This is a genomic window from Halomicrobium urmianum, assembly GCF_020217425.1.
Taxonomy (GTDB): domain Archaea; phylum Halobacteriota; class Halobacteria; order Halobacteriales; family Haloarculaceae; genus Halomicrobium; species Halomicrobium urmianum.
In genome coordinates, this window is sequence record NZ_CP084090.1 from 223540 (window position 1) to 447964 (window position 224425).

The window sequence follows — 224425 nt, forward strand, 5'->3', positions numbered from 1 at the left end:
CCGCTCGGTCTCGGTCAGCGGCGCGTGACCGACGCCGTAGCTGGTGTCGTTGGCCATCGGGACGGCGCCGTCCTCGCCGAAGACGCCCTTGAGGTCGCCGCTGCCCTCGCCCAGGCGGACGTCGACGACGACGTCCGATCCCACCTCGAGGAACGGGAAGTTCTCTTCGAGGTACTCGCGGGCCGCGTCGAGGGCGATAGTCTCCGCGGGGAAGCGCTCGCCCTCGTACTCCTTGGTCGCGCGGCCGACGATCAGCAGGTAGATGGGCTCCAGCACCTCGCCGCCGCCGAAGGCCGGCGCGGCCGTGCCCGCGACCAGCTGGGTCTCGTCCGTGTTGTAGTGGAGGACGGTCCCGAACCGGTCGAGGTACGCCTGCGCGAGCGCGCGAGAGACGCTCTCCGCCACGCCGTCACAGATCGAGTCCGGGTGGCCGATGCCCTTCCGCTCGACGATCTCTACCGCCTGGTCCTCCACGGCGTGCCCGCTGGCGGGCTCGACGTGGATGTTCCGGTCGGTCATTGGCTCGTAGTTGGGGGTGAGACCCTCTATAACTTGCGGAATTGAGAACGGTCGCCGTAATTACTCGTCTGCATCAGCGAGCAGCAGGCCGAGGTAGGAAGTCCTGACCTGCTCGTCCGGATCGAGGTTCAAGTCGCGCATGACCGCCTCCGCGCCCTCGCGGGCCGCGTCGACGTCCTCGGCCTCCGTCTCGACCTCGACGAAGTCGCCGACGCCCGCGACGCTGTCCAGCGTCACCGCGTATCCCTCGTAGGCGAAGTGCTCGCGCTCCTTCTCGACGGTCGCGACCGGCTCGAACCCCAGCGCCCGGAAGATGTCGTCGGCGTCCCCGCCGGCGCCGACGCTGGTCTCGACCTCCTCGCGGGTCTTGGAGTCGGGATCGACCTTCGGTCCCTTGTAGGTGATCCGGTCGACGTCGCCCCCCTCCGACCGCTCGCGCCGGACGCGCAGCGCCTCGTCGGTCTCCGCGAAGTCCCGCTCCGGATGATCGTAGTAGGTGTCGGCCTGCTCGACCGTCTCCAGGGCGTCGGCGCCGACCGCCTCGAGCCGCTGGCGGACCTCGCCGTGGTCGGCCGCGACCTTCATCTCGACCTCGTACATGCGCGAGAGGAGGGCCAGCCCCGACAAAAGCGGCCCGCATCGGGACGATCACCGCCCCGAGAGCCGCGGGATTGCGCGTCGGTAGCGCTCGCTGACTGTCCGCATAGCGAAACGTTGTCCTTAAGAGTGCAACGACTGTCCCGTACGGTATGAGCAACGACTCCGAGGCCGAGGAGGCCGACGCCGAAGCACAGCAAGAGGAGACACAGGCCGATGAGGAGGTCGCCGAGGAGGAGACCGAGGACGGACTCCAGCAGGGCGACTTCGTCGAGATCGACTACACCGCACGCACGGTCGACGAGAGCGACCTCGTCGACACGACCGACGCCGACGTCGCCGAGGAGGAGGGCGTCGGCGAAGACCAGGAGTTCGGTCCCCGCACCATCGTCCTCGGCCAGGGCCACCTCTTCGAGGCCGTCGAGGAGGACATCTACGGCGGCGAGCCCGGCGACACCGGTGAAGTCGTCGTCCCCGCCGCCGAGGCCTTCGGCGAGTACGACGAGAGCGAGGTCCGCACGGTCTCCAAGGACAAGATCCCCGAGGACGACCGCTATCCCGGCGCGCACGTCGACGTCGACGGCGAGCACGGTCACCTCGAGACGATCATCGGCGGCCGCGCGCGCGTCGACTTCAACCACCCGCTGGCCGGCGAGGACATCGAGTACGAGTACGAGATCCTCGACGAGGTCGACGACCGCGAGGAGCAGGCCCAGGGCATCCTCTCGATGATGCTCGACATGGAACTCGACGTCTGGTTCGAGACCGAGACCGTCGAGGAAGAGCAGATGGTCGAGCCCGACGAGGACGACGCCGACGAGGACGAGGAGCCCGAGCCCGAGTTCGAGACCGTCGAGACCGAGAAGGAGACCCTCTACATCGAGGCCACGCCCCAGCTCACCATGAACCAGCAGTGGATGATGGGCAAGCAGCAGATCGCCCAGCAGCTCACCCAGCTGCTCGACGTCGACCGCATCATCGTCCAGGAGGAGCTGGGCGGCGGCATGGGCATGCCCGGCATGATGGGCGGCATGGGCGGCGGCGCCGGCGGCGCCGACATCGAGGAGGCCCTCGAGGACGCCGACGTCGACGCCGAGGAGATCGTCGAAGAGATCGAAGGCGCCGAGGAGTAGAAGAGCATACCGCACCGTAGGCGCGGTTTCTCCGGACGCGAGCGAACCCGACGAAGTAAAAAGGTACGAGCGACGCCGAGGAGACCGTCGAGGAGATCGAAGGCACCGAGGAGTAGGTGGACGCGACCGTCGGGAGCGGCCACCTTGAATCCGAGGGGGGTTCTGGCGAGCGCAGCGAGCCAGGGCTCGGAAGTCGAGCGAAGCGAGTCTTTCGGGGAACGCAGTGACCCGCGCAGAGTAACGTCGCTGCGGACTTTTCCCCGTTTTTCACCGCCGATCAGCGACCGCTCTCAGCTGCCGACGCTGAAAGCGGTCGGCGTGTAGCGGCCGGTTGCGGACCCGCTACCGCTGTTGCGAGCCGCGCTGGTCCCCCCGCTGGCCGCCGACCCGCGGGAAGGCGTCCTCGTCGTACTCCTGATCGACGGGCGCGGCCTGGGGCGTCGGCTCCCAGAAGCCCTGATCGGCAGATCCTGGCTCGCCGAAGGTCTGCTCGGTCCCGACGTAGTCCGGCGACTGGTCGTGGCGACCCTGACCACCGAACTGGAGCCCCATGTCGGGCTCGCCCGTCTGGCTACCGGGCTGCTGACCGCCGTGCTGCTGGGCGCTCTGTTGCTGGCCGCCGTGCTGCTGAACACCGGCGCGCTGCGGTCCCGGCTGCTGCCCGCCGAACTGCTGACCGCTCGACTGTCGGCCGCCCTGCTGTGTCCGCTGCCGGCCGCCCTGTCGCTCCATCTGATACCGCCGCTGCCGTCCGCTGGCCGGCTGTCGCTGGGTCCCCTGCCGCTGGTGGGACTGCTGGGTCCCCTGCTGCTGCCCGCCTTGCATCGACTGGCGTCCCCGCGTCGACCGACCGCCTTGCGAGGAGGCCCGTCCCTGTTCGCGCTGGGTCGGCCCCTGTTCGGTCGGCGGCCGCGCGCCGGGTTGCTGACCCGACGGCTGCTGGCGCGTCGGCGCGTGCCGCCCCATCGACTCGCGGGACGGCTGCTGGTTCGACTGCGGCTGGCGTCGACCGCTCCGTCCGCCCTGCTGGCCCCGACTGGACTGCTGACCCTGCCGGGATTGCTGACCGCTCCGGTGCTGCTGGGAGCCCCGGCCCGTCTGCCCGTGCTGTCCGGCCTGGCGCTGCTGCGTCCGCTGTCCGCCCCGTCCCCCGCCACCTCGCTGCTGCGACTGCGGGCCCTGGCCTGCCTGCCGTCGCTGGCCGGTCTGTCCCCGCTGCGACGGCTGACCGTGCTGGGACTGGCCGCCGTGGCCCTGGGGCTGTTGCTGGCCCCGGTGTGTGTCCCGGGCTCGCTGGTCAGTCTGTCGACCCGTCTGTCCCCGGTGGCCGGCGTGGCCCTGCGCTCCTCGCTGATTGCCCGGCGCCTGATCGGACTGCTGGTCGATGTCCTGATTCCGCTGGCCGCGCCGACTGTCGTCGTGGTTGTGGTGAGTCATGGATTCAATTGAGCGGTCGATCGATCGCCCGGTGGGGCGTCCCGAACCAGGGCGCGAACACCATAGAAGGTTGGCCCGGCAGGCGCGCTACCGTCCGTTCGTGGCAGTTAGGTCGCCTGTATCGGGGAGCCACGTGACCCCACCTGGTACGTGGCGACGCCGGGGACGGCGGTGGCCGCTACAGCAGCACGGCCCGCGCCAGGCCCAGGAAGACGAAGAAGCCCAGGACGTCCGTCGCGGTGGTGATGAAGATGGTCGCCGACGTCGCGGGGTCGTAGTCCATCCGATCCAGGACCAGTGGGATGAGCGCGCCGAAGAAGCCCGCGATGACGAGGTTCAGCACCATGGAGACGCCGACGACCAGGCCCAGCACCGCGCCCTGATTGAAGACGGTGGCGATGACCGCGACGAGGACGCCGGTGATCGCCCCGTTCGCGGCACCGGCGATGGCCTCGTTGCCGATGACGCGCGCGCCCGTCGAGAGCGACACCTGCTCCAGCGAGATTCCCCGGACGGTGACCGCCATCGACTGCGTCCCGGCGTTGCCGCCCATGCCGGCGACGACGGGCATGTACGCCGCCAGCAGCGGGAGCGCCTGGATCGTGCTCTCGAAAGCCCCGACGACGCCGGCCGCGAGGAAGGCGGTCCCGAGGTTGATGATCAGCCACTTGTAGCGGCTCCGGATCTTCACCCCCGGGCCGTCGAGGACGCTCTCCTCCTCGCTGACGGCGGTGAACTCGTAGAGGGTCTCCCCGGCCTCCGACTCGATCAGGCGCAGGATGTCGTCGGCGTAGATGACCCCCAGAATCGACCCGTCGTCGTCGAGGACCGCCACCTCGCTCTCGGGATTGTCCCGGAACACGTCGACGACCTCGGTGTCCGGCCGGTCGTACCGAACCGACGGGACCTCGTAGAGGTGGTCGCGCTCGACCCGGTCGCCGCGCTCCCGCACAGCGAGCGCCTCCGCCGGGAGCTCGCCGAGGAGGTCCCCCGCCTCGGTCACGAACACCGTCGGGAACCGGCCGGTGCGCTCCTCGTGGCGGCGGACGCGGTCCGCCACCGCCCCGAAATCGACTCCGAGGTCGACGGTGACGTAGTCCAGGTCCATCAGGCCCGCCGCGCTCTCCGGGCTGAAGCCCAGCAGGAACTCGATCCGCTCGCGGCGCTGCTCGTTCAGCCTGTCGAGGACGCGCTCCTTTCGCTCCTCGTCGGCGTACCCCAAGACGTCCGTCGCCTCGTCCGGGTCGAGGCGGCGCACGAAGCCCGTGAGGTCGTCCTCGCTCAGCCCCTCGACGACGTTCCGACGGACCGTCTCGGGGAGCTGGAAGAACACGACCCGCCGGCGGTCCGGCGGGAGGTCCCTGAAGGCCGCTCCCGGCGACGGCGCCGCCGCTATCGACTGCTGCACGTCCGGCGTGGCCGATGCCATATCCCACGTGAGTAGCGCCGCGACGTAAAATTCACCGGGCGGTCAGGCGATGTCCCGGGACGTGTCGATGCTGACCTCCTCGACGAGGTCGAGCTTGATCACGTCCGCCGGTGCGCGCCCGCTGCGGAACTTCGGGATGGCCAGCTTGTTCTCGATTTCGTCGCCGGAGACGCGCGTCTCGAGGCGGAAGACCACGTCCGCGAAGTGCTCGGTGGTGTCCCGCAGCGGCGGCACCTCGTGGCCGTCCAGGCAGTGCAGGATGGCCAGGCTCCCCGTGTTGACGATGTGGTTCTGCATGTCGTTCATGAACGCCCGGAAGCGGGAGTGGGGCTCCTGTGCTTCCAGCACGTCCAGCGGATCGACGATGAGGTTGGAAGTCTCCGGTAGCGCGGAGACGAGCTTGCCGGCGTTGTCCAGCGGCGCCTCGCCGGAGATGTGCCGGACGGTCGGATCGCCTGTGGTCGCGGGGGTCTGCTCGATGCTGGCCAGGACGGCCTCCGCCGTCCGGTCCAGCGACAGCCAGAGGGTCCCGCGGGTAGCCGTCAGCTCGTAGAGGAACAGCTCCGCCTGGCTGGCCGGCTCCGCGGTCAGCGCGACGATGCTCCCCTCCGGAATCCCCCCGTCGAGTTTGCGGTCGAGGACGTCGATCCCCGTCCGCAGGCGATTCACCATTCCAATGCGTTAACACTGTCTCCAGCGGATTAAATATTCCGCCTGAAACTGGTAGCAACTCGGTCGTAGGCCCGCGCGACCCTCGCGGACGAGAGGGGATCCGAGACGGCCGGCACGTGCCCCAGCGTCGGACAGTCGAGCAGCGGCGCCGGGTCGACGTCCCCGTCGCTCCGGACGACGACGGACCCCACCGCCGGCGCGTCCAGCGTCTCGGCCATCGCCGCGCTCTTCGCGGCGTCCTCCAGGCTCTCCCGCGACGGCGTCGTCACCACGAGCGATCGGTCTGCCACCCGCAGGGGGACCGCCGCGTCAGGCGACGCGCCAGCCGGCGCGTCCAGCAGGACCGGCCCCGTCCGTGACCGGAGCCGCGACGCCGCCTCGAGCAGGTCCGCGTCCGTGCCGTCCCCGGCGGGAACCACGTGGACGCCCGGCAACTCCGCTGCCCGATGCGTCGCCTCCCCCAGTCCCCCGTCCGCCAGCCGTCCCAGCCCCGGCTCGGCCGGCGTCCCGGCGACCAGGTGGAGATCCGGCATGTCCCGGTCCGCGTCGACGGCGACCGGCGCGTCCCCCTCGGCCGCCAGCGCCCGGGCCAGACAGGCCGTCGTCGTGGTCTTGCCACAGCCGCCCTTTCCGCCCACTACGGCGAGCATGGCGGGGCTGGCTCGTCGTGATATTTGAAGGGTTGCCTCGTCTGGAGCCCCGCCCTTCGGGCGCGTTACCTCACGGCTCACTTCGTTCGCCGTTCGGTCTGTCCGAGGCCTCATTTCGGTCGGCCTCGTGGCTCGCGTGTCGCTCCTGTCAGTCGCTCCCGCTCGCATTGACGAGGCGCCCGGTGGCGCCTCGCATGTCGAGACATTCAAGAGCGTTCGAAGCGCGGTACTACCCGATGCGCCAGGACCACATCATCAGCGCGAAACAGCTCTCCCGCGGGGACATCGAGGAGGTGCTGGACCGCGCTGCCGACATCGCCGAGGACCCGGGCGCGTACGCGGACCGGTACGAGGGGACGCTCCTGGGCCTGCTCTTCTTCGAGCCGAGCACGCGGACGAAGATGAGCTTCTCGGCGGCGATGAAGCGGCTGGGCGGCGACGTCGTCGACATGGGCACGGTCGAGTCCTCCAGCGTCAAGAAGGGCGAGTCGCTGGCCGACACCGTCCGCGTCGTCGAGGGCTACGCCGACGCGCTCGTGCTGCGCCACCCCAGCGAGGGGTCGGCCAAGATGGCCGGCGAGTTCGTCGACGTCCCGCTGATCAACGCCGGGGACGGGGCCGGGCAGCACCCCACGCAGACGCTGCTCGACCTCTACACCATCCGCGAGAACGCGGGCTTCGAGGACCTCTCGATCGGGATCATGGGCGACCTGAAGTACGGCCGGACCGTCCACTCGCTGGCCCACGCGCTGACCAACTTCGACGCGCGCCAGCACTTCGTCAGCCCCGAGAGCCTCCGGCTCCCCCGCAGCGTCCGCTACGACCTCCACGAGGCCGGCGCGGAGGTCCGCGAGCACACCGACCTCGACGAGGTGCTCCCGGAGCTGGACGTCCTCTACGTCACCCGGATCCAGCAGGAGCGGTTCCCCGACGAGGACGAGTACCGCGAGGTGGCCGGGGAGTACCAGATCGGCGAGGACACGCTCGCGGCCGCGCGCGACGACCTCACCATCATGCACCCGCTGCCTCGCGTCGACGAGATCGCCCACGGCGTCGACGACACCGACCACGCGACCTACTTCCAGCAGGCCCACAACGGCGTGCCGGTCAGGATGGCCATTCTCGACCTGCTGCTCGGAGGTGACCGATGAGCGACCACGAACTCCGCGTCAGCAAGATCCGCAACGGCACCGTCATCGACCACATCGCCGGCGGGCAGGCGCTGAACGTCCTCGCCATCGTCGGCATCGACGGCAGCGGCGGCGACGCCGTCTCCGTCGGCATGAACGTCCCCTCGGACCGCCTCGGCCAGAAGGACATCGTGAAAGTCGAGGGGCGGGAGCTGTCCCAGGACGAGGTCGACGTCCTCTCGCTGATCGCGCCGGCAGCGACGATCAACATCGTCCGCGACTTCGACGTCGTCGAGAAGCACCGCGTCGAGCGGCCCGATCAGGTGGTAGGTGTCCTCGAGTGTCCCAACCGCCACTGCATCACCACCGAGGACGAACCGGTTCAGTCGCGCTTCGAGGTCCTGGAAGACGGCGTCCGCTGCGAGTTCTGCGACACCATCGTCCGTGAGGACCTGGCCGAGCTCATCGTGGACTGAACAACTGGCGACTCCGTTTCCCCCGTCCGCACTCCTTTCTCTCCAATATACTTTCATCCTAGCAAACACTTTGGGGCGCGAGGCCGTCGGTATCACCGTGACCGAGGACACCGAGGAGGTTTCGGTGGACGACGGCGCTCCCGGTTCGAGCGGCGACCGGCACCGAGACGGGCGAGTACGCGACGACGCGCGCGAGGAGCGGGCGGTCCCGGACGGGGCGAGCGAGGACGACGGACCTGCGAGCCGCGAGGGCACGAACGAAGCGAGCGGCCTCGATCCGAGCGAGCGGGAGCCGAGTGAAACGAGACGACACGCGAGCCGCGAGGCCGACCAGCGGGAGCCCTCGGAACGAGCGAGCGGGGACGAAGGACCCGCGAGCCGCGAGGGCGCGGCGGAGTCCTTCCTGGCGGTCGAGCGCGAGCTCTCGTTCGGCGTCGACGGCGGACGGACGTGGGGGCGGGCCGTCGACGTCGACCGCGTCGCGACGGAGGACGTACCCGAGGACCACCCCCAGCCAGTCGCCACGGACACAGCGCTCGCGCTGACGGTCGCCGTCGAGGGCGACGAGTCCCGGACCGCGGTCCTCTACTTCGAGTGGCCGGGCGACGGCGGCGCCGAGCGGCTCCGGCGGCTGCTCGCGCTGCTGGGGATCGGGCCGGACCAGTTCGCCGACCTGCACGGGCGGCGAGTGCCGCTCCGCCGGGAGTCGGGCCACGTCGTCGCGAACGTCCCCGACGAGGATCCGCGCGGCACGCGGCTGGGCGTGGTCGGCGTCGTGGCCGGCGTCGCCGGCACGATCGCCCTGTTCGCGGGACAGACAGTCACGCCCGGATGGGCCCAGCTACTGCTGCTCGCGCTCGTCTTCCTCGTCCTCCCGGTGTCGACGTACCTCGACGCGTGGTACCTCCGGACCCACACCGACTGGGACCAGGGGATCATGTTCTGGGTCCCGCTGGCGATTGCGCCCGGTATCAACCTCGTCTCCTCGCTGGCCTACCTCGCGATGCGGTGGCGGGCGACACCGCTCGTGCCGGAGGACTGACCGCAGGGGTTATCGCCGCGTCGGGCGTGGCGTCGGTGATGACCGTCGTGTTCGCAGGCGTGGGGGCCGACGACAGCAACGTCAACGCACACGCGCCGCTGTACGCGGACGGCCGCTTCGAGTACGTCCCCATCCCGGAGAAGACCGTCGAGACGGACGAGTCCCGCACCTTCGGCGACTGGGACCTCCGCTACGACGACCGGACGGCCGCGGACCTGACGAACCGGCTGGACACATACCCGGAGGACGGCGAGGCCCGCGTCGTCAGGGACGAGGCCGTCGCGGAGTGGCCGTTCCACCGCGACCCGAACTTCGAGGCGCTGACCTACGGCGAACACCGCGCCGGCTTCGGGCAGTACGTCCCGCGGCTCCGCCGGCTGGATCCCGGGGACGTCGTCGCGTTCTACACATCACTCCGGCGCGAGGCCGACCCGCGCAAGCACCGCTACCTGATCGGGTACTTCGCCGTCGACGAGGTGACCGTGATCGAGCCGGACGACTCGCCCGCGGCGAAGCGCGAGAAGCTGGCGCGCCACCCCGAGAACGCCCACGCGAAGCGCGCCAGGGAGGCGCCCTTCTACGACGACAAGCCGCTGGTGGTCGTCGACGGCCGCGAGCCCGGCGGCCTGTTCGAGCGCGATCCGATCCGGCTCAGCGAGTACCGCGAGCGGCCGGACGGCCGCGGTGGGTACTACCTCCGGCCCGAGGCGCGCGAGCGATTCGGCGTGGTCGAAGGCTCGGAGTACATGACGCGGAAGCCGGCGCTCGTGAGCGACCTCGACGCAGACGCATTCGTCGCCGACGTCGGGCGACCCGGCGAGCGATGACCGCCGAGCGCGACGCTCGGCAAAGTTTATAACCGAGTTGTATCACTAGGTTATCGCCAATGGCAACCCAGCTCCAACGCGCACGCGACGGCGAGGTGACGCCAGCGATGGAACGCGTCGCCGAGCGAGAGAACGTCGACCCGGAGTTCGTCCGCGAACAGGTCGCCGAGGGGCAGGCCGTGATTCCAAACAACCACGGCCACGACGCCCTCGATCCGATGATCATCGGTCGGGAGTTCGCGACGAAGGTCAACGCCAACATCGGCAACAGCGAGGAGACCAGCGACCCCGACGGGGAACTGGAGAAGCTCCACACCGCGGTCCACTACGGCGCGGACACGGTGATGGACCTCTCGACGGGGAGTGATCTGGACGAGATTCGCGCGGCGAACGTCCGCCATTCGCCGGTCCCGATCGGTACCGTGCCCATCTACGAGGCAGTCAAGCGCGCCGGGAGTCCAGCGGAGATGACCCACGAACTACTGCTGGACGTGATCGAGAAGCAGGCGGAGCAGGGCGTCGACTACATGACCGTCCACGCGGGCGTCCTGATGGAACACCTGCCGCTGACCGACGGCCGCAAGACCGGCATCGTCTCCCGCGGCGGCTCGATCCTCGCGAAGTGGATCGAAGAGAACGGCATGCAGAACCTCCTCTACGCCAAGTTCGAGGAGATCTGCGAGGTCTTCGCCGAGCACGACGTCACCTTCTCGCTGGGCGACGGCCTCCGCCCCGGCTCGATCGCCGACGCCGGGGACGAAGCCCAGTACGCCGAGCTGGGGACGCTGGGCGAACTGACGCAGACCGCCCGGGACCGCGGCGTCCAGGTGATGGTCGAGGGGCCGGGCCACGTCCCGATGGACGAGGTGGCGGAGAACGTCGAGAAGCAACAGGAGGTCTGCGACGGCGCGCCCTTCTACGTGCTCGGGCCGCTCGTGACCGACGTGGCGCCAGGCTACGACCACATCACCAGCGCCATCGGCGCGACTGAGGCCGCGCGGGCGGGCGCCGCGATGCTGTGTTACGTCACCCCGAAGGAGCACCTCGGCCTCCCCGAAGAGGAGGACGTCCGCGACGGCCTGGTCGCCTACCGCATCGCCGCCCACGCCGCCGACGTGGCCAACGGCCGCGAAGGTGCCCGCGACTGGGACGACGCGCTCTCGGAGGCCCGCTACGAGTTCGACTGGCGTCGGCAGTTCGAACTGGCCCTCGACCCCGAGCGAGCCCGCGAGTACCACGATCAGACGCTGCCCGGAGACAACTACAAAGAGGCGCGGTTCTGTTCGATGTGCGGCGTCGACTTCTGCTCGATGCGGATCGACCAGGACGCACGCGAGGCCGACGGCGAGATGGAATCCATCGACGACGCGACCGACATCGCGGAGAGCGCTGCCGCTCAGGTCAATCGCCCACCGGTCGGGGTCCACGAGGCCGAACGAAGTGAGGCCTCGAAACGGGCGAGCGGGAGTGAGTGCAGCGAACGACACGCGAGCCACGAGGCCGACCGAAGGGAGGCCTCGGACAGAGCGAGCGGGAGCGACTGACAGGAGCGACACGCGAGGCCGCCGAGCCGGACCCGGATCGGGGCGTGGGTCCCGCCGTGATTACCAGAAAGGTATCGAAAGATAGTTTCCGTAATAGTATTAATACAGAAAGAATATAACCGATAGGGACGTACTTGGTAGTGATGTCCAAGAAGGCCGTTCTCCTGGTCGCCCTGGTCGCGCTCGCACTGGCGTACGTCGTCCGCGAGTGAGCGCGCCCGCTTGCATCGCTCGTCAACCACCTTTTCCGAACCCTTACTCCGCTGGAGGCGTACGTCGGGATATGTACGGCGTCGTCACGCGCAACGAGGAGGAGCTGTCGTGGTCGGAGTTCGACAGGGGCTTCTACGAGGTCAAAGACGTCACCGGCCGGGCCGCCGAGCCCGTCGCTGACGCCGTCAACATGGTGTCCTGCTTCGCCGACAACGCGGTCGAGGGCGAGGACGACATGGTCCCGGTCGACGACGAGGGACTGCAGGCGACCCGCGACCGCGAGTACTTCGACTGGACGTACGTCTGCCCGACCCACGACCGCTACCGCGAGGGGTTGCTCGAGGCGATCGAGGACGCCGCCGGAGCCAGCGGCGACGTGCGCCTCGACGACGTCGGCTTCCCCCGCGACGAGTACTGCCACTGTGACCGCTGCGAGCGCCGCTTCGCCGAGAGCGACTACGAGGACCGGAGCGAGTGGCGCGACGCCGTCATGACCGAGTTCGTCGCGGACGCCCGCGAGCGCGTCCCGGGCGACCTCTACCTGACCCTCTACCCGGACCCGTACCCCGGCCACCTCTCCCGGCGCTCCGGACTGGACGTCGCAGCCATCGAGGAGTACGTCGACGAGTTCGTCGTCCCGCTGTACGACATGGCCTACACCACCACCTACTGGCTGGAGGTGCTGGCCAGCGGCTTCGCGGACCTGCTGTCGACGCCGTTCAGCGTCGAACTGTACGCGGTGGACGTCGACGTCGACGACCTGATCGACGCCGCCGAGGTCGCCGACGAGTACGGCGAGTCCGTCCTCTTCGGCTACGACGCCAGCAACGCCCGCGCCGCGCTGCGCCGGATGACCGCCGACGCGCGTGACGGGAAGCAGTTCGGGCCGGAGTGACGTCGAACTGATTGCAGACCGGACTAGTCCAGCCGCCGCCGTCGCCACTCCAGCAGTTGCTCGCGGTCCCGCGTCTCGTCGGGCAGTTCTTCGAACCACTCGGCGTCCGTGATCTCGCCGTCCGGGTCGGCCACGTCGAGGGCCGTCGACCGGGCCCGCGCCTCGTAGATGGGGAGGACGCCCCACGTCTCGCGGCTATCGCAGTGGAAGACGGCCCGGCCGAGGATGCCCAGGCCCTCGTAGTCGGCGCCGATGCCGGCCTCCTCGCGGAGTTCGCGCCGGGCCGCCGACCGAAAGGAGTCGTCGCCGTCGACCTCGCCGCCGGGGAGCACCCACATGCCGACGTCCTCGTGGTAGACGAGCAGCAGCTCCCCGGAGGGGCGGTAGACGACGGTGTGAGCGCCGTAGGGGAGGCCGTTGTCGCGGATGCGCTCGCCGACCGTCCGAAAGCGGGTCCGTGGGACCGTACGGTGGCGCGTGAACTCCACGTAGTCCTCGTGGCCGTCGGCCAGTTCGTGGTAGGTCCGCTCGGCCTCCTGCGTGGCCACGTCCCCGAGGTACCAGAGGTCGTCGACGGCCGTCATGGTCCCGGTATGGAGGGCCGCGTCGGTTCGATCCGCTGTCCGCCGGTCATGCGCTCGGATACGGACGGTACCGCAATAAGTGTTCGAGACGGCGTCTCCGCGAACGCAGTGAGCGGGGGCTCGAACGGCGAGTGGAGCGAGCCGTTCGGCGGCCAGAATCAGTCCCTTTTTGCGGTCCCCACCTGTACCGCCGGGTATGGCATTCGAAGAGGACGACAGCGTCATCCTGCACGACGAACACAGCGAGCACGACGGCGAGGAAGGCACGATCACCCAGATCGTCGAGACGATGTTCGGCGACGAGAACTACACCGTCTCCTTCGAGGACGGCCAGGTCGCGGGCGTCCCCGAGGACAACCTCGAGTCCGCGGAGGAGTAACCCGCCGATGCCGTCGGTCCCGTTCCACTACGTCGAACTCCGCGCGTTCGCGTACGCCACCGAGGACGAGAAGCGCGTCGTGGAGGCGCTGGAGACGTTCCTCCCGGAAGAGACGGAGCTGGAGCGGGCCGAATCGGAGGGCCACTACGGGGACCGCATCGTCGTCCTGTCGACCCGCGTCGAGAACGCGGACGAGGTTCGCCACGTCCTCTCGCAGGTCGCGCAGATGGACGAGATAGACGACCTCTACGACGAACTCGACGACCGGGTCGACGACAACTGTTCGTTCTTCCTGACGTTCGACAAGCAGGCGGCCTTCGAGGGCGAGGTGCAGCGCGGCGACGGAATCACGCTGCGGGCCAAGGTCGAGGCGTATCCGGCCAAGCGCGAGAACGCCGTGGCGAACGCCCGCGAAGCGCTGGACGCACTGTGATGTACGAGGCCGTCCACGTCGCGCCGGAGGGCTCGGCGACGGCGGCCCGCGCCGCCCTGACTGCTGCCGAGTACGGCTACGACGGCATCGTGGTCCGCAACCACGGTGACAGCCCGCCCGACTACGACCCAGAGGCCGTCGCCGACGAGTACGGGATCGACGTCGTCCCCGGCGTCGAGGTGCGGGCCGACGACCCCTCCCGCGCCAGCGGGTTCGTCGGCTCCCACCGGGCCGAGGCGGTCGTCGTCGCGGTCCACGGCGGCTCGACCGCGATGAACCGCTTCGCCGTCGAGCAGCCCGCGGTGGACGTCCTCGCCCACCCGATGGCCGGCGACGGCGACTTCGACGCGGGGATGGCGAAGGCCGCCGTCGACAACGGCGTCCGCGTGGAGCTGTCCCTGCGAGCGGCGCTGCGCTGCTCCGGCGGCCGGCGCGTCCGCCGCCTGCAGGACCTCCGGAAGCTCCGGGAGCTGGTCGACCACTACGACGTGCCCTGCGTCGTCAGCGCCGATCCGCGGAGCCACCTCGAGCTCCGGGGTCCGCGAGAACTCCGGGCAGTCGGCGACGTCGTCGGCCTCGACGGGGACCGGGTCGAACGTGGTCTCGAAGAGTGGGAAACCCTCGCCGAGCGCAACCGCCGCCGCCAGTCGGACGACTTCGTGGAGCCCGGCGTCTGGATCGACGACGAGGCGTAGCAGCCGACGCCGCCGCGCCGGTGGACGCCGCGAAGTCGGTCGAGTGTAGCAGGCGTTCGGTCGGACGTGTCGGACCTGCCGGTCGCTCTATCGTTACCAGACTTCCCGACGTCGCCCGGATTCGCCGCCCGTGCCCCGCCCGCCCTTTTTTACCGCGTTTAACGACGGTAAACTCATGGTGAGGAAACACGTTGTCCCGCTCATGGGGTTGGACGATTCTGGTTTCGACGCGGTGGTGATGTCCGCCCTGGCTGGGGTCCTGGGCGGCGTCTACCTCGTCGGCTCGAGCGTGGCGATAATGGCGAACAGCGCGGAAGGTGCCCTCCTGCTGGGGGGTTCAGTCGGGGTCACGACGGTCGTCGGCGTCCTGTTGCTGACGACCGCCGGCGCGCTCCTGGCCGGGCAGCGCTGGGCACGGTACCTGGGCGTCCTCGCCTTCGTCTCGGTCGTGGCGTTCGGCCACCCGACGCCGGAAGCGATCGAGGCCGTCCCCGTCTTCCAGACGGTGGTCGCGGTCCTGTCGGTGCTGTACCTGACGTTCCGGGACCCGGTCGGCAAGGGCGACCGGTCGAACGTCGACGACTCGACCAGCGCCGCGAAGGTCGGGTCGACGATCCGGTGACACCGGGACGTACTTGACGGGCCCGTCCCAACCGGGCCACATGAAGAAGTCCCTCGAGGAGCACGCCGAGCGCTTCTCCGACCACGCCGCCGACTACGACGAGAGCCAGGACGCGCCGGAGTACCGAGCCGCCGCCGACCTCGTGGCCACCTACGCCGACGCCGGCCCCGACGAGACGGCTCTGGACCTCGGGACGGGCACCGGCGCCATCGCCTTCCCTCTCGCCGAGTCGGCCGGGCGGGTGATCGGCCGGGACATCAGCGAGGGGATGCTCGATCGCGCCCGCGAGAAGGCCGCCGAGCGCGGCGTCGAGAACGTCTCCGTCGGCGAGGGCCGGTTCCGCGACCCGAACGTCCCCGAAGGCGCCGACGTCGACGTGGTCACCTCGAACTTCGCGATGCACCACCTCGGTGACGACGAGAAGCGCGAGGCCATCGACGAGATCGCCGCGCTGGAACCGCGCCGGTTCGTCCTCGGCGACGTGATGTTCTTCGGCGAACCGAACCCCGACGACCCCTTCTACGGCCCCGAGGTCGACGACCCGGCGACCGTCGGCGTGCTGGCGGACGCCTTCACCGACGCCGGGTTCGCCGTGACGGCGGTGGAGATGGTCTCCGATCAGGTCGGCGTCCTCGTCGGCGACCGGACAGAGGCCCGATCCGAAATCGAGGTCTCGGAGACCGAACCGTGACGTCACTCCCCAAGCACCTCCGGCCGCGCTGGCGGTACCTGGGCGTCGCCATCGAGTCCGGTCCGCAGGCCGGCCTGACGCGCCGGGACTTCCAGCGGTCGGTGTGGTACGCCGGCCAGAACCTGCTCGGCGACGCGGCCGCCGCCGACGTGGACCTGACCGTGCTCGGCTTCGCGTTCGCGGACGGCGCCGGCCACGCGGTGGTCCGGACCCGACGGGACGAGGTCGACCGCGCCAGGGCGGCGCTGGCCTGCGTCTCCGAGGTCGACGGCAGCGACGTCGGCCTGTTCGTGCGCGGGACGAGCGGCACCGTGCGGGCGTGTGAAGAAAAGTATATACCCGACGCACCGGAACGGACGGACCAGAGACAGGTCGCGCTCGCGGGCGCCGAACACCGCGTCGCCGTGCGAGGCGAGCGCGTCGATCCACTCGACGACGGCCCGGGCGCGACGGAACTCGATCTCAACTAACGATGCAGGGACAGAACCAGCAACAGGCGTACGACCGCGGTATCACCATCTTCTCGCCTGACGGCCGGCTCTACCAGGTCGAGTACGCGCGGGAAGCAGTCAAGCGCGGGACGGCGAGCATCGGCGTCCGCACGGCCGGCGGCGTCGTCCTCGTGGTCGACAAGCGGATCCGCTCTCCCCTGATGGAGCGCTCGTCGGTCGAGAAGATCCACAAGGCCGACGACCACGTCGGCATCGCCAGCGCCGGGCACGTCGCCGACGCCCGTCAGCTGATCGACTTCGCACGCCGCCAGGCGCAGGTCAACCAGCTCCGGTACGGCGAGCCCATCGGCGTCGAGACGCTCACCAAGGCCGTCACCGACCACATCCAGCAGTACACCCAGGTCGGCGGCGCGCGCCCGTTCGGCGTCGCGCTGATCATCGCCGGCATCGCCGACGGGGAGCCGCGCCTCTACGAGACCGACCCCTCCGGAACGCCCTACGAGTGGAAGGCGCTGGCAGTCGGCGCCGACCGCGGCGACATCCGGCAGTACCTCGAGGACAACTACGAGGAAGAGATGGACCTCGCGGCCGGCGTCGGGCTGGCGCTGTCTGCGCTGGCCTCGGTCAACGAGGACGGCCTCGCTCCCGAGGGCGTCGGCGTCGCGACGGTCGACGTCGAGACCGAGCAGTTCCAGGAACTCACCGACGAGGAGAAACGGGAGCACCTGGAGGAGAACGGCCTGCTGGACGAGAGCGGCGGGAACCCCGGCGAGGACGCGGAACCGGACGACGAGACCGGTAGCGAGGACGCCGGGGACGAGGAGTAGGCGCACCGCGCGGCCATCGTGGAAACACCTTTTATCCGCGGCCAAGTAGCCACCTCCATGATATCACTCGACGAGGCCGTGACGGCGCGCCTCGAATCCCACGGGGAGCGATTCGAGGTGCTGGTCGATCCGGACGCGGCGCTGGCGATGAAGCGCGGGGAGTTCGACGGGGAACTCGAGGACGTCATCGCGGCGGAGGACGTCTTCGAGAACGCCGACCGCGGCGACCGACCGCCCGAGAACGCACTGGAGGAGGTCTTCGGGACGACCGAGCCACTGGAGATCATCCCCGAGGTGGTCGAGCGCGGTGAGATCCAGATCACGGCCGACCAGCGCCGCGAGATGCAGGAGCAGAAGCACCGCCAGCTCGTCCAGCGCATCACGCGCAACGCGGTCAACCCGCAGATGGACGACGCGCCCCATCCCCCAGAGCGGATCGAGTCCGCCCTGGAGGAGACGGACTTCCGGGTCGATCCGATGGAGCCCGTTGAGAACCAGGTCGACGAGGCGCTGGACGCGCTGCGACCGGTCATCCCCATCCGCTTCGACGAGGTGACCGTCGCCGTACAGGTGCCCGCCGACTACGCCGGCAGCGCCCAGGCGCAGATCCGCCAGTTCGGCGACCTGGACCGGGAGGAGTGGCAGTCGGACGGCTCGTGGATCGGCGTTCTCACGTTCCCCGCGGGGATGCAGAACGACTTCTACGACCTAGTCAACGAGCACACCAGCGGCGAGGCCGAGACGGAGATCATCAAGGACGAGGACGACATCGGCACCCGCTAGACCGTCCGTCGCCGAGGCGCTACCCCTTCCGGAAGCCGACGAGGAAGCCGCCGGTGAACCCGGCGCTGACCGGCAGCGCCGACAGAACGCTCGTGATCCAGGAGGGAGGGGTGTTCGCGGCGCCGCCGGCCGTCTGGGTCGCGTTGCCCGCGGCCCCGGTCAGCGCGTCCCAGTTCACCTGCAGGATACCGCGCGTCTCGAGGAACTTGAACAGCGCCAGCTGGAGGCCGACGATGACGGCGATCAGCTTGGCGATCTTCTTCGCGGCGAAACCGATGATTCCGCCGATGGCTGCACCACCACCCACTTCCAGGCCCAGTTGCTGCATACCGAGCCCGTCTAGCTGTAAGGCGAACTCTACCATGTCAGGAGGCTCTGCGTCCGGGGTTAAGGCTTTTGTGTCCACGCGCGCCCGAACGCCGCCGACAGACGCCCGCCTCGAAACCGACGCCTACCGACGCGAGTCCGGGACGCGAGACGGTACCAATCCACCGTACGGAGTCGTTAACTTTGGCTATAGCCAACCAAATTCTTATTCCGAACGTGGACCTGGACACTACTGGATGAGTCACATCGCCCCCGAACGCGAGATTGGTGCCCCCCGAAGAGCCGACGAGACCTCGGAGGTGGCCTGACGATGCGAGGAGAGAACCATGAGTGGTGGCCGAACAAGCTGAACCTGGACGTCCTCGATCAGAACGCCGAGGACGTGGGCCCGTACGGTGAGGACTTCGACTACGCCGAGGAGTTCCAGAAGCTCGACCTCGAGGAGGTGAAGGCGGACCTGAAGGACCTGATGACGTCGTCGCAGGACTGGTGGCCGGCCGACTACGGCCACTACGGTCCGCTGTTCATCCGGATGGCGTGGCACGCCGCGGGTACGTATCGCACCGTCGACGGCCGCGGTGGCGCGTCCGGCGGCACGCAGCGGTTAGCCCCGCTCAACAGCTGGCCCGACAACGGGAACCTCGACAAGGCGCGGCGGCTGCTGGAGCCGATCAAGCAGAAGTACGGCCGCAAGCTCTCGTGGGCCGACCTGATCGTCCTGGCCGGGAACACCGCCCTCGAGTCGATGGGCATGCAGACGCTCGGCTGGGCCGGCGGACGGGAGGACGCCTACGAGCCCGACGAGGCCGTCTTCTGGGGCCCCGAAGAGGAGTGGGAAGCGCCCCAGGACCAGCGCGTCGACGAGGACGGTGAGCTCATGGAACCGCTCGGCGCGACCGTGATGGGCCTCATCTACGTGGACCCCCAGGGCCCGAACGGGAATCCGGACCCGCTCGAGTCCGCCGATCGGATCCGCGAGGCGTTCGGCCGCATGGCGATGGACGAGGAGGAGACGGCCGCGCTGATCGCCGGCGGACACACGTTCGGCAAGTCCCACGGTGCCGCCAACGACGACATGGGCCCCGAACCCGAGGCGGCCCCCATCGAGGAGCAGGGCCTCGGTTGGCCCGGGTCCGGGAAGGGCTCGGAGACGACCACCAGCGGCATCGAGGGCGCGTGGAACGCCTGGCCGACGATGTGGGACACTTCCTACCTCGACAACCTGCTCGACTACGAGTGGGAGCTGACGGAGAGCCCCGCCGGCGCGAAGCAGTGGCAGCCGGTCGAGGAGGAGGCCTACGACACCGTTCCGGACGCCCACGATCCCTCCGAGAAGCACGCGCCGATGATGATGACGACGGACGTCGCCCTCAAGCGCGACCCCGAGTTCCGGGAGATCATCGAGAACTTCCGCGACAACCCGCCGGAGTTCCTCGACGCCTTCGCCCGGGCGTGGTTCAAGCTGATCCACCGCGACATGGGCCCGCCAGAGCGGTTCCTCGGCCCGGACGTGCCCGAGGAGACGTTCCTCTGGCAGGACCCGCTCCCCGACGCCGACTACGACCTGATCGGCGACGATGAGGCGGCAGACCTCAAGGCCGAGATTCTCGACTCAGAACTGTCGGTGTCCCAGCTGGTCAAGACCGCCTGGGCGGCGGCCTCGACCTACCGCGACAGCGACAAGCGCGGCGGTGCCAACGGCGCTCGCATCCGCCTCGAGCCCCAGCGTAGCTGGGAGGTCAACGAGCCCGCGGAACTGGAGTCGGTGCTGTCGACCTACGAGGCGATTCAGGAGGAGTTCAACGGCTCCCGGTCCGACGACGTGCGGGTCTCGCTCGCCGACCTCATCGTGCTGGGCGGCAACGCGGCCGTCGAGCAGGCCGCTGCCGACGCGGGCCACGACGTCGAAGTCCCGTTCGAGCCCGGCCGCACCGACGCGACCCAGGAGCAGACCGACCCCGAGTCGGTCGAGGTGCTCAAGCCGGAGGTCGACGGGTTCCGCAACTACTTCGGCGGCGACTACGACGTGCCGGCCGAGAAGATGCTGGTCGACCACGCCGACCTGCTGGACCTGACGGCATCCGAGATGACCGTCCTGATCGGCGGCATGCGCGCGCTGGGCGCGAACTACCAGGACTCGGACCTCGGCGTGTTCACCGACGAGCCGGGGACGCTCAGCAACGACTTCTTCGTGAACCTGCTCTCCATGGACTACGAGTGGGAACGGGTCGACGACGCCGGGGAGCACTTCGAGCTGGTCGACCGCGAGACCGGCGAGGTCGAGTGGGAGGCCAGCCGCGTCGACCTGATCTTCGGCTCGAACTCCCGGCTCCGGACTCTCGCCGACGTCTACGCGGCCGAGGAGGAGAAGTTCGTGCAGGACTTCGCCGACGCCTGGCACAAGGTCATGACCCACGACCGCTTCGACCTCCAGTGAGGTCCACGTCGAACCCGTAACGCCGGCCGTCCCGCCCTTTTTCTCCGAGGCGACAGGACGGATAGCTCTCGACGAGTCCCGCCTCCGGAGGTCGGTTCGCTCCCCGGACTGGATTTAAATAGCTACCGACCGTAGTACGAGATTAGTGACGGCGAGACAACAGACCGAGCGCGCCGTGATCGCCAAGCGGGTGGACTCGGGGACCGCTGACACCGAAGAGATCACGCAGCTCGCACGCAGCGCCGGCTACGAACCGGTGGCGGAGATCACCCAGACGCGGACCGAGGACCCCGCTTACCACATGGGGGAGGGAAAGGTCGAGCGCCTCGCGAACGCGGTCGCCCGCGAGGACGCGCACGTGGTGATCTTCGACAACCAGCTCGGACCCTACCAGACCTACAACATCGGGAACAAACTCCCAGAGGGCGTCCAGGTCATCGACCGGTTCCGGCTGATCCTGGAGATATTCGGCCAGCGGGCCCAGACCCGGAAGGCCCAGCTCCAGGTCGAACTGGCCGAGCTGCGATACGAACTGCCGCGGGCCGAGGCGAAGGCCAGTCTCGCCAAGCGCGACGAACGCCCCGGCTTCATGGGTCTGGGCGAGTACGACGAGAGCCGCGAGCGGGACATCAAGAGCCGGATCTCGCGGATCCGGGACGAGCTGGCGTCCATCGAGGAGACCGAGGAGCAGCGCCGCGCCCAGCGCCGCGAGTCCGGGTTCGACCTCGTCGCGCTGGCCGGCTACACGAACGCCGGGAAGTCGACGCTGCTGCGTCGGCTGGCCGAGGACGTCGACGTCGACGAGAACGAGCAGCTCCACCCGGACCTCGACGCCACGGCCGAGAGCGAGGACCGGCTGTTCACGACGCTCGGGACGACCACGCGCCGGGCCGACTTCGACCGACGTGACGTCCTCGTGACCGACACCGTCGGGTTCATCTCGGACCTGCCCCACTGGCTCGTCGAGTCGTTCAAGTCGACGCTGGACGCCGTCTACCGGGCCGACCTCGTCCTGCTCGTCGTGGACGTCAGCGAGCCCGTCGAGGAGATCCGCGAGAAGCTCGTCACCAGCCACGACACCCTCTACGAGCGCAACGAGGCGCCCATCGTCACCGTCCTCAACAAGACGGACAAGGTCGACGAGGAGGAGGTCGAGCGCAAGCGGGAGGCGCTGTCCGCGCTCGCGCCGACCCCGGTCGCCGTCAGCGCGAAGGACGGCGAGAACGTCGATGCGCTGATCGAGCGCATCGACGCGGAGCTCCCGGACTACGAGCGCGAGCGCCTCGTCCTGCCGATGACCGACGACACCATGAGCCTCGTCTCCTGGATCCACGACAACGCCCACGTCGAGGACGTCGACTACGGCGATCAGGTGGTCATCGAGTTCGAGGCCCGCCCGACCGTAGTCGAGCAGTCCCGCGCGAAGGCCGGCGAACTCGCCGGGGCATCTGCCTGACGGCCGGTTTCGCGACTCAGGTTCTGGTTTTCACTCCCTCGCGTCCGCGAGTACCTGCGGAATCGCCTCGACGACGTCGGAGGCGAGGTAGCCGCGGTCCCGGTCGTCGTACAGAGCGTCGCCGGCGCGGCCGGTGACGTGGGCGGCGACGCAGGCCGCGTCGAACGGGTCGAGGTCGTCAAGCAGCGTCGCGACGATACCCGAGAGCACGTCGCCGGTGCCACCGACCGCAAGCCCGGGGTTGCCGGCCCGGTTGATCCGCGTCCGGTCGCCGTCGGAGATCACGTCCACCGTCCCCTTCGCGAGGACGACGTGGCCGAGTTCGTCGGCGACGGCTGCGACCGCCTCCGTCTCGTCGGCGAGGTCGTCCACCTCGGGGCCGCCCAGCTCCGCAAGTTCGGCGCTGTTGGGCGTGCACACCACGTCCGCGTCGGTGTCGACCTCGGGGACCACGGACAGCGCGTCGGCGTCGGCGACGACGGGCCCCTCGAAGTCGGTCAGGAACCGCCGGGCCGCTTCGAGAGTCTCCTCGTGGGTTCCCAGTCCCGGTCCGATGACGACGACGTCGTCGTGGTCGGTGGCGGTCTCGACGAGGTCGTCGACCTGATCGGGCGTCAGGTGGTCGCCGCCGTAGGGCTGGACGATCAGGTCGGGCGCGTAGCCCTGGATCTCGTCGGCGACGGTCTCGGGTGCGGCGACGAAGGACAGCTCCGCACCGGCCGCCAGCGCCGCCTGAGCGCTCAGCGCCGGCGCACCGGTGTAGGGGCCGCCACCGACGACGAACGCGCGTGCGTCCCGCTGACGGGCTCGCAGGCGCAGCAGGTCGCCTCGCTCGACGACTCGCTCGGCCGCCGCCGGGATGCCGATGTCCGCGACGGTCACCTCGGCGTCCAGGTCGGCCAGCCCCGGCTTCGCGTCGTGGAACGTGACCACGCGGTCGGCCTCCACGGCGTTCCCCGCGAGCTCACCGCTCTCGGCGTCGAGGCCGGAGGGGACGTCGACCGAGACGACGGTCGCGTCGGAGTCGTTCGTCGCCTCCGCCGCGGTGGCGGCCGGCTCCCGCAGCGCGCCGCTGATGCCCGTCCCGAGCATCGCGTCGACGACGACGTCGGGGTCTCCGAGGTCGAACGCCGAGGCGTCGCGGACCGCCTCCGTCTCGTAGTCGGCGCGCTGGAGGGCGTCCCAGTTCTCCCGGCTGATCGCCGTGGTGATCGTCTCCGCGCGGCCGAGCAGGCACACCCGGAGGTCGTACTCGTCGAGGAAGCGCGCCGCGACGAGGGCGTCGCCGCCGTTGTTCCCGCGACCGGCGACGACCGTCACGCTCGCGCCGGGGTCGGCGACCCCCTTGACGGCGCGGGCGACGGCGTTGCCGGACGACTCCATCAGCTGCTTGCGCGGCACGCCAAGCGCCGCCGCGTTCTCGTCGACGACGGCCATCTCCGAACCCGTGATCATGGGCGACGGTTCGCCCGCGACCCTCTAATCGTATGGGGACGCGGCGAACCGTCCGGGCTGCCGACGCGGGCGTGCGGAACCCTCACCAGCGGACCTCGAACCCGTCCAGTCCCTCGGGGTCGCCGTACTCGACCTCGACGTCGTCGACGCGGGCCTGCGGGCTGCCCTCGTGGCAGAACTCGACCATCTCCTCGACGTCGGCCTCGGGGCCCTCGAACACCGCCTCGACGCGGCCGTCGTCGAGGTTGCGGACCCAGCCGTCGACGCCGGTCTCGTCGGCCCGTTCCCGCGTGGTCGCCCTGAAGAAGACGCCCTGGACCTCGCCGGAGACGAACACGTGCGCTCGCGTCTCGCTCATGGGCGGTCGTTCCGGCGGCGGCCACTAAACTGCTGGTGGCTCTCCGTGCCGACCGCGTTCGACGACTCCGCGATTACTCGGCCCCGCCGTTCCGGAGGTAGTGAAAGAGGTACGTCTGGGCGTAGCCGGCGTACTCGCCGCCGAGCGCCTCGCGGATGGCTCGCGACGTCTCCGCGTAGCTCCCGCAGTCGCAGTCGGGGTAGTACTCGGCGATGGTCCTGCGGATCCAGGTGTCCAGCGGGACGGCCTCCAGATAGTCCAGCGAGAACAGCAGTACGCAGTCGGCCACCTTGTCGCCGACGCCGACGAATCGGGTGAGCGACTCGCGGGCCGCCTCGTAGGACAGTCCCCGTGCGTCGTCGGGGTCGGCCTCGCCGCCGGCGACCATCTCGGCGGTCCGCTGGACGTACGGCGCCCGGTAGCCCAGTCCCAGATCGCGCAGTTCGTCCTCGGTCGCCGCGGCGAGGGCCGCCGGAGTCGGATAGGCGCGGTAGGTCTCGCCGTCGAACTCGACTGGCTCGCCGTATGACCGTCTGAGCGCCCGCTGCATGTCGTGGATCCGACCGACGCGCATCTGGGCCGAGCAGATGAACGAGACCAGCGACCCGAACGGCGGGTCCCGTACGATGCGCATCCCCCAGTAGGCGTCGTAGGCGTCGCCGACCACGTCGTCGTCGGGCGACGCGGCCCTGATGGCCGGCAGGTCGTCGTCCAGCCTGAGCCGCCGCCGGAGGTGCGGTCCGGCGTCTGTCGTCGACTCCCACTCCAGGCGCCCGTCGACCTGACGCGCACGGACGACGTGCGAGCGGTCGTCCTCTCGGACCGTCGTCCAGTACCAGGCGTCGCCGCCCGACGGTCCCTCCGTCTCGTACATCCGGCCGTCCTCGCGGTCCCAGAGGTACGACTGACCGCTCTCGATCGTCGCCTGCAGGTCCAGTCCCCCCGCGAGCGACGAGACGTCCACGTGGCCCCGCTGCATCGCTCTCATCGAGGGACCGCGGCCGTTTCTGGCTTTCGAGACGGCCGGGCCAACCTTCTTAATAGTGGCTGTCATACCGCTAGACATGAACTGTCGAGTTGTCGTCGAAGCGGCAGTGCCCGTCTACGACGTCGAGACCCCGGACGAGGCGGTCCGGATCGCCATCTCGAAGACCGGCGAGATGCTCAACCCGGACCTGAACTACGTGGAGATCAACATGGGCGAGCGGTCCTGCCCGCACTGCGGCGACGAACTCGAGCCCGCGTTCATCGCGGCCGACGAGAGCCTCGTCGCCCTCGAGCTCGAGATGACGGTGTTCAACGTCGAGCGCGAGGAGCACGCAGCCAGGATCGCCCGGAAGGAGATCGGCCAGCGACTGGAGAACATCCCGCTGGACGTCCTGGAGATCGAGGAGATCGACGACGACGAGGACGAGGAGGACGACGAGTCCACCGAGGAAGTCGAGGTGACCGTCGAGGAGGTCACCGAGGCCGACTCGAACCGGGACGACGATGACGACGTCCTCCCCGAGTTCGAGGAGCTCATCGACGAGTAGCGCGCCGACCACTGGCACACCGCACGCGACATCTCGCCCCCGCTTCTACCCACTGGCGACTCGATCAGACCAGCGGCGTCTGCGACGCTGCCGGACCCGCCGTCAACGAGGTGCCCGCGTCCGTAGCGCGGGCGCGGTCGGATCGAGCCGAACCGATAGACGGTCCCGCTCCGCGACGCGGTTTCGTCTCACGCGCGGTTATACGGTGCCTTCCACGGCACGAACGGTCTAAACGATCGCATGGACCGCCGTTAGAAACTGGATACCGACGGGAACGTCTCTCGCTGATTCGGGCCGTCGAAACCGTACGGAGAGCGACTGCTGCGGCGAGAGCATTCGAAAAAGCAGGAGACCTGCGTCTGACGGGTAGAGATGTCGAACGGAGAAGACGCTGGAATCAGTCGGCAGCGGCGGAGACAGGCTCTTTCTCTTCGTCGTTCATCTCTGACGTGATCCCCTTGGCGAGAGCGAAGACTGCGGCCTTGTGATCGGTCTTGGACTTGTGAATCGATGTCGGCTGGACGCCGAGCTCCGCGTATTCGTCGTGTTCCACCGTATCGCCCGTTTCCTGCTCGTAGTGGCTCTGTACCTGTGCAAGCAGGCCGTGAAGATGGATTAGTTCCTGCTTTTTCATGGTCACCCCCACCTAATAACTCGAGGGTTATAGTAGTACTCTGAGTGACGTTACCATACGTCCGTCCGGAGTATAACGGTCTATAACCGTCGATTCCGAGGACCGTGAAAGATTTTTGTCTCCGGCGGGGCACCCTTCTTATATGGACTACGACGACATGCTGGATAAGGCGCTCGAAGACACGCCGGACATCGAGGGGTCCAGCGACCGGTTCGAGGTCCCCGAACCCGACGTGCGTCAGGAAGGTAACACGACGGTCTACGAGAACTTCCAGGACCTGGTCGACCGGCTCGACCGGGACGAGGACCACGTCATGAAGTTCCTGCAGAACGAGCTGGGCACCAGCGGCCACATCGACGAGAGCGGCCGCGCCCGGCTGACGGGCGACTTCCGCGAGGACCGGATCGCCGAGGCCGTCGACGCCTACACCGAGGAATTCGTCCTCTGTCCCGAGTGCGGGCTACCGGACACGCGCCTGGAGCGGGAACAGGGCGCGATACTGCTCCGCTGTGAGGCCTGCGGCGCCCGCTCGCCGACCGGTTCCTGACGGCCGATTCTCGCGGGCGGATTCGCGGTGACTACGGCGTCGCGATCGGTCGTCGAGCGCCGCCCGCCGCGACGGACTCGATCAGCTACTGGAGCCCCTTGAGCGTCTGGAGGTCGCGGTCGGTGCGCGTGAACTCCGCGAGCCGGCGGCTGGCGTGACAGCCGGGACAGTGAAAAGTCGTGTCGGGGGACGGAAGGTCGCCGGGCGTCGACTCCCAGTCTTTGGCACATTCCGGGCAGAGCAGTCTGACAAACGCCTCGTCCATGCCAGAGAATGGCACGCTAAGCGGGCAAAAAGCTGGTGGTACCGGTCAGGCTGACCCGACTGTACCGGTCCCGCTACGCCGGCACGCCTTCGGCGTCGAGCAGTTCCTTGTAGCGGTTGCGGATGGTGACCTCGGAGATGTCGGCGACGTCGCTGACCTGGCTCTGGGTGACCTTCTCGTTGGTCAGCAGCGAGGCCGCGTAGACGGCCGCCGCGGCCAGTCCGACGGGCGACTTGCCGCTGAGGACGCCGCCCTGTCGGGCCGACTCGATCAGTTCCCGGGCGCGGCGCTCGACCTCGTCGGAGAGCCCGAGGTCGCTGACGAACCGTGGGACGTAGCTCTCGGGGTCGGCCGGGGCGACCTCCAGGCTCAGTTCTCGGACGACGTAGCGATAGGTGCGAGTGAGCTCCATCTTGTCGACCCGGGAGACGCGCTCGACCTCGTCGAGCGACCGGGGCGTGTTCGCCTGACGGGCCGCGGCGTACAGCGACGCGCTGGCGACGCCCTCGATGGACCGGCCCGGCAGCAGGTCCTCCTCGAGTGCGCGGCGGTAGATGACCGACGCCGTCTCGCGGACGTTCTGCGGCAGGCCGAGCGCGGAGGCCATCCGATCGATCTCGCCCAGCGCCTGCTTGAGGTTGCGCTCCTTGGAGTTGCGCGTGCGGAACCGCTCGTTCCACGTTCGGAGGCGCTTCATCTTCGAGCGCTGCTCGCTGGACAGCGAGTTGCCGTAGGCGTCCTTGTCCTGCCAGCCGATGTTGGTCGACAGCCCCTTGTCGTGCATCATGTTGGTCGTCGGCGCGCCGACGCGGGACTTCTGGTCGCGCTCCTTCGAGTCGAACGCGCGCCACTCGGGACCGCGGTCGATCTCGTTCTCCTCGACGACCAGCCCGCAGTCCCCGCAGATCGTCTCGCCCCGCTCCTCGTCCGAGACCAGATCGCCGCCACACTCCGGACAGGTACGCTCGGTCTCGGTGCTCTCGGTCTCCTCCTGCTGCTCCCGCTCGGTGCGGGTCCGCTCGTCGGCGCGTACGTTTGATTCACTCATTGTGGGGGTGGCCTCTCTGCCGAGGTCGAAAGCGTAAAGAATCTGCTTCCGATCTCCTTGACTATTAGTTAGTTATGCAACCATATAAGGGTGTCGCGGCCTGTGACACGTAACCGCACGACTGCGCCGGAGTAGCGGTTTCCATCTCGTCGGCACTTTTTTATCGTATTGTACAGACCACGGCGAGGGCCGTGCCAGGCCACCGCGAGAGCCGTGCCACGACCCGCTCGCACGGTCCGGATCCCTCTGACGACGGTAGTAACGTCGTCATACTGTCGGAACGGCCACCGTCACAGCCGTCAGTCGCGCCGGTAACCGCTTCCTACACGGTGAAAAGGTGCCCCTCCGCAGGGACGTCGAACAGGCCGATGCGGGCGCCGGCGTCCAGCCAGGCGTGGCCGTAGGAGAACGAGGCCAGAGCGTTGACGGGGTCGTCCTCCTCGCGGAAGTGGCGGCCGTCCTCGAGGTACGACCGGGCCATCTCCTCGCACTCCGCAGCGGCGTCGTGCATGGGCGTCCCCTCCGGTGGCGCCACCTCGGCGGCGTCGAGCGCCTCGGCGAGCAGTCCCTCGTAGCGGTCGGTCTTCTCGGCGAGGTCGGCTGGCATCGACGGGAGTCCTCGCCGCGGACGGATAGGCTTTCCCACGCGTGCGCTCGACCCACGAGACAGCGCAACCTACAAACCCCGGCGTACAGTACAGCCGGGCATGACAGGAGACGTCGTCGAGCACCGGCAGCTCGTCATCGCGGGCACCGGCATCGCGGGTCTGACAGCCGCCATCTACGCGGCGCGGGCGAACAACGATCCGCTCGTCCTCGAAGGGGACGAGCCGGGCGGACAGCTCACGCTGACTACCGAAGTCGAGAACTACCCCGGCTTCCCGGAGGGCATCTCCGGTCCCGACCTGGTCAACAACATGAAAGAGCAGGCCCAGCAGTTCGGGGCCGACCTCGAACACGGCGTCGTCGAGACGGTCGAGGACGACGACCGGCCCTTCCGGGTCGAACTCACCAACGGCGACGTCTACACCTGCGACGCGTTCATCACCGCGTCCGGCGCCAGCGCCCGCACGCTGGACGTCCCCGGTGAGGACGACCTGATGGGCTACGGCGTCTCGACGTGCGCCACCTGCGACGGCGCGTTCTTCCGCGGCGAGGATATGCTCGTCGTCGGCGGCGGCGACGCGGCCATGGAGGAGGCGAACTTCCTCACCAAGTTCGCCGACACCGTCTACCTGGTCCACCGCCGCGAGGAGTTCCGCGCGGAGGCCCAGTGGGTCGAGCGCATTCAGAAGAAAGTCGAGAGCGGCGACGTCGAGATCATGCGCAACACGGAACTGCTGGAGATCCACGGCTCTGCGGAGGAGGGCGTCGACCACGTGACGCTGGCACAGAACGAGTCGGGCTACCCGAAGGACAACCTCGACGACCCCGGCACGGAGACGTTCGACTTCGACGTCGGCGCCGTCTTCCTCGCGATCGGTCACACGCCGAACACGGAGTACCTGGAGGACACCGGCGTCGACCTCGACGAGGCCGGCTACGTCCGCACCGAGGGCGGCGTCGGCGAGGGCGAGACCCACACCGACGTCGAGGGGATCTTCGGCGCCGGCGACGTCGTCGACCACCACTACCAGCAGGCCGTCACCGCCGCCGGCATGGGCTGCAAGGCCGCGATGGACGCCGACGAGTACCTCGGCGACCTGCCCGAAGCGGAGGCCGGCGAGGCTGAGGCCGCCGCCGAGGCCGACGACTGACACGAGACCTCGAACAGAGTGAGAGGTCTCGTTTCGGGCGAGCGGGAGCGACTGCAGGGAGCGACACGCGAGCAGCGAGGCCGACCGGAAGGGAGGCCTCGGACTGAGCGAGCGGGAGTGAGCGAAGCGAAGGACACGCGAGCAGCGAGGCCGCGAGGACCCGAGACCGGGCGAGCGAAGGGAAGCGGCCGCGACAGCGCGGAGCGGGTATTTCCCAACCCACAGCCACTTTATGTCGCCCAGTCGAACGGCGGGCTATGGCAGACGACACTGTCACGCTGACGATCGAACAGGGAGACGAACGGGACGAACTCACCGTGCCGACGGCGCTGATCGACATGCTTCGCGAGGAGGGCGACGAATCGGCCGCCCAGGTCGTCGGCGACGTCGCCATGATCGGGCTCGCCCAGCGCATCCACGGCGCCGTCCACCACGGCAAGGGCGAGACGCCCGAGGAGATCGAACAGCTCGACGACCTGACGATGGAGCTGTTCGAGGAGCGGTTCGGTGCCTCCTTCGGCGAGATGACCGGTCACGACCACTGACGGCGCCTGCGAGGCGGGGCGCTCGTTTTCTCAGCAGTCCCACCGGAGCAGGACGCCGTCGTCGACGCGCTCGACGTCCGACAGCGTCAGCGACGGGAACTCCTCGACGAAGCCGTCGCCGTCCGCGAGGGTGGGGGCGTCGCGCCCGCCGATGATCTTCGGCCCGACGAACGCGGACAGCTCGTCGATCAGGTCCGCCTCGAACAGCGAGAAGATGAGCTCGCCGCCGCCCTCGACCATCAGCCGGTCGATCCCGTCGCCCTCCAGCTTCGCGAGCCCGGTCACGAGGTCGACGCGGTCCTCGCCGGCCGTGATGACGTGCGCGCCCGCGCCCTCAAGCTCCTCGACGAAGTCCGTCGGCGCGGCCCGGGTCGTCAGGATGTAGGTCGGCGCGCGGCCGTCGAGGACCGTCGCGTCCGGCGGCGTCCGGACCCGCGAGTCGGCGACCACGCGGGCCGGGTTGGTCGGCTCGCCCCGCGCCTCGCGGGCTGCCCGGCGGTCGGGGTCGTCCACCGTCAGCGACGGATCGTCGGCGAGCACGGTCCCCACGCCCACCATGACCGCGTCGCTGTCCGCCCGGAGCTGGTCCACCCTGTCGAAGTCCTCCTCGCCGGAGATGGCGATCTGCTCGCGCCGCCGCGAGGAGAGCTTTCCGTCCGCGCTCATCGCGGCGTTGACCACGACGTCCATGGCGGAGAGAGTGCGAGCCCGGGAAAGTCGCTTACGCCTCGGAGCCGCGGCCCGACTCGAGGAGCGTGCGCGTGTCAAGCGCGATCGCGCCGCGCCCGACGATCCGGAGCTTCAACACCGGCCCGTCGCACCACAGCTCGCGGACGTCGAGGACGGACTCGTGATCCCAGCCCCTGACTCCGACCGCGCCCGCCCCGTCGACCTCGGCGACGGTGCGGGGCGTCTCTCGCTCGCTCATCGTCCAGTTCCGGTCGCCCAGTTCGAACGTCGCCGCGTCGCTCTCCGCCCACGCGAAGACGACGGCGTCCTGCTCGCGGGGCTCGTCGGCGCGCTCGCGCACGGCCCCCTCAGAACCCTTTTCATCGCCGACTCCGAAGTGGTCCGTGATGAGTTTAGAGGACCATGCCGAGGAGCTCGCCTCCGACCTCGGCGTCGACAAAGAGGAGGTCAGATCGGACCTGGAGAACCTGGTGAACTACTCCGTCCCGGTGGACGAGGCCAAGCAGAGCCTCCGCCGGAAGTACGGCGACGGCAGCGGCGGGGGCGGCACGCCCTCGAGCAAGGACGTCGCCGAGATCTCGCCCGACGACTCGAACGTGACCGTCACCGCTCGCGTCCTGACGGTGGGCACGCGCTCCATCCAGTACCAGGGCGACGAGCAGGTGATCCGCGAGGGCGAACTGGCCGACGAGACCGGGACCATCTCCTACACGGCGTGGGACGAGTTTGGCCTCTCGGCCGGCGACACGGTCACCGCCGGTAACGCCGGCGTCCGCGAGTGGGACGGCGAGCCCGAGCTGAACCTCGGGGAGAGCACCAGCCTGGAGTTCGAGGAGGAGCCCCTCGACGTCCCCTACGAGGTCGGCGGCGACCGCGACCTGGCCGACCTCGTGCCGGGCGATCGGGGCCGCAACGTCGAGGTCCGCGTCCTCGAGGTCGAGGAGAAGACCATCGACGGCCGGAACGGCGAGACCGACATTCTCAGCGGCGTCTTCGGCGACGAGAGCGGCAGGCTTCCCTTCACGGACTGGGACCCCCACGCCGAGATCGAGGACGGGGCGTCGGTGCGCATCGAGGACGCGTTCGTCCGGGAGTTCCGCGGCGCGCCCTCGGTCAACGTCTCGGAGTTCTCGACGGTCGAGCGGCTGGACCGCGAGGTCGCGGCCACCGAGAGCGCCCAGCGGATGAGCGTCAGTGCGGCCGTCGACACCGGCGGCCTGTTCGACGTCGAACTGACCGGGAACGTCATCCAGGTGCGCGACGGCTCGGGCCTCATCGAGCGCTGTCCCGAGTGCGGTCGGGTCGTCCAGAACGGCCAGTGCCGGAGCCACGGGGCCGTCGACGCCGAGGACGACCTGCGGACGAAGGCCATCCTCGACGACGGAACGGGGACGGTGACCGCCGTCCTCGACGACGAACTGACCGCCGAGATCTACGGCGGCGGCCTCGAGGCGGCCCGTCAGCACGCCAGCGAGGAGATGGACCGCGAGGTGGTGGCCGACCGCATCGCCGACCGCATCGTCGGCCGCGAGTTCCGCGTCCGCGGCTCGCTGTCAGTCGACGAGTACGGCGCGAACCTCGATGCCACCGAGTTCGCCGAGACGGACGACGACCCGGCCGATCGGGCCCGCGAGTTCGTCGCCGAGGTGGACGCATGAGCGAGTCCGGACAGGGCGGCGCCGGCCGCCGCGAGGTGGCCTACCGGCTGTTCGCCTCCGAGTTCGACGACGCCGACTTCTCCTACTCCGAGAGCGACGAGGAGCGGGCGCCTAACTACGTGGTCGCGCCCACGGGTGCGCGCGTGAATCGACTCTTCCTCGTGGGCGTCCTGACCGAGGTCGAGACGGTCAGCGAGGACTACCTCCGCGCCCGCGTGGTCGACCCGACCGGCCCGTTCGTCGTCTACGCCGGTCAGTACCAGCCCGACGCACTGGCCTTCCTGGAGCGTGCCGAGCCGCCGCTGTTTGTCGCCGTGACGGGCAAGGCCCGCACCTACCAGCCCGACGACGCGGACACGGTGTACACCTCCGTCCGGCCGGAGTCGATCAGCGAGGTCGACGCCGACACCCGTGACCGCTGGGTCGTGGGGACGGCCGAGCGGACGGTCGACCGCGTCGCCCGCGCCGCCGAAGCGAAGCTCTCGGACCTCGAGGGCGACGACCTCCGGGCCGCACTGGAGGAGACCGGCGTCGACGAGGGGCTGGCCGCCGGCCTCCCCATCGCGCTGGAGCACTACGGGACGACCGGCGACTACCTCGCGGCGATGCGCGACCTGGCGGTCGACGCCGCCCGCGTCGTCGCCGGCGAGCGCGACGAGGTCGAGCCGACGACATTCGCCCCCGACCAGGGCGGCGACGACCCGCTCTCGGACCTGGCCGAGCGGACCCTCGACACCAGCGTCGTCGCCGGCGACGAGGAGACGGAGGACGTCGAGACGGCCGTCGCCGAGGGCACGCCCGAGGCGGGCGTCGAGGTCGACGAGCGGGCCGGCACGGCCGAGCCCCAGCGGACCGACGACCCCGACGGCCCCAGCATCAGTAGCGAGGGCGAGCGGAGCGAGTCCTCGGAGACGGCGAGCGGGAGTGAACGGAGTGAGCGACACGCGAGCGCGACGGACGCGGAGCCGGAAGCCGACGAGGAGTCGGCGGGCGACGATGAAGCCGACACGGAGAGCGGCGGCGCCCCGCCCGAGGAGACGGCCGCACCCGGCGGCGAGTCCGCGCCAGCGGAGACGGGCGCCATCGGGACCGACGACTCCGGCGAGGACGTCATCGCCGAGGCCGAGGAGCCGGCCGGCGAGATGCCGTCGACGGCCAGCGGTCCCGGGCCGACGACGGAGGACGCCTCCGCCGCCGAAGACGCGGGCGAGTCCGAGTTCGGCGAAGGCGACGACGCGTCCACGGACGACGACGGCGACATCGGCGACTTCGAGCCCGAGTTCGACCTCGACGAGGAGGAGCGCGAGGAACTGGAGTCGGAGTTCGGCACCGAGTTCCAGAGCGGCACCGAGGTCGAGGAACCCGGCGAGGCCGACATCGACGCGCCGGACCCGGAGGAACTCGACGAGGAGACCGGCGTGCCGGCGGCCGCCGGCGAGTCGGAGGCGGGCCACGAGGCCACGCCCGAGGCCGAGCCAGAGACCAGCGGCGCTGACGAGACCGCCGTCGAGGAGACGGCCGACGCGGCTGCCGATGAGTCGGACGCTGGCGAACCCGCTGAGACCGACTCCACCGAGCCCGACGAGGACGTCGACCTGGAGGACGCCGTCATGGGCGCGATGGACGACCTCGACGAGGGGGACGGGGCCGACCGCGAGGAGGTCGTCGCCGCCGTCGTCGACCGGACCGGCGCGGACCCCGGCGAGGTCGAGGACGCCGTCCAGGACGCGCTGATGGGCGGGCGCTGCTACGAGCCCGAGGACGGGCTGCTGAAGCCCATCTGATGGGCGTCGAACCGGTCCCGGACGAACCGGCCGCCGTCGCCGACTGCGACGGCGAGCGAGCGCTGGTGGTCGCTGACTACCACGCCGGCATCGAGCGGGGCCTGCGCCGGCAGGGCGTCGAGCTGGAAAGCGACGCCGACGCCCGCCGCGAGCGCCTGCTGGCCCTGCTGGACCGGACCGAACCGGACCGGCTGGTCGTCCTCGGCGACCTCGCCCACGCCATCGGCGACCCGGAGGGCGCCGAGCACGAGGAGTTGACGACCCTGCTCGACGCCGTCTCGGTCCCGGTAACGCTCGTGAAGGGCAACCACGACGGCGACCTGGAGCCGTTCCTGGGAGAGTTCGAGGACGTGACCGTGACGCCGAGCCACGGGACCCGGATCGGCCCCGTCGGGTTCGTCCACGGCCACACGTGGCCGAGCCCGGACGTCCTCCGAGCGGACGTGCTCTGCGTCGGCCACGAGCACCCCGTGGTCCGCCTGGAGGACGAGGTGGGCGGGACCCGCGTCGAGCGCGCGTGGCTGCGGGGCGGCCTCGACCCCGACCCCTTCGAGGCGTTCCACGACCTCGAGCTGGACGTCCGCGGCGACCTCGTGGTCTTCCCGGCGTTCAACGACCGCTCGGGCGGGACGTGGGTCAACGTCGAGGGCCAGGAGTTCCTCTCGCCGTTCCTCCCCGCCGGGCTCGCCGGCGGCGAGGCGTACCTGCTGGACGGGACGCGGCTGGGCGACTACAGACGGGTGTGAGCGGGTCTGGCGGGCGGCCGGCATCGCGACCGCCCGTCGGCGTCTCAGAACCAGCCCGGAACGGTGGAGGCGACGTACAGCGCCGCGGCGGCGACGACCACGTACACCATCCGGTCCCCCACGGCGGGCTCGGCCGGGCCGTCGTCGCCCCCGAGTTGCTGGTTCGCGATGAAGAGCACGATCAGGCCGGCCGCGCCGGTCAGCCAGTCGAGGACGGACGCGCCGCCCGGAATCGCCACCAGCGTGTCCGCGACGGAGACGATTCCGAAGACCACCAGCGCGCCCCAGTAGAGGCGTCTCTCGTCCATGACCGTCATGGGCCGAGCGGCCACTAAACGCTGGCGTCACCGAGCGACGCGCTTACGCTGCCGACTGTAAGTCCGTGGAAGACTTCGCCGCCCCTGGAGTGGCGAATATCTCCATCCAGTTACAGTCGGCAGTGTTAATCGGGTTCGGCCGCTAACCCCTTCGATGACTGACGCCGCGACCGGCGACGCCGCCTTCACCGCGCTGGGCGAGCAGGTCCGGGGGGCTCTCTCCGAGCGCGGCTTCACCACCCCCACGGAGCCCCAGCGCCGGGCCATCCCGCCGCTGGCACGGGGGGAGGACGCCCTCGTCGTCGCGCCGACGGGCACCGGTAAGACCGAGACGGCGATGCTGCCGGTGTTCGACGCGCTCGCGGGGGGCGAGAGCGAAAACGCGGAGCGCTTCGGCATCGGTGCCCTCTACGTGACGCCGCTGCGGGCGCTCAACCGCGACATGCGCGAGCGCCTGGAGTGGTGGGGCCAGACGCTCGATCTGGAGGTCGACGTCCGCCACGGCGACACCACGGACTACCAGCGCCAGAAGCAGGCCAACGACCCGCCGGACGTCCTCGTCACCACGCCGGAGACGGTCCAGGCGATGCTGACGGGATCGAAGCTCCGGACGGCCCTGGAGGACCTCGAACACGTCGTGATCGACGAGGTCCACGAACTGGCCGCCTCCAAGCGCGGGGCCCAGCTGACCATCGCGATGGAGCGGCTGCGCGAGATCTCCGGCCCCTTCCAGCGGATCGGGCTCTCCGCGACGGTCGGGGACCCCGAGGAAGTGGGACGTTTCCTCACCGGCGGCCGGGGCTGCGAAATCGTCGAGGTCGACGTGGGCAGCCGGCTCGAGGTGAACGTGACCCGCCCGCAGGTGACCGACCGCGACGAGTCGCTGGCGGGGAAGCTCGCGACCGACCCCGAAGTGGCCAGCCACGTCCGGGCCATCGACGAACTGATCGGCGAGCACGAGTCGGTCCTGCTGTTCGTCAACACGCGACAGACGGCGGAGGCGCTGGGCTCGCGGTTCAAGGAACTGGGCACGAACATCGACGTCCACCACGGCTCGCTGTCGAAGGAGGCCCGCATCCGCGTCGAGGACGAGTTCAAGGCGGGCGAACTGGACGCCCTCCTCTGTACGTCCTCGATGGAGCTGGGCATCGACGTGGGCCACGTCGATCACGTGATCCAGTACGGGAGCCCCCGGCAGGTCTCGCGCCTCCTCCAGCGCGTGGGGCGCGCGGGCCACCGGCGCGATCTCGTGTCGTCGGGCACCATCGTCACGACCCACCCCGACGACACGTTCGAGGCGCTGGCCATCGCCCGCCAGGCCCAGGCCGGCGAGGTCGAACCGGCGGGCATCCACGACGGCAGCCTCGACGTCGTCGCCAACCAGGTCGCCGGCGTCGTGATGGACTTCGGCGACGTCCGCGCGATGGAAGCCTACGAGATAATCACGCGGGCCTACCCGTTCCGCGACCTCACCGTCGACCAGTTCCGCGACGTGGTCCGCGAACTCGGCGAGAACAGGGTGATCTGGATCGACGAGGCGGCCGACACCCTGGAGAAGCGCCGCGGCACCTGGCAGTACTTCTACCAGAACCTCTCGATGATCCCCGACGAGGCAACCTACGACGTGGAGGACGTGGCCTCCGGCGACCAGGTCGGGACGCTGGACGAGCAGTTCGTCGTCAACTTCGCCCAGCCCGGCGAGGTGTTCATCCAGCGCGGCGAGATGTGGCGGATCACCGACGTCGACGAGGACGAGGAGGTCGTCACCGTCTCGCCCATCGAGGACCCCGCCGGTGAGGTGCCCTCGTGGGTCGGTCAGGAGATCCCCGTCCCCCGCGCGGTCGCCGAGGAGGTCGGCGAGATCCGCCGCGTCGCGGGCCAGCAACTACAGGGCGGCGCACCCGCCGAGTCCGTCGCCCGCGACCTCGCGCGGCGCTACGACGCCGACGCCGCGACCATCGAGAGCGCCATCGAGCAGCTGGCGGGCCACGACGCGCCCTTCCCCGACGCCGACACGGTTCTCGTCGAGTACTACGGCCACGAGGTGGTCGTCAACGCCACCTTCGGCCACAAGGTCAACGAGACGCTCGGGCGGATCCTCTCGGCCATGCTCGGCCAGCGCGCCGGGTCAACGGTCGCGATGGAGGTCGACCCCTACCGGATCGAGCTCGAACTGCCAAGCGGGATCAGCGGCGCCGACGCCGTCGACGTGCTGGAGTCGACCGACCCCGACCACGTCGAGGCGATCATCGAACTCAGCCTGAAGAACGCCGACGCGCTGAAGTTCAAGCTCGCCCAGGTGGCCACGAAGTTCGGCACGCTCAAGCGCTGGCGCGGCCGCGGCTCGACGGACTTCGGCCGCGACCGCCTGCTGGCCGCGCTGGAGGGGACGCCCATCTACGACGAGGCCGTCCGCGAGGTGTTCCACGAGGACCTCGCCATCGACGAGACGCGGCAGGTGCTCGCGGCGATTTCGGAGGGCGGCATCGAGGTGGAAACCACGGGCGAGCGGACGCCGATCGGTAATGGGGGACGTTCGTCAGGGCGCGAACTGCTCTCGCCGGAGCACGCCGACGCCAGCGTCATCGAGACCGTCAAGGAGCGCATCCAGAACGACCGGATCCTCCTGTTCTGTTTACACTGTCAGGAGTGGCAAACACGGCGGAAGGTCTCCCGCGTCCGCGACCAGCCGGAGTGTCCCGAGTGCGGGTCGACCCGCATCGCCGCGCTGAACCCCTGGGCCGACGAGGTGATCGCGGCGATCAAGTCGGGGGACAAGGACGACGAGCAGGAGAAGATGACCGAGCGGGCCTACCGCTCGGCGTCGCTGGTTCAGAGCCACGGCCGGCGGGCCGTCATCGCGCTCGCAGCGAGGGGCGTCGGCCCCCACAACGCCGCCCGGATCATCAACCGCCTCCGCGAGGACGAGGACGAGTTCTACCGCGACATCCTCAGCCAGGAGCGGGAGTACGCCCGCACGCAGTCGTTCTGGGGCTAGGAAACCACCGACCGACCGAGTTAACTGACGGGACCGCTGCCGTGAACGGCCAGAAAGCCCCGGTGAGCTACGCTCCCGCGGCTCGCTGCGGTCCTCACTCCGTTGCGGTCCTTGCTTCGCCGGGGTTCGCGTAGCTCGCCGCCCCTTTCAGTCCCACCCAGCGTTAGTTGGCCAACCGACATCGGGAGGGACTGAAAGGGGCGGCCCGTTCGACGACGGCGGACGACGTCGCCCGAAAGAGCGTAGCTCTTTCGGGATGATGAAAATCGCCGGAGGCGATTTTCAGATCACAAGCACTGGAACGACCGAAGGGAGTGAAGGGCGCAGCGAGTCCCCCGAGTCGAACGGGCCGGGGCTTTCTAGCCGTCAACACTCTTCTTTCGTCGAATTCAAACTACTGTCCCTCGCCGTCTGGAGAAACGCCTATACCCGGGCCGACGCTGGCCCACCACATGCGACTGGAGGAGTACTGGGGCATCGGCCCGAAGACGAGCGAGTTGCTGGCGGAGGAACTGGGCGTCGAGCGGGCCGTCGAGGCGATCGAGTCCGCAGACACGCGGGCGCTGACCGCGGCGGGGCTCTCCCGCGGGCGGGCGACGCGGATCCTCCGGCGGGCCACCGGGGCAGAGGCGATGGACCTCCTTGCCACGCGGGACGCCCGCGACGTGTACAAGGAGCTGCTGGACCTGGCGGAGGAACACGCCGTCACCGACGCGGCGGCCGACCGGGTCCGGGTCCTGACGCCGCTGCCGTCCCGCGAGGCGATGGAGGAGCGCCTGGACGAGGTGCTGGCGGCGCGGGACGCCTGGGCGTCGCTGGACGAGCCGACGCGCGCGGACGCGCTGTCGGCGTTCGAGCGGCGGACGAACCCCGAGGACGACGAGCTCGGGGCGGTCCGGGCCGCGCTGGCGCTGCAGGAGGCGGGCGTCGACGCGGGCGTCTTCGCGCCCGTGGCCGACCTCGACGGGGCGGCGCTGGGGGACGCCGAGCGGGCGCTGGCGGGCCTGCAGGGCGGCGACCGCGTCGGCGGGGGCGCCGACGAGGAGCTCGACCGCCTGCGCGAGAGGCTTGGGCAGGTTGAGGACCTAGCCGCCGCGCCGGCTGACGTCGTCGAGGAACTGGAGTCCGCCGCGCGGCGACCGTCGGAGTTCCAGGACGCCCTCTCGCGGCACCTGGTCGACGAAGCCAGCGTCGACGCGGCCCGGGTCCGCGACGCGATGCCGGGCGAGGCCGCCGACGCCCACGAGTTCGTCGACGCGAGCCTGCGGGCGCTGTCCGGCGACCTCCGCGAGGCCGTCGACGAGCGCGGGCGCGAGGTGGCGGCGACGCTGGAGGCGGACCTCGACGCGGCGCGGGAGACGGTCGATCGGGCCGTCGAGGCGGTCGACGACGCGGCGCTGTACGTCTCGCTGGCCCGGTTCGCCATGGCCTACGACCTCACTCGTCCGGTGCTGGTCGAGGACCGGGAGACGGTCGCGGTGCGGGGGGCGCGCAACCTCTCGCTCGCGGCGGCCGGCGTGGACGTCCAGGCGGTCACCTACGCTGTCGGGGACCACGACATGGACGGAGGCCGCGAGCCGCCACGGGGCGACCGCGTGGCCGTCCTGACCGGGGCCAACTCCGGCGGGAAGACGACGCTGCTGGAGACGCTGTGCCAGGTCCAGCTACTGGCCCAGATGGGCCTGCCCGTCCCGGCCCACGAGGCGGAGGTGGGCCTGGTCGACGCCGTCGTGTTCCACCGCCGGCACGCCTCGTTCAACGCCGGGGTGCTGGAGTCCACGCTGCGGTCGGTCGTTCCGCCGCTGACCGACGCCGGCCGGACGCTGATGCTGGTCGACGAGTTCGAGGCCATCACGGAGCCGGGCAGCGCCGCGGAGCTGCTGCACGGGCTGGTGACGCTGACTGTCGACCGGGCGGCGCTGGGCGTGTTCGTCACCCACCTGGCCGACGACCTGGAGCCGCTGCCCGACGCGGCGCGCACCGACGGCATCTTCGCCGAGGGGCTGACTCCGGACCTGGAACTGTCCGTGGACTACCAGCCACGCTTCGGCACCGTCGGGAAGTCCACGCCTGAGTTCATCGTCTCGCGGCTGGTGGCGAACGCCGACGACCCCGTCGAGCGGTCGGGCTTCGAGACGCTCGCAGAGGCCGTCGGGGAGGAGGCCGTCCAGCGGACGCTCTCCGACGCGCGCTGGTCGGCGAACTGACGAGCAGAGCGGCGGCTGTTCGAGGGTGAACGTCGAAAAAACGCCGGGAGGACGATTCGAACGTCCGTGGCACGAGGCCACCGCCACGAAGGGCGGTCCCTTAACCAGGCTGGGGTCATCCCGGCACTGATACCGCGTAAGCGAGGGTGGGATCGGGCACCCCCGCGGGTGGGCTCTGGGTGAGAGACTGGCGGACGGAGTGTGTCGTCCGTCAGTGGGTGCGCCGGCGGGGTTCGGCCGCCGCGGGCACGCGACTGCGACGGCGGCTCGCGGGCGCCCCGCCGGCGCGGCGGGCTGGCGTCCCGCGCTGGCGCGCGGGCAGTCGGATCGGAGCGGTTCGGGGCACGGTCCGATCGCGTCGAACGGCCGGTGTCCAGCCGAGCGCAGCGAAGCTCCCGGCGGCGACCAGCCGAAGAGCGGGACGGGGCGGCGCGTCGGTACGGCGTCGCGCCGGCACGTCGCCGCTCACTTCAGTCGAGGGGCGGATGGTGGTTTGTTATTCACCGTTTACGGGCGGAGTAGGCGGCGTTGAACCGCGTTCTCGCTACCGAAAACGGCGTTCGATTCCGCGATCAGTCGTCGACGTCGACGGCGGCTACCTCGGTGACGCCGAAGCCGTCCGCGAGGCGGTCGGCGACGGCGTCGCCGCGATCCTCGGCGTCGGCGGGGACCGCAGCGGTCACGCTGACGTCGGCGTCGACGCGGATGTCCGTCCACGTCGGTGTGACGCCGGTGACGCGTTCGACGGTCGCTGCCTCGACGGCGTCGACGCTCGCCAGCACGTCGGCGACGCCGGCTTCGAGGTCGCCGGCCTCGCCGCGCGGGACGCGCAGCGAGACGTCGGCCGTCACGTCGACCGGGACGGTCGCATGGAGCGACATAGGGCCGGAGCCCGGAGTCGAACCGGGCCCGCGCGGGGCCAGCCTCCGGCCGGGGCCGCGCGACAGCGCCGCCGCTGGCGAGTCGCGCGGCTATTCGTCGGCACACCGGGCGCGGACGCGACGGAACGCGACCGCGAGTCGGACCCCGCCGACCGGCGGCCGTCAGCGACCGGCGGAACGGACGAGCGGGCGACTACGGGCGCGTGCGACGGGAACGCGGACCAGCAGCGTACTCCCTGGGCGGTGATCGACAGGTGAGAACCGTGGCCCGCGTCCGCGCCGCGTCACGCGGCGATCGGTGCGGGCCGATAGAGTGCGGTACCCACCTGACCGTTCCAGAGTGCACTCGAAACAGAGTGCATCCCCGAAGCGGCGTACTCGGCGCGTACGCCGGCACACGCGGACCGCCCGCTGTGACGGGCGGTCGCTCCGGGAGTGGTGGAAACGGTCATTTCGGTGAGCACCTCGCCGTGCCAGCACGTTCAGCAGGTTATATATTAAGCTTTGTTCACGGATGTGAATACACCACACGGGCAGTCGCCGACGTGCAGAGTGTCGCCGCCACGCAGGACGGGATTCCCGGCGGCTGAGAATCGCGAACGTCCTTTTGCGGTACCGACGCCCACCTCGGAGCATGAGCGAGAACGAGAGCGGCGACCTGCAGCGTGCGTCGACCGACGACCGCTCCGGCAGCGGTGACGGATCGACCGTCACGCGCCGGACGGCCATGCGGACGATGGCGGGCGCAGCGGTCGCGGCAGGCGCGGCGGGGGCGGTCCCCGCCGCGGCGGCCCAGAGCGGCCCGGACTACGGCGGCTGGTTCGACGGCGTCGGCAACTTCGACGGCACCGTCGACATGACGGGCGAGGACAGCGTCACGGTCACTGTGGGCGCGCAGGGCAACGGCGGCGCGTTCGCGTTCGATCCGGCCGCCGTCCGCGTCGACCCGGGAACGACCGTCACCTGGGAATGGAGCGGGGACGGCGGCAGCCACAACGTCGTCGCCGAGGACGGGTCCTTCGAGAGCGAACTGGTCGGCGACGCGGGCCACACCTTCGAGCAGGACTTCGAGGAGGAGGGGGTCTACCGCTACGTCTGCTCGCCTCACCGGACGATGGGCATGAAGGGCGCCGTCGTCGTCGGCGGCTCGGGCGGTTCCGGCGGCGAGAGCGTCGGAAGCGCGGCCAGCGGCGAAGGGGGCGCGGGGGCCGGCGGTTCCGGTATCGACGCGACTACCGGTCTCGTCGGCGGGTCCTTCCTGCTGGCCCTTTTCTCGCCGCTGGCGTTCGCGGCGTTCCTCCGCCGCCGGCTCTCCGGGAGACGCGGTCCCCGGCCGGAGTAGAGTAGAAACTGAACGCGATGTCACGCTCGAGGGGAACCCGAGGTGTACCTCGATGTGTGAATCGTTTCAGGTTCTACGATAGCTCCGGACAGGCTTTTGGTCGCGCTGGCCCGATGGTCCGACGAGAGACCGTGCCCTTCCAGTTGCGCGAACACACGGCGGACGTGGCCGTCGAGGCCACCGGCGAGACGCTGGGCGAGGCGTTCGCGGCCGTGGCGGACGGCCTGACGGCGGCCATGTGCGACGACGTCCCGAACGGCGGCGAGCGGTTCGACCTCGAAGTGGCGGCCGAGGGCCGCGAGGCCGCCCTCTTCGACTACCTGGACGAACTGATCTACCGACGGGACGTCGATAGCGTCCTGCCGGCGGACAGCGAGGCCTCCGTCGAGCGGGTCGACGGCGAGTGGCGGGTCGCGGCCACCGCCCGCGGCGTCCCGCTGTCCGACGTCGTCGCCCGGGACGTCAAGGCAGTCACCTACTCCGAGATGGACCTCTCCGAGACGGAGGGGGGCTGGCACGCCTACGTCGTCTTCGACGTCTGAGGCGGGCCGTCGCCGGCGAGTTTAACAATTTCCTACGCCAGGATTAATAATCATTGGTCGAATCACCGTCACTCATAGCAGCTATATTAATAAACTCCGAGGGTCTAGATCGGCCTAATGACAGAGGGTACCGCAGGTACGGACCCGCCCGACGACGGCGGCGACGAGCTGCGCCTGTCCGTGCCGGACATGGACTGCGCGTCCTGCGCCGCGAAGGTAGAGTCGGCCGCCGACGGGGTCGACGGCGTCGAAGACGTAGACACGCGCCCGGCTACGGGGACGGTCGTCGTCAGCGTCCGCGAGGCGGTCGCGGAGAGCGCCGTCGCCGACGCCATCGAGGGGGCCGGGTACAGCGTGCCCGGCGCGGACGCGGACGGCGAGGAGGGAGGGCCCGCGAGCGTCTGGACGAGCCCCCGCGCGATCGCGACGGGGATCGGCGCGGTGGCGCTGTTCGCCGGCCTGCTGATCGAGTTCGGCCTCGTCGGGATCGAGGTGACCGTGGCGACGGTTCTGGGCGCCCCGATCGGCGTGGCCGACGTCCTCTTCCTCGCGGCCGTCGCGCTGGCCGGCCGCGAGATCGTCCGGGGCGGGCTCTACTCTGCTCGCAACGTCTCGCTGGACATCGACTTCCTGATGACGACGGCCATCGTCGCTGCCATCTCGGCGACGCTGCTCTCGCCCGAGGCCTCGCTGTTCTCCGAGGCGGCCACGCTGGCTGTCCTGTTCAGCACCGCAGAACTGCTGGAGGAGCACTCGATGGATCGGGCCCGCTCCTCGCTGCGCGAACTGATGGACCTCTCGCCCGACGAGGCGACAGTCCGGCGCGACGGCGAGGAGGTCACCGTCCCGGTCGACGACCTGTCGATCGGCGACCGCGTCGTGATCCCGCCCGGCGAGAAGATCCCGGCCGACGGCACCGTCGTCGAGGGGGCCAGCGCCGTCGACGAGTCCCCGATCACCGGCGAGAGCGTCCCCGCGGACAAGGCCGTCGGCGACGAGGTGTTCGCCGGTACGATCAACGAGGAGGGCTACCTCGAGGTCGAGGTCGAGGCCGAACCGGGCGACGACACCCTCTCGCAGATCGTCCGCCTCGTCGAGGACGCCGAGGCCGACAAGACCGAGCGCGAGCAGTTCGTCGACCGCTTCTCCGGCTACTACACGCCCCTGATGGTCGCCGTCGCCGTGGGCGTCGCGACGATTCCGCCCCTCGCCTTCGGCGCCGACTGGATCACGTGGTTCGTCTACGGGATCACGATGCTCGTGCTCGCCTGCCCCTGCGCGTTCGTCATCTCGACGCCGGTCACCGTAGTCTCGGGGATCACCAGCGCCGCGAAGAACGGCGTCCTGATCAAGGGCGGCGACCGCCTGGAGGCGATGGGGCAGGTCGACGCCGTCGCGCTGGACAAGACGGGTACCATCACCCGGGGCGAGCTGTCGGTGACGGACGTGATCCCCGTGGGCGACCGCGACGAGGACGACGTGCTCCGCTGCGCCCGCGGACTGGAACAGCGCTCCGAGCACCCCATCGGCGAGGCCATCGTCGCCCACGCCGACGAGCGCGCCGTCGAGGGGACCGAGGTCGGCGAGTTCGAGAGCCTCACCGGCGAGGGCGTCCGGGCGACGCTATCAGGCGACCCCCACTACGCCGGCAACCCGGACCTGTTCGAGGACCTCGGGTTCGACCTCGGCCGCGTCCACGTCCTCGACGGCGGCGACGACCTCGCGGCGGAGGTCCACCACGCCTGCGAGCGCCAGGGCTGTCTCGGCCTCGTCGAGGACGCCATCCCGCGGCTCCGCGAGGAGGGCAAGACCGTGGTGCTGGTCGGCCGCGAGGACGAACTGGAGGGCGTCATCGCCGTCGCCGACGAGGTCCGCCCCGGCGCGGCCTGGACGGTCCGGCGGCTCCGCGAGCTGGGCGTCGAGACGGTGATGCTCACGGGCGACGAGGAACGGACCGCCCGCGCCATCGCCGACGAGGTCGGCATCGACCAGGTCCGCGCGGGCCTGCTCCCCGACGAGAAGGTCGACGCCGTCGAGGGACTGCTGGAGGAGTACCCCGACGGCGTGGCCATGGTCGGCGACGGCGTCAACGACGCCCCCGCGCTCGCCACGGCGACCGTCGGCGTCGCCATGGGCGCGGCCGGCACCGACGCCGCCATCGAGACGGCCGACGTCGCGCTGATGGCCGACGACGTGACGAAGCTCCCCTACCTCTCGGAGCTCGCCGCCGACGCCAACGGCATCATCCGGCAGAACATCTGGGCGAGCCTCGGGATGAAGGCCCTGCTGGCCGTCGGCGTGCCGCTCGGATACGTCACCGTCGCGATGGCCGTCCTGCTCGGCGACGCCGGGATGACCGTCGGCGTCACCGGCAACGCGATACGCCTCTCGCAGGTCGAACCGGAGGAGGCCGACGCCGAGCCCGCCCCGGCCTGATCTCCGCATCGGCGAGCGGCACGTTCCGGCCGTCCCGGCACGGCAGCCCTACCGCGGGTCTGACTCCGCGTCCGACCCCGCCGCGGCGTCCACCGCCGGCAGCGTGAGGGCGAACGTCGACCCCTCGCCGGGTTCGGACTCGACCCAGAGGTCGCCGCCGTGGCGCTCGACGATACGCTTGCACAGCGCCAGGCCGATGCCCGTCCCGTCGTGTTCGTCGGCGGTGTGGAGCCGCTCGAACACCTCGAAGATGCGATCGGTCTCGGCCGGATCGATCCCGATACCGTCGTCGCTGACGGCGATTCGCCACCGATCGACGTCCCGTTCGGCCGATATCTCGACGCTCGGGGGCGCGTCACCGCTGTACTCGATCGCGTTGTCGATCAGGTTCTGGAACAGCTGGCGGAGCTGATCGGCGTCGCCCTCCACGGCGGGCAACGATCCGGCGTCTATCTCGGCGCCGCTCTCCTCGATCTTGAACTGGAGGTCCGCCCGGACGTCCGCGACGACGTCGTCGAGGTCGACTCGTTCGAGCGGGTCCCCACGCGTGTCGACGCGGGAGTACTTCAGCAGCCCCTCGATCATCTCTCGCATCCGGTCGGCCCCGTCGACGGCGAACGTCAGGAACTCCCGGCCGTCCTCGTCGAACGCGTCCGCGTAGCGTCGCTCGATCAGCTGGAGGTAGCTGGAGACCATCCGAAGGGGCTCCTGCAGGTCGTGGGAGGCAGCGTAGGCGAACTGCTCTAACCGCTCGTTGGACTCCTCTAACTGGTCGACGAGCGTCTGGAGCCGCCGCTCGCGCTCGACCTGTTCGGTGATGTCCTGAGCGAGGCCCATCCCGGCGAATATCTCCCCGTCCGCGTCTCGGAGCGGCGTCGCCCACACGCGCCAGTTCCGGCCGCCGAACTCCGTCGTCGTCCGCCCGGTCTCCCCGTCCTCGACGGCGGCCCTGAACACCGGCTCGAGGTCGGCGACGGTGTCGTCGGGGACCACGTCCGGCATCCTGGCGCCCTCGAGGCGCTCCGCGGTCGGCAGCGTCCCGCCGAGCACGCTCCCCTTCGCGAGCGTGAATCTGAGGTCTTGATCGTACACGACGACCGCGCCGTTCGGGAAGTTCTCCGCCAGCGTCCGGTACCGGCGCTCTGACTCCTCCAGCCTTCGCTCGCGCTCTTTCCGTTCGGAGATGTCCCGGACCACGCCGACCTGCTTCCGGTCGCCCTCGTCCGTCGTGTACGTCGACAGGGTCCCCTCCGCCGGCACCGTCGAGCCGTCCGCCCGCAGGATGCTCGCCTCCATCGAGGGGTTCAACTCGTCCTCGCCGTCGGCCGCCGCCCGTATCGCCCTCGACTGGTCGATCGCGTCCTCGTCGACGACGAGCGAGGCGTGTTCTCCCAGCAGCTCCTCCCGGTCGTAGCCGGTCAGCTCCGCGTACGCGTCGTTGACCATGGTGAACCGGCCGTCGTCGTCTTTCACGTAGATGCCGTCGTTGATCGTCTCGACGATGGTCTCGTACCGGATCAGCTCCCGCTCGCGCTCGATCCGCTCGGTGACGTCGCGGAAGTACACTGACAGTCCCGTCTCCGATGGGTACGCGTTCACCTCCAGCCACGCGTCGGGCTCCTCGGTGGACACCTCGAAGCTGACGGGCTCCTGCGTGTCCATCGCCTCGTGGAACCGCTCGCGGAACGCGTCGCCCGCGTCGTCGGCGAGCACGTCCCAGAGTACGCGGCCGCGTAGCTCCTCCCTCGACCGCCGCATGACGTCCGCGGCGCGCTCGTTGAGGTGCGTGAACCGCCACTCCGCGTCGAGCGCGCAGAACGCGTCCGATATCCGACCCAGGATTTCGCTCAGTTCGGTCTCGAGTTCCGTCTTCTGCCGTTCGAGCTGCCGTTCCCGGCGCTTCAGCTCGGTAATCTCCTCGCCGGCCGTGACGACGCGTTCGACCTCGCCGTCCTCTCCAAGCAGCGGCGCGGCGTTGACCCGGAACTGCATGGGGTCCCCGTCCGACGGTTCCATGATGATCCCCTGGTTGAACACGGGCTCGCCGGTCGCCAGGACCTTCGCAGACGGCGTCTCGTCGGGCGGCAGGGGGTCGCCGTCGGCGTCGCAGACGGCCCAGTCGCCCTCGTCGACGGGGTTCTGCTTGAGTTCCTGTTCCGAGAGCCCGAACGCCTCCTGCGCGCGCTCGTTCGCCAGTATCGTCTCGCGGTCGGCGTTCTGGACCGCTATCGCGACGGGCGCCGTCCGGAGCAGCTTCTCGGTCTGATTGTACTCGCGCCTGAGGTGTCGCTGACGGTACTTCTGCTCGGTGACGTCGTCGACTGAGACCACGATCCGCTCGTTGCCCCGCGGCGTGTCCTCCAGCGGCGCGGCGTCGATCGACAGCCAGCGGCGGCCCACGTTCGGAACGTCGGCCCGGCACTCGAACCCGCGCACGCTCGCTCCGCGCTCCGCGACCCGGACCCACGGTAGTTCGTCCTCGGGAATCGGCTGCTCGTCAGCGTCGTACACCGCCCAGTTGTCGAGGCAGTAATCGGCGACGTCCGACTCCGAGATACCCAGCCAGTCGACCATCCGCTGGTTGGCGTGGACGAACTGACCGTCGCTCGAGACCAGGCAGATGCTGACCGGGACGGTCTCCACGATCTGCTCGACGAGGTCCCGTTCCCGCCGGAGTTGCCGTTCGTACTCGCGGCGGTCGGTCACATCGCGCGTCACCTCCGTGAACCCCTGTAGCTCGCCGTCGTCGTCCCGGACGGCCGTGACGGTGACGCTGGCCCAGAACCGCGAGCCGTCCGCGCGGACGCGCCACCCCTCGTTCTCGACGCAGCCCTCCGCCGCCGCGGTTTCGAGGGTCCGCTCGGGAACGCCGTCCTCGACGTCCGCCTCGGTGTAGAACGTCGAGACGTGCTCCCCGACGACGTCGTCCGACGCGTACCCCTCCAGCCGCCCAGCGCCGCCGTTCCAGTCGACGACGACGCCGTCCGGGTCGAGCACCGAGACGGCGTAGTCCTCGACCGCGTCGATGAGCGCGGTCAGTTCCTCGCGGTTCCGATCCCGGTCGAGGACTTCCCCGCCGTCGTCCGGTCGCCACCAGACCCGCGGTCCGCCCTCGACGACGGTCGACGCCAGTTCACCGCGGTCCTCGAGATCCGCCAGGCGCTGCTCCGCGGTCCGACGAGAACACTCTAGCTTCCCGGCCACGCCGGCTGCGGATATCGGCGTCGATGGCCTGTCCAGTCGGCCGTAAAGATCCCGGACGTCGTCCCGCGTGACGTCCGGGGCCGAACCCGGAGTTCCCATAGGTGTCCTCTTGTGTCATCTATGCGTAAACAGTTGGCGTTCAGGAAAGCTCTCTCACCGACAACGGAGGAAATCGAATCCGCAACCAGAGGTTACAGAGATGCCATATCGTCCGGGTAGACGAGAGGCCGTTATCCTCACCGGGACTCGAATCGCTCCGTTCCACGTCGGGATGCGGACGCCGTCGCTCGCGGGTCTGATGTCGGAGCAGTGCACCGTCAGGGGTTCGGACCACGCCGAGACGGTCCCGCTCGCATCGCTACGCTCGGCCGCGCGGGCTGCGACTCGTCTACTTCATCTCTGATCAGCACAGTAGTCGCTCGCGAATGTGCTCGCGACAGAAGTGCTCCGTCAGGGATTCGAACCCTGGTCATTGCCTCGAGAGGGCAATATGATTGGCCGGACTACACTAACGGAGCGTGTAGTGTTGCGATCAGGTCGAGCGATCGGTCGCTCGAATGCTCCGTCAGGGATTCGAACCCTGGTCATTGCCTCGAGAGGGCAATATGATTGGCCGGACTACACTAACGGAGCGTGCAACCGTTCGTAACGCGGGTTTCCGTTTAACGGTTGCGTTTCAGCGTCGCCCTGTGTGGATTTCTCACTCGTCGTTCTCGAAGGGGGAGCCCGCGGCCTCGGGCTCCTCGCCGGCGATGCTGATGATGTTCTCCCGGCCGACGCGGAGCTTGCTGATCTCGCCGTCCTCCTCCATGTCAGAGAGGAGCATGCTCACCTTGGACTTGGACCACTCGGTCTCCTCGACGATGTTGACCTGCTTCATGCGGCCGCCGTTGTCCTCCAGGAGCTGCAGCACGCGGTCGCTGTCGGAGAGGAGTTCCTCCTCCGGGACCGCGGGGGACTCGGGCTCCTGGTCCGGTTCGGGAGCGCTGGCCTCGGCCGCCGCACCGCCGTCGCCGTCGTTCCAGGGGACGGCGGGGCGGCCGAAGTGGAGGACGGCGCCGCCGACCAGTGCGACGAGCAGGGCGACTGCGCCGGCCATCCACATCAGCCCGCCGCTGTCGCCCTCGGCGGGCAGCGCCGTCGTCGAGTCGTCGTCGGCGGTGCCGTCGGTCCGCGCGTCGCCGTCGCCGCCGCTCTCGACCAGTTCCCGCGGACCGAACTCGATGTAGGGACGGCTGGGGCCGAACTCGCGCTCGCCCTCCCAGGTGACCATCTCGCTGTCGGTCAGCGAGCCCGGCGAGGACTGCGTCGTCGGGTCGGGCTCGACGCGCGCGAACGCGAGGTTCGGGCCGCGCTCGACCACCAGCGACTGGTCCTCTCCGATGTAGAACGCGCCGGCGAAGACGTCGCTGACGACGACCCGGTCGCCGTCGGTCCGCGCTACTCCGTGCCAGTGGAAGGACAGGGAGACGGTCCCGCGGTCGGTGAAGCTCGTGGTCACGTTGACCGAGGCGTCCCGGTCGAAGCCGGTCGCGCGCATCTCGCGTCCGGTCTGGTTCTCCCCGACGGCGACCAGTCGCTCTGCGCGGGTGACGAAGTTGCGGTAGACCTCCGTCTCCTCGGACTGGAACCGCTCGGCGTAGTCCTCGAACTGCTGGCGCTCGCTCTCGTTCGCCAGGCGTCTGGAGTGTTTCACCGTCCACTCGGCGGACCCGTTCTCGGTGACGGTCACCACGAAGGTGGTCCGGTCGAACCCGTCGGGCTGTGCCAGCAGCGGTCCGGCCTCGTCGGCGCTACCGGCCGCGGGCACGAGGGCTGCGACCACCACGAGGACGGCGACAGCCCACAGAACCTGGCGACGCATCTACCGTATACCACCCAAGGGTAGAATAAAAGCGCTGTGTCTCCCCCCATCGTCAGGGAAAATCGCCACAGACGAGCCCGCTCGAAGCCGTTACGGGTGCTGACGGTCCGGCAGGGCCGCGGCGAGGCGCTCGACGGGATGCGGCGGCTCCTCGCCGCCCGGTCGGTCACCCAGTTGCGTCCGGCAGGAGGCCCCGGGCGCGACGACCCGGTCGCCGTCGCTGTCGGCGACCTGGTCGAACAGGATCGAGCCGACGGCGCGGCTCATCGAGTAGTGCTCGGCCTCGTAGCCGAAGGAGCCGGCCATGCCGCAACACCCGGAGTCCAGCGGGTCGACCGCGTAGCCCGCGCGCCGGAGGACGCCGACGGCGTGGTGGTCCTTGGTGGTCGCCTTCTGGTGGCAGTGGCCGTGGTAGGTCAGCGACTCGTCGGGCGCCGCCCAGTCGACGTTCCGGTCGAGTTCGAAGTGGTCGACGTACTCGCAGACGCCGTAGGCGTTCCGGGCGACCGGGTCGGCCTCGTCGCCGAGCAGGTCGTAGTAGTCCGACTGGAACATGACGGCGTCGGAGGGTTCGACGGCGACCACGTCCCAGCCCTCGCGGACGGCGGGTTCCAGAGCGTCGACGTTGGTCCGCGCGCGTCGGCGGGAAACGTCGAGGAAGCCCTTGGAGTGGGCCGCGCGCCCGCTGGCGGTCACGCCCTCGGGCACCCGCACGTGGACGCCGGCCGCCTCCAGCACCCGGACGGCGTCTTTGAGCACCTCGGGGTGGCTGTAGTTGTAGTAGGTGTCGGGAAAGAGCAGGACGCGCCGCTCCGCGTCGGCTTCGGGCACAGCCGGTCCGCGGTCGTCGAACCAGTCGGTGAACGACTCGCTCCGGAAGGAGGGGAGGTCGCGCTCCCGGGCGATACCCAGCAGCTTCTCCGCGAGGAGGTCGGACCCGGGCGCCTTCGCCAGCCAGTTGGAGACGGGCGCCAGCGCGCTCCCGACGGCGCTGAGCCGGTCGACGTTAGCGAACAGGCGGTCCCGCAGGCCCGCGCCGCCCTCCTCGTGACGGGCGTGCTGGACCTCCGCCTTGAGCTTCGCCATGTCGACCTCGCTGGGGCAGTCCTTCGCGCAGCCCTTGCAGCCGATGCAGAGGTCCAGCACCTCGCTGGCGAACTCATCGTCGGTGGGGTCGGCCGGCAGGTCGCCGCTCATCGCCCGACGGAGGGCGTTGGCCCGACCGCGGGTCGCCGTCACCTCCTCGTCGGCGGCGCGGTAGGTCGGACACATCACGCCGCCGGTGGTCTCCTGCGGGCCGCGACAGCCGCCGCAGCCGTGACAGAGCTCGACCATCCCCTGCATCCCGTTGTCGTTGTCCCACTCCAGGCTCGGCTCGAACCCGGCGTCGAACTCGTAGTCGGGGTCGAACCGCAGGTCGTCGGTCACGGCGACGGCGCGGGCCCGCGGCGGGACGCCCTCCGGGATCGTCTCGTCCTCGGCGTAGCCCACGACCTGCCCGGGGTTGAGCAGCCAGTCGGGATCGAAGGTCGTCTTCAGGTCGCGGAACAGCTCCCAGACGTCCTGCCCGTACAGCTTCCGGTTCCACCGCGTGCGCGCCCGGCCGTCGCCGTGCTCGCCGGAGACGCTGCCGCCGTACTCGACGACGAGGTCGGTCGCGCCGTCGGCGATCGCTTCCATCTGCTCGACGCCCGCCTCGGTCTTGGTGTTTATCAGCGGCCGGATGTGCAGGCAGCCTGGGCCGGCGTGCGCGTAGAAGCTCGCGAACGTGTCGTTGTCGGCCAGCAGGTCCTGGAAGTCGGCGACGAACTCCGGCAGGTTCTCCGGCGGGACCGCGGTGTCCTCGATGAAGCTGACGTGCTTGGCGTCGGTCGTCCGCCCCAGCAGGATGGGGAGACCGCTCTTGCGGAGCTTCCAGAAGCGCTCGCGCTCGGCGTCGCCGTGGGCCTCCTGACCGTGGAAGGCCCGCCGGGGCGCTGCCGTCAGCGACTCCGCGCCGTCCCCGGGTTCGCCCTCAGGGTCGGTCTCGCCGTCGACGCGGTCGGCCAGCAGGTCGGCCACCAGCTGCTGGCCCTCGTCGTCGTCCTCGGCGTAGAACTCGACCAGCAGGACTGCGCCGGTCCCCTCCGGCAGCAGGGTGTCGACCAGCGCGCCGAACTCCTCGGTGTCGCTCGCCAGGTCCAGCAGGACGTCGTCGAGCACCTCCACCGCGGCCGGGTCGTGGTCGAGGATGGGGTCGACGTCCGCCATGGCGGTGACCAGCTCGGGGTAGCTCAGCAGGGCCAGCGCCTTCGTCTCGGGGACGGGCTCCAGCGATACGGACGCCTCGGTGACGACGGCCAGCGTCCCCTCGCTACCCGCCAGCAGGCGCGCGACGTTGATCCGACCTTCCTCGCCGAACTCGCCGTCGGCCTCCGCCAGCAGGCGATCGAGGTTGTATCCGGAGACGTTGCGCTTCAGGTCGGGGAACGCGGCCTCGACCCCCTCGGCCTCCTCGTCGACGACCCGGACCACGGCGTCGTAGATGCGCGCCGCCAGATCGCCGTCGCCGGCCCGCTCGCGGGCCTCGTCGAGGGTCACCTCGCCGAACGTCGTCACCGTGCCGTCGGCGAGAACGACCTCGCACTCCTCGACGTAGTGGTCCGTCTTGCCGTACTTCAGGGAGTGTGCGCCCGTGGAGTTGTTCCCGATGGCACCGCCCAGCGCGCTCTTGTCGCCCCAGGCCGGGTCCGGCGCGAACTTCAGGCCGTGGTCGGCCAGGCGGTCGTTCAGTTCCCCGAGAGTAACGCCCACCTCGGCGCGGGCCGTCCGCGCGTCGGGGTCGACGTCGACGACGCCGTCCATGTGCCGCGTGAAGTCGAGGACGACGGCCTCGTTGACCGCCTGCCCGGCGAGGCTGGTCCCGCCCCCGCGGGGCAGCACCGGTACGGACCGCTCGGCGCAGTAGGCGACCGTCGCGGCGACGTCCCCGGTCGACTGCGGGAAGACGACGCCGACCGGCGTCACCGAGTACGCGCTGGCGTCCGTGGCGTACAGCCCGCGAGTGTACTCGTCGAACCGCACTTCGCCGTCGACCCGGTCGCGCAGGTCGGCGACGAACCCCGGTCGGGCCACCTCGCCGCCCGCGTGGTCGTAGTCGGCCCGCTCGTCGCTGGCCGGCTCCTCGCTTGCCCCCGTTCGTGCGCCCATACGCGCCCCTACGTCCGCGGACCGATTAATCCACCGTCGCTCGCCGCGCGTCGCCCGCCGTGGGTCTAAATAACACGCCTCACAGACGACAGGAACCTGCCGGTGACCGGGAGTTTATTTATTCTCGCGGCAGGTCCCTCTCGACAAGTATGGGCATCACGGAGACGGTTCACGACGGGCGCGGCGCCGTCGCCGAGCGACCCGCCGCGGCGCTCGTCGGCGTGGTCGCCGGCTACCTCCTTCTGGACCTCCTCGTCAAGCTGGCGGGGACGTCCGTGTTCTTCATGGGGGTCAAGGTGATCGGCGGCGCGCTGACGATCAGTTCGCTCGCGTCGATGGCCCTCGACGGGCTGCTGGTGGGGCTGGCCGTCGGGCTGGCGGGCATCGGGCTGTCGATGACGTACAGCATCCTCGACTTCGCCAACTTCGCGCACGGCGACACGGTCACGGCCGGGGCGTTCGTCGGCTGGGTGGCCGCCTACGTCGCCGCCGGCATCGGGACCGGCGCGTCGCTGGCCGATCTGGTGATGTTCGACACGGGGCAGCAACTGAGCGTCACGCTGACGCCGGTAGCGGTCCTGGTCGGCCTGGTCGTGGCCGCGGCCGGCACGGTCGCCGTCGCGCTGCTGATCGACCGGCTGGCCTACCGGCCGATGCGGGACGCGGGCTCTATCTCGCTGCTGATCGCCTCCATCGGGGTCGCGCTCGCGCTGCGGTACGTCGTCGCCTTCCTCTTCGGCACGCAGTCGTCCGGGGTCGCGAGCCAGGGCTTCCGGCTGATCCTGCTGAACCCCGCGGGCCAGCAGCCGGTCGCCATCACCGACAACGAGCTCGCCCTGCTGGCGATCTCGCTGGCCCTCATGCTGGGGATTCACCTCCTGCTCCAGCGGACCAAGCTCGGCAAGGCGATGCGGGCGATGGCCGACAACGAGGACCTCGCGCGGGTGACCGGCATCCCGACCGAGCGGGTGATCCGGCTGACCTGGATCCTCGGGGGCGCGCTGGCCGGCGTCGCCGGCTACCTGCTCGTGCTGGAGAGCGGTACCATCTCCTTCAACTTCGGCTGGATCCTCCTGCTGCTGATCTTCGCCGCGGTGATCCTAGGCGGCATCGGCTCCATCTACGGCGCGATGGCCGGCGGCGTCGTCATCGGGCTCGTCGACAGCATGGCGCTGATCTGGCTCCCCTCCGGGCTGACCCGGGCGGCGGCCTTCCTCGCGCTGATCGTCGTCCTCCTGGTCCGTCCCGAGGGCATCTTCGGGGGGGTGACGACCGCATGAGCCTCGCCTGGTCGGAGTGGACCGACGATCGCTCGGACGTCCAGCTGGTCGCCGGCTTCGTGGCGGCCATCTGGCTCGGGATGGCGCTGTTCGCCGCGCTCGTGGGCGGCCCCGACTGGCCCAACCTCGCCGCGAACTTCGTCGGGCGAGTGACCATCTTGATCGGCGCGTACGCGCTGCTCACGCTGGCGCTGAACATCCAGTGGGGCTACACGGGGCTGTTCAACATCGGCGTCGCCGGGTTCATGGCCGTCGGCGCGTACACGACGGCCATCATGACGGCGCCGGTCGACCCCGGGACCGGCGGCGTCCCGGGCTTCGGCCTCCCGCTGTGGCTCGGCCTGATCGGCGGCATGGTCGCCGCCGCGCTCGTCGGCGCGCTCGCCGCGCTGCCGGCGCTGCGACTGGAGGCGGACTACCTCGCCATCGTGACGGTCGCCCTCTCCGAGATCATCCGGCTGTTCGTCAACTGGCAGGGCGTCCAGCACGTCTCGGTGGCCGGCGTCGAGTTCGGCACCGGCGGCGGGACCGGCATCCGATTCGCCGCACCCAACGACGTCGTCCGCGGCCTCGTCCAGGGGCCGCTGGGCTTCCTCGTCGACGCGCTCGGCGCGCTCGGCGTCTCCGGCCCGAACGTCGTCAATATCGCGTACGGGCTCTCCCTGCTGGCCGTCGTAGCGGCGGTCTACTGGGTGCTCGACCGCCTCGCCTCGTCGCCGTTCGGCCGCGTCCTCAAGGCCATCCGCGAGGACGAGACGGTCACGCAGGCGCTCGGGAAGGACACCCGCCTGTTCAAGGTCAAGGCGTTCATGATCGGCTGCGCGCTGATGGGGCTGGCGGGCGTCCTCTTCCGGGGTCAGGGCGGCTACATCGCGCCCGGACAGTTCCGGCCGATCATCACCTTCTACGTGTTCGCCGCGCTGATCATCGGCGGCTCCGGTTCGAACACGGGGAGCATCCTCGGGGCCGCGACGTTCACCGCCGTCCTCTTCTACTTCCCCGCACGCCTCGGCGAGAACCTCCCGTACGCCGGCCGGGGCGCGCCGGGGAACGTCGTCGACGCCCTGGGGCCGCTGTCCGCGCTGGATCCCGGGCCGCTGGTGGCTTACACGCTCTCGAACGTCAGCCTGCTCCGGTTCGTCCTCATCGGCGTCGTGATCGTGTGGGTCATGCAGAACCGACCCGAGGGGCTGCTCGGCCACCGGGTCGAACCGGCCGCGAGCGTGGACCTCGACCGCAGCGCGGTGACGGGAGGTGACGACGATGAGTGACGCCGCATCCGACGAGCGAGAGGCGGACGCGACCACTGCGGGTACCGAGAGCGTCGAAGCGGAACGCGACGCCGTCGACGCCGAGCCCGCCGGCGACGCGCTGCTGTCCGTCGAGGACCTCCGCAAGGAGTTCGGCGGCGTCACCGCCGTCGACGGGGCCACCTTCGACGTCGAGCGCGGCTCGTTGACGGGGCTGATCGGGCCCAACGGCGCCGGCAAGTCGACCACGTTCAACTGCATCACCGGCGTCCACGAGCCCACGAGCGGAACCGTCCGCTTCGCCGGCGAGGACGTGACGGGCCTGTCGCCCGACGCCGTCGCGAACCGCGGGCTCGTCCGGACGTTCCAGATCGCCCGCGAGCTCTCGGAGATGACCGTCCTCGAGAACGTCATGCTCGCCCCGCCGGATCAGGTCGGCGAGTCGGCGACGCGGGCGGTCCTGCCGGGCCTGCGCGACGAGGTCGAGCGCACCGAGGCCGAGGTCCGCGACCGGGCCTGGGAGACCCTGGATTTCTTCGAGATCGATCACCTGGCCCACGAGTACGCCGGCACCCTCTCCGGCGGCCAGCGGAAGCTGCTGGAGATGGCCCGCGTGCTGATGACCGATCCCGACATGGTGCTGCTGGACGAACCGCTGGCCGGCGTCAATCCGACGCTGGAGGAGAAGCTGCTGGAGCGGATCCACGAACTGCGCGAGGACGGGCTGACGTTCCTGCTCGTCGAGCACGACATGGACGTGATCATGAACAACTGCGAGCACATCGTCGTGATGCACCAGGGCGAGGTCCTGGCGGAGGGCGACGCCGAGGCGATCAGGTCGAACGAGCGCGTCCTCGAGGCCTACCTGGGAGGTGACGTATGAGCGAGCGCGCCGACGCCGACGAGCGCGGCGCGGACGACGCGGCCGCCGCAGAGTCCACCGACGTGCGGGCGACCCTGTCGGAGAACGTCGACCTGCCGGACCCCGCCGAGAGCCTGCTTTCGGTCCGGGACCTCGACGCCGGCTACGGCGACCTTCAGGTGCTGGACGGCGTCGACCTTGACGTCGCCGACGGCGAGTACGTCACCGTCGTCGGCCCCAACGGCGCCGGCAAGTCGACCGTGATGAAGTCCGTCTTCGGCCTCACGGCCCACATGGGCGGCTCGATCGTCTTCGACGGCGAGGACATCGGTGGACGCCGACCCGACGAGATCATCCACCAGGGCGTCGGCTACGTGCCCCAGACGGACAACGTGTTCTCGTCGCTGTCCGTCCGGGAGAACCTGGAGATGGGGGCCTACATCCTCGACGAGATGCCGGAGGACCGGATCTGGGAGGTGTACGACCGGTTCCCCATCCTCGAGGAGCGGTCCGAGCAGAAGGCCGGGACGCTCTCGGGCGGGCAACAGCAGATGCTCGCCATGGGCCACGCGCTGATGCTCGACCCCGACCTCCTCCTGCTGGACGAGCCCTCCGCCGGGCTGGCGCCGGACCTCGTCGACGAGATGTTCGACCGCATCGACGCCATCAACGACGCCGGCACGGCCGTTCTGATGGTCGAGCAGAACGCGAAGGAGGCGCTGCGCCGCTGCGACCGCGGGTACGTCCTCGTCCAGGGACAGAACCGCTACCAGGACGAGGGATCGACGCTCCTGGGCGACGAGGAGGTCAGGCAGGAGTTCCTCGGCGGCTGATTCGGGATCGAATCCTCGATCCGATTCTCGGAAGACGTTCGCGATCGACGCCAGCAGCCCCGTTCTCGACGGCCGGGACCGCTCACCGGCTCATCGCCTGGTTGATCTCGGACGTGTACGAGGACTGCTGGGACTCGAAGGCGACCTGGGCGACGACCTCGCCGCCGGCCTCCTCGAAGGCGTCGACGAACGCCTGCTGGAGCGCCTGGCCGTAGCTGTTGTTGAGATACAGCGTGGAGGCCGTCGACGCGCCGATGTCCTCGTTCGCCAGCTGGGCCAGGACACGACCCTGGAGCGCGTCGCTCGGCGGCGTCCGGAACACGTAGTCGTCGTCCTCCAGATTGGTGATGGCCGGCGACGTCGAGGCGGGCGAGACGCCGACGACGCCGTTCGGCACGAACACGTTCTGCGCGACCTGGATGGTCGACTCCGAGGAGGCGGCGCCGGTGATCGACGGGTAGCCGTCGCTCACCAGCGAGTTGGCGGCGTCGATGGCCGGCTGGGCCTGGGACTGCGTGTCGGCCCGCTGGTAGTCGAACTCGAAGTCGACCTCGCCCTCGAGCTGGAGCGCCGGCAGGGTCGCAGCGTCGGCGATGGGCACGCCCAGGTTACCCAGGTCGCCCGATTCGGGCTGGAGGACGCCGAAGCGGATCGTCCGGCCCGACTCGCTGCCGTCGCCCTGGGGCTCTGGCTGGGGAACGTCCTCGCCGCCGCCGAAGTCGACGGTGTCGGTGGTCTCGTAGCCGTCCTCGTCGAAGCCGAACACCTCGTAGCTGACCGCGCCGATGTCGCCGTTCTCGTCGAAGACGACGTTGCTGGAGGCGCCCTGGTACTCGACGTTCTCGCCCGCCGCGGCCGCCTCGACGGCCGCCGGGAGCTCGGAGGGCCCGAACGTCTCGCCGCCCGGATTGGCGACCACTCGCATGTTGTCGCGGACGGCCTGCCCGTCGTTCTCGCCGGCCATGGCGTTGGCCAGGATCTGGACGGCCGTCGCGTCGTAGGCCTGCGCGGTGAACACGCCCGGCTCGTCGTAGTCGAACTCGCTGGTGAACATCTCGGTGAACGCGTCGGCGCCCGGCCCCGACGCGGACGGCGCCGTCCCGCGGACGTTCGACATGTCGTTGCCCACGTCCTGCGGGAGTTCGCCGTCCTGCAGGCCGTCGGTCACCAGGATCTCGGCGTCGTCGTCGCCGTAGTCGGAGTAGTAGTCGCTGAACAGCTGAATGCCGCTCTGCGGGTAGCCGACCACGACCATCACGTCCGGGGTCGAGCCGCCGCCGTCGGTGGCCGTCCCGGTGGTCTCGTCGTCGCCATCGGTGTCGGTGCCGTCGCCGCCGTCCCCGCCGTCGCCGGTCTGTTCGGTCGTACAACCGGCAAGGCCGGCGATGCCGGCCACACCCAGTGCCCCGCTACGCTTCAGAAACCGCCGTCGACTGTCCGTGCGCATGGCTGGTCGAGCCATTGAATCTCCTAATAGATATACGTTTTCGGATAGAGGTCAGGTAAGCCGTGGGTAGCGACCGGAAAACGCGCGATTTCCAGATCTCAGGTAGTGCCAGAAGAGATACGTGTCACGGGGCGAGCCGGTTCTTCCGGTTCTTCATGTGCTCGTTGTAGTACTCGAAGGTGATCGGACACCACTCCTCGGCGAGGTCGAGGACCTCTTCCGTCATCTGTCGAATCTCCCACTGGCTATCCGCGGCCGCCCGCATGTCGCCGACGTGCATCAGCATCCGGGCGTTCATCGACATGACCATGTTGACCTTCGTGCCGATGGGGAGGACGAACCGGGCGTCCTCGGGCGGCATGCCGAGGTCGAGCAGCTTCTGGTAGGACTCGACGGCGTCGGCCACCGCGTCCTGGAAGACCTCCTCGCGCTTCTCGGCGGTCTCCTCGCCGACGCGGCCGGTCTGCTGGTTGCGGCCGACCCAGTCGGGGTCCGTCGCCGAGGGCGGGGTCACGACCAGCTCGCCCTCGCGGACGTCCTCGGGGTCGACGTCATCGAAGGAGACGTAGCGCATGCTCTGGACGTCGAAGGAGACGTGCCGGTGACGGGTGATCTGGGCCATACAGGAGCGGCTGATCCCCTTCACCGCGACGGTGGCCTGCGGGTGCTCGAAGGGGCCGAAGTGGCCGTGGTCGAGGAGGTGGCCGATGAGCGTCTCCTTCTTCTCCTCGACGTCGTCGCCCTCGATCTCGGCCATCGTCTCCGAGAAGGACTGGTCGCCGACGAACGCCTCGCTGTAGTCGTTGCGTGCGGCCGTGCAGATGACTTGCTCGGGATCCTCGGTGGCCTCCAGCAACTGGACTTCCATACCGGGTGCCTGATGCCGACGGCAATAACGTTTCTGCGTCGAGACGGTCGCGTCGGAGCGACTGTCAGAGGTCCTGCCAGTCGCTGGGTTCGGCCGACAGGCCCATGACCCGGGCCTCGCGCGCGCCCTCGTTCTCGCGGATCTCCACGAGGCCGTCGAAGGCCTGCTTGATGACCTGCAGCGTCTGGTCGTCGTGCGCGCCGGAGTCGATGGTGAACACGCCGACGTAGCCCGCCGAGTCCAGCCGCGAGGAGAGGATGTGACAGAGCTTGAAGACCGTCTTCTTGTCCGTGTAGGTCAGCATCGTCGACAGCGAGACGAGCGCCAGTCGCCCGCGGTCGCGGCCGCCCTTGTGGAGCCCCTCGAGGGCCTTGGTGATGCCGATGCCGATGCCGGTCAGGTCGCCCGGCGAGGAGACGTGGTGGACGAACGCGCCCGACTCGTCGGCGTCGACGCCGTCCCCGCGGCAGTCGACGACGCCGAGCTGGGACTCGCCCAGTTCCGGGACGTCCGTCCGGAACTCGTCGACGACGGACGCCGCCCGGTCGTTGGTCGTGACGACCACGGCCCCTTCGCCGCCCCTCGCCCCCTCCTTCAGGACGTCGAACGCGATGGCCTCCTTGCCGCTCATCGCGGGCCCCGCGATGAGCAGGCTGGTGCCGGGACGCACGCTCTCCAGCGCGTCGAAGTCGAGTACGGTTGATAGGTCGTACATGGTCTCTGAGAGGTCAGTTCCCGTCTCCATTGCCCAGTCCCCGTAGCGTCGCGATGAAGTCCTCGTCGTCCTCGATGCCACCCAGCGAGCCCGACAGCTCGTCCTTCAGTTCGCCGATCTTCCCTTTAAGAGCGTCGTATTCGTCGCTCTCGGCGAGTTCCGCGTTGCTCTTGGTCGCCTCCAGGGTCGCGCGCTTCTCGACCAGCGAGTAGTACTCCTGAAGGAGGGCGTCGTACTCGGATCGATCGAGCAGGTTCTCGACGGTGTCGTGGAGCTGCTGGCTCCGGATGGGCTTCGAGAGGTAGGCGTCGAACCCCATCTCGAGGATGTCGAAGTCCGGTTCGACCGCCGTCACCATAGCCACCCGACACTCCAGATCCCGCTCCCGGATGCGCTCGAGGACCTCGTCCCCGGAGAGTCCGGGCATCATCCTGTCCAGGAGGACCACGTCGACGCTCTCGTCGAGCAGTTCCAGCCCTTCGTCGCCGTCGTGCGCCATCCGGACCTCGTAGTCGTCGCGCAACCACAGCCGATACGTCTCGGCTACGTCCGGTTCGTCCTCGACGATGAGCACGACAGGTCGATCCGATTCGGACATCTATTCTCTACCCCGGTTTTCTTGATCATGATACATAGCCCTGTGGGTAAGTCCCGCGCGGGCGACACGCACAAGCGGCCGGGCCCCGCACGGCCGCACGTGATCGAGAACCTCGCGATCGACCGAGAAGTGTTCACCAGCAATGTCTTCCTCGTCGAGGGCGAGCGCACGGCGCTGGTCGACGTCGGCAACGACTTCGACGTCGTCGCGGCCGTCGAGGCGGCCGGCGTCGACCTCGACGTCGTCGTCCTGACCCACACCCATCCAGACCACGTCGGCAATCTCGAGGCGGTCAGGGCGGCGACGGACGCGCCCGTCCTCGGGTTCGACGGGGAGTTCGAGGGCGTCGACGAGCGCCTCGGCGACGGCGAGACGGTCCGACTGGGCGACCACGAGTACCGTGCGCTCCACACCCCGGGCCACAAGGACGACCACCTCTGCCTGTACGCGGCGGAACCGGGGATCCTGTTCGCCGGGGACCTCGTGTTCGCGGGCGGGAGTTTCGGCCGGACCGACCTCGCGGAGGGGGACCGCGGCGTCCTGATCGACAGCATCGACCGCGTGTGCGACGCAGTCGACGAGGACCTGGCCGAACTCCACGTCGGCCACGGACCGAGCGTCACCGAAGACCCGTACCGCCATCTGGAGATGGCCGGGCAGGCCGCGCGGACGTGACGCGAGGTGAGAAGCGACGGCGACAGTCAGAACGCCGCCGCCAGCAGCGCGTCGTAGGCGTGCTCGTACCGGTCGGCGACCGCGGCGGGGTCGGACCGCTCGTCGCTCCCCAGGGCCGGTAGCTCGACGGTCGCCTCGACCTCGATGAGGTCGGCGACGGCGCCGACGCGCTCCTCCCGGCGGCCGTCGACCGGGCTCGACGAGGCGACCTGACAGGCCTTCCAGTAGCGGTCGCCGCGGTAGATCCGCGCCCGCCCGGGCTCGACGACGGCCACGGCGTCCGGTTCGAGGTCCCGGAGCGGCCGGGCGACGTCGGCGTAGGACTCCACCACGGCGCGGTCCCGGTCAGCGACCCGGTCAGCCAGCCGCTCCAGGGCCGGCGCGTGGAGCCGCTCCATCAGGTCGTCGAACTCGGCGAGGTCGGTCACGGTCGTCGCCTCGGCGACCGGCAGGCGCTCCCGCAGGCTCTCCGGCAGGTCGACGGTCCCGTTGACGACGAGGGCGTCGCCGACACGGTCGGCCAGGAACTCCCGGTCCGCCTGGCCGAGGATGCCCGTCGCGGGCCCCGCCGAGGGGCGCCAGAGCCGGTGGACGGGATTGATCGCCTCGGGTTCCAGGTCGACGCCGGTCGCCCCGGCCAGTCGGGCGGCGTCCTTCCCGTACAGTCGGCCGTCGCGCGTCGCGCGCTCGTAGTCGTCGTGGTCGTGCCAGTAGTCGTTGCCCGCGCGGGGCTTGTAACCGACCGCGCCCGTGTGCTCGACCAGCCCCGTCGCGAAGGTGGTCTTGCCCGCGTCGACGCGGTCGGCGCCGGCGACGAGCAGTCGCATCACGCGAGCCCGTAGTAGCCCGGCTCCGAGTCGTCCTCGGGCTCGGCGAAGACGAACTGCTCGGAATTCTTCAGCATCCACGGGATGGCCCAGTCCATCAGGACGTTCTCCGTCTCGACGTCGAGGTCGGCGTCGGGGTCGAGCCCCTGCAGCAGGCGGCCGACCTCGTAGATGGTGTACATCTGCTCGTCCTCCAGCACCTCGTCCGGCTCGCGGAACTCAAGCGGACGCAGGTCGTCGAACTCCGATTTCTGTCGTGGCATGTCCGCCGGTAGCCCCGCTCGACCGGTAAAGCCCTCGGAAGCGTCCCGCCGCTCGCGGAGCGGACCGACGGCCAGCGACGCGGCCGCCGCTGGCGAGCCGGCGCGCGAAAGAATGGCGGAGATTGCTACGACGCGGTCCGCGCTCGCACCGTCGGTGTCTGACGGTACCCTACTCGAAGTGATCGAGGCACTTCTGGTACTCTTCGGCGGCCTTGTCCCAGTCGACGACCTCGAAGAACGCGTCGATGAAGCTGCCGCGGTCGGGCCCGTAGTCGTAGTAGTAGGAGTGCTCCCAGACGTCCAGCGCCAGGATCGGGTGGGCACCCCAGAGCGCGCCCTGGTCGTGCTTGTCGACCGCGACGTTGCGGAGCTGCTTGGCGACGGGGTCGTACACCAGCAGCGCCCAGCCGCCGGCGGCGGACGCGGCGGCCTGGAACTCGCCCTTCCAGCCCTCGTAGGAGCCGAAGTCCTCCTCGATGCGGTCGGCGAGTTCGCCCTCGGGCTCGCCGCCGCCGTCGGAAGACATGTTCTCCCAGAACAGCGTGTGGAGATAGTGGCCACAGCCGTTGTGGGTCACGTTGCCGAGGGCGCCGGCGGTCGAGCCGAAGTCGCCGGACTCGCGGTTCTCGGCCAGCGTCTCCTCGGCCGCGGCGAGGCCGTTGACGTACCCCTGATGGTGGGTGTCGTGGTGCCAGGTGAGCACCTGCTCGGAGATGTGCGGCTCCAGGGCGTCGTAGTCGTAGGGCAGTGGCGGCAGTTCGGGGTCTGATTGCTCGGGCATGAGAGATCCCTCCACTTCGAGGGGTCGACCGGCCGCCTGTTAAACGTTTAGGCGATCCGACGTGATCGCGCGGCTCAAACGTCGATCCGCCCCCGCGATCGCCGCCGTCAGTCCCCGCCGCGAGCGGCCTCGAACGCCTCGATGGCGCGCTCCCGGGCGGTCGAGTGGTCGACGATCGGGTCCGGATAGTCCGGCGCGGCCCGTCGGCGCTGGGTCGGTTCCAGGTCGGGCCACTCGTGGATCACGTCGGGGTCGGCGTCCCGCAACTCAGGGACGTACCGCCTGACGTACTCCGCGTCCGGGTCGTAGCGCTCGCCCTGCGTCGTCGGGTTGAAGACGCGGAAGTACGGCTGGGCGTCGGTTCCGGTCGAGGCCGCCCACTGCCACCCGCCGACGTCGTTCGCGGTGTCGTGGTCGACGAGTCTCTCGCGGAACCACTCGTAGCCGCGCCGCCAGTCGATCAGCAGGTCCTTCGTCAGGAAGGCGGCGACGATCATCCGCACCCGGTTGTGCACGTACGCCTCCTCGCGTAGCTGTCGCATCCCCGCGTCGACGATGGGATAGCCGGTCTCGCCGTCCTGCCAGGCCCGCAGTCCATCGGGGTCCTCGCGCCACCGGATCGGTCGCTCGTAGCTCTTGAAGTTCTCCGTCACGGTGTCCCGGTTGTCCCACAGCACCTGCGCGTAGAACTCGCGCCAGGCCAGTTGCGACTGGAACTCCTCGACGGACGCCGCCGCGTCCCCGTCCGGGGCGGCCGCCATCGCTGCCTCCGTCCGCTCGTACACCTCGCGGACGCCGATGGTCCCGAACTTCAGGTGCGGGGAGAGCCGCGACGTGCACTCGTCGGCGGGGTAGTCGCGCCGGTCCTCGTAGCGGTAGACGGGCCCGTCCAGGAAGTCCGCCAGTCGGCCGCGGGCCGCCTCGGTGCTCGCGGGCGGGATCGTCGCCTCGGGTTCGTCGAACCCCAACTCGGCGGGCGTCGGCAGCGGGTCCCCCTCGACCGGAGCGAGGGCGGACGCGTCGGGGACCGCCTGGGGAGCCGGTTTCTCCCGGTCGCGCCACTTCTTCCAGTAGTAACTGAACACGGAGTAGGGCTCGCCCGCGTTCGTCGTGATCGAGCCCGGTTCGTGGAGGACGCCGTCGGTGACGGCCCGGCGCTCGACGCCGGCGTCCGCGAGCGCGCGGCGAACGCGGGCGTCCCGCTCCGCCGCCAGCCCCGAGTAGTCCTCGCCCCACGTCACAGCCTCGGCCCCGTGCTCGTCGGCCAGCCGCGGGAGGACCTCGGCGGGGTCACCGCGCTCGACGAGGAGGTCGCTCCCCCGCTCGCGGTACCACGCTCGCAGCGACGCGAGGGCGTCGAGCAGGAAGGCGACGCGCGGCGGGGCCGCGTGCGCGAGGACGTCGTCGTCGAGGACGAAGACGGGTACCGCCGTCGCGTCCCCGGTCGCCGCCGCGAGCCCCGCGTTGTCGCTCCCACGCAGGTCGCGCCGGTGCCAGTGCAGGCGCATACGCGCCCGTCGCGCCCGTCCGCCGTTAAAGGGGGGCCTATCCAGTTCGGGCCGCAAACGTCTACGAACGTGTCGTGTCAGTGTTACTGGACAGGTAGCCGTCGCACCCGACACCACCGCCGCCGACCTCCTTCCACGCAGCTTCGAGTCGAAAGAACAAGGACCCCCCACTGACAACGGACCGATATGACAGAGCGATCGCCCGACTGGGAGTTCAAGGAGCGCGACGTCATCATCCTCCGGGAACTCTCGGAAGATCCCCAGCTGTCCTCCCGCGAACTCGCCGACATCCTCGAGCGCGAGCATGACATCTCGGTCTCGCACGTCACGGTCAGCGAGTCGATCAGGAAGATGCGACAGGAGGGCGTCTTCCGCGAGGCCATCGTCCCCAACGAGGCGTACTTCAACTTCGCCCTCTTCGAGTTCAAGTTCAATCCCGAGCAGTTCGAGGAGGGGTGGCGCGACGCGATGGAGACCATCCGGGACGACCGCCACACCCTCTTCTACTTCCTGTCGGACGGGGAGTACCAGTGGAAGTCCGTGATGATGTTCCCCACCCGGGAGGCCGAGTCGCGCTGGATCCACGACTTCTACAAGAACCACGGGGACGTGATCCAGAACGTCCGCAACTCCGTGGTCCACAACGTCCTCAAGTTCCACACCGATCCGGAGATATTCACCGAGCTACAGGAGTGTACGCATCAGTCCCAGTGAGTGGCGTCGCCCGTCGACGTGAACAGCGGGCCGGTAGCTCCGGCGCTGTCGACGTGAACTCCAGCGGTACGCCCACCCCGCGTCGACCGCGCACGAACTCCACGACGCTGGCCGTCGCTCGGCGCGCCGGCGCCTGCCGTCCGTTCGGGCGCTATAGCTTGCTCTCGGCGTCCTCGGCCAGCTCCTTCATCCGCTTGCCCACGCGGCCGGCGTCGGAGAACTCGTCCTCGCTCATGGCCGTCGCGAGCGCGTTGCCGAGCACGAAGACGGCGTGCTTGTGTTCGCTCTTGGACTTGTGGACGTCAGAGGGTTCGACGTCGAGTTCCTCGTAGGGGTCGAACAGCTCGGGGTCCACCCCGTCCATCTCGTCGCGGAAGAACTCCATGATCAGCACCATCTGTTCGTGGAGCTCGAGGAGTTCGTCTTTGTGCATCTTACCCTATCTACACGTGGCATCGAGCATAAGAATTGCCTGAGAACGGATACCAGAGACCGGACTGGCGAAAAAATCAGAACACGTACTCGTCGTCGTGTCCCATCATGCCGTCGTCTTCCAGGCCCGGCTCCGCCTCTTCTTCGTCGATCGGGCCACTCGTCTTGTACGCCTTCAGTCCCGTGGAGAGCAGGTCCTCGATCGCTTCCTCGCGGTTGAGGAACTCGCCCTCTTCGACGAGCTGGGCGATCTGCATCTCGAGGTGCTCCGGGATCGTGATCTCTACCTTGGGCATCGCAACGTACGTCGCTTCGACAAGGGTGTACGTAAATCTGACGGGGATCGTTACAGAATCTCCAAAATCGATATGGACAACTCCGCCAGCAGGTTTCTATAGCAAGAAGTTCGGTTCCGGATATGCAAAGACACTCACTATTCCTGACGTGAGTGGTACACGAACGATTACCGGATTGAGGTGCGCCCGGGATAGTTACCCTGAAGCGTCGAGCGCGCGAACGGACGCGCCCATGGAGAGCGCGCGCTGTCGAGGACGAGACCGAACGGTTGCTCGCGTCGACCGTCGCAGGGGGGAGCGCCGCCGATGACCGCACCGAACCGGAACACGCTGTGGGGCCGGACCATCGCGGACGAACTGGCGGCCGCGGGCGTGGACGCCGTCGCGGTCGCGCCGGGGAGCCGGTCGACGCCGCTGACCGTCGCCGTCGCCGAGCACCCCGACCTCCGGGCGTTCTCCCACCTCGACGAGCGGTCTGCCGCCTTCTTCGCGCTGGGGCGGGCGCGCCGGACCGGTCGGCCGACGCCGCTCGTCTGCACCTCCGGGACGGCGGCGGCGAACTTCCACCCCGCAGTGATCGAGGCCGACCGGGCCCGCGTGCCGATGCTCCTGCTGACCGCCGACAGGCCGCCGGAGCTGCGCGACAGCGGGGCCAACCAGACCGTCGACCAGGAGCAGCTCTACGGCGACGCGGTCAGGAGCTACCGATCGCTCCCGGAGCCCGCGCCCGAGCCCCGACGCCTGCGCTCGCTCCGGACGACCGTCTGCCGCTCGGTGGCCGCGGCCGAGGGGACGCCGGCCGGTCCCGTCCACCTGAACGTCCCGATGGCCAAGCCGCTGGAACCGACGCCCGTCGAGGGCGACGTCCCCGACGACCTCGCGGAGCGCGCGCCGCTGGCCGTCGAGGGCCGCGACGGTCCCTTCGTGACGACGACTGCGGGGCGGGCGCAACTGGACGAGACCGACGCGGAACGGCTCGCCCGCACCCTGACGGACGCCGACCGCGGCCTGATCGTTGCCGGCCCCGCCAGCAGGCCGACGCCCGACCGGGCGGCGATGGCCCGCCTGGCCGAGGCGACGGGCTTCCCCGTGCTGGCCGACCCGCTCTCGGGCCACCGCTTCGGGCACGACGGCCCCTGGCTCTGCGGGGGCTACGACTCCTACCTCGACGCCGACGGGTGGCCCGACCCCGACGTCGTCGTCCGCTTCGGTGCCTCTCCCACATCCAAGGTCCTGCGGCACTACCTCCGCGACGCCGACGCCCGGCAGTTCGTCGTCGACCCGGCCGGCGACTGGTCCGAGGCGAGCTTCACCGCGACCGACCACGTCGTCGCCGACCCGAGCTCGGTCGCCGCGGCGCTGGCCGACGCCGTCGATCGGGCGCCGGCGGCGTGGCGCGACCGCTTCCGCGCGGCCGAACGGGTCCACTGGAACCTGACCGCCGAGGCCCACGGCGAGCGCCCGTTCGAGGGGTCGGTCGCGGCCGCCGTCGCCGCCGCGGCACCGGACCCGTCGACCCTGTTCGTCTCCAACAGCATGCCGGTCCGCGACCTCGACCGCTTCGCAGAGCCCCGGGCCGCCGACGTCACCGCGCTGGGCAACCGCGGCGCGAGCGGCATCGACGGGATCGCCTCGACCGCGCTCGGGGCCGGCAGCGCGACGGACGACCCCCTGCTCCTGCTGCTCGGCGACCTCGCCTACTACCACGACATGAACGGCCTGCTCGCCGTCGCCCGCTGCGGCGTCGACGCCACGATCGTCCTCGTGAACAACGACGGCGGCGGCATCTTCCACAAGCTACCGATCGAGTCGTTCGACCCGCCCTTCACCGGACAGTTCCGCACGCCGCACGGCCTGGACTTCGAGCCGACGGGCGACCTCTACGACCTCGAGTTCGAGCGCGTCGCGGACCCGAGGGCGCTGGAGAGCCGGATCGCGGAGTCGGCGGCTACCGACGGGACGCAGGTGCTCGAAGTGCAGACGGACGCCGAGAAGAGCCACCGCTACCGCGAGGAACTCCACGAGAGAACGTGCGAAGCCGTCGCCGACGCGCTGACGCAGTGACGACTCACGGCCGGAGGAGCCACAGCGTCAGCGCCGACAGCCCGAACGGGACCCAGGTGCCCGCCAGCACCGCGACGCCGACGACGCTGGCGACCTCGACGCCGAACGCGACGATGGCCCCCGTCGCGATCAGGCTCCAGGCGCCGAACACGAGCGTTCCGACGCCGGGAATCGACTGGAGGTAGCCGATCAGCAGGACGGTACAGATACCGACGACGGCGTTCACGAACAGGGGAAAGGGCGGGAAGAGCGCGCTGACTAGCATCACCGGGTACAGCAGGAAGACCAGTCCGAGCAGCGTCAGCGACTGCCCCGTGGGGACGAGTCGCTCCCGCAGCGTCCGGTCGGTCGCGTACTCGTAGCCGCGGGTCCGCCCGCTTCCGCCGGTCTGGTCCCAGAAGCTGTCCGCGTAGGCAGTCCCCGCGTCGGCGGAGCGGCCCCGGCCCGACGTACTCGACCCGGTCGCCGCGCCCGAACCCGCGCCGGTAGCGGACCGCCGTCTGCCACCCCCGCGCCCGCCGTCTCTGCTCCCGCCCGCGTCGCCGAAGTCGGCGCGCTCCCGCGCTTTCCGCTCGCGCCGCCGGCGCTCGTAGGGTCCCGCGCGGTCGTTCGTCGGCCCCGATGCGTCGCGGTCGCTCGCCGCACGGGCGGCCGCCGCGGCGTCGCTGACGTCCGATCGGCCGTCCGCGGGTCCGTCACCCGACCGGTCGACGGGCGACGAGTCGTCGGCGACGTAGGCCTCGTGGCCGAGCCGGTCGTACCGGTCCCGTTCCGCCTCGTCGGTGAGGACGTCCCGCGCCTCGATGACCCGCTTCGTCGCCTCCTCGGCGTCCGCCGCGTCGCTGTGATCCGGGTGGGTCTCCTTGAGTCGCTCGCGGTAGGCGGCCTCGATCTCGCTCGTCGAAGCGTCAGGGGGGACCCCGAGGACCTCGTAGAGCGTCTCTGTCATGCGGGGCGGGCTCTTGCCAGTGTACTCTCGCGGACGCCCCCTTAAAGCCCGCGGCGACGAGAACCTATTTGTGCGGCCTGCCCCGAGGTCCGACATGGTTTCGGAGCTGTTCGACCCCGACCGCTGGGAGCCCGTCGAGCGGTTCGACTTCTCGGACATCACGTACCACCGCGCCGCGGACACGGGCGCCGTCCGCATCGCCTTCGACCGCCCGGAGGTGCGCAACGCCTTCCGCCCGGAGACGGTCGACGAGCTCTCGACCGCGCTGGACCACGCCAAGCGCCTCACTGACGTCGGCTGCGTCCTCCTGACCGGCAACGGTCCCTCGCCGAAGGACGACGGCTGGGCGTTCTGTTCCGGCGGCGATCAGTCGAGCCGCGGCGATTCCGGGTACGAGTATAATGCGGACGAAGACATCGGGGATCCGGACGCGCCGGAGAACGTCGGCCGCCTCCACATCCTGGAGGTCCAGCGCCAGATCCGCCACGTCCCGAAGCCCGTCGTCGCCGTCGTCCCGGGGTGGGCCGTCGGCGGCGGCCACTCGCTGCACGTCGTCTGCGACCTCACCCTCGCCAGCGAGGAGCACGCCAAGTTCCTCCAGACCGACCCCGACGTCGCCTCCTTCGACGGCGGCTTCGGCTCCGCCTACCTCGCCCGCCAGATCGGCCAGAAGAAGGCCCGCGAGGTGTTCTTCCTCGGGAAGACCTACGACGCCGCGGAAGCCGCCGACATGGGCATGGTCAACGAGGCCGTCCCCCACGAGGAACTGGAGGAGACCGCGCTGGAGTGGGCCGAGCGGATCAACGACAAGTCGCCGACGGCCATCCGGATGCTCAAGTACGCCTTCAACCTCGACTCCGACGGCATGGTCGGCCAGCAGGTGTTCGCCGGCGAGGCCACGCGTCTGGCGTACATGACTGACGAGGCGAAGGAGGGCCGCGACGCCTTCAACGAGGGCCGCGACCCCGACTTCGACGATGTCCCCTGGCACTACTGAGGGCGTTGTAGCGTTCTTCGGTCCGTACTAGCTTTTCCGGGCGTTGCGGGAAAGATACTGGACTGTGTGCGCAGATGTACTACTTCGCTAGACCGGAGAGCCTTAAATAATGGAAAGTAACTGAATAATATGCCAGCCGCACCAGAGAGCCATCAACCATACAGAAAATCGGACTTCCCACCCCAGTTTATTGATGTTCTCGCCAATGGCGTTATGGCCATGTCTATGATAACTGTCATCACATTCTATCAGCCCGATATCGTTGATTTTCTTGCTGCGAGTTTATTCGGAGCGGGTGCCAACCTGTACTTCCACGAGTCAATTCACTACATTGCGCTGTCTCGCTTAGGGTATGATCCTATATTCGATTGGCCAAATTCTGTGTGGGCCCCTAATGTTGCGTTATCTGTTAAAGAGGGAATTATTCATCTTATCTCACCTCAAATACTGACTGTTATCTATATCGGAATATTATTCTTGACTAACACAGATGAGATTGCTTTTATGGTAATAGTCGCGATAGTTCTCAACCTAGCTGGCGGTTTTAGAGATGTAGCTTGGGCAATTAGAAGACTACTCTGGCCAAAAGGACATCTCGTTCTCGTGGATTCAAAGGGTAATGAATCCGTATCGTTCCAAAAGTAGAATCTGTTCTACCACTTGTGCTATCATTTCTCTAACTGCATGAGAGCCATATTATCAATGGTTTGTAAACACCGCATACTAACCGAAAAGCGGTAGATCTAGCATCCGCGCCGAGCGAAGCGAGGCGCGGTTCACTGAACGCGAGCGAAGCGAGCGTTCAGCCTTTTTCGCCCACATTTTTCCAAGCGGGGGTGCCCGCAGCGCCGCGGAGCGGCACGAGGACACCCCCCGCAGTAAAAAGGTGGTAGGTCAGTCGTCGGTCGCCGTCTCCGTCGCGTCGGCCATCGCGTCGACGTTGGTGAACTCGATCTCGCCGCCGATCGTGCGGTTCGGGTAGGGGATGTCGACGTCCTGGTCGTCGAACCGCTCCTTGACGGCCTGCACGTAGTCGCTCTTGACCTTGACGAAGTCGGAGCGGCTGGGGTTGGCGATCCAGACGCGGGACTGGAGGCCGACCGAGGAGTCACCGAGTTCGACGAGGCGGACGCTCGGGGCGGGATCGTCGAGGATCTCGGGGTGGGCCTCGGCCTCCTCGACGACGATCTCGGTGGCCGCCTGGATGTCGTCGTCGTAGCCGATGCCGAAGTCGATCTTCAGGCGGAGTTTGTCCTTCGCGACGGGGTTCTTGATGACGTCCTCGGTCAGAAGCGAGTTCGGGACGGTTAGAAGCTCGTTGTCGAAGGTACGGACCCGCGAGACCCGGAGGGAGATGTCCTCGACGACGCCGGCGTTGTCGCCCCACTCGATCCAGTCGCCGATGCGGAACGGCTCGTCGGTGTAGATGAAGATGCCGGCGACGAAGTTCTTGAGGACGTCCTGCATGGCGAAGCCGATGGCCAGCGTGGCGGCCGCGCCGACGGTCGCCAGCGCGGTGAGGATGTCACCGTAGCCGGCGAAGCGGAACGCGATACCGGCCGCGGCGAAGAGGACGACGATGCTGGCGACGCGCCGGAGTGGTCTCCGGGCGTGGGCATCGAGGCTCCGCGATCGGAGCACCCGGTCGATCGCCGGGAGGATGGCGATCTTCCCCGCGAGGTAGACGACGGCGAAGACCACGACGAACGACAGCGCCGACCCGATGGCGTCGGCGTAGGGAACGCCGGCGTCGGCCAGGGCCCGGGCGATGGCCCCGGGCTGGGCCTGCAGCAGCGGAACCTCCGTCATCGCTCGAAGACGGCCGTGTGGCCGCGGGTCTCGACCACCTCGGCGCTGGCGAGGTCGGCGAGGTCGGCCGCGGCCTCCTCGACGGTCGTCCCGCCCAGCGCGGAGCGGAGGAACTTGACCTTCACCAGGTCGCGGTCCTGTAGCTGGGAGTTCAGTTCGTCCGCCACCGAGTCGACGCCGTTCTTGCCGACGCGCAGCGTCGCGTCGAGTTCGTGGATCCGCCGTCTGCGGTCCTCGTCGGTCATATCACCCGCATTTCCCGCTCGCGGGTTTAAACCCTTGCCCAACAGCGTTGGCGGGGCCGGAGAGAGGTTCACGCGCGAGGCGCGTCGACGGCGGCGTCCTGGCGGGCTACTCGTAGGGATACCGCGACTGGGCGCCGCAGTCGCAGGTGATCACGACGTGGCCGCCCTGCGTCCGGACCCGAGCGTTCCGGCCGGGCCGGAGGTAGGCGTCGCAGGCGTCGCAGGTGAACCGCTCGAACGAGCGGGGCAGCCGGAGGCGGTTGCGCTCGGCGACCCGACGGGCCCGGCGGACGTACTCGCGGGCGCGGTCGTCCTCGCTGTCGGCGGCGGCCGCGCGGGCGAGGTCCTGGAGTCGCTCGACGCGCTCGCGGGCGATTTCGGTCTCCCGGCCGGTCATCGTCGGGAAGTCGTGACGGCGGCGGGATAGGGGTTCCGTTAGCCTTTTGTCGTCGCTTGCGGGACAGATGTGTCGTGCGCGTCTGCAACTACCTGGAGATCGAGGGGTGGCTCGACCGCAGCGGGATCGGGACGTCCGTGGACCACCAGCGGGCCGCGCTGGCCGACGCCGGCGTCGACGTCGTGACCGAGCCCTGGGCGGACGGCGACCCCGCGAGCGCGGCCGCCTCGAAGCTCTCCGGCGGGCGCTTCTTCCGGGACGTGGACCTGCTGCACTGCAACATGATCGGCCCCGGGACGGTCGCGGCGGTGCGGGGCGCGAAGCGGTCGGACACGCCGGTCGTGCTCCACTCCCACGTCACCCGCGAGGACTTCCGGGACAGCTTCCGGGGCGCTAACCTCGTCGCACCGGCGCTGGGCCGCTATCTGCGGTGGTTCTACTCGCAGGCGGACCTCGTGCTCTGTCCCAGCGACTACACGAAGGAGGTGCTGGAGTCCTACCCCGTCGACGCACCGATCCGGTCGATCACCAACGGCATCGACCTGGATCGACTGGAGGGGTTCGAGGGGTACCGCGAGGAGTACCGCGAGCGCTACGACCTCGACGGTCTCTGCGCCTTCGCGGTCGGCAACGTCTTCGAGCGGAAGGGCCTGTCGACGTTCTGCCGCGTCGCACAGCGGACCGACTACGACTTCGCCTGGTTCGGCACCTACGAGACGGGCCCGTCGGCGTCGCCGACGGTCAAGCGCTGGACCTCGAACCCGCCGGAGAACGTCACCTTCTCCGGGTGGGTCGACGACGTCCGGGGTGCCTACGCCGCCGGCGACGTGTTCTTCTTCCCGGCGAAGGTCGAGAACCAGGGGATCGTCGTGCTGGAGGCGATGGCCTGCGGGAAGGCCTGCGTGATTTCGGACATCCCCGCGTTCCGCGAGTACTACGAGGACGGTCACGACTGCCTGATGTGCTCGACCGAGGACGAGTTCGTCGAGGCACTGGATCGACTCGCCGCGGACCCCGACCTGCGCGAGCGCCTGGGCGAGAACGCCAGGGAGACGGCCCGCGAGCACGGCCTCGACCGTGTGGGGGAGCGCCTCGTCGAGCACTACGAGCAACTGCGTTGAACGCGGAGCCAGATGGCAACCGTTTAGCCGATGGTCGCGTAACCGCCGGCGATGACACTGCCGCGCGTGGCCGCGTTCACGGACACCTACCTCCCCACCGTGAACGGCGTCACCTACACGGTCAAGACCTGGCGCGATCGCTGGACCGACCGCGGCAGTCACATGGACGTCGTCTACCCCCGCAGCGACCACGAGGCCCGCAGCGGCGAGTACCCCGTCGGGAGCGTCCCCTTCCCCTTCTACGACGGGTTCCGCGTCGGCGCGCCGCGGATTCCCCGGGCCGTGGCCGACGCCGACGTCGTCCACGCTCACACGCCCTTCAGCCTCGGCCTCGCGGCCGACCGGCTGGCCCGGAAGCGCGATCGGCCCCTCGTGGCCTCTTACCACACGCCGACGAGCGAGTACGCCGAGTACCTGGCCGTCAACGGCACCGTCGAGCGGGCGATCAGGTCGGGCGCGAACCGCTACGAGCGGTGGTTCTTCGACCGCGCGGACGTCGTCGTCGCGCCGAGCGAGCGGGCCGCGACCCACCTCCGGGAGAACGTCGGCGTGGCCACCCCCGTCGAGGTGGTCGCCAACGGCGTCGACACGGACTTCTTCCGGCCCGTCGACACCGAATCGTTCCGCGAGCGATACGACCTCCCCGGCGGCCCGCTCGTCGGCTACACCGGCCGCCACGGCTACGAGAAGTGCCTCGACGACGTCGTCGCGGCCGCCGAGGAACTCGACGTGACGCTCGTGTTCGGCGGCGACGGCCCCGCTCGCGAGGACCTCGAACGCCAGGCCCGCGAGGCCGGCGTGGACGCGCGCTTCCTGGGCTTCCTCGACCGGTCCGAGCTCCCCGCCCTGTACGCGACGCTGGACGTCTTCGCCTTCCCCAGCCCGGTCGAGACCCAGGGGCTGGTCGCGCTGGAGGCCAACGCGTGCGGTACGCCCGTCGTCGGCGTCGATAGCGGCGCGCTGGCCGACACCATCGTCGACGGGGAGACGGGCTATCGCTACCCCGAGGGTGACATTCCGGCGTTCCGCGAGCGCATCGAGCAGGCGCTCGACGAGTACGACGACCTCCGGGACCGCTGCATCGAGCGCCGCGCCGCGACGAGCGTGGACCGCTCGGTCGACCGGATGGCCGAGATCTACGAACGAGTGCAGTAGGTTCCGGCACGGACCCCCGCGCCCCGAACGCTTACTTCCCGGCGCGAGCGTGAAGCCGTATGGACGAGCCACTCTCCCTGCTGGTGATCGGCGCGCACCCGGACGACTGCTTGATCAAGGCCGGGGGCATCGCCGCGAAGTACGCGCAGGCCGGCCACGACGTCACCTTCCTCTCGATGACGGACGGCAGCGCCGGCCACCACGAGATGGGCCGCACGAAGCTCGCGGCGCGCCGGAAGCGCGAGACCGAGGCCGTCGCGGAGACGCTGGGCATCGACTACGACGTCTGGGACGTCGCGGACGGCGAATTGATGCCGACCCTCGAGAACCGCAAGCGGCTCATCCGCTACGTCCGCGAGGTCGACCCCGACCTCGTGCTGGGGCCGCGACCGAACGACTACCACCCCGACCACCGCTACTGCGCGCGGCTGGTCCGGGACGCCGCGTACATGCTCATCGTCCCCAACGTCTGCCCGCGGGTCGATCCGATGGACGGGAATCCCGTCGTCGGCTACGTGGCCGACGGGTTCGAGAAGCCGAACCCCTTCGAGCCCGACGTCGTGCTCGACGTCGACGACGTCGTCGACGACAAACTCGACGCCCTCCACTGCCACGAGTCCCAGCTGTACGAGTGGCTGCCCTACACCTTCGGGGAACTCGATCAGGTCCCCGAGGGCGACGAGACTCGCCGGGCGTGGCTGGGCGACGAGATGCTCGGCCACCTCGAAGCCAACACGCCGATGAACGTCGCCGACCGCTTCCGCGACGAACTGATCGTGCGCTACGGCGAAGACCGGGGCGGTGACGTCGGTCACGCCGAAGCCGTCGAAATCTCCGAGTACGGGGCCGAACTGACTGACGAGAAGCGGGACCGCCTGTTCTTCTTCTGAGCGGCGGCCGCTCGACGTGGGGGTGACGGCAGCCGGAAACAACCTCGCGAGTTCCGCGCAGGTAGCTCGGAACCAGTGTTAGGGGACTCCCGCCCCTGGCTACGCGTATGAGTGACCAGTCGGAGACGGACCCGCAGTCGACGATTTTCCACCGCTCGGTCGAACCTCGGGAGTCGACGGAAAACGAGCGCGTGCTCGGCGTCATCGCTGACGTCGAGGACTGCGACGTGACGGACCTGCCGCCGATCTACAGCCGGATCGACGACGTCCTCGAGGACCTGTTCAGCGACCCCCCCGTCCGGGAGGCGCAGGTCGAGATCTCCTTCTCCTACTACGGCTACCGGATCACGGTCGATCAGGAGGGCGACATGACGCTGCGACGGCTGGGCGAGAAGTCGCCGAGCGATCGGACGCCCGAGTAGCCCCGGGCTGCCTCCCGGCCGGTCAGCCGGGCGACGTCACGAACGTCGGTCGCGCTCCCCCGCTCGCAACCGCTCGACGCGACGTTCGACGGGCGGGTGCGAGGACGGCAGGACGCGGCCGATCAGGTCCTGGCACCGTCGTCTCGCCCGAGCGACGACGTCGTCGCGCTCCGCGTCACCGCCGTCCCCGACGGCGTGGGGCAGGATACAGAGCTCGCGTACCCCCGTCCGGGCCGTCCGGAGGTCGGTCGACGGACTCGGCTGCGGCCCCGACAGCGTCTCCAGCGCGCCGGCCAGCGCGGCCGGCGAGCCCGATATCGCGACGGCTGCTTCGTCGGCGCGGAACTCCCGGATCCGCGACAGCAGCCGGTAGCACGCGCCGCCGGCGACGTACAGCGCCGTCGACGCCACGAGCGTCGCTGGTCCGACGATGAGCATCGTCATCGCGAAGTGGTGGCTGTATCCGACGTCGCTCCAGTCCCTGTCGGACTCGACGCGCGGGAGCAGCGCCCTGAAGTATTCGACGAGTCGCTCGTTGACGCGGCGTGTCACGCTCGGGAGGAAACTCGCCGCGGTCATCACGAACGCGTCGCCGTTCTTCAGGTGGGCGAGTTCGTGTGCGAGGACGGCGTCGAGCTGGTCGTCGTCCAGGCGTTCGAGCAGCGCCGTGGTCGCGACCAGCAGCTGCTCGCCCGGACGACCGATCACGAAGCTGTTCGGCGTCTCCGAGCCGATCACCCGCACCTCCGGCGGGGCCATGTCCGCGACGTGCGCCAGGGCCGTGGCGCGCACTTCCAGTCGTCGTTCCATCTCGTCCCGGGTCGCGATGGCCTGTTCGATGGAGTCCCGGTCGGGCGCGTCGTCCGGAGACGAGTCTGTCTCCGCGTCCGCGCCGGCGTCGGCTGGAGACGGATCGCCGGACGCGTCGACGTCGCCGACTTCGGGGAGCGCGCTGGCGCTCTGACGGTAGCCGAACCGCGACTGGACGACGAGTGTCAGGACGGTACCGACGGCGAGCGCCTCGACCGACGGGAGCGTCTCGAACCGGAGCGCGTCGACGAGCAACCCCGTGATCTCGTAGTCGAACGCCGTGACGACCGCGCCCACAGTCAGGTGGCCCAGCCAGTAGGCCACGGCGACGAAGACGACGTCGAACGCCACCAGCGCCCCGCCCAGCGCCGCCAGGCGGACCGGAGACCGCACCGAACCGCGGATCGATCGCATGGAGGGCATACGCGAGTGTACTGACAGCAGAACTGAAAGAACTGACGGAGCGGCGGGGCGGCCGTCAGGCCAGCGCGCTGCCGGCGCGGATGATCTCGCGCTCGTCGAAGGCGGGGCCGACGAACTGGAGGCCGACCGGGAGATCGTCGCCCGTCTCGCCGGCGGGGACGGTGATGGCCGGGAGGTTCGCGAGGTTCACCGGCGTCGTATTGGCGTCGGCGAGGTACATCTGCAGGGGGTCGTCGAGGCTCTCGCCCAGTTCCATCGGCGGGACGGGCATGGTCGGCGACGCGAGCACGTCGGCCTCGGAGAGCGCCTCGTCGAAGTCCTGCTTGACCCAGGCGCGGGCGTCCTGGGCCTTCCGGTAGTACTTGTCCTGGTAGCCCGCGGAGAGGGCGTAAGTGCCCAGCAGGACCCGGCGTTTGACCTCCTGGCCGAAGCCCTCCTCGCGGGAGCGAGCGAAGCTCTCGTTCCAGTCGCCCTCGAAGCCGCCGCTCTGACCGTACCGGACGCCGTCGAAGCGGGCCAGGTTCGAGGAGGCCTCCGACATCGCGATGACGTAGTAGGCCTCAACGGCGTGCTCGACGGAGGGGAGGTCGACCTCGTGGTAGGACGCGCCCTGCGATTCCAGTTCGTCCAGGGCGTCCCAGAAGACCTCGACGACCTCCTCGTCGGCGCCCTCGACGAGCTCCGTGGGCACGCCGATGGACATGCCGTCGACGTCGCCGTCGGCGGCGTCGGCGAACTCGTAGTCCGCGCCGTTCTCTTGCTCGCGGGCGTCGCCCGCTCGCTCGTCCGAGGCGCGTAGCGCCTCGCGGGCGTCCCTGGTCGTCGCGTCGCGCTCGTCGGGGCCGGCGATGACCTCCAGCAGCTCGGCGGCCTCCTCGACGGTGGGCGCGATGGGCCCGATCTGCTCCAGGGAGTTGGCGTAGGCGACCAGCCCGTACCGGGAGACCAGCCCGTAGGTGGGCTTGAGGCCGACGACGCCGCAGAAGGCGGCGGGACAGCGGACGGAGCCGCCGGTGTCGGTGCCGAGCGCTGCGTCGGCGTCGCCCGCGGCCACGACGGCGGCCGAACCGCCGGAAGAGCCGCCCGGGACGTGGCCCGGCGCTGCGGGGTTGTCAGTGGCGCCGAACGCCGACGTCTCGGTCGTCGTCCCCATCCCGAACTCGTCCATGTTGGTCTTCCCGGGGATGGTCGCGCCGGCCTCGGTCAGGCGCTCGACGACCGTGGCGTCGTAGGGCGGGACGTAGTCGGCCAGCATGTCCGACCCGCAGGTCGTCCGGACGCCCTCGGTCGAGATGTTGTCCTTGACGGCGACGGTCCAGTCGGACAGCGGGCCGTCGTCGGCGCCCTCGATGCGCTCCGCCGTGACGTAGCCGTTGTACTCGCTCGACATCACGACACCTTCGGACCTTTGAAGTACCCCTCCTCGGTCTCGGGGGCGTTGCGCAGCGCCTCCTCCCGGTCGAGGCTGTCGCGGACCTCGTCGGGCCGCATCACGTTCGTGAGGTCCGCCTCGCGGTCGACCTCGGGGACCTCGTCGAGCGTCTCGAAGTACGAGAGGATGTCGCCGAACTGCGCCGTGAATCGCTCGACCTCCTCGTCGTCGAGGTCGACGCGGGCCAGGTCCGCCACGTGGCGGACGTCGTCCGGATCGACGGCGTCGTCGCTCATGTTCGCCCCGAACGCCGGACCGGCGGTAAGGGTTTCGGTGTAGCGGAAATCGAGGCTATCTCCACGTCGAGACCGACTCAGCGGCCTCGACCGTACAGCCGCGTTCGATATCCGCCACCTCGACGAACGCCAGTCGGCCGGGAACGTTGCTTACCACTATACCCAACGTCGGTTTCCGAATCGAAAAGATGACCTAGCTGAATAGGCAAAACTTTTAAGTCGGCGTGGCAAGTATACGCAACCGGAAAGCGAGTTCTTCGGGCACGTGGCCCGGTAGCCCCCCTAACCAATGACCGACACCACTATCAGACGGTACACGAGCGAGAGCGAGCGCACCGACGAGACGGAAGACGAGCAGGAGGAGGAACTGGTCTGTCCGGAGTGTGGTGGCGACCTGGTCTCCGACGAGGAGCGCGGCGAGACGGTCTGCGAGGAGTGCGGTCTCGTCGTCGAGGAGGACGAGATCGATCCCGGGCCCGAGTGGCGTGCGTTCGACTCGAAGGAGAAAGACGAGAAGTCCCGCGTCGGCGCGCCGACGACCAACATGATGCACGACAAGGGGCTGTCGACCAACATCGGCTGGCAGGACAAGGACGCCTACGGCAACTCGCTGTCCTCGCGCCAGCGCGAGAAGATGCAGCGCCTCCGAACGTGGAACGAGCGGTTCCGGACCCGCGACTCCAAGGAGCGTAACCTCAAGCAGGCGCTGGGCGAGATCGACCGCATGGCCTCCGCGCTCGGCCTGCCCGAGAACGTCCGCGAGACGGCGTCGGTCATCTACCGCCGCGCGCTGGACGAGGACCTGCTGCCGGGCCGGTCCATCGAGGGCGTCGCGACGGCCTCGCTGTACGCCGCGGCCCGACAGGCCGGCACGCCCCGATCGCTGGACGAGCTCACCGCCGTCTCCCGGGTCGACAAGGACGAGATCGCCCGCACCTACCGCTACGTCGTTCGCGAACTCGGCCTGGAGATCCAGCCCGCCGACCCCGAGAGCTACGTCCCGCGGTTCTCCTCCGACCTGGAGCTGTCCGACGAGGTCGAGCGCCGCGCCCGACAGCTCCTGCAGAACGCCAAGGATCAGGGCGTCCACTCCGGCAAGTCGCCCGTCGGCCTCGCCGCCGCAGCGGTGTACGCCGCCTCGCTGCTGACCAACGAGAAGGTCACCCAGAGCCAGGTCAGCGAGGTCGCCAACATCTCCGAGGTCACTATCCGCAACCGCTACCACGAGCTGCTCGAAGCCGAAGAGGACATCCAGAGCGTCTGATCGCAAGGCAGTAGGCGACGCCGACGCAGCGGGGGCACATGGAGACCACCCGTCACTTTACTGCGACCACGTACGTCGTCCACGAGGGAGCCGTCGCTCTCCACGAGCACGACGGCATCGGCACGTGGCTGCCGCCCGGCGGCCACGTCGACCGGGACGAACTCCCCCACGAGACGGCGGTCCGCGAGGTCCGCGAGGAGCTCGGCATCGACGTCGAACTCGTCGCGGAGACGGACGCCATCGAGAGCGACACCGTCGAGCCGCTGCCGCAACCGCGGCACTTCCAGCTCGCCGACGTCAACGTGACCGAGCAGGGCGTGGGTCACCAGCACGTCGACATGGTCTACTACGCCCGCGCTCCCCACCGCGAGGTCGACCCCGCCGAGGGCGAACAGCCCGTCGAGACCTGGACGTGGTTCGACCGCGAGGACCTGACGACCGACGACCGCCTCGACGCGGACGTCGTCGCCATCGGGCTCCGGGCCATCGACGCCGTGTCCGACCGCAGGTGACCCCTCGCGACGGCGCGTTTGCCCGCCTCCGGGTCCAGACGGCTGCCCTCGGCGGCCCCACGGTTGTATAGCGCCGGGGCACGTATTGCCGACCATGGACCGACGCTGTCCCGACTGCGACGTCCACATGGAGGACGTGAAGCTCCGGACCTACGACGCGAACCCGCTCGCCGTGACGACCGACGAGCACCGCGAGGGAATTCTCGGAAAGCTGGGGGTACACGAGCGCCTCGACGTGAAGGCGCTGATGTGTCCCCGGTGCGGACTGGTGCGGACCTACGCCGACCTCGGCGACCTCGACTGACAGCGGTTCCAGAACTCCGGGCGAACCGCCCGGCCCTCGCTCACTCGCCGACCAGCGACGCGACGTACTTCGTGACGTGGTCGTCCATCCGTCGCTTGTAGCCGGCCTGCCGGGCCAGCCGGTCGAGTTCGCGGGCCGCGAGGCTCCCGTACTGGGCGGCCTTCTTGTCGCGGTCGACGACTGCGTCCGGGAGCCACTCGGCTGCCGCCCGCCGCAGGGCCCACTTGCGCTCGTCGCCGCGGACGAGCTGCGAGCCGGACAGCCCCAGCGCCGCCGCGACGACGCGGTCGGAAAGCAGCGGTGTCACCGGCTCGACCCCGGCGGCGCGCAGCGCGAGGACGTCCCGTTCGAGCTGGTCGGGCAGCCCAGTCAGCACTTCCCGGCGCGCCCCCCGGACCGTGTCCGCGTCGACCCGGGGGTCGTCGGGCGCCTTCGCTACCTTGGCGTAGCCGCCGAACAGCTCGTCGGCCCCCTGTCCGAGGACGAGCCGGTCGTGCCCGTCCGCCGCGGCGCGCTCCGCGGTCAGATAGAGGGGGAGCGCTATCTGGACGGCCATGGCGTTCGTCCGCCCGGTCGCGGCGACGATGTCGGGCACGGCCCGCTCCAGGTCGTCGTGGGTCAACTCGACGACTGTCAGGTCTCGGCCCAGCAGGTCTGCGGCCGACCGGGCCGCCTCGACGTCGTGGCTGTCCGGGAAGCCGGCGACGTACAGCGGCGCGTCCAGGCGGGCGGCCAGCAGCGCCGAGTCGACGCCGCCGGAGAAGGCGACGGCCGTCGACGCGTCGCCGTCGTCTGCGATGGCACCCCCGTCCGCCGCGTCCCCGACGGCCGCATCGAGCGCCGCCCGGACGGCTGCGACGGCGCGCTCGTCGTCGTCGACCGGCTCCGGGTCTGGTAGCGACCAGAGCCGCTCGGTGCCGTCCGCCGTGACGCGGTAGCCGGCGGGGACCGGCTCGGGGTCCGAGAGGTCTCTCCGGTCGTGGCTCCACGCGCCGTCGGCGGTGGGAGCGGTCGCGTCCGGCGTGTATTCGCCGGCCGCACCCGTGGTCGCGTCCGGCGTAGACTCGCCGGCCGCCCCGTGGGACGCACTTTGATCGTAGAACAGCGGCTCCCGTCCGAGGACGTCCCGGACGAGCGCGCCGTCGAGCGGGCCGGCGAAGCCGCGCGTCCCCGGGAGCGGGTCGCCGTCGTCGACGGCCGTCCCAACGAGGTCCGGCGATGCCCCCCGCATCAGTCGAGGAGGCCGTCGATGCGGTTCTTCACGCGGCGCTTGGCCCCGCCGGCGGCCTGCCGGAAGCTGATCCGCCAGGGCGTTCGCTTGCCCTCGACGGTGGTCCGACCGTCGACGATGGCACCGAGGATTCCCTCGAGGGTCCGGTCGGCGGCGTCGACGCGCGTGACCGCCTGGCCCACCATCTCGCTGACGTGCGCGTCGCTGCCGGCGGTCATGGACATGCCGCTGCGGCGGGCCAGGCGCTCGGCCTGGCGGTTCGCCCGACCGGTCAGCAGCCGGGAGTTGTACACCTCGACGGCGTCCGCTGCGGTCAGGTCGTCCGTGGTGACGTTGGCGAGGACGCCGCTGCGCGACTCCTGGAACGGGTGGGGAACGACGGCGATGCCCCCGAGGTCGTCGATCCGGTCGAGCGTCTCCCCGAACGGCAGGCCGGAGGGGACGGCTTCCTCGACGCCGAGCGCGAGGACGTGCCCGGCGCGGCTGGTCACCTCCATCCCGGGGATGCCGACGAGCCCGTAGTCGGGGGCCAGTTCGGCGGCCCGCAGGCTGGCGTCGATCTCGTCGTGGTCGGTGACCGCCAGCGCGTCGAGCCCGACGGCCGCCGCCTGCTCGAGCAGGAGTTCGACGGAGTCCCGGCCGTCGTAGGACAGTTCCGAGTGGGCGTGGAGCTCGACCGACAGCACGGACCCCCGTTCGCAGTCAGATGGCAAAAGGGACTCGGTACGCGCCGAACCGGCCGAATCGGCACCGAGACGGCGAGCGGGCGTCGTCGGCGGCGTGCGAGCAGTCCCGTCTCGACGGGGTTCGTGCCGACGAAGCGAAACGAAAAAGGCAGAGAAGCGGAATCCATCCGATATAGTAGAAATTGAACGCAATGACACACTCGAGGGGCGCCTTGGGTGCGCCTCGATGTGTAAATAGTTTCAATTTCTACTATAGCTCTCGCCGCGTGGCTGTCCGCATCGCTCGCAGACCAACCAGCGACGCCCTCGCTTCGTATGAACGTGGAAGACAGACGCGACATCTCACGGGAGTACTTCACGAAGGAACGACTGGCCGAGCACCACTTCCGCTCGTTCAACGCATTTCTAGAGCGGGGGATGCAGGAGGTCGTCGACGAGAAGGAGACGATCGAGACGGACATCGGCGACAAAGAGGGACAGGAGCCCGTCTTCGTCGAACTGGGCGACGTGCGCGTGCTGACGCCGCGGGTCCGCGAGGCCGACGGCAGCGAGGAGCTGCTCTATCCCCAGGAGGCCCGCCTGCGGAACCTCACCTACGCCGCGCCCGTGTTCATGGAGATGGCCATCGTCCGCGGCGGCGAGGAGGAGCCCGAGCAGGTAGTCGACCGCTACGAGGCCAAGGTCGGCCGGCTCCCGATCATGGTCGGGTCGGCCAACTGCAACCTCACGGGCGAGCGAGGCGCGTGGCGCGACGACGAGGAGCTGATCGACCTCGGCGAGGACCCCGCCGACCCCGGCGGCTACTTCATCGTCAACGGCTCCGAGCGGATGCTCATGACCAGCGAGGACCTCGCACCGAACAAGGTCCTCACCGAGCACGACACCAGGTACGGCGACGAGATCCAGCGGGCCAAGACCTTCTCGCAACGGCACGGCTACCGCGCGCTCGTCATGGTCGAGCGCGGCCGCGACCGCCTGCTGGAGGTCTCCTTCCCGGGCGTCTCCGGCGACGTCGACTTCGTGACGCTCGTCCGCGCCCTCGGACTCGAGTCGGACGAGGAGATCGTCCACCGGGTCAGCGACGACCCGGAGATCGTGAAGTTCATGCTGGAGAACCTGGAGGCCGCCGACGTCCAGACCACCGAGGAGGCCATGGAGAAGCTGGGCAAGCGCGTGGCCTCCGGCCAGGGCAAGAACTACCAGCTCCGCCGCGCGAACTACGTCATCGATCGGCACCTCCTGCCGCACCTCCACGAGGACGGCGTCGACGAGGAGGACGTCCGGATCAACAAGGCCTACTACCTCTGCCGGATGGCCGAGGCCTGCTTCGAGCTCGCGCTCGGTCGCCGCGAGTCCGACGACAAGGACCACTACGCCAACAAGCGCCTGAAGATCAGCGGGGAGCTGATGAAGGACCTCTTCCGGACGGCGCTGAACAAGCTCGGCCGGGACGTCAAGTACCAGCTCGAACGCGCCAACATGCGCGACCGCGACCTCTCGGTGTCGACCGTCGTGCGGTCGGACGTGCTGACCGAGCGCCTGGAGCACCCGCTGGCGACCGGTAACTGGGTCGGCGGCCGCTCGGGCGTCTCCCAGCTCGTCGACCGGACCGACTACATGGCCGTCCTGTCGCACCTGCGCCGGCTGCGCTCGCCGCTGTCGCGCAGCCAGCCCCACTTCGAGGCCCGCGACCTCCACGCCACCCAGTGGGGGCGCATCTGTCCCTCCGAGACGCCCGAAGGCCCCAACTGCGGCCTCGTCAAGAACTTCGCACAGGCCATCGAGATCAGCCAGGACGTCGAGGACGAGCGCGAGGTCAAGCGCACCCTCGCCGACATGGGCGTCGAAGGCATCCCGGGGATCGATGCGGCGGGGCAGGGGGCTCCCGCCGACGACTGACCAACGAGCCGGTTTATCGGCGAGTCTCAGTCGGCGGCGGGACGAGCCGACGACTAGTCAGCGAGGCGTTTCATCGCCGAACCGTAGTCAGCCGCAGAACGCGTTCGTCCCGTTTTCAGGGTCGCGTCTCGGGGACGGTCGGCGCCTGGTCGCTGGGCGGCATCGGCTTCCGGCCGGCCGTAGTGTCCTTGCCGATCAGGCCGTTGACCATGCAGTAGCCGGTGACGGTGTTGAACGCGAAGCTGGCCGCACCCATACTCGCCAGTTGGGCGATCCTCCGGTGGTTCGATCGGTTCGCACGACGGGCCAGCGCCAAGAGGCCCAGTGCCATTCCGGCGCGCATCAGACGCTGCTTCCCGCCGACGTTCTTCGCCTTCATGTGGTCGCGTTCGACCGCCGTCGGGAAGTGTCCTCACCCGGGCACCTGCAGGGGGTATAAACCGGCGGAGGAAAACGGCGGACCGCGTCGCCCTCAGTCGTCGCTGAGGACGCCCTCGGCGACGGCCATGTCCTCGGGGCTGGGGTCGTCGGCCGTCCGGCGGAGGACGAACCGCTTGCGGACCAGATCGGCCGCGAACAGCACCGTACCGAGGATCAGCAGGGTGTCGCCGGGCATGCGCGCCCAGAACAGGTCCTGGATGATCGGCTGGCTGTAGAACTCCAGGCTGCGCGCGAAGGCGTAGTTCTGCGTGAACGCGGCCTCCAGCTGGAGGAAGCCGACCGGGAGCAGGGAGACGAACACCATCAGCGCGAGGCCGACGTTCCACAGCCAGAACGCCCCGCGGAGCCAGGAGCCGTCCCAGCGCTCCGGATCGATCGACAGCTGGAGCATGTAGGTGACCATGCCCAGCGCCAGGAAGCCGAACGCGCCGAACATCGCGGCGTGGGCGTGGCCGACGGTGAGGTACGTGCCGTGCTCGTAGTAGTTGATCAGCGGCAGGTTGATGAAGAACCCGAGCACGCCGGCCCCGACGAAGTTCCAGACGCCGGAGGCGACGATGAACATGAACGGGAGCTTGTAGGGGAAGTCCCCGGACTCCGTCATCGCGCTGTACTGACCCAGCGCCTCGTAGAGGATGAAGACGAGGGGGATCAGCTCCAGCGTCGAGAAGACGCTCCCGATGGGGATCCACATGTCGGGCATGCCGATCCACCAGTAGTGGTGGGAGACGCCGATGACGCCGGTGCCCATCACCAGCAGGGCCTGCAGCATGACGGCCTTCTCGGCGCTGCGGCGCTTCAGCAGGTTCATCGACACCAGCGTCAGGCCGACGATGGCGACGATGAAGAACTCGAAGGCTCCCTCGACCCACATGTGGACGACCCACCAGCGCCAGAACTCCGTGACGGCGAGGTTGGTCTCGGGGGTGAACAGGAAGCCGGCGGTAAAGAGCAGCGCGATCGAGCCGCCGGCGTAGAGGATCATGTGCGCGAGGCCGTAGGGCGGCTCGCGGTCCAGCAGCGGCTTCAGGCCGCGGATCGACAGCACGGCCCAGATCAGGAAGCCGGCGAGGATGCCGAACTGCCAGACCTTGCCGACCTCGAGGTACTCCAGGCCCTCGTTGCCGACGAGCCACCACAGCGCGCCGTCGAGGTAGCCCTGCGCGCCCAGCCAGATGCCGACCATGCCGCCGACGGTGACGAAGACGAGCGCGCCCAGCAGGCCGTTGACGTAGGTCGACTGGCGCTTCGGTTCATGGCCGGTCAGCAGCGGCGGGAGGAAGAGTCCGGCGCCGAGCCACGTCGCGGCGATCCACAGGACCCCGAGGTCGATGTGCCAGGTCTTGGCGAGCGCGAAGGGAGCCCACTGGAGGATGTTGACGCCGATCAGTTCCTCCAGCCCGAAGAAGCTCGCCCGCTCGACGTAGTAGTGGGCCAGCAGGCCGCCGAGGAGCACCTGTGCGAGGAACAGTCCGGCGGCGACGGGGATGAACCGCAACGCCGCCCGCTGGCTGGGGAAGATCTCGACGTCCTCGGGATCGGGGATGGACACGCCCTCGCCGGACGGCTCGGGCAGGCTGACGGACTTGTACAGCCAGACGCCGGCGCCGGCCCCGGCGACCAGCAGCACCATCGCGATGACGCTCCAGGTCATCGCGGCCGCGGTGGCGTCGTTACCCGCGCCGGGCTGGTAGGGCCAGTCGTTCGTGTAAGAGTGCTCGCCGCCGGGGCGGTCGACGTGGGAGAACCACGCCGTCCACAGCGCGAAGTCGGCGAACTGCTGGGCCTCCTCCTCGGAGTCGATCATGTCGACGGGGACGCCCCGCTCGGCCTCGCCCTCGTGGTAGCGCTCGACGTACGTCTGGCGCACCTGCTCGTGGGCGTACGCCTCGGCGGCGGTGTACTGGACGGGCCCGCCGTCGTACTCGCGGTCGAGGTCGGACTGGACGGCGGTGTCGATCGCGGCCTGCTGCTCGGCTGACAGCGCCCCGTAGTCGCTCCCGTGGCGCTGGTCGGCGTAGTACTCCCGCATGTGCTCGACCTTCAGATCGAGCGAATCTGCGGTGTAGTCCTGGCCGAAGTAGGCTCCGTTGCCCAGGATCGACCCGTGGTTCATCAGCGCGTCGCGCTGGAACGTCTCCTTCCCGGTCTGGACGTCGGCGCCGGTGGCGACCGTCTCGCCGTCCGGTCCGACGATCCGATCGGGGATCGGCGGTGCCTCCTCGTAGGCCATCCACGCGCCAGCGCCCATGACGACCAGATTCAGGACGAACACGGCCGCGAGCGCCTTGGCGATAGTCGCGCGTCGCAGTTCCATGACAGTCGATCCTTTACCCCCCTCTCATAACGTACTCTCGCCGATTCCCGTACGACGGCAACCCGGCCGAACAGATTCGGCCACTCCGGTATCGGCGAGTGCGTGTCGGTGCCGTTATGTTCGTCGGGTAGTGAGCATCTTCCCACGGATGGTGCGGGACCCGTTCGCCGACGACGACTCACCGGCGCTAGAGGACGTCCTCGACGCACTCGACGACGAAGACTGTCGAGCCATCGTCAGCGCCCTCGACGAGCCGATGACGGCCAGCGAGATCTCCGACGAGAGCGGCGTCCCGCTGTCGACGACGTATCGAAAGCTCGAACAACTGACGGAGGCGTCGCTCCTGTACGAGGGCGTCGAGCTACGGCCCGACGGGCAGCACGCCAGCCGCTACGCCATCGGCTTCGAGGACGTCGTCATCTCGCTGGACGAGGAGCGCGCGTTCGAGGTCGACATCTCCCGGCGTCCGCGGACCCCGGACGAGCGCCTCGAGAACCTCTGGTCGGAGGTGCGCAAAGAAACATGAGCCCACACATCCCCAGTTCGCAGGTCGGCATCGTCGTCACCAAGACGCTCACGCTCATCCTCGGGAGCCTGATCACCTACTACTCCTACCGGGCCTACGCCCGGACGAAGGCCCCCGAGTTACGGGCGCTGACCTGGGGGTTCGGCATCATGACGTTCGGCGCCATACTGGCTGGGTTGATCGACATCGGAGTCTCGGCCTACCTCGGGCACAACCTCCTGCCAGTCAGCGTCTTCGCCCAGAGTGTCCTCACCACGATCGCCTTCGCGATCATCCTCTACTCGCTGTACGTGGAGTAGATCGCTCAAACCTCGGCTGACCGTACACAAGGGCTTTTCTCCCGGCTCTCGCATCGGCGGGCATGCGAACGCTTCCGCTGGTGGCCCTCCTCTCGCTCGCAGCGCTCGCGGGGTGTAGCGGTCTCGTCGACGGGGCCGGACAGCCGGGCGACCCGACGGCCGAGACGCCCGCCGCGACGGCGACTCCCCCGCCCGGATCACCGGACGCCGACGGGAGCGCTGTCGCCTACGAGAGTCTGACCGACGAGCAGCAGGCGGCGGTCCGCGAGGCCGTGAACGGCTCGGTCCGGTTCGTCCCCGACTCCCCGTACGTGAACGACAGTGCGGGCTACTCGAACGCGATCATCGATCCCTTCCGCGGGCACGACTACGTCCGCTACGACGGGACCGACTACGAGATACGGATCTCCAGCGGCCGGCTGTACGCCTCGTACGGGATCCACGCCGAGCGCGGATCGCCGGGGGAGAACGACACGGTCGTGCCGGTCGAGGACCTGCCGGAGAGCGTCCGTGAGGAGGTCCGCGAGGCCGTCGAGACCGGCGACTACCACGCTCCGATGGGCAGGTGGGACTCCCTTCCGGAACCGCTCGGGGAGACCCGGTACGTCCGCTACGACGACGAGACCTACCGACTGATCTACGCCGTCGGCGACTACTGGGCGCCCGTGATGGAGTTGCGGGAGGTCCACGACCGCTGATCCGTCAGGGACGAATTCGTTCGAGACGGCCGATATCGGGCCCGATCACGTAGCCACTCCCGTGACCGACAGGACACAGAGCTGTCCGACCTCGCCGGGCGAAGCGCCGAGCGCGGGGGCGTACGGGACGCGTGGACGGCCAAGAGCTTCACCGATCGCATCGTCGTGGCGGAGGGACCGCCAGCCGCGGACCTCCCGGCGGACGCGGAGCGGGCGCTCCACGAGCACGACTACCGGGGGGCCGACGTGGCGTACGACGTCGACGGGGGCGAGTCGGCGGCCTTCGCCGGCGAACTCGACGACGGCCGGCGCTACCGGTTCGTCGACACGCGCTCGCGGGGCGAGTTGCAGTCCTGCGTGGTAGACTGAAGCCTCGGGGACTCGATCCGGAGCTGCAGAGAAACGGACCAGGCAGACGGTCTGGTTCAGTCGGACGCAGTCACGACGGTCGGCGTGCGGTGGCTCGTTCGAGCGCGAAATCAGCCTTCGTAGCCGGCGTAGTCCATCAGCTGGGCGAAGACGTCGGTGTCCATCGCCTCCTCGTAGACGATGCCGCCGACCATACCGCCGGGGTAGGTGGTGCCGTTCATGGCGTGGTTGACCTTGTGGCAGTGCATGAGGTAGATGCCGGGGTCGGCGTCGGCCTCGAACTCGATGGTCTTGCGCTCGGCCGGGGCGACGTTGCAGATGTCCTCGTCGTGGCGCGCGGCCTCGGGGATGGTCCCGCCGTCCTTCTCGACCACCCGGAAGCGGTGGTTGTGCGTGTGCATGGGGTGGCTCATGTAGCCGGCGTTGACCATGTGGACGCGGACGGTGTCGCCCTGCGAGACGATGATCGGCGAGCCGTCCTCGGGGTGGAGCGTCCGGGGCGCGCTCTTGCCGTTGATGGTGAACACGTCGGGGTTGCGGTTACGCGGGCTGTAGGAGGCGTCGCCGCCGGCCATCATCCGGTTGAGCCGGGAGTCCCAGTCCTTGAGCGTCATGAACACCTCCTGGTCGGCCGGCTCGTACCCCTCGGGGTCGACCCGGAAGATGCCGTACATGCCCATGTCGACGTGGCGCTGCGTCTGGAAGTGGCAGTGGTAGAAGTGCGTCCCCGGGACGTTCGCGGGGATCTCGTAGGTGTGCTTCTCGCCCGGCTTGACGGTGATGCCCGTCGTCGTCGGGACGCCGTCGTTCTCCCAGGTCTTGCGGGCCCCGTGGAAGTGCAGCGTGTGGGGCATGTCGGCGTCCGTGTTGTCCAGCGTCACCTGCATGTCCTCACCCTCGGTCGTCCGGAGGATGGGACCGGGCACGCTGGGCTCGCGGTCGTCAGCCTGGAACGCCCACACCTTGGGGAGCTCGACGGGGCCGCCCATCTTCTCGCCGGGGTGAGCCTGGTGGCGGGCGTTGACGGTCGAGATGGTCACCTGGCCGCCCTGCTCGTCGACGTTGACGACCTCCGGCGGCGACGTGGTCGGGAGGTTGCTGTCGACCTGTTTGGGCGTCGAGTCGACGGCCGACTGCCCCTCCTGCTCGACGGTCGCGGCCGGCGCCTGGCACCCCGCGACGGCGGCGGTACCGGCGAGGCCAGTGGCTTTCACGAAATCGCGGCGACTCATGTCCGTTCCGGGGGCACCGATGTTATCGGTCATGTGCTCACTTCGGAGTTTGTAGTCGACCCTTATAGCCCGGCCAGGGGATTCCCAGCAACTGAAAAACCGCTAAACTGGGGGTAGCGGACGTGAACGGTGTGGCGAACATGTTCGACAAAGAGATATCGTCGCCGCGGCGACCGCGGCCGCGCCGGCGACGTCGGCCAGCGGGCGGTCCGGCGGCGCGCCCGTGCGCGTGTAGTTAGATTGGAAAGCGATTTAGCCGCCCGGTGGCGACGGAGAGGTAATGAGCCTGTCCGATCGGGACCACGACCTCGTGGTCGAGGAACTCGGCCGGGAGCCCACCCCGGCCGAGGCGGCCCTCTTCGAGAACCTCTGGAGCGAGCACTGCGCCTATCGATCCTCGCGACCGCTGCTGGGCGCGTTCGACTCCGAAGGCGACCAGGTCGTCGTCGGGCCCGGCGACGACGCCGCCGTCGTCGCGCTGCCGACCCACGGCGACGGCGACGAGACCTACGTCACGATGGGCATCGAGAGCCACAACCACCCCTCGTACGTCGACCCGTTCGACGGCGCCGCGACCGGAGTCGGCGGCATCGTCCGGGACACGATGTCGATGGGCGCCTACCCCATCGCGCTGGCGGACTGCCTGTACTTCGGCGACTTCGACCGCGAGCACTCCCGGTACCTGCTGGATGGCGTAGTCGAGGGGATCAGCCACTACGGCAACTGCATCGGCGTCCCCACCGTCGCCGGCAGCACCGCCTTCCACGACGACTACGAGGGCAACCCGCTCGTGAACGTCTCCTGCGTCGGCCTCATCGACGACCCCGACCGGATGATCACCGCCGAGGCCCAGGAGCCCGGTAACAAACTCGTGCTGGTCGGCAACGCCACCGGCCGCGACGGCCTGGGCGGGGCCTCTTTCGCCAGCGAGGACCTCGCCGAGGACGCCGAGACCGAGGACCGCCCCGCGGTTCAGGTCGGGGACCCCTACGCCGAGAAGCTCCTGATCGAGTGCAACGAGGCGCTGCTGGACGAGGACCTGATCGAGTCGGCCCGCGACCTCGGCGCGGCCGGCCTGGGCGGAGCCTCCTCCGAACTGGTCGCCAAGGGCGGACTGGGCGCCGAGATCGAGCTGACGAACGTCCACGAGCGCGAGCCCAACATGAACGCCGTGGAGTACCTGCTCGCCGAGAGCCAGGAGCGGATGTGCTACGAGGTCGCGCCGGAGAACGTGGATCGGGTCCGCGAGCTCGCCGAGCGCTTCGAGCTGGGCTGCTCGGTCATCGGCGAGGTCACCGACACGGGCCGGTACGTCTGCACGTTCGACGGCGAGACGGTCGTCGACGCCGACGCCGAGTTCCTCGGTGAGGGCGCGCCGATGAACGACCTGCCCGCCGAGGAACCGGTCGAGCCCGAGCGGGACCTGCCCGATCCCGCACCCGATCTGGCGGAGGCCTTCGAGGCCGTCGTCGGGAGCCCGAACACCGCCTCGAAACGGTGGGTCTACCGCCAATACGACCACGAGGTCGGCGTCCGGACCTCGATGCGGCCGGGCGACGACGCCGCGATCGTGGCGGTCCGGGAGGCCGGCACGGGCCTAGCGTTCACGGCCGGTGCGGACCCCAACTGGACCGACGCGGCCCCCTACGAGGGCGCCCGCGCCGTCGCGCTGGAGAACGCCACCAACGTCGCCGCCAAGGGCGCCGAGCCCCTGGCCGCCGTCGACTGCCTGAACGGCGGCAACCCCGAGAAGCCCGACGTCTACGGCGGGTTCAAGGGCGTCGTCGACGGCCTCGCGGACATGTGCTCGACGCTCGACGTGCCCGTCGTCGGCGGCAACGTCTCGCTGTACAACGACTCTCAGCACGGGCCTATCCCGCCGACGCCGACGCTCGCGCTCGTCGGCGCCAAGGAGGGCTACGACGCGCCGCCGATGTCGCTGTCCGGCGAGGGCGACCTCCTGCTGATCGGCGCGAAGGCCATCGAGGGCGACGCCGAGGCGCGGCTGGGCGGCTCCGAGTACCTCGCGCAGTTCGGCGGCACCGACCGCCTCCCCGAACTCCCGAAGGACCCGGACGGACTCGTCAGCACGGTCGCCGACGTCGCCGACGACGAGTCGACGCTGGCGACCCACGACCTGAGCCACGGCGGCCTCGCCGTCGCGCTCGCCGAGATGATTCACGACGAGGCCGGCGCGACCGTCGAGGTGGATGCGCCGAGCAAGGGCAGCGCCGCCGAGCTCCTCTTCGGCGAGCAGCCCGGCCGCGTCGTCGTCGAGACGACCGACCCCGCCGCCGTGCGACAGGCCTTCGACGGCGTCGCCCCGGTGTACGACCTGGGCAGCGCCGACGACAGCGGCCGCCTGAACCTGACGGTCAACGGCGAGTCGCTTTCCTACGACGCCGCGGACGTGGCCGACCTCCGCGACGTCATCGAGCGAGAACTGGACTGACAGTCGTCGGTACCACGAGTCCTCTCTCGAATTCGAGAACTGCAGTGGATTCGCCCGAGATCGACGCGTCGCGTGTGCGACTGTCGTTGGCTTCTGGGTAGTTTTACGAACGAGAGAGAGGGACTAGTGTGTCCGCAACGGGGGACACGTGAGCGCGAAGGGGTGCGAACGCTCTTCCCCGAGTAGTGTTATCGTACGGCGCATGCCACTGTTCATGGACGTCCACAGGAACGTCGACGCGAGTCCCGAAGAAGTCGCCGCTGCCCACCAGAAGGATCTCGAAGCCCAGGACGAGTACGACGTAGATTTCAAGCAGTACTGGTTCGACGAGGACGAAGGCGCCGTGTTCTGCCTCTTCGAAGCTCCGGACAAAGAGGCGGGCGAGAAGGTCCACAGCGAGGCGACCGGACTGATCGCCGAGGAGATACACGAAGTGCAGCGAGGAACGTAAGGCAGTCGGGCGAGCCGGTTGCCCTCTCGGAAGCGGGCGAGCGACAGACGCTACAGTCGACCGTCACGGCGACCGGCGAAGAAAGCAACCGGGTTCCGCCCCGCTGAAAACCGACGTTTCAGACCAGAGCGACCGACAGACCGAACACCACAGCCAGGCCGACCGCGAGCACGACGAAGCCGGTCGCGACCTGACCCATCGTGAAGTCGCTCTGGGGCGCCGTCTCCCGCAGCGGGGGTTCACGGTCCGGGACCTCTGGGTGCTCCGGATCGTAGTCGGGGCGGTCCGCCTCGTGTTCGCCTTCGTGGCCCTCGTCGTTCTCGTCCATGTGCGGACGATTCCCCGCCTGCTACGAGTAGTTGTCGGAATTCGGCACGTCGCCTGGCGGGGCGCTCGACTCCGCCGTGCACACGGCCCGCAGCGCCCGTAGCAGGCGCGAGTAATCGGGGCGTAGGCCGTCACGGAAGAGTGGTAACGCGACCCAAAGGACCCCGTCGTCGCGCAAGGCCGTCCGTACTGCGAAAACGATCACGCCGGTGTTTTCGGCGGCGCACCAACCGCTTCGTGATGTCCTCGTCAGTACGATCGATAGCTATCGCGCTGGTCGCCGTCGTCGCGCTGAGCGGCGCGGCCGCGCCGGCGCTCGGGAGCACAGCCGCACAGGCGAACGCCCAGCAGCAGGCATCACCGGGAAGCTGCGACTACGTGTCGCTGTACGACGAGACGATCGGCTCCGTCGTCTCGATCCAGACCGACGCCGGCATCGGCTCCGGCTACGTCTACGAGACCGGGGGGAACGGCTCGGCGATCGTCGTCACCAACGCCCACGTCGTCGGCGAGTCCGACGAGGTGACGGTCCAGTTCACCCGCGGCGAGTCGGTGACGGGGACCGTCGTCGGGAGCGACACCGGCACCGACCTGGCCGCCGTCCGCATCAACGAGAGCCCGGAGTACGCCCAGGCGCTGCCCACGGCGGCGTCCCAGCCCAGCCACGGAACGCCCGTGGCCGCGCTCGGCAATCCCTTCGGCCTCGAGGGGACGATCACGCAGGGCATCGTCAGCGGCCTCAACCGCTCGCTGCCGACCCGGCAGGGCCCGCCGATCCCGGACACCGTCCAGACGGACGCCGCGATCAGTTCCGGCAACAGCGGCGGCCCGCTGGTCAACTGCCAGGGTGAGGTCGTCGGCGTCAACACGGCCGGCATCGCCGCGCCCGGCGCCGAGAACATCGGCTTCGCCATCTCCTCGGAGATCGTCCAGCGGGTGGTCCCGAACCTCGTCGAGTCCGGCGAGTTCGACCAGCCGTACCTCGGCATCGGCGTCGCCCAGGTGACGCCGGCGGTCGCCGAGGCCAACGACCTGAACCGGACTACCGGCGTCTACGTCGCGTCGGTCGACGAGGGCGGTCCCTCCGCCGGTGCGCTCCAGGGGGCCGCGGAGCTCGCCGTCGTGGACGGCCAGCGCGTGCCCGTCGGAGGCGACGTCATCGTCGGCGTTGCGGGCCAGGAGGTCCGCGGCATAGAGGACCTCTCCTCGATCCTGCTGACCGAGACCGAACCGGGCGAGAACGTCTCGATCACCGTCGTTCGGGACGGCCAGCGGACCAACGTCACGGTGACGGCCGGCGAGCGTCCCGACCCGGACGCACGGAGGACGGGCGGCCTGCCCGCGGCGCCGTCCCAGAGCTGAAGCGGAGGAGCGTCCGGCTCTCGTGACCGGGTGACGGCCGCGTCCGTCAGCCGGCCCCCGGAATCCCTATTCGCTACGCTCAGCCGGACGCCGCTGGAGCACGACTCCAGCGAGCCCTGACTCGCTTCGCTCGTCAGGACGCCGAAAGGCTCACTTCGTTCGCCTTTCGAGCCCGACTTCACTGGGTTCAGTCGGACCCCTTTTGACCCCGCGCGCCCGACAGTCGCCTATCAGATGACGCTCACCAAGCGAATCATCCCCTGTATCGATGTCGACGTCGACGAGGAGGGGAACGCCGCCGTCTACACGGGTGTCAACTTCGAGAACCTGCAGTACACGGGCGATCCGGTGGAGATGGCACGGAAGTACAACGAGTCCGGGGCCGACGAGTTCGTCTTCCTCGACATCACCGCCAGCGCCGACGGCCGGGAGACGATGCTGGGCGTCGTCGAGGCCGTCGCCGACGAGGTGTTCATCCCGCTGACCGTCGGCGGCGGCATCCGCACCCGCGAAGACGTCAAGGAGACCCTGCGGGCCGGCGCCGACAAGGTGTCGATCAACTCCGGCGCCATCGCCAACCCCGACCTGATCACCGAGGGCGCCCGCGCGTTCGGTAGCCAGTGCATGGTCGTCTCCGTCGACGCCAAGCGCCGCTTCGACGAGCGCGGCGAGTACTACGCCGAGGTCGACGGCGAGTCCTGCTGGTTCGAGTGCACCGTCAAGGGCGGCCGCGAGGGCACCGGCCTCGACGTGATCGAGTGGGTGACCGAGGCCGAGGAGCGGGGCGCCGGCGAGCTGTTCGTCAACTCCATCGACGCCGACGGCACCGAGGACGGCTACGACATCCCGCTGACCTCGGCCGTCTGCGACGCTGTCTCCACGCCCGTCATCGCCTCCTCCGGCTGCGGGGGCCCCGAGGACGCCCGTGAGGTCCTCCAGGACGCCGGTGCCGACGCCGCGCTCGCCGCCTCCATCTTCCACTTCGACGAGTACTCGATCCGCGAGGTCAAGGAGTACCTGGACGACCACGGCGTGCCGGTTCGTCTATAGTTACCGCGAGCGACCGGCGGGAGCGAGCGGCTTTTTCGCCACCGGGAGAGCAAAGCTCTCCCGAGCCCTGTCTCGCTACGCTCGACAGGACCACGTTTTTCGAGGAGTGGTTGCGAACGGAGTAAGCAACCCGACGAGAAAAAGGCGATAGCGGAGTACCTGGACGACCACGGCGTGCCGGTTCGGTTGTAGTCACCGCGAGTGACGCGAGGGCCGCTCGCTGAGCGGGCCTCGGGACGTGCGAACGGCACCTCCTTGCAGATTCCTGCCCGTCCCTTTTGTCGCCCAGCCCCGGAGGTACGGGCATGGCGACCAACCGCCCCAGCGAGGAGGACGTCCGGCGCGGGATGACGGTCAAAGTCGTCCAGAACCAGGAGAACAACGACGGCGAGCCCCTGATCGGCGACGTCCTGCACGTCGTCGGCGACGACGATCCCGGCGGCGTGGTCGTCGAACTCGAATCCGGCGTGACGGGCGAGGTCGTCGAGATACACCCCGACGAGGGCGGCGGCGACGTCCCACAGGGCGGCCAGGGGACCTGATCGGCCGCGGACCGGCCGCGGCGACCCGTCCACCGGGCCGCTGTCGAAACCCCTTTCTCCGCAGGTCGACGACTTCGACGGCATGGAGTGGCGGTGTGCCCGGTGCGGGGCGATCCAGGACGAGGACGACCCGCCCTGCGACGACTGTGGCTTCCACGGGTTCGAGCGGGCGCCCAGCGACGGCGAGACCGGCCCAAGCGACCCCGTCTGGGTGTGTCCCGAGTGCGGCCGCCAGCACCAGAAGAACTCCCCGCCGTGCAAGCGCTGCGGCCACGTCCACCTCGAACAGCGTGATCCCGACTACCGGGAGTTCGACGACATCGGCGGGACGTCCTACCGCGACGTCCTGGAGCCGCGCTACGTCGCCGGGTTCGTCTTCGCCGGCCTCCTCGGCGCGGTCCTCGTCCTCGGCGTCGCGGGCGTCATAACGATTCCCGGGACCGGACCGCCAGAACCGCCGGAGGCGCCCGCCGGCGACGCGGCCGGACTGAACCTCTCCGGCGTCGAGTCGCAGTACGTGGCCGAGCTGAACGCCCAGCGGTCGGCTACCGGCGTCGACGAGGTGTCACCGGCCGATGACGTCGACGCGATAGCGACCTACTACAACAGGCGCGTCGTCGAGGCGCGGTACGGCGACGCCGAGACGCCCAGCCAGGAGGAGATGCAGCAGTTCGACGTCCGCTGCGGCGAGGCCGCCGCGTTCGTTCCCTACTCGGTCGAGCCCGCGCAGCCGCTCGCCGAGTACGACGAACGGGGACTCGCGAGCGAACTGGTCGGCGCGCTGGAGAACCCGGACCGAGTCACCGCCGAGAGTCAGTCGCGCGTCGGCGTCGACGTCCACGTCGCGCCCGACCAGCGCGTCTTCGTGACCGCCGTCGTCTGCTAAGCGGGACCGGCAACGCGTCCGTGACCGTCAGCGACTGATTCTATCGTAACCCCAGTAGAGCGCGGGGACGCCGAGCGGGAGCGAGAGCAGGCCGAACGAGGCGGCGAGCCACCCGCTCCCGCGAGCGTCCGCTCGGGTAGCGAGCCACGCACCGAACCCCAGCAGCCCGACTGTCAGCGTCGCGAGCCCCCACGTCGGGTCACCGGTCGCGCAGTACGCCCAGCACACGCCCGTCGCCGCGGGCCCCAGCGGCGTCGGCGTCACGTTTGGGAGGTAGTGGAACCGACAGTACAGGTACAGCGCGAGCATGTAGGCCACCGGCAGGCCGAGCAGTAGTCCCCGGTTCGCGCGCGCCGTCGTTCCCCACCGCCGGGCCGCCGCGAGGACGACGAACGGGAACGTGAACTCCCAGAGCCACATTCCGACGAGGTAACTGGCCGCGGAGTGTCCCCAGTGCGGTTGCGTGACCGGCGCGGTGGCCGGGAGCCCGACGCCAGGCAGATCCTGCGTCGGCGTCGGGTTCGTCAGGAACGCGATGACGACCAGTGCGACCGCGACGGCGAACAGCCGCGTTCCGATCGCGGTCGCCGTCGACAGCGGTTCCGGGTACCGCGTCCGCGATTCGCTCGAAGACAGGTTCGCCTCCGTCATCCCACGCTGAAAGACGGGTACATCCGTTTCCTCGATTTCGGTTACGCCAGCAAACCTCGGAGAGAACACTGCTACCCGTAGATTGTAGCGATTGCGTGAGAACGGATCCCGTCGTGACTCGACGGCGATTCGGGATCGAAAGCGAGCGCCGACAGGAGCGATGGATGCGTAGCGGCGGTCCCTATAAAATCAGGCCGCGGCCTCGAACGCGTCCTCGAAGTCCTCCGTCTTCTCGATGACCCGGTCTGTCCCCGCCTCCAGCGCGTCCAGCGCGTCGACGTCGGCGTCCGTCTTGATCGTCAGCACCGGATCCGTCTGGCCGCCGGACTGCTCGGGGTTCATGTCGTACGTCGCGGCCTGTACCCCCTCTGTCTCCAGCAGCGCGCCCTTGAGGACGTTCATGAACGTGTGGTCCTCGCCGGCGATCTCGATAGAGAGCTCCGTGTCAGACTTGTCGATGACGCGCAGGTCCATGCCCCCTCGTATAGCCGTAGCGGGGATGAAAGCTTCGCTTCGCGATAACAGCACCGTAGACGGCGACTACGGGGACGCCAGCGACGGAGCGGAGTACGAGAACCAGAAAGCCCCGGCTGGCTGCGGTCCCGTGAGTCGCTGTCGTCCGAAAATCTTCGATTTTCGTGATGACGAGAGACGCCGAAGGCGTCTCTCGAACCACGCGCGCTCCCTTCGGTCGCGTGCTTACGTCGTCAGGGTTCCCGCAGCCAGCCGCCCCTTTCAGTCCCGCCCAGCGTCGTTTGACCAACCGGGTACGGGCGGGACTGAAAGGGGCCGGGCGCTCAACCAGCCCGGACGACGCAAGCACCACAGGAGCGAACGGAGTGAGTGACGAGGAGCGCAGCGAGGCCCGGCGGTTGAGCGCCCGGGGGCTTTCTGTTTCTGCACAACGACGACAGCAGCAAAAACAGCGGTTTCTAGCGGTCCTAGAGCACCGCGTAGACCATCAGGAGGCCGAAGTAGATCAGGATCAGCGCGCCCAGGGCCTTCAGTCTGAACCGTCGGATTTCGGCCTGTTCGTCGGCGAAGGCGTCGCGATAGGTCTCGACCTCCTCGTCGTCGAGGGCGTCTGGGTGGTCGATCCCGCGGTGGAGGCGGAGCCAGTCCTCGCGGGCGAACGGGCGGCCGCAGCGGTCGCAGCGATAGACCGGTTCGTCGGTGGGGACGTCGTAGTCGTGGGCGTCGGTCGCGGCGCGGTCGACGTCGGCCGGGACGTCGCGTCCACGGACGTCGGACTCGTGTGCGTCGCTCATAGGTAGGGGACGGTCACCTCCGGCTGTGAGACGACCCAGAGGCTGATCATGGTATACAGCACCATCGCGGCGGTGAAGGGGTACTGCGAGCGGATCGCCTGCAGGCGGCCGGCGAAGAGGTCGTAGGCGGTGGCGTGGGCCACCCAGATGGCCAGCAGGTGGCCCAAGAGGACGGCGGCCAGCGCGACGCCGCCGAACCAGCCGGGGAGGTCCAGGACGAGCACGGCGGCGGGCGCGGAGAAGGGCGTCAGCGCGGCCTCCGCGAGCGCGGGCGCGAGGTTCAGGAAGTATCCCAGATAGTGCGCGAGGTGGTAGCCGGCAGCGATGGCCAGCAGCGGCGGCGCGAACCGGCGGGCCAGTTCCTCGGCCGCGACGAACGTCCGGGCCGTCCGGCGGCTCGCGTAGACGGCCAGCCAGTAGGCGGCCAGGAAGAAGACGTACCCGAAGAGCATGCCCGCCAGGTAGGCCGCCAGCGGCGGGACGCCGGCGGTGACGACCGGCAGGAGGAGGTCGCGCCAGGCCGGCGTGGTCACGAGGCCGTCGTAGGTGGTCACCCACAGCAGCGCGACGACGAATGCCACCTCGTCGACGCCGTCGACGAGTTTCGCCTCCGAGAGGGCCGTGCCGGGCAGGCGTACCCGGAGGCCGCCCTCGTCGGCGGCGACCGGGGCGACGCGGCCGTAGTACCGGAACACGCGCGCGGGCGGGTCAACTCGCCGGAACCACGTCGCCGGGCCGAAGACGGCGGCCCCGACGAGCGTGACCGCGGTGTAAGCGGCCACGGTCGTCGCGAGCAGCGGCGGGTCGTCGGCCAGCGGGCTGATCACCTCCAGCCACACCAGCCCCAGCAGGCCGGCGACGCTCGGCCAGGCGCCGAACCGATCCGGGTAGGACCGATCGAGGGACGGCAGCAGCCACGCGAGCGTCCGCCAGGGGTTGAGCACCGGCCAGGCGTTGCCCAGCAGGTACGCGCTCATCGACAGTCCGGCCCACCAGCCGACCCACACGAGCAGAACGGCGAGGTTCGCGGTCGGCTCCTCGGGGCCCAGGAATCCCACGACCAGCACCGCGGCGAGGCCGGCGACGCCGACGACTCGGGCGGCGGCGACGGCGACTCTCCGGGCCGGCACGCGGGCGCGGCGGTGCCACGCGTGAATCGCCTCGATCAGCGATCGGTCGGTGACGAAGCTGGCCAGCAGGAACGAGGCCCCGACGGCGGCCCCGCCCGTCGTCAGGAACAGCCACGTCGGGACGGTGACCGTCCGGCGGGCGCTTTCGCCCAGACTGCCGCCGTGAGCGCTCGCCCGTCCGACCAGCGCCAGCGCGGCGACGGTGACTGCGACCGCGATTGCCGCGAATCGCCGACGTCGAGCCATTTGCGCCGGATTCGCACCGGCCGGCCGTCAAGCCGTCGATTCCCTCCGCGCCGTCGACGAACACGTTCGCCTAGCGGTCGAGCTGGCGCGCACACTTGGATGGGTTTTTGGTAGTCCGTTCGCAAGAGCCGCACATGACCGTTGCCGAAGACTCATCGGAGGACCACGGCGGCCACCACCTCCCCGCCCCGGAGGACTGGCCTCGCGGCTTCGGCGAGGCCAGCTGGTGGCCCTTCATCACCGCCGCGGGCGCGGCGGGCATCTACGTCGCCGCCGGCCTGTTCGTCCTCTCCATGGGAGACGAGCCGTTCGTGCCGTCCATGTACGGGGCCGTCGCCGCCGTCGGGAGCGTCGGGCTGTTCCTGTTCGGCCTCTACGGCTGGCTGTACCACGCCTTCGTGGTCAACTTCTGGGAGCGTGGGACCGACAAGTACTCCGGAAGCGCACTGCGCTTCGCCATGGTACTGTTCCTGGGAAGCGAGATCGGCACGTTCGGCGCCGGCTTCGCCTACTACTTCATCCTCCGCGGGAGCGAGGTCTGGAGCGCCGACCTGCTGCCCGGCCACGGGAGCGTCCTCGGACCGCTGGTGATCGCCAACACCATCATCCTGGTGATCAGTTCGATCACGCTCCACTGGTCCCACCACAAGCTCCTGGAGGGCGATCGCGGGAGCTTCGTCCGCTGGCTCGGCATCACGCTCCTGCTCGGTATCATCTTCATCGGCGGCCAGGTGTACGAGTACTACGAGTTCATCGTCGCCGAGGGCTTCACCATCGCCGAGGGCGCCTACGCCAGCGCGTTCTACGGCCTGACCGGCCTCCACGGCCTCCACGTCTCGCTGGGTGCCGTCCTCCTCGGAATCGTGTTCGTCCGCGCCGTCTACGGCCAGTACTCCCCCGAGCGGCACACCTCCGTCTCGACGGCCTCAATGTACTGGCACTTCGTCGACGCCGTCTGGATCTTCCTCGTCGTCGTCCTCTACGTCGGCGCGACCGCGCTGTGAGCGCTCACTGTTAAGTCGGTCGTTCGCGTTCTCCGGGTATGGACCGGCTGGACGTCTCCAACGGCTTCGACGTCCACGAGTACCGTCACGGGCTGAAGCTGATCAAGGAGGAACGGGACACGATGCACCTCGCAAACCGCGAGGGCTTCGCCTGTCCGGCCTGCGGCGAGCCCTTCGACCGCCTGTTCGTCTCCGAACGACGCGAGAACACGTTCGGCGACCCCGGCAGCCCGTTCTGCCTCGTCCGTACCGACGAGGCGGTCCTGCTGTTGACCCACTGATCTAATAGTCGGTGGTTCATATCACTGGTCCGACTTTCGGGCCGATCCGGAGCTACAGTAGAAATTGAACGCACTGACACACTCGAAGGGCACCCGTGATGCCCCTCGATGTGTAAATAGTTCCAATTTCTACTATAATCGCATTACTGCGACCCATCACCACTCGCCCGCCCGGTCTTCAATCCGAGCTTTCGCCAAACGCGTTCCAGTCGTTCGATCGGTGTTTTACGCTGTTTTACCGCGAGCGTTCCGATTCGGCGATGAAGCGTCACTATAGTTTATCACCGGGTGGGTGGATACCTCCCATGGCATGGCGACAGAGACTGGCACGCGGGAAGGGGCATACGACGGGCGGTTGTTCGAGTTGTACACGAAGTACGTCAGCGAACCGGAGTCGAGGAAGGACGTCTACGGGTACACGCTGCTGGTGGTGGGGTACGTGCTGGCCATCGGCGGTATGCTGGTGTACCTCCTCGGGCCGACCGGGGCGGAAGTTCAGCAGTCGACGCTGTTTCTGGTCAGGGAGGTCGCGGCGGTCCCCTCGGCGCTGGGGCTGGCGTTCTCGCTGCTGGGCATCGTCCTCCTGCTTCCGGTGACGCGACGGAGTCTCCTGGGGGCCGTCGTCGGCGCGATCGTCTCGGTGGCGGCCGTCGGGCTTTTCGTCTGGTACTATCCGAACCACTGGCACGTCGGGACGCCGGCCTACAGCGGGATGATCATCGCGCTGTACACGGCCGGCATCGCGCTGGTCGCGGGCGTCGTCATCATGGTGCCCGTGATCACTGGCGAGCGCAGCTACTTCTCGGAGACGACCGAGGGACACGAGTACGAACACCCGGAGATCATGATCGGCGACGCGGACCGCGGCGGCCTGTTCACCCTGTTCAAGCGCGGGCAGGGGTGGAGCTGGCGGTTCATCGACCAGAGCGCGGTCGCGGCCAGCCGAACGGACTTCTTCTCCCGGCTCGAGGCCGAGGAGTCCGTCGAGGCCGTCAAGGACGGCATCGCCGACGCGGGCCTGCTCGAGATAAAGAACGCCGCCTTCCGGCTCTACGAGTCCGGCGACGGGGCCTGGCAGTGGTACCTGATGCGCGACGACGGCACCGCGGTCGCCGAGGGCGGCAGCGACTTCGGCTCCCGCGACGACGCCGACGCCTCGATCAACCTCGTGAAGGACCACGGTCCCGACGCGGACACCGTCGTCCTCGACGAGGCCACCTACGACTGCTACCGCACCAACGGGGAGTGGGGCTGGCACCTCGTCGACGAGGACCGGAACCGGCTCGCCGTCGGTACGGAGACCCACACCGACCGCGCGGACGCGACGACCGGTCTCGAGACGTTCCGCGACCTCTCCGGCGACGCCACCGACCTCGTCGTCGAGTCCTACGGCGTCGAACTGCTGGCGGACGACGACCGCTGGCACTGGCGCATGCGCGACAGCGCCCACCGGCGCGTCGCCGCCAGTGTTCCCGACTACGAGTCCAAGGGCGTCGCGGAGAACGCGGTGTACGACCTGCTCGAGCGTCTGGAAGCCGCCAGTGTGCTCGACGGCGACCAGCCGACCTACGACGTCTACCAGTCCGGGAGCAACTGGGCGTGGCGCCTCGTCGACGAGAACGGCCGCCCCGTCGCCCGCGGTCGCGACGAGATGGGCGCGGCCGAACCGGCGACCCAGGCGGCCCGCACGATGCGCTCGCTGGCCGGCGACGCCGACGTGGTCGAGATCGAGGACATGGAGTTCGAGACCTACCGGACCGCCGACGGCTGGCGCTGGCGACTGGTCACGGCCGACCGCGAGGTCCACGCGGAGAGCACCGACACCTACGAGTCCGAGGAAGCGGCCTCCCGCGTCGTCGACCGCGTCCGCGAGGAGGCGCCCGACGCCGACCTCATCGAGTTCGACACCGCGGCGTTCCAGGTCTACGAGGCCGAGGACGGCGCGTGGCGCTGGCGGCTCATCGACGAGGACGGCAACGTCATGGCCGACAGCGGTCAGGGCGAGTACGACTCCAAGACCGACGCGATGAGCGCCATGACGACTCTCCAGGAGAACGCGCCCGACGCCGAACACCTCGAGATCGAGACCGCGGCCTTCGAGATCTTCCAGGACGACCGCGGCTGGGGCTGGCGGCTCGTCGACGACATCGGCGACACCATCGCCGACGGCGCCACCCGCCACGACTCCGAGGAGGGCGCCCGGCAGGCCATGGAGAGCCTCGTCGACTCCGTCGGCGACGTCGACGAACGTCGCATGGCCGACGGCATCTTCCAGGTCTACGCCGACGACGACGACGAGTGGTGGTGGCAGTTCGTCCGCCCCAACGGCACCGTCCACGCCGAGGCGGCCCGCAGTTTCGGCACGCGACACGAGGTCGAGTCCGCCGTGGAGGACGTCAAGCCGGCCGCTGCGAGCGCTCCCGTCGAGACGATCGGCCGCCTGGCCGTCCTGCTCGATCCGGAGGACTGGTCCTGGGAGCTCGTCGACGAGGACCGCGACCGCGTCGCCGTCGGGACGGTCACCTACGACGACCGCGACGCCGCCGTCGACGCCGTCACGGACCTCCAGCGCCACGCGGCCGACACGACCGTCTACGAGATCCGGGACGCCGCCTTCGACTGCTACCGCTCCGACGACGGCTGGACCTGGCGGCTGATCGACGACGACCACGACGCGATCGCCCGCGCGCCCGAGACGTACGGCGACCTGGCCGCCGTCGAGGACGCCATCGACGCCGTGGCCCGGGCCGCGCCCGACGCCGAGTTCGTGGACTACGACGACGCCGCCTTCGAGCTCTACGACGACGAGGACGGCTGGACCTGGCGGCTCGTCGACGAGGACCGGGCCGTCATCGCCGCCGCCGCGAGCCACTACGAGGACCGCCAGGCGGCCGAGGACGACCTCGACGAGGTGCACGAGGAAATCACCGGCGCCAGCGTGATCGAGATCGACTCCGCCGCCTTCGAGTTCCACAACACCGACGACGGCTGGCGCTGGCGGCTCGTCGACGAGCAGGGCAACGAACTCGGCGAGAGCGTCGAAACCTTCGAAACCCGTGCCGAGGCACAGGAGCAACTCCAGACGGTCAAGGACCTCGGTCCCGACGCCTGGGTCTCCATCGCCGAGTGATACGAGGCGACGGCAGTCCACCTGCCGCCGATCGATAGCCCGTCTGCACTCTTTTCTTCGCGTCGAGAATGGATCCCGAAGCAGCGGCTGCTCTCCCGCGAGAGTCGTGACGGGTGCCGCTGCTGGCCGGCTTCGATGGGTGACCCCGACCAGCGCTGTTGCTGGCCGGGGTTCGAAATGCGAAACCCCCCGAACAGCAGCGGCGCTGTTCGGGGGTGAACGATGAGCCCGACGCGAAATGCGCCGGGTATGAATGGTAGGCGGCGAACCGGATTTCCCAGAGGTTCGCACACTCCAGTACTCGCCGGAACGCAGGCGGGCTTAACTTCCGTGTTCGGGATGGGTACGGGTGTTGCCCCGCCGCTATGGCCGCCTGAACGCCGATCCGCGGAATCGAACCGCGATGTGGTACGGACCACCATCGGTGGTAGATCACCGTGTGTACGTGCAATCCAAGTTCCGCCTGGACCCGCTTCAACGGGTCAGTGCGTCCGGATGAGTGGAGTGGCAATTGGTCTGTTAGTGCTCGCGGACTGAACGCCTCGTCACCTCGGCGCGTACATCCCGAGTCTATCGAACTCGTCTTCTACGAGTGACCTCAGCGGTGTCTCTTTTTCAGGTGGGGTTCGAGCTTAGATGCGTTCAGCTCTTAACCCGTGGTGCGTAGCTGCCCGGCAATGCCCTCTCGGACAACCGGTACACCAGTGGCACCCGTTCGTAGTTCCTCTCGTACTATACGAACGTTCCCGGCAGACACCATTGCACCCCCAGTAGATAGCAGCCGACCTGTCTCACGACGGTCTAAACCCAGCTCACGACCTCCTTTAATAGGCGAACAACCTCACCCTTGCCCGCTGCTGCACGGGCAGGATGGAGGGAACCGACATCGAGGTAGCAAGCCACTCGGTCGATATGTGCTCTTGCGAGTGACGACTCTGTTATCCCTAAGGTAGCTTTTCTGTCATCTATTGCCCGCATCAATCGGGCTAATAGGTTCGCTAGACCACGCTTTCGCGTCAGCGTTCCTCGTTGGGAAGAACACTGTCAAGCCATCTTTTGCTCTTGCACTCTTCGCCGGGTCTCCGTCCCGGCTGAGATGGCCTTGGGGCGCGCTCGATATCATTTCGAGCGCGTACCGCCCCAGTCAAACTGCCCGGCTACCGGTGTCCTCCTCCCGGAGTGAGGGTCACAGTCACTAACGGGTAGTGTTTCATGGGTGACTCGGCGACGTGCTGGCGCACGCACCTGTGTAGCGTCTCCTACCTACCCTGCACATTAGCGACCATGTCCCAGCGACAGCCTGCAGTAAAGCTCTATAGGGTCTTCGCTTCCCCCTGGGGGTCTCCAGACTCCGCACTGGAACGTACGGTTCATCGGGTCCAACGTCGGGACAGCGGCGCTCTGGTTGATCCATTCATGCAAGCCGCTACTGAAGCGGCAAGGTACTACGCTACCTTAAGAGGGTCATAGTTACCCCCGCCGTTGACGGGTCCTTCGTCCTGTTGTACCAGGTGTTCAGATACCCGCACTGGGCAGGATTCAGTGACCGTACGAGTCCTTGCGGATTTGCGGTCACCTATGTTGTTACTAGACAGTCCGAGCGCCCGAGTCACTGCGACCTGCTCCATTCCGGAGCAGGCATCCCTTCTTCCGAAGGTACGGGACTAGATTGCCGAATTCCCTGACGTCGGTTGTGGCCCGACAGGCCTTGGCTTTCGCCGCCACGAGCACCTGTGTCGGATCTCGGTACGGTTCGCATGCTCCCTTTTCACGGGTCCCAGGTTGAACCGAGTTGCCCTATCCCGCCGTTCGCTCGCTTCGTGCCATTACGGCTTCCACGAACTTGGACGGTTGGACCGGGCGATGGCCCGGTTCGGTCGACCCCGAGACGTCGGTTTCACTGCATGCGAGCACTGGAATATTAACCAGTTTCCCATGTCGTCCCATTCGAGTTACGGTGGGACTTAGGACCGGCTAACCCTCAGCTGATTGGCAGTGCTGAGGAACCCTTGCTCGTTCGGCCGTCGGGGTTCGCACCCGACTATCGCTACTACTACGGCCAGGATTGTCGTCACTGATCGGTCCACGCGAGCTCTCGCCCGAACTTCCACCCGATCAGAGCGCCGACCTACGCGGTCAGGATCTGACTCCTGCGGTCAGGTCTCGGTGGCAGACTTGAGCCCCGATCATTTTCGGCGCCTCGAACCTCGGCCGGTAAGCTGTTACGCTTTTCTTGGAGGGTAGCTGCTTCTAAGCTCACCTCCCGGCTGTCTAGGGCTCGAGACCACCTTCGATCGCACTTAGTCTGCACTTTGGGACCTTAACCCGACTCTGGGTTGTCTCCCTCACGGTACACAGGCTTACCCCGTGCACCGGACTCCCCGCGTCCACGGCGTCCGTGAGTTTGGAGTTCGACAGGATGGCCGACCTCTCTCGAGGGCGGTCCATCCAATCGGTCGCTCTACCCCACGAACTACCTCGGCGGAGGTCATGCTTCGACATGTTTCGGTCGGAACCAGCTGTTTCCGGACTCGATGGGCCTTTCACCCCTACACGTAGATCACGGGAGGGTATTGTAAAACACCAACCCTAGCAGGCCTCCACGCGCCTTTCGGCACGCTTCACCTTGTCCACGCGTAGATCGTCCGGTTTCGGGTCGTGTCCGCGGGACTCCCCGCCCTTGAAGACGGCGACCCTGGCGCAAAGCGCTGCGGTCGTGTCGGTTTCCCTATGCCTTCCCGGATGAACCGGTTAGACTCGCCTCGCAGACACACTCCCTGGCTCGTTTTTCAAAACGCACGACGGAACATCGGCTCCCCACCAGTCCTACTGCGCGGTCGCCCGCGTGTCGTTCCGGGTGGGGCCTTTCATGCCCCGTCGCTCAATAACCACCTGATTTCAGGCCCTGTTGCACCTCCCTTCTGAGGGTGCTTTTCAGCGTTCGCTCACGCTACTTGTTCGCTATCGGTCTCGAGGAGTGTTTAGCCTTGGCCGTACGATGCCGGCCACATTCACGAGGGATTTCCAACCCCCGATACTCCGGGACTGACGCACGCTCTACTGGTCGTCGATACGGGACTGTCACCCTGTTTCGTACTCCGTTCCAGGAGACTTCTCGACGGCGATCGAGCGCTGCATGTCAGCCCGCACACCACATTGCCCGTGAGGGCTTCGGTTTGGGCTGTGCCGCGTTCACGCGCGGTTACTGACGGCATCACGTTCGTTTTCTCTTCCTGCCGGTACTGAGATGTTTCAATTCCCGGCGTTCCCCATTGCGCGAAGCAATTGCGATGGAGATTCTCATTCGGAAATCCTGAGTTCTTCCCCTCCGTGCGGGTCCCTCAGGCTTATCGCAGCTTGGCACGTCCTTCGTCGGCTCTCGAGCCGAGCCATCCACCAGGTGGCGTAGTAGCCACTGATAGATTCGCTGTGATGAATCACAGCAATGTCGGACACACGTTCCACGATGAAACGGGTCCAGTTGACGTCTGGATTGCACGTACACACGGCGTCATCGTACACTCCCGTGGTGAACGGGAGCGACGGTCTACCCTTCCCAGCCGCGCTTTCACGGGCTGGTGCATCGGTTCGCCTGACGGCGTCAGCCGCCGGCGGTAGTAGCCGACCCGGAATCGAACCGAGGTCGCCTCCGGAATGGAGGTGCTCTTCCACTGAGCTATCGGCCCGTCCCTCGAAGAGGGACGAACTGTAAAGCCCTGACAGTTCGGTGCCCGATCGGCGCGATCGGAGTGTCACCGGTGCCTGCCGCGAGGGCAGGACTTGCAGGTGGGCCTGGCCCGAAGGCCAGGTCCCGGTCAGTAGGAGGTGATCCAGCCGCAGATTCCTCTACGGCTACCTTGTTACGACTTAAGCCCCCTTGCGAAGCCCGGATTTGACCTGGGAATCCAGGCCTCATCCGGACCTCACTCGGGTGCTTTGACGGGCGGTGTGTGCAAGGAGCAGGGACGTATTCACCGCGCGCTTCTGACACGCGATTACTACCGAATCCAGCTTCATGTGGGCGGGTTTCAGCCCACAATCCGAACTACGATCGGGTTTCAGGGATTACCGCTACCTCTCGGTATTGGAACCCGTTGTCCCGACCATTGTAGCCCGCGTGTTGCCCAGCACATTCGGGGCATGCTGACCTACCGTTGCCCGTTCCTTCCTCCACGTTAGCCGTGGCGGTCTCCGTAATGTACCCGACTACCACGAGGGTATCGCTGGCAATTACGGACGCGGGTCTCGCTCGTTGCCTGACTTAACAGGATGCCTCACGGTACGAGCTGACGGCGGCCATGCACCTCCTCTCACTGACTCGAGTAAGGTCGTCAACCTGACTGTCATTATCAGTGTCGGTGCTGGTGAGATGTCCGGCGTTGAGTCCAATTAAACCGCAGGCTCCTCCGGTTGTAGTGCTCCCCCGCCAATTCCTTTAAGTTTCATCCTTGCAGACGTACTTCCCAGGCGGCCCGCTTCCGTCTTCACTGCGGCACACCGCGCGCTCATGGCGAGCGGCGTACCTAGCGGGCATCGTTTACAGCTGGGACTACCCGGGTATCTAATCCGGTTCGAGACCCCAGCTTTCGTTCCTCACTGTCGGATCCGTGCTCTCGAGGTGCTTTCGCCATCGGTGGTCCGTCCAGGATTATAGGATTTCACTCCTACCCCGGACGTACCCCTCGAGTCTCCCGGTCCCAAGCCGAACAGTTTCCACTGGACGCCCAGCGGTTGAGCCGCTGGATTTCCCGGTGGACTTGCTCGGCAAGCTACGAACGCTTTAGGCCCAATAAGATCGGCCATCACTCGGACTGCCGGTATTACCGCGGCGGCTGGCACCGGTCTTGCCCAGTCCTTATTCGTCGACCTCCCTACGGTCGACAAAAGCGAGGGCGCTATGCCCTCGCACTCGGAGTCCCCTTATCGCACTGGCGTGCAGTGTAAAGGTTTCGCGCCTGCTGCGCCCCGTAGGGCCCGGTATCTTGTCTCAGATACCGTCTCCAGGCTCTCGCTCTCACGACCTGTACCGATTATCGGCACGGTGGGCCGTTACCCCACCGTCTACCTAATCGGCCGCAGCCACATCCTACGGCGCCGGGGCGTTTCCAGCTCTCCGCGTTCAAGCGTGAGAGCCGTATCCGCGATTAGCCTCAGTTTCCCGAGGTTATCGCGGTCCGTAGGGCAGTTCGGCCACGTGTTACTGAGCTATCTGCCACGGGTCTAAACCCGTGCGACTAGCATGGCTAAATCGGACTCCGATAGCAATGGCCTCCGGCAGGATCAACCGGAATGGTGTCCCTGGCAGAGCCAGGGATCTGGCGGAGACACGCATTGTCTCTCTGGTCCGTCGAAGTCGGTGACACCGTCGGACGCACCGATCGGGTATCACCGAACTATCAGGGCTTACATCACATCCCATCTGTACGGCGGACCGCAGGGGTGAGATGCTCATGGGTGTTCGTACTCATCATCGACGGGGAAACCCCGTCTAGAGCGGGACGGCGGAACGAGCAGGACTCGTACCCCGCAGCCCCTCGAACGGATATCATCGTAGGGCAGAACCCTACTTAAGGATTCCGTTTTCCCCGGCCGTGCGTCGAAGAACCACGCGACGTCACCGGTACGGCGTGAGACGCCGTACCAAGTTTAAGTGCGGTCCCACGACGCCGGTCAGGGCATCGGAATCGCTCCGTCGAACGGGGCAGCGGTGCGAACCCATCCGGGTTCCCGCCATCCCTCGAACGTATTTCTTCAGATGGGAGGGGAATATAAAAGGCCGTCGTTTCTGGGACCTACGTGCCAGAGAAAACCACACGACGGCGACGGGGGGCCCTGATCGGTGGAAGACCTCTTTAAGTATTCGATCGCCAACCGATGACGGCGACGAGTCGACGAAAGTAGATGCGGGCTGCCCCGTGCAATTGTGCTGGAATCGTGCGGAGAACTGACGGGAGTAGCTGTTCCGATCCGGTTCGATCATCAGTCGTCGGCGGCCCGGCCACTGCTCCACAGTAGTCGTCTACCGCGGCGATGATGACTGGTTCGTCACCTCGGAAAGGACGTACTCGTCGACGGACCCCCGCGAACGCGCCGAGGCGGAGCCCATGAGCCCGTCCAGGTAGTTCTTCAGACGTCGGCGACGGTATGCCGGCCGGCGAGTGCGCTGTGGCCGGCGGCACTGACAGCCTGCCCGCTTCAGTCGGTCACCAGCGACGCGACGTACAGCCCTCGACCGGTGTCCGGCCGTCGGAGTCCCCGTACTCGCGGTCGAATGCTCCTCGTCCTGTCCGTCACGCCGGTGACTGACGAACAGCTCCCCGTCGCGAGCGGACTCCTCGGCGCGTTCGCACCCGACAGCTGCCGCATGGTCGTGCGAGGGCGTCGAAGGTCTCGACGTCGATTCCCACCGGAGGATTGAACCGTCGAAGGCGTTCTCGGGATCAGGTACCCGTGCTCGGAAGGCGCAACCACACCCAGCGCGGTACACACTGACTTGGTCGCAGCAGAAGAGAGCCGGTGGAGGGATTTGAACCCTCGACCTAATCCTTACGAAGGATTCGCTCTAGCCAGTCTGAGCTACACCGGCAGGCTTCGCTTTGCTCGCCTGCCGAGCCCATCGTCGTTGCACTCCGATGGACACCGGCGGGCTCACTTCTTACTGGGCGGATAACCGCAATAAGGATTGCGGATCAAAGCAGGTTAGCGAGTGAGTCGCACGTCCAGCACCACGTTCAGTTCGTGGGGGGCGTACGACCGGACGGTGTGACGTGTCTCGACCGTCACGTCGTACTCGGGTTCCGCCGCTGCCCGGACCGCCCGCTCGCCGGGGCCGTAGGGGTCGTCCTCGTGCTGGATGTCGTAGTAGTGGAGCGTGCAGTCGTCGCCGGCCAGTCGGACGGCCGCGTCGAGGAACTCGTCAGCGCTGTGGGGCAGGTTCATCACCAGTCGGTCGGCCCAGTCCTCGTAGTCGTCGGCCACCTCCCTGACGTCCGCGTTGATGGCCGTGACTCGCTCCTCGACGCCGTTGCGGCGCGCGTTCTCCCGGAGGTACTTGACAGCCGCCTCGTTGACGTCGACGCCGACCGCCTCCGCGCCGCGCTTGGCGGCGGGAATGACGAAGGGTCCGACGCCGGCGAACATGTCGAAGGTCCGCTCGTTCTCCGCGACCTGCTCGACGACGCGGTGGCGCTCGGTCGCCAGCCGCGGCGAGAAGTACATCTCAGCGAGGTCGAGTGCGAACTCGCAGCCGTACTCGCGGTGGACGACCTCCGTGGGGTTCGTCTCGTCCTCGGTGGCCAGCACCTCCCAGTCCCGGACGCGCGTCTCGCCCTTGACCTTCGAGGCGCGGTTCAGGACCGTCCGCGCCGGCAGGTCCGACGCCATGATCGCGTCGGCTAGCGCGCGCGCCCGCTCGGAGTCGTCCTCGTCGATCACGATCACGTCCCCGATGCGCTCGTAGGACGGTTCGAACGACACCTCGTCGGACGGCATCGTCTGCGTCTCGCGCGCGGGCGCGTCGTACTCCACGACGTCGAGGTCGGCGGGCACCTCGGCCGGGTCCGTCACCGGGAGGTAGATAGCCGCTTCGTCGACGACGATCTCGTAGCCCCCGGCCACCAGGTCCGCCTCGGCGAGGCGGCTTCGGGTCTCCTCGCCGGCCTCGCGCTCGACGCGCACGCAGGGAACGCCCATACCTCGACTGGCCGGCGACCGGCGGTAAGCCTGACGCTTCGCGTCCTTTATGGCCCGCCGCCGTCCAGTGAGTCCATGCTCACGTTCGTCGGGTTCGGGCTGTACGACGAGCGCTCGATCACCGTCGAGGGCAAGGAGGCCCTTCAGGCGGCCGACCGGGCGTTCGCGGAGTTCTACACGAGCCAGCTCGTCGGTACCGACCACCAGCGGCTGGAGTATTACCTCGGTACCGACCTCGAAGTGCTCGACCGGGAGACAGTCGAACAGGACCCCGAACGCGTCCTCGCAGCGGCGGAAGAGGAGGACGTCGTCTTCGCCACCGCCGGCGACACGATGGTGTCGACGACCCACGTCGACCTCCGCCTCCGCGCGCGCGAGCGGGGGATCCACACCAGAGTCGTCCACGGGACGACCGCCCAGACCGCCGCCTCCTCGCTGACCGGACTCCAGAACTACCGCTTCGGAAAGGCCACCACGCTGCCCTTCGAGGCCGCCCACGGCGCCGACGGCGTCCCCGACAGCGTCGTCGAGACAATCGAGGCCAACCGCGAGCGCGACCTCCACACGCTGGTCTACCTGGACATCAAGGTCGACGACCCCCACTGGGAGGGCGAGGAGGAGTTCATGACCGCCGACCGCGCCGCCGACCTCCTGCGCGAACCGCTGGGCGATCCCCTGGGCGTCGTCGTCGCCCGCGCCGGCAGCGCGACGCCGGTCGTCGAGGCCGACAGGCTCTCCGAGCTCGCCGACGACGACTTCGGCGGCCCACTACACCTGCTCGTCGTCCCGGGCGACCTCCACGACATGGAGCGAGACGCACTGAGAGAACTGGCCGGCGCGCCGGAAGACGCGCTGTAGTTCACTCCTCGCCGCCGTCGGCCCGGACCGTCGACGACCCGAGCGCCCCTTCGAGGTCGTACTCGCTCCCGGTCAGCAGGTACAGCAGGTCCTCGATGGGCGTCACGACCTCCGGGAGCTCCCGGACGACCAGCCAGGTGATGGCGACCAGCGCGATCACCGACCCGAACTGCGCCAGCAGGCGGTCCGCGATGTAGTAGGAGACCATCTGCTCGTCGGTCGTCCCGAAGACGGACGTCACCAGTCCCGGGAACCACTGCATCCGCTGCTGGCCGAAGGCCGTCGCGATGAAGACGTTCCTGACGAGGTTCAGTCCGTAGATCACGGGAATCGAGACCGCCAGGGCCCGTAGCTTCCGGCGGAGCGGCGCGCGAACGGCCAGGATGGCGCCACCCAGTATCGCCATGCTCCCGATCCCCGTGCAGGCGACGATGATCGTGTACGTGATCGGTCGCTCGTTCCCGGGGAACACGAACGTGCTGCGGTAGGTGTAGTCGACCCCCCGGTCCTGGCCGAAGTACTCCACGCCCCGGACCATCTCCGGGTCGACGCCGATAGCGTTCAGCAGGAGGTGCGTCTGCGCGGCGACCGTCTCCACCAGGAACCGGCGGGCCGGATTGGCCTCCAGAAACGGTACGTAGGCGAACGGGAGGTAGATCAGTCCCATGATCCCGATAGCGCGCGTCAGCACGAACAGCGAGTCCCGGCCGTTCCACAGTCGATACCCCGCGTACGCGGACAGCGGCGCGGCCAGCACGCTCCCGATCCCCTCCACGATCGACTTCTGCTCCAGGACGAAGTGGGGCACCAGGACCAGCCAGAAGAGGCCGAAGAGCAACCAGGCGCCGACGGCGACGCCGCGCGCCCGGTCCTCGTCGCGCCGCTCCAGCAGCGCCGCCGCCAGAAACGCTCCGACGACGATCCACGACAGCGGCCGCGCGATAGCGAGCGGCGCCGCGGTCAAACCCTCGGCCGTCATGCTCTGGCCGTGCCTTGGCCGATGGTCGGCATATGCTTTCCCATCCGTGCAGAACCGGAACGGTGCGTCCGATCGGCAACGCGTCGCGAGTGAGGGTGAACAGTGCGGCCGCTACTCGGTGGAGCGGGCCAAGAAAAAGCGAACGTCGAAGACCGGACGAGGTCCGGTTCAGTCGGGACCGGAAGCAGTGGCGCACTCGATGGGCGTCCACCGTCCATCATGATGCGAACCGGTTCGATGCCGACTGTGGTTAGCGGGCGTTAGTTGTCGCGGCGGACCGCGAGCAGCGCAGCAGCGACCAGCGCGACCAGCGCGAGGACGGCCGTGAAGCCGGGGCCCTCACCGGTGGTCGTCTCGGTCGGCGTCTCGTCGCCGCCGTTACCAGGCGTCGCGGTCTCGGTCGGAGTCGCCGTCTCCGTCTCCGTCGGGGTCGGCGTGCCTTCCGTCGGCGTCTCCGTCGTCTCGTTGCCGCCAGCGTCACCGACAGTGACCTCGGCGCTGTCCGTCACCGGTTCGCCGTCCTCGGTGTACGGAGCGTCCGTGTCGCTGCCGTTGAAGTCGAACTCCTCGTTGCCGTTGGTGTCCATGTGCGGCATGGCCACGAGGGTTGCGCTCTCGTTGAGCTCCTCGTCGAGGGTGACCTCGACGTCCTCCTGGCTGCCGGATTCGAGGTAGTCGCTGACGCCGACGACCGAACCGCTGGCGTTGTCAGCGTGGATGGCGATGAAGCCACCGGCACCCAGGTCAGCGGAGTCGACCGTGACCGTGGAGCCGTCGGACTCCTGATCGCTGAAGGTCACGTTGGCGCCTGCGGCCTCGGTGACCTGTCCGTCGATGGAGTCACCGATCGAGTCACCATTGATGCGGGCCTGGGCCGTGAAGTTCGTGTCGGGGTTCACGTCGCTGAAGTCACCTTCGACCGTGAAGGTGCCGTTCTCCGTGACTTCCGTCTCCGGAGTCAGCTGGAACGGCTCGTCCGTGTCCGTCGACCGCATGCGGACAGTCACTTCCGTGCCCGGCGCAACGGAGGTTTCGCCGGTGACCTGCTGACCGGCCTGGGCGCGCACCGTCACGTCGTCGCCGTCGTTGAGCGTAGCGTCACGCTCGACGATCTCGTAGGAGTTCTCCATCGACTCGTCGTCGTCGGACAGCTGGCTGTCGTCTTCGTCGATCGAGAAGTTGGCAGTCAGCTCGTCACCGTCCTCGAGGTCGTTACCGTTGAGCTGAATCTCGTCAGTGTCCACCGCGAGGAAGTACGTGTTGTTCGCGGGGTCCGGGATGAGCTCACTGGCGTCCAGAAGGTTGTCCACGTTGTCCGGATCGGCGTTCGGACCGGGATCGCCCTCCTCGAGCGTGAACTCGAACTGGCTGTTATCGTCGTTGGCTTCGTTGATCAGAGAGGAAGCCTGATCGCTGCCACCGCTGGCGTTGAGGACGCCCTCGATGCCGCTGACCTCGATGGCGTGGATCGCGTAGTCCTCCTGAGCGACCTCGTTGGTCTGGGTCAGGTTGGAACCGATCCGTGCGTGGATGTCAGCTGCATCGACGTCACTGAAGTCGTCACCGCTCGGTGCCGTCCAGATGCTCAGCGTCCCGGTGCTGCGCTCCTGGAGCGAGAGTCCACCGACTGCGTCGGGATCGCTGTACTCGTCGCGGTCCTCGTCACCCAGCTGGTAGGCACCAGCCGTGACGTTCATGTCGTAGTCCGCGACCGCGAGGAGGTCGTCGGACGGGTCGGTGTTGTCCTCAGTGAAGTCACCAGACTGCTGCTCGAGCGAAACATCGTCGTCGCTGTCCATGGCGGTGGCGATGACGTCACTGCTCACGTCAGATGCGCCGGCCGCGTAGGAGTTGAACAGGACGGTGGCTTCGCCGTCGTCGTCGCCGTCCTCGACGTGGACGTTGGCGATGTAGTTCTGGTCCTCGCTACCGATGAGCAGCGTCGCCTCGTCGGTGTTGGAGAACTCGACCGGGATGCGAGCGACATCACCGATCTCCTCGGTCACGAAGCCGTCACCGGCGAAGGTGACCTCTTCGTCGCCGGCTTCTGAGACCTCGATCGTGTCGGTCTCGGTGACAATACCGGTGTCGTCGTGTTCGACCTCGATCGTGTAGTTACCGGTGCCGTAGTCTTCGTCCTCGGCGGCCGGGAAGCTGACCTCGGCCTCACCCGTCCCGTCGAGGGTCGTGGTGAACTCCTGATCCTCACCGTCACTCTCGACGACGTCACCGTCGCTGTCGAGCAGGCGGTAGGTGATGTCAGTACTCGAGGCGGCCGCGCTGACCTGAGCCTCGATCTCGTCCGACTCCGTAATCGATGTGTCCGAGGCGTTCGCGGTCAGGTCCAGACCGGTGACGCGGAGGGGATCGACCTCGTTAGTGCCGTCACCACCGATGCTGACGACGTACGACTCACCGGAGTCGAGTCCGGAGGTGTCGTAGTCGAGAGCCTCGTCCAGATTACCGGCGTCGAGACTGCGGACGCTAGTGCCGCGGTTGTTGCCGTCGTCCGTATCCCGCTCGTAGATCTGGATGGACGTGTCACCGTCCGTGTCCTCATCAGTGACGAACCGGAGCGTCTCGCCGCGGTAGACCGTCAGGTCCTCGTTCGTCTGGTCAGCAGAGATGACGGCGCCCTCACGCACGTCCGTCAGGATGCGGTATTCGACGTTGGCGCTGTAGTCACCGTCGACCTGCTCGAACTCGTGGGTCGCAGAGGCTTCAGACTCGGCGTCCGTCGTGTCCCACTGAAGTTGGAGTTCGGCTTCTCCACTTTCGGTAACCGTGAACTCGACCTCGTCGTCGTCGAAGTCATTCACCTCTCCATCGCCGGTCGCTTGTACGAGGGCAGCATTGTCGAGTTCGAGGCCTGCGTCTTCGGCGTCACTGGTATCAACAGTGAACGTCGCCGAATCAGCGCCGTCCAGATTGACGGTGAACCCGATTTGCTGCGTCACTGTGCCATCTTCCTGATCCTGATACGCGTCGATCGACTCGATGTTATCAGACGCGCTTGACAACTCCTCGTCGAACTGAAGGATGTCGTCGTTGGCTGTCTGCGCAGCGGCTGCTCCACTGAGCGACACACCCATGGCCACGACGGACGTGACCATCAGGGCCGCGAGGAACAGGCTGCGAAGTTTGTCGGTAGTTCCTGTCATAGTTTGTTGGATCGCTTCGGCGGCGCCAGCGACTTTCCCCCTGTCCGGACGCGACCACCGCAGTCGCGTACAGACCGAACCGGCGTACTCGTTGCTGACACCATGGGTAGGGGTACGATTGAGAGGTCTGGTGGGTGTTATAAGTGTTTTGTGGTTTAACAGTCTGATTGACATGCATCGACAAACCCTGAGGCTGTGGATTACACCAATATTAGGCTAGGGGCCGAAACAATTTACAGAGGTAGATATCGCAGACATCAGCGTTCAGTTTGCAAGTATCGACGTCACTGCTAAATTCCAGGCCACCAGCCAGTACTAGAATCTGCCAGTGGTATAATCGACAGAGAACGTTGTTCGAGAACTGATTCGGCCGATGCAGTGAGCGACACGCCGTAGGCACTATGGAAACAGTAGTCGCTTCACAATCTGAAGCGCCACGGCTCGACCGCCTGAAGGGAGCCGTCGAAGATCGACGAGAAGCAGCTCGAGTCGTCGAACGACGCCATTGCCGCTGCTATCAGACGTAGCGCACCAAAAGAAAGCGAACGTCGAAGACCGGACGAAGTCCGGTTCAGTCGGGATCGGAAGCAGTGGCGCACTCGATGGGCGTCCGTCTCCCATCGCGGTGCGAACCGGTTCGATGCCGACTGTGGTTAGCGGGCGTTAGTTGTCGCGGCGGACCGCGAGCAGCGCAGCAGCGACCAGCGCGACCAGTGCGAGGACGGCCGTGAAGCCGGGACCCTCGCCCTCGGTCGGCGTCGGCGTCTCGTCGCCGCCGTCGCCGCCTTCGGTCGCGGTCGGCGTGGCCGTCTCAGTCGGCGTGGCCGTCTCAGTCGGCGTGGCCGTCTCGTTCGTCTCAGTCGGCGTGGCCGTCTCGTTCGTCTCAGTCGGCGTGGCCGTCTCCGTCTCGTTCGTCGCCGTCTCGTTCGCTTCGAGGACCTGACCGTCGACGGAGTCGCCGAGCGAGTCACCGTCGATGCGGGTCTGGGCCGTGAAGTTCGTACCGGGGTTCACGTCACTGAAGTCACCTTCGACCATGAAGGTGCCGTTCTCCGTGACTTCCGTCTCCGGAGTCAGCTGGAACGGCTCGTCCGTGTCCGTCGAGCGGATGCGGACAGTGACCTCAGAGCCGGGTGCGACCGAGGTCTCGCCGGTAATCTGCTGACCGTCCTGCGCACGAACGGTCACGTCCTCGTCGTCGTTGATCGAGGCGTCGCGCTCGACGACCTCGTAGCCGTTTTCGACCGACTCGAAGTCCTCGGCCAGTTCACTGTCGTCAGTGACCGAGAAGTTCGCGGTCAGCTCGTCGCCGTCCTCCAGGCCACCATTACCGAATCCGGCCGCCCCGGTGTCGACGACAACGAAGTAAGTGTCGTTCACGGGGTCCGAAATCAGGTTAGTGTTGGAGGAGTTGAGTTCGACGCTAGCCGGGTCGGCGTTCGGACCAGGGTCAGCCTGCTCGACAGTGAGGTTGAACTGGTCGTGGTAGGCATTATTGTCCTCGCGGTCGATGATGGAATCGACGTCATCGTTGCCTTCAGTGGCATTGAGGACGCCCTCGATGCCGCTGGCCTCGATAGCGTGGACAACGTAGTCGTCAGCTGCGACCTCGTTGGTCTGGGTCAGGTTGGAGCCGATCCGCGCGTGGACGTCAGCGGCTTCGAGGTCGCTGTAGTCGTCCGCGTCAGGACCCGTCCAGATGCTGACCTGATCCGTGCTACGTTCCTGAAGGGAGAGCCCACCGACCGCGTCGGGATCGGTGTACTCGTCGTCATCGGACAGGGTATAGGTCCCAGCCGTGACGTTCATGTCGTAGTCCGCAACAGCCAGGAGATTGTTCTCCGGACCAGTTTCACCTTCCTCTACGCCCTCAATATCCGTACTATCGTGGACGAAGTCACCCCGCTGTTCGTCAAGGGTGACCTCGTCATCACTATCGAGGGTCTCAACGATGGCGTCCGAGTTCGACCCAGCCGCGTAGGAGTTGAACAGGACGGTGGCTTCGCCGTCGTCGTCGCCGTCCTCGACGTGGACGTTGGCGATGTAGTTCTGGTCCTCGCTACCGATGAGCAGCGTCGCCTCGTCGGTGTTGGAGAACTCGACCGGGATGCGAGCGACGTCACCGATCTCCTCGGTCACGAAGCCATCACCGGCGAAGGTGGCTTCCTCGTCGCCGGCTTCGGAGACTTCGATCGTGTCGGTCTGAGCGGTAATGCTGGTGTCGTCGTGTTCGACCTCGATCGTGTAGTTACCGGTGCCGTAGTCTTCGTCCTCGGCGGCCGGGAAGCTGACCTCGGCCTCACCCGTCCCGTCGAGGGACGTGGTGAACTCCTGGTCCTGACCGTTGCTCTCGACGACGTCACCGTCGCTGTCGAGCAGACGGTAGGTGATGTCCGTACTCGAGGCAGCTGCGCTGACCTGGGCCTCGATCTCGTCCGACTCCGTGACCGACGTGTCCGAGGCGTTCGCGGTCAGGTCCAGACCGGTGACGCGGAGAGGGTTAACTTCGTTGCTGTCGTCGCTACCGATAGCCACGACGTAGTTCGTACCAGTGTCCAGGTTCGACGTACTGAAGTCGATGGCGTTGTCCAGATCGCCACCAGCATCGAGCGTGCGCACGGTGGTCCCGCGCTCATTGGTACTGTCGTCCGTGTCCCGCTCGTAGATCGAGACCTCCGTATCGGTCCCGTCAGTCACGAACCGGAGCGTCTCGCCGTGGTAGACCGTCAGGTCACGAGCGCCATCCGTGTCGTCGTCGTACGAGATAACGGCAGCGTCATCACGCACGTCGGAGAGGATCCGGTAGTTAACGTCGGCCGTGTACGGGGCGTCGTCCCCATCACCGCTGGCCTCGAACTCGTGCGTGGCCTGCGCGTCGGACTCCGCGTCCGACACGTCGTAGGAGATGGTGAGCGTAACCTCCTCGTTGTCGACGTCACCCTCGAGATCAACCTCAATCTCATCGTCACTCACGTCAGTGACGGTAGCGGCGTCCGAGTTAGCCGAAATCTCGGTTCCCTCTTCAAGGATCTCTAGACCAGCGTCCTCAGCATCAGACGTGTCGATGGTGAGGGTCTCGCTGGTGCCGTCACTCGTGTCGACATTGAATGAGATCGTCTGGGTGTCTCTACTGTTTTCCGAGTCGCTCGGATCCTGTGCGTCGACTGCAGTTACACTATCGGGAACGCTATAGATGGTATCGTTCCCTGAATCAGTGTTGTCCGCTGCTGCTGCTCCACTGAATCCGATGGCCACAACCGACATGACCATCAGAGCCGTGAGGAACAGGCTGCGGAGTTTCGCGTTAGTTCCTGTCATAGTTTGTTGGATCGCTTCGGCGGCGCCAGCGACTTTCCCCCTGTCCGGACGCGACCACCGCGGTCGCGTACAGACCAGACCGGCGTACTCGTTGCTGACACCATGGGTAGGGGTACACTTGTGAGGTATGACCATCTATATAAATGCTTTGTGGTCCATTATGTAGATTGAGAAATCAGTTCGGGGAGAAGGATTGTATTTCACGCTCTGTACTGCGTGAGAAACAGCCCCTATGGGAGGAATAGTTGTATCGCTAACAATAAAGAAGAGTATATAAATGATAGCCAGTTCACACGACTGGGGTCGACTGGTGTGTGGAAAAAGCAGTTACTCGGTGTACCATCATCAGGGGCTCTACGCGTCGAGGACTGGCGTACCGAATGCAGTGATTCGCCACGGACGCGTGTGCCTGGCTCGTGGATTGATCGAAGGTCCGCATACGCGCGTTTAAAATAAGTAATCGAAGACCGGTCAAAAACCGGTAGTGAGCGAGCGTTAATCGTCGCGGCGGACCGCGAGCAGCGCAGCAGCGACGAGTGCGACCAGTGCGAGCACGGCCGTAAAGCCGGGGCCCTCACCTTCCGTGGTGGCGGTCGGCGTGTCGCCGCCGGTGTCGTCCTCGGGCGTCGGCGTGGCCGTCGGAGTCACCGTCTCCGTCTCCTCAGGAGTGGCGGTCGCCGTCGGCGTCGCCGTCTCCGTGCCGGTGTCGCCGACAGTGATCTCGGCGCTGTCCGTCACCGGCACACCGCTTTCGGTGTACGGAGCGTCGGTGTCACTGCCGTTGTAGTCGAACGCCTCGTCGTCGTTCGTGTCCATGTGCGGCATGGCCACGAGGGTGGCGCTCTCGTCGAGCTCCTCGTCGAGGGAGATCTCGACGTCTTGCTGACTACCGGATTCGAGGTAGTCGCTGACGCCGACGATGTCGCCGCTAGCGTCACCAGCGTGGACGGCGATGAAGCCACCGGTACCCAGGTTTGCCGAGTCCACCGTGACAGTGGAACCGTCGGACTCCTGGTCGCTGAAGGTTACGTCAGCGCCCTCGGCCTCACGGACGACGCCGTCGACGGAGTCGCCGGTTTCGTCACCGTTGACGCGGGTCTGGGCCGTGAAGTTAGTGCCGGGGTTCACGTCGCTGAAGTCGCCTCCGACCGTGAAGGTGCCGTCTTCGTCGACCTCCGTCTCGGGAGTCAGCTGGAACGGCTCGTCGGTGTCCGTCGAGCGGATGCGGACGGTGACCTCGGAGCCGGGCGCGACCGACGTCTCGCCGGAGATCTGCTGACCGGACTGCGCACGGACGGTCACGTCGTCGCCGTCGTTGAGCGTGGCGTCGCGTTCGACGGTCTCGTAGTCGGCGTAGACCATCTCGGAGTCGTCATCGGAGAGGACGCTCTGACCGCGCACCGTGAAGTTCGCGGTCAATTCGTCGCCATCAGTGACGTCACCAGTGGGTTCCGAGTTGCCACCCCACTTGTTGGCGTCCACGTACTCGAGTTCCTCCATGTCGACCGCGACGTAGTACGTGTCATTCTCAGGATCCGAGACGAGGTAACTATTGCCCTCGTGTAGGTTAATTCGGTCAGCATCGGCGTTCGGACCGGGATCGGCCTGCTCGATCTTGAAGTGGACCTGATAATCGGCGTTGTCGTAAAGTAGCGATCTCACATCGTCGCTACCACGGGCGACTTCGAGAGCGCCCTCGATACCGGTAGCCTCGATAGCGTGGACAGCATAGTCCCCTTCGGCGACTTCGTCAGTTTGAGTGAGGTTGGAACCGATCCTTACGTTGATATCCTCGGTCTCAAGGTCACTGTAGTCGTCACCGTCGGGACTAATCCAGAGACTGACCTGATCGGTGCTACGCTCCTGCAGCGATAGGCCGCCGACTGCGTCCGGATCGGTGTACTCGTCGTCATCGGACAGGGAGTAGGTCCCCGCCGTGACGTTCATATCGTAGTCCGCAACGGCGAGCAGATTACCCGACGGAGCCTTCGTACCGGTGTAGGGATCGTAGTTAGCCGTAGGATAGTTTTCGCGGAAATCACCTGTCTGTGTCTGGAGCGAGGCCTCGTCGTCATCAGCCTCTGCCTCGACGATGTTGTACTGGTCAGACTGGTCGGCACCAGCGGCGTAGGAGTTGAACAGGACGGTAACTTCACCGTCGTCGTCGCCGTCCTCGACGTGGACGTTGGCGATGTAGTTCTGGTCCTCGCTACCGATGACCAGCGTCGCCTCGTCGGTGTTGGACAGTTCGACCGGGATGCGAGCGACGTCACCAACCTCCTCGGTCACGAAGCCGTTGCCCGCGAAGGTGGCTTCCTCGTCGCCGGCTTCGGTGACTTCGATCGTGTCGGTCTGAGCCGTGATGCCGGTACTGGTGTCCTCGACCTCGATGGTGTAGTTACCGGTACCGAGGTCCTCGTCAGCGGCCGGGTTGAAGCTGATCTCAGCTGCACCGGACCCGTCGTAGGTCTCGGTGAATTCGGCGTCGTCGCCATTCGCGAGTTCGACGACGTCACCGTCGCTGTTGAGCAGACGGTAGGTGAACTCCTCGTTGGGCGCGTCGGCGCTGACGTCCGCCTCGAACTCGTCCTCAGTGGTGATGGACGTGTCAGTCGCATTCGCGCTCAGGCCGAGCTCGGTGACCCGCAGCGGGTTGACCTCGTTCGTTACACCATCGCTGTCCTCGTTGATGGCGACGACGTACTTCTGACCGGTGTCGAGCTGCGACGTGTCGAAGTCGATGGCGTCCGCGAGCGTCCCCGTGTTCAGGGACTTGACGCGGGTGCCACGAGTGTCGTCGCTATCGTACTCGAAGATCTCGATCTGGACGTTGTCGTACTGGGTGCTCTGAGTATCAGCACTGTGCTCGAACCGAACGGTCTCACCGTGGAAGACCGTCTGGTCGTAGGTGTTGCCCGACTTGAAGATGGCGTCACTGCGGACATCCTGCAGGATGCGGTAATCGACTTCCGCAGTGTACGGGGTGTCGTCTGCATCACCAGTTGCGGTGACCTCGTGGGTCGCACTGGCGTCGGACTCGGCGTTATCGACGTTATCGTACTTGATCTGGGGGACGAAGTAGCCACCCTTGACGCCACCATCAACGCTGACTGAGAGGACGACTTCCTCGTCGTCTGCTTCTTCGACGGTAACGTCGGACTTGAAGAGACCCTCGCCGGCTCCGATGATTTCAACTGAGTCGGTGCCGGAGATTTCCAGTCCGGCATCAGCCGCGTCAGAGGTATCGATGGTGATAGTTTCGGTTTCACCATCCTCCAGATATATGCCAGCAATGGCGAAGGAGTGTGAGTCTGTACTACCGGCCTCTCCGTCCACCGGAGTTGCGTCTGTAGCAGCACTGATAGTACCGTAAGTACCAGTGTCGTTTGCCACGTCCGCGGCTGCTGCTCCAGTGAACGAGACGCCGACGGCCACGACGGACGTGACCATCAGGGCTGTCAGGAACAGGCTGCGGAGCTTGTCGTTGGTGTCTGTCATAGTTTGGTGTTGTGCCGCATCTGCGGTGCCAGCGACTTTCTCCCTTCCCAGACGCGACCGTCATGGCCGCGCACAGACCGAATCAGCGTACTCGTTGCTGACACCATGGGTAGGGGTACGCCTGATAGATACTGATGTCTATATAAATTGTTTGTGGCTATTATGTGATGTGAAAACCCCCGTTCGTCCTGAAAAGTAGTAGTTTAGACCACAAGATGCGAGAAAATCAGTCCTGCCAAACTGTTGTTCATTCAATAATAGCATAGGCCATAGATTTAAAGTGGCGCTGTCTCTACAGGATTGGGAATATCATCACTAGTGCACTGGGTACCTCCACGGTAGCCTCCTCATGCTGGCGGCGTTACCGGCACCCGGTTACAGCGTCCACTAACTCACTGACGCGGTGAGAACGATACGGGCTGTCCCGAAACAGACCTGCTCGAACGTGAAACTGAACGCCAGTTCAGCAACCAGTCTTGCTCGAGGGGACAGCAATCAGAACTCACTCCGGCGCTCCGACTATCGCCCGCAACGCCGGCCACTCGTACCACCAGACGACGGCGAACAGCGCCACCGCTCCGACGGGGACGGCGTACCGCCCGGGTTGCCGAGAGAACCCCCAGGCGAAGGACAGTTGCGTCAGCCCGGCGAGGACGAGCAGCCCGGCCGTGATGCGATGGTCCTCGCGGCCGGTCAGGTGCCCGACGGCGGCGCTGGCCAGGGCGCCGAGGTACAGGCAGACGCCGACGGGCCACGCCAGGAGGTACTCCGGGAGCCCACGCGTATACGCGAAGACATAGTGGTAGAGCGTCGTCAGCGAGAAGGGGTCTGGATCGACCAGTCCGAAGGCGAACACCAGAGTCGCTTCGCCTCCGGAGACGACCAGCGACCAGGGAAGGAGGCCGACCGCGGCGAGGGCGGCCAGCCTGCGAGTCATTCCGTCAGAATGCGCAGCACGTCCTCGTCGGCCAGTTCGTGGTCGCGGCCGACCTGCTGCTCGTCGTGCTTGGCGCTGGGGCCGGAGACGCGGGCGAATCGGAACCGCTCCTCGAAGTCGCCGCCGAGCTTCTCGCAGGCGTCGTCGACGGTCTGGCCCTCTCGGAGGATCAGCGGCTCCTCGTAGTCGACGCCGCGGCCGGGCTTGTCCATGTAGATCCGGATCAGGCCCAGTTCGTCCCAGATCCGCTCCCTGAGCGCGTCGAGGCCCTTCTCCTCCTCGGCGCTGATGAACACGGCGTCCTCGGGGTCGACGCCGTACTCGCGCAGCTGCTCGTCGACGGTCTCCTTGTAGTCGGGCTCGATGAGGTCGGCCTTGTTGACGGCGACGGCGGAGGGGAGGTACTCGCGGTTGTCCATCACGCCGTCGATCAGGCGGTCGATGTCGACGTGCTCGCCGACGGTGACGTCGGCGTTGACGTAGCCGTGCTCGCGGAGGACGGACTTGATCGTCTCCTCGTCGAGGTCCAGATCGACGCTGGCGTTGACGGAGATGCCGTCCTTGGCCTTCCGGCGGACGGAGATCCGCGGAGGCTCCTGGTCGATCCTGACCTTGTTCTCGTACAGCTCCGTGCTGAGCCGCTCGTACTGGTCGATCTCGAACACGGAGAGGACGAACACGACGAGGTCGGCCGTCCGGACCACGGAGAGGACGGCCTGGCCGTCGCCCTTGCCGCTGGCGGCGCCCTCGATCAGCCCGGGGACGTCGAGCATCTGGATGTTGGCGCCCCGGTACTGGAGCATGCCGGGGTTGACGTCCAGCGTGGTGAACTCGTAGGCGCCCGTCTCGCTGTCGGCGTTGGTGAGGGCGTTCAGGAGCGTCGACTTCCCGACGCTGGGGAACCCGACCAGCGCCACCGTGGCGTCGCCGTGCTTCTCGACGGCGTAGCCGCCGCTCCCGCCGGACGAGGACTGGCGTTTCTCGAGTTCCTCCTTCTTCTCCGCGAGCTTGGACTTCAGCCGGCCGATGTGCGCCTCCGTCGACTTGTTGTAGGGCGTCTCGGCGATCTCCTCTTCGAGCTCGCGGATCTCCTCTTCGAGCCCCATCGTTTGTACGTCCGCCGTCCCCGCCGAATAAGGCTTTCCTCACGGCCGTCACTCGGGCCGCGACTGTTGGGGATCCATCAGTCGAGTCGCGACGGAGTCCGGTTTCACCGGCGATAGCGCCGCGAAGCGGCGAATCGCGCGGGAGTGAGACTTCGATACACTAATACGAAAGCCGACACGATTCTTCGATAATGGCAAGTGCGGATCGGTTTCGCGACAGCACGCAGATCCTCCTGCCGGCCGCGGCGCTGGACGGCGTCCGCGAGGAGCTCGAAGAGCGGTTCACGCTGACGGTCCACCGGGAGGGGTCGCAGGTCCGCATCATCGGTTCGCCCGTGGAGATCAAGCGGGCCTCGGACTTCCTGGCGATGAACGGCGTCAACCTCGCCTGACGCCGGTGGGCGTCCCGAGAGTCCCGGCCCGTACGCTCCGGTCGTCGCGCGTCTCGTCGCCTGTTCTGCGTCGCTCGTGCGCTGTCCTCCGAACCGAACACCGGCACGTGATCACCCGGGCGCGCCGCCTCGGGGCGGGTACCGACCGCCTCTCGGCGTCGTGTGGCCGATTCACACGCGATTCGGGAAAAGCAATCCTTAAAACTGCCGCGCGGGTTCGATAGAGTATGGCTGGAACTATCGAAGTGCTCGTGCCCGGCGGCCAGGCCGATCCCGGCCCGCCGCTCGGTCCCGAGCTCGGTCCGACGCCCGTCGACGTGCAGGCAGTCGTCGGTGAGATCAACGACCAGACGGAGGCCTTCGACGGCACCGAAGTCCCCGTCACCGTCGACTACGAGGACGACGGCTCCTTCTCCATCGAGGTCGGCGTCCCGCCGACGGCGGAACTGATCAAGGACGAGGCCGGCTTCGACACCGGCTCCGGCGAGCCCCACGAGGAGTTCGTCGCGGACCTCTCGGTCGATCAGGTCCGACAGATCGCCGAGCAGAAGGCGCCGGACCTGCTGGCCTACGACACGAAGAACGCCGCCAAGGAAGTCGTCGGCACCTGCGTCTCGCTGGGCGTCACCATCGAAGGTGAAAACCCCCGCGAGTTCAAGGAGAAGGTCGACGCCGGCGAGTACGACGACCAGCTCGCGGAAGCGTAACTCGCGGTTCTTCTCTCCCGTTCACACCCGTGTGAGAGCGGTGCGTCCGCGGATGGGGTTCGACGGGTTTAAGTGTCGCATTGGCCACGTTCCGGACGAGACAGGCGATCGTACTGGCACTCGTCAGTACCCCTGTTTCACTGACCCGTAGCAGCCTTCGGGCGTACTACGGAGGTGAACAATGGCAGATCAGGACATAGAGCAAGCAGTGTCTCGCGCACTCGAGGACTCGCCGGATCGGAACTTCACCGAGACGGTCGACCTCGCGATCAACCTGCGCGACCTCGATCTTAACGACCCATCGAATCGTGTCGACGAGATGGTCGTGCTCCCGGCCGGGACAGGCCAGGAGACGACCATTGTCGTCTTCGCGGAGGGCGAGACCGCCCTGCGCGCGGAGGACGTCGCAGACGACGTCCTCGACGGTGACGACCTTGCCGACCTCGGCGACGACGACGACGAGGCCAAGGACCTGGCCGACGAGGTGGACTTCTTCCTCGCGGAAGAGGCCATGATGCAGGACGTCGGTCGGTACCTCGGTACCGTCCTGGGGCCGCGGGGCAAGATGCCCGACCCCATCAGTCCCGACGACGACGTCGTCGAGATGGTCGAACGACTCAAGAACTCCGTGCAGCTCCGGAGCGGCGAACGGCGCACATTCCACACGCGCGTGGGCGCCGAGAGCATGTCCGCCGACGAGATCGCGGACAACATCGACGTCATCGTCCGGCGCCTGCACGCGGACCTCGAGAAGGGCCCCATGAACGTCGACTCCGTCTACGTCAAGACGACCATGGGCCCCGCCGTGGAGGTGGCCTGATATGAGCGCCGACGTCCGCAAGACCGAGACCATTCCGGAGTGGAAGCAGGAGGAGGTCGACGAGATCGTCGAGATCCTCGACTCCTACGAGAGCGTGGGTGTCGTCGACATTACCGGCATCCCGTCGCGCCAGCTGCAGGACATGCGCCGCGACCTGCACGGTACCGCGCAACTGCGCGTCTCGCGGAACACCCTGCTCAAGCGCGCGCTCGACGAGGCCGAGGCCGACATCCAGGAGCTCTCGGAGTACGTCTCCGGGCAGGTCGGCCTCATCGGGACCGACGACAACCCGTTCGGCCTCTACAAGGAGCTGGAGGCCTCGAAGACCCCCGCGCCGATCAACGCGGGCGAGGTCGCGCCCAACGACATCGTCATCCCCGAGGGTGACACGGGCGTCGACCCCGGCCCGTTCGTGGGCGAACTCCAGAACGTGGGCGCCGCGGCCCGCATCGACGAGGGTTCGATCAAGGTCACCGAGGACTCGACCGTCCTGGAGACCGGCGAGGAGGTCTCCGACGACCTCGCCAACGTCCTCAACGAGCTGGGCATCGAGCCCAAGGAGGTCGGTCTCGACCTGCGCGCCGTCCACGCCGACGGCGTGCTCTTCGAGCCCGAGGAGCTGGAACTGGACGTCGAGGAGTACCGGTCGGACATCTCCGCGGCCGCCTCGCGGGCGTTGAACCTCTCGGTCAACGCCGAGTACCCGACCGAGCAGAACGCCTCGACCCTGCTCCAGACGGCCCGCGGCGAGGCCAAGGCCGTCGCGCTGCAGGGCGCCATCGAGGAGCCCGACGTCATGCCTGACCTCGTGAGCAAGGCCGACGCGCAGGTCCGCGCGCTGGCCTCGCAGATCGACGACGAGGAGGCACTCCCCGAGGAACTCCAGGGCGTCGAGGCCCAGCCCGCAGCCGCTGAATCGACCGACGAACAGACCGACGCCGAGGACGAAGCCGAAGCCGAACCCGAGGAGTCCGAGGACGCCGCCGACGATGGCGGCGACGACGAGGACGACGACGCAGGCGACGCGCTCGGTGAGATGTTCTAACCCACACGATTACAACAATGGAATACGTTTACGCCGCACTCATCCTGAACGAATCGGGCGAAGAGATCAACGAAGACAACCTGACCGACGTGCTCGACGCCGCGGGCGTCGACGTCGAGGAGTCCCGCGTCAAGGCCCTCGTCGCCGCGCTCGAGGACGTCGACATCGAGGAGGCCGTCGAGGAGGCCGCCGCAGCGCCCGTCGCCGCGGGCGGCGCGGCCGCCGCGCCGGCCGAGGGCGGTGCCGAGGAAGAGGCCGCCGAGGAAGAGGAAGCCGCAGAAGAGGAAGCCGCCGAAGAAGAAGCGGGCGACGACGACGAGGACGAAGGCGACGGCGGCGAAGGCCTCGGCGAGCTGTTCGGCTGATACGGCCTGTCGCAAGTCACCCCCGGACGTCGCCGACCCCGGGTCGGCGATCGCCGGGAGACAGTGACGCCAGTCCGTACACGCCGGACGACTCAGCCCAGTACTCGCATTTCTTTCGCACGGTCGCTCGTGAGCGGCTGCGCTCGCTGCCGGTAGCGAGCCGTCGCGGGGGCCGTCGTAACCAGAGTTCGACCCGGACGCTGCAACGAACGACCGCGCGTACGTCTGCGAACGGGGAGTGCTATCGGTCGCTCGGAGAGCCGCTATGACGTCGTTGCGGTCGCTGCACTGGGTGGTGCGACGGCGGAGTCGCCACCGCGTTCGAGGAGGCCGCCGCGACCAGCGTGCTCGAGCGACCGGACGGAGCGGAACTCAAGCGCCGTGGGAACCGTACTCGGCGTCCTGATCGATTTCGCGGACGACCTCGGCTGGATTACCTCGAACGAGTGCGTCCGCCGGGACGTCGTCCGTGACGACGGCACCGGAAGCGACGACGGCGCGATCACCGATCGTCACACCGGGGTTGATCGTCGCCTGCCCGCCGATCCAGACGTCGTCACCGATCGTGACGGGCCTGGCGTACTCTTCGTAGTCCTCGTCGAGCCGGCGGCCCTCGGCGGGAAGCGGATGCGTCGAGGTGTAGATGTGTACGCCCGGTGCGATCAGGACGTTCGATCCGACCTCGACCGGACAGGCGTCGAGGATCACGCAGTCGTAGTTCGCGTAAAAGTCCGCTCCGACGTGGACGTTGTAGCCGTAATCGCACTGGAAGGGCGGGTTGACGTGCGCGGAGTCGTCGACGGTTCCGAATAACTCCGACAGTAGTTCTGTGCGGCGTTCGGACTCGTCGTCGGTCGTCTGATTGTACTCGCTGGTGAGCTCCCGCGCCCTGGCCCGCTCCTCGACGAGCGTTTCGTCGTCTGGATCGTACATCTCTCCGTTCTGCTTCTTCTGACGTTCGCTCGCCATACAGCAGCCACCCGCCCGTCCGACATAAGGATGAACGTCTCTGACTCGCTCTCGGTCGCTGGTCGACAGACGGCCTGTGGCGTTACATCGGCTCCCCGACGCCCGGCCGTTTATACGGAATGACGGTGCCATTTCGCCGCGATGGAGGTCCCCATTCGCCTGATCGTGTCGCCGGCGTCGACCGCAGCGACGCTCGCGGCGATACTGATCGGCGTGGCGCTGGGGACAGCCAGCGGCCTGACACCGGGGCTGCACGCCAACGCGTTCGCGCTCGGGCTAGCGAGCCTCGCGGCCGCCGTGCCCGGACCGCCGCGTCTCGTCGGGGCGGCAATGCTGGCCGCGGGGACGACCCACACCTTCCTCGACGTCGTCCCGGCACTGGCGCTGGGCGTGCCGGACCCGTCGATGGCCGCCGGTGCAGTGCCGGGCCATCGGCTGGTGATCGCCGGGCGGGGGCGGGAGGCGCTACGGCTGTCCGCGCTGGGCAGCGGGCTGGCGGTAGCGGCTGCGGTCCCGCTTGCGGTTCCGGTCACGCTGGTCATGGAACGCGCCTGGCCGGTCCTGCGGGCGCACCTGACGCTGGTGATGGCCGCCATCGCGGCGCTGCTCGTCCTCGGCGAGCGGGGTCGGCGGGCGATGGTCGGCGCGGCGCTGTCGCTGGGAGCCAGCGGCGCCCTCGGAATTGCGACGCTCGACCTCTCCCCGGCGGCGCCGCTGTCGGTCGGCGGGATGCTCGCCCCGCTGTTCGCCGGCCTGTTCGGCGCCCCCGTGCTGCTTGAGAGCATCGGCGGGGCCGGGGTCCCGCCGCAGGACGACGCGACGGTCGCGCTCCCGAAGCGCCGCGTCGCCGTCGTCGCCCTCGTGGGCACCGCCTGCGGCGCGGTCGTCGGGTACGTCCCCGGCGTGTCGGCAGCCGTCGCCGCGTCGGGCGCGCTGGCCGTCCTCTCGGGTCGGGCCCGCGGGCGTACGTGGTCGCGACCAGCGGCGTCAACACGGCGACCGCCGTGTTCGCCCTGTTCGCGCTCGTCTCGCTGGGCACGCCCCGTACCGGCGTCCTCGTCGCGCTGGAGAGCGCGAACGCGCCGCTGGACCTCCCCGTGCTACTCGCGAGCGTCGCAGTAGCCGCCGCCGCGTCGTTCGCGCTCGTCCCCGCCGTCGGCGACCGGTACCTCGAACGGATCCGCCGGTTCGATCCGACGCGACTGGCCGTCGCCGTCCTCTGTCTGCTGGTCGTCCTCTCGGGCCTGTTCGCCGGCGGGATCGGCGTCGGGACGTTCGCCGCCGCGACCGCCGTCGGCCTGGTCCCGGCGCGGTTCGGGGCCAAGCGATCGAACCTGATGGGCGTGCTCGTCGTCCCGCTGGCGCTGTAGCCGGACGCACGGCGTCACGCGTCTCTCCGTGCGAGAGCCCTACACTCAGAGGTATCCCCGCCGCCGGAAGTGGACGAGCATGATGGCGCCCATCAGCGCCATCCCGACCATCACCGCGGGGTAGCCGAGTGACCACCCCAGTTCGGGCATGTTGTACGGGCTCGCGCCGGGGTCGAAGTTCATCCCGTAGACGCCGGCGACGAAGGTCAACGGGATGAAGATGGTCGCGACGACGGTCAGCGTCTTCATCACCTCGTTGGTGGACTGCGAGAGGGCGTTGAGGTAGATGTCCCGTGACCCGACGACGAGGTCACGGTAGGTCTCGGTGAGGTCGACGAGCTGGACCAGCTGGTCGTAGACGTCGCGGTAGTACTTCTCCGTCTCCTCGCGGACCTGGTCGGGGTCGCCGCGGGCGAGAACGCCCACGGCCTCGCGGGCCGGCCAGATCTGCTTCCGGATCGAGAGCAATTCCCGTCGCGTACTGTTGATCCGGTCGAGCGTCTCGCGGTCGGGCGACTCGACGACCTCCTCCTCGATCCGCTCGATCCCCTCCTCGATGGCGTCCAGCAGCGTGAAATACTCGCCGACGACGGCGTCGAGGATCCGGTACGCGGTGAAGTCGGGGCCGCGCTGGAGGAACCGCTCGTCGCCGGCGTGGACCGCCTGCCACGCCCTGTCGACCGGCGCCGCCTCGCCGGGCGAGGCCGAGACGACCCAGTCGTCCCCGAGGAACAGGCCGACCGGCGTCGTGACGACCTCCTCGGCGAAGGTGGTCTCCCCGCGGGCCAGCGCGGCGATCTGCACGAGCAGGAAGGTGTAGTCCTCGAACGACTCGGTCTTCGCGCGGACGTCGTTGCGGACGTCCTCGATCGTCAGCGGGTGGACGTCGAAGACCTCGGCGATGGCCTCGAGCTCCGTCCGGGTGGCGTCGGTCGCGTGGACCCACGTCGTCCCGTCGGCGGCGCAGGCCGCGCCGAGGTCGTCGTACTCGACGACCCCGTCGCCCCCGTACACGACCGCGGAGATCACGTCTCTCCCTCCCTGCGCCCGACGAGCGCGAGCGTCACCCCGGCCATCAGCGCCGTCAGGGAGAGCGCCCGACCCGGGTAGACGACGTGGACGCCGGCGACGTAGCCGCCGATCCCGGCCAGCGCCAGGCCGACGCCGATCGCGAACGTCAGATGCATGCCCGCGTCAACAGCGCGGACCAGCAAAAGGATTCGTCCGGGAAGGGCGGCCCGACAGCGGATTTCGAGTGCTACTCGAACCGGAAGGTCGGTCCATCGTCGGTGTCCTGCACCTCAACGCCGAGCGCCGCCAGTTCGTCGCGCAGTTCGTCGGCCCGCTCGTAGTTGCCGGCCTCGCGCTCCTCCTCGCGGACCTCCAGCACGAGTTCGATCAGGTCCTCCGCGACGGCGACGTCGCCCCCATCGCTCCCGCCGAAGGAGAGTCCGAACACGCCGCCGCCGAGGTCCTCGAAGGCCTCGACGGCGTCTTTCAGCGCGGCGAAGTCGTACTCCTCGCGGTCGTCGACGTAGGCGTTGACTTCGGAGGCCAGGTCCAGCAGCGCGGCCATCGCCTCCCGGGTGTTGAAGTCGTCGTTCATCGCCGCCTCGAACTCCGCCCGGGCGCCCGCGACGGCCTCGCGGAGCTCGGGATGTTCGACCCGGGCGTAGGCGTCGACGCTGTCGCAGGCCTCGACCGCCCGCTCGTAGCCCCGATCCAGGCGCTCCCAGCGCTCCTCGGCCTCGGCGACGGTCTGCTCGGAGAAGGTCGGGTCGGCGGAGTAGACCGTCGACAGGAAGAACGTCCGGAGGACATCGGCGCCGAACTCCTCGACGGCGTCCGCGGCGGTCGTGAAGTTCCGCAGGCTGGAGGACATCTTCTCGTCCTCGACCTGGACCATCCCCGTGTGGAGCCAGTACCTGGCGAACTCGACGCCCGTCGCGCACTCGCTCTGGGCGATCTCGTTCTCGTTGTGGGGGAAGACGAGGTCGGAGCCGGCGACGTGGATGTCGAACGTCTCGCCGAGGTGAGCCGTGCTCATCGCAGAGCACTCGATGTGCCAGCCCGGGCGGCCCTCGCCCCACGGCGAGTCCCAGGTCTGTGCGGTCTCGGCCGCTTCCTCCGGCGGCGCGGCACCCCCGTGCTGGTGGTCGGCGATCTCCGCCGGGTCGACGCCGCCGGCCTTCCACAGCGCGAAGTCCGCGGGGTTGCGCTTCTCGGAGCGCTCGTCGGGGTTCCCCTGGGACTCCATCTCGTCGAGGTCCTGATTCGAGAGCTTCCCGTAGCCGTCGAAGGCCTCGACGTCGAAGTACACCGACCCCTCTGACTCGTAGGCGTAGCCCTTCTCGATCAGCGTTTCCACCATCTCGACGATCACGTCGATGTGCTCGGAGACCCGCGGGTAGACGTCGGCTCGCTTGAGGTTCAGGTCCCGCATCACCTCGAGGAACTGGGAGATGTAGTGGCGGGCGACCTCGCGCTCGTCGTCGCCGACCTCGCCGACGCGGGCGACGATCTTCTCGTTGACGTCCGTGAAGTTCTCCACGTGGCGGACGTCGTAGCCCAGGTACTCCAGCCAGCGGTGGATCACGTCCGTGTGCGTCCACGTGCGGGCGTGACCGACGTGCGCGGGGTCCGACGTCGTCAGCCCACAGAGATAGAGGAGTACCTCGTCGTCGTTGGCCGGCTCGAACGCCTCGCGCTCGCCCGTGAGCGTGTCGGTCACGTGAAGCGTCATTACCAGGAATCTGCGCGGCTTGGCGTTTCAATCCGTCGGTGACGGGCCGGCCCGGGGAGCGCGTCGGGTCGGAGTGAGTGGCGCTATCGTCCGTCAGGATCGATCCCGGCCGACTGTCTCCTCCAGAACCCGGAGCGCGTCGGGCCCGTCCCGGCGGCCGACGACCGCCGCGATCGTCCCGCCCCCGACCGCGGCGGCCTCGACGTCGACGTCCGCTGCGTCGAGCGCCCCCAGCGCGGCACGGAGGTGCTCGGGTCCCGCGTCGCCCCGCGCCACGAGCGCCGTCAGCGACCCGGCGTCCGGGACGAGCGCGAGGTCGCCCACCACGAGCAGGGCGTCCCCGGGGTCGCCCTCGCCGAACCCGCTCTCCATCGAGACGGGGGCCGACGTGGTCGGGGCCTCGTACTCGCCCAGTTCCTCGGCGTAGCGCCGCAGCGCCGCGACGACCGCCTCCGTCTCTCCGTCGACGTCCAGAAAGCGGGCCGCCGCCGCGTAGTTGACCACGCCCGCCCGCAGCGCCTCGACCAGAAACGGGTCCCGCCGGGCCGCCGCTCTCGTCCGCTCCGCGACTGTCATACGAGTCCTCTGGTGTGGTCACGTCCAAAAGCTTGCGCTAGGAATGACTGGCGAGTGACGTCTCTGGACGAGAGCAACAGTCGAGAACAGCCAGAAAGTCCCAGCGTGCTACGCTCGCGTGCTTGCGTCGCCGGGGTTCGCGTAGCACGCTGCCCCTTTCAGTCCCGCCCAATGCCGGTTGACCAATCAGCGCTGGGCGGGACTGAAAGGGGCGGCCTGTTCGACGACGGCTGGCGAAGCAAGGACCGCAACGAACCAGTGAGTGAGGACCGCAGCGAGCCACCCGAGTCGAACAGGCCGGGGCTTTCTGGCTGTTCACCGAAGCGGTAGAGCTGCCGAACGAACAGCACACCGATCAAGTTAGAGTTGCTAGAACGACGTTCGGTTGGACATCGCTGACAGAACCCCTAAGGCCCGTTCGTCCTAACCCCGGGACATGACTCAGGCGCTCGTCATCGCGGCCCACGGGTCGCACCTCAACGCGGAGTCGTCGACGCCGACGTTCGATCACGCGGACACCATCCGCGCGACGGGGGCGTTCGACGAGGTGCGGGAGGCCTTCTGGAAGGAAGAGCCCCACTTCCGGGAGGCCCTGCGGGTGGTCGACGCCGACGAGGTGTACCTCGTGCCGCTGTTCATCTCGGAGGGGTACTTCACGGAGCAGGTAATCCCGCGGGAGTTCCGCCTGGAGGAGTGGGAGCCGGAGCTGTGGGACTCCGACGGGACCAGCGCGACCCACGCGACGCTCCGGGCCGCGGACACCGGCCAGACCGTCCACTACTGCGGGCCGGTGGGCACGCACGACTCGATGAGCGACGTCATCGTCCGGCGGGCGGAGTCGGTGACGGGCGACGACGACGTCGGCGACGGGTTCGGCCTGGCCGTGGTCGGCCACGGCACCGAGCGCAACGAGAACTCGGCGAAGGCCATCGAGTACCACGCCGACCGGATCCGCGAGATGGACCGCTTCGACGAGGTCGAGGCGCTGTTCATGGACGAGGACCCGGAGGTCGACGACGTCACCGACTTCTTCGAGAGCGACGATATCGTCGTGGTCCCGCTGTTCGTCGCGGACGGCTACCACACGCAGGAGGACATCCCCGAGGACATGGGGCTGACTGACGACTACCGGACGGGCTGGGACACGCCCGCGGCGGTCGACGGCCACCGCATCTGGTACTCCGGCGCGGTGGGGACCGAGCCGCTGATGGCCGACGTGGTGCTGGAGCGGGCCGCCGACGCCGGGGCGGACGTCGAAGGGGCCATCGAGCGCGTGAAGGCGGAAACCGGCGGCTCGCCGGCGACGGGCGACTGAGAGAACGAGGCGTATTCGACACGACGACTCATGACAACCATGCACGACTCGCAGGTGGCGGCGGTGACCGAGGCGGCCGCCGACGGGATCGACTTCGACGGATTCGAAGTGCGGGCCGACGGCGACGAGTACCGCGTCGCCGCGAACGGGGCCGAGACGACCGTCGGCGAGGACGACCTCGACGCCGCCCTCGCCGAGCACGTCGACTACGCGACGAACTGGTACTTCTGGCACGCGACCGCGCCGCAGGCTGAGCCCCGGTGGGCGTACCTGCGGTGGCTGGAGCGGTCCGACGAGCTGTCGGTCCCCGAGCGCTACGACGCGCTCCGGGAGGGCGTCACCCGCTCGTGGGGTCAGTTACGCATCACGGCGACGGTGGACGAGGGCGGTCAGCGCCGGTACGCCCTCCGCAACGAGGAGGACGCGGACGTCCCCGACGAAGACCTGGCGACCTACGAGGACCCGCTGGAGGCGCGCTCGCTGGCCAAGCGGGACGACGACGGGAAGTACCGCCCGCTGAAGACCGCCCCCACGCTCCGGACGGGCTGGCGCTTCGCCGGTCTCTCGGCTGAGGGGCTGGTCCAGGCGGTCGACTTCTTCTACCCCGCGACGGTCGCCAACTGGTACGCCGAGCGGGAGGGCGAGCTGGACGTCGACCACTGGCGTGAGACGATGGAGCGCCAGACCGGCATGTTCGGGCTCGTCGAGACCTGGGACCGCGGCGAGGGCCACGAGCACGTGAACTGGGTCGCCGAGGCCTGCTGCGTCGACTCCCAGTGTCTGAAGCGCCGGGAGTGGCAGTACGACGACGAGACCGACCTCGACGTGGACGGCGGCGACGGCCGCTTCCCCTGCCGGGAGCCGTGCTCGGTGGTCATCTCGGCCGCCCGCCAGTGGACCAAGCTCGAGGCCGAGGAGCCGCGGACCTACGAGTTCGAGCTGACGCCCAGCGAGAAGGAGCAGATCGAGGCGATCGTCGACGCCGTCGCCGACGGCGAGGCCGAGGAGATCCGCGAGGCCGACGTCTACGAGGGGGCGAACCGCTATCGGGCGCGGTTCCTCCGGGCGAAGCTGTTCGACGAGGACGGCAACCTCGCCGGCGTCGAGACCGACCGGGAGTGACGGGCGAACGGAGTTCCGTTCAGTCGTCGTCGCGGCGCGGGCCGGCGGCCGCGTAGAGACCGGTCAGGACGGTCAGCGCGACGACGGCGGCGCCGACCCGGACGGCCGTCGACTGGACGAGGGCGGCCGCGACGGCTGCGACGAGCAGCGCAAGCCCGCCGAGCAGGAAGACGGAACGCTCGCCGTCGAGCAGTGAGCCGGTCGACTCGTCGTCGGTCCCGGCGTCGGGCTGGGGCTGCGCGAGCGACTCGTCGACCCGGACTTCGTCCTGCTCCTCGGTCGGTTCGGTGATCCGGACGTCGACGTAGCGCGTCTCCGCGCCGTATCCCGTCGCTACCTTGAGCTTCCCGAGGACCGACCCCTCCTCCCGGAGGGTGACGCCGACGGGCCGCTGGGAGTCGGCGTCCACGTAGTGGTTGGTCGCCTCGATGGTCGCGATCTCCGAGAGCGAGTCGTCCAGGTGGAGGTGGACGTGGACCGGTTCGCCGTGATTGATCAACCGGACGTCGAAGGAGTCGTCGGTCTCGAACGAGGCCGGCACCTCGAGCGAGTGCAGCGACTGCCGGTTGACGTGCACGGGGAGCGTGTCTGGCACGGCCGGGTGTGGGTGACGCCGGCAGAAAAAGGTTCACACTGCCGTTTCAGACGTCCCCGGCAGGAATCAAGTATAATCCCACTGCCGTCCAGCGATCAGGCCGGGCTCTCCTCGCGCATGTCCGGCGGCAGCAGGTTCGGGATGCCGTCCTCGATGGGGTAGGTCTCGCCGCACTCGGTACACACGAGCCGCCCGGCGAGAATCTCGCCGTCCTCTTCCTCGTCGACCTCCAGCTCGAGTTCCTGCTTGTCCAGCGGACAGCAGACGATGTCCATCAGGTCCCGCTTCATGTCTCGCCGTCCGGCCGGACCGGTGAAAAGCGTGCCGGGTCGCCGCAGCGATCAGGCGACGGCCGGGCTCGTCCGGCGTCACCCGGTGCGTCAGAACGGGCGCTCGCGGACGACCGTCTCGGACCGGCCGGGACCGATCCCGACGGCGTAGATGGGCACGTCGACCTCGTCGCTGACGTACTCGAGGTACGTCCTCGCTTCCTCGGGGAGGGCCTCGTAGCCCTCGTCGGCGACCTGCTCCCAGTCGACGTCCGACCAGCCGTCGAAGATGCGGTAGTCGGGCTCGCAGTCGCCCCACCGCTCGGTCGTCGCCGGCATGGTGAGAAGCTCCTCGCCGTCCAGCGTGTAGGAGTGGGCGGCCTTCACCTCGTCGAGGCCGGCGAGCGTGTCCACGTGGTTGACGGCCAGGCCGGTGAACTCGGACACCCGGCTGGCGTGGCGGAGCATGGGCACGTCGAGCCAGCCGACGCGGCGGGGACGGCCCGTGACGGTGCCGTACTCGTCGCCGGCCTCGCGGATGTAGGTGGCCAGCTCCTCCTCCTGTTCACCGGCGTCCCCGTCGTAGCCGGGCGTGTCGCCCTCGACGCCGGCGAGTTCGGTCGGCATCGGTCCGCTGCCCACCCGCGTGAGGTAGGCCTTGACGATGCCGATGACCTCGCCGTCGCCGACGACGCCCGGACCGAGGCCGGTCCCGGTACAGGCGCCCCCGGCCGTCGGGTTCGAGGACGTCACGTACGGGTAGTTGCCGTGGTCGATGTCGATGACGGTTCCCTGGGCGCCCTCCAGCATCACGTCGTCGCCGTCGTCGATCCGGTCGGACAGGTACTTCCCGGCGTTGACGAGCATGCCCTCGTTTGCCAGGCGCTGGCCGTACTCGCGGTACTCCTCGTACAGCGCGTCGACGTCGAACTCCTCGCCGACGTCGACCTCCAGAACGTCCTCGGCGAGCGCGCGCTTCAGCGGGACGACGTACTCCAGGCGCTCGCGGAGCACGTCGGGATCGGTGAGGTCGCCGATCCGGACGCCGCGCCGGCCGGCCTTGTCCTCGTAGGTCGGGCCGATGCCGCGGCCGGTGGTGCCGACCTCCTGGTCGTCCTCGCTCTTGACGTCCTCCTCGATGCCGTCGAGGACGCGGTGGTACGGGAAGATGACGTGGGCGCGTCGGGCGACGCGGACGTCGGGATCGAGCCCGCGGTCGCGCAGCGTGTCGATCTCGTCGAACAGCGTCCGCGGGTTGACGACGCACCCGTTGCCGAGCACGCCGGTCTTGCCGCGGATGGCCCCGCTCGGGACGAGGGAGAGCTTGTACTCCTGGCCCTCGTGGACGACGGTGTGGCCAGCGTTGTCGCCGCCCTGGTACCGGGCGACAACGTCCGCCGCGTCGCCGTACAGGTCGACGACGCCGCCCTTCCCCTCGTCGCCGAGCTGCGAGCCGACGATTGTTACGGTCATCACGGGTGGATTCCGCCCATCGTGGTAAACAGATTACGGTCGCGCGCGACCGAACCGGGGACCAGTCGGGGAGCGCACGCGCCACGACACCTTTAAGCACACCTGCCGAGAATTCCCAAATCCAGCCCGAAACGAGGGGGTCCCGACCGACAGGACCCCGTTGGACAGCAACTTTTAAATCCCGCAAACACAAGTTAACAATTGCCATGATAGACAGGCTTGAGAAGGAAGTGGACATGTTGGAGCGCCACCTCCAGGTGCTCCGGATGGTGATCGAGAACGAGCCGATCGGCATCGTGAAGATGTCCAACGAGACTGGCTACCCACACCACAAGGTACGGTACTCCCTGCGCGTCCTCGAGGAGGAGAACCTCATCGAGCCCTCCAGCCAGGGCGCGATCACGACCGAGCAGACCAGCGAGTTCGTCAACGACCTCGACGACAAGATCGACGAGATCATCGACAAGCTCGAGGGGATGAAGATCGAAGGCGCCGCGGAGATCGAAGGCTGACTTCGTTCGGAGCTACAGTTCCGGCACGGCGAGGTGGAACTCGCGGTTTCTGGCCTCGACGAGACACAGGTGGAAGCCGCTCTTCCGCGAGAGGTTCACGAAGCTCTTGCGTTTGTCGCGGCTGAACAGTCCACTCGACGTCTCCTCTTCTGCGGTCTCCAGTGCGCCGGGCTCGAAGAAGCTCTCGGTCACCAGGAAGGCCCCGGCCAGCGAGTCGCTCGATCCGCCGACCCGCTCGGACCGCGTGACGAGCTCGGTCATCATCGACTGCGTCGCCGGGTCCCGCGAGTCGTTGATGTTGGCGACGACCAGCGGGTTGCCCATCCGGTCGCGGACGACGACGTCGAACCCGACCTGGGTACGCTGGGTCTCGCCGTCCTCCGTGTACTCCACGCTGATCTGCCCGTTGAGCTCGGCGCGGTCGACCTTCGGGAGCGCGTCGTAGAGGTCGGTCATCGTGTCGGCGTTGCCCGTGTCCCGGATCTCGTAGATCAGGTTCCGGACCAGCCAGTCGACGAACCGATACCGGACGGTCTCCTGGAGGAACTCGTCGAAGGACTGCTCGCCGACGGCGGTCGAATCGGCGTCGAACTGGGTGTGGTACTCAAGCCGGAGGTTCGAGTCGACCGTCGACCGGTCCGCGTCGCCGCCGTGAGCCGTCTCCAGCGTCGCCTCCCCCTTCGAGTCGTAGCGGACGAAGAGATTGGTCTGGTCGATGGCCTCGGCGGGGCCCAGGCGCGTCTCCGCGTCGGCCGTCGCGCTGTCCTCGGCGAGTTCCTCGACCCGCCGCTCCAGACGCTCGATCTCGTCGCGGGCCGCAGCCAGGTCGGCCTGAAGCTCGTCGCGCTCGGCCGCCAGGTCGTCGCGCTCCTCCCGCAACTGGTCGCGTTCGGACTCGACGCGGGCGAGTTCGCTCTCCAGGTCGTCGGCCCGCTCGTGGGCCTCCGCCAGGTCGGCCCGGAGGTCACCGTCCCCCCCGCCCGTTGACCGCCCGGCGTCGGCGGGGGCGTCAGCAGCCTGTGGATCGCCCGCGGTCGACGGCTCGCTCGCCCGCTCCGGACCGGCGCCGGCATTCCCGGTCGGTTCGACCGATTCGTCGCGGGCGGCGGTCCCGGTCGACTCGCCGCCCGCCGGCCGGCCGTCCGCCGACGAGGGTTCGGCGTCGACGTGCGCCGTCGCGTCGCCGCTCTCCCCGACTGGTTCCGGTCGGGCGCCGGGAACGCCGGCGCTCGCCGCCTCGGTCTGGGCCGGGTCCAGCGAGGGGATCGAACGGACCTCGAGGTCGGCGGCGCCGCCGGCGCTACCGGCCGCCGGTCCCGCCTGTTCGGACGCGGCGGCCGCGTCGCCCGACGAACCTCCGGACGCCCCGTCCGCTGCCGAGGACGCGCCGGCAGTCGGCGATCGCGTCCTGTCCGCAGCGTCCGCACCGCGTCCCCGGTCGGCCGAGGACGGCGCCCGGCCGGCGTCGTCGGTCGCGCCCGATTGCGACCGCTCGGTGCGCCGCCGGTGCTCAGCCGCCTCGCTGCGCGCCTCGGACCCCGTTCGGTCCGCGCCGTCCCCGGCCGGACGCCGGTCGGCGCCGGACTGCTGGACGCCCGCGTCGTCGGTGCCCTGTTCACCGGTCCGCGCGTCGCCGTCCGCTCCTCGCTGCTGCCCCGCCTCGCGAGTGGTCGTCCCGTCCGTGGCTGATCGGTCGGCACCGGATTCGTCGGTCGCCGCGGACGAGTCCGTCGTTTCGCGGTCGCGCCGCTCCGGGCGGGACCCCGACCGTCCGCTCTCCGCGGTCGAGGCGTTCCTGGCGGACGCCCGTCCGTCGCTCGCGGCCGACTCGCGCGCCGACGTGTCGGTCGTCCCGCTCCCGGCGTCGGCACCGGCCTCGCGGTCCGCGGAGTCACCCGCCTCGCCGACGCCCGACCCGTCGCGGCCAGCGGAGCGGCCCCCGGCGGCTTTCGCGCCCGCGGGCGCACTGCCCGCGTCGATTCCCGTCGTCGTCCCCGCGTCGTCCGCGGGTTCGTCTGCGGCAGACCGGACGGACTCGCCGGCGTCAGCCCCCGAGGCCGCGCCGGTCGGAGAATCGACGGACCCGTCCGTCCCTGCGGTCGCGTCCGGCGTGGAATCGCCGGCCGCACCCGCGGTCCCGTCCGGCGTGGAATCGCCGGCGGCCGCGTTGGCGGTCGACGATCCAGCCGAGCCGGCGTCGACCCCGCCGGAGTTGGGGATGTCGATCACGTCCACGTCGGCCGGTCGGACCTCGAAGATGCCGACCTCGTCGTTGGCCTGCTCGAAGGCGTCGTCGTCGGTAACCAGCCGCTCGGCGCTGCCGACCCACGCGACGCTCATCGACCGGCCCTGGTGATACACCTGGTAGTAGTCCCCCGAGAGGACGTTCTCGCTGAGCTCGACGTAGCCGGTGAACCCGCCGTCCGAGAGGGTCCGGTCGACCTCGGCGATGGAGGTGTCCTCCGTGTAGTACTTCGCGCGGACCTCGTCGGACCGCTCCTGCATCAGCGCCAGGAGCGGGAGCGCCCGGTGGGGCGCCCGCCGCGCCGTCCCGTCGGCGTCCTCGAAGGCCTCGATCGAGCCCTCGAGGACGCCGATGACGGACCCGCCGAGCATGAACAGCTTCGCGGGGCCGCTCGTGACGACGCCGGAAAAGTCGTCGTCCGCGAGGTCTCGCAGGCCGCCGTACCCGCCGGAGAAGGGCACCGTGTCCCAGTCGTCTACCTGCTCGACCGTGCGCATAACCATTAGTTGCCACAAGCCGGATGCGGGACAAATACTTTGCGCCCGAACCGGCCACGACCATCCGACGGACCTTTGGGCCCCTGCGAAGTAGTCACGGACATGAACGAGGAGCGCGAGGAGCCGGGGTTGAGCGACCAGTACAGTCGGGCCAGCCCGTGGCCGCTGTTCGTCGCGCTGGGGCTGACGCTCTCGGAGGTGGGCGTGTTCATCGACATCTTCCCGGTGGCGGTGTTCGGCCTGCTGCTGTTCGGGGGCAGCGTGGCGGGCATCCTCACCGAGTCGGGCTACGCCGAGCGGCCGTGGCCGGCGCTCGTGGCGCTGGGCGCCCTGCTCGGAGTCGCCGGCGTCGCGGTCGTCCTCTGGCAGGTGCCCCTCGCCGAGGTCACGCTCGCGAACTTCGGGGAGAACGGAATCCTCTCGCGGGCGCTCGCGGTGGTCGCTGCGGGCCTCATCATGGCAGTCGCCGGCGGCGTCGCGTCGATCATGGAGCAATCGGCCGCGTGAGGCGGGCGTCGGGCGTCGCACTCGGCGGCACCGGAAAACCGACATTCTATTAGTCCGCGCGGGCCCAACCGTCGACCATGACACTCCTGGGCTTCGAGAAGGACACCCTGCTCGACCTGACGGTGAACTTCATCCCGCTGGCGATCATCGCCTTCTTCATCGCCGCGTTCGCTATCTTCCCGGCCTTCAGCTTCGATCCGGTGTTCAGTACGATCCAGTTCCTGCTGATGATCGGGATGTTCGCGGCCCTCGCGATCCTGACCTACTACGCCGGCCGGGCCGTCGAGGACGCCGAGAAAGGCACCGAGCGGGAGTAGCGACACTCCGCCGACGCGCCGAACGGGGCGTCCCCCGAGACGCGCCGCCCGGCCCCGGTTCTGCGGCTCGCTAACCGGCAACCGGTAGCAGTCCGTGCCCGCACCGTCCATCGCTTCTCGAACGTGTTCGAACGACCATTCACGTAGGAATCGACCCTTTCATTACGGGCCAAGCCACAGACACACCCATGGCAGCAGAACAGCTGGCCCTGACCGCGTTAATGGCCATCCTTCTTGTCGGTATCATCGCAATTCTGACCCGGCTGGAGGACTGGCGGTCGTACACGCCGCTGGCCGGTGGTGGTGCCGGCTACGGCGACGAGACCGTCGGCCACCACGAGAAACCCGGCGGACTGATCCGCTGGCTGACGACCGTCGACCACAAGGACATCGGCTTACTGTACGGAACCTTCGCCGTCATCGCGTTCGCCGTGGGCGGGATCATGGCGTTCCTGATCCGCGTCCAGCTGATCGTGCCGAGCGGCGCCATCGTGGGCAACAACTTCTACAACTCGATCATGACGAGCCACGGGATCACCATGCTGTTCCTCTTCGGGACACCGATCCTGTCGGCATTCGGTAACTACTTCGTGCCGCTACTGATCGGGGCCGACGACATGGCGTTCCCGCGGATCAACGCCATCGCCTTCTGGTTGCTCCCGCCGGCGGCACTGCTGATCTGGGCCGGGTTCTTCACCGCGCCGCTGACCGGCAACGAGATCGAACCCGCCCAGACCGCCTGGACGATGTACACGCCGCTGTCGACCAGCCAGCCCAACCCCGGCGTCGACTTCATGCTGCTGGGGCTGCACCTCTCCGGAGTCTCCGCGACGATGGGCGCGGTCAACTTCATCGCGACCGTCTTCACCGAGCGGGGGGCCGAGGTCAACTGGGCGAACCTCGACATCTTCTCGTGGACCATCCTCACCCAGTCGGGACTGATCCTCTTCTCGTTCCCGCTGCTGGGCAGCGTCCTCGTGATGCTCCTGCTCGACCGGAACGTCGGGACGACGTTCTTCGCCGTGGAGGGCGGCGGCGCGCTGCTGTACCAGCACCTGTTCTGGTTCTTCGGCCACCCCGAGGTGTACATCCTCGTGCTCCCGCCGATGGGGCTGGTCAGCTACATCCTCCCGAAGTTCGCGGGCCGCGAGCTGTTCGGCTTCAAGTTCGTCGTCTACTCGACGCTGGCCATCGGCGTCCTCTCGTTCGGCGTGTGGGCCCACCACATGTTCGCGACGGGGATGGACCCGCGCCTGCGGGCGAGCTTCATGGCCGTCTCGCTGGCCATCGCGATCCCCAGCGCCGTCAAGACGTTCAACTGGATCACGACGCTGTGGAACGGCCGCCTGCGGCTGACGACGCCGATGCTGTTCTGCATCGGCTTCGTCTCGAACTTTATCATCGGCGGCGTCACGGGCGTCTTCCTCGCCTCCATTCCCGTCGACCTGATACTCCACGACACCTACTACGTCGTCGGCCACTTCCACTACATCGTGATGGGTGCCATCGGCTTCGCCGTCTTCGCCGGCATCTACTACTGGTTCCCGCTCTACACCAAGCGGATGTACCAGCGCACGCTGGGCAAGTGGCACTTCTGGCTGTCGATGGTCGGGACGAACGTCACGTTCTTCGCCATGCTGGCGCTGGGCTACCTCGGCATGCCGCGTCGGTACGCCACCTACGAGTTCGATCCGGGACTGGCGCCGCTGGCCCAGGACGCGCTCTGGCACCAGATCGCTTCGATCGGCGCCCTCCTGCTGCTGATCGGCCAGATCATCTTCGTCTGGAACATCGTGACCTCCTGGCTCGAAGGACGGCGCGTCCGTGACCCCGACCCGTGGAACCTCGAGCGCGACGACATGTTCGGCCGCGACTTCGCCTGGTTCGAGCGCCAGTTCGAGGACACCCTCGCCACCGACGGCGGCGAGGACGAGGAGTCCGTGGCGACCGACGGGGGTCAGCCCGTGGACGACGAGGAGTAACGCGGACGATACCGACGGCCTCTTTTCCCGGCGTTCGCGGCTGCAGTCGCGTTCCGGTCGACGGCGAGCCGCGCCGACGATTCGGGACCACACACTGCCGGCTGTAACCGTACGAGGATAGTGCCACCCAAAGTGGCGAACCGCGTCGCGGGCGTCCAGCCGGCGGCGTCAGAGCCCGCCGCCGACGAGCACGATACCCGTCGTGAACATCATCAGTGCGATGCCCGCCAGCACCAGGAACAGCAGATCCTTCTCGGCCATACCGGGTGTTCGTCGCGGAGTGAAAAAGGCTAATCGACTACGGATCCAACGGCCGCTGTGAGCGAGCGCGTACAGTCACGGGCCGGGAGCCGGGTCGTCGTCACCATCTACCTGATCATCGTCGGGCTGGCGGGCGTGATGGGGTTCATACTCGGCTACATCCGGCCGGAGAACCTCGATCCCCGGCTGTTCGGCGTCGTCGAGTTGCCGCCGACGCCGTTCGGCGTGGCGGTGTACGGTCTCGTAACGGTCGCCGTCGTGCTGGGCGTCTTCCTGGCACTGGTCTCGTACGTCTCAGAGAAGTACCCGAACGCGTGAGACGATCGCGTCGAGAATAGGGCCGACGCGGCGCTACGGCGGCGACCGGACGGGGTGTCTAGTCGCCGTGGACCTGTTCGCGGATCTCCTCGGCGACGCTGGGGTCCCGGAGCGTGGTGGTGTCTCCGAGGTCCTCGTCGTTGGAGATGTTCTCCAGGAGGCGCCGCATGATCTTGCCCGAGCGAGTCTTGGGCAGGTCGCCGCAGAAGATGATGTTCGCCGGCCGGGCGAACTTGCCGATCTCGTCCTCGACGGACGAGATGATGCGATCGCGCACCTCGTCGCTGGCCTCGATGCCCTCGCGGAGGACGACGTACACGTCCGGCACTTCGCCCTTCTCGGAGTCCTCGCGGGCGGCCACGGCGGCCTCGGCGACGTCCTGGACCTCCGAGACGGCCGACTCCAGCTCCATCGTGCCGAGGCGGTGCCCGGCGACGTTCATCACGTCGTCGAGGCGGCCGAGGATGCGGAAGTAGCCGTCCTGGCCGTGGACCGCGCCGTCGCCGGCCTTGTACACCCAGTCCTCGGGGTCGTCGCTGTCGGTGTCGGAGAAGTCGCGCCAGTACTCGTCGATGAACCGCTCGTCGTTGCCGTAGACGGTCTGGAGCATGCCCGGCCACGGCTTCTCGATGACGAGGTTGCCCGCCTTGCCGCTGGCGGGCTCCAGCGGTTCGCCCTCGTCGTCGTAGATGGCCGGCTGGACGCCCGGACAGGGGTAGCCGGCGCTGCCGGGCTTCATGTCCTTCAGGGCAGGCAGGTTCGTGATGAGGTGGCCCCCGGTCTCGGTCTGCCACCAGGTGTCGACGATGACGGCGTCCTCGTCGCCGATGTACTTGTAGTACCACAGCCACGCCTCGGGCTGGATGGGCTCGCCGACCGTGGTCATGTGGCGGAAGTCGAAGTCGTAGTCCTCGACGTACTCCTCGCCCCACTTCATGAACATGCGGACGGCGGTCGGCGAGGTGTGGAAGATGTCCACGTCGTAGCGCTCGGCGATTTCCCAGATGCGGCCCTTGTGGGGGTGGTCGGGCGTGTCCTCGTACATCACGCTGGTGGTGCCCAGCGACAGCGGGCCGTAGACGATGTAGGAGTGGCCCGTGATCCACCCGATATCGGCGGCGCACCAGTAGGTGTCCTCGGGCTTGATGTCGAGGACGTACTTCGAGGTGGCGGTGACGTAGGAGAGGTAGCCGCCGGTGCGGTGCTGGCACCCCTTGGGCTGGCCCGTGGTCCCCGAGGTGTACATCAGGAAGAGCGGATCCTCGGCGTCACGGGAGACGGGGTCGACGCGGCGGCGCTCGTTCTCGGCCAGCAGGTCGTCGACGAGCACGTAGGGGTCGTCGCCGGTGATCTCGACGTCCTCGTGCAGTTCGTCGTGGCGGGTCCACAGCAGGACCGTGTCGACGTCGGTCTCGGCCTCCTCGAGGGCCTCGTCGCACTTCTCCTTGTGGTTGAGGAACTCGCCGCGGCGGTAGTAGCCGTCGACCGTCACGACGACGTCGCTGTCGGCGTCGTCGATGCGGTCGGCCAGCGCCTGCGCGGAGAAGCCGGCGAACACCTCGGAGTGGGGCGCGCCGATGCGGGCGCAGGAGAGCATCGTCACCGGGAGGGCGGGAAGCATCGGGAGGTGGCAGGTGACGACGTCGTCCTCCTCGACGCCGACGTCCTGCAGGACGGCGGCCGTCTCGTTGACGCGGTTGTATAAGTCCTGGTAGGTGATGGTCTCGCGCTCCTCGGCGTCGGTCCCCTCCCAGATGAGCGCGGCCTGGTTCTTTCGCTCGTCGAGGTGGCGGTCGATGCAGTTGTAGGAGGCGTTGAGCTGTCCACCCGTGAACCACTCGTAGAACGGCGGGTTCGAGTCGTCGAGGACCTCGTCCCACTGCTCGTCCCAGTCGAGCAGTTCGGCGTACTCCTCGAAGGCCTCCGGGTAGTCCTCGTCGAACCGCTCGTAGATGTCCGGATCGGTGACGTTCGCCTGGCCGACGAAGTCGGTCGGCGGTCGGAAGTAGTCCTGTTCCGTGAGCCGTGCCTCAAGTTCTGGGCCCTCATCTGACATAGGTAATTGTCCCCATGCCAAGGTCAGACGGTACCCGTATTAATTTATCCCCATTATTCACAACAGGCATCTGTCAAAATATTGTACAGCTGTGCAGAAACCGGTAGACGGCATCATCTCGTTCCTCCGTTCGGAATCGTACTCGAAGTGACGCGCGCTCGCCACTGACTGGGCGCGCAACGCCGCGTTGCGAGGAAATTCCGCGACGGTGATCGTACGCGCTGCGTCGTCGCTCCAGCCGAAATATCACCGCCGATAATCGGCCACAACCGTCTTTACGACATAGACGGTCCTACCGCCCAGAACGTCTGAATCGGGAGACGATCACACACGATGGTCGCTGGAAACGATAGCGTCGGCCGGGACAGAGCCACGGTGCGGAGACCGCCCGGACTGACGGGTGGAACGCGACCCGGACACCGATCATGCCGCGATTGACGACCGTCCGGACCGGCGTGGTCGTCGTCCTTGCCTGTGTGTTGCTCGCGTCGGTCGGCACCGCACAGGTGACCGCGGACTGCGCCGGGGACGGCGACGGTGCGCTGTTCGTCGCGGACGGCGGCCTCACCGTGGAGCACGCGGCTGGGACGTCGGTCAGCGAGGGAGAGACGTACCGCAACGCCAGCGCGCTCCGGTTCGGGAACGTGACCGTCGTCGCGAGGGGCCCGGCGTCGCTCCGCCTGGACGCCGTCGGGGGGACGGTATGCGCGGTCGACGTGAACGCCTCCGAGACGCCGATCAGGATCGCAACCGACGGACAGCCGGCGATCACCGTCAGCGGACGGGCGTCCGCGTTCGCCGTCGGTCAGGTTTCGACGGACGACCCGTCCGACGCCGACGTCGCGTACGAGGCCGCGGATCCGATCGGCGTCACGCTCGGCCCGCCAGACGGATCTACCGATCGACTGGTGGCGGTCGACGTGGCGACGAGCGAGACAGTCGCGATGTCGACCGACGACCCGGCCACGCTGTCGCTGCCGGCGGGTCGCCACCGGATCGCGTTCGTCGCCGCGACGACGACCGTCGAGCCGTCCTCGACCGGGTCGCCGCGCGGCGACTCGACTGCGACCGGCGGGACGGCGACGGCCACGGGGCCAGCGACGACCGCGACAGGGGACGACGCGACACGGACCGCGGAGTCGGGGTCCCGAGCGACGCCGACGCAGCGAGCGACCACGACGGCGCGAGGAACGACGACGACCGGGAGCGGACCGGGATTCGGGGGGCTCGCGGCGCTCACCGGGTTCGCGGGCGCGGTGCTACTGGGGATACGACGGAGGAAGCCACGATGACAGACGACGAACTCGCGGAACTCCGACGGCGCATCGAACGGCTCGAACGGGAGCGGGGCGGCAGCGGCTCCGACGGCGACTCGCCGGACGACGGGGACGAACGGTCCGGGCGACGCGGCGGCCGCGTGACGAGGCGCTCCCTGCTGCAGGCTATCGGCGTCGCCGGGCTCGTCGGCTACGGCGCGAGCGCCGCGAGCGCAGATCCGCAGGGCCAGCTCGGGACCACGTCCAGCCCGCTCAGGCGCCTGTACCTCGAGACGCTCGCCGGCGGGCTCACCGGCAGCGACGTCCTCTCCGGGCTCGACGGACCGGGCCTCCGGATCGAGGATGAGACCCTCCGGGCGGTCGTGAGCGAGGTCGAGAACGCCGGCGACGGCGTCCCGCTCGTCGAGGTCGCCGACGGCCAGGTGGCCGTCCGCTCCGTCAGAGACGGCAGCGGCATCGGCGTGGAGCGTGACGGGGACGAGGTCGTCGTCGAGAACACGCGCAGCGGCGGCGGCGAGAGCAACGACGGCGAGAACCTCGCCTCGAGCGGAGCGCGCGTGTACGCCGGCATGGGCCGCGACACCCTCCAGTTCCGCCGACTGACTGAGGGCACCGGCGTCTCGCTCTCGGAGGGGGACGAGACGGTCGCGACCTCGGCCAGCGGCGGGAGCAACGATGGCGCGACGCTCGGGAGCGGCGACACCTCGATCTACGCAGGGCTGAACGGGGACACCCTGGAGTTCCGCCACCTCGACGGCGGTTCGAACGTGTCGCTGTCGGCCGGAACCGACGCGATCACGATCGACGCGTCTGACACCGACACGCACACGGGCGTCTCGGACAGCGGCACCTCGATCCGCTCGGACGTGACGGACATCGACTTCGCCGCGAACCTCTCGGTGACCGACCAGGGCGACGGCTCCGTCGCAGTCGACGCCAGCGATACGGGCGAAGCGAACGACGGCGCTAACCTCGGAACCGGTATCGGACTCTACGCGGGGAAGTCCGGGTCTACGCTCGAACTCAATTCGCTAGTCGGCGGCTCGAACGTCTCGCTGTCGTCGGCCTCCGGCGAGGTGACGATCGACGCGAGCGACACCAGGACCGACGTCTCCGACGGCGGGACGACCGTCGCCACGGGCGTCTCCGACATCGACTTCGCTACGGACCTCACGGTGACTGACGACGGGAACGGAACGGTCAGCGTCGACGCCTCGGTGGCCGACACTCACACGGACGTCTCGGACAACGGGACGACTGTCGTCTCCGACACGGGCGACATCGACTTCGCCGCGAACCTCTCGGTGACCGACGACACCGACGGCACCGCCACCGTCGACGCGAGCGACACCCACACAGACGTCACCGACAGCGAGGCGGGCGTCACCGTGAGCGACGTCGACGGCGTCGACTTCGGGAGCAGCCTCTCGGTGACCGACGACGGGGACGGCACCGTCACGGCGGACGTGAACCTCTCGATCGGCGATATCGCCCAGAACGGCGCCACCGACGGCCAGGTCGTCACGTGGGACGGCTCCGCCTGGAAGACCGACTTCCCGGGGACGACGGGCGACGCCGCCTTCGACCTCCTGGCCGGCGGGACGCGGGGACTCCGCCTCGACCCCGACAACAGTTCGAAGGCGGTCTCCGTGGTCGGCGGCCACCCGAACAACGCCGCCGAGAGCACCGCAGCGGCGGTTGGCGGCGGTGGCCTGGACGCCGACGGCAATCCCAACGTCGTCCACGACTCCGGCGGGACGATCGGCGGCGGGCGGGGCAACCAGGCCGGAAGCTCGTCGAACAACGAGGCGACCGTCGGCGGCGGTTACAAGAACACCGCGAAAGGCAGGAAGGCGACCGTCGCGGGCGGGAACTCGAACACCGCGAGCGGTCTGGAATCGGCCGTCGCGGGCGGCTATGGCAACTCGGCGTCGGCTGACTACTCGACCGTCGCTGGCGGGAACTCGAACGCCGCCTCGGGGGCCAAGTCGGTCGTCGCCGGTGGAACCACCAACACCGCGAGCGGCCAGGAGTCGACCGTCGGTGGCGGATACAACAACACGGCCTCGGGGCAGTACTCGGGCGTCCTCGGCGGCATGAACAACACTGCAGGGGGCAATTACAGCGTCGCGATGGGGCGAAACGCCACTGCGAGTCACGCCGGTGCGATCGTTCTCGGCGACTCCACGTCCACCGAAGAGCAATCGCAGCAATCGGACGAGGTCCGCTCGCAGATGGAGATGTACGCGCCGGCGTTTAACAGCCCCAGTGCCCGGTCGAAAAAGGAAGCCATCGATCCGGTCGATGAGGAGTCGATTCTGAAGGGGCTTCTCGACCTCGAGATCAGTACCTGGGAGTACATCGAACACGATAACGGCCGGCATATGGGTCCGATGGCCGGCGACTTCGCAGATGCATTCGGTCTCAGTGACGACGAGGAGATGATCGGCGCAGTAGACGCCGATGGTGTCGCCTTCGCGGCGATCCAGGGCCTCGCCGAGCGCCTCCGCCGGAAGGGCGAGCGCATCGCGGACCTGGAGTCGACCGCCGACTCGCTCCGGAACGAGGCCGACGAGCTCGAGTCCGAGGTGGACGAACTCGCGGCAGAGACCGACGAGCTACGGGCCGAAAACGACGAACTGCGCGCCGAGAACGACGCGCTCCGGAACCGCTGTGACGAACTCGAGGAGCGCCTGGCCGCGGTCGAAGCGCGCCTCGGCGGGGAGTGACTCGTCAGTCGGGCCCGCCGTTCTGGAGCCGCTCGGTGGCCTCGACGAGCGGGTGGTGGGCGTAATCGACGACCTCGATGTCGCTGATCTCCTCCAGCCCCTCCTCCTCGGCGGTCCGGGCCATGCCGAGCTCGACGGGTTCGTCGAGGACGATGACGTAGGCGTCCATCTCCTCGATGCCCAGCCGATTGGCGGCCGTCGCGCGGTGGTGGCCGTCCGCCAGGAGGAGGTCCCGCTCCCGGGCGGCGGTCTCGCCGGCGAGCTCGCCGACGGTCGCCCGGTTCTCCGGCGTGGCGCCGCCGTTGTCGATGACGACCAGCGGCTCGGCCAGTCCGCGCTCGAGCTCGTAGATCCGCCCCTCCAGTTCGTCGGCGTAGACCGTCCCCTGGGTCGGCACCAGGTCGGCGAGGGCCACCTCGCGGCGCTCCTCGCGAGCGTCGACCCCGTGGATGGTCTCGAGGGTCCGGGTCAGCTTGTCTACCTTGCCCGGCGTGGCGCGCTCGATCTGCGAGCGGATGGCGTCCGCGTTCGAGATGATCCCCACGAGGTGACCGGCGTCGTCGACGACGGGGAGCTTCTGGATGCCCGACCGGAGGATCACGCGCGCGGCCTCCTGGACGGCCATGTCCGGGTGCGCGACTAGAAGGTCCTCGCTCATCACCCGGAAGATCGGCTCGTGGTCCTCCCGCAGGAGGAGGTCCCTGGCGCTGACGAACCCCTCGACGTGCCGGCCCTCGCAGACCGGGAAGCCGCTGTGCCCGTCGCTCTCGGCGATACGGCGGGCGACGTCCTCGACCGTGTCGTCCGGCGAGACGGTCGCCACGTCCCGGGTCATGTACTCCTGGACGCGGGGTTTCGGCTCCTCGCTCACGGATGGGTGGTGGCGTCGGCGCGGGAAAAACCTCGCGGCGGTCGGGTCGGCGCGTCCGTCAGCAGTCCGGCCGGCCTTCCCGCCGGTCGGCGGCCTCGCCGTCCCGGTCGCCCCCGGCTGACTCCGCGCCGTCGGCGTCGGAGCCGTCGTCGGTCTCGGCACCGGGGTCGGTCGACTCGTCCCCGTCGGCGCCGCCGTCGCCGTAGGTGCCGGCAGTGTACTCTCCGGGCGCGTACACCGGCGTCAGCAGGCGGTTCGACCGGGACTCGATCGCCTCGAGGAAGCGCTCGTCGACGACCGATCGGACGATCTCGTGGAGCGACTCGTCTCGGTCCTCGATCGAGTCGAGCACGCCGAGCGTGATCTGAGCGCCGGCCATGTCGGCGTGCCCGCCGGCGCTGCCGATCCGGCCGAAGGCGTCCCGCAGCACCTCGCCGACGTCGAGGTCGGTGCCCCGCGCCCGCGCCGAGGCGTAGATCGTTCCCTCCATGACGCCGTAGACGAGCGTCGTGTTGACCTCCTCGAGGTCGAGCAGTCGGTCGGCGGCCTGGGCCAGGGCGTCGCGGTCGGACAGTTCGCCGATGCAGGACAGCAGCACCGACCCCTCACGGGTCCGGTTGCGGATGGCCCGGGCGATGGTGTCGAGCGTGTCCGCGCCCATGCTCGGGTCCTCGATGCGCTGGAGGACGCTCAGGTCGGCGTGAGGCAGGAGGTAAGCGGCGGCCTCGAAGTCCTCCGGCGAGACCTCGCGCCGGAACTCGCGGGTGTCGACGCTGATGCCGAACAGGAGACCGGTCGCGATGGTTCCGTCGAGCAGCGATTCCGACTGGCGGAGGTAGTCGGCCAGGAGGGTGCTCGTCGCGCCCACGTCGCTGCGCAGGTCGACGAACCGCGCCTCCACGGGGACCCGCGGCGGGTGGTGGTCGATCACCACGTCGATCGGCGTCTCCGGCGGGAGCTGGTCGTTGACCCCTGCTCGGGAGTGGTCGACCAGGGCGAACCCGTCGTACTCCGAGATGTCGGCCTCCTCGTCCAGTTCCCGGAGGTCGAAGTCGAGCACGTTGACGAACGCCCGGTTCTCCTGGTGGGTGATCTCGCCGTAGTAACAGACGTCGGTCTCGCAGCCGACGGCCTCGGCGATGCGCGCCAGCGCGACGGCGCTGGCGATGGCGTCGGGGTCGGGGTTGTCGTGAGTCACGACGGCCAGCCGGTCGCCGACGTCACGCAGGACCCGCCGGAGTTGTCGACTCCGGAGCGACTCGTCACCGACCCGCTCGGTGACGTGGTCCGTCACGGCGCGGCCGTGGTCGACGACCCGGTCTGCGACGCCGTCGACCGCCTCGCGGACCGCTGCAGATGCGCCAGGGCCGGTCGCTGCCACCAGCATCGCGTCGGGGAACACCCGGCGGGCGTTCTCGGCGAGGGCGGCGTTGCGCTCGGGCTCGTCCGTCGCGACGACGACCGAGTCTGGATCGAGCCCCAGGCCGGCGAGACTCGCCTCGTCGATCGGATCGACCCGCTCGACCCGCACGCCGTTCGACCGGAGCGTCTCAGCCCGGTGCTCGTCGCTCGTGACCACGAGCAGGTCGCCCCGCCGCTGGGACAGCTCGTCCACGACTGCCCGCCACAGCGGGCCGGCTCCGACCACCAGACGAGAGACCATGAGAAAAGAGAGGGACTGGAGACAGTTACTTCAGTCGTTCCTGGAGGAACGAGGGGTGGGCCGCGGTGACGCCCTCGATGGAGAGGACGTCCTCCTCGATGATGTCGCCGACGGCGTCGCCGTCGGCCGCGCGGATCTCGGCCATCAGCATGTGATCACCGCTCGAGGTGTACAGCGACTCGATCGCGTCGATCGACTTCAGTTCGCGGGTCACCTCGACGTAACAGTCGCTGGCGACGTCCATCCCGACCAGCGCGATCGACTGGCTGGCGAGCTTCTTCGGATCGACGTCGGCCGAGTAGCCGACGATCACGCCCTCGTCTTCCAGCTTGTTGATGTACTTGCGGACGGTGGGCTTGGAGACGTCGGCCCGGTCCGCGATCTCCGCGTAGGACGCTTGCGCGTCCTCCTCCAGAACCGACAGTATACGACGCTCCGTAGACTCGACGCTCATACCCACTTCTTTTGGATGGACGGAAAAATATGTTCCGAACGGCAAAAGGATAGTTGACAGGAAGATCCGATCCCGGTACCGTCGTGGGGAAATCGGGCCACGGCGGCGCTCGGGTCGGTTCTCCCGTCTGTCTATTTGTGGTAGTCGAGCAGTTCGTCGGCGGTCCGCTCCCACTCGGCGTCCTCGTCGAAGTACCGCTCGGCCAGCGGCTCGTCGGGCATCTCGCCGGTCGCCGACTTCTCCTCCTGGTAGGACGGGCGGTCCTCGTCGACGTAGTACCGACCGGTCAGGACCTCGCCCTCGTAGAGCTTCGACTCCGTCTCGTACATGATCTCAGCGGCCTCCTGCCGGTCCGAGACGTCGTGGTCGTACTCGTCGGACTGCTGGATGTCCGTGTACGGGACGTACTGCTTGGCGTCCTTGTTCCAGGTCGGACACTGGGTCAGGAAGTCCACGTGGGCGAAGCCGTCGTGCTCGATGGCCTCCGCGAGGATCTCCTTGGCCTGGTTCGGGTTGACGGCCGCGGTGCGGGCCACGTAGGACGCGCCGGCGGTCAGCGAGAGGCTGAGCGGCCGGATCGGCGACTTCGCCGAGCCGGACGGCTGGGTCTTGGACTTGTGGCCCTTCGGGCTCGTCGGCGACGTCTGGCCCTTGGTCAGCCCGAAGATCTCGTTGTTGAACACGATCGAGACCATGTCGTGGTTCTCGCGGGCCGTGTGGATGAAGTGGTTTCCGCCGATGCCGTAGTTGTCGCCGTCGCCGCCGGCGGCGATCACTTCGAGCTCGGGGTTGGCCAGCTTCGCCGCGCGGGCGACGGGCAGTTCGCGCCCGTGGATGGTGTGGAAGCCGTAGCTCTCGAAGTAGCTGTTGAGCTTGCCCGAGCAGCCGATGCCGGTGAACAGCGCCACCTCGTCGGGGTTCTTGCCGACCATCGGCATCGCCTGCTTCAGCGCCTTCAGGACGCCGAAGTCCCCGCAACCGGGACACCACGTGGCCTGCGGCTCGATGCCGGGTGTGAACTCATCGCGGTCGGTCTCTCGTTCCTCGCCGATTGCTGAGAATGCGCTCATTGGTTAGTCACCTGCCGCGGGTACGTACTTCATGTTGTTCGCGGCGAGTTCCTCGCCGTTGATGCTGGACTCGAAGCCCTCCACGATCTCGTGGGGCTCGAAGGGGTTGCCGTTGTACTTCAGCAGGCTCGAGAGCTTCGGCCCGAAGCGGCCGATCTCCTTCTGGGTGAGACCGCGGAACTGGCCGGTGGCGTTCATCTCGACGACCAGCGCCTGGTCGACGGACTCGAGCCACTCCGAGACCTCCTCGACCGGGTACGGCATCAGGTCGGAGACGCCCAGCGCCTTGACCGAGTGGCCGTTCTCGTTGAGCCGGTCGACCGCCTCGAAGACGGTGTCCTGGTGGCTGCCCCACACGAGGATGCCGTGGTCGGCGTCCTCCGGACCGTGGTACGTCTGGTGGGAGGCGTTCTCGTCGAGGTCCGTGCGGATGTCGTCGAGCTTGCCCAGCCGGCGGTCCATCTGGAAGACCCGGTTCTGCGGGTCCTCGCTGATGTGGCCGGACTCGTTGTGCTCGTTGCCGGTCGCGAGGAAGCGACCGTCCTTCTGGCCGGGCACGGAGCGCGGGCTGACGTTCGAGCCGTCCTCGGGCTCGTGCTGGAAGCGCTGGAACTTGCCCGACTCGTGGTGGGCGGCCTCGGCGATCTCCTCCTCCGTGAGGACCGAACCCGGATCGCCGCTGGGCTCGCGGTCGAAGAAGCCCTCGTCGACGTTGCGCAGTTCGCCCTGGAGCTTCTGGTCGTAGACGACGATCGCCGGGATCTGGTAGTCGTAGGCGATCTCGAAGGCCTTCCTGGTCTGGTCGTAACACTCCCGGAGGTTACCGGGCGCGAAGACGACCCGCGAGGAGTCCCCCTGGCTCGTGTACAGGACGTGCTCGAGGTCGCCCTGTTCGGGCTTGGTCGGCATCCCGGTCGAGGGACCGGCGCGCATGGCCTCGACCAGCACGACCGGCGTCTCCGTCATCTCGGCGAGGCCGAGCGGCTCGGACATCAGCGCGAACCCGCCGCCGGAGGAGCCGGACATCGCCTTGACGCCGGCGTGGGACGCACCGATCGCCAGCGACGCGGCGGCGATCTCGTCCTCGACCTGCTCGGAGATGCCCCCGAACTTCGGGAGGTTCTGGGACATGATCGTGAAGACGTCGGTCCACGGGGTCATCGGGTACCCGGAGATGAACCGACAGCCCTCGTCGAGCGCGCCGTAGGCGATGGCGTTCGAACCGGAGAGGAGGACCTGATCCTCGTCGTGGGCCTCGGCCTCCGGAATCGTGAGGTCGTGGTCGTGATCCATCTCGGAGACCTCGTCGTAGGCCTGATCGAGGACCTTCAGGTTGGCCTCCATCACGTCGCCGGACATGTTCTCCTGGATCAGCTCCTCGAAGTAGGAGGTGTCCATGCCCAGCAGCGCGGCGGTCGCGGCGACGCCGGCGGTGTTCCGCATGACCTCGCGCCCGTGCTCGCGGGCGATCTCGCGCAGGTTCAGCGGGTACACGTGCCAGTCGTTCTCCTCGGCGCGCTCCTCGAGGTTCAGGTCCGCGATGTCGTCCTCTTCGAGGAGGCCCTCGTCGTAGACGATGACGCCTCCCTCGCGGAGGTCGTGCAGATTCTCGGAAAGCGGCTTGACCTCCTCGTTGCCGTAGTACGCTCCTTCCTGCGGGTTCCGTGCGAAGGAGTCACCGAGGGCGAGAAGGAAGTTGTACCCGTCACCGCGCGAACGTACGTCGTCGTTGCTCGCGCGTACCTCTACGAACGTGTGGCCGCCCCGGATGCGCGACGGGTAGTGGCGATGAGTGAACACGTCGAGTCCCGACCGCATCAGGGCCTTGGCGAAGTTCTGGCTGGTCGAGTCGATCCCGTCCCCGGAACCGCCAGCGATTCGCCAGATTAGTTCCTGGCCTGTCATGGTAAATCATCGGCCCCAAAGCAGGTGCCGTATCTGAGGAAAAGAATGGCCCCGACTAAAGATTTTCCACTGATTTACGTCCCATTAATCGTTATCGATTGGGAGATGGCCCCTCGCTCCCGATTTCGGGAGGGCGAGAAAAGAGCTAACAAACCGTATTTGCACCCATTATGTAATGGAATAATCAGGATCGGGAATGGCGAGGGCGTACATATCCCTCGTAAGCAATAAATCGCCGAGCGGAGCGGGGCGGACGGAAACGAGAGAAAACAGATCGATCCGGTCAGACTTCGATCTCCTGCATCAGGCCGACGAGTTCCTCCAGTCGCGGGAAGGTGTAGACCGTGACGTCGATGTCGGACTCGAGGGCGTGCACGCGGGAGTCGAACATCAGGGCCATGTCCGTCTCCCGGTCGCCGACGAGCTCGTCGACCATCCCGCTCCCGGGACCGAAGGTGAAGTTCGGCGTCGACATGTCGATCGTCGTGTCGAGGACGTTCGCCCACCCGTCGATGAACCCGCTCGTCATGATGTTGCCGATCTCCCGGATCGCAGACCGCTCCATGTCGGTGAACCCGCTGGCCTCGGGGTCCGTCTCGCCCATGTCGCCGATCATGCCGTGGGCGAGTTCCTTCGCGCTGGCGGCGTTGAACAGAAAGAGGATGTGTCCGTGAGGCGGTTCGAGCATCTGGATGCTGATGCCGATCTGCTTCTGATCGCCGACGTGGGTCTTGATGTCGGGGACGTCGATGAAGTTGATCTTGGTGATCTCCATCTCCGTCTCCATCCCCGTCATCTGGCTGAGGTGGTTGGCGACCGTGTTCCCGCCCTCCTTGGCCATCCGGTTGAACAGCCCGAGCTTCCGTATGTCGATCATCAGACTCATAGCGAGGGGTACTGGGGCCACGTTTCCCGCCCTCCCACATAAGAGGTAGACCCCCATTCTCGGAGACGAGAATCGCGGGCCTCGGGGCGATCGCGGGTCGTATCAGGCCTCAACGCTTTTCACGCAGTACGTGTATGGTACGGGGACACGCGATGAGTCACCTGCTCGAAGCGCCGACTGCCGTCGTGGTGGTCGGCGACGACGCTGACTCCGGCGTCGAGTCGGCGTTGACTGGGGGAGCGGTCACGGACGTCGTCCACCGAACCGCGGCCGACGGGGCAGTCGTGACGATGGGGGAACGCGACGACGTCGGCTGCGTCGTCCTGTTCGAGCCCGCGAGCGAGGGCGCTACCCACGCCTGCCGTATGATCCGGGACGCAGACCGGAACGTGCCGATCGCAGTGGTGACCGGGGTGGGGCCCGACGTCACCGCAGCGCTCGCGGACGTCGAGCACTGCCGCCTCCTGCCGCGGTCGGTCTCGCCGGCCCGCCTGCGGGAGGTCGTCGACGGGGCGCTGGCCGACTACGAGGAGCGCCGCGACCGGACCGCGAACAGCAGCATCCTCGAGACGCTGCTCGAGGAGAGCGAGGTCTCGATCTACGCCAAGGACGAGCAGGCGCGGCTCGTCCGGATGGCTGACCTGGAGTACAGTCCCGACCCCGACGAGGCGCGCGGGAAGACGGACCCGGATATATGGGGCGACGAGACGCCGGAGATGGCCCAGAGGACCTACGAGGACGACCTCGAGGTCATCGAGACCGGCGAGCCCGTCTACGAGCAGTGCGAGCGGTTCGACCAGGAGGACTACACGTACTGGTCGGAGACGACGAAGGTGCCCTGGCGCGACGGGGACGGCGAGATTCAGGGGCTCGTCGGCGTCTCGCGGGACGTCACCGAGCACATGGAGCGGGCCCAGGAGCTCCACGAACGGCGCCGCCTCATCGAGCGGTTCGCGAGCTACGTCTCCCACGACCTCAAGACGCCGCTGCAGGTGGCCAGCGGCTCCCTCCAGCTCGCCCGCGAGACCGGCGACGAGGAGGCCTTCCGGAAGGTCGACGAGGCCCTGGAGCGCATGGAGGAGACCATCGACGACCTCAGCGAACTCGCCAAGCGGAAGGCCGAGGCGGCCACGACCGACGACGTTGAGGAGAGCCTATCCGACCTGGAGGCCGACGAGTCGATCAACACGCCGGCGCTGCGCGGCCTCGTCGAGGACGTCTGGAGCGTGATCGGCGCCGAGGAGGCGACCCTCGAGGTCGACGCGCCCGGCGGCGCGACGGTCACGGCCGATCCGGAGACGCTCCGCCCGCTGATCGAGAACCTGCTGAAAAACGCCGTCGTCCACGCCGGCCCCGACGTGACCGTCCGCGTCGGGCTCACCGACCGGAACGGCTTCTACGTCGCCGACGACGGCCCGGGCATCCCGCCGGAGGAACGCGACCGCGTCGTCGACGAGGGGTACACGACGGACGAGGACGGCACCGGGATGGGCCTCAACATCGTCGACGAGATCGCCGCCGAGAACGAGTGGACCCTGGACATCACGGACAGCCGGGCCGGCGGCGCCCGCATCGAGATCAACGACTGCACCGTCGTGGGCGAGCGGCCCCGCGACTTCGTCCCCGGACGCCCGGTCCAGCTGGTCGACGACGTCGGGGTCGCGGGGACGGCCGAACACGTCGAGGCCGTCGACCGCTGGATCGTCACCGGCGCCGGAGAGAACATCTGGGCCGGGACCAACGAGTTTCACTTCCTCTACGGCACGACGACGCCGGTGCGGATTCAGGCCCGGATCCGCGACCTGGACGCCGTCGACGAGTACAGCAAGACCGGCGTGACGATCCGCGGCGGCCTCACCGAGGACGCCCCGTTCGGGTTCGTCGGCCTGACCGGCGGCCACGGCACGGAACTGGCCTGGCGCGAGACCGCGACGGGACCCACCGAGACCCGGCAGTTCGAGGAGCCCGAGTCGACCTACGAGTGGTACCGGATCGAGTGCGTCGACGGGACGGTCACCTGCTCGGTCTCCCGGGACGGCGACGAGTGGAGGGCCATCGACCAGCGGACCCTCCCGTTCGACGGCGAGGTGTACGTGGGACTCGCCGTCTGCAGCCACGACGAACACGTCCACAGCGTCGCCGAGTTCGAGGCCGTCAGCGCCTACCAGCTCAACGAGCGGTGATGGCAGCGTCCACGTGGTCGACGAGCGGTGACGACGGCGCCTATTCCCCGTCGACTCTGATGCTCGCGGCCACGCCCTGCCCCAGCGGCAGCAGGCCCGTCTCGAAGGCGGGGTCGTCGCGCACCGTCGCCAGGTAGTCGGCGACGCCGCGGCTCCCCTCGCTGGCGTCGACGGCCTCGCCCGCCAGCAGGGCCCGGACGTCCTCGAAGTCCAGCGACCCGGCCTCGACGGCGTTGTCGGCGACGACCACGCCGCCCTCGGAGACCTTCGGGCGGACCGCCTCGAAGGCCTCCCGGTAGCGGTCCTTCTCGTTGTCGATCAGCACCAGGTCGAACGGGCCCTCGTAGTCGGCGACCGTCTCGATCGCGTCGCCGTGCTCGAAGCGGGCGCGGTCGGCGTAGCCGCCCCGCTCCAGGTTCTCGCGGGCGTCGGCCAGTTCGTCCTCGTCGATCTCGGTGAGGACGATCTCGCCGTCAGCGGGCAGCGCCGGCGCCGTCCAGTAGGCCGAGTAGCCGTAGCCGGAGCCGAACTCGAAGACCCGCTCGGCGTCGACGGCGCGGGCGAGCAGCCGGAGCCACCCGCCGACCGCGGGCCCGACCGTCGGGAACCCCTCGCTGTCGGCGCGGGCGTCCATCTCCGCGATCACATCGTCGCGGTCCGGCGCGAGCGTCCGTGCGAACTCCTCTGTGACGTCCGGGAGCGGATCTTCGTCCATGCCGGGCGGTCCACGTCGCACGGGATAAATCCCCTCCCCGAATCACGGCGGCGACGGGAACGGTCGGGGTCAGAGGGCGTCCACGAGGCGTCGAACCCGGTCCTCGTCGACCGGGTTCGCGACCTCCCCGTCCCGCTTGAACGCCGTCCCAACGATGGCCCCGTCGGCGACGTCCAGCAGGTCCGGGGCGTTCTCGGCCGTGACGCCGCTCCCGACGAGGACGGGCACGTCCGGATCCACGTCGTCGCGGACGCCGACCACGGCGGCGAGTTCGTCCGCGTCTGCGGACGACCCCGTCGCCGGTCCCGAGACGACCAGCCCGTCGGCGCGGCCGCGCTCGGCGGCGTCGGCGACCTGCTCCGTGACGGGTCTCGCGGACAGCGGCGCGGAGTGTTTGACCGCCACGTCGGCCAGTACGGCGACGTCGGCGTCGATCCGGTCGCGCAGGCGCAGCGTCTCGTGGGCCCGGCCCTCGATCACGCCCTGGTCGGTCGCGCGGGCGCCGACGTGGACGTTCACCCGGACGAACGATCCGCCGGTCGCTGCGGCGACGGACAGCGCCGCCTCGGCGTCGTTCCGGAGGACGTTCACACCGACGGGGCAGTCGACGGCCTCGCGGACGGCCCGGGTCGCCGCGGTCATCTCGGTGATGACGTGGTCGGGGACGTCGTCGGGGTAGAAGGGCGCGTCCCCGAAGTTCTCGACCAGTACCGCGTCGACGCCGCCCGCGGCCAGCGCCTCGGCGTCCGCGACGGCGCGCTCGCGGACCACCTCGCGGTCCTCGAACCCCGGCGCCCCGGGCAGCGGGGGAAGGTGCACCATGCCGACGACCGGCGACCCGGCGCCGAGTCGCGCTGCGACGTCCATTGCGGGGCCGTTCGCGGGGGCAGGCCAAAACGCCACCGGCGGCGGCTCAGCCGCCCTGCTCCTCTTCCTCCTCGGCGGACAGGACCAGCACGGGCACGTCGAGGTCCTCGACGAGTTTCGTCGCGACGCTCCCCAGTAGCTGTCCGGAGAGGCTCCCGGAGCGCTCCGAGGCGATCACGACGACGTCGACGCCCGCCTCGGCCACGTAGGCGTCGATCTCCTCGTGCGGGGTCCCACGCCGGACCTCCCGTTCGACGCGGGCGCTGGTCGCGTCCGCCACCTCCAGGAACTCGTCGACGTCGTCGGCCGCCTCGCGCTCCAGCCGGTCCAGGTACTCCGAACTCGCGCCGCCGGCGTCGAAGCTGCCCGCCTCCGTCGAGAGGTCCACGACCCGGGCGACGTGCAGCGTCGCGTCGAACTCCCGCGCGAGCAGCGACGCCCACGGCGCCGCGTATTCGGCCTCGTGGCTCCCGTCGGTCGTGGCGAGCACGTCGTCGTACGCAGTCGCCGGGTCCACGTCGGCCGTCTCCGGCACGGCGAGGACGGGCACGTCGGTCGTCCGCAGCAGGCGATCGACAGCGCTCCCGAACAGCCGCTCGCCGACGCTACTGGGGTCGCTCCGCCCGATCACGACCACGTCCGCGCCCGTGTCGCGCACGTGTCGCTCGAGGGCCTCGGGAACGTCCCCGTCGATCACGTGCGACTCCCGGTCGACCGACCCGGCGTCGACCGTGGCGTCGGCGACGGCGTCCCTCGCAAGCGCCGCCGGATCGCCCGACGTGCCGTCGTCCGCGACGTGGACGGCGTCCAGCGTCGCGTCGTGGGTCGCCGCGAACGCCTTCGCCACGGCTGCCGCTCGCCGGGCCGATTCCCCGTCGCCGACGGCGACCATGATCCGGTCGATCATCACCGTCCCCTTCGGCCTATCGACGGGTAAGTGTTGACGTGGAACAACGATCTGGCTAATCGCCCGTCGGTCGAGGGGGGCGAACAGACGCGGTCGAGAGCGGATCGCTATGCCTCCCAGTAGTCGGGCTCGTTGCCGGGCTTCCACTTGATCGAGCAGCCACGCGAGGGCTTCTCCTCGGCCGTGACCTCGTCGCCGGCCAGCAGCGTCTCGACGTGAGCCCTCATCTCGCGCTCGCTCGGTTCGTCGTCCGGATGCAGCGCGTCGTCGATGCGACCGTGGTAGGCGACGCGGAAGGTGCCGTCGTCGTTCTGTAGCAGGAACGGATCGGGCGTGCAGCGGGCGCCGTACGCCGCCGCGACCTCCTGGGACTCGTCGCGGAGGTAGGCGTCGTAGCGGATCGTGCCGTCCTCGACGAGTTCCGTCATCCGGTCGAGGGAGTCGTCCGGATACTCCCCCTCGTCGTTCGCGTTGACGCCCACGACGGCGAGGTCGTCGTACTCCTCGGCGAGCGCGTTCAGCTCGTCGAGCTTCGCCTGCGCGTACGGGCAGTGGTTGCAGGTGAACACCACCAGCGCGGCCTCGCGGTCGGCGAACTCCGACAGGGCGTAGGTCTCGCCGTCGGCGCCGGGCAGTTCGAATGTCGGTGCCTCGTCCCCGCGCGCGAGGACGTCGTCCTGGGACTCGAGTGCCACCATGGTCGTCCCGACCTTCACGGCCGCTGACAAAGAGGTTCGGGGATCGACGGATCAGTCCGCGGTCGCGGCGTCGAACGCCCGCGCGGCCTGCAGGGCCTCGCTGTCAGTCGCGAGGGCGTACACCGGCTCCTCGTCCCCCCGGTCGCGCTTCTCCACGAGTCCCAGGTCGGCGACGGCCGCCAGCGTGCCCTCGAGGTACAGCGTCCTGTACGGCACGCCGGTGGCGCCGCTCAGTTCCGTCCGGGTGTAGGTCTCGCCCGGATCGAGGTCCAGCAGGGCGGCGACCAGTGCGGCCGCGTCGTCGTGCTCGGCGAGCGCGTCCCACCCGCTGTGGGTCCCGTCGGTCATGCGGATGGGGTTGCGTCCGGTCGTCTTAAATGTGCACCCTCCCGCCGCTGGACCGGCGCGTGACGCGCGCCACCGGCGGTCCCGCCCGTTGCCGCGGAGGCGTGTGCGGACCGTCGGCACGGGGTAGCAACGCTTTAGTCCGCGCCGGAGCGGTGGTTAGGTATGGACGACCGCGGCGAGATCCTGGCGCTGTTGCGCGAGAACGCCCGCTACACCACCGAGGACATGGCCCGCCAGACGGGCCTCGACGAGGCCGAGGTCGAGGCGGCGATCGAGGAACTGGAGGCCGAGGGCGTCGTCCGCGGCTACCAGGCCGTCGTCGACTGGGACGCCCTCGACGAGGACGAAGAGCGCGTCCGCGCGACGGTCGAACTCAACGTCACCCTCGACCGCGAGACCAACTACGTCGACATCGCCGACCGGATCGCGAAGTTCCCGCAGGTGCGATCGCTGCGGCTGGTCAGCGGCGACTACGACTTCGACCTCGAGGTGGAGGGCGACTCCATGCAGGAGGTCTCGCACTTCGTCAGCGACAAGATCGCCCCGATCCCGGAGATCACCCAGACCGTGACCCACTACGTCATGGACTCCTACAAGGAGCAGGGCATCGAGTTCGGCGACGGGGACGACGACGACCGACTGTCCGTCTCGCCATGACGTTCGAGCCGGCCGACCGCGTCGCGGACGTGCCGCCCAGCGGCATCCGCCGCTTCTTCGAGCTGGCCGAGGAGATGGACGACATCATCTCGCTGGGCGTCGGCGAGCCCGACTTCTCCGCGCCGTGGGCCGCCCGCGAGGCCGCCATCGCCTCGCTGGAGCAGGGGAAGACCTCGTACACGGCCAACCGCGGCAAGCGCGAGCTCCGGGAACTGATCGCGGCGGACGTCGACCGGCGGTACGACCTCGACTACGACCCCGACGAGGAGATCCTCGTCACCACCGGAGCGAGCGAGGGGCTGGACCTGGCCTTCCGCGCCCTGCTGAACCCCGGCGACCGGGTAGCGGTCGCTCAGCCGTGCTACATCTCCTACGTTCCCGGTGTGGAGTTCGCGGGCGGCGAGGTGATCGACGCCCCCACGCGCGCGGCGGACGAGTTCAAACTGACCTACGAGGTGCTCGAGGAGTCCGGCGCGGCCGAGGCGGAGGCGCTGGTGTACTGCTACCCCAACAACCCCACCGGCGCGACGATGACCGAAGCGGAGCTCCGGGAGGTCGCCGAGTTCGCTCGCGAGCACGACCTGATGGTCTTCGCCGACGAGATCTACTCGGAGCTGAGCTACGAGCACGACCACACCTCCATCGCGACGCTACCGGGCATGCGCGAGCGGACGGTCGTGTTCAACGGCTTCTCGAAGGCCTACGCCATGACCGGGATGCGCCTCGGCTACGCCCTGGCGCCGCCGGAGGCGATCACGGCGATGAACCGCGTCCACCAGTACACGATGCTGTCGGCACCGACGACCGCCCAGTACGCCGCCATCGAGGCCCTGCAGACCTGCGGCGACGAGGTCGTCGACATGCGCGAGCAGTACGACCGCCGCCGGCAGTTCGTCCTCTCGCGGTTCGAGGAGATGGGCCTGGAGTGCTTCCCCGCGGCCGGCGCGTTCTACGCCTTCCCCGAGTGTCCGTGGGACGACGGCGACGAGTTCGCCGAGGCCCTGCTCGAGGAGGAGCGGGTCGCCGTCGTCCCCGGCAACGTGTTCGGCGAGGGCGGCGAGGGTCACCTCCGCGTCTCCTACGCGACCGGCCTCGGCGAGCTGAAGGAGGCGATGGCGCGCATAGAGTCGTTCATCGACTGAGACGCCACAGCGAGAGGGCCGGGTCGCCGCGGGGCGGCGACGTCGTGCCTCCGATGCGTCGAAAGAGGGACAGGGTGGTCGACGCCCCCGACGAAGGGTTCGGGCTCCGAGGACCGGTGGGACCGCCGCAGGCCGGGCCCGGTGACCACCCGTAGCGGGGCGGCCAGACCGGGTGCCGGCTCCGGCGGTCCGTGCGAGGCACGCGCACCGACCGACTGGCTGTGTCGTGCGGACGGCCGTCGCCAGCGGATCGACCGCCGGGCTACGTGCGGCCGACCCGGAGATCGCGACGGCAGTCCGGGCTTCGTCAGGGGCACTAGCGTCGGAGACCCGTATTCGATTGAACCTTTACCTACCATGGTCGGGTACGGGGCAGGTATTTTTGCCCCGGAGCAGAACGTGAACGTAATGGCATCGCCGAAGCGCGAACTCCTGAGCGTGGAGCTGGAGCTCTGGCACCCCGACTGCTGGACGAACGAGGTGATGGACGAGACGGACGCCGGCGTGTTGGGCCACGGGAGCGTCCTGGATGGGCGACGGGCCTACGAGCGGTGTACGGTCTACGGCGACTCGCCGGAGCACGTGGCCGAGGCCGTGGGGACGGCCGAGGAGTCCACGCGGATCGGTGACGTCCAGACCGTGCAGTCGACGCCGGCCGAGAGCGTCGTCCCGGAGTCGGCCATCGGCACGTTCGCGCAGGACGTCTTCATCGAGTACGAGTTCTCCGAGGGGATCGGACCGGCCTTCGCCTCCCGTGGGTTCGTCCTCGACGGCGCGTCGCAAATGGAGAACGGCAGGGAGGTCTGGCCCTTTCTGGTGCAGATGAACCGGTCGTCGCTCGGCCGCCGGATCGAGGAGATCCGCAACGAGTACGACGCGAACATCACCATCAGGCAGGTCACGTCGGCCGACCGCGAGCGGTCGACGTCCTCCTTTGAGGACCGACTGAGCGAACTGACCCCGCGCCAGCGGCAGGCCTACGAGCTGGCGCGGCGGCGCGGGTACTACGAGTGGCCCCGGGAGACGAGCGTGCAGGAGCTCGCCGACGACCTGGGCGTCTCGAAGACGACCTTCCTCGAGCACCTCCGGTCGGCCGAGAACCACCTCCTCGACCCGCCGGAGTCGCGGGATCGGTCCGGTGACGGTAGCGGCGGCTGAACGCCGCGACGGACTCGCACGACGTCCGGGACGCGGCGTCTTGATCGGTACGACGGTCGCCCGATCATAGTAGGGTGAGTTCCTTACCGGTGCGAGCGCTGGCCGCTACCATCGATCCGGAACGCGGCACCGACCGGACCGACCGCGCGCTGGGAGGGTATCATGACAGACGACACCGGGAAACAGTGGACCGAGCTGTATCACGCGAACGAGGACGAGGACGCGCCCCTCATGCCGTCGGAACCGCTTCCGTTTGTCGAGGAGATCGTGGGGGTCCTCGAGGAACGGGGCTACGGGACCGTCCTCGAGGCCGCCGCCGGCGAGGGCCGGAACAGCCAGCGGTTCGTCGAGGCCGTCTCCGATCTCCACGCGTGTGACATAAGCGAGGCGGCGCTCTCCGTCTGCGCCGAGCGGACGGGGGGACGGGTCACGGCGCGGCGCGCCGACGTCCGGGACCTCCCGTACGGCGACGGCGCGTTCGAGGCGACGATCATGCTGGACGCGCTGACCCACCTGCGGGAGGTCGAACTCGTGCTCCGCGAACTCGCACGGGTGACGGAGACGGGCGGACACGTCGTCTTCAACATGCCCGTCGAGGGGGACGACGCCGCGTCGACGGGCGAGCTCGTCGGCGGCTGGGGGGCGCTCGCGGAGTACGAGTACGCGACGGGCGGCCACGACGTGACCTACATGTTCGTCGGAGAACGGGATCGGTTCACGGCGCTCCTGTCGTCGTACGGGCTCCGGGTCGAGCGCGTCACGACGTGGGAGTGGCGGGACCCGCCGCATCCGCAGTACCGGCGCGAGGAGCACGACCACAGGAACGTCGTCGTGTACGCGAGAACCGGGGGCTAGCGAACATGGAGGCGCACGCCGGGCCGGACGAGGCGGAGTTCAGCCAGGAGGGGCTCGTCGCCGGCGTTCGGGAGAGCGTTCCGATCGCGCTGGGCGTCTTCACCTACGGGGTCGTGTTCGGCGTCCTCGCGCGGCAGTCGCCGCTCGGCCTCGGCGAGGCCGTGCTGATGAGCGCCTCGGTGTTCGCCGCGTCCGCGCAGTTCGTCGTCCTGGACCTGTGGGAGTCGCCGCTGCCGGTGGTCGCCATCGTCGCCACGACCGTCGCGGTGAACCTCAGACACCTCCTGATGGGCGCGTCGATCCAGCCGTGGCTCGAACGGCTCGCGCCCCGGACGACCTACGGGACGCTGTACTTCCTCAACGACGAGTCGTGGGGACTGACGATGCGCGCCCGGTCGAACGGGGAGCGCGACGCCGCGTTCCTGCTGGGCAGCGGCCTGGTCGTGTTCGTCGCGTGGGTCGGCGCGACCGTTCTGGGGGTCGCCGTCGGCGGCCTCGTCGAGAACCCCGCCCGGTACGGCCTCGACATGGCCTTCGTCGCCGTCTACATCGCGCTGCTGGTCGGCGTCTGGGACGGCCGCGGGGACGCCGTTCCCGTCGGGACGGCGGCGGCGGTGGCGGTCGTCGCCTCCGTCGTCGTCCCGGGGAGCTGGTACATCCTCGTCGGCGGGGTCGCCGGGAGCCTCGCCGGCGTCGCGCGGGACGAATATGTCTGAACTGGACGTCGACGGCCTCGCACTCGTAGCCATCGTCGGCATGGCGGTGGGTACGTACGTCACCAGGGTCGGCGGCTACTGGCTGGTGAGCCAGTTCGAACTGACCCTCCGATTCCGGGCGTGGCTGCGCTACCTGCCAGGCGCGGTCCTGGTGTCGCTGATCGTCCCCGACCTCGTGAACGGCGGCCCGGCGGAGTGGGGGGCGGCGCTCGCCGCGCTCGCCGTCGCCTGGCGCTCGGGGAACATCCTGTACGCGATGCTGGCCGGCGTCGGCGTCGTCTTCCTCCTCCGGCGTCTCCCGGTGATCGGGTGACCGGGGCAACCGGCCGTCAGTTACCCGTTCACGCGCGTCTCGACTCCTCCCGAGAACCGGGTCGTCACGCGCGGTGCACTACAGTTAGATGCCAAGTGGACTGAATCCGCCGTAACCTTTTTTTCGAGTTAGAAGGCAGTTACGCGCTGATGGCTATCGACGATTCCGGGGGCGGGGGGGCAGAGCAGGTCGGCCAAAATAGAGACCTCGGGGAGGGCGAGTCCGCCGCGGTCGGGGAGTACACGTGGGACGACCTGCGGCGGGACCACCACGACGGGGGTCGGTTCGACCGCAGCGAGTACCTCGGGTTCGAACCGAAGCGCATCGGCGACAGACTGGAGACCGCCGCCGGGAACGCGGAGACGATCGACGAGGTGTTTCAGGCCTACGTCGATCCCGAGGCCACGCCGGTCGTCAAGGGAGTCTACACGTGGGAGCACTTCAAGCAGGAGTACTACTACGAGGATGACGGATCGCTCCCGCGGGACGGCGAGGGCGAGCAGATCCCCTTCGAACCGGAGGATCACCTCGGGTTCGACCCGGACGAGACGGAGAACAGGCTCTCGCACGGCGAAGACGCCGCCGTGACGCTTTCGAACCTCGTCGACGAGCGGACCGTCGACGTCAACGAGGACCTTGACGAGGACGACTTCTTCTCCGATCAGGACGGCGATACGACGGTCGTCAACCGCTACGACCTCGAGAAGGCCGTCCCGATGTCCAAGAAGCGCCACTTCACCGAGATCGAGCGCTACTGGGTCAACAAGCCCTACGCCTGCGTCGTCATCTTTCACTCGCGCAAGGAGAACGAGAAGAAGTACTACGTCGTCGAGCCCTACCTCAACGAGATCGAGGAGGACCTGGCGGAGTTCCTCTCCGGGAAGCTCAAGACCGCCATCAAGTACGCCGAGGACGACGTCATCGTCGAGGGGTCCGAGGCCGACCGCGCCGACGTGATCCAGCGCGAGGCCGAGCGGCTCCTAGAGCGGTACGACCTCTACGAGGGGGCGATCGGCGGCCTCGGGACGGTCGACCAGGTCAAGGAACTACTGGGCATGGAGGTCCAGCGGCACGAGCCCGAGGACAGCCTGGAAGGGATCTCGGCCCGACCCGAGCCAGCGATCATCGAGGACGACCCCGAGGAGCTCAACGAGTACCAGGTCGAGAAGTTGCTGTACAAGCTCAAGCGGGACTTCATCGGCTACGCGCGGATCGACCCCGTCAAGCACGACATCAACGTCGAGGACGTCTCCTGCGACGGGTACAACTCCCGCGTGTTCGTCTACCACACCGACTACGAGCAGATCATCTCCAACGTCGAGCACGGCGAAGAGGAACTGGACGACTTCGTGGTCAAACTGGCCCAGCGCTCGGGCAAGGGTATCTCCAAGCGCCAGCCGCAGGTCGACGCCACGCTGCCGGACGGCTCCCGCGCCCAGCTGACGCTCGGCCGAGAGGTCTCAGACCACGGGACCAACTACACCATCCGCCAGTTCAAGGACGTCCCGTTCACGCCGATCGACCTCATCAACTGGAACACCTTCTCGCTGGACGAGATGGCGTTCCTGTGGCTCTGCATCGAGAACAACAAGAGCCTCATCTTCGCCGGGGGTACCGCTTCGGGGAAGACCACCAGCCTGAACGCCGTCTCCCTGTTCATCCCCTCGAACGCGAAGATCGTCTCCATCGAGGACACCCGCGAGGTGGAACTGCCCCAGCGCAACTGGGTCGCCAGCGTCACCCGCCCGTCGTTCGGCGACGACGACACCGGCGACGTCGACGAGTTCGACCTGCTTGAGGCCGCGCTGCGCCAGCGGCCCGACTACATCGTCATGGGCGAGATCCGCGGCGAAGAGGGTCGGACGCTGTTCCAGGTCATGTCGACCGGGCACACCACCTACACCACCTTCCACGCCGACTCCGTCGGCGAGGTGATCAAGCGGTTCACCACGGAGCCGATCAACGTCTCGAAGACGCTGTTCACGGCGCTGGACCTGGTCTCCATCCAGACCCAGACGCGCGTCGACGGCCGGAAGGTCCGCCGCAACAAGACGCTGACCGAGATCAACGAGTACACCGCCGAGAACGACGAGATCAACGTCCGCGACGTCTACGAGTGGCGCGCCGAGACGGACGAGTTCATCCAGATGGGCAACTCCAACACCCTGGAGGAGATCAAGTTCGACCGCGGGTGGACCCAGGAGCGGCTCGACGAGGAGCTGTTCAAGCGGAAGGTGGTGCTGGCCTACCTCATCGAGAACGGCCTCAACACCTACACCGAGGTCGCGGCGACCATCCAGGCGTTCATCAACGATCCCGACACCATCCTGACGCTGATCGCCAACGACCAGCTCGCCCAGTCGCTTTCGGACCTCCGCGAGATGGAGAGCGTCAGCATCGACATCGACCAGGAGAAAGAGGAGATGGTCCCCCGGCCGGACGCACCCGACGAGATGCTCTCGGAGGCGGGCGACATCCTCGACAACGCCGGGCCGCTCTTTAACCGCTACCTGGAGATGGAGACGCCGGACATCGTCTCGGCGCTGACCGGCATCGAGGACGACGGCGACGACGGCGGGGCCGCCGACGACGGGGACGGCATCGACTTCGGGCAGTTCGTCCCCAAGGCCGGCAAGGAGGCCGATAGCGAATGAGCATCGAGGCGAAAGGCAGCGAACAGCTCAGCGCCGGCGGCGCCCTCGGCGACACGTTCTACCCCGCCTTCCAGTACCTGTTCGACGAGGAGGGGGAGTTCGTCAGCAACGTCGAGGACAAGCTCGCCGAGGCCCGGATGGCCGACAACGTCGAGATGTTCCTCTCTCGGGCGCTCGCGGTCGGCGCCATCTCGGGGGTCTCCCTGTGGATCGTCGGTACCTTCATCGGCTACTTCCTCGTCACGCTCTTCTTCGGCGGCGGCGGCGAGTCGCTGGTGTTCATCGGCGTCCCGCTGCCGACCTGGGCGGAGCCGGTCGTCCGCGCCATCAAGCTCCCCGCGGTAATCGGCGTCACCGGCGTCGTCTTCGGGGCTATCGGCTTCGGCATCGGCTTCGGCTCCCTGATATCGATCCCCTACTTCCGTTCGAGCGCGCGCGAGCGCGAGATCAACGTCCTCCTCTCCGACGCCATCTCCTTCATGTACGCGCTGTCCGTCGGCGGCCTCAACCAGCTGGAGATCCTCCAGGCGATGGCCAAGGCCGACGACACCTACGGCGAGTGCGCCAAGGAGTTCCAGTCCATCGTCCTCGAGACGGAGTACTTCGACACGGACTACCGGACCGCCATCCGCAACCAGGCGATGGAGACCCCCTCCGACGAGCTCTCGCAGTTCCTGACGGACATGCTGTCGATCATCAACTCCGGCGGGGACATGACCACCTTCCTCGAGGACCAGAAGGACAAGCACATGCGCACCGCCAAGCAGGAGCAGCAGAAGATGCTGGACACCCTGGAGCTGTTCGGCGAGATGTACATGACCCTCTCGCTGTTCCCGCTCCTGCTCATCATCATCCTCGTGATCATGTCGATGATGGGCAACTCCCAGGAGATGCTCCTCTACGGCACGGTCTACGGCCTGATCCCGCTGACCGGTCTCGGCTTCCTCGTGCTGGTCTCGACGGTCACCCAGGACACCATCGGCGACGGCTACCTCCGGCCCGACGGCAGCGAGGACGAACTCGTCGTCGACGACGGGCTGGGCATCCTCGACCTGGGCCGCATCGAGAACTACACCGGCGGATACGCCGTCTTCGACCGGATCAAGAGCCGCGAGGGGACCTACGAGCTGATGCAGATCGTCCGCAAGCCCCACCTGTTCTTCCGCGACCACCCGCTGATGGTGCTCGGGCTGACGATCCCGCTGACCGTCGTCGCGGTCACGATGACCATCGCCTTCGACTGGGCGCCGCTGTCGATCGAGGGCATGACGTCCAATCCCGTCCGCGGGACCTTCTTCTGGGTGTATGTGCCGCTGTACATCAACCTGATCCCGCTGGCGGTCTTCTACGAGTGGAACGTCCGCTCGCGGAAGGCCATCATCGGCAACCTCTCGGAGAACCTCCGGAAACTGGCCTCCGCGAACGACACGGGGATGACCCTGCTGGAGTCGATCAAGGTCGTCTCGGAGACCTCCGCCGGCAAGCTGGCCGACGAGTTCGAGGTCATGCACTCCAAGGTCAACTACGGCACCAACCTCAAGAACGCCCTCCGGGAGTTCAACAACAGCTACCACGTCCCGCGGCTGGCCCGGACGGTGAAGCTCATCAGCGAGGCTCAGGAGGCCTCCAGCCAGATCCAGGACGTCCTCTCGACGGCCGCCCAGGCCTCGGAGAACCAGGACGACATCGACCGCGAGCGCATCTCCCGGACGCGGATGCAGGTCGTCATCATCCTGATGACCTACCTCACGCTTCTGGGCGTCATGGCGCTGCTGAAGGCGCAGTTCCTCAGCGAGATGGCCGCGCTGGCCTCGCAGGGCGCCTCCAGCGGCGGCGGTGCCGGCCCGGCCGGCGGCTTCGGACAGAGTCTCGACACAGACCTGCTGTCGATGCTGTTCTTCCACGCCGTCGTGATCCAGGCGATCCTCTCGTCCTTTATCGCCGGCTACATCCGGACCGTCAAGATCCTCGCCGGGGTCAAGTTCGCCGTGTTGCTCTCGACCGTCGCGCTCGTCGTCTGGATGGCGATCTAACGATGCCGGGGGGTAGGGACCTGACGGAGACGGGGGACGCGGACCGCGGCCAGACGAACCTCGACTTCGTCATCGGCGTGAGCATCTTCGTGGTGGCGGTCATCGTCGCCGTCACGTTCGTGCCGGATCTGATCGGCGGCGTCGCCGGCACCGGCCAGTCGAACGGCGTCCTCGCGGACAGGGTGGCCTCGGATCTGGCAACGACGACCTCGGCCATCCCGCAGCGGCGGGTCGACTCCAGCTCGACTGCACCGTGTCGCTGTTCAGCAGCTCGAAGGGGTTCTGCGGGCTCGACGACGGCGACCCCGCCGACAACCTCGAACAGGCGAGTTCAGTCAACGTCTCGCTGGTCTACAGGGAGCGGGCCTGCCGAGACGCGAGCAGTTCGGACATCGTCCCCGCCGACAGTTCCGACTGCGGCGACGAATCGGGCGACGCGACCCTCGACAGGAACGTCCGGGCGTGCTACGAGGCGGACGCGGGACGGATCGTCCGGGAGGGATCCTGTTCCAGCACTGACGTCCTCCTGCTCGGCGGGCCGCAGCCGGGAAGCAGCCAGGACACCTCGATCGCCCGCCGGGGCGTTCAGCTGGACGGCAAACGGCTGATCCTGGAGGTGCGCACATGGTAGACCGCGGCCAGGCGTACACGCTGGAGGGGATCGTCGCCGCGCTGGTGGTGCTGGCCGGCGTCTTCTTCGCCATCCAGGCGACCACCGCGGCGCCCCAGGCCGCCGGCGCGTCCAGCCCCCACGCCGAGCAGCACGACCGCGCGCTGACCGCCAGCGCGCTCGTCGCCGCCGACGACGAGACGATCCGCGAGGCGCTGCTGTACTGGGACGGCAGCGCGTTCCACTGCACGACCGGCGAGTCGTACTACACCGGCGCGGCCGACGACGGCGGGGACTGTCCGTCCTCCGACGCCGTCCCGCCCCTCGACTTCGGCGAGTCCATCGCGGACGCCCTCGGCCCCAGGTACACGTACAACGTGATCCTCGCCTACAACGACACCACCGACAGGACGACCCGGCGGATGGTCTACCAGGGCGAACCCGGCGACGGCGCGATCCGGGCGACGACGACCGTCGTCCTGACCGACGGCCACAACCTCACGAGGGAGAACGGCGACGAGAGCGAGCAGCGCCTCGGCGAGAGCGGGAGCTTCTACGCGCCGGACCTGGAGACGGACGGCCCCTCCAGCGGCCGGGAGGAGTACCTCTACAACGTCGTCAGCGTGGAGGTGGTGGCGTGGCGCGCGTGACCGACCGCGGCCAGGCCCTGCTCGTCGGGGCCGTCGTCCTCGCCGTGGCCTTCCTCGGACTGGCGCTCGTGCTCAACGGCGCGATCTACGAGACGACCCTCTCGACGGAGGCCAGCGAGGACGTCAGCGGCAACGGCCTCGTGACGATTCAGGACGCCGTCCGCGGCGACGTGGCGACGGTGATAGAGCGGGCGGTGAACCGGAGCAGCGCTGCCGGCGATCAGAAAGCGTACGTCGAGGCGGCGTTCGAAGAGGGTCGCGTCGGGGCCAACTATACCCGTCAGTACGCCGAGCGAGACGTCTTGGTGCGAGTTTCCTACAGCGATTCCCGGAACGGGAGCGTTGGCGAAGATCCCGACTTTACCACGCTGTCGTTCAGTGACCGGATGCGCGTCTTCCGGATGACGTTCAATAATCTTGACGGCTCCGACCCGCTGACGGTATCCTTCGAGGACACCGACGGAAGCGAGTGGAACGTCACGGCCGACGGGGACAGCGGTGAACTAACAGTCGATCCGCCGTCGGAGCCCGAGGTCACCTGCGCCAACAGCGAGCCCGACTACGTCGACTTCACGAACGGAAGCTATCGGACCGGCTCGGGGATCGAACGCTGTCCGGCGTTGAACGTCCTCGCACATATGGACGGCGTCAATTCCATCGAAGCGCACAACGGGAGCCACGTGAGCTCCGGTAGTTACCGGTACTTCGTCAACGACGGGACGGACGACCGGATCTATCAGGTCAGCGTCGACCTCGTCGTCTACTCCGAATCGATCGACTACGAGGGGACGCTCCGGGTCGCCCCGGGTGAGCCGCGATGACGGGGTGGTCTCGCCGGGAGAGCGCGCGCGACCGCGCCGTCCAGACCACCGTCTCCTACGTCATCACGGTCGGCATCGCGCTGGCGCTGGTCACCGGCCTGATCGCCGCGGGGACGACCATGGTCGAGGACCAGAACCGCCGCACAACGGAGTCCCAGCTTCGGACCATCGGCCACCAGGTCGCCGGCACGCTCGAGCTCGCCGACCGCACGGTCCGGGCCAGCGACGACGTGGACACGCTGAACCTGACGGTCGATCTGCCCGATCAGGTCGTCGGGTCGGAGTACTACGTCGACGTCGACAGCGACCTGGTGGCCGTCAGCGCCAGCGGCGTCGGCGTCTCCATGCCGGTCGACCACACCGCGGAGACGGACGTTCGCGACTCGCTGGGAAACGCCTCGGAGGGATCCTACGAGGGCGGGCGGCTGTACGTGACCTACGACACCGACGACGAGCACCTGAAGGTGAACGATGACTGACCGCGCACAGAGCGACACGCTCGGGTTCGTCCTGCTGTTCACCGTCCTCATCGCCTCGCTCGGCGTGGTCGCGACGGCCGGCGTCGGAACCCTCGAGTCCGGCCGGGACGTCGCGACCAGCCAGAACGTCGAGCAGTCCATGATCGAACTGGCCGGTGCCGGAACCGACGTCCACCGCGAGAACGTCTCCGTGCGCACCGCGCGGATGGGGCTGGGCAACGGCCAGCTCGAAGCGGGCGAGGAGACCGAGATCGCGGTCGAAGTAGACGGCAGTCCGGCGGATGTCGGCGGAACGAGGATCGACGGACTCGCCGTCCAGCCGATCACGTACAGCCTGGACGGACGGGCGGTCACCTACGAGGGAACTGCGGTCGTCAGGCACCAGGACGGCGGCTCCGTGCTCGTTCGCGAGCCGGACTTCCACTTCGATCCCGACGGCGGCGTCGTCGCCGTACCGGTCGTCAACACGACGCTGGTCGGCGACGCCGACTCCGTCGGAGGCGGCAACGCCGAGGTCCGACTGCTTCGCGGCGACGCGAGTACCAGAATTACCGACAGCGCCACGTCGTTCACCCTCACCGTGGATCCGCCGGCTGACCGGGTCGACGCCTGGAAAACGGCGCTGGAATCGTCCGCGGAGTCGAGCACCGATTGCAGCGAGGACGAGTCCAGCGGCACCGTCTCCTACGAGTGTCCGTCACTGGGACCCGACGAGCCGACGATCGTTCTGCGGCTCGTCACCGTGGCGTTCGAGTTGAGCGGGTGACTGCACCGACCCCCGGGGTGGTCCCGGGGCGAGGTACGGATCGCTTTCGGGACGCCGCGCTCGTAGAGCGAGTCGTAATCGCCGGAATCGGGACGAGACCAGACCCCGTGCCGAGGTTTCTACGGTTCAGGCGTCGTCGGCCGTCACTGTGGTCGTCGTGACGTGGAGGAAGCCGACCCGCTCGGACTGCGAGCCGCTGCCACCGCCGCCACCGCCGCCGACGCCCGTCCTGGCTTCCAGGGTCTCGTCGAAGTGGATCTTCGCGTCGGTGTTGATGCTGTCCGATTCACCGACGATCGCACCGAACAGTTCGACCTGGTTCGTGAGCTGGTAATCCGTGCCCCCGCCGGAACCGTCCGCGCCGTACAGGACGCCGGTGATCGAGGCGCCACCGTTGGTGTTGATCCGGGCGCTCGGCATGGTGTAGACGAGGAACTGGCTCGCGTTGTCGTTCTGCGTCGTTATCTCTGCCCCGCCACCGAACGTGATGTCGCCGCCGTCCATCGCGACTTCGATCCGTGCGTCGTCGTCCTGAACGTCGACGTTCGTGTCCTGTACGTCGAACGGGTGCCCGTTGACGTACACGTTGACCTGGCTCCCGTCTTCGACGTTGATCTCGCTGTTGCTGATCAGATTGACGCCTTCGCTCTCGACGGTGATGTTCACTTCACCGCCTCCCCGGACGTTGACCTCGCCGTCCTGCATCTCCCAGCCGTGGGATCCCCCTTCGACGTGGATGTCGACGTCGCCGGAATCCGTCTCGACGTCCAGCCGTCCCCCGTCGGTGATCCGCATCTGGTCGAGGTGGTACTCGCCGGCGGAGAGCGTGCAGGGGTTCGACGGGGACCGGTCGCAACCGTCCCAGGTTTCGATGTCGCTGATGTCGCTATCACTATCACTGTCGGCGGGCTCCACCTCCATGGATCGCACCGGGTCGATGAAGTCCTCGGCCGGCGCGTTCGACGGGATGTCCGGCGACCGCGGACTCGGGATGGACGGGGAGTCCGGCGTTCTGGGCGTGCCGCCGTCGCCCGACTCGCCCGTGACGGTCCCGCCCGCGACCACCTCGTGGTCGTCCTCGACGTCGCCGTACACGTAGACGTCGCCGCTCGCGTGCACGTCGCCGTCGACGGTCGCGCCGCTCTCGACGATCACGTCGCCGCCGGCGACGACGTCCGCGTCGTACGTGACCGTGGACTCGGAGTCGTTGACGTACACTGTCCCGGCCGCGTGCACTTCGCTCCACGAGTCCGAATTGTCGAACGAGACGCCGTCACCGATCTCGACGCTCCCGCCGGTCGAGACGATATCGCCCGTGATCTCGGCGTCGCGTTCCGCCCCGGATTCGTTGAGGTCGATCGGTCCGCTGGCCACGACCGAGCCGTCGATCCCACCGCTGTTGTGGACGTAGAAGTCGTTCCCGTTGTCCATCAGCGCGCCGTTCACGTAGATCGATCCGTCCACGGTCGCCGCGTGGAGCTGGACGAAGTCCCCGCCCACGATGACGTCGTCGCCGATGGTCACCAGGTTGGATACGCCCGTCCCCATATCGAACGCGTCCGCGACGGAGACGCTCCCCCCGAACTCGCCGCTGTTGTCGACGTCGGACGAGCCGCCGATAGTGGCGTCCCCGTGGACGACGAAGGAATTCGTTCCGACGAAGTCGCCACCGACTTCGAGGTCGCCACCGATCTCCGGACTCTCGGAGAGGTCGATAGTACCGGTCGCGACGACGTCCCCGTTCGTCCGGCGCGGGAACGAAGCGGCCGTCGGATAGCCGCCGGCGTCCGAGCGATAGCTGTCGATCCGGCCGACGTTCGTGATCGACCCTGACCCGGTGAACATGACCCCGGTAATCGGACCAGCGGCAACCCCGCCGCCGGGCGGCGACGACCCGTCCCGTTCGAGCGTCACCTCGCCGTCGCCGTCGTCGTAGGTCACGCTCCCGTCCGTCCGACGCTCGAACGTCGTCCCCCAGGCGCGGTAGAACTCGCTTCGGACGGTGATCTTGACGGTGTAGTCCTCCTGCACCGGGTTTCGAAGTGCCTCCGGCGAGACGGTGCTGTCGGGTACGTCGCTCGTGTCGTCCTCGAGGCAACTCGCGCTCGGGAACCCTCGCTGCTGGCTGCCCGTCTTGCTGAGCGAGATGTCGCTTCCCGTCGCGTCGCCGTCGATGCGGACGAGCGGCAACGAGAGTGTCTGCTGTCCGTTCCGGTACTGGTACTGGAAGCCGGGCGCGGAGACGACGGAGCTGTCGTCGGCGCCCGCCGCCAACTCGAAGATGCCGCCACCCTGATACGCGAGCGTCTGGCCGCCCTGCTCGTAGATCACTCGTCCGAGGGGCTGGGCGGTGACTTCGTCGTCGCCATCGCCGTCAGTGTCCGCTATCCGACCCACGACGGTACAGACGGTTGGTCGGGCTCGCCCCGTCCGGATCAGTGATCTGAACGGTCACGTTTCCCTTCCCGCTCTGTACCCTCGCCCTTCCGTCTCCGAGGTTCGCCATCGAGACGCTCTCCTTCGAACCTGACACCACCTGCGCGAGGTCGGCGTCGAGCCGCTGGAACGACGCGCGCACCGACTCCATCGACGTCGCCTGCTGGCGGTCCTCGAGAGCCTGCGCCCCCACGACGACCACGGTCACGGAGACCACGATCACGATGGCGAACAGCAACGTCACACCCAGGACGTGTGACTGTCCACGCCCCCTCGTTCGACTCCACTATATCTTAGTATTAGTTGATTATAGTCTGTAGACTAATGCCTGTCGGTCGTTAGCACGATTGGTGAGGTAGTAGACAGATCAGCTGCGGAAATGACAGTCAGGTAGTCTGAGCGCGAAGACGTCGGCCACATTATAGTAGGAATTGAAACTATTTGCACGTCGAAGGGCATCCGTGGTTCCCTTCGAGTGTGTCAGTGCGTTCAATTTCTACTATAGCTACAGCCTCACACGGCTGTCTGAGTTCCTTCATCCTCCCCACTGTGGACTCGCCGGGATTCCCGTGAGCGGAGCGAACGGGAAGACGGTGAGGGAACGAGACGAACCAGATGAGTCGAGTGGACTCGCCGGGACTGAGCGAAACCGGAGGCTTCGCGAAGGTCGGCGAGTTCACGAACGACTGACGAAGCGAAGCGGCGGAAGGAAGTGAGTGGACTCGCCGGGATTTGAACCCGGGGCCTTCCCCGTGCCAGGGGGATGATCTACCACTGATCTACGAGCCCTCGCACCCTATCGTATCCGGCGGGTTTTCTTAAACCCATCGAAGGCGGGACTCCCGTGCCAGATGGTGACGGGGCGCCGCCCGTCGGACTGTTCAGTCCGTCTTCAATTACTGATACTCGGAGACCAATTAGCCACAACGGATAAGAGCGAGCGGACGATGATCAACGGAAGGAAGTCGTGTCCGACGAAGCGCGTGCGTCGAGGGAGTCAGAATCAACGAATGTAACGCGGCCGGTCCGCACTGAGAGCGCCGGCCGCGGGCAGACGACGCTGGATTTCGCCATCGGGACGAGCCTGTTCCTGGGCATCGTGTTGCTGGTCTTCCTGTTCGTGCCCGGGGCGCTGGATCCGTTTACGCAGGGTGCCCAGGCGGAGACGGTGACGGCCGATCGCGTGGCCGACGACCTGGCCTACGGGCTCCTGGGGTCGCCGCGTGAGCCGGGCGTGCTCGACCGCGAGTGCACGGTCGCGTTCTTCGCCAACGAATCGCCCGGCGAGTGCCGGTTCGAGGGAGCGACGACCCACGAGCGGCTGGGGCTGTCGGACCGCAGGGGCGTCAACGTCACCGTCCGGGGGAACGTCTCGGGCGCACCGGACGGACCGAACCGGCTCTGCTGGAACGGGGACGACACCCGGCTCGCCGAGACCGACGACGGGGACTGCGGGTCGAGCGACGACGTCGCTCTGACGGCGGGCGATCCCCTGACGCAGACGGACACCTCGACGGTGACCGCCGTGCGAACCGTATCGCTGTTCCGAACGGACGTCACGATCCTGGTGGAGATGTGGTAACGTGGGGCTGAAAATCATGGATGGAGACCGCGGGCAGGCGCACACGCTGGAGGCCATCGTGGCGGGGCTACTGCTGCTCAGCAGCGTCGTCTACGCGCTCCAGATGACGGCGGTGACGCCGCTATCAGCGAGCACGTCGAGCCAGCACATCGAGAACCAGCAGTCGTCGGTGGCGCGGGGCGTCCTGGCGGCGGCGGCCGAGCGGGACGCCCTGAGGCCGACCCTGCTCTACTGGAACAACGACTCCGCCGAGTTCCACGGGGCCCCGGGGACGGGCTATTACACCACGGGGCCACCGAACACCACCTTCGGCGGCATGCTGGAGCGGGCGTTCGACGACGCCGCCATCGCGTACAACGTCGACGTCCGCTACCGGACGACCGACGGCGACGTGGCGCGCAAGCCGATGGTCCACCGCGGCGTCCCCAGCGACAACGCGGTGCGGTCGGCCCGCGCCGTCACGCTGACCGACGACGACCGACTGGTCGACCCCGACGGGTCGCGCAACGTGACGGTCGCCGAGTCGTCGACGTTCTACGCGGACGACCTGAACGGCACCGTCTACAACGTGGTCCGCGTGGAGGTGGTCGCGTGGCGCATCTGAACGGGGACCGCGGTCAGATCCTCCTCGTCGCCGCCCTGGCGCTGGCGGCCGTGTTCGTCCTGCTGACGGTCGTGGTCAACTCTGCCATCTTCACGGAGAACCTCGCGAGTCGGGGCGAGACGGTCGGCAGCGACGAGGCGCTCGCGCTCCGGGCCGCGGTGGTCGATAACGTCGGCGAGACGGTCGCGTACGCGAACCGGCACAACAACAGCGACTACGACGCGCTCGCACGGAACGTGACGGCTGAGACGGCCAACGTCAGCGCGGCGCTGAGCCGTCACTACGTCGCCGACGGCGTCGTCGTCGAGGTCACCGGCCCCAACGAGTTCGCCAACGGCACCCGAATCGTCGACGAGAACGAGAGCGGGTCGACCTTCGCGGGGGCCGACGGCAGCGTCGCGAACTGGACCGTGGCGACGGACGTGGACGGCGTCCGCGCCTACAGGCTCAACGTCTCGAACGGCAGCGTCAGTACGTTCGGCTCCGACGACGCGTTCTCACTGACCGTCGAGAACGACACCGCCGAGTGGCGAGCGAACTTCACGAGGAAATCGGGTACGTTCACCGTCGGCGTGGACGGAACGTCCGACGACGGGACGTGTCAGGTCGCCGGCTCGCCCGAGTACGTCCGCGTCGACCTGACCGAGGGCACCGTCGCGGGCGAGCCCTGTGCGCCGCTGCAGTTCGCCCGGGACGTCTCGTCGCCCTACGACGTCAGCTACCGCAACGGCGACGCGGTGAGCGGGAACTACTCGCTGGTAGTGAACGAGAGCGGGCACAGCAACGACAACCTGACCGACACGGCGGGCACGGACGATCCGTACGTTCACGACGCCGTCTACTCGGCCGACGTCCGGTACCGCTACGACGGACCGCAACTGCACTACGAGACGAACGTCACCGTCGCCCCGGGTGAGCCGGAATGACGGACCGGGCCGTCTCGTCGGCGCTGAACTACGCGCTGACGCTCGCGATCGCGACGCTGCTGGTCACCGGGCTGTTGATCGCGGGCATCGACTTCGTCGAGGCCCGACAGGACCAGGTGCTCAGGACGGAGCTGGCGGTGATCGGCGAGCAGGTCGCGGCCGACCTCGACCGCGCGAATCGGCTCGCGGCGGCCGGCGACGGGACCACGGCGGTGTGGATCAACCAGTCGTTCCCCGAGCGCGTCGCCGGGGCCCGGTACTGGGTGCGGCTCGAACCGGAGACGGGGTCGGAGCCGCCCCGGGTCGTCGTGGAGGCGACCGATCCCGCAGTGACGGCCGCGGTCCGGCTCAAGCAAACCGTGACGGTCGCCGAGTCGCGGACGGACGGGGGCGACGTGGCCGTCGTGTATAACGACAGCGGCGACCCGTCGACGCTGGAGGTGGCCGATGGCTGACCGGGCCGCCAGCGAGGTGCTGAGCTTCGCCATGGTGTTCGCGCTGGTCCTCGCGTCAGTGACCGTGGTGTCCGTCGGCGGGCTGGAGAGCCTCCAGACGGCGAGGGACGCCGAGCAACTGGACAACGCCGAGCGGGCCTTTGACGTCCTCGCTGACAACTTCCGCGACGTCCACCAGCGGGGCGCGCCCAGTCGGGCGACGGAGATCAGCCTCGGCTCCGGCGAGCTGTACACCGGCGCGAACGTGACCGTCGAGGTCTCGGCCAACCGGAGCGACGGCGGGTGGGACAACGTCAGCCGCGAGGTCAGGCCGCTCGTGTACGGGGGCGAGAACGAGCGGGTCCTGACATACGAGGGCGGCGGGGTGTTCCGCAAGAACCGGTACGGCGGCCGCGCGCTGGTCGACCCGCCCTTCGTGTTCCGGGACGACCGCGTCCTGCTGACGCTGGTGGCGCCGCAGACCTCGACCGTCGAGAGCCACGGCGACGCGACGGTGCTGGTGCGGACGAACCGCGAGGACAGGGCCGTCCCGATCCACGGCGGCGACTACGACGACGTCTACCTCAACGTCACCTCGCCCCGGCGGAACCAGTGGCAGCGGTACCTGCGGACCGAGACCGAGGCCGCGAACTGCGGTCCGAACGGCGACGACGAGGCGTACGTGGTCTGTCGGTACGACGATCCGGGGCAGCTCCACGTCGTGGTCTACGACCTCGGGCTGACCATCGAACGGTAGTCGACTCAGCTGCCTCGATCTGGCGCTATCCGCCGGTGGTTCGACGGGGCGCTATCCGTCGGTGATCTCGACCGGGTTCTCGGAGACGTGGAGGAAGGTGATGTAGATGACGTCGTCGCCGTTGAGGCTCAGCGAAGTGTCCTCGATGGCCTCGTCGTAGGTGAACTCGTTGGGATTGCCGTTGATGTCCATCGTCTGGCAGACGGCACCGCCCGTCAGGTTCGCGTTCCCGTTCAGGTCGCAGGTCGACCCCGGCGCGTAAATGAGGCCGACGTACTCGGCCTCCCCGTTGAAGTCGACCTCGCCGTCGGAGTGGACGGCCGTCTCCATGTTGCCGGCGTCGCCCTCGACGACGTTCACCTCTTCGCCGCCGTCGACGACGAAGTCGTTCCTGACGTACACCGATACGGACTCGTCGTCGTCGACCGCCTCGAGCGTGACGTTTGTCGGCTCGTAGGCGCCGTCGACGAGGATGGTGACGTTGCCGTCCGGATCCTCGACGGTCAGCGACCCGTCGAAGGTACCGTCGTGGATGTACCAGCCGGCGCTGGTGACGGTGTCTCCCTCGGAAACGTCCGTGCAGTTGTCACCCCCACAGTCCGCGATGGCGTCCTCGATGCGGCTGTCGATCGTCGGGTAGTTCATCCCCTCGTCGTAGGGCTCCGGCGGGTCGTGGTTACCGTTGACCGTGACGCCGGCCTCGCTCGTCGTGGCTACGGCGTTCTCGTAGCTCTCGTTGATCGGGACGATCAGTTCCGCTCGCACCGTGTCCGCGGTGTGGTTGTAGTAGACCTTGCCGTCCGTCCGCTCGTCGAAGTAGCTCCCCCACGCCCGGTAGTACCGACTGCTGACGGTGACGTTGATCCGGCCTTCCCTGAGGGGGTTAGTCCGGTCCGCAGCGCGGTCTGGGAAGTGCTGGGTCGACGAGCCGTCCTTCCGGACGACGACCTGCCCGTCGAGCGACCGGTCGCCGGAGACGGTCACCAGCGGGAGCGTCAGCGTGGCGTCCCGATAGTGGAACTCCGGCGGCGAGATCATGCGGGCGCCGCCGGGACCGCCGCGCCAGACGCCGCCGCCCTGGTAGGCGATAGTCCGCTCGCCGTCGTCGTACGTGACCGCGCCGAGCGTGACGTCCATGAGCGACCTCGTGTCGCCGGTGCTCTCGTTCGTGACGGTGACGTTCATCCGCCCGGCGCCGCCGTGGACCCGATAGCTCGCGTCGCCGGCCTGCGAGAGCGGAACGCGCGTCTGCCGGGAGTTCCCCAGCGCCACGAGCGCCGTCTGCGAATCGAACTGCGTGAGCCCCTTCTCGGCCCGCTCGACGTCCAGCGACTGGCGGGTGTCGAGGATGGCCGACCCGCCGACGGTGACCACGAGCGCCGCCCCCGCGAGGACCATCGAGAGCACGAGGAGCACCCCCAGCGGCTCCGACTGCGCGCGCCCGTCGCCCTCGCTGCCCGCGCCGAATATCATACCGGCTACATTGCTATCGCTCGTGATAAGTGCGGCGGCTGGTTACCAGTTGTCGTCCGACGCCAATTGAGAGAGCGTGACAGGCCGGTTCTGGTTCGACTGACTCGACCCGGCTGGTATCAGCCCCGATATCGACTCCCGACTGGCGCGGGACCGTCCGTTCCGCCAACCGTCGGCTGACCGGCGGCCGCAGGCGGCGCTACAGCGGACGCGCTATAGTAACGGTTTTAGGCGGGGAGGCGCGACCGTTTCGTGGGAACGGCACGACCGCAAATCCGACGCGTCGCCCGTTTGGGCGGCTTGGGATTGCGGCCGTGTTCGGCGCGGACCGGCAGTCGCCGGTCAGGGACGCCTGTCCCGTGCGCCAACACAGCGGCACCGACGGTTGTGCAGTTCCAACCCAACTATGGCACGAATGCACACCCGACGCCGCGGCTCGTCCAACTCTGACAAGCCCGCGGCAGACGAACCGCCGGAGTGGAGCGACGTGGACGAAGACGCCATCGAAGAGCGCGTGGTCGAGCTGGCCGAGCAGGGCCACTCGCCCAGCGAGATCGGCCTGAAGCTGCGCGACGAGGGCGTTCAGGGCACGCCGGTCCCGGACGTCTCCCTCGCGACGGGCAAGAAGATCAGCGAGATCCTCGAGGAGAACGACGCCGACCCCGACCTCCCCGAGGACCTGCGGAACCTGATGGAGCAGGCCGTCCGGCTGCGCGAGCACATGGACGAGAACCCCAACGACCATCAGAACAAGCGCGCGCTCCAGAACACGCAGTCGAAGATCCGTCGCCTCGCCGACTACTACCGCGGCGACGAACTCGACGAGGACTTCACCTACAGCTACGACAACGCCGTCGAGCTGCTCGAGTAGATGTCCGCAGCCGGTCGCGACCACGCGTCAGCCACGGCCGCCAGCGACGTCGCCGCCGCCGTCCGCGAGGCCGACTTCGTCCGCCTCGTGGCCCGCGCGGACGGGGACGCACTGGCAGCCGCGGGCGTGCTCGCCCGGGCGCTCGACGCCCGCGGCACGCCCTTCCAGGCGACCGTGGCGCGGCCGTTCGAGGACGCCGACCGCGGGACCGACGCCGACCTGACAGTCGCCGTCGGCCACGGCGGCCCCGCCGACGAGTCCGTTCGCGGCCGACCCGCGAGCGCGACCGCCTTCAAGGCCGTTCAGGAACTGGGCGTCGAGCCCGACGCGACGCTGGCGCTGGCCGGCGCCGTCGCCGCCGACGACCCCGGCGCGATCCCGTCGGCTCCGGAGCGGGCCGGCGTCGAGCGGCGGCCCGGCGTCGCCGTCCCGGTCGCCGACCTCGCGGACGGGCTGGCCCACACCACGCTCGTCCACGCCCCGTTCACGGGCGAGGAAGGGCGAGCGGCCGACGCGCTGGCCGACCTCGACCTCGGGGACGCCGTCGACGAGGAGGACCGCCGCAGGGTCGCCTCGCTGGTGGCCCTGACGGTCGCCGGCGATCCCGGCGCGACGGAGCGAGCGACCGAGGCCGTCGAGCGGGCGCTCCGGCCCCGCGTCGGCGGCCCGTTCGAGACGCTCGGCGGCTACGCCGACGTGCTCGACGCGACTGCGCGGGAACGGTCCGGCATCGCGGTGGCGCTGGCGCTGGGCGGCGACGTCCGCGAGGCGGCGCTGTCCGCCTGGCGTGACCACGCCGACCGGGCTCACGCGGCCGTCCGCGGGGCCGACGCGTCTCGCTACGAGGACCTGTCCGTCCTCCGCGACGCTGCCCCAGTCGGCACCGTCGCCCGCCTCGCGGCCGACTTCCGCTCGCCCGAGCCCGTGACGCTCGCGCTGGCCGGCGGCGAGGCCGCGGTCAGATCGACCGACGGCCGCGACGTCGCCGACGCCGTCGCCGCGGCCGCGAACGCCGTCAACGGAGAGGCAGTCGGGCGCGGCGACCGGGCGCGCGCACGAATCGACGACGCGGACGCCTTCGTCGCGGCGCTCCGGGAGGCACTATGAGACGCGCCGAGATCCGGACCACGCACGGCGACGCCGAGACCGCCGAGCGGATCGCCGCCGCGATCAGCCCGGACAACACCGACGAGATGTCGACCCGGACCGACGGCGACGCCGTCGTGACCGCAGTCGAGCGCGAGACGACCGGCGGACTCCACGCGACCGTCGACGACTACGTCGTCAACCTCCGCGTAGCGGCACAGTTATCCGACCGACTCACTTCACACGACACATGAGCGAACGATCCGTCTCACGACAGAAGCAGGAAAAGCGGTGGTACACCGTGCTCGCCCCCGAGCAGTTCGACCGGGCCGAGCTCGGCCGCACCACCGCCGACGAACCGGACAAGGTGCTCGGACGCACCATCGAGACCACGCTGGGCGACCTCGAGGGCGACGCCAGCGAGAACAACACCAAGCTGACCTTCAAGATCAACGAGGTCGCCTCGGACTCCGCGTACACGGAGTTCGTCCGCCACGAGCTCACGCGGGACTACCTCCGCTCGCTCGTGCGCCGGGGCTCCTCGAAGATCGAGGCTTACGTCACCGTGCTGACCACGGACGACTACCGCGTCCAGATCCAGCCCGTGGCGTTCACGACCAAGAAGGCCGACGCCAGTCAGGAGCAGGCCATCCGCCGGACGATGATCGACCTCGTCGAGGAGGCCGGCGACGAGCGGACCTTCCAGGACCTGATCGACTCGGTCGTGGAGGGCCGCCTCTCCTCGGCCATCTACGGCGAGGCCAAGGACGTCTACCCGCTGCGCCGCGTCGAGATCCAGAAGGCCACCCTCGAGGCCCGTCCCGAGGAGGTCGCCGAGGAAGAGGAGACCTCGGTCGCCGCCGACGCCGACGACGTCGACGTCGAGGCCGAATAAAGGACTTCGCGGCGGGGACTTCTTTCCGACCGCGACTGGGTAGCGGTCGCTCTGGACGGCGACGGCCGGAACCGGACAGCGGCGGCACTACTCCTCGACGACGATCCGACCGAGCATCTCGCCGGACTCGTGGGGCAGACAGACGTAGTCGTAGGTCCCGGGTACCTCGAAGGTGTGCTCGAAGGTCTGGGCCTCCGTCAGGACGCCGCCCGACCTGTTGCGCCAGGCGTCCCTCGCGGCTGACTCGCTGTCGTAGTCGCCGGAGGCGAAGTACGCCGCCTCGTCGGGGATACCGTCCTCGTAGGCGGTGACGGTGTGGCCCTGTTTGCTCGTGTTGCGCCAGACGACGGTGTCGCCCGCGGAGACGGTGTGCTCCTCGGGCCGGAACTCGATGGTAGACATCCCGATGTCGTACTCGTCGGCGCCGGAAGCACCGACTCCGAGACACCCCGCCAGTCCAGCGGCCGAGACGCCGGCCGCGGCCCGCAGGTACGCGCGGCGCTGCATGCACATACCTCTCGGCCGGAGCGCCATAGACGAATCGCTTCCGGACGATCAGGTCGCGTCCGGATCTGCACCCGAGACCACGTCGGCGTCGGTCGGCCCCTGCCCGTCGAACTCGGCGACGAACGCGTCGAGTTGCTCGGGGTCGTCGGCGCCCGGTAGCGCCCGCTCGGCCGTCCCGCAGTCGGCGTCGACGCCCAGCCGGTCGCAGATCAGGTCCGCCGTCGACTCGGCCATCAGCCGGTAGGTCGTCAGCTTCCCGCCGACGACGCTGACGCAGTTCCCGACGCCGTCGTCGGCGTGGTCCAGCCGGAAGAACCCCCGCGAGATGCCGCGGCCGCCGCGCTCGTCCTCGTCGGGCGCGTACAGCGGCCGGACGCCCCACCAGGTCCGGCGGACCGGGGCGTCGGCCGCCGGCGGGAACATCGCCGCGCACTCCTCGACGGTCGTCTCGACCTCCCAGTCCGCCCGCTCGTAGTCGTCCGGATCGGAGACCGGGACGCTCGTGGTGCCGAGGACGGCCTCGGTCTCGTGGGGCACGACGATGTCGCCGTCGTCCGGCGCCCGGCAGCGGTTGAGCACCGGACCGAGGCCGTCGTACTCGACCGACACCATCACGCCGCGGGTCGGTCGCATCTCGACGTCGAGGCCCGCCATCTCGGCCACCCGGCCGGCCCACGCGCCCGCGGCGTTGACGACGTACTCCGGTTCGACGACGTCGTCGACCGCCCCGCCGAGGCGGGCCTCGGCGACCCGCCCGTCCTCGACGGTCAGGTCCGAAAGCGGCGCGTGGGGGTGGACGTCGGCCCCCTGCTCCCTCGCGTCGGCGGCGTTGGCCGCCACCAGCCGCGATGGGTAGATCACCGCGTCGGGCACCCGCAGCGCGCGCTCGACGGCGGCGGCGAGGTCCGGAACCGCCTCGCGGGCCTCGTCGCCGTCGAGGGTCTCGACGTCCATCCCCACGTCCTCGCAGGCCGCGCGCTTGGCCTCGAAGTACGCCGGATCGTCCGATTCTAACTGGACGAACAGCCCGCCCGTCTCCCGGATCGCCGCGCCGGCGATCCGCCGGAGGATCCGGTTCTCACCGAGGCAGTCGTTCGCGTCTTCGGGCTCGTCCGGTACGTACCGCGCCCCGCTGTGGAGCAGCCCGTGCGAGCGCCCGGAGGTCCCGCTGCTCAGGCCGTCGCGGTCCACGAGCGTCACGTCCAGACCACGCAGCGCCAGGTCCCGGGCCACGCCTGCGCCCGTCGCCCCGCCGCCGACCACGAGTACATCTGTGGAGAGAGTCACGTCGTGCGCTTGGGGTGCCGGAGGGGTACACCTGACGCTCGGAGTGGAGGATGCTGTCGCTCCGGACAGTTAGCGGCGTAAAGAACCAGAAAGCCCCGGCCGGCTACGGTCGGGGGCTTCGCTGCGCGCGCTCCCGGCGGTAGCGTGCTTGCGTCAGCCGCCTTCCCGTAGCCAGCCGCCCCTTTCAGTCCCGCCCAGCGTTGATTGGCTAACCGGCTACGGGCGGGACTTTCTGGTTCTTCACAGGGATTCCAGATCCAGTTACTGCTGGGCGGTTCGCAACTGCAAAGTGCAGGGACCGGAAGGGTGGACTATGAAAGCGACCGCGAAGGCACACCCGATCCAGGGGCTGGTGAAGTACCACGGGATGCGCGACGAGGAGCTTCGGCTCCCGTACCACGACAGCATCAGCGTCTGCACGGCGCCGAGCCACACGCGGACCACCGCGGCGTTCGACCCCTCGCTGGAGGAGGACGTCTACGAGATCGACGGCGAGGCCGTCGAGGGGCGCGGGGCCGAGCGGATCCGGGCGGTAGTCGACCACGTCCGGGAGCTGGCCGGCGTCGACCACCGCGTCCGGTTCGTCTCGGAGAACTCCTTCCGGACGAACATCGGCTTCGGGTCCTCGTCGTCGGGGTTCGCCGCGGCGGCGATGGCCCTGGTCGAGGCCGCCGGGCTGGACATGACGCGGCCGGAGATCTCGACCGTCGCCCGCCGGGGCTCGTCCTCGGCGGCGCGGGCGGTGACGGGCGCGTTCTCGCACCTCCGGACCGGCCTCAACGACGAGGACTGTCGCTCGGAGCGCATCGAAACGGGCCTGGAGGACGACCTCCGCGTCGTCGCCGGGATGGTGCCGTCCTACAAGGAGACGGAAGCGGCCCACGAGGAGGCGGCCGAGAGCCACATGTTCGAGTCGCGGATGGCCCACATCCACGGCCAGATCGCGGAGATGCGCGACGCGCTCCGGGCGGGCGACTTCGAGCGGACCTTCGAACTGGCCGAGCACGACTCGCTGTCGCTGGCGGCGACGACGATGACCGGCCCGGCGGGCTGGGTGTACTGGCAGCCCCAGACGATCGAGATTTTCAACGCCGTCCGCGAGCTCCGTACCGAGGAAGACGTCCCGGTGTACTTCTCCGTCGACACGGGCGCCAGCGTCTACGTCAACACCACCGCCGACCACGTCGACCGCGTCGAGGAGGTCGTCGCGGACTGCGGCGTCGAGACGCGCCGCTGGGAGGTCGGCGGCCCCGCGCGGGTCCTCGACGAGGACGCGGCGCTGTTCTAGGAACGGCCTAGGGACGCGGATAGGCGAAGAGTACATTTCCGTGCGGGCCCATCTTCGACAGTAGTGCGGTCCGTACCGATGGTCCTGGTCGGGCTCGCCCTGACAGCCGGGGGCGCCGTCGCCGCAGTGTCGGGCTTCTTCTATCAGTTGCGCGAGTGTTCGGTCCTGCTGGGCCCGAACGGCGGCTGTCCGGAACCGTCGATCGTCTCGGCCCTGGCGCTCCTGCTGCTCGCGGTCGGAATCCCGCTGATCGGCATCGGCCTCCGGACCGTCTTCCTGTACCGGTGACCGGTCGGGCCGGGCGGAGAAAGCGTCGCCCTACTCGTCCTCGTCGCCGACGGCCGCGCCGAGGGCGACCTCGGGGTCGATCCAGACGACGAACTCGTCGTCGTCCTCGCGGTCGACGACGCCCTCGACGTAGTCGGTCTCGACCGGCGGGTCGTTGACCTGCGAGGGCGTCACGGGCACGACCTGCCGGACCTCGTCGACGAGCCAGCCCAGCGCCCCCTGGTCGTCGAAGGCGTCCGGGTCGAAGACGACGATCAGTTCCGGCGAGCCGTCGGCCTCGATGTCCAGGAGCTCCTTCGGATCCAGAATCGTCGTGATCTGGCCGCGCAGGTCGACCACGCCGGTGACGCAGTCCCGGGTGTTCGGGACCCGCGTCACGGACTCGCGCTCGACGATCTCCTCGACGCCGTCGATGTCGATGCAGTAGCGCTCGCCGCCGAGAGCGAACTCCAGTACGCGGGTCGAGTCCGCCCGGCCGGCGGCCTCGGCGCCCGCGGTCGCACGCGCGCCGCCGCGGCCGGCGTCGGTCGGGTCCCCGGCGTCGTCGTCCGCAGCTCCCGTCTCGGCCGCCGCGACTGCCTCCTCGACGGCATCGGCTGCCTCGTCGGCCTCCGGCAGGTCGATCGAACCGACGTCCGCGGCGGCCGCAGCGACGGCCTCGTCCGCGTCGTCGGACCGCGGTTCCGCCGCGACACCGGAATCGTCCGAGCCGCCGCCGGCGACCTGCGTCGCTGACTGCGCCGCCCGCCGGGCGGCCGCGACGGCTTCGTCGCCCGGTTCATCGCCGGTCACGGTGGTATCGTCCTCGCTCATCGCGTCGCCCTCGTCGACCGCTTCGGTCTCGTCGTCCGCCGTCACACGCTCCGCATCCTCGTTCCCACCGACCGCGGCCCCGTCCGCGTCGGCCGTGACCTCGTTCCCACCGTCCGGAGCCTCGTGCGCGTCGGCCGCGGCCCCCTGTCCGCCGTCGGCCACGCTCCCGTCCCCGTCTGCGGGGGCGGCCGACTCGTCGGGCACCGTGTCGTCGGGCTCGTCCCGCGGCGACTCGTCGTCGGCCCCGTCGGCCGCCTCGGACTCGTCGGCGCGTTGGCCCTCGCGCATCCGCCGGATCCGGCGGGCCCGATCCATGCGTTCGTCGTCGCTCATGCCGGCACCTCCGCTGCGCCGAGACGCTCGTCGATCTCGTCCGCGATGCCGAGGAAGACCCGCTCCATGTCGACCGAGTCCCCGTACTCGAACAGCGACACGCCCTCCGAGAAGGCGCGCTGGAGGGCGACGCGCTTGCGGACCTGCCAGACCGGGTAGTCCGCGAACACCTCCTCGAGCCACCGAAGCATGGTCCGGTCCTCGTTGGTCTTCTCGACGCGGTTGGCGACCACGCCCAGCGTCCGGACGGAGATGTCGGTCTGCCCTTCGAGCGCCGCTATCTGGTCGATCAGCAGTTCGACGGCCCGTTCGGAGGTCGCCTCGGTCAGCGCCGGCACGAGGACGTTCCGGGCGGCGTAGATGCCCGTGTCCGTGAGCTTGCCGTAGAACGGCGGTGAGTCGACGACGACGTAGTCGTAGTCGTCGTCGACGACCGCCAGCACCTCGTCGAGCGCGCCCAGCGCGTGGCCGTCGGTCACCGCGTCCGGCGTGACGTTCATCGCCAGCTCGGCCAGCGCGTCGGGGTCGACGCCGAACTCCGGGGCCCGTGCCGTCAGTTCCGCGATAGTCAGCTCGTGTTCGGCCTGGAGCATGTCGATGTTGCTCGGGACGACGTCCATCTCCGGGTGGGAGACGATCAGGTCCTCGACCACCGACCGCCCCTCGGGGTCGGTCAGGGCGTCGAACAGCGTCGGCGGGCCGGCGTCGTAGGCGTCGACGAGGCCCAGTCCCTCCGTGGCGTTGCCCTGCGGGTCGAGGTCGACGAACAGGACGTCGTGGCCGCGCTCGTTGAGCGCGCCGGCGACGTTGACCGCGACCGTCGTCTTCCCCGTCCCGCCCTTCGCGTTCGTCACGCACAGGCGCGCCGGTCCGGACCCTGGTTGGCTGCTCATCGTCGGGCTGAACGGGAGTCGAGGCTACCCGAGTATAAAAATACGCCCCCGATTATCAACGCTGCAAGTCGGCTCGGTGCGCGGCGAGTCCGTTCCGCCGCGCTACGGTCGCGTCTCCGGTCCACACACCCCAGTTATCATCGTTTACTCCAACATACCGGATCGGCTACAATCTTTATCACGTAGTAACCAGTAGGTGGCCGCATGACCATCAACCCGCGCGATTACGACCTCGACGAGCTGCGGAAGATGGCCCGGCGGCCGGAAGACGGCCTCGACGAGGACCGCGACCCGGCAGAGATTACCGTGGAGACCGACGAGGACGTACTGGCCGGCGAGTCGTTCCGGTCCGGGCTGCACCGCGAGCTGTTGCCGTTCCTCGACGACGACCTGGAGAAGCCGTACCTGTCGTCGCTGCCCGAGACGTACGCCGCCGAGTTCGTCGTCTTCGAGTGGCTTGAGTTCCTGCTGATGCACTCCGGCCACCGGGGCGCCGAGGGGGCGCTGGCCTACTACGAGCGCGTCGACTGGATCACCGAGGACGTCCGGGACGCGCTCTCGGAGTACCTTCGGGGCATCGACGACGCCGGCGCGGGCGCCGGCGACGGCTCGGAACTCGACGTCGACGACCACATGCTGAGTCTCGTCTACGTCGCGAAGCTCAACTCGATGGCGTGAGTCGGTCGACTGTCAATTCTCATTATCTGAACTGATCCGGCCGGCACCACGGTAACGACCGGACTGTGCTGGCCTCCAATTATCACGAACGGAATTTTTGTCCGCAACTATATACCGGAGGAAAGAATACAGGGCTCCGTATGAGCGACGACGCAGACGATGCCGAACCGACCGCCGCCGCCGAGGAAAACGGGGGGACGGGCACCACCGTCCCCATCGGCGTGAAGCTCGGGAGCACGCGCACCGTCGTCTCGCTGCCGGGCGAACGGGGCGCCGACGACCAGATCATCCGCACGCTGACCTGTCTCGCCACCTACGAGGACGCCCTGACCGGCGAAGAGAAGGTCCTCTACGGCGAAGAGGCCGCAACCGAGTATCCCGACCGCGTGCAGTTCATGCTCCGCTCCGGGCTCCCCGAGGACGCCGACCGGGCGGACCTGACCCGGACGTTCTTCGAGGCGCTCATCGAGGAGAACGACCTCCCGGCCAACAGCGCCGTCGTCTACGCCATCCCCACCATCGACAACCCCGAGGGCCTCGACAACCTCCGCTCGGTCATCGAGAACAGCTCCATCGGCATGCGTCTGGTCGAGAGCTACCCCGAATCGCTCTGCGGTGCCATCCCCGCCTTCGGCGACGACCTGCAGGCCATCGACGAGATCTTCCTCGCGATCAACATGGGCTCGACGAACCTGGAGGCCTCCGCCTACCGTCGCGGCGAGCAGTTGGCCCCCTTCACGACCGGCGCGGTCACCGGCAACGAGGTCGACCGGATGATCGCCAACTACGTCGAAGAGGAGACCCAGGGCCGGGTCAACATCGACACCCAGACCGCCCGCGAGTACAAGGAGGAGCACGCCGACTTCGTCGACTTCGAGCCGTTCACGGACGTCATTCAGCAGCCCGGCGGCGGTTCCCACGAGTTCACCATCGAGCGCTCGGTCATGGACGCGCTCGACGAGTACGTCGACGACGCCGTCGAGGAGATCGCGAACACCTTCCTCCCCGAGCTGGCCAACGACTACATGAAGGTCTACCAGCTCGCCCTCGAGCGGCCGATCGTCGTCACCGGCGGAATGGCCTGCATCCCCGGCATCACCTCGGAGTTCGAGCGGCGGCTCGGTGAGGAACTGGACCGCGACGTCGAGGTCATCGCCGCGGACCGCCCCGACCTCGCCCCGACGATCGGTGCCCAGCGGATCGCCCGGCGGCTCGCTGCGAACGACTGATACGGACTGTCGGAGCCGTTTTTCGGTACGATCCCCGACTACGGACGGTCGTATCGGTACCGAACTATTGTGAAGTACCTCGGGGACAAGCCCCGAGGCTTCACCGTTTTGTCCATGTCGTCCAGAAATGGACGGATGGACGCAGGCGAATTTAATTCCCCTCGACCTCCCCCGAGTAGGGTCGGCTGGAATTAACACCCGAACACCTCGCTGGTGTCCGTGAGGGTTGGTCGCTCCACCACGACCCGACAACTCCCGTCTCACGCCCAATGGACGGTTTTGAGAGGAGTCGCATTTCCAAACCTCTGAACGACCGCTTCACAGTAAGGTCTTTAATGTCTGCCACGGTCGTTAAACCACAGTACGAGGCATGGTAAATTAAATCCTTTGACGGGCTTCACCCTCGGGGTCAAGCCCCGAGGCACTCGCCCTGCTCCGCCTGTAGAAATTGAACGCACTGACACACTCGAAGGGCACCCGTGATGCTCTTCGATGTGTGAATAGTTTCAATTTCCACTATACGACAGTCCCGCGAGCGGACCGATCGCGACGCCGATTCTCACCTGCGTTCGACGCCGCAGTCCGATCACCGGCAGGTTCGTGTAGTCGCGGTGCGGTCGGACGCGCGACGGCGGCCGAAAACCTTAATCACTTCATACAATATAATCAGTTTTAATGCCCGAGTGTCCACGGTGCGGCGAGCGGATGAGCTACAACGACCGAACGACGAAGCTGGTCGAGTACGTCTGTCCGCGCTGTCACGAGAAGCGCATCGACTGGACTGACCGGGCGCGACGGCCGTCCGGTTCCGCCTGACCGGGGCGAGCGAGGCGGCCCGAACGGCAGACGACGCCGCCTCGCGCCGGACAACGAGTCCTTTTTGCGTCCGCCGCGGCTTGCTGTGACATGGCCGAACCGGAGACAGCAGTCGCTCTCCTCCACGGAGGCGAGCAGTCGCCAGAGCAGGTCGCCGCCGAGTCGTGGTGCCGGTCCGCCGAGTTCGACGTGGACGTCCTCGCCGCCGGGGCCGTCGCCGGGGACGCCGCACTGACGCCCTACGACGTCGTCTGGTGGCACGCGGACGCCGTGCCCGGCACGCCGGCCGTCGCCGACCTCGGGACCGAGCTCCGGTCGTTCGTCGCCGACGGCGGCGGCCTGGTGCTGTCGCTGGCCGCCCTGTCAACCGTCGACGAACTCGGCATCGACCCCGTGGCGCCCGACGACGTCGTCGTCGATCCCGACGGCCCGCCCGCGGGGCCCCTCCTGAAGTCCCTCCACGACGACCTCCCCGTCTTCGAGGCCGTCGACCGCCGGTCGATCACCCGGGAGGCAACGGACGCCACCGTCGCCCGCTACGAGGCCGTCCTCCCCGATCGCGGCGAAGTGCTCGCGGCGACGCGCCTGCCGGACCGCGACGAACCCGACCTCGTGACCGCCGTCGGCTGGTCGATCGGCGAGGGTAGCGTCGTGGGACTGGGCGACTGCCTCGTCTTCGACGCCGAGCCGCCGGCGGACGTCGCGGCCGCGCGTGACGCGCTGGCGACGGGCCTCCTCTCGAACGTCGGCGACGCGGACGTCCCCGACAGGCCCCGCGACGCCGAGGAGCTGACCGCGCTGCGCGAGCGCCTGGCAGACGACCCCCACCGGCCGAGCTACCACCTCTCGCCGCCGGCCAACTGGCTGAACGACCCCAACGGGCTGATCGAGTGGAACGGCCGCTACCACGTCTTCTACCAGTACAACCCCGGCGGCCCGAACCACGACACCATCCACTGGGGCCACGCCGTCTCAGACGACCTCCTCCACTGGGAGGACGAGCCCGTCGCGCTGACGCCCTCGCCCGACGGTCCTGACCGCGACGGCTGCTGGTCGGGCTGCGCCGTCGACGACGACGGGACGCCGACGCTGCTGTACACCGGCGGCCGCGGGGCCGAACAGCTCCCCTGTCTCGCGACCACCGGCGACCCCGACCTCCGGACCTGGGAGAAGTCTCCGGACAACCCGATCATCGAGGAGCCGCCCGCGGAGCCCGCCGTCCTCTCGACCGACCACTGGGACGGCGAGTTCCGCGACCACTGCGTCTGGCGCGAGGACGGCACCTGGTACCAGCTGATCGGCGCCGGGCTCGCGGACGGCGGCGGGGCGGCGCTGCTGTACGCATCCGGGGACCTCCGCGAGTGGGAGTACCGCGGCCCGATCCTGACCGGCGATTACGGGATCGACGGCGTGGTCTGGGAGTGCCCGGAGCTGCTGGACCTCGGCGAGCGGAGCCTCCTGCACGTCTCGAACTACGAGGACGTCGTCTACTTCCTCGGCGAGTACGCCGACGGCGAGTTCGAGCCCGAGGAGCGGGGGCTGCTGGACCACGGCGACTTCTACGCCCCGCAGTCAATGCGGACCGGCGACGGGCGGCTGCTCACCTGGGGGTGGCTCCCGGAGGCCCGGACCGCGAGCGCCCACTGGGACGCCGGCTGGGCCGGCGCGCTGTCGCTGCCCCGCGAGCTGTCGGTGGACGGCGACGGCGACCTCCGCCAGCGGCCGGCGCCCGAACTGCGGGACCTGCGCGGGGCCCGCGAGAGCCGCGCGGACTGGACCGTCGCCCCCGACGATCCGGCGGCGCTCGACATGACCGGGCGGTCGCTGGAGCTCCGGGCCGAGGTGGCGCTGACCGACGCCGACGCGGTAGAGCTGGCGGTGCTGGAGACGCCCGACCGCGAGGAGCGGACGGCGCTGCGCTACACCCGCGAGGGCGACCTCGTCGTCGACCGGTCCGCCGCGAGCCTCGACCCCAAGGCGTCGGACGAGGAGCTACGGACGTCGGTGCCGCCGTACGACGAGCCGCTCGACCTACGCGTCTACGTCGACGGCTCAGTCGTCGAGGTGTTCGCCAACGAGCGCCACTGCCTGACGGCCCGCGTCTACCCGACCCGGGAGGACGCGACGGGCGTCTCGCTGACCGCGCAGGGCGGGGCCGCCGAGGTGTCGCTGGACGCCTGGGAACTGTCAGGGACGTTCTGAGCCGACCGGAAAAAGGCGCGGTTGGAGAGCCGAACGGCGTCGGCGCGGAAGGGGGCCAAGGTTCGGCCGTGAGAGGGTGGTCGCGAGCGCTTACCGGCTCATCATCTGCATGCCGCCCTGCATGCCGCTGCCCTGCATCTGGCCCTGCTGCATCGACTGGCCCTGCTGGCCCATCGAGAGGTACTGCTGGATGGCGTCGGTCGCGCGGTGCAGTTCCTCGGCGCACTCCTGGCAGTGGGCGTGGGAGTGTCGGCCGCACTCCTGGGCGCAGGCCTGCATCGCCTGCTGGAGCGTCTGGAGGACCGAGCGCTCGAATCGCGACTGCCGGGGCACGAACGTCTCGGCGACCTCGGCGAGCTCAGAGACGTCCTCGCACATCTGGATGCACTCGATCATCATCGGATCGGCCTCCTGGATGCACTGGTCGGCGCACCACTCGCAGGTCATGGCTGCCCGGTGGATCGTCTGTGTCATCTCCCGCATCTGCGGCGTCTCGATCTCGCTGAATCGCATCCCCTGGCCGCCCATCTGCTGGCCGCCCGTCTGGCTCATCTGTCCGCCTGTGCCCTGCATCTGCCCGCTCGTGGACTGGAAGTTCTGTGACATGGCTGTCTCGTGGGCAGTCGCACCCGGTGGGAGGGACACGCAGGACCGGGAAAGTTACTGGCGCGGTACGGGCGCTAACGCGGAATTACGCGCCGGACCGCGGGACGGCGTCCCGGGCGACAGCCGCGAACCAGCGGCGGCGACGCCGCCAGGGGGCCGATAACGCAAGCATACTGCAGGCGACCGGTGCCCAGGCGAAGCGAGCCGGTCGGGAACTGTCGTCTACGTCGATCAGGAGAGCCCGTCGCCGTACGGGCCCCGTGGGCGGTCGGCGGACGGCTCGAACAGCGCCGACTCCAGCGGCGGCAGGTCCTCCCGGGGGAGCGGCACGTGCCAGTTGTCGAGCTTGCCGCGGATCTGCGTGGTCCGCCCGTCGATGCCGAGGCGCAGCGTCGGCGCCATCGTCCCGCCGAACCGGCGGCGCTGCTCGGCGTCGGGCAGGTCAGCGACCGCGTCCATCGACGGGGCCGCGAAGTCGTAGTAGTTGAAGAAGCTCTGGACGAGCGCCTCGTCGCCGTGGGGCAGGACCATCCACGAGTACGACTGGTAGGGCGCGTTCTCGGGGTTCGTGACGACCAGTCCCGACCCGTTCAGGGGCTCGTAGTCCCCGCGCAGCGAGTCCGCGGCGAACCCGTACAGCGCGTCGAACCCGTCCAGCCCGGGCGCGAAGGTGTGGCGGTGGCTCGAGACGAAGAGGTAGTAGCGGCCATCGCGCCGGAGCACGTGGGGCCGCTCCAGTTCCTGGTTGACGCAGACGGCGTCGAGAATCGGCTCCCGCAGCTCCCACTCCAGCGGGTCGCCCGAGGGGGACTCGGCCAGCCCGACGCAGCCGTTGAACGCCTGCTGCTCGGGGTCCCCGCCGCAGGCGTCGCTGCCCTCGGGGACGGGCACGTTGGCCTCGAACAGGAGAGACGTGGTCCCCGTCTCGGGGTCCTCGTAGAACCAGGGGTCCCGGAAGGTGTAGGTCATCCCGCGGGACTGGTCCTCGCGCTCGTAGCGCTCGCCGTCAGGCTCGAAGAGCACCTGATGCTCCCAGGAACCCGTCACGGCGAGGCCATCACCACCATCGGCCTCGATGTTCCCGCCGCCCGCGCCGACGACGCGCTGGGTGTAGGTCAGCTCCTCGTCCTCGGCGCGGCCCGCGGCCGTGTAGAAGAGGTACAGGTCGCCGTCGTCGTACAGCGCAGACCCCGCCCACTGGCGCTGTCCCAGGGGAGCCTCGAAGACGGGCTCGCCCACCTCCCAGGACCGGCCGTCGGCGGAGTAGCTGTACCGTATCGTCGCGACGTCGTGGCGCTTCCCCGGTAGCAGGTCGGCCGGCGCGGTCAGGTGAAAGGCGACGCGGTGGCCGCCGACCTCGGCGATCCGTCCCCGCCGGTCCCGGAGCAGCCACGTGTCCCACACGTGGACGTCCTCGGCGGGGTCCGACTCGGGCGGGTAGAACACCGGCGCGACGGCGTCGTCGCCCCGTTCGAGCGCGGCCGCGTGGTCCCGCGTCCATCCCGAACGGGCCCGGAAGCCCGACGCGTGACCCTCGACTGGATCCATACCGGGAGGTGACGGAGCCGCTGGAAAAAGGTTTACACGCCAGTTGTAGCTACTCCTCGTCGGGGTCGCTCCGGTCGACGCTCTCCGGCCCGGTGATGTCCAGCGGCCGGATCCAGACGTACCAGAGCATCAGGATACCGGTGCCGTACCCGATGGCCCAGACCGCGCTGCCGACGGTCTGGTAGCCGAGTTCCTCCAGCGCGAAACTCGCCAGCCCGGGGAGGACGATCACCGCGAGCGCGGCCAGCGCAGGGGCGAGTTTCTCCCGACGGTCGGCGTCCATGCCCATACGGACCGAACGGCGGCCGCGCGCAAATGGGTGCCGGATTCCCGCTCGCCTGGTTCGAGGCCTCGCTCCGCTCGGCCTCGCATCAAACGAGTCGTGGCACGACCCCCGCCGCGGGTCCGCGACGACCCCACCGATCGCGCCGGCACGTCGCGACGTCGAAGCCGGCCTCCTCCAGCGCCGCGGCCAGCGCCGACACCGGCACTCGCCCGTCGACCTCGGCCGTATCCGTCTCGTGGTCGGCGTCGGCGTCCGTCACGCCCGCGACCCCGGAAAGGGCTGTCTCGACCGTCGTCGCGCTCTCCTCGCCGGTCATGCCGTCGACCCTGAGCAGTAACATTCGCCTCGCACTCCTGTTGTCTCCCCCACACTATAGTTGTCACGAACCGGAGAGTTCCCGGAACACCGTCCAGGCCGGGTCGGCGTCGGGTGTGCTGACGCGCTCGCCGTCGACGTAGACGCCCTCGCCGGCGGCGACCTCGCCGACGACGGCCGCCGGCGTCCCGCTCGCCTCCAGCGCATCGACGACCGCGTCGGCCCCGTCGGCGACGGCGATCAGCAGCGTCCCGGCGCTGCTGGCCGCCCAGGGGTCGATCCCGACGGCGTCGCAGACCGCCTCCACGCCCGGGGCCACCGGAACGGCCTCGCGGTCCACGTCGAACCGGACGCCCGCGCCGTCGGCCATCTCCACGAGCGCGCCCCGGAGGCCGCCCTCGGTGGCGTCGTGCATCGCCGACACGTCGCCGCTCTCGAAGGCAGCGCGCGCGTCCGCGACGACCGCGATATCGTCCACCCGCTCCTGTGCGGTCGCGACCGTCTCCGCGTCCAGCTCCAGCGCCTCCGGAAACAGCGTCGCGAACAGGCCGGTCACCTCCGCGGCGGGGCCCGTGGAGATCACAAGGTCGTCGCCCGGGCGCGCGCCGTCCGGCCGGACCACGTCGTCGTGGCCGCCCACGCCCAGCGCGGTCGCACCGCCGACCCACGACGTGTCGATGCCGGGGTAGCGCGCGGTGTGGCCCGACGCGACGCTCACGCCCAGCTCCGCCGCGTGGTCGCTGATCGCCCGCCAGAGCCGACCGAGTTCGTCGTCGGTCATCGACGGCGGCAGCGAGAGCGAGATGGCGAGGTGCGTCGGCGGGACCCCGGAGACCGCCACGTCCGCGAGGACGACCTCCAGCGCCAGCCGTCCGGCCCGCTCCCAGCCCAGTTCCGGCAGGATCGAGATCGGATCGGTCGCGAGGACGACCGCGCGGTCGCCCACCTCGAGCACCCCGAAGTCCACGCCGTGTCGCGGTCCCACGACCACGTCGTCCCGGTCGGCGCCGAGGTTCGGATAGATCACCTCGTCGAAGAAGTCGCGGTCGATCTTCCCCAGGTCGGTCATCGGTCTAGGTCGACCGTCCTCCCCCAAAGGCGTACCTGAGTCCGTCGGTCGGCAGCCTACAGGACGCACACGTCGTCGGCGGCCACGCCCAGTTCGACCGCTCCGGCGGGGGGATCGGTGGCGGCGGTCTTGACGATCAGGTCCCGGCCCCGCCACTCGCAGTGGACGCGGTAGGCGTCGCCCAGGAACTCGGCGGTCCGGACGGTCGCCGTCAGCGTCGCGCCGTCCGCCGTCGCGGCGCCATCGTGCATCCCGCCGACGGCGAGGTCCTCCGGGCGCACGGCGACCGTCACCCCGTCGCCGGGCTCGACGTCCGCGCCGGACGGCAACGGCAGGTCGACGCCGTCGGACGAGTCCGACGAGCCTCCGCTCGCTTCGCTCGCGGAGACCCCGTCGACCCGGACGCGCCCGTCTCCCGTCGCGACGCCGTCGAGGACGTTGTTGTCGCCGACGAACTCCGCGACGAACCGGGAAGCGGGCTCGCGATACACCGTCTCCGGCGTGGCCACCTGCTCGACGCGGCCGTCCTGCAGTACGGCCACGCGGTCGCTGATCGCTAGCGCCTCCGCCTGGTCGTGGGTGACGTAGATCGTCGTGATCCCCAGGTCGCGCTGGATGTCCCTGATGCGCACGCGCAGGCGCTGGCGCAGCTGCGCGTCCAGCGCCGACAACGGTTCGTCCAGCAGCAGGACGTCCGGCCCCGGCGCGAGCGCGCGGGCGAGCGCGACGCGCTGCTGCTGCCCGCCCGAGAGCTGTTCCGGATCCCGGTCCGCGAGAGCCGCCATGTCCACCAGTTCGAGCAGTTCGGTCACTCGCTCTTCGGTCGTCGCACCGCCGGGTGGGTCGGCGAAGCGGAGGCCGTAGGCGACGTTCTCGCGGACGCTCATGTGCGGGAAGAGCGCGTAGTTCTGGAACACGACGCCGACGTCGCGCTCCTCCGGCGGCCGGCCGGTCACGTCCCGCCCGCCGATGCGCACGCGACCCGCGTCGGGCGACTCCAGCCCCGCGACGGCGCGCAGGGTGGTCGTCTTGCCGCAGCCGGAGGGCCCGACGAGCGTGAAGAACTCGCCGTTCTCGACCGAGAGGGAGACGTCCCGCAGCGCGGTCACGCCGCCGAAGCGGACCGTGAGGTCCTCGACGGCGACGCCGGCGCTCTCCTGCCCGTCCCGCCGTGGCGGCCCGTCGGCGTCCCGCTGCTCGTCGCTCATCGCTCCCACCGCCCTCCGACGCGGTCGATGACCACGAAGCTGGCGGCCGTCACCGCGAGCAGCACGGTCCCCATCGCCGTCGCCGGGCCGAGGTTCGGCCCCAGCGAGCGGTTCCCGACGTACCGCTCCAGTGCCACGGGCATCGTGTAGCTGTCGACCCCCTCGGCGAGGAGGACCGTCGAGTCGAACTCGCCGACGCTGATGGCGAACGCGAAGGCCGCGCCGGCGACGAGCGCGCCGGCCACGAGCGGGAGTTCCACGTCGACGAGCGCCCGGGCGCGGGAGGCACCGAGCGAGCGGGCGGCGTCGACGAGTCGCCCGTCGAGGCCGCCCAGCGCCGGCGTCACGTTCCGGGAGACGAACGGGTAGGCGGCGACGGCGTGGGCCGCGATGACGGCTCCGGCGCCCGTGACCACGACGCGGTGGCCGAACAGCTCCGTCCCGAACACGAGCGTCTGCAGGAGGCCCAGGCCGACGACGATGCCGCTGACCGCCAGCGGCGCGGTCAGCAGGGCCTCGGCCGCACGGGAGCCCCGGCCGCCCCGCGTCGCCACGACGGAGACGACCACGCCCATCGGGAGCGCCAGGAGCAGCGTCCCGGCGCCGAACAGCAGCGAGTTCCGCACCGCGGGCAGCGGGCGGACCGTCCCGACGGCGACGCCGCGCTGTTGCTCCAGGAGGAAGGCGTAGTACTCCAGCGTGAACCCACCGTCCGGGCCGGTGACGCTCTCGACGACCAGACTCGCCAGCGGGCCGACGAACACGACCAGCGCGACGGCGGCGTAGGCGAGCAGGCCCAGGCGGCGAGCGTCGAGCGACCGCCAGCCGTCGAACAGGGGCGCCCGGCCGAGCGACTCGCCCGCGCTGCCGGCCTGGACCTGGGCGGCCTCGTATCGGAGGTAGGCGTAGGTCAGCCCCAGCGAGAGCGCCGTCTCCAGCGTGCCGAGCGTCGCAGCCTCCGCGAGGTCGAGGTCCTGAACGCGCGCGTACAGCCACACCTCGACGGTCGCCAGTTCCAGCCCGCCCAGCGCGAGCACGATGGGGAAGGTCATGAACGTGAACACGAACGTCAGCAGCGCGGCGGTCATGAGGCTCGGCAGGAGCTGGGGCGCGACCACGTCACGGAACGCCCGTAGCGGCGAGGCGCCCATCGTCCGGGCGGTCTCGACCTGCCGGCGGTCGACCGACTCCCAGGCCGTCGTCACCAGCCGCGTCACCAGCGGCGCGTTGTAGAAGGCGTGGGCGAGCACGACGATCTCCAGCGTGCCGACGAGTTCGACGGGCCCCAGGCCGAGCGGTCCGAGGAGGTCGTTGAACACCCCGGTCCGGCCGAACATGGCGAGAAAGCCCACCGCGACCATGATCGACGGCAGGACGAACGGGAGGATGGTCACCGACCGCAGCAGGCGGCGGCCGGGGAACTCGAAGCGGGCGAGCAGATAGGCGCCCGGCAGCCCCAGCAGGACACTGGCGACCGTCGACAGCGCGGCCTGGTAGGCCGTGAAGCCGAAGAGACCGAGCCTGACCGACGGCGCGCCCGCGGCGAGCCACTCGGCGACGCCGCCGGGGATCCCGAGCGGGTCCGTCACGAGGTAGTGAGCGACGCCGACGTAGAATGGATCGGAGAGAACCTCCGCGAGCGGCGCGAGCGTGAGGCGCCCGCCCTGGTAGACGGCCGCCGCGAGGACGCTCCCGACCGGGTAGTAGAAGAGGACCGCGAGCGCCGCGACGGTGGCGGCGACGCCCGCGGGAATCGCGACCCGGTCGGCCCGCATCGTCAGTTAGTGGCGACCTGCCGCGCCCACTGCTCGATCCAGCCGCTCACGTTGCCGACCAGTTCGTCGTAGCTGTAGGTGACCGGCTCGGGCGGTTCCAGTGCGTACTCGCCGAAGTCGCCGCCGGGCTCGACGCCCTCGACAGCGGGGAACTGGACGTTCCGGACGGCGATCTCCTTCTGGGCCTCCTCGGTGAGGGCGAACTCCATGAACCGCTCCGCGAGGGCGGGCTGGTCGGAATCGACGAAGCGGGCCATCGCCTCCGGGTTGGCGTAACCCTGGTCGTTGATGAACCCGACCTGGTGGCGGGACACGTCGACGTCTTCGCCGTGGTAGTACACCTGGTCGGTCGAGTAGGAGACGACCATCGGCGCCTCGCCCTCCGTGTAGGCGTTGTAGGCCGGCTGCCAGTCGTCCATGATCTGGACGCCGTTGTCGACCAGGCCCTGCCAGTAGTCGAGGTACTGGTCCGGGCCCTTCTCGTGGATGGTCCACAGGAGGAACGCGCGCCCGGGGTCGGAGTGCTGGGCGTTCTGCGTGATCAGGGCGTCCTCGTAGGCCGGTTCGAGCAGCGAGTCGAAGGTGTCCGGCTCGTCGACCTCGTCCTCGTCGTAGACGAGGCTGATGTAGCCGGTGTCGTAGGGGATCGCCCGGCCGTCGGGGTCGATCCACAGGTCCTGCTTGACCCGGTCGGAACCCTCGACGCCATCGGCCGCGGGCGCGAACAGTTCCTCGTCCAGTTGCTCGTCGACGCGGACGAGTTCGCCGGTGTTGAGGCCGACGAAGAGGTCGGCGTCTATGGGCGCGCCCTGTTGCTTGCGCTGGACGAACTGGTTGACGCCGTTCTCCGGCGTCGCGAACTCGACGGTGACGTCCGGATACTCCGACTCGAAGGCCGACTTGAGCCAGTTGCCGGCCGTGTCCTCGCCGGTGAACGAGCTGTAGGTCGCCACCATCAGCGTCCCACTGGGCCCGGCCGTCGTGCCGGTCGTGGTGCCCGTCGACGCCTCCGTCGCGGTGTCGGTCGACCCCTCGGTCGCCGTGCCCGCCTCGCCGTCCGATCCGTCGCCGACGCAGCCCGCCAGCCCCGCGAGGCCGGCGACGCCGACGCCGGTCCGCCCGAGGAAGGTTCGTCGTCTCATTACCCCGTTGTTTCATCGAGTGGTACTTGAACCGCACGTTCCGGACTCGAACAGTCGCCGGTCAGACACTTCTGGAAACCGGGAACCAGAACGCATACTTCCCGCCGTGCGGACTGTCGACGGGAATGGCGGACGAGCGGACGATACGGCGACTCCGCGAACGGGTCGGCAGGGACAGCGACGCCCACCGGGTCTACCGCGAGCGCGTCTCGGCTGCGCTGGCGGGCGACGGGGAGGATCGCCGGGCGTTCGAGGCGTGGCGGCGGGCGTTCGTCGCCGCCCACGGCGACGTCCTCGGCGACCTCGACGCGAGCGCCGAGGCGGTGTTCGCGGACCGCGCGTACTACGGGGCCGTCGTCGACCGCCTGGTCGACGCCGTCGAGGGCGCCTACGGCGTCGAGGTGATGAACCGGGGCGTCGACGGCGCTCTCGGCACTGGCGACTTGCTGGGAGACGCTGCCGACGGCGTCGATGCCCTGGCGGACCTGGCGGCGCTTGACCGGTCGACGCTCGCCGACCTCGACGCCGACGCGCTCCGCGACCTCTACGAGGGGATCGTCCCGCGCGAGGTGCGCCTGGCGCTGGGGGAGTACCACACGCCCCGCGGCGTCGCGGACCTCGCCGTCGACGCGCTGGCGGTCGACCCGGCCGAGGCGACCTACCTCGATCCCGGTTGCGGCTCGGGGGCCTTCCTCGCCGCCTGCGTCGATCGCGTGGCCGCGGCCGCATCCGACGACCCCGCGGCGGTCGTCGACCGCGTCACCGACACCGTGTTCGGTATCGACCTCAGCCCGGTCGCCGTCGCGAGCGCCCGGCTCACCTACCTGCTCGCGCTGGCACCGCACCTCGACGCGGCCGAGCGCGTGACCGTCCCCGTCTACCACGGCGACGCCCTGGGACTGGTGGACGCGCCCGACGAAGGCGGTGACGACGAGGGCGGGAACGGCCGAGACCTCGCGGCGTCGCTCCCGCCGGTCGACTGCCTCGTCGGGAACCCCCCGTGGATCACCTGGGATCGGCTGCCCGATCGACTCCAGGACCGCTGGCGGGACCGCTCCGAGGAACTGGACCTGTTCCCCCACGAGGGGGCCGCCGCGCTGCTGGGCCACGGCAACGACGACCTCTCCGTCCCGTTCGTCTGGGTGTGTATCGACCGCTACCTCGACGCCGGCGGCGAGGTCAGCGTCGTCCTCAAGCGGGACGTGACCAAGGGGCCCGCCGGCCGGTTGTTCCGCTCGCTGCGCGCCGGCGACCAGCCCCTCGCCCTCTCGCACGTCCACGACTTCGGGACGCTGTCGCCGTTCGGCGACCAGGTCGCCGCCGGTGCGGCCGTCTTCACCCTCCGGGCCGAGGAGGGAGAGTCGTTCCCGGCGCCGGCCACCGCGTGGGAGCGGGACGGGGCGGCCCCCGACTACGGGAGCGGCGACGCCGTCCGGGAGCTACTGGCCCGCGAGGGGACGGCGCTGGTCCCCGTCGATCCCGAGGACCCGGCCTCGGCGTGGATCCGCCGGGACGCCGAGCGGGCGGCGCTGGGCGATGCCGGCCAGGAGATCCGCCACGGCCTCAAGGACGACGCCGAGGACGTGTTCTCGGTCGACCGGGACCTGCTCGACCGGATCGAACTCGACCTGGTGTACCCCTATCTCAAGTCCCGCCACGTCGTCCGATACGGTCACTTCGGCCACGACCTGCGGCTGGTCCCGATGCGGGAGGCCCACGAGGACAACGAGGCGCGACTCCGCGAGCGCTACCCCGAGACCTACCGGTACCTCCGGGAGCGGCGCGGGGCGCTCGAAGAGCGGTCCTCGTCGTGGCTGGACAACGGCCCGTTCTACAACGTCTTCGGCCTCGGCGAGTACACCTGGGCCGACTACAGGGTCGCCTGGTGCCGGCTGGGGTACAAGCCACACTTCGCCGTCGTCTCGACGGCCGACGACCCCGACCTCGGCGAGAAGCAGGTGATCCCCGGCGACCACTACATGTTCGTCGCCACCGACGACGAGCGCGAGGCCCACTTCCTCTGTGCCCTGCTCAACTCCGCGCCCTACCAGCGGTCGCTCCGGGACGTCGCCGGCGACGGCAAGGCGAGCCTCACGAAGTCGACCGTCTCGCGGCTTGCCCTGCCCGACTACCCCGGCACCGAACGCGCCGAGGAACTTGCCGAGCGCTCGATGGCGGCCCACGACGTCGTCGCCGACCACGACCACCTGAGCAAGCGGGCCTACCGCGACCGCGAGGTTCCTGAACTGGCCGCCGTCCAGGCCCAGATCGACGACCTCGCCGAGTCGCTCGTGGCCGAGCGGAACGGGCGGCAACTCTGAGAGACACCCGACCAGTTTCCGTGAGAACGCCGCCGAAGATTCCGTGAGAACGCGTCGCAAACTATTTGGTCTCCGGATGCGTACGCCTTTCTAGCGGACGATCCTGTCTATCTCCCGTCGTCTCCCGGTCCGCGCCGCTGGTGGTCGTTCTGTCCTGCGCAGGCGCTGGACCGCCGGGGACAGCGCCGCGGGATCGTTCGACGGAGGACACCATGCCCCACGAAACCGACCTCCCCTGCCCGGACTGTGGAAGCGACCTCGAAGAGCGGTCCGTCGCGGCGTCTGACCTGGCACCGGGGGTAGCCCTGGAGGACCGCGTGACGGTCGCGGTCTGCCCTGCCTGCGACGCGACGTACTACCCCGATCGGACGCTGTCGCGGCTGTTCTCGACGGCTCCACGGTGAGCGGCCCGGACGGCGGGCCGTCCGCGGACGCCGCGGGCAACGCGGACTGGTAGCGAACTACCCTACTCGCTCACGGCTGACGCCGTTCGCTCCTCGAGGGTAGGGCTTCCTGCTTCTACGACGCGCTTTGCAGATACAGGTGTTCGACTTCGTGGGCCTGCCGTAATAGCGTCTCAATTCAGCTAAAAGGCCGGCGTCCCATGACGGCGTATGCAACGCGTCATCGTCGACACGGACACGGCCGGGGACGACACGCAGGCGCTCGCGCTGGCCTGCCTGACCGACCGGCTCTCCGTCGAAGCCGTCACCGTCGTCGCCGGGAACGTCCCCTTCGACCGCGAGGTCGAGAACGCCAAGTACGCGCTCTCGCTGGTCGATTCGACCGAGGTCCCCGTCTACGAGGGGGCCCGCCAGCCCCTCCTCAAGGAGCACGAACACGCCGAGGAGATCCACGGCGAGGGCGGCCTGGGCGGCGACCTGCACCCCGAGACGGAAATCGAGTCGGCCGACGGGTTCGGGCCCGACGAGATCGTCCGGCGCTGTCGGGACGCACCCGGCGAGATCACGCTGCTGTGCATCGGACCGCTGACGAACCTCGCGCTCGCCTACGCGCGCGAACCCGACCTCCCCGACCTCGTCGACGAGGTGTGGGTGATGGGCGGCAACGTGCACTGCCGGGGCAACGTCACCCCCGCCGCCGAGTTCAATTTCTGGGTGGACCCCGACGCCGCGAAGCGCGTCCTCGCCGAGTTCGACGCGACGCTCGTCGACTGGGGACTGTGCCTGCGGGACGGCGCGATGGGCGAGGCCGTCCTCGAGACGATCGACGGGATCGACACTGACCTCGCCGACTTTTTCGCCGCGGTGATCGGGACGCTGCGGGAGTCAGGCGACGCGGAGATCGGCGTCGACGGCGTCACCCAGCCCGACGCGCTGGCCGCCGCCCTGCTTGCTTACCCCGAACTCCGCGAGGCGACCGGGACCTACCACGTCGACATCGACGAGCGCGAGGGGCTGACGCGCGGCTACACGTTCGCCGACGTCGACGGGACGACCGGCGAGCCCGCCGACACGCGCGTGATCGAGGCCGCCGACGCCGACGGCTTCGAGCGCGTCGTCCTGTCGATGCTCCGGGACAGAAACCCCGACGCCGGGGTCGAGTGAGGGGGCCGGGAGAAGGGATCCCCGCCGGTGACGGCAGGACTTTTGCCGACACGCGGTACAGTGCCGATAATGGCCGCCCATTCGACGACCGGTCGCTGGCACTGCGACTACCGCGTCGACCTCGCCGGCGACGCGGTCCGGATCACGCTTCGGGAGCGACGACGCGACCGCGAGCGGCCGGACACCGTCGTCGGTCTGGAGCCGGGTGCGACCGAACCCGGCGTCGAGGCGGCGGACGGCCAGCGCCGCCGCACGCACCGCTTCGTCGCCGCCCCGGACTCCGTCGTGATCACGGGCGGATCCGCCGACGTCACGGTCGACGGCTCCGACGTCTCGCTCTCCGGGCCCGACGGGGGATCCGCGCCGGCCGCCGAGGCGTCCATCGAGCACCCGGCGGTGACGGCTCCGGCCCCGGTCGACGGGGTGACGGTACACCGGCTCCGGTTCGCGCCGGATCACGCGGAGACGTCGGTGACCGTCGAGGCCGACGATCCGATCGTCGCCGTCGACGCGCACAGCCGCGTCCCGTTCCGGGAGAGCGCCACCGACGACGCCGTGGAGTGGCGGGGGAGCGGCCCGCTGACCGCCGCCGTAGTCACCGCGAGCGGCGACCCGATCGACGGGGTCTTCGAGATGGACCGCGAGACGCTGGCGGTGGAGCCGGGCCGACCGGGCGCGGGGAGCGACGCGCCCGCCGTCGTTCTGGGCGGCGCCGAGTACGAGGACTGGTTCGGCCGGACGGTCCCGGTCGCCGGCCTCGACGGGATCACGTACGTCGACGGCTCGCGGATCGGGCGCGGCCCCGGTCGGCCGCATCGCCACGGCGAGCGGTGCCTGGTCCGCGACCACGACGGCGAGTTCGACCTCGACGTCCGCGGCGCGCCCGAGCGGTACGTGGCCGTCGACGACGAGCTGGCGACCGTCCTCGGGTGCGACCTCGGGACGCAGGTGCTCGTCACACGCTCCGACGGTGACGACGCGGTGTACACCGTCGGCGAGCGCGGCGACCTGTCGGACGTCGCCGTCGGCATGACAACCGGCGGGCGCGACCGCCTCGGCGCGCCGCGGGACGGACAGTTCACCGTCACCGTCACGCCGGTGGTCGCCGCGCCGCACCTCGCGAGACACGAGGCCCGGCGCGCCGGCGCGGTCGCGGAGCGGCTGGCCGACGCCGGCGGGGACCGCCTCGTCGCCTGCGCGCCCCACGGCGGCGTGATCGAGGGGAACACCGACCTCCAGGCTCACCGGCTCGTCGACCGGCTGTCGGCCCGCGAGGCGACGGCCTGGAGCGTCGAGGGGTGGGACGACGACGCCGCCGCCTTCGATCGGTACCACGTCCGCTCCTCGGACGTCGACCCGCGGTCGTTCCCGCTGCTCGCCCGGATCGCCGACCGCGGGTTCGAGCGCGCCGTCAGCTTCCACTGTCACGACAACGACGGCGTCGTCGTTGGGGGTCGCGCTCCCGAACCGATCCGCGAGGGCGTCGCTGCCGCCGTGTCGGAGGCGCTCGCCGGAACCGGCATCGAGGTCTCTCTCGAAGGTAAGTACATGGGACGGCGGCCCGAGAACCTCGTCAACTGGCTCACCGCCGACGGCGAGTCGGGGATCCAGATCGAGCAGAGCATCCCGACGGTCGACCGTCACTGGCGGGCCGTGGCCGACGCCGTCGCCGAGTGGTTCCGGGACCGCCGCTGATACCGCCGGCTGTACGCTCGTGAAGACACTCGCCACCACGGGGCGGCGAGTGCTCTCGAAGTGGTACAGCCGGCAGTACGAGGAGCGATTCGAGGTCAGGCGGCCAGGTCGGAACCGTCGAGTTCGCCGAGCAGGTCCGCGAACGACTCCTCGTAGTCGTCGAAGCCGTGCTCGGCCGCCAGCTCTCGACCGCGTTCGCACCACGCCCGCGCGGCTCCGGACGCGCCCGTCTCGACGGCGACCTCGGCCATCCGCTCGAGCTTCGCGAGGGCGTTGTGGTACCCGTCCACGTCGAGCAGGACCGCGACCGACTCGCCGGCGCGGTCGCGGGCGCGCTCGACGTCGCCGCGGCGGAGCGCGACCGTCGCGAGGTGCGAGAGCGTGTTCCCCTCGCCCTGCCGGTCGCCGAGCTCCCGCTTCACCCCGAGGCTCTCCTCGAAGTACTCCCGGGCGTCGTCGAGCTCGCCCTCGCGCTCGTGGACGGTAGCGACGTTGTTGAGACACCAGGCCACGCACTGCCGGTCGCCGATCTCCCGGGCGACGCCGAGGCTCTGCCGGAAGTACGAGCGGGCCTCGCCGTACTCGCCGCGTTCGCGTGTCACGAGCCCCAGCGCGTTCAGGACCCGTGCCTCGCCGAGCCGGTGGCCGATCTCCTGGAAGACGTCGAGGCTGTCGTGGTGGCGCTCGGCGGCGAGTTCCAGGTCGCCGCGCTTGCGGGCCAGGAGACCGAGGTTGTTCAGCACCCATCCGCGACCCAGCCGGTTGTCGAGGTCGTCGAAGACGGTCAGACTGTCCTCGTGGTACCGCTCCGCGGCGTCGAGGTTGCCGCAGACGCGGTTGACGCTGCCGAGGTTGTTCAGCGTCCACGCCTCCCCCGTCCGGACGCCGACCTCCCGGAACGTCTCGAGGCCGCGCCGGTGGTACTCCTCGGCCGTGTCGAGCTCGCCACGGCGGCGCGCGACGTTCCCGAGGTTGTTCAGCGTCCACGCCTCGATCTCCGTCAGGCGATCGGGGCCGAGTTCGTCCGGCTCGAGGTCGGTGATCCGCTCGTGGAGGTGCTCGAACTCGGCCTTCGCCCGGTCGAACTCCCCGCTGTCGAGGTACATCACGCCCCGGAGGTTCGTACAGCGGAGGCGCGTCTCCGTGGAGCACGCGTCGGGCAGCGAGATCCAGGAGTGCTCGGTCGTGCCGAACAGCGGGGCGACGTGGAAGATCGGCTGGCGCTGGCTGCTGGAGGCCCTGGCGAAGGCGTACTGCGGATCGGCGTCGCCCATGTTGAAGACGGTCAGGGCGAGCGAGTCGGCGGTCTCCGTCGGTGCCTCCTCGACGCGCCGGACGTACGGCGCGTCCCCCCTGAACCAGCGGTCGATGCGCTCGCGCGTCTGCTCGTCGTCGACCACGGAGAAGAGGGCGTTGACCACCTCCTCGAAGTGGTCCGCCGCCCGGCGCTCGCCGGCCTCGTCGAGGAAGTGACGGAAGAAGATCGCCGACCAGAGGGGATGGTGCGACCGATATCCCTCGCCGTCCCCCTCGAAGAGGAGCTCGTCCTCGAGGTCGTCGACGAGGTCCTCGATCCGCCGGTGGTCCCGCTTCTCCTCCGCCAGCGCGTGCAGGAGATCGGGATAGACGGTCATCTCGGAGGCGTTGAGGACGTTGATCAGGATCCCCAGGTGGAAGGGGAGGTAGTCGTCGTCGCCGCAGCGGTCCGTCAGGTCGTCGTAGACGCTCCGAACCGACGACTCCAGGACCGTCGCGGACCCGCTCTCGCCGGGCGTCGGAACCGTCTCCGTCGCGTGGCTGGCGAGCCGGTAAGCGAGGAGGTACATCTCGCCGACGTCGGTCGCGCCCAGGTCGGCGACGAGCTGGTCCACGTCCTGCGTGACCGACTCCCCGGTCGTCGCCTCGAAGTGTTCGACGGCCGCCGCGCACTCCCGCTCCGAGACGCTCGGGACCGGATAGCGCTCGATCCCCTGGTCCTTGATCTCCTGCAGCCGCGGGTCGTCCATCACGCTCTCGGGGTGTTGCCACTCGCTCTTCCGTGAGTCGAGGAGGAAGCGGACGGAGTCGTCGCCCTCGAACCGCTCGACGAGGTGGAAGACCGGGCTCGTCGCGGGCCTGGCGGCGTCCTCGACGACGATCAGAACGGGGCCGGCGGCCTCCCGGATCTGGGTCTCGAGCGGGCCGACCTCGTCGAAGTCGTTCGGCGCGTTGCTGCGCCGGTAGAACACGGCGCCCGTCGTCCGCTCGTACCAGGTCGTCGCGACCGCCTTGCAGATGGTACTCTTCCCGGACCCCGGGCGACCGAGGACGACGGTGTCGCGGCCCGCACGGAGTCGATCGGAGAGGTGCTCGGTGATCGTCTGTTCGTCGCCGTCCTCGTGGAACCGCTCGAAGTAGTGCCCCGCCCGGATCTCCGCGAGGCTGAACCCGGTCCGCCAGCAGGTCGCCGGGTCCTTCACCTCGGCCTGCTCGAAAAAGCGGGGCCCCAGCCGGACGAACCCCTGATCCCGGAGCCGGGCCAGCTCCTGTCGGTCGAGGCGGTCCTGAACAGTCTCGAGGCGCGTCTCGAGCCGGTTGACGGTGGCCGTGAGCTCGATGTTCGCCTCGGTGTCGAGAACCTCGGCGAGTTCCGTCCCCGAGATCTCCTCCGCGAACGCCCGGATCGCGTCGCGGTACGCGTCGGCGACGGCCGCCTCGAGCGCTCGTCGCAGCTCCGGATCGGCGTCGAGGTCGAGGTCCAGCGTCGCCCCGATCGCCCGGGCGATACGCGCGACGGCCTCGCGTTCGGTCTCGAATGCGACGTCGATCTCGTCCAGGTGCGCTGCGACCGCCGACCAGTCGTCGGCGACGTCGCTCGCCGACGCGCCGTCGACGTCCGCCTCGGCGAGCGCGGCCGGCACGGTGGCTTCGAGCGCCGCGTTGAACTCCGTCGCGAGCTCGTCGACGTCGCTCGAGAACCGTCGGCGGCGGATCACGTCCTCGATCTTGCCCTTCACGATACCGCTCCCCGCGGAGGCGCCCGCAGCCAGCCCGTTCGTCGCTATTCCGAGCGCGATCGTCTCCAGCATTCGAATCGACTGTGGCGTTGATTGGGTCGTCTATTAAGTATTCTGACCGCTCTCGCCCGTCGGGCGGTGATTCCCCGTCCCGGACTCGGTCGAGCCCGAACGTTCTTGTGCCAGCTCGCGAAACCGGGCGCGCATGGCAAGCGCGGCGCGCGACCTGACCGAACCGCGGGTCCTCGCACACGCGAAGCGTCGGCTCTTCCCCGGGGACGCCGAGGACGGCTACGCCGTCGTCGACACGCAGTTCGCCTCGGAGCGGTGGCTCGCCGATCGGCCGGTCGACCCGGACGTTCGGAACGTCCTCGCCCCGTTCAACCACGTCCGCGTCGGCTCGGGCTACCCCGACCTGGTCGGCGTCCACCCCCTCGACGACGACCTCCTGGCGGTCGAGCGCCTCGGCGACGACCCGCCGCTGGTGGCCGTCGAGGCCAAGGGCTACACCGACCGCGGCGTCGACGTCGACCGGGGCATCGTGCAGGCCCACGACCGCCTCGGCGAGGCCAACGCCGCCTACGTCACCGCGCCCGCCGACGCCGTCTCGGAGTCGAACCGGACGCTGGCCCGCGAACTGAACGTCGGAATCCTCGGCGTCGAGCCCGGCGGTGCCGTCGAGCCGATCGAGGTCCCCCGCGTCGTCGGCAACCGGACGACCACGGAGACGGACGCGATCCGGTTCCAGGCCAGCGCCCAGGGCGTCGCGGAGAAGTCGTTCGGCCTCAACCACCCGAAGAACTACCTCGGCTACGCGCTCGCCGTCTCCCACCCCGACGAGACCGACGTCGTCGTCGCCGAGCGCGTCGTCGGCGCCGTCGACGCCGCCCGGACCGGAGCGGCCTTCCTCGACCTCGTCGACGAGACGCCGGAGGGGGTCCGACTCACCCCGCTCGGCCGCGAGGTGGTCCGGTTCGCGCACCGGGAGTACGGATCCGTCGATGCCGCGCTCCGGACGTTCGAGGACTGGAAGGGCTCGCGCAGGCGGTTCCGCGAGCTGGCGCCGGCGTGGGGACAGCTCACCCGACAGGTCGTGTACGCCTACCCCGCGACCCGGCTCCTCGTCGAGGAGATCCAGCACCTGCACGACGACGGGATCTCGGAGCCGACGCTCCCGCAGCTCGTCGAGTACCTCCACCGGCTCCACCCCTCGTTCACCGTCGAGCTGTTCGTCCGCGGCGACGAAGACGTCCGCAGTCGCGTCCTCGACGCCGACGGCGAGTTGCGACCCACGACACTGACCGACGGCCGGGTGTACCACTCGCCGACGGTCTTCCAGCTGAAGGCGATGCTGTACCACGCCGGGATCCTGACCGAACGCGGCGCCGAGCCGACCAACCTCGACCCCGGGTCAGACGTGTGGGCGCTGTGCGAGCCCGTCTGAGCGAGTGCAAGTGGTAGCTTCTTGCATCGCAATGCGCCCGCATCTGACCCGTATCCTTTTGCATACCGTCGCGCTGGTATAGCCAAATGAAACCGCCGGACTCCGACCGGATCGCCTGCTCCCGGCGAGCGCTCCTCGGCGGCGTCGCGGGGCTGGCCGCCGCGGGGGCCGCCCCGGCGGTCGCGGCGACGCCGACGCTGACCGTCCTGACGCGCAACTGCTACACCGGCGTCGACCTCGCGCGGCTGTTCGGCGCCGACTCGATGGACGACGTCGCCCGCATCGCCGGCGAGATGCTCGACGAGGTCCGCTCCCATCCCTACGAGGCCCGCGCCGACGCGCTGGCGGCCGAGGTAGAAGCGACCGACCCCGACGTCGTCGCGCTTCAGGAAGCCGCGCTGATACGCGTCCAGTCCGAGAGCGACTTCGCGGACGCTCCCGTCCCGAACGCCGATCGCGAGGTGGTCGACCTGCTGGCCCTGCTCACCGACCGCCTGTCCGAACGCGGGCTGGACTACGAGGTCGCCGCCTCGACCGTCACCACCGACCTCGAAGTGCCCGCCGACCGCCCGGACGGCCGCGCCGACGTCAGGCTGACCGACCGGACGGCCGTGCTCGTCCGAAGCGACGCCGACGTGGACGGGACCTACGCCGACACGTTCGACGCGACGTACCGGTACGCCTTCGACGGCGTCGACGTCCCGATCCGGCGGGGCTTCTGCCTCGTCGACCTCGCCGTCGGCGGGGCCGACGTGACGGTCGCGGCTGCTCACCTGGAGTCGACCGCGGACGGCGTCCGCCGGGAGCAGGCCGACGAGCTGCTCGCCCTCCTGCCGGAGGACCGCCCGGTCGCGCTCGCCGGCGACCTCAACAGCGGCCCCGGCGGACCGCGGGCCGCCTACGACCGGCTGGTCGAGTCGTTCGACGACGCCCACGCGTCCGTCCGCGGCGACGACGGCGCGGGCGCCACCTGCTGCCACGCAAGCGACCTCCGGAACGACGACGCCGAGTTCTCCCGACGGATCGATCACGTGTTCGTCCGCGGACCTCTCGAACCGACCGACGCCGAGCGCGTCGGTGCCGATTCGGAGTCCCGCGTTTCGGCCGAGGTCGGCGGCGAAACCGTCGAGACCTGGCCCAGTGACCACGCCGGCGTCGTCGCGACCGTCGCGGTGAGCGCCGGGACGCCGACGCCCGCGCCGACCGAGTCCGCCACTGCGACCCCGACGGCCGCGAGAACGGACGCCGCTCCCGCATCGGGGTCCGGCTTCTGGGTGTTCGAACGGCTCCCGTTCTTCGGCGTCGCCGGCGTCGGCTCGTTCGCGCTCGCGGCGCTCGCACTGTACCGCCGGAACGGGCGGACGTGAGCCTCGCTCGTTCGGCCGGCAACGGTCGCGCTGTCGACGTACGCGGCCGGCGTGAGCGCACGCGCTTCCGTGAAATCGCCCTTGCTATCACAAGCTTCCCCGCCTTGTCCGTGGGGCCCCTTGCGCGGACGTGACTCCCTCTCGACCGGCACGCGTCGCCGCCGTCGCCGCGTTGCTCGTGCTCGCCGGCTGCGTCGGGGGAGCGGTCGACTCTCGGGCCGGTCCCGACCGGGGCGGCGTCGGCGCGTCGGCGAACGCGACGGCGTCCTCCGCCACGACCGCTGCCGACGGAAACGGAACGCTGGAGGTCCATCACATCGACGTCGGCCAGGGGGACAGCACGCTCGTGGTCGGCCCGACGAACGAGACGATGCTGATCGACTCCGGCGACTTCACCGAGGACGGCAAGCGCGTCCTCGAGTACCTCGACGCCCGCGGCATCGACCGCATCGACTACCTCGTCACCACGCACGGCCACGCCGACCACGTCGGCGGCCACGCGGCGATCATCGACCACTACGAGACCGAAGAAGAGGGCGTCGGCGCCGTCTACGATCCCGGCCTCGCCGCGAGTACGCAGACCTACGAGGAGTACCTCGACGCCGTCGAGGAACACGACGTCACGCTCTACGAGACGCGCGCAGGCGACCGGATCCCCATGGAGAGCGTGAACGTCTCGGTCCTGGGGCCACCCGAGCCCTACCACGAGAGCGGTGACCGGAACGAGAACAGCCTCACGCTTCGCCTCCGGTACGGTGAGACGGGCTTCCTGTTCACCGGCGACGCCGAGGCCACCCACGAGGAGTACCTCGTCGAGCGATACGGGGACGATATCGGCGCGACGGCCTTCAAGGTCGGTCACCACGGTAGCGCGACCAGCAACACCGGGGCGTTCCTCGACGCGGTCGGTCCCGAAGTCGCCGTCGTCTCCAGCGCGTACGACTCCGAGTACGGACACCCCCACAACGAGACGCTGACGCGGCTGGCCGAGCGCGACGTCGACGCGTACTGGACCGCGACTCACGGGGACGTCCTCCTGGAGAGCGACGGCGAGACCGTGACCGCGTGGACGCAGGCGGAGGCCCCCACCGATCCGCGGTCGCTGTACGAGGGGGACCCGATAGCGCCCGACGCGTCCGGCTCCCTGGAACGGCGCGCGACCTACGAGGCCGACGTCGGCAGTGAGGTTGACACCCCGGTCGCGACCGACGGCGGAACGCCGACCGCGACGGTCACCGAGGCCGGTGACGGCGACCTGGCCGTCGCGGAGGTCCACGCCGACGCCGCCGGCGACGACCGCGAGAACCTGAACGACGAGTACGTCGTCTTCGAGAACGTCGGCGACGCCTCGCTCGACCTCTCCGGCTGGGAAGTGGCGGACGACGCCGGCCACACCTACGCCTTCCCCGACGGCGTCACGATCGATCCGGACGACAGCGTCACGCTGCACACCGGGAGCGGGTCCGACACCGAGACGGACCGCTACTGGGGGCAAGGGTCACCCGTCTGGAACAACAACGGCGACACGGTGATCGTCACGGACGCCGACGGCGATCGCGTCCTGACGGAGGCGTACTCATGACCGAGATCCCCGACGACAGATACGACGCGGTCGTGGACCGGATCGAGGACGGCCTCGCGACGATGGAACTGAACGGCGACGAAGGTCGATACGAACTGGTGGTCGACGAGGCGTCGCTGCCGGAGGACGGCCAGCACGAGGGTGCCGTGTACGAAATCGTGGTCGAGGCCGACCGGCTTGTCGACGCGTGGTACGACGAGGCGACGACGCAGGAACGGCGGGCGGACGCTCAGGACCGGTTCGATCGACTCTCGGAGCGGCCGCCGGGCGACGGCGAGTGAAGCGTCCCTGAAGGAGGGCTTCGAACCGCGCCGGGCCGTCGCTCTCTCGGCGGATTTGAACCGGAGCAAGATTCACTCCGTTCGTCTTCCTGGGTTCAAATCCTCGTGACCCACACAGCCGAAAGAGGCAACGAGAGCCATGAAAGGCTCTCGCGGTGTTGTTTTCAGCAGAAGTGGGTTGGGGCGTCCTCGCGAGCGGAGTGAGCGAGGGCTCGGGAGAGCAAAGCTCTCCCGGCGGATTTGAACTACGGTCGGAGCGACGCTCCTCCCTACTTCAAATCCTCATCGACCATTTTGACGACACGGACCGCTCGCTGGCGCTCGCGGTGTTGTGTCGTCAAAAATGGGTTGGGGCGGATTTGAACCGCCGACGTCAGGCGCTCACGCCGGCCAAATCAAACAGTATGGCCGTTCGCGCCTGACCGCCAAGTGGTGAAGTTGGGTGCATAACATGTGTGGATCACACGGGCGGGCACTGGGTTGAGAGTCAACAATGTCAAAAGACAACAGCCGAACCCAGATGAAGCCTGAACGGGCCGTAAACCGATACCTCACAGAAAAGAAACCGGAGTGGGCTGACTCATCGTACTACAACAACAGCTCTACTCTCAACCGATTCCTCGAATTTTGTGAGGAGGATGGCTTAGACAACATTTGTGAGATAGATGGCTTCCATATCTCTGACTTCAAGCAGTATCGACGCGAGAGCGGAATCAACGAAGTGACCCTCTACAATAACCTGAGTTCACTTCGGGCATTCCTCAGCTGGTGTAGCTCAATGGGGCTTGTCGAGTCGTGGATAGTAGACGATATGGTTCTGAACGAACCGGACGACAAGGTACGCTCCGAGATGCTGGATGCCGACCGTGCAGACCACATTCTCGACTACCTCGATAACTTCGAATACGCTACTCTTCGGCACGCTCTCTTTGCATTACTGTGGGATACTGGGATGAGACTTGGGGCAGCCCGCGCGGTCGACGTTGAGGATTACAACTCTACGGATCAGTACATTGAGGTCGCTCATAGACCGGACAAGGGAACCCCACTGAAGAACAAGCATGACGGTCAGCGAGAGATTAACCTGCACTCGTGGGCTTGCGAGATTCTCGACGATTACCTCCAGATGCATCACGAGGATGTGACGGACGACTATGGACGCACACCACTGTTCTCGTCTCGGCATGGCCGTATGGTGCGGTCAAACTTGCGGATGCACATACGGCGGCTTACGCGCCCATGTCACTACACAGGGGAGTGTCCCCATAGACGGGATCTGGATG

At 68.7% G+C, this 224425-nt stretch carries 204 protein-coding genes, 4 tRNA genes, 3 rRNA genes and 4 pseudogenes (2 of these 215 running past the window's edge); 115 read left to right on the top strand and 100 right to left on the bottom strand.

The genetic code is table 11. The features are described 5' to 3' along the window. Both LCY71_RS01100 and cyaB read right to left on the bottom strand, forming a co-directional pair. Positions 1-519, bottom strand: partial view of a methionine adenosyltransferase gene (locus LCY71_RS01100; RefSeq protein ID WP_225334526.1) — the 5' end (the start) only. It extends 684 nt beyond the left edge of the window; 519 of the gene's 1203 nt are visible here — the first part of the coding sequence; the start codon lies at positions 517-519; its stop codon lies beyond the left edge, outside the window. A gap of 60 nt (positions 520-579) precedes the next feature. Then, positions 580-1119, bottom strand: coding sequence for a class IV adenylate cyclase (gene cyaB, locus LCY71_RS01105; protein WP_225334527.1), 540 nt, complete (start codon positions 1117-1119; stop codon positions 580-582). Positions 1120-1268: 149 nt separating this feature from the next. Here cyaB and LCY71_RS01110 point away from each other — a divergent pair, with 149 nt between their 5' ends. Beyond that, on the top strand, positions 1269-2249 hold the full coding sequence (locus LCY71_RS01110; protein WP_225334528.1) for an FKBP-type peptidyl-prolyl cis-trans isomerase: 981 nt from the start codon (positions 1269-1271) through the stop codon (positions 2247-2249). Between the two features lie 342 nt (positions 2250-2591). Here LCY71_RS01110 and LCY71_RS01115 read toward each other — a convergent pair whose 3' ends face one another. Beyond that, positions 2592-2801 (bottom strand): hypothetical protein, encoded by a 210-nt coding sequence (locus LCY71_RS01115; protein ID WP_225334529.1) that lies wholly within the window; start codon positions 2799-2801, stop codon positions 2592-2594. On the opposite strand from LCY71_RS01115, the gene LCY71_RS01120 reads away from it, so the two are divergent. Further along, a complete protein-coding gene (locus tag LCY71_RS01120) occupies positions 2769-3698 on the top strand; it encodes a hypothetical protein (RefSeq protein ID WP_225334530.1) in 930 nt (309 codons plus the stop codon). The two genes, LCY71_RS01115 and LCY71_RS01120, sit on opposite strands and share 33 nt — an antisense overlap. A gap of 166 nt (positions 3699-3864) precedes the next feature. Here the strand turns inward: LCY71_RS01120 and LCY71_RS01125 are convergent, their stop codons facing one another. Genes LCY71_RS01125 through LCY71_RS01135 form a run of 3 tightly spaced genes read right to left on the bottom strand, consistent with a single transcriptional unit; the run spans position 3865 to position 6437 of the window. Continuing rightward, a complete protein-coding gene (locus LCY71_RS01125; RefSeq protein WP_225334531.1) occupies positions 3865-5115 on the bottom strand; it encodes a magnesium transporter in 1251 nt (416 codons plus the stop codon). A 42-nt stretch (positions 5116-5157) separates the two neighbouring features. Beyond that, positions 5158-5787 (bottom strand): RAD55 family ATPase, encoded by a 630-nt coding sequence (locus LCY71_RS01130; RefSeq protein WP_225334532.1) that lies wholly within the window; start codon positions 5785-5787, stop codon positions 5158-5160. A 29-nt stretch (positions 5788-5816) separates the two neighbouring features. After that, a complete protein-coding gene (locus tag LCY71_RS01135) occupies positions 5817-6437 on the bottom strand; it encodes a MinD/ParA family ATP-binding protein (protein ID WP_225334533.1) in 621 nt (206 codons plus the stop codon). 236 nt (positions 6438-6673) lie between these two features. On the opposite strand from LCY71_RS01135, the gene pyrB reads away from it, so the two are divergent. The 6 genes from pyrB (at position 6674) to LCY71_RS01165 (ending at position 12564) form a co-directional block, all read left to right on the top strand. Beyond that, positions 6674-7588, top strand: a complete 915-nt coding sequence (gene pyrB, locus LCY71_RS01140) for an aspartate carbamoyltransferase (RefSeq protein WP_225334534.1) — start codon at positions 6674-6676, stop codon at positions 7586-7588. Beyond that, positions 7585-8043 carry an aspartate carbamoyltransferase regulatory subunit gene (pyrI, locus tag LCY71_RS01145; protein ID WP_225334535.1) on the top strand — a complete coding sequence of 153 codons (459 nt, stop codon included), beginning with the start codon at positions 7585-7587 and terminating at the stop codon, positions 8041-8043. Before pyrB ends, pyrI begins: the two co-directional genes overlap by 4 nt. Positions 8044-8140: 97 nt before the next feature. Next, positions 8141-9085, top strand: coding sequence for a hypothetical protein (locus LCY71_RS01150; protein ID WP_225334536.1), 945 nt, complete (start codon positions 8141-8143; stop codon positions 9083-9085). A gap of 38 nt (positions 9086-9123) precedes the next feature. Next, positions 9124-9912, top strand: coding sequence for an Nmad3 family putative nucleotide modification protein (locus LCY71_RS01155; protein ID WP_225334537.1), 789 nt, complete (start codon positions 9124-9126; stop codon positions 9910-9912). Between the two features lie 59 nt (positions 9913-9971). Next, positions 9972-11456: a phosphomethylpyrimidine synthase ThiC gene (gene thiC, locus LCY71_RS01160; protein ID WP_225334538.1), complete on the top strand. Its 1485-nt coding sequence runs from the start codon at positions 9972-9974 to the stop codon at positions 11454-11456. Positions 11457-11739: 283 nt separating this feature from the next. Further along, complete coding sequence (locus tag LCY71_RS01165) at positions 11740-12564, top strand: hypothetical protein (protein WP_225334539.1); 825 nt, start codon at positions 11740-11742, stop codon at positions 12562-12564. A gap of 23 nt (positions 12565-12587) precedes the next feature. Here the strand turns inward: LCY71_RS01165 and LCY71_RS01170 are convergent, their stop codons facing one another. Next, positions 12588-13148 (bottom strand): NUDIX hydrolase, encoded by a 561-nt coding sequence (locus tag LCY71_RS01170; RefSeq protein WP_225334540.1) that lies wholly within the window; start codon positions 13146-13148, stop codon positions 12588-12590. Positions 13149-13344: 196 nt separating this feature from the next. Between LCY71_RS01170 and LCY71_RS01175 the strand changes: the two genes are divergently transcribed. From LCY71_RS01175 to LCY71_RS01210, 8 genes are all read left to right on the top strand, one after another. Continuing rightward, a complete protein-coding gene (locus LCY71_RS01175; RefSeq protein ID WP_225334541.1) occupies positions 13345-13527 on the top strand; it encodes a DUF1918 domain-containing protein in 183 nt (60 codons plus the stop codon). A 7-nt stretch (positions 13528-13534) separates the two neighbouring features. After that, complete coding sequence (locus LCY71_RS01180) at positions 13535-13960, top strand: RNA-binding protein (protein WP_225334542.1); 426 nt, start codon at positions 13535-13537, stop codon at positions 13958-13960. Next, the gene (locus LCY71_RS01185; protein WP_225334543.1) at positions 13960-14655 is read left to right on the top strand and encodes an RNase P subunit p30 family protein; all 696 of its coding nucleotides are present in this window, start codon (positions 13960-13962) and stop codon (positions 14653-14655) included. Before LCY71_RS01180 ends, LCY71_RS01185 begins: the two co-directional genes overlap by 1 nt. A gap of 202 nt (positions 14656-14857) precedes the next feature. Continuing rightward, positions 14858-15277 (top strand): hypothetical protein, encoded by a 420-nt coding sequence (locus LCY71_RS01190; protein WP_225334544.1) that lies wholly within the window; start codon positions 14858-14860, stop codon positions 15275-15277. Positions 15278-15317: 40 nt separating this feature from the next. After that, positions 15318-15968, top strand: coding sequence for a class I SAM-dependent methyltransferase (locus LCY71_RS01195; RefSeq protein ID WP_225334545.1), 651 nt, complete (start codon positions 15318-15320; stop codon positions 15966-15968). Continuing rightward, positions 15965-16438 (top strand): Rpp14/Pop5 family protein, encoded by a 474-nt coding sequence (locus LCY71_RS01200; protein WP_225334546.1) that lies wholly within the window; start codon positions 15965-15967, stop codon positions 16436-16438. The genes LCY71_RS01195 and LCY71_RS01200 overlap by 4 nt, the downstream gene beginning before the upstream one ends. Positions 16439-16440: 2 nt before the next feature. Next, complete coding sequence (gene psmA, locus LCY71_RS01205; protein ID WP_225334547.1) at positions 16441-17247, top strand: archaeal proteasome endopeptidase complex subunit alpha; 807 nt, start codon at positions 16441-16443, stop codon at positions 17245-17247. A gap of 57 nt (positions 17248-17304) precedes the next feature. Beyond that, on the top strand, positions 17305-18030 hold the full coding sequence (locus tag LCY71_RS01210) for a ribosome assembly factor SBDS (protein ID WP_225334548.1): 726 nt from the start codon (positions 17305-17307) through the stop codon (positions 18028-18030). A 19-nt stretch (positions 18031-18049) separates the two neighbouring features. Here LCY71_RS01210 and LCY71_RS01215 read toward each other — a convergent pair whose 3' ends face one another. Continuing rightward, the gene (locus LCY71_RS01215; RefSeq protein ID WP_225334549.1) at positions 18050-18394 is read right to left on the bottom strand and encodes an FUN14 domain-containing protein; all 345 of its coding nucleotides are present in this window, start codon (positions 18392-18394) and stop codon (positions 18050-18052) included. Between the two features lie 273 nt (positions 18395-18667). On the opposite strand from LCY71_RS01215, the gene katG reads away from it, so the two are divergent. Both katG and hflX read left to right on the top strand, forming a co-directional pair. Beyond that, positions 18668-20794: a catalase/peroxidase HPI gene (gene katG / locus LCY71_RS01220; RefSeq protein WP_225334550.1), complete on the top strand. Its 2127-nt coding sequence runs from the start codon at positions 18668-18670 to the stop codon at positions 20792-20794. A gap of 145 nt (positions 20795-20939) precedes the next feature. Continuing rightward, a complete protein-coding gene (hflX, locus tag LCY71_RS01225) occupies positions 20940-22250 on the top strand; it encodes a GTPase HflX (RefSeq protein WP_225334551.1) in 1311 nt (436 codons plus the stop codon). Between the two features lie 30 nt (positions 22251-22280). Here the strand turns inward: hflX and LCY71_RS01230 are convergent, their stop codons facing one another. The 3 genes from LCY71_RS01230 to LCY71_RS01240 form a co-directional block, all read right to left on the bottom strand. Continuing rightward, on the bottom strand, positions 22281-23705 hold the full coding sequence (locus LCY71_RS01230) for an NAD(P)H-hydrate dehydratase (protein ID WP_225334552.1): 1425 nt from the start codon (positions 23703-23705) through the stop codon (positions 22281-22283). A gap of 82 nt (positions 23706-23787) precedes the next feature. After that, positions 23788-24063, bottom strand: coding sequence for an acylphosphatase (locus tag LCY71_RS01235; protein WP_225334553.1), 276 nt, complete (start codon positions 24061-24063; stop codon positions 23788-23790). Positions 24064-24136: 73 nt separating this feature from the next. Continuing rightward, complete coding sequence (locus LCY71_RS01240; RefSeq protein ID WP_225335862.1) at positions 24137-25042, bottom strand: DNA-3-methyladenine glycosylase family protein; 906 nt, start codon at positions 25040-25042, stop codon at positions 24137-24139. Between the two features lie 85 nt (positions 25043-25127). Here LCY71_RS01240 and LCY71_RS01245 point away from each other — a divergent pair, with 85 nt between their 5' ends. Then, on the top strand, positions 25128-25598 hold the full coding sequence (locus LCY71_RS01245; protein WP_225334554.1) for a DUF555 domain-containing protein: 471 nt from the start codon (positions 25128-25130) through the stop codon (positions 25596-25598). A gap of 397 nt (positions 25599-25995) precedes the next feature. On the opposite strand, the gene LCY71_RS01250 is transcribed toward LCY71_RS01245, so the two are convergent. Continuing rightward, positions 25996-26232 (bottom strand): UPF0058 family protein, encoded by a 237-nt coding sequence (locus LCY71_RS01250; protein WP_225334555.1) that lies wholly within the window; start codon positions 26230-26232, stop codon positions 25996-25998. A gap of 142 nt (positions 26233-26374) precedes the next feature. On the opposite strand from LCY71_RS01250, the gene LCY71_RS01255 reads away from it, so the two are divergent. Further along, positions 26375-26779 (top strand): translation initiation factor IF-2 subunit beta, encoded by a 405-nt coding sequence (locus tag LCY71_RS01255; RefSeq protein WP_225334556.1) that lies wholly within the window; start codon positions 26375-26377, stop codon positions 26777-26779. A gap of 85 nt (positions 26780-26864) precedes the next feature. On the opposite strand, the gene LCY71_RS01260 is transcribed toward LCY71_RS01255, so the two are convergent. From LCY71_RS01260 to LCY71_RS01270, 3 genes are all read right to left on the bottom strand, one after another. Then, complete coding sequence (locus LCY71_RS01260; RefSeq protein ID WP_225334557.1) at positions 26865-27044, bottom strand: DUF7836 family putative zinc-binding protein; 180 nt, start codon at positions 27042-27044, stop codon at positions 26865-26867. Between the two features lie 73 nt (positions 27045-27117). Beyond that, positions 27118-28092, bottom strand: coding sequence for a transcription initiation factor IIB (locus LCY71_RS01265; protein WP_225334558.1), 975 nt, complete (start codon positions 28090-28092; stop codon positions 27118-27120). A 322-nt stretch (positions 28093-28414) separates the two neighbouring features. After that, on the bottom strand, positions 28415-28699 hold the full coding sequence (locus LCY71_RS01270) for a DUF357 domain-containing protein (RefSeq protein WP_225334559.1): 285 nt from the start codon (positions 28697-28699) through the stop codon (positions 28415-28417). A gap of 100 nt (positions 28700-28799) precedes the next feature. Here LCY71_RS01270 and LCY71_RS01275 point away from each other — a divergent pair, with 100 nt between their 5' ends. Both LCY71_RS01275 and LCY71_RS01280 read left to right on the top strand, forming a co-directional pair. Next, on the top strand, positions 28800-29849 hold the full coding sequence (locus LCY71_RS01275) for an NAD(P)/FAD-dependent oxidoreductase (protein WP_225334560.1): 1050 nt from the start codon (positions 28800-28802) through the stop codon (positions 29847-29849). Between the two features lie 257 nt (positions 29850-30106). Beyond that, positions 30107-30394 (top strand): DUF7545 family protein, encoded by a 288-nt coding sequence (locus LCY71_RS01280; protein ID WP_225334561.1) that lies wholly within the window; start codon positions 30107-30109, stop codon positions 30392-30394. A 30-nt stretch (positions 30395-30424) separates the two neighbouring features. Here the strand turns inward: LCY71_RS01280 and LCY71_RS01285 are convergent, their stop codons facing one another. Together LCY71_RS01285 and LCY71_RS01290 are read right to left on the bottom strand one after the other, a co-directional pair. Further along, positions 30425-31084: a 2,5-diamino-6-(ribosylamino)-4(3H)-pyrimidinone 5'-phosphate reductase gene (locus LCY71_RS01285; protein WP_225334562.1), complete on the bottom strand. Its 660-nt coding sequence runs from the start codon at positions 31082-31084 to the stop codon at positions 30425-30427. 31 nt (positions 31085-31115) lie between these two features. Then, entirely contained in the window at positions 31116-31424 is a 309-nt protein-coding gene (locus LCY71_RS01290; RefSeq protein ID WP_225334563.1) for a hypothetical protein, read from the bottom strand. A gap of 46 nt (positions 31425-31470) precedes the next feature. Between LCY71_RS01290 and LCY71_RS01295 the strand changes: the two genes are divergently transcribed. Genes LCY71_RS01295 through LCY71_RS01305 form a run of 3 tightly spaced genes read left to right on the top strand, consistent with a single transcriptional unit; the run spans position 31471 to position 35272 of the window. Next, positions 31471-32742 (top strand): Single-stranded DNA binding protein, encoded by a 1272-nt coding sequence (locus LCY71_RS01295; protein ID WP_225334564.1) that lies wholly within the window; start codon positions 31471-31473, stop codon positions 32740-32742. After that, a complete protein-coding gene (locus LCY71_RS01300; protein WP_225334565.1) occupies positions 32739-34526 on the top strand; it encodes a hypothetical protein in 1788 nt (595 codons plus the stop codon). Before LCY71_RS01295 ends, LCY71_RS01300 begins: the two co-directional genes overlap by 4 nt. Further along, positions 34526-35272, top strand: a complete 747-nt coding sequence (locus LCY71_RS01305; protein ID WP_225334566.1) for a metallophosphoesterase — start codon at positions 34526-34528, stop codon at positions 35270-35272. Before LCY71_RS01300 ends, LCY71_RS01305 begins: the two co-directional genes overlap by 1 nt. Before the next feature lie 44 nt (positions 35273-35316). On the opposite strand, the gene LCY71_RS01310 is transcribed toward LCY71_RS01305, so the two are convergent. Next, a complete protein-coding gene (locus LCY71_RS01310; RefSeq protein ID WP_225334567.1) occupies positions 35317-35580 on the bottom strand; it encodes a hypothetical protein in 264 nt (87 codons plus the stop codon). A 163-nt stretch (positions 35581-35743) separates the two neighbouring features. Between LCY71_RS01310 and LCY71_RS01315 the strand changes: the two genes are divergently transcribed. Both LCY71_RS01315 and LCY71_RS01320 read left to right on the top strand, forming a co-directional pair. Further along, entirely contained in the window at positions 35744-38587 is a 2844-nt protein-coding gene (locus LCY71_RS01315; protein ID WP_225334568.1) for a DEAD/DEAH box helicase, read from the top strand. 452 nt (positions 38588-39039) lie between these two features. Beyond that, positions 39040-40794 carry a MutS-related protein gene (locus tag LCY71_RS01320; protein ID WP_225334569.1) on the top strand — a complete coding sequence of 585 codons (1755 nt, stop codon included), beginning with the start codon at positions 39040-39042 and terminating at the stop codon, positions 40792-40794. 572 nt (positions 40795-41366) lie between these two features. Here LCY71_RS01320 and LCY71_RS01325 read toward each other — a convergent pair. Next, positions 41367-41675 (bottom strand): hypothetical protein, encoded by a 309-nt coding sequence (locus LCY71_RS01325; protein WP_225334570.1) that lies wholly within the window; start codon positions 41673-41675, stop codon positions 41367-41369. 727 nt (positions 41676-42402) lie between these two features. Between LCY71_RS01325 and LCY71_RS01330 the strand changes: the two are divergent. The 3 genes and pseudogenes from LCY71_RS01330 to LCY71_RS01340 form a co-directional block, all read left to right on the top strand. Next, positions 42403-42906, top strand: a pseudogene (locus LCY71_RS01330) (halocyanin domain-containing protein); the annotation flags it as partial. Between the two features lie 242 nt (positions 42907-43148). Beyond that, entirely contained in the window at positions 43149-43559 is a 411-nt protein-coding gene (locus LCY71_RS01335) for an archease (RefSeq protein ID WP_225335863.1), read from the top strand. A gap of 117 nt (positions 43560-43676) precedes the next feature. Next, positions 43677-45995 (top strand): heavy metal translocating P-type ATPase, encoded by a 2319-nt coding sequence (locus tag LCY71_RS01340; RefSeq protein WP_225334572.1) that lies wholly within the window; start codon positions 43677-43679, stop codon positions 45993-45995. A 48-nt stretch (positions 45996-46043) separates the two neighbouring features. Here LCY71_RS01340 and LCY71_RS01345 read toward each other — a convergent pair whose 3' ends face one another. The 5 genes from LCY71_RS01345 to LCY71_RS01365 form a co-directional block, all read right to left on the bottom strand. After that, a complete protein-coding gene (locus LCY71_RS01345) occupies positions 46044-49298 on the bottom strand; it encodes a PAS domain-containing sensor histidine kinase (protein ID WP_225334573.1) in 3255 nt (1084 codons plus the stop codon). Between the two features lie 344 nt (positions 49299-49642). Next, positions 49643-49717 (bottom strand) — tRNA-Glu (locus LCY71_RS01350). Positions 49718-49757: 40 nt separating this feature from the next. Next, positions 49758-49832, bottom strand: a tRNA-Glu gene (locus LCY71_RS01355). A 67-nt stretch (positions 49833-49899) separates the two neighbouring features. Then, positions 49900-51063 carry a helix-turn-helix transcriptional regulator gene (locus LCY71_RS01360; RefSeq protein WP_225334574.1) on the bottom strand — a complete coding sequence of 388 codons (1164 nt, stop codon included), beginning with the start codon at positions 51061-51063 and terminating at the stop codon, positions 49900-49902. 90 nt (positions 51064-51153) lie between these two features. Further along, positions 51154-54252 carry an FAD-binding and (Fe-S)-binding domain-containing protein gene (locus tag LCY71_RS01365; protein ID WP_225334575.1) on the bottom strand — a complete coding sequence of 1033 codons (3099 nt, stop codon included), beginning with the start codon at positions 54250-54252 and terminating at the stop codon, positions 51154-51156. 149 nt (positions 54253-54401) lie between these two features. Between LCY71_RS01365 and LCY71_RS01370 the strand changes: the two genes are divergently transcribed. From LCY71_RS01370 to LCY71_RS01385, 4 genes are read left to right on the top strand one after another with little or no spacing between them, the layout of a single operon-like run. After that, the gene (locus tag LCY71_RS01370) at positions 54402-55532 is read left to right on the top strand and encodes a branched-chain amino acid ABC transporter permease (RefSeq protein WP_225334576.1); all 1131 of its coding nucleotides are present in this window, start codon (positions 54402-54404) and stop codon (positions 55530-55532) included. Then, the gene (locus LCY71_RS01375) at positions 55529-56803 is read left to right on the top strand and encodes a branched-chain amino acid ABC transporter permease (protein WP_225334577.1); all 1275 of its coding nucleotides are present in this window, start codon (positions 55529-55531) and stop codon (positions 56801-56803) included. The genes LCY71_RS01370 and LCY71_RS01375 overlap by 4 nt, the downstream gene beginning before the upstream one ends. Further along, complete coding sequence (locus tag LCY71_RS01380; protein ID WP_225334578.1) at positions 56796-57665, top strand: ABC transporter ATP-binding protein; 870 nt, start codon at positions 56796-56798, stop codon at positions 57663-57665. The genes LCY71_RS01375 and LCY71_RS01380 overlap by 8 nt, the downstream gene beginning before the upstream one ends. Then, the gene (locus tag LCY71_RS01385) at positions 57662-58477 is read left to right on the top strand and encodes an ABC transporter ATP-binding protein (protein WP_225334579.1); all 816 of its coding nucleotides are present in this window, start codon (positions 57662-57664) and stop codon (positions 58475-58477) included. Before LCY71_RS01380 ends, LCY71_RS01385 begins: the two co-directional genes overlap by 4 nt. Before the next feature lie 82 nt (positions 58478-58559). On the opposite strand, the gene LCY71_RS01390 is transcribed toward LCY71_RS01385, so the two are convergent. The 4 genes from LCY71_RS01390 to LCY71_RS01405 all read right to left on the bottom strand — a co-directional run bounded on the left by LCY71_RS01390 (position 58560) and on the right by LCY71_RS01405 (position 62105). Beyond that, a complete protein-coding gene (locus LCY71_RS01390) occupies positions 58560-59924 on the bottom strand; it encodes an ABC transporter substrate-binding protein (protein WP_225334580.1) in 1365 nt (454 codons plus the stop codon). Positions 59925-60048: 124 nt separating this feature from the next. Then, complete coding sequence (gene thyX, locus LCY71_RS01395) at positions 60049-60792, bottom strand: FAD-dependent thymidylate synthase (protein WP_225334581.1); 744 nt, start codon at positions 60790-60792, stop codon at positions 60049-60051. Positions 60793-60856: 64 nt separating this feature from the next. Beyond that, positions 60857-61537 (bottom strand): RAD55 family ATPase, encoded by a 681-nt coding sequence (locus tag LCY71_RS01400; protein ID WP_444542723.1) that lies wholly within the window; start codon positions 61535-61537, stop codon positions 60857-60859. After that, complete coding sequence (locus LCY71_RS01405) at positions 61521-62105, bottom strand: response regulator transcription factor (RefSeq protein ID WP_225334582.1); 585 nt, start codon at positions 62103-62105, stop codon at positions 61521-61523. Before LCY71_RS01405 ends, LCY71_RS01400 begins: the two co-directional genes overlap by 17 nt. A 99-nt stretch (positions 62106-62204) precedes the next feature. Between LCY71_RS01405 and LCY71_RS01410 the strand changes: the two genes are divergently transcribed. Next, positions 62205-62780 (top strand): MBL fold metallo-hydrolase, encoded by a 576-nt coding sequence (locus tag LCY71_RS01410; RefSeq protein WP_225334583.1) that lies wholly within the window; start codon positions 62205-62207, stop codon positions 62778-62780. A 26-nt stretch (positions 62781-62806) separates the two neighbouring features. Here the strand turns inward: LCY71_RS01410 and LCY71_RS01415 are convergent, their stop codons facing one another. The 4 genes from LCY71_RS01415 to LCY71_RS01430 form a co-directional block, all read right to left on the bottom strand. Beyond that, entirely contained in the window at positions 62807-63607 is an 801-nt protein-coding gene (locus tag LCY71_RS01415) for an ATPase (RefSeq protein WP_225334584.1), read from the bottom strand. Then, on the bottom strand, positions 63607-63870 hold the full coding sequence (locus tag LCY71_RS01420) for a DUF5827 family protein (protein ID WP_225334585.1): 264 nt from the start codon (positions 63868-63870) through the stop codon (positions 63607-63609). The genes LCY71_RS01415 and LCY71_RS01420 overlap by 1 nt, the downstream gene beginning before the upstream one ends. A 169-nt stretch (positions 63871-64039) precedes the next feature. After that, positions 64040-64651, bottom strand: a complete 612-nt coding sequence (sod, locus tag LCY71_RS01425; protein WP_225334586.1) for a superoxide dismutase [Mn] — start codon at positions 64649-64651, stop codon at positions 64040-64042. 107 nt (positions 64652-64758) lie between these two features. Next, positions 64759-66159: a cryptochrome/photolyase family protein gene (locus LCY71_RS01430; RefSeq protein ID WP_225334587.1), complete on the bottom strand. Its 1401-nt coding sequence runs from the start codon at positions 66157-66159 to the stop codon at positions 64759-64761. 186 nt (positions 66160-66345) lie between these two features. Between LCY71_RS01430 and LCY71_RS01435 the strand changes: the two genes are divergently transcribed. Continuing rightward, entirely contained in the window at positions 66346-66873 is a 528-nt protein-coding gene (locus LCY71_RS01435) for an Lrp/AsnC family transcriptional regulator (RefSeq protein WP_225334588.1), read from the top strand. Positions 66874-67024: 151 nt separating this feature from the next. On the opposite strand, the gene LCY71_RS01440 is transcribed toward LCY71_RS01435, so the two are convergent. Continuing rightward, the gene (locus tag LCY71_RS01440) at positions 67025-67306 is read right to left on the bottom strand and encodes a UPF0058 family protein (RefSeq protein WP_225334589.1); all 282 of its coding nucleotides are present in this window, start codon (positions 67304-67306) and stop codon (positions 67025-67027) included. Between the two features lie 76 nt (positions 67307-67382). Beyond that, on the bottom strand, positions 67383-67601 hold the full coding sequence (locus LCY71_RS01445) for a ribbon-helix-helix domain-containing protein (protein WP_225334590.1): 219 nt from the start codon (positions 67599-67601) through the stop codon (positions 67383-67385). Between the two features lie 306 nt (positions 67602-67907). On the opposite strand from LCY71_RS01445, the gene menD reads away from it, so the two are divergent. Then, entirely contained in the window at positions 67908-69665 is a 1758-nt protein-coding gene (gene menD, locus LCY71_RS01450) for a 2-succinyl-5-enolpyruvyl-6-hydroxy-3-cyclohexene-1-carboxylic-acid synthase (RefSeq protein WP_225334591.1), read from the top strand. Between the two features lie 4 nt (positions 69666-69669). On the opposite strand, the gene LCY71_RS01455 is transcribed toward menD, so the two are convergent. Further along, positions 69670-70614 (bottom strand): J domain-containing protein, encoded by a 945-nt coding sequence (locus LCY71_RS01455; protein WP_225334592.1) that lies wholly within the window; start codon positions 70612-70614, stop codon positions 69670-69672. Between the two features lie 94 nt (positions 70615-70708). Here LCY71_RS01455 and LCY71_RS01460 point away from each other — a divergent pair, with 94 nt between their 5' ends. Beyond that, on the top strand, positions 70709-71611 hold the full coding sequence (locus LCY71_RS01460) for a 1,4-dihydroxy-2-naphthoyl-CoA synthase (RefSeq protein WP_225334593.1): 903 nt from the start codon (positions 70709-70711) through the stop codon (positions 71609-71611). A gap of 129 nt (positions 71612-71740) precedes the next feature. Continuing rightward, complete coding sequence (locus LCY71_RS01465; protein WP_225334594.1) at positions 71741-72256, top strand: hypothetical protein; 516 nt, start codon at positions 71741-71743, stop codon at positions 72254-72256. Positions 72257-72505: 249 nt separating this feature from the next. On the opposite strand, the gene LCY71_RS01470 is transcribed toward LCY71_RS01465, so the two are convergent. The 3 genes from LCY71_RS01470 to LCY71_RS01480 all read right to left on the bottom strand — a co-directional run bounded on the left by LCY71_RS01470 (position 72506) and on the right by LCY71_RS01480 (position 74062). After that, positions 72506-73420 carry a mechanosensitive ion channel family protein gene (locus LCY71_RS01470; RefSeq protein ID WP_225334595.1) on the bottom strand — a complete coding sequence of 305 codons (915 nt, stop codon included), beginning with the start codon at positions 73418-73420 and terminating at the stop codon, positions 72506-72508. After that, positions 73417-73665 (bottom strand): YhbY family RNA-binding protein, encoded by a 249-nt coding sequence (locus LCY71_RS01475; RefSeq protein ID WP_225334596.1) that lies wholly within the window; start codon positions 73663-73665, stop codon positions 73417-73419. Before LCY71_RS01475 ends, LCY71_RS01470 begins: the two co-directional genes overlap by 4 nt. Before the next feature lie 106 nt (positions 73666-73771). Beyond that, positions 73772-74062 carry a ribonuclease P protein component 4 gene (locus tag LCY71_RS01480; RefSeq protein ID WP_225334597.1) on the bottom strand — a complete coding sequence of 97 codons (291 nt, stop codon included), beginning with the start codon at positions 74060-74062 and terminating at the stop codon, positions 73772-73774. A 74-nt stretch (positions 74063-74136) separates the two neighbouring features. On the opposite strand from LCY71_RS01480, the gene LCY71_RS01485 reads away from it, so the two are divergent. The 4 genes from LCY71_RS01485 to LCY71_RS01500 all read left to right on the top strand — a co-directional run bounded on the left by LCY71_RS01485 (position 74137) and on the right by LCY71_RS01500 (position 77650). After that, on the top strand, positions 74137-75183 hold the full coding sequence (locus LCY71_RS01485; protein ID WP_225334598.1) for a glycosyltransferase family 4 protein: 1047 nt from the start codon (positions 74137-74139) through the stop codon (positions 75181-75183). Between the two features lie 51 nt (positions 75184-75234). Continuing rightward, on the top strand, positions 75235-76338 hold the full coding sequence (locus tag LCY71_RS01490; RefSeq protein ID WP_225334599.1) for a glycosyltransferase family 4 protein: 1104 nt from the start codon (positions 75235-75237) through the stop codon (positions 76336-76338). Positions 76339-76397: 59 nt separating this feature from the next. Then, positions 76398-77228, top strand: coding sequence for a PIG-L deacetylase family protein (locus LCY71_RS01495; protein ID WP_225334600.1), 831 nt, complete (start codon positions 76398-76400; stop codon positions 77226-77228). Positions 77229-77335: 107 nt separating this feature from the next. Beyond that, complete coding sequence (locus LCY71_RS01500; RefSeq protein WP_225334601.1) at positions 77336-77650, top strand: HalOD1 output domain-containing protein; 315 nt, start codon at positions 77336-77338, stop codon at positions 77648-77650. 36 nt (positions 77651-77686) lie between these two features. On the opposite strand, the gene LCY71_RS01505 is transcribed toward LCY71_RS01500, so the two are convergent. Genes LCY71_RS01505 through gatC form a run of 3 tightly spaced genes read right to left on the bottom strand, consistent with a single transcriptional unit; the run spans position 77687 to position 80551 of the window. After that, the gene (locus LCY71_RS01505; RefSeq protein WP_225334602.1) at positions 77687-78883 is read right to left on the bottom strand and encodes a M48 family metallopeptidase; all 1197 of its coding nucleotides are present in this window, start codon (positions 78881-78883) and stop codon (positions 77687-77689) included. Positions 78884-78938: 55 nt separating this feature from the next. Next, positions 78939-80273 (bottom strand): Asp-tRNA(Asn)/Glu-tRNA(Gln) amidotransferase subunit GatA, encoded by a 1335-nt coding sequence (gene gatA / locus LCY71_RS01510; RefSeq protein WP_225334603.1) that lies wholly within the window; start codon positions 80271-80273, stop codon positions 78939-78941. Beyond that, complete coding sequence (gatC, locus tag LCY71_RS01515; RefSeq protein WP_225334604.1) at positions 80273-80551, bottom strand: Asp-tRNA(Asn)/Glu-tRNA(Gln) amidotransferase subunit GatC; 279 nt, start codon at positions 80549-80551, stop codon at positions 80273-80275. Before gatC ends, gatA begins: the two co-directional genes overlap by 1 nt. A gap of 289 nt (positions 80552-80840) precedes the next feature. Between gatC and LCY71_RS01520 the strand changes: the two genes are divergently transcribed. The 3 genes from LCY71_RS01520 (at position 80841) to LCY71_RS01530 (ending at position 82631) form a co-directional block, all read left to right on the top strand. Then, on the top strand, positions 80841-81815 hold the full coding sequence (locus LCY71_RS01520; protein WP_225334605.1) for a transcription initiation factor IIB: 975 nt from the start codon (positions 80841-80843) through the stop codon (positions 81813-81815). 38 nt (positions 81816-81853) lie between these two features. After that, a complete protein-coding gene (locus tag LCY71_RS01525) occupies positions 81854-82327 on the top strand; it encodes an NUDIX hydrolase (protein ID WP_225334606.1) in 474 nt (157 codons plus the stop codon). Positions 82328-82421: 94 nt separating this feature from the next. Next, positions 82422-82631 (top strand): hypothetical protein, encoded by a 210-nt coding sequence (locus tag LCY71_RS01530; RefSeq protein WP_225334607.1) that lies wholly within the window; start codon positions 82422-82424, stop codon positions 82629-82631. A 40-nt stretch (positions 82632-82671) separates the two neighbouring features. Here the strand turns inward: LCY71_RS01530 and LCY71_RS01535 are convergent, their stop codons facing one another. Both LCY71_RS01535 and LCY71_RS01540 read right to left on the bottom strand, forming a co-directional pair. Next, entirely contained in the window at positions 82672-83862 is a 1191-nt protein-coding gene (locus LCY71_RS01535; protein ID WP_225334608.1) for an asparagine synthase C-terminal domain-containing protein, read from the bottom strand. Further along, entirely contained in the window at positions 83862-84548 is a 687-nt protein-coding gene (locus LCY71_RS01540) for a PHP domain-containing protein (protein WP_225334609.1), read from the bottom strand. The genes LCY71_RS01535 and LCY71_RS01540 overlap by 1 nt, the downstream gene beginning before the upstream one ends. A gap of 315 nt (positions 84549-84863) precedes the next feature. On the opposite strand from LCY71_RS01540, the gene LCY71_RS01545 reads away from it, so the two are divergent. Beyond that, complete coding sequence (locus tag LCY71_RS01545; RefSeq protein WP_225334610.1) at positions 84864-86447, top strand: DNA-directed RNA polymerase subunit B''; 1584 nt, start codon at positions 84864-84866, stop codon at positions 86445-86447. Positions 86448-86562: 115 nt separating this feature from the next. Here LCY71_RS01545 and LCY71_RS01550 read toward each other — a convergent pair whose 3' ends face one another. Further along, the gene (locus tag LCY71_RS01550) at positions 86563-86826 is read right to left on the bottom strand and encodes a YgaP-like transmembrane domain (protein WP_225334611.1); all 264 of its coding nucleotides are present in this window, start codon (positions 86824-86826) and stop codon (positions 86563-86565) included. Between the two features lie 93 nt (positions 86827-86919). Next, on the bottom strand, positions 86920-89205 hold the full coding sequence (locus tag LCY71_RS01555) for a nitric-oxide reductase large subunit (RefSeq protein WP_225334612.1): 2286 nt from the start codon (positions 89203-89205) through the stop codon (positions 86920-86922). A 148-nt stretch (positions 89206-89353) separates the two neighbouring features. Between LCY71_RS01555 and LCY71_RS01560 the strand changes: the two genes are divergently transcribed. The 4 genes from LCY71_RS01560 (at position 89354) to LCY71_RS01575 (ending at position 91097) form a co-directional block, all read left to right on the top strand. Next, positions 89354-89731: a helix-turn-helix domain-containing protein gene (locus LCY71_RS01560; protein WP_225335865.1), complete on the top strand. Its 378-nt coding sequence runs from the start codon at positions 89354-89356 to the stop codon at positions 89729-89731. After that, positions 89728-90030, top strand: coding sequence for a DUF7521 family protein (locus LCY71_RS01565; RefSeq protein WP_225334613.1), 303 nt, complete (start codon positions 89728-89730; stop codon positions 90028-90030). The genes LCY71_RS01560 and LCY71_RS01565 overlap by 4 nt, the downstream gene beginning before the upstream one ends. Positions 90031-90092: 62 nt before the next feature. Beyond that, positions 90093-90728, top strand: a complete 636-nt coding sequence (locus LCY71_RS01570; protein ID WP_225334614.1) for a DUF7979 domain-containing protein — start codon at positions 90093-90095, stop codon at positions 90726-90728. A 165-nt stretch (positions 90729-90893) separates the two neighbouring features. Next, positions 90894-91097 (top strand): hypothetical protein, encoded by a 204-nt coding sequence (locus LCY71_RS01575; RefSeq protein WP_225334615.1) that lies wholly within the window; start codon positions 90894-90896, stop codon positions 91095-91097. 110 nt (positions 91098-91207) lie between these two features. On the opposite strand, the gene LCY71_RS01580 is transcribed toward LCY71_RS01575, so the two are convergent. After that, complete coding sequence (locus LCY71_RS01580; protein ID WP_225334616.1) at positions 91208-92362, bottom strand: multicopper oxidase domain-containing protein; 1155 nt, start codon at positions 92360-92362, stop codon at positions 91208-91210. Between the two features lie 247 nt (positions 92363-92609). Here LCY71_RS01580 and purL point away from each other — a divergent pair, with 247 nt between their 5' ends. Beyond that, the gene (purL, locus tag LCY71_RS01585) at positions 92610-94781 is read left to right on the top strand and encodes a phosphoribosylformylglycinamidine synthase subunit PurL (protein ID WP_225334617.1); all 2172 of its coding nucleotides are present in this window, start codon (positions 92610-92612) and stop codon (positions 94779-94781) included. Positions 94782-94983: 202 nt separating this feature from the next. Next, complete coding sequence (locus LCY71_RS01590; protein ID WP_225334618.1) at positions 94984-95232, top strand: DUF4242 domain-containing protein; 249 nt, start codon at positions 94984-94986, stop codon at positions 95230-95232. A 118-nt stretch (positions 95233-95350) separates the two neighbouring features. Here LCY71_RS01590 and LCY71_RS01595 read toward each other — a convergent pair whose 3' ends face one another. Then, a complete protein-coding gene (locus LCY71_RS01595; protein ID WP_225334619.1) occupies positions 95351-95560 on the bottom strand; it encodes a DUF7550 family protein in 210 nt (69 codons plus the stop codon). A gap of 239 nt (positions 95561-95799) precedes the next feature. Here LCY71_RS01595 and LCY71_RS01600 point away from each other — a divergent pair, with 239 nt between their 5' ends. From LCY71_RS01600 to LCY71_RS01615, 4 genes are all read left to right on the top strand, one after another. Continuing rightward, the gene (locus LCY71_RS01600) at positions 95800-96921 is read left to right on the top strand and encodes a S1C family serine protease (RefSeq protein ID WP_225334620.1); all 1122 of its coding nucleotides are present in this window, start codon (positions 95800-95802) and stop codon (positions 96919-96921) included. 234 nt (positions 96922-97155) lie between these two features. Further along, positions 97156-97971, top strand: a complete 816-nt coding sequence (gene hisF / locus LCY71_RS01605) for an imidazole glycerol phosphate synthase subunit HisF (RefSeq protein WP_225334621.1) — start codon at positions 97156-97158, stop codon at positions 97969-97971. A 305-nt stretch (positions 97972-98276) separates the two neighbouring features. Then, on the top strand, positions 98277-98513 hold the full coding sequence (locus LCY71_RS01610; protein WP_225334622.1) for a DUF2196 domain-containing protein: 237 nt from the start codon (positions 98277-98279) through the stop codon (positions 98511-98513). A gap of 82 nt (positions 98514-98595) precedes the next feature. Further along, positions 98596-99399 carry a hypothetical protein gene (locus LCY71_RS01615; RefSeq protein WP_225334623.1) on the top strand — a complete coding sequence of 268 codons (804 nt, stop codon included), beginning with the start codon at positions 98596-98598 and terminating at the stop codon, positions 99397-99399. A gap of 27 nt (positions 99400-99426) precedes the next feature. Here LCY71_RS01615 and LCY71_RS01620 read toward each other — a convergent pair whose 3' ends face one another. The 4 genes from LCY71_RS01620 to LCY71_RS01635 form a co-directional block, all read right to left on the bottom strand. Next, positions 99427-100050 carry a hypothetical protein gene (locus LCY71_RS01620; RefSeq protein WP_225334624.1) on the bottom strand — a complete coding sequence of 208 codons (624 nt, stop codon included), beginning with the start codon at positions 100048-100050 and terminating at the stop codon, positions 99427-99429. Positions 100051-100239: 189 nt separating this feature from the next. Next, positions 100240-100524: a DNA-directed RNA polymerase subunit L gene (locus LCY71_RS01625; protein ID WP_225334625.1), complete on the bottom strand. Its 285-nt coding sequence runs from the start codon at positions 100522-100524 to the stop codon at positions 100240-100242. A gap of 467 nt (positions 100525-100991) precedes the next feature. Then, positions 100992-101318 (bottom strand): DUF7410 domain-containing protein, encoded by a 327-nt coding sequence (locus tag LCY71_RS01630; RefSeq protein WP_225334626.1) that lies wholly within the window; start codon positions 101316-101318, stop codon positions 100992-100994. Further along, positions 101315-102694, bottom strand: coding sequence for a hypothetical protein (locus LCY71_RS01635; RefSeq protein WP_225334627.1), 1380 nt, complete (start codon positions 102692-102694; stop codon positions 101315-101317). Before LCY71_RS01635 ends, LCY71_RS01630 begins: the two co-directional genes overlap by 4 nt. Positions 102695-102828: 134 nt before the next feature. On the opposite strand from LCY71_RS01635, the gene LCY71_RS01640 reads away from it, so the two are divergent. The 3 genes from LCY71_RS01640 to LCY71_RS01650 all read left to right on the top strand — a co-directional run bounded on the left by LCY71_RS01640 (position 102829) and on the right by LCY71_RS01650 (position 107109). Beyond that, positions 102829-103698 carry a cytochrome c oxidase subunit 3 gene (locus LCY71_RS01640; protein WP_225334628.1) on the top strand — a complete coding sequence of 290 codons (870 nt, stop codon included), beginning with the start codon at positions 102829-102831 and terminating at the stop codon, positions 103696-103698. Positions 103699-103736: 38 nt separating this feature from the next. Further along, the gene (locus LCY71_RS01645) at positions 103737-103979 is read left to right on the top strand and encodes a DUF7385 family protein (RefSeq protein WP_225334629.1); all 243 of its coding nucleotides are present in this window, start codon (positions 103737-103739) and stop codon (positions 103977-103979) included. Between the two features lie 310 nt (positions 103980-104289). Continuing rightward, positions 104290-107109 carry a DUF1508 domain-containing protein gene (locus LCY71_RS01650; protein WP_225334630.1) on the top strand — a complete coding sequence of 940 codons (2820 nt, stop codon included), beginning with the start codon at positions 104290-104292 and terminating at the stop codon, positions 107107-107109. Between the two features lie 255 nt (positions 107110-107364). Here LCY71_RS01650 and rrf read toward each other — a convergent pair. The 5 genes from rrf to LCY71_RS01675 all read right to left on the bottom strand — a co-directional run bounded on the left by rrf (position 107365) and on the right by LCY71_RS01675 (position 114801). Further along, positions 107365-107486, bottom strand: a 5S ribosomal RNA gene (gene rrf / locus LCY71_RS01655). A gap of 122 nt (positions 107487-107608) precedes the next feature. After that, a 23S ribosomal RNA gene (locus LCY71_RS01660) occupies positions 107609-110530 on the bottom strand. 399 nt (positions 110531-110929) lie between these two features. Beyond that, a 16S ribosomal RNA gene (locus LCY71_RS01665) occupies positions 110930-112400 on the bottom strand. The 16S, 23S and 5S rRNA genes sit together here, the layout of an rRNA operon. Positions 112401-113620: 1220 nt before the next feature. Next, positions 113621-113695: transfer RNA gene (locus LCY71_RS01670), tRNA-Thr, on the bottom strand. Positions 113696-113808: 113 nt separating this feature from the next. Then, positions 113809-114801, bottom strand: coding sequence for a class I SAM-dependent methyltransferase (locus tag LCY71_RS01675; RefSeq protein WP_225334631.1), 993 nt, complete (start codon positions 114799-114801; stop codon positions 113809-113811). A gap of 75 nt (positions 114802-114876) precedes the next feature. On the opposite strand from LCY71_RS01675, the gene dph5 reads away from it, so the two are divergent. Next, positions 114877-115659, top strand: a complete 783-nt coding sequence (gene dph5 / locus LCY71_RS01680; RefSeq protein WP_225334632.1) for a diphthine synthase — start codon at positions 114877-114879, stop codon at positions 115657-115659. 1 nt (position 115660) lies between these two features. Here dph5 and artA read toward each other — a convergent pair whose 3' ends face one another. The 6 genes from artA to LCY71_RS01710 all read right to left on the bottom strand — a co-directional run bounded on the left by artA (position 115661) and on the right by LCY71_RS01710 (position 128658). Continuing rightward, positions 115661-116638, bottom strand: coding sequence for an archaeosortase A (gene artA / locus LCY71_RS01685; protein WP_225334633.1), 978 nt, complete (start codon positions 116636-116638; stop codon positions 115661-115663). A gap of 260 nt (positions 116639-116898) precedes the next feature. Next, positions 116899-119799, bottom strand: a complete 2901-nt coding sequence (locus tag LCY71_RS01690) for a DUF7282 domain-containing protein (RefSeq protein ID WP_225334634.1) — start codon at positions 119797-119799, stop codon at positions 116899-116901. A 663-nt stretch (positions 119800-120462) separates the two neighbouring features. Then, entirely contained in the window at positions 120463-123252 is a 2790-nt protein-coding gene (locus LCY71_RS01695; protein ID WP_225334635.1) for a DUF7827 domain-containing protein, read from the bottom strand. A gap of 360 nt (positions 123253-123612) precedes the next feature. Then, complete coding sequence (locus tag LCY71_RS01700; RefSeq protein ID WP_225334636.1) at positions 123613-126615, bottom strand: DUF7282 domain-containing protein; 3003 nt, start codon at positions 126613-126615, stop codon at positions 123613-123615. A 502-nt stretch (positions 126616-127117) separates the two neighbouring features. Continuing rightward, positions 127118-127552, bottom strand: a complete 435-nt coding sequence (locus tag LCY71_RS01705) for a TIGR04206 family protein (RefSeq protein ID WP_225334637.1) — start codon at positions 127550-127552, stop codon at positions 127118-127120. Beyond that, positions 127549-128658, bottom strand: a complete 1110-nt coding sequence (locus LCY71_RS01710) for an OBG GTPase family GTP-binding protein (protein WP_225334638.1) — start codon at positions 128656-128658, stop codon at positions 127549-127551. Before LCY71_RS01710 ends, LCY71_RS01705 begins: the two co-directional genes overlap by 4 nt. Before the next feature lie 191 nt (positions 128659-128849). Here LCY71_RS01710 and LCY71_RS01715 point away from each other — a divergent pair, with 191 nt between their 5' ends. From LCY71_RS01715 to rpl12p, 5 genes are all read left to right on the top strand, one after another. Then, complete coding sequence (locus LCY71_RS01715; RefSeq protein WP_225334639.1) at positions 128850-129050, top strand: VNG_1110C family protein; 201 nt, start codon at positions 128850-128852, stop codon at positions 129048-129050. Between the two features lie 227 nt (positions 129051-129277). Then, positions 129278-129757, top strand: a complete 480-nt coding sequence (locus LCY71_RS01720; protein ID WP_225334640.1) for a 50S ribosomal protein L11 — start codon at positions 129278-129280, stop codon at positions 129755-129757. 181 nt (positions 129758-129938) lie between these two features. After that, positions 129939-130577: a 50S ribosomal protein L1 gene (locus LCY71_RS01725; protein WP_225334641.1), complete on the top strand. Its 639-nt coding sequence runs from the start codon at positions 129939-129941 to the stop codon at positions 130575-130577. 1 nt (position 130578) lies between these two features. Beyond that, positions 130579-131622, top strand: a complete 1044-nt coding sequence (locus tag LCY71_RS01730; protein ID WP_225334642.1) for a 50S ribosomal protein L10 — start codon at positions 130579-130581, stop codon at positions 131620-131622. 17 nt (positions 131623-131639) lie between these two features. Beyond that, positions 131640-131987, top strand: coding sequence for a 50S ribosomal protein P1 (rpl12p, locus tag LCY71_RS01735; protein WP_225334643.1), 348 nt, complete (start codon positions 131640-131642; stop codon positions 131985-131987). 372 nt (positions 131988-132359) lie between these two features. On the opposite strand, the gene LCY71_RS01740 is transcribed toward rpl12p, so the two are convergent. Beyond that, positions 132360-132956, bottom strand: a complete 597-nt coding sequence (locus LCY71_RS01740; protein ID WP_225334644.1) for a sugar O-acetyltransferase — start codon at positions 132954-132956, stop codon at positions 132360-132362. 141 nt (positions 132957-133097) lie between these two features. Here LCY71_RS01740 and LCY71_RS01745 point away from each other — a divergent pair. After that, positions 133098-134326: pseudogene (locus LCY71_RS01745) on the top strand (tripartite tricarboxylate transporter permease). 45 nt (positions 134327-134371) lie between these two features. Here the strand turns inward: LCY71_RS01745 and corA are convergent. The 4 genes from corA to LCY71_RS01765 form a co-directional block, all read right to left on the bottom strand. Then, entirely contained in the window at positions 134372-135355 is a 984-nt protein-coding gene (gene corA, locus LCY71_RS01750) for a magnesium/cobalt transporter CorA (protein ID WP_225334645.1), read from the bottom strand. After that, positions 135352-135513, bottom strand: coding sequence for a hypothetical protein (locus LCY71_RS01755; RefSeq protein WP_225334646.1), 162 nt, complete (start codon positions 135511-135513; stop codon positions 135352-135354). The genes corA and LCY71_RS01755 overlap by 4 nt, the downstream gene beginning before the upstream one ends. A gap of 71 nt (positions 135514-135584) precedes the next feature. Further along, positions 135585-137069 (bottom strand): cysteine--tRNA ligase, encoded by a 1485-nt coding sequence (cysS, locus tag LCY71_RS01760; RefSeq protein ID WP_225334647.1) that lies wholly within the window; start codon positions 137067-137069, stop codon positions 135585-135587. A gap of 93 nt (positions 137070-137162) precedes the next feature. Beyond that, positions 137163-137645 (bottom strand): DUF7523 family protein, encoded by a 483-nt coding sequence (locus tag LCY71_RS01765; RefSeq protein WP_225334648.1) that lies wholly within the window; start codon positions 137643-137645, stop codon positions 137163-137165. Positions 137646-138081: 436 nt separating this feature from the next. Here LCY71_RS01765 and LCY71_RS01770 point away from each other — a divergent pair, with 436 nt between their 5' ends. Both LCY71_RS01770 and LCY71_RS01775 read left to right on the top strand, forming a co-directional pair. Further along, the gene (locus tag LCY71_RS01770; protein ID WP_225334649.1) at positions 138082-138960 is read left to right on the top strand and encodes a CbiX/SirB N-terminal domain-containing protein; all 879 of its coding nucleotides are present in this window, start codon (positions 138082-138084) and stop codon (positions 138958-138960) included. 39 nt (positions 138961-138999) lie between these two features. Continuing rightward, positions 139000-140082 carry a DR2241 family protein gene (locus tag LCY71_RS01775; protein WP_225335866.1) on the top strand — a complete coding sequence of 361 codons (1083 nt, stop codon included), beginning with the start codon at positions 139000-139002 and terminating at the stop codon, positions 140080-140082. Positions 140083-140101: 19 nt separating this feature from the next. Here the strand turns inward: LCY71_RS01775 and LCY71_RS01780 are convergent, their stop codons facing one another. From LCY71_RS01780 to LCY71_RS01790, 3 genes are all read right to left on the bottom strand, one after another. Beyond that, complete coding sequence (locus LCY71_RS01780; RefSeq protein ID WP_225334650.1) at positions 140102-140677, bottom strand: DUF7524 family protein; 576 nt, start codon at positions 140675-140677, stop codon at positions 140102-140104. Between the two features lie 95 nt (positions 140678-140772). After that, positions 140773-140967, bottom strand: coding sequence for a methytransferase partner Trm112 (locus LCY71_RS01785; RefSeq protein WP_225334651.1), 195 nt, complete (start codon positions 140965-140967; stop codon positions 140773-140775). A 90-nt stretch (positions 140968-141057) separates the two neighbouring features. Next, positions 141058-142419: an adenylosuccinate synthase gene (locus LCY71_RS01790; protein ID WP_225334652.1), complete on the bottom strand. Its 1362-nt coding sequence runs from the start codon at positions 142417-142419 to the stop codon at positions 141058-141060. A gap of 206 nt (positions 142420-142625) precedes the next feature. Here LCY71_RS01790 and LCY71_RS01795 point away from each other — a divergent pair, with 206 nt between their 5' ends. Continuing rightward, on the top strand, positions 142626-142931 hold the full coding sequence (locus tag LCY71_RS01795) for a hypothetical protein (protein ID WP_225334653.1): 306 nt from the start codon (positions 142626-142628) through the stop codon (positions 142929-142931). Positions 142932-142943: 12 nt separating this feature from the next. Here LCY71_RS01795 and LCY71_RS01800 read toward each other — a convergent pair whose 3' ends face one another. After that, on the bottom strand, positions 142944-145679 hold the full coding sequence (locus LCY71_RS01800; RefSeq protein WP_225334654.1) for a DUF7527 domain-containing protein: 2736 nt from the start codon (positions 145677-145679) through the stop codon (positions 142944-142946). 96 nt (positions 145680-145775) lie between these two features. Between LCY71_RS01800 and LCY71_RS01805 the strand changes: the two genes are divergently transcribed. The 4 genes from LCY71_RS01805 (at position 145776) to LCY71_RS01820 (ending at position 149058) form a co-directional block, all read left to right on the top strand. Then, on the top strand, positions 145776-146180 hold the full coding sequence (locus tag LCY71_RS01805; protein WP_225334655.1) for a DUF7541 family protein: 405 nt from the start codon (positions 145776-145778) through the stop codon (positions 146178-146180). 77 nt (positions 146181-146257) lie between these two features. Then, a complete protein-coding gene (locus LCY71_RS01810; RefSeq protein ID WP_225334656.1) occupies positions 146258-146497 on the top strand; it encodes a DUF6684 family protein in 240 nt (79 codons plus the stop codon). A gap of 188 nt (positions 146498-146685) precedes the next feature. Next, positions 146686-148479 carry a cytochrome c oxidase subunit I gene (locus LCY71_RS01815; protein ID WP_225334657.1) on the top strand — a complete coding sequence of 598 codons (1794 nt, stop codon included), beginning with the start codon at positions 146686-146688 and terminating at the stop codon, positions 148477-148479. Between the two features lie 318 nt (positions 148480-148797). Then, a complete protein-coding gene (locus tag LCY71_RS01820; protein WP_225334658.1) occupies positions 148798-149058 on the top strand; it encodes a DUF7520 family protein in 261 nt (86 codons plus the stop codon). A 58-nt stretch (positions 149059-149116) separates the two neighbouring features. Here the strand turns inward: LCY71_RS01820 and acs are convergent, their stop codons facing one another. Further along, positions 149117-151114 (bottom strand): acetate--CoA ligase, encoded by a 1998-nt coding sequence (acs, locus tag LCY71_RS01825; protein ID WP_225334659.1) that lies wholly within the window; start codon positions 151112-151114, stop codon positions 149117-149119. Between the two features lie 425 nt (positions 151115-151539). On the opposite strand from acs, the gene LCY71_RS01830 reads away from it, so the two are divergent. Together LCY71_RS01830 and LCY71_RS01835 are read left to right on the top strand one after the other, a co-directional pair. Further along, positions 151540-152406: a hypothetical protein gene (locus tag LCY71_RS01830; protein ID WP_225334660.1), complete on the top strand. Its 867-nt coding sequence runs from the start codon at positions 151540-151542 to the stop codon at positions 152404-152406. Continuing rightward, positions 152403-155120, top strand: coding sequence for a hypothetical protein (locus LCY71_RS01835; protein ID WP_225334661.1), 2718 nt, complete (start codon positions 152403-152405; stop codon positions 155118-155120). The genes LCY71_RS01830 and LCY71_RS01835 overlap by 4 nt, the downstream gene beginning before the upstream one ends. Positions 155121-155124: 4 nt before the next feature. On the opposite strand, the gene LCY71_RS01840 is transcribed toward LCY71_RS01835, so the two are convergent. The 6 genes from LCY71_RS01840 to LCY71_RS01865 form a co-directional block, all read right to left on the bottom strand. Then, the gene (locus tag LCY71_RS01840; RefSeq protein WP_373325147.1) at positions 155125-155955 is read right to left on the bottom strand and encodes a CBS domain-containing protein; all 831 of its coding nucleotides are present in this window, start codon (positions 155953-155955) and stop codon (positions 155125-155127) included. Between the two features lie 94 nt (positions 155956-156049). Further along, entirely contained in the window at positions 156050-157654 is a 1605-nt protein-coding gene (locus tag LCY71_RS01845; protein WP_225334663.1) for a DHH family phosphoesterase, read from the bottom strand. 25 nt (positions 157655-157679) lie between these two features. Continuing rightward, complete coding sequence (gene lrpA1 / locus LCY71_RS01850) at positions 157680-158108, bottom strand: HTH-type transcriptional regulator LrpA1 (protein WP_225334664.1); 429 nt, start codon at positions 158106-158108, stop codon at positions 157680-157682. Between the two features lie 131 nt (positions 158109-158239). Continuing rightward, positions 158240-159178, bottom strand: coding sequence for a thiamine pyrophosphate-dependent enzyme (locus tag LCY71_RS01855; protein WP_225334665.1), 939 nt, complete (start codon positions 159176-159178; stop codon positions 158240-158242). 3 nt (positions 159179-159181) lie between these two features. Then, a complete protein-coding gene (locus LCY71_RS01860; RefSeq protein WP_225334666.1) occupies positions 159182-161083 on the bottom strand; it encodes a 2-oxoacid:acceptor oxidoreductase subunit alpha in 1902 nt (633 codons plus the stop codon). A 283-nt stretch (positions 161084-161366) separates the two neighbouring features. Next, a complete protein-coding gene (locus LCY71_RS01865) occupies positions 161367-161969 on the bottom strand; it encodes a chemotaxis protein CheC (RefSeq protein WP_225334667.1) in 603 nt (200 codons plus the stop codon). A 152-nt stretch (positions 161970-162121) separates the two neighbouring features. Here LCY71_RS01865 and LCY71_RS01870 point away from each other — a divergent pair, with 152 nt between their 5' ends. Next, a complete protein-coding gene (locus tag LCY71_RS01870) occupies positions 162122-164152 on the top strand; it encodes an ATP-binding protein (RefSeq protein ID WP_225334668.1) in 2031 nt (676 codons plus the stop codon). A gap of 40 nt (positions 164153-164192) precedes the next feature. Here the strand turns inward: LCY71_RS01870 and LCY71_RS01875 are convergent, their stop codons facing one another. The 5 genes from LCY71_RS01875 to LCY71_RS01895 form a co-directional block, all read right to left on the bottom strand. After that, on the bottom strand, positions 164193-164867 hold the full coding sequence (locus LCY71_RS01875; protein ID WP_225334669.1) for an O-methyltransferase: 675 nt from the start codon (positions 164865-164867) through the stop codon (positions 164193-164195). A 69-nt stretch (positions 164868-164936) separates the two neighbouring features. Then, positions 164937-165734 (bottom strand): BtpA/SgcQ family protein, encoded by a 798-nt coding sequence (locus tag LCY71_RS01880; protein WP_225334670.1) that lies wholly within the window; start codon positions 165732-165734, stop codon positions 164937-164939. Between the two features lie 46 nt (positions 165735-165780). Beyond that, positions 165781-166641, bottom strand: a complete 861-nt coding sequence (locus LCY71_RS01885; protein WP_225334671.1) for a universal stress protein — start codon at positions 166639-166641, stop codon at positions 165781-165783. A gap of 107 nt (positions 166642-166748) precedes the next feature. After that, entirely contained in the window at positions 166749-167339 is a 591-nt protein-coding gene (locus tag LCY71_RS01890) for a thioredoxin family protein (RefSeq protein WP_225334672.1), read from the bottom strand. Positions 167340-167390: 51 nt separating this feature from the next. Then, positions 167391-167687: a hypothetical protein gene (locus LCY71_RS01895; protein ID WP_225334673.1), complete on the bottom strand. Its 297-nt coding sequence runs from the start codon at positions 167685-167687 to the stop codon at positions 167391-167393. Positions 167688-167849: 162 nt separating this feature from the next. Here LCY71_RS01895 and LCY71_RS01900 point away from each other — a divergent pair, with 162 nt between their 5' ends. The 14 genes and pseudogenes from LCY71_RS01900 (at position 167850) to LCY71_RS01960 (ending at position 180541) form a co-directional block, all read left to right on the top strand. After that, the gene (locus LCY71_RS01900; protein WP_225334674.1) at positions 167850-168344 is read left to right on the top strand and encodes an Lrp/AsnC family transcriptional regulator; all 495 of its coding nucleotides are present in this window, start codon (positions 167850-167852) and stop codon (positions 168342-168344) included. Further along, positions 168341-169486, top strand: a complete 1146-nt coding sequence (locus tag LCY71_RS01905; RefSeq protein WP_225334675.1) for a pyridoxal phosphate-dependent aminotransferase — start codon at positions 168341-168343, stop codon at positions 169484-169486. The genes LCY71_RS01900 and LCY71_RS01905 overlap by 4 nt, the downstream gene beginning before the upstream one ends. Before the next feature lie 408 nt (positions 169487-169894). After that, positions 169895-170644, top strand: coding sequence for a helix-turn-helix domain-containing protein (locus LCY71_RS01910; RefSeq protein WP_225334676.1), 750 nt, complete (start codon positions 169895-169897; stop codon positions 170642-170644). Positions 170645-170806: 162 nt separating this feature from the next. Then, on the top strand, positions 170807-171499 hold the full coding sequence (locus LCY71_RS01915) for a class I SAM-dependent methyltransferase (RefSeq protein WP_225334677.1): 693 nt from the start codon (positions 170807-170809) through the stop codon (positions 171497-171499). 5 nt (positions 171500-171504) lie between these two features. Next, on the top strand, positions 171505-172215 hold the full coding sequence (locus tag LCY71_RS01920; protein WP_225334678.1) for an AzlC family ABC transporter permease: 711 nt from the start codon (positions 171505-171507) through the stop codon (positions 172213-172215). Continuing rightward, entirely contained in the window at positions 172208-172528 is a 321-nt protein-coding gene (locus LCY71_RS01925) for an AzlD family protein (protein ID WP_225334679.1), read from the top strand. Before LCY71_RS01920 ends, LCY71_RS01925 begins: the two co-directional genes overlap by 8 nt. A gap of 149 nt (positions 172529-172677) precedes the next feature. After that, positions 172678-175182 carry a type II/IV secretion system ATPase subunit gene (locus LCY71_RS01930; RefSeq protein ID WP_225334680.1) on the top strand — a complete coding sequence of 835 codons (2505 nt, stop codon included), beginning with the start codon at positions 172678-172680 and terminating at the stop codon, positions 175180-175182. Continuing rightward, on the top strand, positions 175179-177215 hold the full coding sequence (locus LCY71_RS01935) for a type II secretion system F family protein (protein WP_225334681.1): 2037 nt from the start codon (positions 175179-175181) through the stop codon (positions 177213-177215). Before LCY71_RS01930 ends, LCY71_RS01935 begins: the two co-directional genes overlap by 4 nt. A 2-nt stretch (positions 177216-177217) precedes the next feature. Continuing rightward, positions 177218-177451: pseudogene (locus tag LCY71_RS21790) on the top strand (DUF7287 family protein); the annotation flags it as partial. A gap of 17 nt (positions 177452-177468) precedes the next feature. Then, positions 177469-177846, top strand: a complete 378-nt coding sequence (locus tag LCY71_RS01940) for a hypothetical protein (protein ID WP_225334682.1) — start codon at positions 177469-177471, stop codon at positions 177844-177846. After that, positions 177840-178475: a DUF7288 family protein gene (locus tag LCY71_RS01945; protein WP_225334683.1), complete on the top strand. Its 636-nt coding sequence runs from the start codon at positions 177840-177842 to the stop codon at positions 178473-178475. The genes LCY71_RS01940 and LCY71_RS01945 overlap by 7 nt, the downstream gene beginning before the upstream one ends. Beyond that, complete coding sequence (locus tag LCY71_RS01950) at positions 178463-179296, top strand: DUF7261 family protein (RefSeq protein ID WP_225334684.1); 834 nt, start codon at positions 178463-178465, stop codon at positions 179294-179296. The genes LCY71_RS01945 and LCY71_RS01950 overlap by 13 nt, the downstream gene beginning before the upstream one ends. Next, positions 179293-179775: a DUF7266 family protein gene (locus LCY71_RS01955; protein ID WP_225334685.1), complete on the top strand. Its 483-nt coding sequence runs from the start codon at positions 179293-179295 to the stop codon at positions 179773-179775. The genes LCY71_RS01950 and LCY71_RS01955 overlap by 4 nt, the downstream gene beginning before the upstream one ends. Then, entirely contained in the window at positions 179768-180541 is a 774-nt protein-coding gene (locus LCY71_RS01960; protein WP_225334686.1) for a DUF7289 family protein, read from the top strand. The genes LCY71_RS01955 and LCY71_RS01960 overlap by 8 nt, the downstream gene beginning before the upstream one ends. Positions 180542-180667: 126 nt before the next feature. Here the strand turns inward: LCY71_RS01960 and LCY71_RS01965 are convergent, their stop codons facing one another. The 3 genes and pseudogenes from LCY71_RS01965 to LCY71_RS01975 all read right to left on the bottom strand — a co-directional run bounded on the left by LCY71_RS01965 (position 180668) and on the right by LCY71_RS01975 (position 183766). Then, positions 180668-182938 carry a DUF7305 domain-containing protein gene (locus LCY71_RS01965; protein WP_225334687.1) on the bottom strand — a complete coding sequence of 757 codons (2271 nt, stop codon included), beginning with the start codon at positions 182936-182938 and terminating at the stop codon, positions 180668-180670. Beyond that, positions 182916-183233, bottom strand: a pseudogene (locus tag LCY71_RS01970) (DUF7289 family protein); the annotation flags it as partial. The gene LCY71_RS01965 and the pseudogene LCY71_RS01970, both read right to left, overlap by 23 nt. Positions 183234-183694: 461 nt before the next feature. Further along, positions 183695-183766 (bottom strand) — tRNA-Ala (locus LCY71_RS01975). A 178-nt stretch (positions 183767-183944) separates the two neighbouring features. Here LCY71_RS01975 and LCY71_RS01980 point away from each other — a divergent pair. The 5 genes from LCY71_RS01980 to LCY71_RS02000 are packed head-to-tail and all read left to right on the top strand — an operon-like array spanning position 183945 to position 187280. Next, complete coding sequence (locus LCY71_RS01980; protein WP_225334689.1) at positions 183945-184559, top strand: DUF7287 family protein; 615 nt, start codon at positions 183945-183947, stop codon at positions 184557-184559. A gap of 16 nt (positions 184560-184575) precedes the next feature. Beyond that, positions 184576-185163 carry a DUF7288 family protein gene (locus tag LCY71_RS01985; RefSeq protein WP_225334690.1) on the top strand — a complete coding sequence of 196 codons (588 nt, stop codon included), beginning with the start codon at positions 184576-184578 and terminating at the stop codon, positions 185161-185163. Next, positions 185151-186089, top strand: a complete 939-nt coding sequence (locus tag LCY71_RS01990; protein WP_225334691.1) for a DUF7261 family protein — start codon at positions 185151-185153, stop codon at positions 186087-186089. The genes LCY71_RS01985 and LCY71_RS01990 overlap by 13 nt, the downstream gene beginning before the upstream one ends. Beyond that, positions 186086-186544, top strand: a complete 459-nt coding sequence (locus LCY71_RS01995; protein WP_225334692.1) for a DUF7266 family protein — start codon at positions 186086-186088, stop codon at positions 186542-186544. The genes LCY71_RS01990 and LCY71_RS01995 overlap by 4 nt, the downstream gene beginning before the upstream one ends. Continuing rightward, a complete protein-coding gene (locus LCY71_RS02000) occupies positions 186537-187280 on the top strand; it encodes a DUF7289 family protein (RefSeq protein WP_225334693.1) in 744 nt (247 codons plus the stop codon). Before LCY71_RS01995 ends, LCY71_RS02000 begins: the two co-directional genes overlap by 8 nt. Before the next feature lie 51 nt (positions 187281-187331). Here LCY71_RS02000 and LCY71_RS02005 read toward each other — a convergent pair whose 3' ends face one another. After that, entirely contained in the window at positions 187332-188753 is a 1422-nt protein-coding gene (locus LCY71_RS02005) for a DUF7289 family protein (RefSeq protein WP_225334694.1), read from the bottom strand. Positions 188754-189159: 406 nt separating this feature from the next. Here LCY71_RS02005 and LCY71_RS02010 point away from each other — a divergent pair, with 406 nt between their 5' ends. The 4 genes from LCY71_RS02010 to LCY71_RS02025 are packed head-to-tail and all read left to right on the top strand — an operon-like array spanning position 189160 to position 191605. Beyond that, a complete protein-coding gene (locus LCY71_RS02010; protein ID WP_225334695.1) occupies positions 189160-189624 on the top strand; it encodes a 30S ribosomal protein S15 in 465 nt (154 codons plus the stop codon). Next, positions 189625-190731 (top strand): hypothetical protein, encoded by a 1107-nt coding sequence (locus LCY71_RS02015; protein WP_225334696.1) that lies wholly within the window; start codon positions 189625-189627, stop codon positions 190729-190731. It begins immediately after the preceding gene. Beyond that, positions 190728-190964, top strand: coding sequence for a KEOPS complex subunit Pcc1 (locus tag LCY71_RS02020; RefSeq protein ID WP_225334697.1), 237 nt, complete (start codon positions 190728-190730; stop codon positions 190962-190964). Before LCY71_RS02015 ends, LCY71_RS02020 begins: the two co-directional genes overlap by 4 nt. Beyond that, the gene (locus tag LCY71_RS02025; protein ID WP_225334698.1) at positions 190961-191605 is read left to right on the top strand and encodes a 30S ribosomal protein S3ae; all 645 of its coding nucleotides are present in this window, start codon (positions 190961-190963) and stop codon (positions 191603-191605) included. Before LCY71_RS02020 ends, LCY71_RS02025 begins: the two co-directional genes overlap by 4 nt. A gap of 87 nt (positions 191606-191692) precedes the next feature. Here LCY71_RS02025 and LCY71_RS02030 read toward each other — a convergent pair whose 3' ends face one another. Then, entirely contained in the window at positions 191693-192112 is a 420-nt protein-coding gene (locus LCY71_RS02030; protein ID WP_225334699.1) for a cupredoxin domain-containing protein, read from the bottom strand. A gap of 48 nt (positions 192113-192160) precedes the next feature. After that, positions 192161-193399, bottom strand: coding sequence for an FAD-dependent oxidoreductase (locus LCY71_RS02035; RefSeq protein WP_225334700.1), 1239 nt, complete (start codon positions 193397-193399; stop codon positions 192161-192163). A 313-nt stretch (positions 193400-193712) separates the two neighbouring features. On the opposite strand from LCY71_RS02035, the gene mvaD reads away from it, so the two are divergent. Both mvaD and LCY71_RS02045 read left to right on the top strand, forming a co-directional pair. After that, positions 193713-194687 carry a phosphomevalonate decarboxylase MvaD gene (gene mvaD / locus LCY71_RS02040; protein WP_225334701.1) on the top strand — a complete coding sequence of 325 codons (975 nt, stop codon included), beginning with the start codon at positions 193713-193715 and terminating at the stop codon, positions 194685-194687. Between the two features lie 78 nt (positions 194688-194765). Continuing rightward, positions 194766-194975, top strand: a complete 210-nt coding sequence (locus LCY71_RS02045; protein ID WP_225334702.1) for a hypothetical protein — start codon at positions 194766-194768, stop codon at positions 194973-194975. 30 nt (positions 194976-195005) lie between these two features. On the opposite strand, the gene LCY71_RS02050 is transcribed toward LCY71_RS02045, so the two are convergent. Together LCY71_RS02050 and LCY71_RS02055 are read right to left on the bottom strand one after the other, a co-directional pair. Beyond that, entirely contained in the window at positions 195006-196121 is a 1116-nt protein-coding gene (locus tag LCY71_RS02050) for a chemotaxis protein CheW (RefSeq protein WP_225334703.1), read from the bottom strand. Next, positions 196118-197014 carry a ParA family protein gene (locus tag LCY71_RS02055; RefSeq protein ID WP_225334704.1) on the bottom strand — a complete coding sequence of 299 codons (897 nt, stop codon included), beginning with the start codon at positions 197012-197014 and terminating at the stop codon, positions 196118-196120. Before LCY71_RS02055 ends, LCY71_RS02050 begins: the two co-directional genes overlap by 4 nt. A gap of 204 nt (positions 197015-197218) precedes the next feature. On the opposite strand from LCY71_RS02055, the gene LCY71_RS02060 reads away from it, so the two are divergent. The 4 genes from LCY71_RS02060 to LCY71_RS02075 all read left to right on the top strand — a co-directional run bounded on the left by LCY71_RS02060 (position 197219) and on the right by LCY71_RS02075 (position 201939). After that, a complete protein-coding gene (locus LCY71_RS02060; RefSeq protein WP_225334705.1) occupies positions 197219-197692 on the top strand; it encodes a FlaD/FlaE family flagellar protein in 474 nt (157 codons plus the stop codon). A gap of 140 nt (positions 197693-197832) precedes the next feature. Next, positions 197833-198921, top strand: a complete 1089-nt coding sequence (locus LCY71_RS02065) for an actin-like salactin (RefSeq protein ID WP_225334706.1) — start codon at positions 197833-197835, stop codon at positions 198919-198921. A 675-nt stretch (positions 198922-199596) separates the two neighbouring features. Next, complete coding sequence (locus LCY71_RS02070; protein WP_225334707.1) at positions 199597-199737, top strand: hypothetical protein; 141 nt, start codon at positions 199597-199599, stop codon at positions 199735-199737. A 90-nt stretch (positions 199738-199827) separates the two neighbouring features. Beyond that, positions 199828-201939, top strand: coding sequence for a glycoside hydrolase family 32 protein (locus tag LCY71_RS02075; RefSeq protein WP_225334708.1), 2112 nt, complete (start codon positions 199828-199830; stop codon positions 201937-201939). A 90-nt stretch (positions 201940-202029) separates the two neighbouring features. Here LCY71_RS02075 and LCY71_RS02080 read toward each other — a convergent pair whose 3' ends face one another. The 8 genes from LCY71_RS02080 to LCY71_RS02115 form a co-directional block, all read right to left on the bottom strand. Beyond that, positions 202030-202545, bottom strand: coding sequence for a four-helix bundle copper-binding protein (locus LCY71_RS02080; protein WP_225334709.1), 516 nt, complete (start codon positions 202543-202545; stop codon positions 202030-202032). 231 nt (positions 202546-202776) lie between these two features. Then, a complete protein-coding gene (locus tag LCY71_RS02085) occupies positions 202777-204093 on the bottom strand; it encodes a glycoside hydrolase family 68 protein (RefSeq protein WP_225334710.1) in 1317 nt (438 codons plus the stop codon). A 49-nt stretch (positions 204094-204142) separates the two neighbouring features. After that, positions 204143-204382, bottom strand: a complete 240-nt coding sequence (locus tag LCY71_RS02090; protein ID WP_308444686.1) for a DUF7996 family protein — start codon at positions 204380-204382, stop codon at positions 204143-204145. 82 nt (positions 204383-204464) lie between these two features. Beyond that, on the bottom strand, positions 204465-204719 hold the full coding sequence (locus LCY71_RS02095; protein WP_225334711.1) for a heavy-metal-associated domain-containing protein: 255 nt from the start codon (positions 204717-204719) through the stop codon (positions 204465-204467). 39 nt (positions 204720-204758) lie between these two features. Further along, the gene (locus LCY71_RS02100) at positions 204759-205763 is read right to left on the bottom strand and encodes an AIR synthase family protein (RefSeq protein ID WP_225334712.1); all 1005 of its coding nucleotides are present in this window, start codon (positions 205761-205763) and stop codon (positions 204759-204761) included. A 56-nt stretch (positions 205764-205819) separates the two neighbouring features. Continuing rightward, the gene (locus LCY71_RS02105) at positions 205820-206971 is read right to left on the bottom strand and encodes an ABC transporter ATP-binding protein (protein ID WP_225334713.1); all 1152 of its coding nucleotides are present in this window, start codon (positions 206969-206971) and stop codon (positions 205820-205822) included. Next, entirely contained in the window at positions 206968-208746 is a 1779-nt protein-coding gene (locus tag LCY71_RS02110) for an ABC transporter permease (protein ID WP_225334714.1), read from the bottom strand. The genes LCY71_RS02105 and LCY71_RS02110 overlap by 4 nt, the downstream gene beginning before the upstream one ends. 2 nt (positions 208747-208748) lie before the next feature. Next, the gene (locus LCY71_RS02115) at positions 208749-209888 is read right to left on the bottom strand and encodes a thiamine ABC transporter substrate-binding protein (RefSeq protein ID WP_225334715.1); all 1140 of its coding nucleotides are present in this window, start codon (positions 209886-209888) and stop codon (positions 208749-208751) included. Positions 209889-210013: 125 nt separating this feature from the next. Here LCY71_RS02115 and LCY71_RS02120 point away from each other — a divergent pair, with 125 nt between their 5' ends. The 4 genes from LCY71_RS02120 (at position 210014) to LCY71_RS02135 (ending at position 215472) form a co-directional block, all read left to right on the top strand. Beyond that, positions 210014-212209 (top strand): N-6 DNA methylase, encoded by a 2196-nt coding sequence (locus LCY71_RS02120; RefSeq protein WP_225334716.1) that lies wholly within the window; start codon positions 210014-210016, stop codon positions 212207-212209. 212 nt (positions 212210-212421) lie between these two features. Then, a complete protein-coding gene (locus LCY71_RS02125; RefSeq protein WP_225334717.1) occupies positions 212422-212613 on the top strand; it encodes a hypothetical protein in 192 nt (63 codons plus the stop codon). A gap of 210 nt (positions 212614-212823) precedes the next feature. Continuing rightward, a complete protein-coding gene (locus LCY71_RS02130) occupies positions 212824-213777 on the top strand; it encodes a nucleoside hydrolase (RefSeq protein ID WP_225334718.1) in 954 nt (317 codons plus the stop codon). Positions 213778-213846: 69 nt separating this feature from the next. After that, the gene (locus LCY71_RS02135; RefSeq protein WP_225334719.1) at positions 213847-215472 is read left to right on the top strand and encodes a poly-gamma-glutamate hydrolase family protein; all 1626 of its coding nucleotides are present in this window, start codon (positions 213847-213849) and stop codon (positions 215470-215472) included. Between the two features lie 95 nt (positions 215473-215567). On the opposite strand, the gene LCY71_RS02140 is transcribed toward LCY71_RS02135, so the two are convergent. After that, positions 215568-218540: a tetratricopeptide repeat protein gene (locus tag LCY71_RS02140; RefSeq protein ID WP_225334720.1), complete on the bottom strand. Its 2973-nt coding sequence runs from the start codon at positions 218538-218540 to the stop codon at positions 215568-215570. A 133-nt stretch (positions 218541-218673) separates the two neighbouring features. On the opposite strand from LCY71_RS02140, the gene LCY71_RS02145 reads away from it, so the two are divergent. The 5 genes from LCY71_RS02145 to LCY71_RS02165 form a co-directional block, all read left to right on the top strand. Then, a complete protein-coding gene (locus tag LCY71_RS02145) occupies positions 218674-219912 on the top strand; it encodes a hypothetical protein (RefSeq protein WP_225334721.1) in 1239 nt (412 codons plus the stop codon). An 86-nt stretch (positions 219913-219998) separates the two neighbouring features. After that, positions 219999-221279 (top strand): endonuclease/exonuclease/phosphatase family protein, encoded by a 1281-nt coding sequence (locus LCY71_RS02150; protein ID WP_225334722.1) that lies wholly within the window; start codon positions 219999-220001, stop codon positions 221277-221279. 130 nt (positions 221280-221409) lie between these two features. Beyond that, positions 221410-222861 (top strand): MBL fold metallo-hydrolase, encoded by a 1452-nt coding sequence (locus LCY71_RS02155; RefSeq protein ID WP_225334723.1) that lies wholly within the window; start codon positions 221410-221412, stop codon positions 222859-222861. Then, entirely contained in the window at positions 222858-223142 is a 285-nt protein-coding gene (locus LCY71_RS02160) for a DUF3006 domain-containing protein (protein WP_225334724.1), read from the top strand. The genes LCY71_RS02155 and LCY71_RS02160 overlap by 4 nt, the downstream gene beginning before the upstream one ends. A gap of 493 nt (positions 223143-223635) precedes the next feature. Beyond that, positions 223636-224425 carry the 5' portion of a tyrosine-type recombinase/integrase gene (locus tag LCY71_RS02165; RefSeq protein ID WP_225334725.1) on the top strand. It continues 227 nt past the right edge of the window, so only the first 790 of its 1017 coding nucleotides appear in the window; the start codon lies at positions 223636-223638; its stop codon lies beyond the right edge, outside the window.

Bases quoted from the DNA above. Each gene is read 5' to 3' on its own strand.
- cyaB (WP_225334527.1), bottom strand. From the start codon at position 1,119: ATGTACGAGGTCGAGATGAAGGTCGCGGCCGACCACGGCGAGGTCCGC.
- LCY71_RS01110 (WP_225334528.1), top strand. From the start codon at position 1,269: ATGAGCAACGACTCCGAGGCCGAGGAGGCCGACGCCGAAGCACAGCAA.
- LCY71_RS01115 (WP_225334529.1), bottom strand. From the start codon at position 2,801: ATGGGGCTCCAGTTCGGTGGTCAGGGTCGCCACGACCAGTCGCCGGAC.
- LCY71_RS01125 (WP_225334531.1), bottom strand. From the start codon at position 5,115: ATGGCATCGGCCACGCCGGACGTGCAGCAGTCGATAGCGGCGGCGCCG.
- LCY71_RS01130 (WP_225334532.1), bottom strand. From the start codon at position 5,787: ATGGTGAATCGCCTGCGGACGGGGATCGACGTCCTCGACCGCAAACTC.
- LCY71_RS01135 (WP_225334533.1), bottom strand. From the start codon at position 6,437: ATGCTCGCCGTAGTGGGCGGAAAGGGCGGCTGTGGCAAGACCACGACG.
- pyrB (WP_225334534.1), top strand. From the start codon at position 6,674: ATGCGCCAGGACCACATCATCAGCGCGAAACAGCTCTCCCGCGGGGAC.
- pyrI (WP_225334535.1), top strand. From the start codon at position 7,585: ATGAGCGACCACGAACTCCGCGTCAGCAAGATCCGCAACGGCACCGTC.
- LCY71_RS01155 (WP_225334537.1), top strand. From the start codon at position 9,124: ATGACCGTCGTGTTCGCAGGCGTGGGGGCCGACGACAGCAACGTCAAC.
- thiC (WP_225334538.1), top strand. From the start codon at position 9,972: ATGGCAACCCAGCTCCAACGCGCACGCGACGGCGAGGTGACGCCAGCG.
- LCY71_RS01165 (WP_225334539.1), top strand. From the start codon at position 11,740: ATGTACGGCGTCGTCACGCGCAACGAGGAGGAGCTGTCGTGGTCGGAG.
- LCY71_RS01170 (WP_225334540.1), bottom strand. From the start codon at position 13,148: ATGACGGCCGTCGACGACCTCTGGTACCTCGGGGACGTGGCCACGCAG.
- LCY71_RS01175 (WP_225334541.1), top strand. From the start codon at position 13,345: ATGGCATTCGAAGAGGACGACAGCGTCATCCTGCACGACGAACACAGC.
- LCY71_RS01180 (WP_225334542.1), top strand. From the start codon at position 13,535: ATGCCGTCGGTCCCGTTCCACTACGTCGAACTCCGCGCGTTCGCGTAC.
- LCY71_RS01185 (WP_225334543.1), top strand. From the start codon at position 13,960: ATGTACGAGGCCGTCCACGTCGCGCCGGAGGGCTCGGCGACGGCGGCC.
- LCY71_RS01190 (WP_225334544.1), top strand. From the start codon at position 14,858: ATGGGGTTGGACGATTCTGGTTTCGACGCGGTGGTGATGTCCGCCCTG.
- LCY71_RS01195 (WP_225334545.1), top strand. From the start codon at position 15,318: ATGAAGAAGTCCCTCGAGGAGCACGCCGAGCGCTTCTCCGACCACGCC.
- psmA (WP_225334547.1), top strand. From the start codon at position 16,441: ATGCAGGGACAGAACCAGCAACAGGCGTACGACCGCGGTATCACCATC.
- LCY71_RS01210 (WP_225334548.1), top strand. From the start codon at position 17,305: ATGATATCACTCGACGAGGCCGTGACGGCGCGCCTCGAATCCCACGGG.
- LCY71_RS01215 (WP_225334549.1), bottom strand. From the start codon at position 18,394: ATGGTAGAGTTCGCCTTACAGCTAGACGGGCTCGGTATGCAGCAACTG.
- katG (WP_225334550.1), top strand. From the start codon at position 18,668: ATGCGAGGAGAGAACCATGAGTGGTGGCCGAACAAGCTGAACCTGGAC.
- LCY71_RS01230 (WP_225334552.1), bottom strand. From the start codon at position 23,705: ATGATCACGGGTTCGGAGATGGCCGTCGTCGACGAGAACGCGGCGGCG.
- LCY71_RS01235 (WP_225334553.1), bottom strand. From the start codon at position 24,063: ATGAGCGAGACGCGAGCGCACGTGTTCGTCTCCGGCGAGGTCCAGGGC.
- LCY71_RS01240 (WP_225335862.1), bottom strand. From the start codon at position 25,042: ATGCAGCGGGGCCACGTGGACGTCTCGTCGCTCGCGGGGGGACTGGAC.
- LCY71_RS01245 (WP_225334554.1), top strand. From the start codon at position 25,128: ATGAACTGTCGAGTTGTCGTCGAAGCGGCAGTGCCCGTCTACGACGTC.
- LCY71_RS01250 (WP_225334555.1), bottom strand. From the start codon at position 26,232: ATGAAAAAGCAGGAACTAATCCATCTTCACGGCCTGCTTGCACAGGTA.
- LCY71_RS01255 (WP_225334556.1), top strand. From the start codon at position 26,375: ATGGACTACGACGACATGCTGGATAAGGCGCTCGAAGACACGCCGGAC.
- LCY71_RS01260 (WP_225334557.1), bottom strand. From the start codon at position 27,044: ATGGACGAGGCGTTTGTCAGACTGCTCTGCCCGGAATGTGCCAAAGAC.
- LCY71_RS01265 (WP_225334558.1), bottom strand. From the start codon at position 28,092: ATGAGTGAATCAAACGTACGCGCCGACGAGCGGACCCGCACCGAGCGG.
- LCY71_RS01270 (WP_225334559.1), bottom strand. From the start codon at position 28,699: ATGCCAGCCGACCTCGCCGAGAAGACCGACCGCTACGAGGGACTGCTC.
- LCY71_RS01275 (WP_225334560.1), top strand. From the start codon at position 28,800: ATGACAGGAGACGTCGTCGAGCACCGGCAGCTCGTCATCGCGGGCACC.
- LCY71_RS01280 (WP_225334561.1), top strand. From the start codon at position 30,107: ATGGCAGACGACACTGTCACGCTGACGATCGAACAGGGAGACGAACGG.
- LCY71_RS01285 (WP_225334562.1), bottom strand. From the start codon at position 31,084: ATGGACGTCGTGGTCAACGCCGCGATGAGCGCGGACGGAAAGCTCTCC.
- LCY71_RS01295 (WP_225334564.1), top strand. From the start codon at position 31,471: ATGAGTTTAGAGGACCATGCCGAGGAGCTCGCCTCCGACCTCGGCGTC.
- LCY71_RS01300 (WP_225334565.1), top strand. From the start codon at position 32,739: ATGAGCGAGTCCGGACAGGGCGGCGCCGGCCGCCGCGAGGTGGCCTAC.
- LCY71_RS01305 (WP_225334566.1), top strand. From the start codon at position 34,526: ATGGGCGTCGAACCGGTCCCGGACGAACCGGCCGCCGTCGCCGACTGC.
- LCY71_RS01310 (WP_225334567.1), bottom strand. From the start codon at position 35,580: ATGGACGAGAGACGCCTCTACTGGGGCGCGCTGGTGGTCTTCGGAATC.
- LCY71_RS01315 (WP_225334568.1), top strand. From the start codon at position 35,744: ATGACTGACGCCGCGACCGGCGACGCCGCCTTCACCGCGCTGGGCGAG.
- LCY71_RS01320 (WP_225334569.1), top strand. From the start codon at position 39,040: ATGCGACTGGAGGAGTACTGGGGCATCGGCCCGAAGACGAGCGAGTTG.
- LCY71_RS01325 (WP_225334570.1), bottom strand. From the start codon at position 41,675: ATGTCGCTCCATGCGACCGTCCCGGTCGACGTGACGGCCGACGTCTCG.
- LCY71_RS01340 (WP_225334572.1), top strand. From the start codon at position 43,677: ATGACAGAGGGTACCGCAGGTACGGACCCGCCCGACGACGGCGGCGAC.
- LCY71_RS01345 (WP_225334573.1), bottom strand. From the start codon at position 49,298: ATGGGAACTCCGGGTTCGGCCCCGGACGTCACGCGGGACGACGTCCGG.
- LCY71_RS01360 (WP_225334574.1), bottom strand. From the start codon at position 51,063: ATGCGTCGCCAGGTTCTGTGGGCTGTCGCCGTCCTCGTGGTGGTCGCA.
- LCY71_RS01365 (WP_225334575.1), bottom strand. From the start codon at position 54,252: ATGGGCGCACGAACGGGGGCAAGCGAGGAGCCGGCCAGCGACGAGCGG.
- LCY71_RS01370 (WP_225334576.1), top strand. From the start codon at position 54,402: ATGGGCATCACGGAGACGGTTCACGACGGGCGCGGCGCCGTCGCCGAG.
- LCY71_RS01375 (WP_225334577.1), top strand. From the start codon at position 55,529: ATGAGCCTCGCCTGGTCGGAGTGGACCGACGATCGCTCGGACGTCCAG.
- LCY71_RS01380 (WP_225334578.1), top strand. From the start codon at position 56,796: ATGAGTGACGCCGCATCCGACGAGCGAGAGGCGGACGCGACCACTGCG.
- LCY71_RS01385 (WP_225334579.1), top strand. From the start codon at position 57,662: ATGAGCGAGCGCGCCGACGCCGACGAGCGCGGCGCGGACGACGCGGCC.
- LCY71_RS01390 (WP_225334580.1), bottom strand. From the start codon at position 59,924: ATGCGCACGGACAGTCGACGGCGGTTTCTGAAGCGTAGCGGGGCACTG.
- thyX (WP_225334581.1), bottom strand. From the start codon at position 60,792: ATGGAAGTCCAGTTGCTGGAGGCCACCGAGGATCCCGAGCAAGTCATC.
- LCY71_RS01400 (WP_444542723.1), bottom strand. From the start codon at position 61,537: ATGGAGACGGGAACTGACCTCTCAGAGACCATGTACGACCTATCAACC.
- LCY71_RS01405 (WP_225334582.1), bottom strand. From the start codon at position 62,105: ATGTCCGAATCGGATCGACCTGTCGTGCTCATCGTCGAGGACGAACCG.
- LCY71_RS01415 (WP_225334584.1), bottom strand. From the start codon at position 63,607: ATGCGACTGCTCGTCGCCGGCGCCGACCGCGTCGACGCGGGCAAGACC.
- LCY71_RS01420 (WP_225334585.1), bottom strand. From the start codon at position 63,870: ATGCCACGACAGAAATCGGAGTTCGACGACCTGCGTCCGCTTGAGTTC.
- sod (WP_225334586.1), bottom strand. From the start codon at position 64,651: ATGCCCGAGCAATCAGACCCCGAACTGCCGCCACTGCCCTACGACTAC.
- LCY71_RS01430 (WP_225334587.1), bottom strand. From the start codon at position 66,159: ATGCGCCTGCACTGGCACCGGCGCGACCTGCGTGGGAGCGACAACGCG.
- LCY71_RS01435 (WP_225334588.1), top strand. From the start codon at position 66,346: ATGACAGAGCGATCGCCCGACTGGGAGTTCAAGGAGCGCGACGTCATC.
- LCY71_RS01440 (WP_225334589.1), bottom strand. From the start codon at position 67,306: ATGCACAAAGACGAACTCCTCGAGCTCCACGAACAGATGGTGCTGATC.
- LCY71_RS01445 (WP_225334590.1), bottom strand. From the start codon at position 67,601: ATGCCCAAGGTAGAGATCACGATCCCGGAGCACCTCGAGATGCAGATC.
- menD (WP_225334591.1), top strand. From the start codon at position 67,908: ATGACCGCACCGAACCGGAACACGCTGTGGGGCCGGACCATCGCGGAC.
- LCY71_RS01455 (WP_225334592.1), bottom strand. From the start codon at position 70,614: ATGACAGAGACGCTCTACGAGGTCCTCGGGGTCCCCCCTGACGCTTCG.
- LCY71_RS01460 (WP_225334593.1), top strand. From the start codon at position 70,709: ATGGTTTCGGAGCTGTTCGACCCCGACCGCTGGGAGCCCGTCGAGCGG.
- LCY71_RS01465 (WP_225334594.1), top strand. From the start codon at position 71,741: ATGCCAGCCGCACCAGAGAGCCATCAACCATACAGAAAATCGGACTTC.
- LCY71_RS01470 (WP_225334595.1), bottom strand. From the start codon at position 73,420: ATGACGGAGGTTCCGCTGCTGCAGGCCCAGCCCGGGGCCATCGCCCGG.
- LCY71_RS01475 (WP_225334596.1), bottom strand. From the start codon at position 73,665: ATGACCGACGAGGACCGCAGACGGCGGATCCACGAACTCGACGCGACG.
- LCY71_RS01480 (WP_225334597.1), bottom strand. From the start codon at position 74,062: ATGACCGGCCGGGAGACCGAAATCGCCCGCGAGCGCGTCGAGCGACTC.
- LCY71_RS01490 (WP_225334599.1), top strand. From the start codon at position 75,235: ATGACACTGCCGCGCGTGGCCGCGTTCACGGACACCTACCTCCCCACC.
- LCY71_RS01495 (WP_225334600.1), top strand. From the start codon at position 76,398: ATGGACGAGCCACTCTCCCTGCTGGTGATCGGCGCGCACCCGGACGAC.
- LCY71_RS01500 (WP_225334601.1), top strand. From the start codon at position 77,336: ATGAGTGACCAGTCGGAGACGGACCCGCAGTCGACGATTTTCCACCGC.
- LCY71_RS01505 (WP_225334602.1), bottom strand. From the start codon at position 78,883: ATGCCCTCCATGCGATCGATCCGCGGTTCGGTGCGGTCTCCGGTCCGC.
- gatA (WP_225334603.1), bottom strand. From the start codon at position 80,273: ATGTCGAGCGAGTACAACGGCTACGTCACGGCGGAGCGCATCGAGGGC.
- gatC (WP_225334604.1), bottom strand. From the start codon at position 80,551: ATGAGCGACGACGCCGTCGATCCGGACGACGTCCGCCACGTGGCGGAC.
- LCY71_RS01520 (WP_225334605.1), top strand. From the start codon at position 80,841: ATGACCGACACCACTATCAGACGGTACACGAGCGAGAGCGAGCGCACC.
- LCY71_RS01525 (WP_225334606.1), top strand. From the start codon at position 81,854: ATGGAGACCACCCGTCACTTTACTGCGACCACGTACGTCGTCCACGAG.
- LCY71_RS01530 (WP_225334607.1), top strand. From the start codon at position 82,422: ATGGACCGACGCTGTCCCGACTGCGACGTCCACATGGAGGACGTGAAG.
- LCY71_RS01535 (WP_225334608.1), bottom strand. From the start codon at position 83,862: ATGCGGGGGGCATCGCCGGACCTCGTTGGGACGGCCGTCGACGACGGC.
- LCY71_RS01545 (WP_225334610.1), top strand. From the start codon at position 84,864: ATGAACGTGGAAGACAGACGCGACATCTCACGGGAGTACTTCACGAAG.
- LCY71_RS01550 (WP_225334611.1), bottom strand. From the start codon at position 86,826: ATGAAGGCGAAGAACGTCGGCGGGAAGCAGCGTCTGATGCGCGCCGGA.
- LCY71_RS01555 (WP_225334612.1), bottom strand. From the start codon at position 89,205: ATGGAACTGCGACGCGCGACTATCGCCAAGGCGCTCGCGGCCGTGTTC.
- LCY71_RS01560 (WP_225335865.1), top strand. From the start codon at position 89,354: ATGGTGCGGGACCCGTTCGCCGACGACGACTCACCGGCGCTAGAGGAC.
- LCY71_RS01565 (WP_225334613.1), top strand. From the start codon at position 89,728: ATGAGCCCACACATCCCCAGTTCGCAGGTCGGCATCGTCGTCACCAAG.
- LCY71_RS01570 (WP_225334614.1), top strand. From the start codon at position 90,093: ATGCGAACGCTTCCGCTGGTGGCCCTCCTCTCGCTCGCAGCGCTCGCG.
- LCY71_RS01580 (WP_225334616.1), bottom strand. From the start codon at position 92,362: ATGACCGATAACATCGGTGCCCCCGGAACGGACATGAGTCGCCGCGAT.
- purL (WP_225334617.1), top strand. From the start codon at position 92,610: ATGAGCCTGTCCGATCGGGACCACGACCTCGTGGTCGAGGAACTCGGC.
- LCY71_RS01590 (WP_225334618.1), top strand. From the start codon at position 94,984: ATGCCACTGTTCATGGACGTCCACAGGAACGTCGACGCGAGTCCCGAA.
- LCY71_RS01595 (WP_225334619.1), bottom strand. From the start codon at position 95,560: ATGGACGAGAACGACGAGGGCCACGAAGGCGAACACGAGGCGGACCGC.
- LCY71_RS01600 (WP_225334620.1), top strand. From the start codon at position 95,800: ATGTCCTCGTCAGTACGATCGATAGCTATCGCGCTGGTCGCCGTCGTC.
- hisF (WP_225334621.1), top strand. From the start codon at position 97,156: ATGACGCTCACCAAGCGAATCATCCCCTGTATCGATGTCGACGTCGAC.
- LCY71_RS01610 (WP_225334622.1), top strand. From the start codon at position 98,277: ATGGCGACCAACCGCCCCAGCGAGGAGGACGTCCGGCGCGGGATGACG.
- LCY71_RS01615 (WP_225334623.1), top strand. From the start codon at position 98,596: ATGGAGTGGCGGTGTGCCCGGTGCGGGGCGATCCAGGACGAGGACGAC.
- LCY71_RS01620 (WP_225334624.1), bottom strand. From the start codon at position 100,050: ATGACGGAGGCGAACCTGTCTTCGAGCGAATCGCGGACGCGGTACCCG.
- LCY71_RS01625 (WP_225334625.1), bottom strand. From the start codon at position 100,524: ATGGACCTGCGCGTCATCGACAAGTCTGACACGGAGCTCTCTATCGAG.
- LCY71_RS01630 (WP_225334626.1), bottom strand. From the start codon at position 101,318: ATGAGCGACGCACACGAGTCCGACGTCCGTGGACGCGACGTCCCGGCC.
- LCY71_RS01635 (WP_225334627.1), bottom strand. From the start codon at position 102,694: ATGGCTCGACGTCGGCGATTCGCGGCAATCGCGGTCGCAGTCACCGTC.
- LCY71_RS01640 (WP_225334628.1), top strand. From the start codon at position 102,829: ATGACCGTTGCCGAAGACTCATCGGAGGACCACGGCGGCCACCACCTC.
- LCY71_RS01645 (WP_225334629.1), top strand. From the start codon at position 103,737: ATGGACCGGCTGGACGTCTCCAACGGCTTCGACGTCCACGAGTACCGT.
- LCY71_RS01650 (WP_225334630.1), top strand. From the start codon at position 104,290: ATGGCGACAGAGACTGGCACGCGGGAAGGGGCATACGACGGGCGGTTG.
- LCY71_RS01675 (WP_225334631.1), bottom strand. From the start codon at position 114,801: ATGGGCGTTCCCTGCGTGCGCGTCGAGCGCGAGGCCGGCGAGGAGACC.
- dph5 (WP_225334632.1), top strand. From the start codon at position 114,877: ATGCTCACGTTCGTCGGGTTCGGGCTGTACGACGAGCGCTCGATCACC.
- artA (WP_225334633.1), bottom strand. From the start codon at position 116,638: ATGACGGCCGAGGGTTTGACCGCGGCGCCGCTCGCTATCGCGCGGCCG.
- LCY71_RS01690 (WP_225334634.1), bottom strand. From the start codon at position 119,799: ATGACAGGAACTACCGACAAACTTCGCAGCCTGTTCCTCGCGGCCCTG.
- LCY71_RS01695 (WP_225334635.1), bottom strand. From the start codon at position 123,252: ATGGTCATACCTCACAAGTGTACCCCTACCCATGGTGTCAGCAACGAG.
- LCY71_RS01700 (WP_225334636.1), bottom strand. From the start codon at position 126,615: ATGACAGACACCAACGACAAGCTCCGCAGCCTGTTCCTGACAGCCCTG.
- LCY71_RS01705 (WP_225334637.1), bottom strand. From the start codon at position 127,552: ATGACTCGCAGGCTGGCCGCCCTCGCCGCGGTCGGCCTCCTTCCCTGG.
- LCY71_RS01710 (WP_225334638.1), bottom strand. From the start codon at position 128,658: ATGGGGCTCGAAGAGGAGATCCGCGAGCTCGAAGAGGAGATCGCCGAG.
- LCY71_RS01715 (WP_225334639.1), top strand. From the start codon at position 128,850: ATGGCAAGTGCGGATCGGTTTCGCGACAGCACGCAGATCCTCCTGCCG.
- LCY71_RS01720 (WP_225334640.1), top strand. From the start codon at position 129,278: ATGGCTGGAACTATCGAAGTGCTCGTGCCCGGCGGCCAGGCCGATCCC.
- LCY71_RS01725 (WP_225334641.1), top strand. From the start codon at position 129,939: ATGGCAGATCAGGACATAGAGCAAGCAGTGTCTCGCGCACTCGAGGAC.
- LCY71_RS01730 (WP_225334642.1), top strand. From the start codon at position 130,579: ATGAGCGCCGACGTCCGCAAGACCGAGACCATTCCGGAGTGGAAGCAG.
- rpl12p (WP_225334643.1), top strand. From the start codon at position 131,640: ATGGAATACGTTTACGCCGCACTCATCCTGAACGAATCGGGCGAAGAG.
- LCY71_RS01740 (WP_225334644.1), bottom strand. From the start codon at position 132,956: ATGGCGAGCGAACGTCAGAAGAAGCAGAACGGAGAGATGTACGATCCA.
- LCY71_RS01755 (WP_225334646.1), bottom strand. From the start codon at position 135,513: ATGCATCTGACGTTCGCGATCGGCGTCGGCCTGGCGCTGGCCGGGATC.
- cysS (WP_225334647.1), bottom strand. From the start codon at position 137,069: ATGACGCTTCACGTGACCGACACGCTCACGGGCGAGCGCGAGGCGTTC.
- LCY71_RS01765 (WP_225334648.1), bottom strand. From the start codon at position 137,645: ATGACAGTCGCGGAGCGGACGAGAGCGGCGGCCCGGCGGGACCCGTTT.
- LCY71_RS01770 (WP_225334649.1), top strand. From the start codon at position 138,082: ATGACTCAGGCGCTCGTCATCGCGGCCCACGGGTCGCACCTCAACGCG.
- LCY71_RS01775 (WP_225335866.1), top strand. From the start codon at position 139,000: ATGCACGACTCGCAGGTGGCGGCGGTGACCGAGGCGGCCGCCGACGGG.
- LCY71_RS01785 (WP_225334651.1), bottom strand. From the start codon at position 140,967: ATGAAGCGGGACCTGATGGACATCGTCTGCTGTCCGCTGGACAAGCAG.
- LCY71_RS01790 (WP_225334652.1), bottom strand. From the start codon at position 142,419: ATGACCGTAACAATCGTCGGCTCGCAGCTCGGCGACGAGGGGAAGGGC.
- LCY71_RS01795 (WP_225334653.1), top strand. From the start codon at position 142,626: ATGATAGACAGGCTTGAGAAGGAAGTGGACATGTTGGAGCGCCACCTC.
- LCY71_RS01800 (WP_225334654.1), bottom strand. From the start codon at position 145,679: ATGGTTATGCGCACGGTCGAGCAGGTAGACGACTGGGACACGGTGCCC.
- LCY71_RS01805 (WP_225334655.1), top strand. From the start codon at position 145,776: ATGAACGAGGAGCGCGAGGAGCCGGGGTTGAGCGACCAGTACAGTCGG.
- LCY71_RS01810 (WP_225334656.1), top strand. From the start codon at position 146,258: ATGACACTCCTGGGCTTCGAGAAGGACACCCTGCTCGACCTGACGGTG.
- LCY71_RS01815 (WP_225334657.1), top strand. From the start codon at position 146,686: ATGGCAGCAGAACAGCTGGCCCTGACCGCGTTAATGGCCATCCTTCTT.
- acs (WP_225334659.1), bottom strand. From the start codon at position 151,114: ATGTCAGATGAGGGCCCAGAACTTGAGGCACGGCTCACGGAACAGGAC.
- LCY71_RS01830 (WP_225334660.1), top strand. From the start codon at position 151,540: ATGCCGCGATTGACGACCGTCCGGACCGGCGTGGTCGTCGTCCTTGCC.
- LCY71_RS01835 (WP_225334661.1), top strand. From the start codon at position 152,403: ATGACAGACGACGAACTCGCGGAACTCCGACGGCGCATCGAACGGCTC.
- LCY71_RS01840 (WP_373325147.1), bottom strand. From the start codon at position 155,955: ATGACCCGGGACGTGGCGACCGTCTCGCCGGACGACACGGTCGAGGAC.
- LCY71_RS01845 (WP_225334663.1), bottom strand. From the start codon at position 157,654: ATGGTCTCTCGTCTGGTGGTCGGAGCCGGCCCGCTGTGGCGGGCAGTC.
- lrpA1 (WP_225334664.1), bottom strand. From the start codon at position 158,108: ATGAGCGTCGAGTCTACGGAGCGTCGTATACTGTCGGTTCTGGAGGAG.
- LCY71_RS01855 (WP_225334665.1), bottom strand. From the start codon at position 159,178: ATGAGCGCATTCTCAGCAATCGGCGAGGAACGAGAGACCGACCGCGAT.
- LCY71_RS01860 (WP_225334666.1), bottom strand. From the start codon at position 161,083: ATGACAGGCCAGGAACTAATCTGGCGAATCGCTGGCGGTTCCGGGGAC.
- LCY71_RS01865 (WP_225334667.1), bottom strand. From the start codon at position 161,969: ATGAGTCTGATGATCGACATACGGAAGCTCGGGCTGTTCAACCGGATG.
- LCY71_RS01870 (WP_225334668.1), top strand. From the start codon at position 162,122: ATGAGTCACCTGCTCGAAGCGCCGACTGCCGTCGTGGTGGTCGGCGAC.
- LCY71_RS01875 (WP_225334669.1), bottom strand. From the start codon at position 164,867: ATGGACGAAGATCCGCTCCCGGACGTCACAGAGGAGTTCGCACGGACG.
- LCY71_RS01880 (WP_225334670.1), bottom strand. From the start codon at position 165,734: ATGGACGTCGCAGCGCGACTCGGCGCCGGGTCGCCGGTCGTCGGCATG.
- LCY71_RS01885 (WP_225334671.1), bottom strand. From the start codon at position 166,641: ATGATCGACCGGATCATGGTCGCCGTCGGCGACGGGGAATCGGCCCGG.
- LCY71_RS01890 (WP_225334672.1), bottom strand. From the start codon at position 167,339: ATGGTGGCACTCGAGTCCCAGGACGACGTCCTCGCGCGCGGGGACGAG.
- LCY71_RS01895 (WP_225334673.1), bottom strand. From the start codon at position 167,687: ATGACCGACGGGACCCACAGCGGGTGGGACGCGCTCGCCGAGCACGAC.
- LCY71_RS01900 (WP_225334674.1), top strand. From the start codon at position 167,850: ATGGACGACCGCGGCGAGATCCTGGCGCTGTTGCGCGAGAACGCCCGC.
- LCY71_RS01905 (WP_225334675.1), top strand. From the start codon at position 168,341: ATGACGTTCGAGCCGGCCGACCGCGTCGCGGACGTGCCGCCCAGCGGC.
- LCY71_RS01910 (WP_225334676.1), top strand. From the start codon at position 169,895: ATGGCATCGCCGAAGCGCGAACTCCTGAGCGTGGAGCTGGAGCTCTGG.
- LCY71_RS01915 (WP_225334677.1), top strand. From the start codon at position 170,807: ATGACAGACGACACCGGGAAACAGTGGACCGAGCTGTATCACGCGAAC.
- LCY71_RS01920 (WP_225334678.1), top strand. From the start codon at position 171,505: ATGGAGGCGCACGCCGGGCCGGACGAGGCGGAGTTCAGCCAGGAGGGG.
- LCY71_RS01925 (WP_225334679.1), top strand. From the start codon at position 172,208: ATGTCTGAACTGGACGTCGACGGCCTCGCACTCGTAGCCATCGTCGGC.
- LCY71_RS01930 (WP_225334680.1), top strand. From the start codon at position 172,678: ATGGCTATCGACGATTCCGGGGGCGGGGGGGCAGAGCAGGTCGGCCAA.
- LCY71_RS01935 (WP_225334681.1), top strand. From the start codon at position 175,179: ATGAGCATCGAGGCGAAAGGCAGCGAACAGCTCAGCGCCGGCGGCGCC.
- LCY71_RS01945 (WP_225334683.1), top strand. From the start codon at position 177,840: ATGGTAGACCGCGGCCAGGCGTACACGCTGGAGGGGATCGTCGCCGCG.
- LCY71_RS01955 (WP_225334685.1), top strand. From the start codon at position 179,293: ATGACGGGGTGGTCTCGCCGGGAGAGCGCGCGCGACCGCGCCGTCCAG.
- LCY71_RS01960 (WP_225334686.1), top strand. From the start codon at position 179,768: ATGACTGACCGCGCACAGAGCGACACGCTCGGGTTCGTCCTGCTGTTC.
- LCY71_RS01985 (WP_225334690.1), top strand. From the start codon at position 184,576: ATGGATGGAGACCGCGGGCAGGCGCACACGCTGGAGGCCATCGTGGCG.
- LCY71_RS01995 (WP_225334692.1), top strand. From the start codon at position 186,086: ATGACGGACCGGGCCGTCTCGTCGGCGCTGAACTACGCGCTGACGCTC.
- LCY71_RS02000 (WP_225334693.1), top strand. From the start codon at position 186,537: ATGGCTGACCGGGCCGCCAGCGAGGTGCTGAGCTTCGCCATGGTGTTC.
- LCY71_RS02005 (WP_225334694.1), bottom strand. From the start codon at position 188,753: ATGATATTCGGCGCGGGCAGCGAGGGCGACGGGCGCGCGCAGTCGGAG.
- LCY71_RS02010 (WP_225334695.1), top strand. From the start codon at position 189,160: ATGGCACGAATGCACACCCGACGCCGCGGCTCGTCCAACTCTGACAAG.
- LCY71_RS02015 (WP_225334696.1), top strand. From the start codon at position 189,625: ATGTCCGCAGCCGGTCGCGACCACGCGTCAGCCACGGCCGCCAGCGAC.
- LCY71_RS02020 (WP_225334697.1), top strand. From the start codon at position 190,728: ATGAGACGCGCCGAGATCCGGACCACGCACGGCGACGCCGAGACCGCC.
- LCY71_RS02025 (WP_225334698.1), top strand. From the start codon at position 190,961: ATGAGCGAACGATCCGTCTCACGACAGAAGCAGGAAAAGCGGTGGTAC.
- LCY71_RS02030 (WP_225334699.1), bottom strand. From the start codon at position 192,112: ATGCAGCGCCGCGCGTACCTGCGGGCCGCGGCCGGCGTCTCGGCCGCT.
- mvaD (WP_225334701.1), top strand. From the start codon at position 193,713: ATGAAAGCGACCGCGAAGGCACACCCGATCCAGGGGCTGGTGAAGTAC.
- LCY71_RS02045 (WP_225334702.1), top strand. From the start codon at position 194,766: ATGGTCCTGGTCGGGCTCGCCCTGACAGCCGGGGGCGCCGTCGCCGCA.
- LCY71_RS02050 (WP_225334703.1), bottom strand. From the start codon at position 196,121: ATGAGCGACGACGAACGCATGGATCGGGCCCGCCGGATCCGGCGGATG.
- LCY71_RS02055 (WP_225334704.1), bottom strand. From the start codon at position 197,014: ATGAGCAGCCAACCAGGGTCCGGACCGGCGCGCCTGTGCGTGACGAAC.
- LCY71_RS02060 (WP_225334705.1), top strand. From the start codon at position 197,219: ATGACCATCAACCCGCGCGATTACGACCTCGACGAGCTGCGGAAGATG.
- LCY71_RS02065 (WP_225334706.1), top strand. From the start codon at position 197,833: ATGAGCGACGACGCAGACGATGCCGAACCGACCGCCGCCGCCGAGGAA.
- LCY71_RS02070 (WP_225334707.1), top strand. From the start codon at position 199,597: ATGCCCGAGTGTCCACGGTGCGGCGAGCGGATGAGCTACAACGACCGA.
- LCY71_RS02075 (WP_225334708.1), top strand. From the start codon at position 199,828: ATGGCCGAACCGGAGACAGCAGTCGCTCTCCTCCACGGAGGCGAGCAG.
- LCY71_RS02080 (WP_225334709.1), bottom strand. From the start codon at position 202,545: ATGTCACAGAACTTCCAGTCCACGAGCGGGCAGATGCAGGGCACAGGC.
- LCY71_RS02085 (WP_225334710.1), bottom strand. From the start codon at position 204,093: ATGGATCCAGTCGAGGGTCACGCGTCGGGCTTCCGGGCCCGTTCGGGA.
- LCY71_RS02090 (WP_308444686.1), bottom strand. From the start codon at position 204,382: ATGGGCATGGACGCCGACCGTCGGGAGAAACTCGCCCCTGCGCTGGCC.
- LCY71_RS02095 (WP_225334711.1), bottom strand. From the start codon at position 204,719: ATGTTACTGCTCAGGGTCGACGGCATGACCGGCGAGGAGAGCGCGACG.
- LCY71_RS02100 (WP_225334712.1), bottom strand. From the start codon at position 205,763: ATGACCGACCTGGGGAAGATCGACCGCGACTTCTTCGACGAGGTGATC.
- LCY71_RS02105 (WP_225334713.1), bottom strand. From the start codon at position 206,971: ATGAGCGACGAGCAGCGGGACGCCGACGGGCCGCCACGGCGGGACGGG.
- LCY71_RS02110 (WP_225334714.1), bottom strand. From the start codon at position 208,746: ATGCGGGCCGACCGGGTCGCGATTCCCGCGGGCGTCGCCGCCACCGTC.
- LCY71_RS02115 (WP_225334715.1), bottom strand. From the start codon at position 209,888: ATGAGACGACGAACCTTCCTCGGGCGGACCGGCGTCGGCGTCGCCGGC.
- LCY71_RS02120 (WP_225334716.1), top strand. From the start codon at position 210,014: ATGGCGGACGAGCGGACGATACGGCGACTCCGCGAACGGGTCGGCAGG.
- LCY71_RS02125 (WP_225334717.1), top strand. From the start codon at position 212,422: ATGCCCCACGAAACCGACCTCCCCTGCCCGGACTGTGGAAGCGACCTC.
- LCY71_RS02130 (WP_225334718.1), top strand. From the start codon at position 212,824: ATGCAACGCGTCATCGTCGACACGGACACGGCCGGGGACGACACGCAG.
- LCY71_RS02135 (WP_225334719.1), top strand. From the start codon at position 213,847: ATGGCCGCCCATTCGACGACCGGTCGCTGGCACTGCGACTACCGCGTC.
- LCY71_RS02140 (WP_225334720.1), bottom strand. From the start codon at position 218,540: ATGCTGGAGACGATCGCGCTCGGAATAGCGACGAACGGGCTGGCTGCG.
- LCY71_RS02145 (WP_225334721.1), top strand. From the start codon at position 218,674: ATGGCAAGCGCGGCGCGCGACCTGACCGAACCGCGGGTCCTCGCACAC.
- LCY71_RS02150 (WP_225334722.1), top strand. From the start codon at position 219,999: ATGAAACCGCCGGACTCCGACCGGATCGCCTGCTCCCGGCGAGCGCTC.
- LCY71_RS02160 (WP_225334724.1), top strand. From the start codon at position 222,858: ATGACCGAGATCCCCGACGACAGATACGACGCGGTCGTGGACCGGATC.